The organism is Solibacillus sp. FSL W7-1472 (assembly GCF_037969775.1).
Taxonomy (GTDB): Bacteria; Bacillota; Bacilli; order Bacillales_A; family Planococcaceae; genus Solibacillus; species Solibacillus silvestris.
In genome coordinates, this window is the sequence record NZ_CP150208.1 from 846,201 (window position 1) to 1,076,886 (window position 230,686).

The window sequence follows — 230,686 nt, forward strand, 5'->3', positions numbered from 1 at the left end:
GGACGAAAATATTTTTGAAAAAGCGTTAACCCAAGATATATTTTTCCATCATCCTTATGAATCATTTGGCCCGATTGTTGATTTTATTGCAGAAGCAGCGGAAGATCCGAGCGTTTTGGCCATTAAGCAAACACTATACAGGGTGAGCGGAAATTCGCCGATTATTCAAGCTTTAAAGCAGGCGGCGGAGAATGGTAAACAGGTGACGGTTTTAGTAGAGTTAAAAGCACGCTTTGATGAGGAAAATAATGTGCATTGGGCGAAACAGCTTGAACAAGCAGGTTGCCTCGTCATTTATGGGATGAATAATTTAAAAACCCATTCGAAAATTACACTTGTTGTTCGCCGACGCAATGGGAAAATTGAACGCTTTGTTCATTTAGGGACGGGCAATTACAATGATGCAACGGCAAAGATTTATACGGATATGGGGATTATTACATCGCATAAGGAATTTGGAATTGATGCGACAAATTTCTTTAATTATTTAAGCGGTTATACTGAAAAACCTGAATTTCATCATATTGTAGTCGCGCCTTTTGATATTCGGGATGAATTCTTAGAGTTAATCGATAAGGAAATTGCGTTACATAAAAAATATGGAAACGGGTTTATCCGGGCAAAAATGAATTCTTTAACCGACAAGGAATTAATGATGAAACTATATGATGCGTCGATTGCAGGGGTGAAAATCGAGCTGATTATTCGTGGTATTTGCTGTCTGCGTCCAGGCATCCCGGGGATTTCAGAAAATATAACTGTTTTGAGCATTGTTGGCCGTTTCCTGGAGCATTCCCGGATTTTCTGGTTCCATCATAACGGGGAGGATAATCTATACTTATCTTCTGCAGATATGATGACCAGGAATATGATTAAACGTGTGGAGATACTGTTTCCCATCTATTCACCGGAAATAAAATACCGCATCAAGCGTATTATGCTGCTCCAAATTAAAGATAATCAAAAAGTGCGCATTCAGGATTCCAATGGAAAATACCACTATAAAGAAGGCCATCAAAGTGATCTCCGAATCAACAGTCAGGAAATCTTTTTAGCTGAATCACTCGGTCCGATTATTGAAGAATAGTAGAAAAATTAAAGCTATGGACGAAATGTTCATAGCTTTTTAATTTTGCATAGAGCGGGCTAGGGACGGTGGGATTTTAAGAACAATTGTGTAGGATATTAGAATAAAGAACTATGATTTTAGAAGATCTGAAGGTGATATTAGAACAAAGCGCATACAAATTAAAACATGTTGAAGATATATTAGAACATCATAATTTTATTAGAACAAATAAATTTATATTAGACGATTAAATGATATATTAGAAAATCAGAATTCATCGCTCACTCCATTCCCTTCGAAGGAGAAAAAACACTATAAAATCATTTAAAATTCCGTGTAAGTGAGAAATATTTTATATTTTAGTATTTATTTCCCTCCTGTTATAGTAAACTCTATTTATGAATGGCTGTTCATTTTATATGCAAAGGGGATGTATGGAATGTTACAAGGCAAAACGATTATTATTACAGGTGGCTCTAGCGGGATGGGGCTTGGTATGGCAAAGCAATTCGTGAAAGAAGGAGCGAATGTTGTCATTACCGGGCGTGACTTAGAGCGTTTGACCAATGCAAAAAAGGAAATCGAGGAATTTGGGTCTTCAATCGAAACATTTCAAATGGATGTTCGAGAACCGGAACATGCTCAGGCAATGGTTGCATATGCAGCTGAAAAATTTGGTCAAGTAGATGGCTTAGTGAACAATGCGGCAGGGAACTTTTTAGTGCATGCAGAAAAATTGTCGCCGAATGGATGGAAGGCCGTTATTGATATTGTGTTGAATGGAACATTTTATTGTACTTCTGCAATTGGTCGCTATTGGATTGAAAACGGTATAAAAGGTTCGATTATCAATATGGTGGCTACATATGCTTGGGGCGCAGGAGCAGGTGTCATTCATTCAGCTGCAGCAAAAGCCGGCGTGCTCTCGTTGACACGTTCGCTTGCGGTTGAATGGGGCAGTCAATATGGCATTCGCGTAAATGCCGTTGCACCAGGGCCGATTGAGCGAACAGGCGGAGCAGATAAACTATGGGAATCCGAAGAACAAGCGAAACGCACATTGGATTCTGTTCCGTTAAAGCGTCTTGGCACACCTGAGGAAATAGCTGATCTTGCTGCATTTATGCTATCGGATAAGGCAGGCTATTTAAACGGGGAATGTATTACTTTAGATGGCGGACAATGGCTAAATCAGCATCCGTTCTAACTTTGTCAAATGATATCAAAAAAGAATAAATTCCAAATTATTGCTGCATACTATCGCTAACTGTTTAAAGGAGGCGATTGCAATCGGAATTTGGCTTTATCCAACAATTTTTGTTGTCATCCTACTATGTTTTATAGGTTATTATCTAACTGTACGTGTTGGACATAATATAGAGGACAGCGGTCAGGAACGTGATTCGGAAGTGCCTGAAGAAATTCAGGAGCATCCTTTCCTTCTTAATCCGATCATTTTATCGTATGCAGTTTTTGGAACATTTACGGGTATCATTATTTTTTATTATTGGGCAAGGGGTTACTGAAATTAATGCATAATGGGACGAATTTTCTCGTCCTATTATGCTTTTTCTTTTGCAATCATAGGCGCCTTTCATAGTCAGAAAAATGCTCCATATGGTATTATAGAGATTAGAGAAACTGTTTTGTCGAATGACAGAGCAAAGAATAACGGCAGTAAGTTTCGGCTTTTTTAGTATGGTGCTGCCCGTTATTAGCGGGATAAAGGAGTAGAATGTCATGATTTCAACGAACAACAGAGCTTTACTAGATATGCCTATAAAAGATTTTATTATTTCATCTGAGAAGGTAGCCCATGTACAAAGTGGAAATAACGCTGAACATGCATTATTAGTTTTAACAAAAACGGGGTATTCTTCTATTCCTGTACTTGATGTAAAGTATCGTTTAAAAGGTTTGTTAAGTACCAAAATGATAACAGAGTCTATTTTAGGCTTAGAGCGAATTGAATATGATAGATTAGCAGACATTCGTGTGGATGAGGTCATGAATCAGGAAGTTGTATATTTAAAAATTACGGATACATTCCAACGTGCACTCGATCTAGTAATTAACCATGCCTTTTTATGTGTAGTCGATGAAGAAGGCACTTTTGTCGGTATTATGACGCGAAGAATTATTTTAAAACAATTAAAGAAATATATTTACCAACACAACGCTTAAAATAAAAGTCGACAAAGTCCTAAAGGGATTTTGTCGTTTTTTTAACCGTTCGGTCGGAAAGGGAGGATTGTCAGTGACAATAACAGAAGCAGAAATTATTAAAGTGTTGGCAGAGGAAGGAAATATGCGAAAAGCGGCAGAGCGCCTTTTTTTAACGCAGCCGGCACTGTCACAGCGACTTCAATCAATCGAAAAAGAGTGGGGCGTACAATTGTTTATTCGTTCCCAGAAAGGATTAACACCAACTCCCGCGGGTGAACTGGTCATTCAGTATTCGAACGATTTGCTTGTGAAGCGTGAAGAAATTTTTGAAACGATTCATTCGTTAAATACAAAAGTGCATGGCACATTAAAAATTGCCTGTGCATCGATTGTCGGTCAAAATTGGCTTCCGAAAGTATTAAAAGACTATGTAACAAAATATCCGGATACGAAAATTTCATTAATCACTGGATGGAGCTCGGAAATCATTAAAGCCCTGTATGATGGGGAAGCGCATATTGGCATCGTCCGCGGGCAGGCAGAATGGAAGGGGAAGAAAATTCATTTGTTCCGCGATACGATGTATTTAGTTGATAAAGAAATTCAGGATATGGAAGATATATTGACATCAGACCGCCCATTTATCCAATTTAAAAGTGATTCAAATTATTATCAGGAAATTCAGCAATGGTGGCAACGTCATTTCAACTACAATCCAAGACACCAAATTATTGTGGATCAAATTGAGACATGCAAGCAGATGGCGGTAAATGGTATCGGATATGCGATTTTACCATCCATCACACTGAACGGTGAGGAAAATGTTCATAAAATACCATTGGCGAATAATGGAAATGACGATGGACTAACACGGGATACATGGCTGATTGGATATGAATCAACATTCGAATTACGCCAAGTGGAAGCTTTTGTCGATTTAGTACAGGATCATGCACGCTGTCTGTATGATTATTCGAACGAAACGAACTAAAAAATAGTTTTAATATTACTGAAAATTTAGTACAATTATTCATGTTAAAAAATCTAACACGCAGCGAGGTGTCATATGGAAAAATTAAATGCACAGCAAATTATTGATTTTATTTCAGAAGCGAAAAAGGTTACACCAGTAAAAGTTTATGTAAAGGGAATTGGTGTTGCGGATTTATCATTTGGTACCGAAAGCAAAGTGTTTGGTGAAGGTAATAATGCGGTAGTGTTTGGCGAATGGTCGGAAATTGAAGCATCGTTGAAAAAATATGCAGATCTTATTGAAGACTATGTAGTAGAAAGTGATCGCCGTCATTCAGGTGTACCGCTTTTGGATACAAAAAAAGTAAATGCGCGAATCGAACCAGGTGCGATTATCCGTGATCAAGTTACAATCGGTGACAATGCAGTCATTATGATGGGTGCCATTATTAATATTGGTGCTGAAATTGGTGCAAAATCAATGATTGATATGGGCGCGGTATTAGGTGGTCGTGCAACAGTAGGAGAAAATTGCCATATTGGTGCGGGGACGGTTCTAGCGGGTGTAGTTGAGCCACCGAGTGCGTTGCCGGTTGTTGTGGAAGATGATGTTGTCATCGGTGCAAATGCTGTTGTGTTGGAAGGTGTTCGCATCGGTAAAGGCGCGGTAGTAGCGGCCGGAGCAATCGTTATTAAAGATGTTGAGCCATATACAGTCGTTGCAGGCGTACCAGCTCGTCAAATTAAAGTATTGGATGAAAAAACAAAGTCGAAAACAGAAATTATCGATTCACTGCGTAATCTATAAAAAGGCGGGAACGACATGAGGCATCTTATTGAAGTAAGACGAGACCTACATAAAATTCCTGAAGTAGGCTTTAATGAATTTAAAACACAAAGCTATTTACTCCAATTCATATCAAATTTAGATCAGCAGCATTTGCAAAGAACGACTTGGAAAACAGGTATTGTTGTATTGATAAAAGGCACGAATCCATCAAAGCTGATCGGTTGGCGTACAGATATAGATGCGCTTCCTGTACAAGAAGAGACGGGACTCCCGTTTGAATCGGAAGTTGACGGATTTATGCATGCATGTGGTCATGATTGTCATATGGCCATTGCGCTTGGCCTTGTCGAGACGTTTTCAAAACAGCCGCCTGTTCACAATGTCGTTGTCTACTTTCAGCCAGCCGAAGAAGGTCCGGGTGGAGCAGAGCCGATGCTGGAATGGCTAAAAGAAGAACAGCCGCATCTTGTTGCAGATGAGATTTATGCATTGCATATTGCCCCGGAATATCCGGTAGGTACGATCGCAACGCGACCAGGACTGCTGTTCGCCAATACTTCCGAGCTGTTTATTGACTTGAAAGGGATTGGCGGACATGCAGCCTATCCACATAAAACGAGAGATATGACTATTGCAGCAGCCAATTTAGTTATGCAGCTGCAAACAATTATTAGCCGGAATGTTGATCCATTGGATAGTGCAGTCATTACAATCGGGAAAATGACTTCCGGTACGGTTCAAAATGTCATCGCGGAAAATGCGCGTCTTGAAGGAACCATTCGGACGTTGAATGCACAGGCGATGGCAGAGGTAAAACGACGTATTGAAGCAATTTGCAAGGGCATTGAAGCCGCATTTGAATGCACTACCGCTATCGATTACGGCTCGATGTATTATGAAGTAAATAATAATGCAAATTGTGCCAATGCGCTGCTGGAGTTTGCTGAACAGTTTGACGGGACAACCGCTTATGAATGTCCTGCTGCAATGACAGGGGAAGACTTTGGCTATTTCATTAAGGACTTGCCAGGCGCTATGTTCTGGACAGGAGCCAATTCCAACTACGGCCTCCACCATGCAAAAATGGCACCGGATGAGTCGCTCATTCCTCTTAATTGCCGCTTCGTCGAACAATTTATCCGCCAACTTGTTTAACATATGAAAAGGGCTATCCAATTTAATTTTGGATAGCCCTTTTTGATTTTTAAGAAGCAGCTTTCATTAAATGGGGTGCTTTTTTGACTGTCCATGAATAGGCAAGCATGAAACAGCCGACAAGTACACAAGTACCTAAAATGTATGGCGAATCAGGATTCCAGTCAAATAGTACACCGGCAAGTGCTGGACCGAACATATTGCCAAGACTCATATAAGCATTGTTCATACCGGCAGCAAAGCCTTGTTCATTACCAGCAAGCTTAGAAATGAGTGTATTTACTGCAGGACGTATAAATGTTGTGGCAATCGAGAACAGTGTAGCGACAACTAAAATGATGAAGAAACCACTAATGTAAATAACGAGCAGCATCATTGCGGCCGCCAACAATAAGTTGACTAAAATAACCTTCATTTCCCCGAAGCGTTTAAACAATTTGTTCACGACAAACATTTGCAGCACTACACCCGCAAACCCTCCGACTGTTAAAATTATGGCGATTTCTGATGGAGAATAACCGAATTTATGGTCTAAATAAAGTGTTAAAGTTGCTTGGAAATTGGAAATACCAAAACTGAATGTAAAGACGATGATTAAAAAGACAAAATAAGATGTCTTCACGGACTTGGCCAATTGCCTTGCTAATTTTTCCCTTGGTGCGATAACCTCACGAACATTTTTTATATTAGGTAAGTAAATGGCAGATAAAATGGCTGCAATATATGCTACAACCCCCGCTAAATAGAAAGGAAACGTCAGGTTGACTTCAGCTAGAAATCCGCCGATACCCGGACCGACCATAAAGCCTAAAGACATCGCAGCACCGATCATGCCCATCCCTTTTCCACGTTCTTCATATGTCGTAATATCAGCTACAAATGCCATTATCGGAGCCATAATAAATGCCGCACCTGTTCCGCTTAAAAATCTCGCTAAAAACAATATCCATACTTCCGAAGCGAGACCGAATAATATTTGTGCAGAACCATAGACAATTAGCCCACAAATAATAAACATTTTTCGTCCGTGACGGTCCGATAAGTCTCCTGCAATCGGAGAAAATAAGAACTGTGCGAGTGCGAAGCCTGCAACTAAGAAGCCCAGCACCTGCCCACCGACACCAAATACTTGTAAATAGGAAGGCATAACAGGAACAATAATCCCGATACCGCCCATTGTAATGAACATATTAAACATTAATAAATAAAGCGCTAACTTATTGGATTTTTCTGTCATATAATGCCAGCCTTCCTTTTAGATAATTCGATAATAGAAATATATATTTATAATGAATATCATACTCTAAAATTTTTGAAATTGCATTTATTATACCGAATATAATTCCCATTTTGTGATTACGAGTAAACCCCCTGCACATAATTCATTTATGCAGGGGGTTCATTATTCCGAATTAATTTATTTATTCGCTGCAACTAAATAAGTTTCGCCAAGAATTTCTTTTAACTCGTATTGATCTGCGGAAAGCTGCTGTTCAATAAAAGAATGAACATCCGATTTATCTAAATCGTACATCACTTCAATTTCTTTAGAAAATATCAGTTTTTCTGTTTCTAGAAACGCTGGTAAGGATGGCTGTTCTGCTGGTCGAAGTTCTTCTGTAATAATAACTTGTTTTAATCCGTCAATATACGCCTGTAATGGCTGACCACCAACAATTTTGACTCCTTTATTTTCCTTATTCACTATGATGATCGTTGGGAATCCTCTAACACCGAGTGTTTTAACAAGATCAAAATCTTCATTTAATAACTGTTGTCCGATCGGTTGCTCTGCTTCACTTACAATTATTTCGCCATCAAGGCCAACCTGATTGACAAGCTCCACTAAAACGGACCTTTCAGAAATATTCTCGTTAAATACAAAAAGTGCTTCTCTTGCACGACGCAAATATTCAGATGCGATTTTCTCGTTATAATTTTTCTGAAGTATTTTAAAAACATGAGATGGCGGATAGGATGATTGAACAGGATTGTCTACCATTAAAGATCCATCAATCGGCATTCTTGAATACTGCCCTACTTCACGCCAATGCCCTGCAACGTCAGCTGGCTTATATATTCCGTTTGCAGGATCAATAGGTCCATCATGCCATTTTTCCAGCAAGCCCCCCATTACTGTATGGAAGTTGAAATGCTTTCCATACTGTTTTACAAAACGTCCGATTACAGGTTCAATTGCCCAGCAATGCGAACAAATAGGATCTGTTACATAATATAGGTCCACTGATTTTTCCTGTTTGTTAAAATCAATTAGTTCCAATTCATTTTCCTCAGCCACACCACAAACCCCAGTTACTAAATCACAAACCATATTATTATTTTTCAATGTCAATTCCTCCCTTAAGTGATATCTTTGTTCTATAATTGAATTGTAAAATATGTAAAATATATTGAGTACCGATAGTTCGGGCGATATGTTGTATATTCAACACATTCGAAAATCTGTATAAAAAATAGGAGGGATAATAATGAAGGAAGTAAAAGTAGATCCTAGAATACGTCGTACACGTAAACTAATAATGGATGCTTTTATAGAACTTTCAAGTCAGAAGGAATTTAAGGATATAACGGTGAAGGATATTACAGCTGAGGCGATGATTAACCGTGCCACTTTCTATTATCATTTTGAAGATATTTACGATCTTTTGGATAAATCATTATCGGAAGTATTATTAGTTAATTTAGACTGTGAGACGTACAAAAGCAGTGAACTAAATGAAGAAGTGGTATGCAGCATTTTCAAGGCTATTACAGATTTCCAAATGTCACTATCTACTCGCTGCCATCGGGGGTATGAAGATACGATTGCTCGAATTATCAGGGAACAGCTTGAAATTATTTTTTATCAAATGCTCCTTAAACAGCGTGCCAATGAAGATATGCAAGCATTAAAGCTTACAGCACTCATGTTGAGCTGGGGGATATACGGAGCTTCTGTGGAGTGGAAAAGAAGCGGTGAAAAAGTTGAACCGGAAACCTATATTAAATCAGTAATACCATATATCATGTCTGGAATTAGCGGCATGTGAAAGGGGAGGTATAGATGAATTATAAATTTTGGACTGTTGTAATGATACAAAAAGAGGATCGTGTGTTATTGCTCAACCGCCAGCATGATCATTTCAAAGGCTATATTCCACCAGGTGGTAAAGTGGACTTTCCTGAAGGCTTTGCTGAAGGGGCAATCCGGGAAGTAAAAGAAGAGACAGGACTGGATGTACAGTCTTTAGTATTTAAAGGAATCTCCCATTATACAAATCCGGAACTGCACGATCATTTTATTATTTATAACTATTGGACAGATCATTTTACGGGCGAAGTTTTAGGCTCCTGCAATGAAGGGGAGCTGGAGTGGGTAAAAATAAGCGAAGCCAGGAATTACCCGATGCAGGAAGACATTCAAGTGCGCTTCGATTTATTCTTTGAGCCAGGGACATTTGAAATTCATACAATGTGGGATGAACGAAGCAATCAAATCGATAAGCGAATCATACATAAGCTATAAAAAAGCATGACCAAAAATTTTGGTCACGCTTTTGTTCTATCTCAAACTCATCTTAAATTCAAGGAAGTATTCGTTATATTTACCTAACCATTCAAGGCCAAGGTTTTCATAAACTTCCAATGTTTCACGTTGGTCATGTGACGGATAGAAACGTTCGTCGTTAATAACTTCCTCGTCCATGAGTTCCCATGCTGCTTCATTCGGTGTTGAATAGCCGACATAGTCCGCGTTTTGCGCAGCATTTTCAGGATCAAGCATAAAGTTGATAAATTTATGGGCACCTTCTATATTTTGTGAAGTTTTTGGAATGACCATATTATCAAACCATAAGTTGGAGCCTTCTTGCGGTACGGCAAACTCCAATTCTTCATTTTCCCACATCATATCTGCGGCCTGACCGGAGAATGTTAATGCTACAGATGCTTCATTGTTTATCATAAGCGGAGTAATCTCATCGCCGATAATCGCTTTAATATTTGGTGAAAGCTCAATTAAGTGATCTGTCGCTTCACGCAATAAATCTTCATCTTTCACATTAAGCGATTCGCCGATTGAGTTCAGTCCCATCCCAATTACTTCACGTGAACCATCAACTAGAAATACTTTTCGTTTTAATGAAGGATCCCATAAGTCTTCCCAAGTTTCGAATGTTAAATGGTCTTCGATTAAATTCGGATTATAGACAACTCCAACTGTTCCCCAGAAATAAGGAATGGAGTATTCATTGCCCGGATCGAACGGCAGATCCATAAAGTCTGCATTAATATTTTTCAAATTGGGCACTAAACCGTGATCAATCGGAATGAGCAGGTCATCTTCCTTCATCGATTCGATTGTATATTCAGAAGGGACCGCAATATCATAGGCAGAACCGCCTTGCTGTACTTTCGTCAACATCGCTTCATTTGAATCAAATGTTTCATATGTTACTTTAATTCCTGTTTCTTCTTCAAACTTATCGATTAATTCCGGGTCGATATATTCCCCCCAGTTATAAACCGTTAAAGTATCTTTACTTCCTGCAGAACCAGCTGATTGCATACGGTCAACTGTAAAAAACAGTAGGGCACATACAATGACAATGGCAGCCGTTGCTTGTACTAATTCTCTCATCGTTGTCCCCCCGTTGCTACTGATTTTGAACGTTTGTTAATAAAGTAGTAACCGATTACTATTAATACCGTTACAGCAAATACTAACCCGGAAATGGCATTGATTGTTAACGAAATGCCGGCACGGGCCATTGAGTAAATTTCTACAGATAATGTACTGAAGCCATTTCCTGTTACGAAAAATGTAACCGCGAAATCATCTAGAGAATAAGTCAACGCCATAAAGAATCCGGCAAAAATCCCTGGTGAAATATACGGTAAAATAACACGTGTTAAGACATCGCGTTTCGTTGCACCTAAGTCTCGTGCAGCATCAATTAGGGAAGTGTTCATTTCAAGCAATTTAGGTAAAACCATGAGTACAACGATTGGTACACTGAACGCAATATGCGATACAAGTACAGAAGCGAATCCTAGTTTTACACCGATCATCGTAAATAAAATTAAGAAGCTTGCACCGATGACAACGTCAGGTGAAACAATCAAAACATTATTTAACGAAAGCAATGTATTGCGCATCTTTTTGTCTTTTAATGATACAATACCGACTGCTCCGAGCGTTCCGATAATCGTTGCAATTAAACCTGATAAAAGGGCAACGAGTACTGTATTCAGCAAAATAATAATTAATCGTGAATCATCAAATACAGCCGCATAGTGCTCAAGTGTGAATGATTCGAAATTATTCATGCTGCCGCCACTATTAAAGGAGTAGAAAATTAAATAAAATATGGGTGCGTAAAGGATCGCGAATACGAAAAGTAAATATACTTTCGACATAGCGGACAACTTTTTCATCAGACACGTCCTCCTTTAGATTTTTGTTTCGTGAACAGCATTGTGAGCACCATGAATAAAATTAAGAACACGGCAATTGTCGAACCCATACCCCAGTTTTGGGAAACGAGGAATTGTTGCTCGATCGCCGTCCCTAAAGTAATGACCTGGTTTCCGGCGATTAAACGTGTAATCATAAACAGTGACAGTGCCGGAATGAACGTTACTTGAATACCTGATTTTACGCCGTCGATTGTCAGCGGGAAAATGACACGGCGGAAAGTTGTCCATGCATTTGCCCCTAAATCACGTGAAGCATAAATAAGTGAAGGATTCATTTTGTCCAATGAATTGAAAATCGGAATAATCATAAACGGAATGAAAATATAGACCGATACAAATACGAAACTAAAGTCTGTAAATAAAATTTGCTTTGGATCAAAACCAAACACTTCGATCAGTGCATTGATCGGACCGTATAAACCGAAAATGCCGATAAATGCGTATGTTTTTAACAGCAGGTTAATCCAAGAAGGGATAATAATCAGCATAAGCCATAGCTGTTTATGCTTCGTTTTTGTCAGTAAGTAGGCAGTAGGGTAGGCAAATAATAATGTGAATAATGTTATTAAAAACGCATACCAGAAACTGCTCAATGTCATTTTCAAATAAACCGGTGTAAAGAACTTCGCATAGTTGGCCAATGTAAAGTTCCCGTTCAAATCAAGAACAGAATAATAGACGATTAACGCAATTGGTGCGATAACGAATAAAATTATCCAAAATACGTAGGGGATTAACGGTCCTTTAGCTGTTTTATTCATGTTCTTCATCCCCATACGCTTCCAGACGTTTATCAAAATCTTCTTCCGTTTCGTTTAAACGCATTACGTGAATTGCTTCCGGATCAAAGTCCAGCCCAATTTCCGCTCCAACTTCCGCTTTTTTCAATGAATGGACAAGCCATTCATTGCCGTCTTTATCATATGTCGATAATTCGTAGTGCACGCCACGGAACAACTGTGTATCTACTGTTACGATCAGCTTGCCGTTTTCAGGTGTTGTTATTTCCAAGTCTTCAGGACGAATGACAATATCGATTTTTTCATTCGGCTTCATCCCTGCATCGACACATTCAAACTCTTTTCCGGCAAATTTAACACGGTAATCTTCAATCATGATGCCGTCCACAATATTGGATTCACCGATAAAGTCCGCAACAAAACGGTTGATTGGCTCATCATAAATATCAACAGGTGTACCGGATTGTTTAATTTCACCTTGAGAAAGAACAAATATTTCATCACTCATCGCAAGCGCTTCTTCCTGGTCATGCGTAACAAATATAAATGTTTTGCCAAGACGCTGCTGGAGTTCGCGAAGCTCATACTGCATTTCTGTACGTAATTTTAAATCAAGTGCAGATAAAGGCTCATCGAGTAAAATTACATCCGGATCATTTACAATCGCACGGGCAATCGCAACACGCTGACGCTGACCACCAGACATTTCTGAAATTTCGCGGCTGCCGTAGCCTGCCAAGTTAACAAACTTCAGTGCTTCCTGCACACGTTCCTTCACTTCTGCTTCTTTCACTTTTTTAATACGTAAGCCGAATGCTACATTTTCAAAAACATTCAAGTGAGGGAAGAGCGCATAATCCTGAAATACTGTGTTTACTTGGCGTTCATTTGCAGGTACATCATTAATTCGTTTCCCGTTGAAGAAAACATCCCCCGTAGAAGCTTCGGTAAACCCAGCGATAATACGTAAAATTGTCGTCTTTCCGCACCCTGATGGTCCGAGTAATGTGTAGAACTTGCCTCGTTCCAATTCAAAGTTAATATTTTTTAATACCACTGTTCCGTCATCATATGATTTTGTGACATTTTCAAAGCGAATAATTGTGTTATCCATTTTGCATCCTCCTAATTTATAAATATGATTGTGTCGCGACAAGGAGCAATTTTGTTATGCCACTGTGCGCATTGAAAATTTGATGGTTGGAAGATGCTTCGTAATATACGGCATCACCTTCACTTGCTATGTATTCATCATTGCCCAAAACGACTCGAATCCGTCCATTTTGCACATAGATGAAGGTCTCTGCCAGTGACGGCTCAAATGCTTTAAATTCTGCATCTTTTTGCAATGTAATGAAAACAGGCTCCATTTCTTTCTCGTTAGAAGTAGGAATAAGCCATTCAATTTCATATTTTTTATCCTGATCAATGAAGCATGTTTGATCATCTTTTGTGAAAACAATTTTTTCATTTTCTTGCGTATCATCAAAAAAGTCTCGCGGTGTACACCCGAGAACTTCCAGTAAGTTAAACAATGTTTCAATGGAAGGGGAATTTAAGTCTCGCTCAAGTTGAGAAATATAGCCCTTCGATAAATCGGTACGTTCTCCGAGCTCTTCCTGGGTTAACCCCTTTTTTATGCGCAAGGCTTTAATTTTTGAACCAATTTGCATATAGTCACACCCTTTATTTTAGTTCTCAAATAGTTTACTGTTGATAAACCTTGAGTAAGGAAGTTTACTTTTACATTACTTTAAGTTTACGAAAGCATTAATAATTATACATAATATCGCTGTATTTTCAAGGGTCTAAGCCAAATATGTATGGAAATACGTAAGGGATAATTTTTGTGGTACCGATAAAACCGTCAATACATATGTTACAACGAGGTGAGTATAATTGAGGATTCGCACATTAATGCCATCGTTAAGTGGCGCGACAAGAATATTAAATCGGAAAAATACTTACGAGGAAAGTGCTAAAGCAACATTGGTGTATTTTTGGTCAATGAGCTGTTCGGAATGTGCCCAGTCTATAAAGAACTTGAAGGAACTGGAACGTATATTTGGGGATCGGTTAACTGTTCACGCAATCCATATGCCCAGAGAGAAAGAGGACTATTCGGAAACCCTTGTAAAAGAAAAAATAAGGCAACTGGATATAATATACCCTGTTTATCTGGATAATGAACTAAAAATAAGCGACAGGTTTGGAAACAAATTTGTACCTGCATTCTATATATTTGATCAGCAGCAGCAATTGCGCTTTTTTAAGGCGGGTTATTTTGCATTGAAATTATTGCAACAGAAAATAGAACGCATAATTTGATGACAACAACTGAATGTATGCGTTAAACTAGTGGCAACTGGATGTTCGGAGGAGAATAGTATGAAAAAAGAATTCGTAGTAATAGGTCTTGGTCGTTTTGGAGGAAGTATTGTACGTGAACTCGTTAAACAGGGAGCCAATGTAATGGCCATTGATACAGATAGTGAACGTGTCGATGAATATGCCCGGATTGCCACACAGGCTGTAGTAGCAGATACGACAGAAGAGGAAACGATCAAATCACTCGGTTTATGGAATTTCGAACATGTCATTGTAGCCATTGGAGAAGATATCCAGTCTAGTATTTTAACGACGCTTATTTTAAAAGAGCTCGGCGTTCCGCAAATTACAGTGAAGGCGCAAAACGACTATCATGAAAAAGTATTGCTGAAAATCGGTGCGGACTTTGTTGTGCATCCTGAACGTGATATGGGAATCCGGATCGCCAATAACATGATGTCAAATAGTGTTCTTGACTACTTGGAGATTTCGGGTGAACATTCCATCATGGAAGTTAAGGCAAACGAAAGTATTGCCGGCCAGTCGCTCATTGAACTCGATGTACGTGCAAAATACGGCTTGAATATCGTCGGCATTACGCGCGGAGAGGAAATTATGATTTCTCCAAATGCAACAGAACGCATTCAAGTAGGGGATGTCCTGCTCATTATCGGCGCAGATGTCGATATTAACCGGTTTGTAAAGAAGGTCATTCAGAAGTAAGTTAGACCGTTGTTAAAGAAATTAAATGTAAACATAAAAAAAAAATCCATCATCTTGCGAAGGCAAAATGATGGATTCTTTATATTGAGGACTAGTGCCGATTTATACTTCCATAATGATCGGTAAAATCATTGGACGACGTTTCGTTTTTTCGTATAAATATGGGCCTAATACATCGGTAATCTCATTTTTCAAATCATTCCATTGTGTATCTTTTTCCTGAATCGTGCTGTTTAAATGATGATTCAGCATTTTTTGTGCTTCATTAATCATCATGCCCGATTCACGCATATACACAAATCCGCGAGAAATAATATCCGGACCAGAAACAATTTTGTTTTTAGCCATATCGACACTTACGACAACGATGACTAAACCTTCTTCGGAAAGAATTCGACGGTCGCGTAATACGATATTGCCGATATCCCCGATTCCGTTTCCATCGATATACACGTCGCCTGAAGGAATGCGCCCTGCAACATGTGCTTCATTTGCACTTAACGCAAGAACATCTCCATTTTCCATAACGAATGAGTTTTCCAATGGAACTTCACAAGCTTCAGCTAATTCAGTATGAATTTTCAACATGCGGTATTCACCGTGAATCGGCATAAAGAATTTCGGTTTCATTAAACGAAGCATAAGCTTTTGTTCTTGTTGAGAACCGTGACCTGAAGTATGGATATTATTTAATGCGCCATGGATAACTTCTGCACCAGCACGGAATAATAAGTTGATAATTTTGTTTACGCTCATCGTGTTACCAGGAACCGGAGAAGATGAGAAGACAACCGTATCACCAGGCTGGATTTGAATTTGACGGTGTGTACCGTTAGCAATACGTGATAAAGCAGCCATTGGTTCACCTTGAGAACCAGTACATAAAATCATCACTTCATTTGCAGGTAAGCGGTTTAAGCTTTGAATATCGACAAATGTTTCTTTAGGAGCTGTAATATAGCCTAATTCACGGCCGATTGTAATCGCATTATCCATTGATCGACCAAACACAGCAACTTTACGGCCATATTTTACAGCTGCATCTGTTGCCTGTTGTAAACGGTGGATATTGGAAGCGAATGTTGCAAATATAATACGTCCATCAACTTTACGGAAGATTTCGTCAATGCTTTTCCCAACTGTACGCTCGGACATTGTGAAATCAGGTTTTTCGGCGTTTGTACTATCCGATAGTAAACAAAGAACGCCATCGCGGCCGATTTCCGCCATTTTCGTCAAGTTAGCAGGCTCGCCTACTGGAGTAAAGTCAAACTTAAAGTCACCAGTATGCACAATATTACCCGGTGGTGTCTTGATGACAATACCATATGCATCTGGAATACTATGTGTTGTACGGAAGAAGCTAACAGCTGTTTTACGGAATTTAATGACATCATTCTCTTTAAATTCAATCAGTTTTGTTGTACGTAATAAGCCATGCTCTTCTAATTTGTTGCGAAGTAGACCTAGTGCAAGTTTCCCTCCATATACAGGAATGTTAACTTGACGTAATAAATAAGGAATACCACCGATATGATCTTCGTGACCATGTGTTATAAATAAGCCTTTGATTTTGTCTACGTTTCGAACTAAATACGTATAGTCTGGAATTACATAGTCAATGCCAAGCAAATCGTCTTCAGGGAACTTAATACCTGCATCTATTAGTATGATTTCATCTTGGAATTGTACTGCATATGTGTTTTTGCCGATTTCGCCCAGTCCGCCGAGTGCGAATACAGCCGCTTGATCATTCTTAACGAATTTCATAACTGTTAAGCGTTCTCCAGACGGAAATTCGGGCTATTTTGTTCATATTCTAAATAGTTGCCTTCTAGAAGTTGAACAAGTTCAATATTGTAGTTACGGTCTTTTAAATAGTGACGTACTTCACGTTCAGATGACGCCTCTAAATAAAGTGTTTTTGTGTTTTCGCGAACTGGAATCTCAGAAATGTTTTCTTGATAATAGACTTTGTAAATCATAGTTACTCTCCTTTAAGTACGAACATTATTACTGCACTTCTAACTTGTAGAAAAATGCATTTCCTTTATATTATCACGGGACTCCTTTAAAATAAAGAAAAGCCATTCAAATTTCGTCAACATCAACGTGTTCACGAATCAAAAAAAATGGCACGTCCTATAATCGGGCGTGCCATTGTAAATGAAGTGTTAGGCAATTAATTTTTTTCCGAGGATGCCATTTAATCGTTTCCGCCATTTCTTTTTGAGACGCTTTAACATAGGTCATCACTCCTCACACTCATTATACTAAATATTCAGATTTTTGTAAAGGGCTATAAAATAAAAGGAGTGTTATAAATTGAAGAAAATATTATTTTTTGATGTAGACGGCACACTATACAATTCAGATAAAAAATTACCTGCTTCAGCAAAGGATGCTATATTTAAAGCACGAGAAAATGGTCACGAAATTGCGATTGCAACTGGACGAGCACCATTTATGATAAAAGATATAATGGAAGAACTGCAAATCGATACATATGTGACATTTAACGGGCAATATGTCGTTTATAAAGGTGAAGTCGTTTATACAGATCAAATCGACAATGAAACTTTAACGGAAATCCTGGAATTTGGTGCACAGCGAAATCATCCGTTAGTTTTCCTGAATGAAAAGGAAATGATCGCTAGTGAAAGCGATTATGAAAGTGTGGAAAGCAGTTTAGCAACACTTCAATATCCATATCCGCAAATTGATCCGCAATACTATTTGCATACACCGGTGTATCAAACGCTTGTATTTATAGAAGAAAAAGAGCAGCCGATTTATGAACAGCAATTCCCTCAAGTCCAATTTATCCGTTGGCATCCTTTCTCATGCGATGTGCTGCCAGACGGTGGTTCAAAGGCAAACGGCATTCGAAAATTGCTGGAACATATTGATGTGCCGGTAGAGAATGTTATTACATTTGGCGATGGATTAAATGATATTGAGATGCTTTCAGAGTTTGGCTATAGTGTTGCAATGGATAATGGGCATGAGCGAGCGAAGGAAGTAGCTTCAATGATTACAGGACATGTGGATAATGACGGTTTAGCTGACGCAATGAAGAAGTTGAAATTGATATAAGCAGGTTGGAAAAAGCGTTGTGAGAAGATTTTTTCGCAGCGTTTTTTTGTTTTGAAAGATGGACGTGATTTTATTAGAACAATGTGAATGCTTATTGGAAAATCGGAAGCAGACATTAGAAAATAGAGAAAGGATTTTAAAATATGTAGCAGCCGTTTTAGAACAATTGGCAAGTATATTAGAAAATTTTAATTTTAATAGACAGGTTAAAAGGATATTAGAACAGTTGCAATTTTATTAGAACTTTTAAAAGCTGTGGCTACTTTCTTCTATAGTAACAGGTCAAAAAAAGACCCCATTTTCGCTACTAACGTAAACGGGATCTGCAGAAGTCAGTCTCTTCCGAATGGAATACTGTTTTCCAATTGGACAAACGGGTCTTTTTCATCGATACGATCGTAAAACATAACTCCGTTTAAATGATCTAATTCGTGCTGGAATGCGATTGCAGGAAGACCAGATAAACGCATTTTCTTTTCTTCTCCGTCCACTGTCATAAATTTCACAGTGATACGTGCATAGCGATAGACATAACCGGGAATGGCGCGGTCTACAGATAAGCAGCCCTCACCACTTGTTATATAAGTCTGTTCAACGGAATGGCTTACAATTTTAGGGTTAACTGCCACAAAGCTGATCAGTTCACCATTTTCATCTTCCAAATGCAGTGCAAACATGCGTTTTAAACTGTTTACCTGGTTTGCAGCTAAGCCGATGCCGCCGCGTAAATTATATTTTTCAGCAATTTCAGGATTTTGGCTATTAATTAAATATTGCAGCATATCATCTGCGAGCTTTCGATCTTCTGCTGATAACGGAAAAGTTACTTCCTCCGCGCGGGTGCGTAAAGTAGGGTGTCCTTCACGGATAATATGTTCCATTAAAATCATGTGAAACTTCCTTTCAGTTCAAACTTATATGTGTAAGTATACACGACTCTCCGGAATCGAAGTAAGAAAAAACCTTCTCGAAAAGAAAATTATCATAAATTCCGATTTAACAATTCATTATAAGGGAATGAATAAATGATAAGGAGTTATAAATTAAATAACAATATTTATAAGCTGTTTTTTCTATTATAGTACAGAGGTGATTCAAGTATGATACAGGTAATGTAACTGTATTAGTTTGGACGAATGTGAGGAAAAATCTTTAATTAAGATGATAAACAATGATTGACCGATAGAATTTTATTCTTTATACTCGGGATATAGAAACGTTGTACTAGTAAAAAACGAATTTTTTTTAATACAGTTCAAAGGGGATGTAAACAATGGCAGAAAAAATGAAAAATCAATTGGACCCAGCTGGAACGTTACAGGATATTGAAAGTAAGTTTGAGATGTTCCAAATTTTAAACGAGCAGGGTGAAATAGTAAACGAAGCGGCAATGCCGGACTTAACAGACGAGCAATTAGTTGAATTGATGGAACGTATGGTATATGTACGTATTTTAGATCAACGTTCGATTTCGTTAAATCGTCAAGGACGCCTAGGTTTCTATGCACCGACTGCGGGTCAGGAAGCTTCTCAGTTAGCTTCGCATTATGCGCTGGAAAAAGAAGACTGGATTTTGCCTGGTTACCGTGATGTGCCACAAATCGTTATGCACGGTTTACCATTATGGAAAGCATTTTTATTCAGCCGCGGCCACTTCATCGGTAACCAAGTACCGGAAGGCGTTAATGTATTGGCACCACAAATTATTATTGGTGCACAATATATCCAAACTGCCGGTGTAGCACTTGGTTTACAAAAACGTGGTTCAAAAACAGTTGCGATTACTTACACAGGTGATGGTGGTTCATCACAAGGGGATTTCTACGAAGGTATTAACTTTGCAGGTGCTTTCAAATCTCCGGCGATTTTCATCGTACAAAACAACCAATACGCAATTTCGACACCACGTGAATTACAGACGGCCGCTAAAACAATTGCACAAAAAGGTATAGCAGCAGGTATTCCAAGTATATTGGTAGATGGAATGGATCCATTAGCAGTATATGCAGCAACAAAGGATGCGCGTGATCGTGCAGTTCGCGGTGAAGGGCCGACTTTAATCGAAACAATGTGTTACCGATATGGGCCTCATACGATGGCAGGGGATGACCCGACACGTTACCGTACTACAGATATCGACAATGAGTGGGCTGCGAAAGATCCATTAGTACGCTTCCGAACATTCCTTGAAGGAAAAGGTCTATGGGATGAGCAAAAAGAAGAAGCAGTAATCGAACGTGCTAAAGAAGAGATTAAAGATGCGATTAAACAAGCAGATCAAGCACCAAAACAAAAAGTTACGGAATTAATGGAAAATATGTACGCTGGAGAAATGCCGGCGAACTTAAAAGAACAGTATGCGATTTATAAAGAGAAGGAGTCGAAATAAGCCATGGCACAAATGACAATGATTCAAGCAATTACAGATGCATTACGTTGCGAATTAAAAAATGACGAGAACGTTTTAGTATTCGGTGAAGACGTTGGTGTAAACGGCGGGGTTTTCCGTGCAACAGAAGGTCTTCAAAAAGAATTCGGCGTTGATCGTGTATTTGATACGCCACTTGCAGAATCAGGAATCGGTGGTTTAGCAATTGGTTTAGCGTTAACTGGATACCGTCCAGTACCTGAAATTCAATTTTTCGGCTTCGTATTCGAAGTAATGGATTCAATCAGCGGGCAAATGGCACGTATGAAATATCGTTCAGGCGGTACGTATAATGCACCAGTAACAATCCGTTCCCCATTCGGCGGTGGTGTTCATACACCGGAAATGCACTCGGATTCTTTAGAAGGGTTAATGGCTCAATCACCTGGATTAAAAGTAGTTGTTCCATCAACACCGTATGATGCAAAAGGATTGCTAATAGCTTCTATTCGTGACGATAATCCGGTTATTTTCTTAGAGCATTTAAAACTTTACCGTTCATTCCGTGAAGAAGTTCCGGAGGAGTCATATACAATTGAATTGGGTAAAGCAGATGTGAAGCGTGAAGGAAAAGACCTTTCTATCATTGCTTACGGCTTAATGGTACACGAAAGTCTAAAAGCGGCAGAAGAGTTGGAGAAAGAAGGCTACTCAGTAGAAGTCATCGATTTACGTACAATTCAGCCGTTAGATATCGAAACGATTATTGCATCTGTTGAAAAAACAGGCCGCGCAATTGTTGTTCAGGAAGCTCAAAAGCAGGCAGGTATTGCGGCAAATGTTGTCGCAGAAATTACAGAACGTGCGATTCTATCATTGGAAGCGCCGGTATTACGTGTAGCTGCACCAGATACAATCTATTCATTCCCGCAAGCAGAAGGTGTATGGTTACCGACGTATAAAAATGTAATGGAAACTGCAAAGAAAGTCTTAACATTCTAAGAATTGAGGGTGAGATAAATGGCATTTACGTTTCGTTTACCAGATATCGGAGAAGGTATTCATGAAGGTGAAATCGTCAAATGGTTCGTTAAACCTGGCGATCAAGTAAAAGAAGACGATATTTTAGCAGAAGTTCAAAATGATAAAGCAGTCGTAGAAATTCCGTCACCAGTTGATGGTACAGTAGAAGAAATTTTCGTAGAAGAAGGAACGGTGGCGATTGTCGGGGATGCCTTAATCCGCTTTGATGCACCAGGCTATGAAGATTTAAAACTAAAAGGTGATGATCACCACGAATCAAATGAATCAAATAAAACAGAAGCACAAGTACAGTCTACTGCTGAGGCTGGCCAAGATGTGAAAAAAGAAGAAACTAAATCGGATAAAAATGCAGACACTGCTCAGCCGGAAGCTCCAGCTGAAACGGAAAAAGCTGCATCACCATCTGAATCAGAACCTTCAGGCAAACGCATTATCGCAATGCCTTCTGTACGTAAGTATGCTCGTGAAAAAGGTGTCGAGATTCAGCAAGTTTCTGGCACAGGCAAAAATGGCCGTGTGCTTAAAGAAGATATTGAAAGCTTCCTAAATGGAGGTCAACAGTCTGCTTCTGAAACAGAAGAAGTGAAAGAGACACAAGCAGAAGAAAAACAAGCAGCAACAAAACAAGCTGCACCAGTTGCACTTGAAGGGGAATTCCCTGAAACACGCGAAAAAATGAGCGGTATCCGCAAGGCAATTGCAAAAGCGATGGTTCATTCAAAACATACGGCTCCGCACGTAACGTTAATGGATGAAGTGGACGTAACAGAACTTGTTGCACACCGTAAGCAATTCAAAGATATTGCAGCAGAACAAGGTGTTAAATTAACGTTTTTACCGTACGTTGTGAAAGCTTTAATCTCGACTTTGCGTAAATATCCTGAATTTAACCGTTCACTGGATGATGCAACACAAGAAATTATTCAAAAACATTACTATAATATTGGTATTGCAGCTGACACAGAAAGAGGTTTATTAGTTCCTGTTCTTAAGCATGCTGATCGTAAGTCTGTATTCGGCTTATCACAGGAAATTAATGAATTGGCTGTAAAAGCACGTGATGGTAAGCTAGCACCGCATGAAATGAAGGGTGCGTCAATGTCGATTTCAAATATCGGTTCAGCTGGTGGACAATGGTTCACACCGGTAATTAACCATCCTGAAGTAGCGATCTTAGGAATTGGTCGTATTTCAGAGAAACCAGTAATAAAAAATGGTGAAATTGTAGCAGCACATGTGTTAGCATTATCATTGAGCTTTGATCATCGAATGATCGATGGAGCGACTGCACAAAACGCTTTAAATCATTTAAAACGTTTATTAAGTGAGCCGCAACTATTATTAATGGAGGCGTAAAAAAATGGTAGTAGGAGATTTTCCAATCGAACTAGATACTCTTGTAGTAGGTTCTGGCCCTGGTGGCTATGTAGCAGCAATTCGTGCAGCACAAACAGGTCAAAAAGTAACAATCGTTGAACGTGGAGCATTAGGTGGGGTATGTTTAAATGTAGGTTGTATCCCTTCAAAAGCTTTAATTTCTGTAGGTCACCGCTTTGAAAATGCCCAACATTCAGATGATATGGGTATTACTGCATCTGAAGTGAAATTAGACTGGTCTAAAGCACAAGCATTTAAAGACGGCGTTGTTAAAAAATTAGTTGGCGGCGTTGAAGGCTTATTAAAAGGAAACAAAGTAGATATCGTAAAAGGTGAAGCATACTTCGTGGATGCAAACACTGTACGTGTTATCGACGGCGATAATGCTCAAACTTATACATTCAAAAATGCTATTTTAGCAACAGGATCTCGTCCAATCGAAATCCCAACATTTAAATTTACTAAGCGTGTAGTAAGCTCAACTGGTGCGTTATCTTTCCCTGAAGTACCAGGTAAATTAGTAGTTATCGGTGGCGGTTACATCGGTACGGAGCTTGGTTCTGCTTATGCTAACTTAGGTTCTCAAGTAACAATTATCGAAGGCGGTAAAGATATTTTAGCTGGCTTCGAAAAACAAATGACGCAAATCGTTAAAAAAGGTCTTAAGAAAAAGGGCGTTGAAGTTGTAGTAAACGCATCTGCTAAAGGCGTAGAAGAAAACGAAAACGGCGTTATCGTTACTTATGAAGCAGGTGGCGAAGAAAAAACTGTTGAAGCAGATTACGTATTAGTAACTGTAGGTCGTCGTCCGAACACGGATGAAATGGGCTTAGAAGAAGTAGGTATTAAATTCGCAGAACGCGGATTATTGGAAGTAGACAAACAAGGTCGTACTTCAGTATCGAACATTTATGCAATCGGTGATATCGTTGCAGGTCCACAACTTGCTCATAAAGCTTCTTATGAAGGTAAAGTTGCTGCAGAAGCAATCGCTGGTGAACCATCAGTAGTTGACTACTTAGCAATTCCAGCAGTATGCTTCACTGATCCAGAAATGGCAACTGTAGGCTACTCTGAAGAGCAAGCAAAAGCGGAAGGTTTAGAAGTGAAAGCTGCTAAATTCCCATTCGCTGCAAACGGTCGTGCATTAGCATTAAACGAAACAGAAGGCTTCGTGAAACTAGTAGCACGTAAAGAAGACGGCTTATTAGTCGGTGCTCAAATCGTTGGTGTTGGCGCTTCTGATATGATCGCTGAAATGGCAACTGCTATTGAAGGCGGCATGACTGCAGAAGATATCGCATTAACTATCCATGCTCACCCAACTTTAGGTGAAATTACAATGGAAGCTGCTGAAGTTTTACTAGGCAACCCAATCCATATTGTAACTAAATAATTTTATAAAATGCACTGCCCATTATCAAATGGGCAGTGTTTTTTGATGGTATGAATAATGTGAGGTTCTCACAAGGAAAAAAGCTTTATAGAGGCTAGAAAATAATTTCCCTGCGTTTATTACTCAAGGTTTTTATATTGTGAAAAATGGTTAAATATAACCGGAAGAACGTTTGGAAAGTTAAATTAACAAAGTGAAAAAAAGAAACTGCAAAGTAAATGGGCATCCTCGGCAGTTGTATTATTAAGCGATTCAAATGAAAAGAAACATGAGGGTAAAACAGATCGTTTTGCCATAATTGATTTAGATATATTAATAAGAAAACTGCTGGAAGTGCAAAAAGAAAATTTTACAAAAGACTCTTATGAGTTGTTACAGCGCGTCATATGCGGTGCTAACAATATTAAGTCTAATTAATATAGGGCAAGCTTGTGACGACCTGATAATAGCCGCCAGGATACTTCAAACAAAACCTTTAATAATGGAATCGCTTCCGGATATTTTAATTGAAAACTGCTGAACGAAACTATCTTGTATAAATTTTAACAAGGTAGCTTTTAACGTTTCTTTTAAAAGAAATAACCAAATTATAGTAGGAAAATAAAATAGACAGAAATTTCTAATGGACGTACAATTAATACTGTGTAAAGGGGGGTTAGCTGATGGAAATTATCCGTACTATCGTTCAAATTGGTATTATCATTTTGTTTTATCTCGCTGGAGAATTTATTGTTTCGATTACTGGTATTATTATACCGGGAAGTATTATCGGGTTAGTGATATTATGGCTTGCTCTTTACTTTAAAATTTTAAATGTGAAATACATACAAGATGGTGCCGGTTTTATGTTAGCGTTTTTAACATTGTTTTTTATCCCTTCAACAGTGGCAGTCATCAATTATCCTGAACTGCTCACGGTTTCAGGGGGGCTATTCATTTTAGCTGTTATAATCAGTACAATTTTTACACTTGTTATTACTGGAAAAATCAGCAAGTTAATAGAAAGAAAAGAGCGCAAAATGAAGGAGGAAGAGAATATTGCTGCATCTACTGTTAATTCTATTCATCATAAGTAGCACCGTTCTTCTTTTTATATTACTGAATAGACTGTACTTGAAAGTGGGTAACCCATTTTTATTGCCTATTTTAACGGCGACTATTATTACAGTCATTATTTTACTAGTATTTAATATTCCTTATGAGACATACATGGAGGGGGGAGAGTGGATATCCAAAATGCTTGGTCCGGCTGTTGTAGCGCTCGCATTTCCTTTATACAATCAGCGGGAGCTTATATTTAAATACAAATATTCTATTATTACAAGCATCATTGTGGCAATGCTTGCTGGTCTTATTAGCGTTGTAGCTTTACTTTTACTATTTGGGGCTAGCAAAGACTTTATCCTTACTTCTTTACCTAAATCATTAACAACACCCGTTGCGATGCAAGTAAGTGATATTGTTGGGGGGATACCGCCGCTCACTGCTGTAATGGTAATGGTAGCAGGGTTTACGGGTGCTATTTTAGGACCTGTACTATTTAAATTATTTAAAATTGATACGGCGATCAGTCGAGGGGTCGCTATGGGAAGTGCTTCACATGGTGTCGGATTGACAAAATTAAAGGAGTATAGTGAAGAAGATTTATCGATTGGCTCCCTGTCTATGGGGCTCAGTGCAGTTGTAGGGGCTTTCATTATTCCCCTTATTTCGATTTATTTATTTTAAAAAAGACAGACAGCATAGCTGTCTGTCGGTAATATTAATAAATCGCTTTACGCTCTTTAATAACACGAATATTTTGTAATGTACTATCTTCAGGACCTTGAACAGGAAGACCTGCTTCAATATTCATCTTAATAAAATCTATGTTGCTTTGCGTAATTATTTCCCCGGGAATAAAAATTGGAATGCCCGGTGGATACACCATAATAAATTCTGCGCAAATATACCCTTCTGCCTGGGATAGGGGAATACTTTCTGTTTGTGCATAAAATGCATCGCGCGGTGTCATGGCAAGAGCAGGAATTTCAGGTATTTGAACATTTGTTTCAATAACCGATGCTTCCGATTCGAAATTTTTCGACATACGTGTCAAAGCATTTATAAGTAAATTAATTTCTTTTTTCGAATCTCCGATTGTTACTAAGCATAAAATATTGTATAGATCGGACAACTCTACTTCTAAGTTGGCGTTTTGACGTAACCATTCTTCTGCAACATGTCCGGTAATACCTAAATCTTTAACGCTAATTAACAGCTTTAACGGATCCATATCGAATGTAGCAGAAGTTCCGAGTCTTTCGCGTCCTACACAATGTAGATGCGGAATTGCGTTAATTCGTTTACGGGCATCCTTTGCCAAGCGGATTGCTTCATCCAATAAATCATATCCGTGGACAGCAAGCTGGCGGCGTGCCGTATCTAAAGACGCCAGTAATGGATAGGAAGTCGATGTTGTTGTAAGCATTGAGAATACAGCCTGTACGCGTTTGGCTGTTACAAGGCCTTCTCTAACGTTTAATACAGAACTGCCTGTCATCGAGCCTCCAAGCTTATGTGTGCTCGTAGCGGCCATGTCTGCACCGGCTTGCATTGCGGATAGCGGCAATTCATCATGAAATTTAATATGAACGCCATGCGCTTCATCCACGATTACTGGAATATTACGTGCATGTACAATTTCGACAATGCGTTTTAAATCTGCAACAAAACCAAAATATGTCGGGTTGATGACAAGTACGGCTTTTGCATCTGGATATGTCGTCAAAGCGCGCTCAACCGACTCAGGTGAAATACCGTGAGAAATGCCGAGCTCACTGTCAACTTCCGGATGAATAAAAATAGGAATAGCACCTGCAAAAACAATTGCTGACATAATTGACTTATGTACATTCCGCGGTACTATAATTTTATCGCCTGGGCCAACGACAGTCATAATCATCGTCATAATGGCGCCACTAGTACCTTGCACGGAAAAAAATGTATGGTCAGCACCAAAGGCTTCAGCAGCAAGGTTTTGTGCTTGCATAATCACACCTTTAGGAGCGTGTAAATCATCTAGTGGAGCAATATTAATTAAATCAATTGATAAAACGTTGTCGCCTACAAATTCTCTGTAAGCTGGATCCATACCTTGCCCTTTTTTATGGCCTGGGATATGGAACTGGATAGGGTGTCTGTTGCGATGCTTAAGTAATGCATCAAACAAAGGAGTCTCTAACTGTGACAACGCAGGTACCACCTCACTATATAGTATTTTTTAAAAACAAATGAATTATAGCACCTATTAAAGTTGCTGACTATATAAATATTTTAATCAACTGAATTGACAGTTATTATTTTAGGAGGAATAACAATGAAATGGCAAACAAAAGTAACTGAATTACTGCAAATTAATTATCCGATTATTCAGGGCGGATTGGCATACCTGGCTTATTCTGAGCTTGCTGCAGCGGTTTCAAATGCAGGAGCCTTAGGGCAGATTACAGCGATGAGCCTATCGTCACCGGATGCGCTAAAGGAAGAAATAAAAAAAGTAAGAGAAATGACAGATCGACCATTTGGAGTAAACTTTGCGATTGGGATGCATGGAAAAGGTTACGAAAAAATGATCGAGGTGGCTGGTGAAATGGATGTGCCCGTAGTTACAATAACGGGAGGAAACCCTGCACCGATATTCGACATATTAAAAGACGCATCATGTAAAAAACTCGTACTTGTCGCTGCGAAACGACAGGCCCAAAAAGCTGAACAACTGGGAGCGGATGCAGTAATGGTTGTTGGGCAAGAAGGAGGCGGTCATTTAGGAAGAGATGACGTCGGAACTATGGTGCTAGTACCACAAGTTGTCGATAGCGTATCGATTCCGGTTATCGCTTCAGGAGGAATTGGAGACGGTCGTGGATGGATGGCTGCACATGCATTAGGGGCTGAAGGAATTGAAATGGGGACACGCTTTATTGCAACAAAAGAATGTGTACATGCTTCTCTAGCATATAAGCAAGCGCTGATTGAAAGCGAAGAAACAGATACAACAATTATTAAACGGTCGATTGGTGCACCTGCCCGAGTAATCCGCAATGCATTCACAAATGAAATTTTAGGAGTGGAACAAAAAACGCCTACTTATGAAGCATTGAAATCATATATTAGCGGTGAAGCAAACAAAAAATTCATTTACGATGGAGATGCAACTAAAGGTTTTGGATGGGCTGGCCAAGTAACGGGATTAATTCAAGATGTACCATCAGTGGAAGAATTAATTCAGCGTATGGTTGTACAAGCGGAAAAAATCCGTTTAAAATGGGGACAGTAATGATTAAAGGCAGGTAATAACTTATGGAATATTCATACCCATTATCGACGGACTGGTCAACAGATGAAATGGTTGATGTCGTACGCTTTTTTGAAGTGGTGGAAATGGCATACGAAAAAGGGGCAAAGCGTGAATTAGTCATGGCGCGCTACAAACGTTTTAAAGAGATTGTACCTTCCCAGGCGGAAGAAAAAACAATCTTCCGTGAATTCGAGCAGGCAAGCTCATATGTACCATACCGCATCGTGAAGCTGGCAAAGGAATTATCGGACGGTCAAATTGTAAGAATGAAATAAAAACGCTGTGACAGAAATAGAAAGTTATTGGATAAGGTAACACACTTATAAAAGAAACGAATTTTCGGTACAGCAGAAAGCAGCATTTTCTCACAGAGAAAATGCTGCTTTTCTTTTTAAAGATGAAACTTTTATAAATTATTTTTAAATTGTTGGAATGTTTAGCAGTCTTTTGTACATATTAATAATAAATGGTTGCAATTAACCTTTGATGATTTCATAAACAGGGAGAAGCTCATCAAATGTTTGTTCAGCCAACTGCAAAAATTGTTCTGCAGACATTTTAATTGCCTCATCTGCAGGTATACGACGCCCAACAAGAAATTCTCCTTTTTTTACATCACGCAGGCGTATAAGGAGCTGTTCAAGCTTTTCGGTGCGCGCTTCTTTTAAAGGGATTGTATCTGGTTGCATATGATCGCCGGAAAGTACGTAATCATCGGATAAATCTTTAATCACTTGCATATTTTTCAGTAAGCGCTGTGCCATTTCCTGTTTTTGCGGCGCTTCATAAATCACTGCAACAACGATGAAAAGATGCGTACCCCATAATCCAATCTGGAAATGCGGCAAAGCTTTATAACCACGCTTATAAGGAGCGAACGCAACCCAGGAGTCTTTTGGAGGGTTTACAGTACGGCGGGCATGTTTAGCTACATGACCGAAAAATTCTTCTCCTGTTTGTGCACTGAAATACCCTGTAAACGTTTCTGAAAGCTCATTAAACTTTGGGCGAATAATAGTTGTTAAAGCTTCCATACGTTCATCTAGGCCGTCAATATCAAATACTTGAAAGTCTTCTTTAGTCCATTTGACAATACTCATTTTTTTAATTCCTTTCGATTTAATGTTTATTTTATTAATTTTTTGGGAAAAAATCTTGTAATAGAAACTTTATACCAATGGAAAATATCAGGGACGAGGCTATAAGTCTTAAGGAATTGCTCATATTATCCAGGTTGGTTAAAGTCTGAAAAATTATGATAAGGAAGTGATTTATTATGAAACAGATGATTAAGATTATACGCAAAGTTGATATTGAAAAGCAATACGAAGAGATTTTAATGTTGGAAATGGATTACGAACTTGCAACACTCTACGCTGCGATGAATGACAAAAATCAATCTGAAATTGATAAATCTAAAAAACGCTTAACAGAAATTCAAGAGGAATTAAAAGGTCTACATGCATATGCGTAACAAAAAAATGTTTCCAAAATAAAAAATCACTTGCCGACGTAAGAAAGCAAGTGATTTTTTGTTATAATAAGGATACTTTAGAAAATGCTCAACATATTTACATAAATAAACTAGTGATTGTTGTCGGAAGGTGGATGAACGATGGATATAAAACAACTGGATGAATTTGCAAAAGAAATTATTTTTGAAGCAGGGAAAAATATTCGAGCAGCATTTTCCTATAATATTGAAATTGAAACAAAGTCGAATCCCAATGATTTAGTAACGAATATAGATCGGGAGACAGAATTATTTTTCATTGAAAAAATAAAGGCATTTAATCCGGACCATCGTATTTTAGGTGAAGAAGGAATGGGCGAAACGGTTGACAATTTGAAAGGTGTTGTATGGATTATCGATCCGATTGACGGGACGATGAACTTTGTGAAGCAGCATCGTCACTTTATGATTACGATTGGTATTTATGTCGATGGTGTCGGAGTGTTAGGCTACATATTTGATGTAATGCGAGAAGATTTATTTAATGCGATTGCCGGTGTAGGTGCATGGTATAATGATTCTCCATTGCGCAAATTGCAGCCGGTGAAAATCGAAGAGGCGGTAATCGGCATTAATGCAAACTGGGTTACACCGAATACTCGCATCAATCACGAAAAAATTATCGAACTTGTTCAAACGGTGCGCGGTACACGTTCTTACGGTTCGGCTGCGATGGAAATAGCTTTTGTTGTAAGCGGAAAGCTGGATGCCTATATGTCCATGCGTCTTGCACCTTGGGATATCGGTGGGGGAGTGATCATTGCAAAAGAGGTTGGGGCGGTTGCCACAAACTTGGACGGCAAAGATTTCGATTATTTATCGAAGGATACATTCCTAATTGCCAATCCTTCAATTCATCAATTAATCTTGGATAAATATATTGAAGAAAAAAAATAAAAACTTCGGTGCATTATTGCACCGAAGTTTTTATTTTCTATAATAAACCTTGATCTCTGAATTTACGTTTTGTCTTAAATGCCATCCCGAAAATTCCACACATTACGATAACACCTAAAATAACACCGATCCAGCCGGTTGTTTCATACTTTGGCCCTGTCATAAAAACAAGTGAAAAGGCAAATCCAATGCTAATCATTGAAAGAATTGCCGCTAATGCGTAAATAAACATCACAAATTTTGCTTTATTCATCGTTCGTACCTCCATATACTTTTTATATGTGACAATAAATGTAATTAATTATTGTGAAAAGACATTTAATCTTTCATGTGCTATAATATCACAGTTAAACAATTGAAAAAAGAATATGGAGTGGAATAATGACAAATTTACGTCAAGATATTCGTAATATCGCAATTATTGCTCACGTTGACCATGGTAAAACAACGTTAGTAGACCAATTATTAAAACAATCAGGTACTTTCCGTTCAAATGAACGTGTAGAAGAACGTGCAATGGATTCTGGTGATATAGAGCGTGAACGTGGAATTACAATTTTAGCTAAAAATACAGCAGTAGATTATAACGGTACTCGTATCAACATCCTTGATACGCCTGGACACGCAGACTTCGGTGGAGAAGTAGAACGTATCTTAAAAATGGTAGATGGCGTTTGTTTAGTTGTCGATGCGTATGAGGGTTGTATGCCGCAAACACGTTTTGTATTAAAGAAAGCGTTAGAACAACGCTTAACGCCAATCGTTGTAGTAAACAAAGTAGATAAAGACTCAGCTCGTCCACTAGAAGTAGTAGATGAAGTATTAGAGTTATTAATCGAGCTAGGTGCAGATGAAGATCAATTAGATTTCCCAGTTGTTTATGCTTCTGGTGTAAATGGTACAGCATCTTTAGATCCAGACCCAGCAAATCAAGAAGAAAACATGACTTGCCTATTCGAGAAAATCATTGAATCAATTCCAGCACCAATTGATAACTCGGACGAGCCTTTACAATTCCAAGTAGCATTACTTGACTATAATGACTTCGTTGGTCGTATCGGTATCGGTCGCGTATTCCGCGGTAAAATTTCTGTAGGTCAACAAGTTTCTCTTATGAAATTAGATGGCACAGTGAAAAACTTCCGTGTAACAAAAATCTTTGGTTTCTTCGGTCTTAAGCGTGAAGAAATCGAAACAGCTATTGCTGGTGACTTAATCGCGGTTTCAGGAATGGAAGATATCAACGTTGGTGAAACAGTTTGTCCAATTGATCATCAAGAAGCGTTAACACCATTACGTATTGATGAGCCAACATTACAAATGACATTCTTAGTAAACAACTCACCATTCGCAGGTCGCGAAGGGAAATGGGTAACTTCTCGTAAAATTGAAGAGCGTTTACTTGCACAATTACAAACAGATGTATCTCTACGCGTAGAAGATACAGATTCTCCAGATGCATGGACAGTTTCGGGTCGTGGTGAGCTTCACTTATCGATCTTAATCGAAAACATGCGTCGAGAAGGTTATGAACTACAAGTATCTAAACCACAAGTAATCATCCGTAACATCGATGGCGTAAAATCTGAGCCAATCGAACGCGTTCAAATCGACGTACCAGAAGATTCTGTAGGTTCTATCATTGAATCAATCGGTACTCGTAAAGGTGAAATGTTAGATATGATAAACAACGGATCGGGACAAGTTCGTTTAATCTTTAACGTACCAGCACGTGGTTTAATCGGTTATACGACTGAGTTCATGTCTATCACAAAAGGTTTTGGTATGATGAACCATACATTCGATCACTACGCTCCAGTAGTAGCAGGTAAAGTTGGCGGCCGTCACCAAGGTGTATTAGTATCTATGGAAAACGGTAAAGCAACAACTTACGGTATGATGGGTGTAGAAGATCGCGGTACATTATTCATTGAGCCAGGTACTGAAGTATACGAAGGTATGATCGTTGGTGAAAATACACGTGATGCTGATATTACTGTAAACATTACAAAACAAAAACAAAAAACAAATATCCGTTCGGCGAACAAAGACCAAACGAATGTTATTAAAAAGCCTCGTATTTTATCACTTGAAGAAGCATTAGAATACTTAGGTGATGATGAGTATTTAGAAGTAACTCCAGAATCAATCCGTTTACGTAAACAGATCCTTGATAAAGGTGAACGTGAACGTGTTGCTAAAAAGAAAAAGAACGCTGAGTTAGAAGCTTAATTGGCGTCATTAAGGAAAGGTTGAATGATGTTGAATATGATGGCTGTGTTTGGTAGCTATTTTAATTTAGTATTACTGGCAACTGTATCTACAAATGAAAGTGATTACGTGTTTAATCGTATGTCCGGAATTACAAGATATTTATACGAAAATTTACCTAGCTACGAAATAGCTGGCTATGCAACATTTGTTCTTGTATTCCTTATGTCGGCAATTGTATATAAACTAGGCTTTGCAAAAAAACTTTCATTCGGCAGAAATGTCATCATTTATACGTTCCTGTTTTTAGGATGTATGGTATTAACATTTTTGGCCCTATTCTTACCGATGATTGAAGGTTTAATTGTAGCTGCGTTAATTCTGATCGTCTATAAATCACGTTTATGGCGTGAAAAACGAGAAGAAGCGAAACAAATAAATTAATAGAGAGGGGAGTGTGTTAATTTGGACACATTCCCCTCTTTTTTTAAGACAATTTAATTGAAAACGCTTTATTCGGAGCGTTATAATTCATAACTGGGGATAATAACTAAAATGGAGTAGAGGAAAATGCATCTTACTAAAAAGCAGATCTTTATCATTGTTGGATTAGCGCTAATTATTATATCTTGCGTTATTTTTATACCTGCAGTATTATCAGCAAAAAATGAAGATAATGCAGCAGCGGAATTAAGTGAAATTTATAATGACCAATTTGTTGTTACAAAGTCTACAGCACCTGCAATCGGGGACGATTTTGAAGTGACGGTCCAATCGGAAACTTCAAAAACAGTGTATGATTTTGATGTTAAAGACGGTAAATATTTTGGTGAATATTATGGTGAAAATGTAAATATGCAAGTAAATGAACTGATTCAACCGATCGTTGGGGAAGAGATATTAGTGATGTCAAATGTATTCCAGAAAGACTTGGAAGAAGAGACAGCACTTGAAGATGTGAAAGCGGAGAAAGCTACTGTGCACTTATTAGTGGACGAAGAAATTTCAGAAGCAACAGCACAGCAAATTGCAGATGCTTTAAAATCACAATTCGGCGAAATTCCAGTAACTGTTGAAGCATATGTTGTTGACGAAGAACGTGTTTTTGAAGGGGTAAAAACAGAAGTATTAAACTTCTTCCAGTTAAGCAAAATTAACGGAAAAAGCTTTGTCGACTTTAAATTCCACGAACAGTCTTTTGAATATTAATAAAAATGCGACGAGCTCTTTTTATGAGCCCGTCGCATTTTAAAATTCTTCATCAAATTTTGATGATGTTCGGAAAAAGCGGAATTTTCCTGTTGCTATTCTTGTATGTGTGTTTTCGGAAATACGTTCCGAACATTCTGTGCACATAAAAGTATGAATGGGACGATTGCGTAATTTTTTCGCTAAAGGTAAATCGTTTGGTAGTTCATGTAGTGTATCGCAAATGACACATTTTACACGCATGACGAAATCCTCCTATTGAATACGAATCGCACGCACATTTTTTATTGGATTTTCTACATTTGAACCATCAGCAAATAGCACATGTACTGGTCCATCTTCCAAAAGAGGTTTGCCATCCTGGCTGAATTTTAAAATGAAAGTTTCAGCCTGTTGTAATGGAAAAGCAAATTCCTCGCCTGTTGTACATTCAAAAACAACTTCATTTGCACTATCAGCAATTTCGGCATTTTTCAGAAATGGTTTAATTTCCATTCCGAATGTACCTGTCATCATGCCTTTACGGTCAAACTTACGTTCAGTTTTTAATGTAGGCGGAAATACTGCACCTTCCATAATTTCACGTGACCAGTGTGCGCCCATCTCACGTAAATACTTTTCGTTATTTTCTTCAACTTTTTCTGAAACAAAATATGTATTCAGATCTAGTTTACGATCATCAAAAATCCATACAGTAGGATCTAATGTTAGTTCAAATTTAACCGCGCCTTTAATTGGAATGATTGTTTCGGTCATTTTTCAGTCCCCCTTCACTATGTTCCTTCATAATTATAACGCGATTCCTCATAGAAAGAAATATAATTGAATTGAATGTAAAACATACAAAGACACTTGCATTTTTGAATGTAAAAAGATACACTTTACTAAGATAGAATCGAAGAAATATCATAGATGGGGGCGTCCTCATGGATACGAAAGCACAAGCTTCCTTTCAGGAAAAAGCATTAGAGCTGTTAACTGCGGATGCAGATAAAATTGCTCGATTAATTCGCGTACAAATGGATAATCTGACAATGCCATCTTGTCCGTTATATGAAGAGGTTTTAGATACACAAATGTTTGGTTTATCGCGTGAAATTGAATTTGCCGCGAAACTCGGGCTGATCGAACGTGAACAAGGCAAGCAAATTCTCGATTCGTTAGAGAAAGAGCTTTCTTTACTACATGATGCGTATACAGACAAATAAAAGAAAACTCAAACGCAACAATGCGGTTTGAGTTTTTTTTTCAAAGATGAGGTTTTTAACATGAAACAATATTTTAAAAATTATTTTCGCAATTTTGATTATGGATTGTTGTTCGTTTACATTTTGTTAATGTTATTTGGACTTGTCATGATCTACAGTTCGAGTATTTGGGTATCTATTATTCAATATGATGCAAATCCGAACTTTTATTATAATCGCCAGCTCGTCAATATAATTTTAGCGTTAATTTTGTTTACGGTCGCTGTCATTACGCCCTATAAAAGATTATCCAATAAATCTATATTAGGTCTTTTGCTGGCAGTTATGTTTATACTAGAGTTATGGCTTTTAATAGCCGGTAATAGTGTTAACGGTTCTAGAAGTTGGATCAGCCTGTTCGGCCTTATGAATTTCCAGCCGTCCGAATTTGCCAAACTTTTTATTATTATTTTCTTTGCGGGAACTTTTTACCGTAAAAGTGTGAACCGTGGTTCGATGCAGCTGTTAACATTTGATGATGTGTCGTATCCTCTGGGCATGTGGCTATTTATCGTACTTGTTGTCGGTTTTGAAACTGATTTAGGTGCACTTGTTATTATTGTTGCTATTGCGCTTGTTGTCGTTATTACGAGCGGACTTAGAGGTAAGACGCTCGGCAGAATTTTTGGACTGCTCTCTGCTCTAGGGGTTGTCGGAATGATCGGAATCTTAATTTTCAAATGGGACACGGTTTTTAACGCAAGTCGGAGAGGCCGGATTACTTCCTATTTAGATCCTTTCAGTGATCCGCTTAATTCCGGGTATCATGTTGTCAACGGCTATTATGCAATCGGAGCAGGGGGCTTGGAAGGTCGAGGGCTCGGTCAGTCGATTCAAAAGCTGGGATATGTACCTGAACCGCAAACCGATTTCATTATGGCGATTATTGCCGAAGAGTTAGGGATTTTTGGTGTATCAATTGTTATTCTTGGTTTAGGCTTTATTGTGATGCGCGGTTATTATATCGCGATGTCAACAAAAGATCCGCTTGCACGAATGTTAGCGGCGGGCATTTCTACATGGATAGGATTACAGACTTTTATTAATTTAGGTGGATTATCGGGACTTATCCCGTTAACCGGAGTAACGCTACCTTTCATTAGCTATGGCGGTACTTCTATATTATTGCTCTCAGTGGCAATGGGGATACTTATTAATGTATCCACACATCACAAATTGGAAAAAAGAAAGTAATTGGGGGTTAAGGAGAAATGAAGTCGATTCAAAAGATTTTAGTTGCAAACCGTGGCGAAATCGCCATCCGTATTTTACGCGCCTGTAATGAGTTACATATTAAAACAGTGGCAATTTATTCTCGTGAAGATAGCGGATCTTATCACCGTTATAAAGCAGACGAGGCATATATCGTTGGCGTAGGGAAAAAACCGATTGATGCTTATTTGGATATTGAAGGCATCATTAAGATTGCAAAAGAGGCCAACGTGGATGCGATTCATCCTGGCTACGGTTTTTTATCTGAAAATGTTGATTTCGCGCGTCGTTGTGAAGAAGAAGGTATTCAATTTATTGGACCGACTTCAAAGCATCTTGATATGTTTGGTGACAAAGTAAAAGCGCGTGAACAGGCAGTTTCTGCACAAATCCCGGTTATTCCTGGTACGGACGGTCCTGTAGCAAACTTGCAGGAAGTAGAACAGTTTAGTGATTCATATGGCTTCCCGATCATGATTAAAGCGGCTCTTGGCGGTGGCGGACGTGGAATGCGTTTAGTTAATTCCAAAGAAGAACTGCAATCGGCTTATGAGCGTGCAAAATCTGAAGCGAAAGCCGCATTTGGCTCGGATGAAGTATATGTGGAGAAGGCGATTATTAAGCCGAAGCATATTGAAGTACAAATTATCGGGGATACACACGGTAATATTGTCCATCTCTATGAACGGGATTGTTCGATTCAACGTCGTCATCAAAAGGTTGTGGAAATTGCACCGTCAAATTCCATTTCCGAACAGCTCCGTAATGATATTTGTGATGCGGCTGTGAAGTTGATGAAAAATGTCGGCTATATTAATGCAGGGACTGTCGAGTTTTTAGTTGCAGACAATCAATTTTATTTCATCGAAGTAAATCCGCGTATTCAAGTTGAACATACGATTACGGAAATGATTACCGGTCTTGATATTGTGCATGCACAAATTAAAGTTGCAGAAGGACTTGACCTTCATTCAAAAGAAGTAGGAATTCCTGCGCAAGACAAAATTCCGCTGTTCGGTTACGCAATTCAGTCTCGTGTTACAACGGAAGACCCTGCGAATGACTTTATGCCGGATACAGGGAAATTAATGGTATACCGTTCAAGTGGCGGCTTTGGTGTTCGTCTGGACGCAGGAAATGGCTTCCAGGGTGCTGTTGTCACTCCATACTATGATTCCTTGCTTGTGAAAATCTCTACTTGGGGAATGACGTTTGAAGAAGCTGCGGCGAAGATGGACCGTAACTTACGTGAATTCCGTATTCGAGGTGTGAAAACGAATATTCCGTTTTTAGGAAATGTTGTCTTACATGAAAAATTCATAAAAGGCGAATTTGATACAAGCTTTATCGATACGACACCTGAATTGTTTGAATTCCCGGAACGTAAAGACCGTGGAACGAAACTATTAAACTATATCGGGAATGTCACATTAAATGGATTCCCAGGTGTTGAAAAACGTACAAAGCCTATTTTTGTACAGCCAGATAAGCCAAAATTAGATATTCTTATTCCTTCTCCAGCAGGCACAAAGCAAATTCTTGAGGCGCAGGGTGCAGATGGACTTGTGAAATGGATTAAAGAACAAGAAGATGTTTTACTGACAGACACGACATTCCGTGATGCCCATCAATCATTGCTTGCAACGCGTGTACGTACGCAGGATATGCTTGAAATTGCAGACGAAACTTCCCGTTTAATGCATGACTATTTCTCGCTTGAAATGTGGGGTGGGGCAACGTTTGATGTTGCATACCGTTTCTTAAGTGAAAATCCTTGGGACCGTTTGGAAAAACTTAGAAAGAAAATTCCGAATGTTCTGTTTCAAATGCTGTTACGCGGAGCGAATGCGGTGGGTTATACGAACTATCCGGATAATCTGATTCGTGAATTTATTCAGGAATCCGCTTCTTCAGGTGTGGACGTTTTCCGAATTTTCGACTCGCTTAACTGGATTAAAGGAATGGAAGTAGCAATCGATGAAGTACGCAATAGCGGAAAAGTGGCGGAAGCGGCAATCTGTTACACTGGCGATATTTTAGATGACAGCCGAGCGAAATATACGGTTCAATACTACAAAGATATGGCACGTGAACTAGAGGCGACGGGCGCACATATTTTAGCAATTAAAGATATGGCGGGACTATTGAAACCACAAGCTGCATACCGACTTATTTCCGAGCTGAAAGATGCGACTAGTCTGCCAATCCACTTGCATACACATGATACGAGCGGTAACGGAATTTTCTTATATGCGAAAGCAATTGAAGCGGGTGTTGATATTATAGATACAGCACTAGGTTCAATGGCTGGTTTAACATCACAGCCAAGCGCAAACTCATTGTACTATGCAATGAAAGGTTCTGAACGTAATGTACGTGGAGATATCGAATGCCTGGAAAAATTGTCGTACTACTGGGAAGATGTTCGTAAATATTACGTTGATTTCGAAAGTGGCATGAATGCACCACATTCTGAAATTTATGTACATGAAATGCCTGGCGGTCAATACAGCAACCTGCAGCAACAAGCAAAAGCAGTCGGTTTAGGCGATCGATGGGATGAAGTAAAGACAATGTATTCCCGTGTAAATCTAATGTTCGGTGATATTGTAAAAGTGACACCGTCATCTAAAGTCGTAGGGGATATGGCGTTGTTTATGGTACAAAATGATTTAACGGAAGACAATATTGTTGAGCGTGGACAAATAATTGATTTCCCTGAATCTGTTATTGAATTTTTCCAAGGTTATTTAGGACAGCCGCATGGCGGATTCCCGGAAGAAATTCAAAAAGTTGTCTTGAAGGATCGTACGCCTATTACGGTTCGTCCGGGAGAATTATTGCCGCCTGTTGATTTTGATCAGCTGACAGCAGAATTGACTGAAAAGTATGGACGAGCACCATCTAAACAAGACGTATTGGCCTATGCGCTTTACCCGAAAGTATTTGAGCAATATATTGATGCTGTAAATGCATTCGGCGATGTTTCTGTACTCGATACGCCTACATTCTTCTATGGATTGAAAATTGGCGAAGAAATTGAAGTAGAAATCGAAAAAGGTAAGACACTGATTGTTAAGCTCGTATCAATCGGAGAACCACAGCATGACGGAACACGTATTATTTATTTTGAACTGAATGGCCAATCTCGTGAACTGGTAATTCAAGACTTAACGGTTGAAGTTGACGGCAGCATTGCTTTGAAAGCCGATCCGTCCAACCCGAACCAAATTGGTGCAACAATGCCGGGTACTGTTCTAAAAGTCGTTGTTAATAAAGGAAGCACAGTAAAACGTGGCGAGCATTTATTAATTACTGAAGCGATGAAAATGGAAACAACAGTACAAGCGCCGAAAGACGGTATTGTAAAAGAAATCTATGCAAAAGCAGGAGATGCCATTTCGACAGGTGATCTGCTTATTGAATTAGAATAAGGTTAGAACATAATTAGTCCATTCAGCAGAACGAGAAATTGCACTATGCATTTTCTCGTTTTGTGCTTTTAAATATTTGGGAGTATACGTGAAAGGTAATATCATTTTTGAAGTAATTAATACGTAATGAAAATTTATATACTTGAAAATATGCAAGGTTCATTTTAAATAGAAAGATGATTTTTGTTCGTAGTGAAGGCGGCGAGTGCAACTGCCGGCTTCGCCTTTCGTTGCAGAGCGAAGCGGATTCGGAGTAGTAACTCAACAGCTACCTAGGGGACAAGCACGTGGGGGAGTGTACAGGCTCGACCTGTGCCCCCTGGAAAGCGTCCGCCGTAGCGGAAAACAATATAATCAACAGATAAAAATAAGACGTCCTAAACTTTAGAATTCAAAATTTGGGACGTCTTTTAATTTAAGATAATTTAATATAGGGTTTTATTTCGACCTTGAAACTAGCATAATCAAATAACATAATAAACCGAATAGAAGTGTTATTAATAACGAGTGCATTAATGAAACGAATAAGTGAAGTTTTAACAGGACTACGAGCATGCCTGCAATCACTTGTAAAATAACAAGTGAAAGGGCGATTGTCCAGCCCCAGAAAATTATCCGCTGATTTTTGTAGTTTCTGATAACATGGATAGCAATATAGGCAATCCAAACAACAAAGATTAACACTGCAAAACGGTGCCCCATCTGAACCCACTCATACATATTGTACGGCATCGTCATTGGCTGATCGTTACGGCAGAACGGCCAGTCCGGACAAACAAGACTAGCATCGGTATGACGTACAAGAGCCCCTGTATAAACAACTACATATGAATATAAAGTAACGCAAATAGTATGTATTCTTAATTTCCTGCTCATGTACAATCGATCGGCATCAAATTTTTTGTCGACTTCAAATACAATCAAGGTAAGCAGCAGTACAGCTGCAAATGAGATTAATGAAATTCCGAAATGTAACGCTAAAATAAAGTCACCTTGTCCCCATAATACTTGGGCAGCTCCAATGAGTGCCTGAAGAGCAAGAAAGAACAATGCCAAAAATCCTAAGAGCTTAACTTCACGAATATGGCCTAGTGCGCGCCATGTCCAAATAACAAGAATAAGAATAAAAATGGATACTGACCCTGTTACAAGACGGTGAGAAAATTCTATTAATACTTCGGTAGTAATTTCTTTCGGTATTAATGAGCCGTTGCAGTCCGGCCAGTTTCTACCACAGCCCAATCCGCTGTCAGTCTTTGTAACTAGTGCTCCACCTTGAAGGATGAGCAACATGCCGAGGGTAGATAAAACAGCAAACCATTTTAAAAATTTGTAATATTTTTGATGCATAAAATGAGCTCACCTACTTTAATTTTCGCTTCGCTACAAAGAGCGTCTCTAATTTTAGATAATAGCGAAAATATCTGAAAAATACAACCATATTAAGGATTGGATTGTAAACGCAACCATTTTTTCACAAATTGTTCATAAATTCGTCTCCTTGCATTCACAAATATTGGCAAAAAATACATTACTATATAGTTGTTGATGTGGATTTCTGCATGTTTCGTCAAGTTTGAGATGAAGTAGTTTGAAATTTCATGAAACGTCTAGAAATCCTATCCAAATTTAGATATAGTTATGGTAACGGAATATGCTTACAAATTTGAAAGGAGAAGTAAGTTATTGGACTCTTTTACCAAAACCCGTCGAACTATGTATAATTTTAGCACAATTATTCTTTAAGTTTTCTTGCACTTATAAAGATTGAGATTGGTACTTCACATTAATGAAAACTTAAAGAAGAATTGAAGAATTCTAGAATTTTGCTTATTTTTCTAGCAAAATAGTTTAAACTATGAGTTAGTAGTGAAATGGGATATAAGTAAAAATGTCTCAATAATTGAAAAATCCTACTTGTTTCGTAAGCGGATTTTTGTAACCGATAGCAGCGACTGCTGTCAGCATGTGAGGACTAATAATTTTCTAAGCCATATCATTTAAGCGAAACTTTACTCAAATATCTTAGATTTTTTCCAATCGATCTGGAATTTTCGTTAATAGATTGGAAGAACAGGAGACTAATCAGTATTTGAATATAAAGTGAAGCAGCGATTATGGGCGGCTAATAAAATCGGGATTCTTTCCAGTATGGTATTGCACTGTACAAGAATTCACATAGACATAACCGCAGTCCTGGTTACACATTAAAATACAACAAAGAAAGAGGGGTTTATTAAGCTATGATGAAAGGGCTTAAAAAATGGCGTTTATTCTCGTTATTAACAGTAATGACAGTATTCCTTTCAGCATGTGGTGAAGAGTATATTTCGACGCTTCGTCCATCTGGTCAAGTCGGTAAAGAGCAATTAAACATCTTATATTTATCCATAGCTATTATGGCATTAGTCGTAATTGTCGTATCGACAATTTATTTAGTTGCTTTCTTTAAATTCCGCCGTTCAAAAGTTGGCGAAGACCATATGCCGAAGCAAGTGGAAGGAAGCCATACTTTAGAGGTGATTTGGACAGTTATTCCGATTATTTTACTACTTATCTTAGCTGTTCCAACACTGCACTATACGTATAAATTTTCAAATGTTGCTGCAATGGACAAAGTAGACGAAAGCGGTAACAATACAGCACTTACAGTAAATGTTACGGCAAAATTATACTGGTGGGAATTTGAATATCCAAACCAAGGAATTATTACAGCACAGGAACTGGTTGTTCCTACAGGAGAAAAAGTATACTTCAACTTAATCGCATCTGATGTGAAGCACTCATTCTGGATTCCGGCTATTGGCGGAAAAATGGATACGAACGTTGATGGTATCAACAAATTCTATTTACAGTTTGATAGAGAATCAGCCGGGTTAAACGATGGTGAAGGCGTATTCTACGGAAAATGTGCGGAGTTATGTGGTCCTTCACATGCTTTAATGGACTTCAAAGTAAAAGCACTTGAGCCGGAAGCGTTTAACGCGTGGGTAACAGCAATGCAGGCTACTGAAGGTGCTACAGCGGATAAAGAGTCATCTAATTTAGGTGAAGCGACATTTGCCAACTCTTGCTTAGGATGTCACGCAGTATCCGGAGTTGCTGGTAATGGATTAGGTCCTAACTTAACAACTTTCGGCGATCGTAACCGTGTTGCCGGTTACATGGAGCATACAGTAGAAAACACGGCAAACTGGATTTATTTACCTTCTGAATACAAACCAGGTAATACAATGCCGGATAAACTTGTGACAGAAGAAGAAGCACAAGCGATTGCTGACTATTTAATGACATTATCAGTTGAAAAGTAATTATACATTAGAGAGAAACATTGAAGGAGGTTAAAGGTGTGAGCTCTGTTACACAGAAAAAGGGCTTTGGAGCACATGTATGGGACTATTTAACAACGGTCGATCATAAAAAGATCGCGATCATGTATTTAGCAGCCGGTACTCTGTTCTTCGCAATTGCAGGATTTGAAGCGTTACTGATGCGTATTCAATTAATGTTCCCTGAAAGTACATTCATTTCTGCAGGCCTATTTAACGAACTATTAACGATGCACGGCACAACGATGCTATTCTTAGCAGCAACACCAATAATATTTGCCTTTATGAATGCGGTTGTACCACTTCAAATTGGTGCACGTGACGTTGCATTCCCATTTTTAAACTCATTAGGGTTTTGGTTATTCTTTATTGGAGCAGTATTCCTTCACCTTTCATTCTTTTTAGGTGGAGCACCTGATGCAGGTTGGACTTCTTATGCATCATTATCTTTATACTCACCAGGCCATGGTATTGACTTCTATATTCTTGGTCTGCAAATTTCGGGTGCAGGTACGTTAATTTCAGGTATTAACTTCATCGTAACAATCATTACGATGCGTGCACCGGGTATGACGTTCATGCGTATGCCTTTATTTACTTGGACGACTTTAGTATCAAGTTCATTAATTTTATTTGCATTCCCTCCACTTACAGGTGGATTGTTCTTAATGTTAGTTGACCGTATGTTTGGGGCAAACTTCTTTGATCATACAATGGGTGGTAATACAATTATTTGGGAGCACTTATTCTGGATTTTCGGTCACCCTGAAGTATACATTTTAGTACTGCCGGCATTTGGTTTATTCTCGGAAATTATTCCGGTTTTCGCTCGTAAACGATTATTCGGATACTCATCAATGGTATTCGCTACAATTTTAATCGGTTTCTTAGGGTTCATGGTATGGGCCCACCATATGTTCACAGTTGGTTTAGGTGCTACTGCGAACGCAATTTTCGCTGTTGCTACAATGGCGATCGCTGTTCCAACAGGGATGAAAGTCTTCAACTGGATTCTGACAATTTGGGGCGGTTCGATTAAAGTAACAGTGCCGATGCTTTATGCACTTGGATTTATCCCGTCATTCGTTGCGGGTGGGGTTACAGGAGTAATGCAGGCAACTGCACCACTTGATTATCAGCTACACGATTCTTACTTTATCGTTGCTCACTTCCACTATGTAATCGTTGGTGGTATCGTAACAGGGTTATTCGGGTCAGCCCATTTCTACTGGCCAATTATGTTTAACCGTGCATTAAATCCTAAACTGGGAATGATAACTTTCTGGATGTTCTTCATCGGGTTCCACTTAACGTTCTTCATCCAGCATTTCTTAGGATTAATGGGTATGCCACGTCGTGTATTCACTTATATGGGTGGTCAAGGTTGGGATTTATTCAACTTTATCTCGTCAATCGGTGCTATTATGATGGGAATCGGGGTAGTATTGTTAGTAATCGATGCAATATTATCGATTAAATCAGAACCCGTTAACCGTCGTGATTACTGGGGCGATGGTCGTTCACTTGAGTGGGCGATTGAAACACCGCTGCCATTCTATAACTTTAAACAAACACCACTTATTCGTGGTTATGATCCGTATTGGATTGAAAAAGAAGAAGGCAACAAAGAAGGTATGGTCTATGCTGAGCCATTAGGTGAAATCCATATGCCAAACAATTCAATTCTGCCATTCATTATGTCAATTGGAATGATGATTGCCGCATTTGGTGCTCTATACAGCCCGTGGGGGGATCAAGTTCAGGCTGGTACAGCTACAGGAACAACACCTGCCATTTCTTTAGCATTAATTATTGGCGGTCTAGGATTAACAATTGCATGTATGATCACTCGTTCGTTCAAAGACGATTTAGGATTCCATGTAACAGTTGATGAAATTGAAAAAGTGGAAGCGGATTTAGCTCACTACCGTGCAACAGGTAATAAAGGGGGTATCAAGTAATGGATCTTAATCAAAAATTTACTCCACAAACTTGGCCGAAACACCCTGAACAAGCTACTATGGAAGGGAAAAACAAGTTAGTTGGACTTTGGATTTTCCTGGCATCGGATACAGTATTATTCGCGAGTGTATTTGCTACATATATCGCGCTTAAAGATAGCGGTCCGGCAGGGATGGAATTCGCGGCAAAGGATCTTTATGAATTACCGTTGGCGTTTGTGATGACCATGTTATTATTAACATCTTCATTAACTTCTGTATATGCGATGTACCATATGAGAAACTTTAACTATTCCGGTGTTCGTACTTGGATGGGCATTACAGTGTTATTGGGCTTAGGCTTCCTTGCACTGGAAATCTATGAATTCCAGCACTATGTACACATCGGGTTTGGTTATACACAATCGGCGTTCTCTTCTGCGTTCTTTACGCTCGTAGGGATGCACGGTTTGCACGTTATTATCGGTTTAGTTTGGATTACGGGATTAATCATCCGCAATAGTAGCCGTGGATTGAACTTATACAATGCACCGAAGTTCTTTGCAGCTTCACTGTACTGGCACTTTATTGACGTTGTATGGGTATTCATTTTCACGGTAGTCTATCTGATGGGAGTGGTTGGATAAAATGGGACACGAAACTCATGTAGAAGTACGTACTCAGGCACAATTCGAATATGACAGAGAACATGCCAAAGCGCATATGCGTAAACAAGTAGTAAACTTTGCGATCATGATTTTCCTGACTTTTATCGCATTTGCCGCTGTACTGGCTGATTTTGCTCCAACCTTTATCATTCCGATTATTTTATTATTGGCTGGAGTACAGGTAGTACTGCAACTTTATGCTTTTATGCACTTGGAAGATCGCACAACTCATATGGTTGGTGTTATTGAGTTCTTCATCTGGAGTGCAGCCTTCATCGCGTTTACGTTCTTCCTGGCGTTTACGACAATTATTTGGTGGGGTTAATCGCATAACAATGACGTCCTTAGCAAATGCTGGGGACGTTTTTTGTTTTTAAGGATATTAGCAAATGCAATATTATATAGGTACATAGAAAATTTATTATATTAGGGTTTACCCGCAGAAAGCGTCCGCACGCAACGGAAATCAACGGACTATAATTAAAAGCTGAGATTGACTTTAGTCTATTTCTATTTAAAGTACAATCTAACCTGTATATAAAATACATGTTTGATTCAAGCAATTGTCATAGTTCTTTCATTGATGTTGGAGAAATTGCCATCTATAATAAGGTGAAACTACAATTAATGGGGGTTTTCTTTATCACTACTGATTGTTAGTTAAATCAAACGGGCTTTTACGGGATAAAACTACTGATGTTTAAAGGAGCATGGTCATATGCCAATAAGTATATTCGGTTTTCAAGCATTATGGAGCCCATATTTATTCGGGTTTTTATTACTCGTAATGGCATTCTATTTTTTATTGACTGTTACGTGGCGAGAAAAGTTTAAAGTTAGCGAGCCGTTAAAGAAAAGTGAAGCAGCATATTTTGTACTAGGTATCATTTCTTTTTATATAATTAAAGGATCTCCAATAGACTTGCTGGGTCATATTATGTTTACAATGCATATGACGCAAATGGCATTTTTATTATTATTAGTGCCGATATTCTTTATTAAAGGAATTCCATGGTGGGTTTGGCAAGTAGTTGTGGAAGCACCGGTTATGCGAACAATTTTTAAAATTTTCACAAAACCGCTCGTTTCTATTATCGTCTTTATTGGTTTATTTTCGGTCTACCATTTGCCATCTGTATTTGACACGATAAAATTAAACGAAATTTACCACCTGGCATATACAGCAGTTCTGTTTATTTCTGCTATTTTTATGTACTGGCCATTATTGAATAATGTTGAAGGTCAGCATGAAATGAAGAATATGACTAAATTGGCCTATATTGCCTCGAATGCAGTATTAATAACGCCTGCCTGTGCGCTCATCATATTTGCTTCAAGCCCAATGTACGGTACATACAGTGATAGTGATATGTGGCTGAAGGCAATGGAATTATGTGTTCCTTCCTCTACATTGTCGGGACTTACATTGTCAGGACCAGAATTGTTCTCAAGCATGGATTTATTGAGCGATCAGCAAGTTGGCGGCGTATTGATGAAAATCATCCAGGAAATTATATTTGGTGTTATTTTATTTAAAATTTTCCGTAAGTGGTGGAATACAGAGCGCTCGAATCAGCAGGAAATTACGGATAATGCTTTAAAAGAGTTCCAAAATAGAACACAGTACTAATAAGATGTTAAACTGTGTAAAAATGGAGCAATCAACATAGTAATGTTGTTCATATTGATAGATTAAGTAAGAATGGAGATTTGAAAATGAATTTACCTATATTACCCACAATAAGCACGACGTTTATTGTCCTTAGTGCAGTGCTCGTAGCAATTGGCTGGGTATTGATCGCAAAGAAAAATGTGGAAGCACATAGAAAAGTAATGCTGGCAGCAGGTGTATCGGCACTGGCATTCTTTATCATTTATGTATCACGTACTGTGTTCATTGGCAATACAGCCTTTGGTGGACCGGATGAGCTGAAAATCTATTACACAGTCTTTTTAGTTTTCCATATTACATTAGCGACAGTTGGAGCAGTATTCGGTCTGACAAGTATAATTTCAGGTCTTAAATCCAATCTGAAATTACACCGCAAAATTGGTGCGATTACGAGTATTATTTGGTTCTTTGTAGCCATTACTGGGGTTATTGTTTATTCACTGCTTTACGTTATTTATGAGGGCGGCGAAACGACGTCTGTCTTTAAAGCAATTTTAGGTTTTTAAATTTGGGGGCTTCCTATACATTAGTATAGGGAGCTTTTTTGGCAAATAAAAAAAGCTGGGTTGGAAGTTGCCAGCTTTTAAAGGGATTAAATACCGTATGCTGATAGCTCTCTGCGAACATCTGCCAGTACTTTTTCACATTCTTTTACGAGATGTCCCGGGAATACCTCATCTGTGTATTCAACACCGTGTGGATAATAGTATTTTCCAATTGCAGGTTTGTTGATATTTAAAGTTGCATTATGTGCTCCTACATCTCCTGATACTGCATTACAAAAAACACGTAAATAAAAACGACCTTCACGTACATCATAGCAGCGGTCAAATGTCATCCGATCATAATCCCATGCACCGTGGCACTCTAAACCGAATTTGCCCATTACTGTCGTTAAAACTTCTTGATCAACTTTAACATGTTCGAGTTGTGTGTTTTCAAAATACATTTCTATATCCTCCCTTTGCCTATCATACATAAGTTTACGGTCAATTCTAATAATAGAACAAAATGGTAATTGATGCAATGACAACATTGTGTCATAGAGTCCAAAATTGGTATAATTATACTAACTGAAAATAATGTTGGAGGATGTTAATGAAAGTTTTATTTCGCATATTAATTATTGCTACTTGTATCGGGATTATTATTTATTATTCAAATGGAGTGTCCTCTCAAACAGAATTATTGGAAGGTCCGCCGAGCATTACGAAACCGGTAGTGGAACTTGAACCTTCTATGCCGTCTGAACAGTTTCTTCCGCGGCCAGCTACCGGTATTTCTACATTAATAGGAAAAACATCGAAGGAAATATTGGAAACATACAGTACCCCAAAACGAATCGATCCATCAGAATATGGATATGAATGGTGGATTTACGATACAGACAATGGACTATTAATGGTCAGTATGAAGGGGAATCGGGTAAATCAGATTTATACAAATAATAGCGAAATCGATATTGCACCGTTTGTAGTCGGGGAGCCACTGGATGATATATATCGTACGACAGTACTGGGGCAGGAGATAACGGTCGAAATCGGTGATAATATTTATATATTTGCAATGAATGAACAAGATTTACATGAACGTATTTTAGTGAAATATGATAATTTATATGCACAATTATACATAGATCATGAAACGAATCAATTACACAGTGTCCGTTTTCTGGATGGGGAAACACTCGTATTACATAAGCCATATGAAATGCAATTTATAGGGGAGCTCTATGAAGCAAGCACGCCGTCCAGCTATATGCAAATTGACATCAATTTGGCGAATCGGAGACAATTGACGGATTTGGCAAATTCCTTGCGCGTAGAGTATGGGTTACCGAAATTATTGCCTACAGACACGCTCGCTTCCTTGGCGGATTATAATAGTGAACATATGTTTTTGGAAATGATGGATTCTCAAATAACAAATGATGAATATGCGATTGGAGACCAGTTGAATGAAGTACAGCAAAGTTATGAGCGACATGGTGTCAATGTTGCAACAAATTATAAAGACGCCATTGAGGTAATTCATGGCTGGATGAACTCCAAAGAGCATCGGACATTGCTGATGGATGAGGAATTTACGCATATCGGTTCAGGAGCTTTTATGAATTACTATACTCAGCTGTATGTGAAACAAAAATGAAATAAATTAAAAATTAAACGCTGCGAAATGTAGCGTTTTTTTTTTGTCTTCATAAAGTAGGGTAAGGAGTGAAACCGTGCAAATTGGAGAATTAATTAAAGACTGGCCGTGCACTATGAAGGGCTCCATTAGAGTGGAAATAAAACGAGTGGAAGACGATGCGAATCTTATTTTACCTGGAGATGCTTTTATCGCCAGGAAGGGAAATAATTCGAGTGGTATTTCGTATATTGATAGCGCTTTGGAAAAGGGCGCAGCAGCAATTGTAGTAGATGATGAAAATTACTTTAATGAAGCGGATTTACCTGTACCGATTATTTGGGTACCGAACTGTTTAAGTTTTATTGCTTATGCAAGTGCAAAAATTTATAATTTCCCTGCCGAAGCATTAACCGTAATCGCAGTAACGGGAACAAACGGCAAAACAACTGTTACACATTTTATAGGACAAATTTTAAACCAGTTGGATAAGCGCGCTATGGTGATCGGGACAAATGGTGTTTTTATCGACCGGGAAAAATGTTATCCGGAAATGGAAGCACTAACAACATTACAGGCGAAAAATATTCAATTTTTATTTAAAGAAGCAATCCGTCTTGATGTACCTTACGTTGTTCTGGAAGCTTCGTCCATTGGTCTGGAAAAGCACCGTCTGGATCATTGTGATATTGATATCGGTATTTTCTTGAATGTGACAGAAGATCATATTGAAGACCATGGTAGTTTTGAACGCTACAAACTATCCAAACAGATTTTATCGACTTTGGCGAAAAAAAATATTATAAACAGTGATGACAGTGTTTGTCGTTCAATCGGTTTAGCGACAAAAGGCAAGCGTATTTTTTTCGGCAAAGGGAGCCATGTCGACTACTTTTTCCAAACGCTAGTTGACGGACCAGCATCAACGACTTGCTGTATTCAGCATAAGAAAGAGAAGCATATAGTGAACATCCCGTTAGTGGGAGACTATCAATGCAGCAATGTGCTTGCAGCGATCAGCTGTATTGCACAACTTGATTTTCCGTTAAGTGACATCTGCAATACAATCGGAAATTTAGTATTGCCTGAAGGTCGTTTTGAGCATGTGGAAAATCAGTTAGGCTTATCGATCGTCGTCGATTATGCACATACACCGGATGCGATGAAAATGATTTTACAGACATTGAAAAAACATACAAAGCGCCGATTAATTGTCATGTTTAGTTGCGGAGGTAACCGAGACAAGGCAAAACGTCCAAAAATGGGAATGATTGCATCAATTTATGCGGATTATATTATTTTAACGACCGATAATGCTCGTAACGAAAATCCGCAGCAGATCAATAAACAGATCCGCGAAGGCTTTTCTTCTACACAGGAGTATATTGAGTGCCTCAACCGAAAAGAAGCCATTGAGCATGCACTTAATTATGCGGAAAAAGGCGATACAATTGTACTGTTAGGTAAAGGTCATGAAAAAACACAGCAAATTGGAGACAAACAAAAATACTTTTCCGATTTAGTATTTGTTCGGGAAATGATAAGACAATTGGAAAAACGTAGGTTGAACAATCATTGATTTTCCCTTCAATTCTGTTATGATAAAGTGAGATTGGAGGAATAAACAATGCTCATGACTTCTGATTGGGTTTTTATTTTAGATGAGGTCGATGAATTAAATGCGATGATCCTTTCCTCTGAGCAAGCCGAAAACCTTCGTCTTGCGAAAAAGGCAGTCTACGAGGATGCGGAATTAAGCGCACAAATTATGGCCTTTCAACGATTAAAAGACCAATATGAGGATGTACAACGCTTTGGCAAATATCATCCTGATTACAATATAATTATGAAAAAAATTCGAACAGAAAAGCGTCTGATCGATATGAATGAACAAATCGCAGCACTGAAGGTCGCGGAAAATGATTTTCAGGATCTTCTCGATGAAATCAGCCTTCTCATTGGCCATTCCGTTTCGGAAGCTGTAAAAGTTCCGGTAAGCAATCCATTTTTCGCCAGCAGTTCTTCTTGTGGCAGTGGATGCGGTACAGGTGGCGGTTGTTCGTGTTCAGCTTAATGAAATAAAAAGAGCTCCCGAAAATTTCGGGAGCTTTTGTTATGGTTGCCGTCTAAGCTAAAGCGCCAACTCCTCGCACGAGGCCCCACCGTGCAAAAGTGGTGGAACGTTTACTTTTGCGTCGACTCTTCCAATGGCTTGGGCTCACACGATGTGAGTCATTGGGGGCATGCAACAAGGATGTGGGTGTTTTGCCCACTCGGAGTTAAACGGGCGCTTTAGCCCTTGGTTATTGCGATACTTTTTGGATGAGCACTTCTGCGATATCCGGACGGTTTGTCACGATACCCATTGCTCCTTGTCGGATGACACGGTTCATTGTTACAAGATCATCAATGTCGCTGTAGATCGTCGGCACATTTAGTTCCGATAAAAACTTAACAAAGCGCGGTGAATCATAATTGAAAACACCCTGTTTTAATGGCACGATGAACAAGTCTACTTTTGGATGATACAAATGACCGAATTGACTTGTAAATGAAGTCATCGCCTTTTTGATGTCGCCTTCACCGGCACCAAGAGCGATGCGGTTTTGTGCATACAGATTGAAGCGGTCGATTTGTTCGCTATAAGGACTTGTCACAATCACTTGATATTGAATATTCAATTCTTCGATTAACCGCCATAGTTTAGAAGGCATTAAACTACCTTCATATGTGTCTGGACTATCTTGGATGTTTACGATAAATAGTTTATCTGGATATGTTTCAATTAATTGGCGTAATGTCACGGCCAGTACATGCTGTTCTCTGTATGGGAAAGCACCTTCTAAATCTTCAAAGTTATAGCCGATATTGAGTTCTTTTAATTGTTCGAATGTAAAATCTTTAATAAAGCCAGAGCCATTAGTTGTGCGGTCTACCGTTGCATCATGAAAAGCGATAATTTCTTCATCTTTTGAAAGGCGGACACTTACTGTAAAGCCATCCACACCGATTTCCGCTGCTCGTTCAAAAGCAAGTAACGAATGTTCAGGTGCCAGACCCGCGCCTCCATGTTGTGCGATAATAATTGGACGTTCAAATTGTAATGCTTCTTTTGATTCACGTTTTTGCGGCTTTGAAATCGCTTTTGTTCCTGCCCATGCCGCCGCACTAGCCGCCGCGATTGCTAAAGCTACTTTTGTCTTCTTACCCATTAAATTCGTCCTCCTCTAACCGTACATTGTTTCGTTGAAAGCTATGTGCAATAAATGAGTGTAAAAAGCTTGAAATAGTATGAAGTGTATATCTCACTCTACTATTTTCCATTATAACGGAAAAGAAGTGGAACTGTCTAAACTCTGTTGCTAACAATTTGCACATTTGGTATGCTTTTAGTGAAAAAGACGGCTTGAAACTGAGGTAATTTGAAGGAATTTGTTGCATGATTTGGCTGAATATAAATATTTTTATGAAGAAACGGGGAGTTTTCCATGAATGAAAGACAAGGTTTAATTATATACGTTCATCAATTAAAACATGCGAAGTCGTTAAGGAAGTATGGTCACGTAAATTTTATCTCCAGGAGATTAAAATATGTTGTAATTTATTGTAATCGGGACGAGATCGAAACATTGAAAAATAAAATACAACGCCTTCCATTTGTGAAAGACGTTGTTGAATCATACCGTCCATTTGTTAAAAATGAATTTGAAAATGCAAAGCCGGATAAGGCTAAAGAATACGATTATAAAATAGGTTTATAATTTTTCTTTTATTGCATAGGTGGTATGTATCGGTTTAATCTCAAAATACCAATTAAGTATTGATAATATTGATTTTTTTCCGAAAAAACAGATGAGTGTTTAATTTCAAGAATGTTTTCTTGCTGCTTAACATCTTGAATCGTTTGTTTAAATATCTCAATTCGCTTTGACAGTTTTTCCTCGTTATATGGAATCCCTTCGCGGCAAATATATATTGGCATGAATTTGCTTTCACCTGATGGTTTAAACGCCACGGCTAGTGAAGCGACTGAATTGCCATCATGAGTTGCAGTGAAAATAAATGCGTTATGGAATCGATGCTCATTTGTTTTGACCAGTTCGCAAAGCTCATATATATCGCCATAGCCTTGACCGAGTTCGATAAATTGTTGAATCATTTTTTTAGCACATCCTTTCTTTATAATAGTAACATGATGCAGGAGGTCAGGCACTTGAAAATTGCCGTTAGTATTTTTTCATTTTTAACGATACTAATCGGAACTATACTTTTTATGCAGTTCCAAGTTTATTCGGAGGAAGTGGATTCAGCTGAAAAAGGCTATCGTTATTCTCAGGAAATTGAAATTGTGTACCGAGACGAAAGCTTGGATATTCGTCAGCATTTTAAAAATTTACCGAATGAAGAATTGACGATTGAATGGCCGAAAGCTTCCATTAATCCTGATTGTTTTATAGAAAATGAACATAGCTGTGCTCGACTAAGTGAAGACTCCACGAAGTTTAAAGCTGGAGAAACGAGGGCACAATCGATTTCCTATGTCATTCCATTAAAGGACGGCTTACAGTCTCGTCAGCTTATGAAAAATGTCTTTGCTACATTAAAAAACGGTGATGTTCAGTTTTCTACGGTTCATATTTCCACAGAAAAAGATGTGAAAGGACAGTGGGTAACGGGTTTGCCATTAATCGGTGAGCAAAATTTATCACTTGTCAACTATTCCATGTTCAGTGGGGAAGGCCCAGTGAAAGATCTGTTTTGGCAAGATGGAGACTTTGCGCTGCAATATGAAATGGGTGCTGTCTCTATTTATTCAAGAACCCCATTGAAAGCTGCATTTTATGAAAAGCTTGAAAAAGTTAATTTTTTAAGCAATGAACATCTTGCCATCGTTAATGGAACAAATACAGATGGTGTCGATGGGTTCCGTATGATTTTTGTACCAAATGTGACAGTGGCAAAGGTGCAACAAAATGTCCTGCTTACACAACTGGAAGCAACCTATGATTTTGGTGACAGTCCGCATTGGCTGAAAGAATTACTGGCATCCTTTTTAACGGGTACTGTATTTGGCGGCGAGAAAACAAAAGAAGTCGCTGCAACAATTACTGGCCAACTAACGGACGGGCAACTGAAGGAGTGGCAAGTACGTTTATGGGCACTGGAAGGTGAAACAATCAGCGGAGAACTGCTCGACAAGGAGTTGTCTGAAGTATTGGATGCTTCTACGAAATATATTTCGATGAATGCACAATCAGAAAAGTCCTATCCGTTTCTATATAATGACCCGCGTCAACTATATGTCAATTCGGAAAAGCAGCCTGCCGTTCAAGTCGTCTTAAAAGATGGTGAAGTATTGTACGGGGCAGATATACTGCTGGAATCGATCGGTTATGATGTAAGTATAGGAAAACATGGGTATTATGTAGTAAGTGAAACACGTGAATTCAGATTTCCGAATGAACCGGGTTTTTATGTATTTAATCAGCGACGATATGACACGGTATCTTTACCGGTTAAACAAGTAGCTGGCCAATATTTCATAGAGGAATCATGGTTGCAGCGTTTGTTTATAGTTGAAATTGAAAAAACGGAGGACCGAATTAATATTTCGGCTCCTTAAAAATGTTAGATGATTTAGTAGGAAAGTTTGGTGGAAATCATGCGCGTTGTCGCAGGAGACAGAAAAGGGATGCCATTAAAGGCAATTGCGGGAAATACAACACGACCGACAACAGATAAAGTCAAGGAATCCATTTTTAATATGATCGGCCCATTCTTTAATGGCGGTTTGGCGGTTGATTTATTTGCAGGGAGCGGCGGTCTTGGTATCGAAACACTAAGTCGCGGGGCAGATCATGCGCTGTTTATCGAGAAAGATGCCCGTGCTTTCCAAGTGCTTCAGGAAAATATAAAAAAATGCCGTTATGAGGATGTATCTGAACTTTTCCGTACAGATGCGATGCGTGCGGTGAAAGCCTTATTAAAAAGAGATATTGTCATTGACTATTTATTTTTGGATCCGCCATATCACAAAAAAGAATATTATGACTTAGTCGAAACACTTGTTGAAGGCGGAAAGTTGGCCCAAGATGCCATCATTATGTGCGAACATTCTACAGAAGTTACATTGCCGGAAAACTACGGCCGCTTTCACCTAGTAAGACAAGAAGAATACGGCAGTACGATCATTTCTATTTATCGTCATGTAGAGGAAGAGGGAGAAATCGTTTGACAGGAAAAATCGCAGTAGTACCTGGAAGTTTTGATCCGATTACGAATGGTCATATTGACATCATTCGTCGGGCAGCCGATGTTTTTGACACAGTATATGTAGCAGTATTAAATAACTCATCAAAAAAACCACTATTTTCAATTGAAGAGCGTACAGCCTTAATCAAAGAAGTAACAAAAGATTTGCCGAATATTCGAATCGAAACTTCTTCGGGACTGCTGATCGATTATGCCCGCGAAAAGAAGGCGAAAGCCATTGTACGTGGCTTACGCGCCGTTTCCGACTTTGAATATGAAATGCAGATTACTTCGATGAACCGAGTGCTTGATGAAAATATCGAGACATTCTTCATCATGTCAAAAAATCAGTATTCATTTTTAAGTTCAAGCATCGTCAAAGAAGTAGCCAAATACGGCGGAAATGTAAGTGAACTCGTACCAGCCATCGTCGAACAGGCACTAAAAGAAAAATTCGCTAAATAAAAAAGAGCTTCTGTGTAAGGAAAAATCCTTACACAGAAGCTCTTTTTTCATAAAGGAAATCGCCGGAAGATAATAAAACTCTCTCTTATAAAAACAGCAGGAAAAATAATATTGGGATGACGATACTGTAAACAATACGTATGAAAATATACGGACGAATTGCAATATTAGCAGAGCGGGCGATTACAATTACTTGCAGATGAATACTTAAACTTTGAGTCGTCAAGAATACAACTGTGAAAAAAATAAGCATGTCGCCATAGAGCTGCTGGTGGAGCAAATGTAATCCGTTCGTCACTTCAAGAAAGCTGGCAATTCCAATTTCTAAATAGGTAGGAATTGATTCGAAAACAACTTCGACACTATGTAGAAACACTTGGTAAATCGTCGTAAAAAAAATGATTGTTGTTGCAACAATTAATATTGTCGGAGCACTTTCCTTAATACTTGACGTAAAAGGTGTCGGATCTTTTGGTGCTTTATGCACTTCTTTTGAAAGCGGAGGGCAAATTAAATATACGGCAACCAATAAAATGAATGAAAAGCTATGTAGTAATATTAAATATTGCCAGCTGAATGTTGTAGAATTTAATAAGTCGCTTCCGACAAAGCCGAATAAAAAAAGCGGACTTGGACAATGGCAAATACCGAGCAAATAGGCAGCCTGCTGCTTTGTGATTGAATTACGTTTCACGAGTTGCGTAATTGTGGCAGCACCTGTAGGGTACCCTCCGACGGCACTAATTCCGTAAGTTTGCAAAAAAACGATAAATGGCGCACTGTTGTAAGAATGCGTCAATTTTAAAAGCCATGTTGTTAACACTAAATACGGCAGTAAATAGGGGAATAAAGCTTCCATAAAAAGCGATACACCAATGTCTGCGCCTACATGTGTCATTTCCGGAAAGAATAATAATAAACTAATTAATGTGATGCATAAAAGGATTGTCCAAATATTCTTCATCCTTTTCAATATTTTGTCATTCGCTCGTTCAAATGCTACACTAATTGTATGCAATTGAAGATTAAATTAGTATTTCAACTAGCCGGAACATAATTTTAAAGGAACGAATTTTGACATTAAATCGTCTTTGTTATTTGATCACGGCTTACAAAAATTGGTCCTGATACAATTGCGCCAATGCGAAATTGATTAATTATAGAGGAGTTTAAATACATGGGGAATAAAGGAAAAATAGCATTCGGCCTGTTTTTAGTTATATTAATGGGTTTGTCTTTTTATAGGTTGGATTATTATATTACAAAACCGGGTGGTACATATAATGTAAGCGATTTTCTGGCGATTCAGAATGGGGATCCGGACGATGAAGGTTCTTTTTATATGACGACCGTTGCAATGGGGCAGGCAACCCCGTTAACTTATGCGATGGCAGCTGTCGCGGATTATTATGATATTGTAAAATTAACAGATGTGCGACAAGAAGAAGAGGATGACGAAGAATATAATGTTCGTCAATTGAAATATATGACGGACTCCCAGTTTAATGCAACGTATGTAGCGTTCAATCGAGCGGGGCTTGATTATCAGGTGACCTACAAAGGACTTTATGTATTGAATGTTCTTGCAGAAGGTGCTGCTGACGGGCATCTAAAGCCGGGAGATGAGATTGTGGAAGTGGATAATGAGCGTATTGATAGTTTGGAAACGTTCGTTACCATCATTACACCGAAAGTAAAGGGAGATAAAATTAATCTAGTTGTAAAACGGGATGGAAAGCTCATTGATGAAACGCTGGAGATTAAAGAAATACCAGGCTCTGAAGGGCGTTTTGGCATAGGTATCACCTATTCCGAAAGTAAATCAATCAAAACCGATCCAAAAGTGACTGTGAAAACAGAAGATATTGGCGGACCGTCTGCCGGGTTAATGTTTACATTAGAGCTGTTAAATCAGCTAATCGATGAAGATCTGACAAAAGGCTATGAAATTGCAGGTACCGGTGAAATGCTGGAGGATGGAACGGTAGGCCGAATTGGCGGTATTGAGAAAAAGGTTGTTTCTGCTGATAAAGAAGGTGTCGATATTTTCTTTGCCCCTGATGATGAAATAACAAAAGAAATGCTTGAGTATAACCCAAGCATTACTTCAAATTATGAGGTGGCAGCTCAAACAGCAAAAGCCATTAATTCGGACATAAAAGTTGTTCCTGTCAAAACAATTGATGATGCCTTAAATTATTTAGATCAACTACAACCGAAAAATTAATAGCGAATAGGCGGAGTTTTATAATCTTCGTCTATTTTTTTATTTGAAAATTGCTGGATGCCTAATTGGTACATTTGGGTTGCATGCAGATCGATGGCCAATATTGGATCACTGACAGCTGCAACCCGGCTGATGAGCGGCAATGAAAGGGACTTTTTAATACGTGAAATATATTGCTGCCCTGCTGATGTCATGCCCAATATCCGAATATATGTAGGGCTGGAATAAGCATGCAGCTGTTCTTTCGTGACTCCGGTATAAATATGTGTCAACATTCGCTGGAGTCTTGTCCATGTATAACGTTTCGATTTCATCGCATTCATAAATTCCACAAAGTTCGAACTTGATCTTGCATATTTAATAAGCGAGTTTTCAAGCCCTTCTGATACGTCTGCATACTGTTTCAACTGCTGTGGAGTATGTCTTAAAATAGCATACTGTAAAAGTGGCCAAAAGCTTTCCCAGCTTGCAAAACGCCCATGTTCTGCCTGCCAGTGACCAAGCTGCTCAATACTTGCTTCGGGTAAATACTGTGTTACCTGTTCAAGCGACTGGCCGCTAAACAATGCCTGACGAATCCCGGTAGCACTGGCAATTTCACTGTCTGTGTCAATTGCATCATGATATCCCGCGGCAATTCGCTGAATGGTAGCAGGTCTCATAACTGTCTGAAGCTGCTCCATTGCTTCAACATAATGGAAGCCCAATATATTATTTGGTTGCCCTAAATCAATGTATGCATTCGGGGAAAGTTGTTTAAGCTGTTCATATGCCGCAAAAAGAGCTTGCGGGTAGCTTTTGCCTTGCTGAATTGTTTCTTTAATGATGGCGTTATAGAGCGTCCGATTGCTTTCGATTAAGTGAAAAGTGTTTAGAAACGGCGTGATGCTTCCTTGTTCGCTCCCGAATGCCAATGTCGTGCACTGCATTGCTTCCAATAGTTGGACAGCACCAGAAGCAAAACTAGTTGCCTGAGCGGTACTGAAAATATAAGGAAGTTCGATTACAATGTCAACTTCGCTTGCGAGTGCCATCTTTGTCCGATGCCATTTGTCGACGAGTGCGGGCTCTCCTCGCTGTAAAAATTGACCGCTCATAACAGCAACCGCAACATCACTGTTCGTTGTGCGTTTTGCTTCATTTACGTGATGCAGATGGCCATTGTGAAATGGATTATATTCAACAACTATACCGACGGCTTGCATAAACTTCCCCCTTACGCTAAAATAGTTTTTTGTTCGCATCAATACGTTCGAAATGAATGTATCTATGCAATATGTTAGAATTAATTTGATTATAAGCACGTTTTGTAATAGTGACAAGAAATTATCTTGACATCTTTTTTTATGGGCTATATAATAAACAGTGTTGTCTCGAGGTGATTAACGAATGAAATGGTCAATTCATCAATTATCAAAGTTTCGAAAAGACGGAATGCCGATTGATACAGTTGTTCAGTTGGATGAAGTAAAAAATCGTAACACCGATATACGTAACGTTTCACCCGTTCATGTAAAAGGGCTTTGTACTTTTGGTGCATCGCAAATGACTTGTCAATTAACGATTAGCACTACATTGACGCTTCCATGTGCACGCACGTGGGAAGATGTTGAATATCCTGTGAACATTGAAACGGTAGAAGTTTTCAGCTGGACCGATGAAAGAAATCGCGGGGATGTTGAGAGCGAAATCCATTATGTTGATGGTGACGTTGTTGATATGAAACCAGTCCTGGAGGAATTAATTCTTCTGGAAGTACCGATGCAAGTATTCAAAGAGAATACCGAAGGACAAGTGCAAGGCGGTAAAGGCTGGGACTATTCAACGGATGAAGATGTAGAAAATGCTAAGGAAGTTGACGAACCAAAATTGGATCCAAGACTGGCTGCTTTAGCTAAGTATTTTGATCAAACAGATGAATAAATATCTGTAAGGAGGTGCCATCAATGGCTGTACCATTTAGAAGAACTTCTAAAACTGCAAAAAGAAAGCGTCGTACGCATTTCAAACTATCTGTACCTGGTATGGTAGCTTGCCCAAACTGTGGAGAAGCTAAACTATCTCACCGTGTTTGCAAAGCTTGCGGACAATACAAAGGTAAAGAAGTAGTAGCGAAATAATTCAGTATTTGCGCTATATAAAGACTAGTTAAGAGACCATGGCTCTTAACTAGTCTTTTTTCTGTTTTTGCATAGAAACATTGTCAAAACAATAGTGGTCAACTATTATTAGAATAGTTTGATATATTGAAATAATTACTAAAGGGGATGGGCAAATGGATTACTTAATTCAGAATGAAGACGGGATTCTAACATTTACAATAAATCGCGAGGAAAAACGAAATGCCATAAACTATGCGGTGATGGATGGATTAAAGGAAGTTATTACATACATAAAAGAACATAATGATGTGCGCTTTTTAGTTATTACAGGCGCTGGAGAAAAATCATTTTGCTCGGGCGGGGACTTATCGGAATTTCATAGTTTGGAAACAGAAGAAGAAGCTTTTGGCATGCTGAGTAAAATGGGGCATATTTTATATGATTTAGCGACATTGCCAGTACCGACAATTGCCTTAATAAATGGAGCGGCTGTAGGAGGAGGTTGTGAAATAGCGACGGCTTGCGATTTCCGCCTCATTTCTTCTCATGCAAAAGCCGGCTTTATCCAAGGAACGCTGGCAATTACATCCGGGTGGGGTGGCGGTACTTATTTATTTGAGCGTGGCCTGCGCCATGATCGTGCATTAAAAATGCTGATCGATGCTAAGCCGTATGACGCGCAAACATTATATGAAATTGGTTGGGCAATGCGTGTGTATATTGAAGGGACGAAAGAGCAGGCTCTCGCAGATTTTATAGAGCACATGGCGAAAATCCACCCTTCTGTCCATCAGGCATATAAAGAAATTGAATTACGAAAGTGGCGTGAGCGCAATATGTATGAGCGTGTAATGGAAGAAATAAAACTATGCGCAAAACTGTGGGAATCCGAAGCGCACCACACTGCAGTACAGAACTTCCTCGAGAAGAAAAAGTAATTCGTTAACAGACTGCTTAAAGAATAATTTATAGGAAGTACGTTGATTGGAATGGAGGGGAGGGGAGCAGATTCATGCCTCAGTAGCACCGGCAACTGAGCAAAAGGAACAAAAGCCTCAACCCGCAATAGAAATCAACTTCCCCTAGTTACGATGAAAACTATTTTTATCGTAACTTTTTTTGTTTTTAAGTCTATTTTGTTCATCATGGCATATAGTAGTAAAAAATATGAGGTGGTGCAACTGTGGAGCAAAAAAGAAGGAAAGATCAATGGACAATTGCAGACGATGAAAAGTTAGCTGAAATTGTGATTCAAACAGTTCAAAACGGACGTACACAACTAGAAGCTTTTGAACAGGCAGCACAGGAGTTAAACCGGACGAAGCAAGCTTGCGGCTTCCGATGGAATAAAACATTGCGAGCACAGTATGGACAGGTTTTGAACAGTGTCAGAAAGCGTCCAAAACAATTAATGCGCAGTCACTTAAAGTTGGCGTTATCTAGTTTTGAAGAATTGACTGAAGCCTATAATGAACTAGAAATGAAGTATTCGGAATTACAATCAGAGTACGACAAAATTTCGAAGTGGCTACAACAAGGGGTAGCCTTAACAAAGGGGAAACCAAGTTAAAGAAAAACTAGTTATAAATAGAAATAAAATAATTTTTCGAGAAAATAATTGTAATTAATTTTAAGGCTACTTACAATAGAAGTAGAAACAAAGCGCGAGTAGCGCAAATATCTTCTAACAAGGGGGCCTTTCGCATGGCAGAAGTAAAAGCACAAATGGCAGGGACAGTATTTGAGGTAAGTGTTAAAGAAGGGGATAGTGTGACAAAAGGGCAGACACTCATCATTTTAGAATCGATGAAAATGGAAATCCCACATGAGGCAGAAACGGATGGGACAGTAGCAAAAATTACTGTTGCTGAAGGAGATTTTGTTGAAGAGAATGATATTTTAGTAGAATTAGCTTAAGTGATGGAGGGACGATAATGACACAGCCTACTTATAACGAACACTTACAGCAAAAAATAGAAAAAATATACGCAGGCGGGCAACCAAAATATCACGAAAAGTTAAAAGAAACGAATAAACTTTTTGTCCGGGATCGCTTGAAGCAATTGTTTGATGATGGGGTTTATGAGGAAGACGCCCGTTTTGCAAATTATGAGGCCGGAGATTTGCCTGCAGATGGTGTTGTAACAGCTATCGGGCAAGTTGACGGGCAAACCGTTTGTGTTATGGCTAATGACTCTACAATCAAAGCTGGATCATGGGGTTCGCGCACAGTTGAAAAAATAATCCGTATTCAAGAGACTGCGGAAAAAATGCAAGTACCAATGCTTTACTTAGTCGATTCTGCAGGGGCACGCATTACAGATCAGCTGGAAATGTTCCCTGGGCGACGCGGGGCAGGCCGTATTTTCCATAATCAAGTACGTATGAGTGGGATGATTCCTCAAATATGTATACTATTCGGTCCATCTGCTGCAGGGGGGGCCTATATTCCGGCCTTCTGTGACATTGTAATTATGGTGGACGGAAATGCTTCAATGTACTTAGGATCACCGAGAATGGCTGAAAAAGTAATCGGTGAAAAGGTTACGCTCGAAGAAATGGGCGGAGCACGCATGCACTGTACCGTTAGCGGATGTGGGGACGTATTGGCTGAAAACGAAGAACAGGCAATCCTTGAAGCGAGACGCTATATTAGTTATTTCCCTGCAAACTTTGCGGAATTCCCGCCAATTGATGAAACAAAGGCACCGAAAAGCGGGAGAACGCTGGAAGAGATTATTCCGGAAAATCAGAATGCGCCATTTGATATGTATGAATGTATCGAACAACTGATTGATGAAGGCAGCTTCTTTGAAATTAAAAAGCTATTTGCTTCTGAACTGATTACAGGACTTGCCCGCATTGATGGGCAAGTTGTAGGGATTATTGCCAATCAGCCGAAAGTAAAAGGGGGCGTACTGTTTATCGATTCTGCCGACAAAGCAGCGAAGTTTATTACGCTTTGTGATGCGTTCTCCATCCCGCTATTATTTTTAGCGGATGTACCGGGCTTTATGATCGGTACAAAAGTGGAAAAGGCGGGCATTATCCGACATGGGGCAAAATTTATATCGGCGATGAGCTCGGCAACGGTACCGAAAATTTCGGTTATCGTTCGTAAAGCGTATGGAGCTGGCCTTTATGCGATGTGCGGCCCGGCATTCGAACCGGATGCAGTCATTGCGTTACCGACTGCGCAAATTGCGGTAATGGGTCCGGAAGCAGCTGTAAATGCTGTTTATTCAAATAAGATCGAGGCGATTGAAGATCCGAAAGAGCGGATTCAATTTGTGAAACAAAAAATCGAGGAATATAAAGAAGAAATCGACTTATATAAACTGGCTTCCGAAATGGTGATTGATGATATTGTCATGCCAAATCAACTGCGACATACATTAATTCAACGTTTTAATTACTATAATTCGAAACAAATTGCTTTACCATATCGAAAACATCCGGTATATCCAGTATAATAAATTTAGCTAAAGGTCTGTCTTGAAGGCAGACCTTTTTAATTCGAAATAAATTTGAGGTATAATATAATGCGAATTGAAATCATTGGTGCAGGTGCAGTTGGTTTATTAGTAGCAAGTTATTTTGCTGAAAAGAATATGGATGTGTACATTGTCGGGAAACCTACGGGAGAAACGGTATGCAAGGACATACAGATTGAAAGGACGAATGTAAATCAATCTGTTACTTCCGTCAATGTGAAATATATTTCGGCGCTTTCAAATAAAGCGAACTTAATCATTGTAGCTGTAAAATATGGACAACTTCATGAAGTGTATGCAAGTATGGAGCATGTAAAGGATTCTATTCCATTATTATTTTTACAGAATGGTTTGGCCCATTATGAGGAAGCACTTGCATTAAGTAAAACGCATATTGCATTTAGCTCGATTCAATTCGGGGCACTTAAATTTTCGGAGCATCATGTCGCCCATAAAGGGGAAGGTATGATGAAAATTGCGGTGGCAAAAGGCGCTGGCAGTGAATTCAGTTTTTTAAACGGCCTTTCATCGGCGGAGCTTCCGATTGTATTCGAACAGGATGCTGAAAAAATGCTAATGGAGAAAGCACTGTTGAATTGTTTTATCAATCCGTTAACCGCGATTCTGCAAGTGAAAAATGGACAGCTAATTACACAAAGCCATACATTGCAATTATTGAAAGATTTATACAACGAACTCATGACGGCATTTCCGCAATTTAAAGAAACATTCCATTTTAATCAGGTCATTGCACTTTGTGAAAAGACAGCGGAAAATACATCGTCTATGCTGGCTGATCGTCTTGCAAATCGCAAAACCGAGATTGATACAATAGCAGGTGCGATTTTGAAAAAAGCGGAGCAAAATGAGAAAAAATTGCCTGTTTTACAAACACTTTATTATTTAGTAAAAGCATTTGAAGAGAGCGGTGAACAAATGTGATATTATTTTTTCAATATTTGGTGGCAACAATTATTGTATGCCCGATTATTGCTTTTATCACTGTGCTGCTCATATGCCGTAAGCTTCGAATAAAAAAACATAAAGCGATTGGCTTGGCAGCGGATATTACAACATTTCTTATGTTTTTTTCGATACCGATTGCGTTACAAGGACTATGGAATATTGGTATATTAATGCCGATGCTAATTGTTGTACTCGTAATCGCGATTGTTTTTACATATGTTGATTGGCGAACGAAAAAAGAAATTGAAGTAAAGCCATTACTGAAAAAAATTTGGCGCTTTTACTTTTTATTGTTCAGCATCACTTATTTTATAATTTGGATTGTTGGAATTACCCATTCAGTTATGATGTTTATGATGGTTGATTAGGTGGCTAAACTTTTCTTTTACTGTAAACTAGTATCCGGGAAAACATTAAGCTTTCAAGGCGGAAAATTAATACCCGTTAATGTGGGATAAAACAGTGATTAAGGTAATTTCAAAATTGAGTAAAGAGAAGTAGAGGAGAATTTTCATGGAGCTAGAACAAATAAATTCACCAGTAACGAATAAGCTATTAGCGGACTATTGGTCTGAGAATGCCGATATCCATTCGTTTTTTGAATATAAATATAATGAGGAAGCTTTTGGACAACGATTTGCATATTTAAAAAATCGAACATATCGTTCGGAAGAGCTTGCAAAAATTATTCGCAGTTATATGGAGCGGTATGGCATCTCGGAAAAGACGGCGCACCATTTAGATGAACTTGAGCAAGGTGCAGTAGTCGTGGTGGGTGGTCAGCAAGCTGGTTTGCTGACGGGGCCTCTCTATTCTGTCCATAAAGCAATTTCTGTTATTCTACTGGCAGAACAACAACGAAAAATATTAAATGCACCGGTCGTACCAATGTTTTGGATTGCGGGTGAAGATCACGATATAGAAGAGATCAATCATACGTATTCAATGACAAATGGTGAAGTGAAAAAACGTGGTTACAGTGAACGTTCTAAGCTGAAGAAAATGGCTTCAACTACACAATTGAATAAAGAAGCACTACAACAGTTTATATTAAATGTATTTAAAGATTTTGGAGAAACAGAACATACAGCGGACTTATTGAATAGTGTTTTGAGTCATGCGGAAAATAGTGAAACTTTTACGGATTTCTTTACGTTGCTGATGAATGATTTATTTAAAAAGCATGGCTTATTAATGCTGGATGCTACATATGAACCGTTCAGGAAGTATGAAAAAAACTATTTTGTCCAATTGATCGAAAAGAACGAATCGATTGCAACGGGTGTTGTAGCGCAGGAAAGAAAGCTCGGCGAGAAAGGCTATGCAATGCCGATTGATGCATCAGAGCAAAATGCCAATTTATTTTACATTAAAGAAGGCGAGCGTTTTCTGTTGGAGCGCAGTGGCGGCCATTTTAAAAATGTGACAGCCCATGCCAATTTTTCGAAAGAGGAATTAGTAGCTATTGCGAATGAGTCTCCTGAATGTTTAAGCAATAATGTCGTTACCCGTCCATTAATGCAGGAAATGGCGCTTCCGGTACTGGCGTTTGTTGGTGGTCCTGGTGAACTGGCTTATTGGGCTACATTAAAACCTGCGTTTGATGAGCTGCAGCTGCAGATGCCGATATTTGCGCCAAGACTCAGCATAACGCTTGTTACCCGTCAAGTTGATGCATTATTAGAACAAAAAGAGCTGACTGTAACGGATGTGCTAACAGGCAAAGTCGATGAACATTTAGCTCAATTTGTGGAAAGTGTAAAAGATGAGCAAGTAACGCGCGCAATTGAGCAGATGCAAAAACAGATGGAAGAGCAGTATGAGCAACTGACGAGTTATCTGCAGCATGGCAACTATCATGTAGAAGATCTATTGGAGAAGAATAAAAATTACCATGAACGTCAATTCCAATATTTACGTTCGAAACTTGAGCAGCAAAATATAGAAAAGTATGAAGTCGCAATTCGCCAATATAAAACAATTCAGTCACTATTATATCCGAATGATAGCTACCAAGAGCGCTTGTACAATCCATATATGTTCCTAAATACCTATGGGGAAAAGCTGATTGATGATTTATTGGAGTTACCTATGAGTATTTCCGTGAAACACCAACTTATTACCTTATAAGAAACAAGAGTTATCTCATATGCAGATAACTCTTTTTTGTGTCTTTTGGCACCGAACGTATGTGTGAGAATATGCTCATTTACGTAATTTCGTTTTATTGTTATGAGAAGCAAGGAATTTGGTGGTAGAAAGTGGGGGGATGTGGTACATTATTTATTAAAGTGGGGTGAGTAGCATGTTCATGGGAGAATATCAACATTCTATTGATGCGAAAGGCCGTATGATTGTTCCTGCAAAGTTTCGAGAATCACTAGGAGAACACTTTGTAATAACACGCGGGCTAGATCAATGCATTTTTGGATATCCTATGGATGAATGGCGAAAACTCGAAGATAAATTAAAGGATTTACCGATGACCAAAAAAGATGCACGTGCATTTGCGCGGTTTTTCTTTTCGGGGGCAACAGAAGTAGAAGTGGACAAGCAAGGCCGAATTAATATTCCATCTACACTGATTGGATACGCTAATCTTGAAAAGGAATGCGTAATCTTAGGTGTATCGAGTAAAATAGAAATTTGGGCGAAAGAATCTTGGCAGCAATACTTCGAGCAATCGGCTGAATCATTTGATGAAATCGCAGAAAATCTGATTGGCTTTGATTTTTAGATTTAAAAGATGAAGAAATTAGAATTTTGGTCACTATTACATGTCCGACATGAACTTTTAATCCGGGTGTAATAGTACCGACACGTAATTGAATTAATATTAAGAGGTGCTTCAAACTATGTTCGATCATACAACCGTATTATTGAAAGAAACTGTTGATGGGTTGAACATCAATCCGGATGGTATTTATGTAGACTGCACATTAGGTGGTGCAGGACATAGTGAGTACCTTGTACAACAATTGTCAGAAAAAGGCCGTTTAATTTGTTTTGATCAAGATACAACGGCTATTGAAAATGCAAAAGTACGATTAGCCGATTATTTGGATCGCGTTATATTCGTACACTCAAATTTCCGCTATTTAAAAGAAGAGTTACACAAACTGAACATTCATCAAATAGATGGGATTTTATATGATTTAGGTGTCTCGTCACCACAACTTGATACACCTGAACGCGGATTTAGTTACCACCATGATGCTCCGCTCGATATGCGAATGGATCAGACTGCAGAACTGAGCGCATATCATGTTGTGAATGAATGGTCATACGAAAATCTAGTACGTATTTTCTTCCGCTACGGCGAAGAAAAATTTTCGAAACAAGTTGCGCGCAAAATTGAACAAGCCCGTGAAATTGCTCCTGTTGAAACGACAGGTCAATTAGTGGAGCTTATAAAAGATGGTATTCCAGCCCCAGCACGTCGCAAAGGTGGACATCCTGCAAAACGAATTTTCCAGGCTATTCGAATTGCTGTAAATGATGAATTAGGCGCAGCGGAAGATTCTTTAGTAGATGCAATCGATTTATTGAAAATTGGTGGTCGTATAAGTGTGATTACATTCCACTCATTAGAAGACCGCTTAACAAAAACACTATTTAAAGAGGCTTCATCACTGCCGGATTTACCTCCCGGATTACCGGTTATTCCAGAGCATATGAAACCAATACTTAAATTAGTGTCAAGAAAACCGATTTTACCGTCAGACGAGGAGTTAGCTGCGAATAATCGTTCACGTTCAGCAAAATTGCGCATCGCTGAAAAAATTAACGATAAAGGACGTGGGTAAAAAATGGCAGTAAGAGCAAGACAAACTTATATACAGCAGCAGCCAGAACTACCTCAACAGCAGCAGCAGGAACAAAGACTGCCGGTGCAGCCGAAAAAACGAAAAGCAAAATATTTTTCGGCCCAGGAAAAGTTTTTGTTCCTAGTATTTGCAATCGTAGTAGCATCTTTCGCTATTTCCATATTACATACTCAAGGAGAAATCCAAACACTCAGTATGGAAATCCAAAAAATCGAACGCGACATAACTGAAGTCAATAACAATAATACAGATTTAAAAGTACAAGTAAGTGAACGCTCCACTCACCAACGTATTTGGGAAAAAGCGAAAGAACTCGGATTAACACTAAATGAGAAAAATGTGAAAGTAGTGCCGGGAGAATGAAAAAGAGAAGATTTCGTTACCAGATAGGAGCCTTTCTAATGTTTATATTCTTTGGAGGGCTCTTTTTACTATTATATTGGCGTTTTGCATCAATTCAGGCGACAGGAATGGTAAAAGGGCATGAATTAGAAGAAGAAGCATTATCAAGGTACGAAACTGGTTATGTGTTATCGGCAGACCGTGGGAAGATTCTGGACCGCAATGCAAATGTAATTGCCGAAGATACATTGAGTTACCGTCTTGTAGCGGTAATTAAAGAATCGGCAACAGAAAACAAAAAAAATCCAAGGCATGTCGTCGATAAAGCGGAAACAGCAAAATTATTGGCACAATATATTCCGATGGATGAAGAGAAAATTTATGAACGGCTAAACCCTTCCAAAGATTTATATCAAGTCGAGTTTGGACTAGCAGGTCGTGGCATCAGTCATGAAGTGAAAAAGAAAATTGAAGAGCTGAATCTACCTGGGATTCTATTATACAGCGATAAAAAACGCTATTATCCTAATGGTGCATTTGCCTCCCATCTTATTGGCTTTGCTTTGCGTGAAACTGATGATGACGGAAATTCATCGGTTGTCGGGAAAATGGGGCTTGAATATATTTATGACAAGCAATTAACAGGGACCGACGGGAAGTTAACGTACCAGCGTGATGCCCGTAACTATTTATTGCCAAGCAGCGATAAAGTAATACAGGAAGCACAGGATGGAAACGATATTTATTTAACAATTGATAAAACAATCCAAAACTTCCTGGAAGAAGCAATGACACGTGTCAATGACGAGTATAAGCCACAGTCTATGGTTGCTGTCGTTGCAAATCCGAAAACTGGAGAAATATTGGCGATGTCACAACGGCCAACATTCAATCCTGATACGCGTACAGGTTTAGATGGGAACTGGCTAAATGATGTCGTGGAAAATACGATTGAACCAGGTTCTACATTTAAAACATTTACAGTAGCAGCTGCAATCGATTCCAATAACTGGCATCCGAATGCGACTTATCAATCTGGACAGTATAAAGTTTATAACGATACAATACGAGACCATAATCGATACGGCTGGGGGAGAATTTCCTATTTGGAAGGCATACAGCGTTCTTCAAATACGGCGATGACGAACTTGCTTGATATTATGGGATGGGAAACGTATGAAAGCTATTTAAAGGAATTTGGTTTCGGTCAAAAAACAGGCATCGATTTACCGAATGAAGCGAGCGGCATTATTAACTCGCGCTATCCTTTAGAAAAGTATACGACAACATTCGGTCAAGGTTCGACTGTTACACCGATACAGTTAATTCAAGGAGTAACCGCAGTTGCAAATGACGGAAAAATGATGCAGCCATATGTAATCGATAAAATTGTTAATCCGAATACTGGTGAGGTTTTAGTAGATTCAGAACCTACTATAAAAGGTGAACCGATTTCGGCAGAGACAGCACAGAAAACACGTGAAGTTCTAGCTTCTACTATTTACGGAGAAGCAGGGAATGCGAAACGTTTCGAAATTGAAGGCTATAAAGTAGCAGGGAAAACAGGGACTGCCCAAATGCCGAAAGCAAACGGTATCGGTTATGACTGGGGTAAAAATGAATTCCTTTATTCGTTTTTAGGAATGGCTCCCGCAGAAGATCCACAGCTGGCTGTATTTATCTCAGTTGCAAAGCCAAAACTAGGTGCAACCGAAATAGGTTCTGACCCAGTTTCGCAAGTGTTCAATTCAGTTGTTCTAAACAGTTTGAAGTATATGAATATCAATCCGTCGGACGTAGCGGAAGTCGAAACGACAAAGATTGACGATTATGTAGGTGAGCAGACAGATACAGTCACGACTCAACTGGAGGCAGAAGGACTGATACCGGTAATAATTGGTCAAGACGGAGAAATTACAGAACAGTTCCCTGCAGCGGATTCATCATTAACAAGTGGAAGTATCGTGTTCTTAAAGACCGATGGAGAAATTACATTACCATCGTTTAATAATTGGTCATTACGTAACTTACTTGTCTATAAGTCATTATCTAAACTGCCGATTGAAATTGTTGGGGAAGGCTATGTTGAAAGCCAGAGCGTATCTCAAGGGACGCCGATAACGGATGATTCACCAATCGTTGTCAAGTTGAAAACCCCTGAGGAAATGCATTTGACTCCGCCGGCAGAGGATATGGAGCTGGAAGATGAAGAATTTAGTGAAGAACCGCCACAAGATTAGAGAGATTTGAATACAAACTTCATCTTTAACATACGTTGTTTTAGGTGAGGTGTCATATTATGAAATGGGTAACTACAAAATCTAAAAAACGTTTAACATGGATCGCCATCGCACTTGTACTATACGGCGTGGCGATTTTTGTTAAACTAGTATCCGTTCAAATTATTCAGTATGATGAGCTTTCAACGAAGGCAAAAGAAAATTGGGACAGGGAAATTCCGTTCCATACACAGCGAGGCGAAATTACTGACCGTAACAACGAAGTAATCGTAACGAATAAACTTGCCCCGACTTTGTACTTCATGCCTTCACAAAACGAAGATAAAGAACAAGCAGCAGATGCCATTGCAAACGTAATCAATAAAGATCGAGCCAAAATATTGGAAAGACTGCAGCAACGGGTATCTCTAGTGAAAATTGCGCCAGAAGCAAAGAACATTACTTATGAGCAAGCGGAAAAAATTCAGCAGCTTCAAATTCCGGGCTTATACAGTGGTGTCGATTATGTAAGGTCTTATCCACACGGTAATTTGCTCGCACGCTTTTTAGGGTTTACAGGTGCCGATAACCAGGGTTTGGCAGGAATCGAGTACGAGTATGATGAACTATTAAAAAGCTCGGATGCGGCCATTCGGTTATTTACTGATGCGAAGGGGAATGCATTGGAGCATGTAGATGATGAATGGAAAGACGGAAAAGATGGAGCGACAATACAGCTGACAATTGATTTAAAGCTTCAGAAAATTGTCGAGCGAGAATTATCGCAGGCGATGCTGGAGTATGATGCAGATCAGGCATTGGCTATTGCCATGAATCCAAACAGTGGTGAAATACTGGCACTTGCATCATTTCCGACATATGATCCGACGAAATTTTCGGAAGTGGAGCCAAGTATATATAACCGCAACCTTCCTGTATTTATGTCCTACGAGCCAGGTTCCACATTCAAAATTATTACACTCAGTGCTGCTATTGAAGAAGGTGTAGTCAACATGGAGGAAGAACACTTTCATGATCAAGGCTATACAATGGTCGAGGGAGCACGATTACGCTGTTGGAAACGGTCAGGCCATAAAGACCAGACATTTTACGAAGTTGTACAAAATTCCTGTAACCCAGGATTTGTAGAGCTAGGGCAACGAGTAGGTTCAACAAAGTTACTTGAGTATATTCATAAATTCGGGTTCGGGAAAAAAACAGGCTCGAACATTGCCGGAGAATCATCAGGCATTTTATTTTCGAAAGAAGCATTTGGCCCGGTAGAACATGCTACGACCTCTTTTGGTCAAGGTGTGTCCGTTACGCCGATTCAGCAGATGCAGGCGGTGTCAGCAGCAATTAATGGCGGTACATTATATACACCATATACGGTCTCGAAAATACTGGATTCCAAAACAAACGAAGTCATTATGGAACAAGATCCGGAAGCGAAAGCCCAGGTCATCAGTGAAGAGACTTCGGAAAAAGTACGTCATGCATTGGAGCTTGTAGTTGCGAAAGGTTCTGGTCGCCAGGCATTTCGTGACGGCTTACGCATCGGAGGCAAAACAGGGACAGCTCAAAAGGTTGAAAACGGTCGCTATAAAGACGGAGACTACATTGTATCGTTTATCGGTTTTGCACCTGCCAATGACCCGGAAATTATTGTCTATGTTGCGATTGACAATCCAAAAAGTTCATTGCAATTCGGAAGTGTTATCGCTGCACCGATTGTAGGCCGCATTATTGAAGATGCAGCACCACTGTACAATATCGAAAAGCAAAAAGATCAAATAGAACGGAATTACGTTTGGGGCGATGAATTGACGGAGCGTACACCAAACTTTATTGGAATGACCAAAGATGAAGTAATTCCGCACTTATATCCTTATAAAATCGAATGGCACGGAGAAGGTGATAAAGTGATTCAGCAAGTCCCGTCAGCTGATAGCCTCATTCACCAAAGTGGTAGTGTTCATTTATATTTAGGAAATTAATTTGAATTTCCATCTTTCAAAATGCAACTAAAACAACTATTATAGTGAAGGACGTTTTTTCACAATAATAACTAGAGGTCGTAACCGTTGAAAATCAAACGTTCCACCATATTCAGACAGAAGTTTTAAAGGAGATATATTATGACATTATCAACAACATTGACCATACTCTTTTCATCATTTTTAGTAACGGTCATTTTAGCACCAGTAGGAATCCCTCTTTTACGCCGATTGAAATTCGGGCAAAGCATACGTGAAGAAGGCCCTCAATCACATATGAAAAAAGCAGGAACACCTACAATGGGTGGATTAATTTTCTTGTTAGCCATTATTATTTCGACAATTGTAGTCGCAATGATTTTCGACTTGTTTACAACACAAACGATAGTACTATTACTTGTTTTAGTTGGATTTGGCGTAATTGGCTTTTTAGATGATGGGTTGAAAGTAATTTTTAAACGTAATTTAGGATTGACTTCCCTTCAAAAATTAATAGGTCAAATCGCAATTGCGATTGCAGCGTTTTTACTATTACGTTTAGGTTCATTTGATACATCTATAGGAATTCCGTATACCGATGTATCGATTGATTTAGGAATCCTATATGTTGGGTTTTTAATTTTCTGGCTAGTAGGTTTTTCAAATGCAGTCAATTTAACAGATGGCTTAGATGGACTCGTATCAGGAACGGCTTCAATCGCATTTGCTGCATTCGGTGTTATTGCATTATTTAACGAGCAAGCCGATATCGCCTTATTTGCATTTGCTGTAACTGGTGCATTACTAGGATTTTTGATCTTCAATGCAAACCCGGCAAAAGTGTTTATGGGAGATACTGGTTCCCTTGCGCTTGGCGGTGCATTGGCAATGATTTCGGTATTGGTAAAACAAGAATTGCTGTTACTGTTAATCGGTCTTGTATTTGTTATTGAAACATTATCCGTTATTTTACAAGTAGGAAGCTATAAACTGCGTAAAAAGCGTATATTCAAAATGAGTCCGATTCACCACCATTTTGAATTATCGGGCTGGTCAGAATGGAAAGTAGTACTTGTATTTTGGTCAACTGGATGTATCGTAGCACTTATAGCAGTATTAGCGGAGGCGTTATTATGATGGAATATGAAAGATTACAAGCTAAAAAAGTACTCGTTTTAGGATTGGCGAAAAGTGGTGTAGCGGCTGCCGAGCTTTTGCATAGGTTGGGTGCATTTGTAACAGTCAATGATGCAAAACCATTTGATGCAAATTCTGAAGCACAGGAGCTTTTATCGAAAGGAATTACCGTAATTTGTGGACGACATCCAGAAGATTTGCTTGACGAAGGTTTTGAGCTTGTCGTAAAAAACCCTGGGATACCATACACAAATCCGATCGTTGCCGATGCGATTGCAAAAGGTCTGCCTGTTATTACAGAAATAGAACTTGCCTATTTAGTAAGTGAAGCGCCATTTATCGGTATTACCGGTTCGAATGGTAAAACAACAACGACAACTTTACTTTTCGAAATGCTTAAAGTCGGCCGTTTAAAACCATTAATCGCCGGGAATATTGGAACCGTTGCTTGTGGTGTTGCAGCAGAAGCAAAAGCAGATGAAGTCATCGTTACGGAATTATCATCGTTTCAGTTAATGGGGACACGTGAATTCAGACCCCATATTGCAATTTTGACAAACTTGTATGAAGCCCATTTAGATTACCATGGAACGTTTGAAGAATATGCGGAGGCTAAATTTGGTGTCACACGCAACCAAACAGCTGACGATTATTTTATCTATAATGCCGATCAGGAAGTTGTCGCAAAATATGCTCAAAAATCAAAGGCAAAACTCATTCCATTTACGACAAAAGGTCATGCAAATGAGGGGATCAGTGCAGATAAAGAAAACATTTATTGGCAAGGCAATGCAATCTTAAAACGTGATAATATTGTATTGCCTGGAGAGCATAATTTAGAAAATATTTTATGTGCTGTGGCAGCGGCGCTACTGCAGCAATGTCCCGTTGAAGCGATTGAAGAAGTGTTAGGAACATTTGCAGGGGTGCGTCACCGTACGCAGTTTGTCCGTGAATGGCAAGGACGTAAAATTTACAATGATTCAAAAGCAACTAATGTACTGGCAACGAAAAGTGCCTTGGCTGCATTTGAACAACCGATCGTATTATTGGCCGGCGGATTGGATCGCGGGCATTCATTTGAAGAGCTTCGTAAAGAAATGACACGTGTAAAAGCAGTTGTCGCGTTTGGCGAGACTGCACTTCGCTTTATCGAATTTGCAAAATCATGTGGCATTACGAATATTGTGCGTGCAATTGATGTTGAAGATGCAGTCGGTTACGGAGCAAAAATGTCGGAAGAAGGTGACATTATTTTACTGTCACCGGCATGTGCAAGCTGGGATCAACATGCGAGCTTTGAAATTCGAGGCGACTTATTTATTGATCGTGTCATGAAACTTTCATAAGAAAGGATAGTTACACTGTCGCAAAAAAATCAACAGTATTTCATGATCAGTGCGATTGTATTGTCGCTTATTGGCATTCTCTTTATTTTTTCTGCAGGTACATATTGGGGGAATGTTCACTATGATGGACAAACCCCGTTTTACCTGAAGCAGGCAATCTATTTCATCATTGCACTTATCATTTGTGCAGCAATTATGAACTGGGAGTTTTTACAGCAACCGAAAGTGTGGAAAATTTTTTATATCATCTCACTTGGTTTACTTGTTGCTGTACTTATTCCGGGTATCGGGATTGTCCGAAACGGTTCGCAAAGTTGGATCGGAATCGGTCCTTTAACGATACAACCGGCTGAAATTGCGAAAGTAACGACAATTATTTATATTAGTGCATTATTAACAGAGCGGAAATCGTATGAGCGCATTGTTCAAGTGAAGCATTTTCTCATATTGATTCTTCCCGCAGCCTTAATTATGCTTCAGCCTGATTTCGGTGCTGTCTTTATTTTAGTTGTAGTTGTTTTAATTATATTATTTATTGCACAATATCCGTTGCGTTTATATGTAGTCCTTATCACGTTAGGAATTGGCGGTCTTGCAGGGTTAATTATTGCGGCTCCATATCGTCTTAAACGAATCGAAGCATTTATCAATCCTTGGGCAGACCCGCTAGGAAGTGGCTTCCAGGCAGTACAATCTTTATTTGCGATAGGTCCGGCAGGCTTGTTTGGACATGGATTATTAAAAAGTAGACAAAAGTATTTATACTTACCGGAACCGCAGAACGATTTTATCTTTGCAATTATTTTAGAAGAAATCGGACTTGTCGGTGGAATGGGACTGCTGCTTATTTTTGCGTGCTTTTTAATTCTTGGCTATCGTTTGGCATTACAATGTAAGCATGTATTTCATTTTTATGCGATATGTGGACTTACAACGATGATTGCAGTACAGGCAGCACTGAATATAGGGGTAGTTATTAATTTATTGCCAGTAACCGGTGTAACACTGCCATTTATAAGCTATGGCGGAACATCGCTGGTAGTTGTCTGGGTAACGGTAGCCCTTATTTTAAATTTCTCTTATGAAAGAAGGAAGGAGTAGGGATAATGGAAAAAGTAATCGATATTACAGAACGAGTACCCGCTATGAAAAAACGCAGAAGACGCCGTACAAATTTTAAATTTTTAGCACTAGTGACGATTTTTCTTTTTATCATTATCATCCTTCTTTATTTTCAATTACCTTATAGTGATATAAAGAAAATTGATATTAAAGGGGCAGCCCTTAAGGAAGATACGTATTATATCGATCAGTCAAATCTAAAAATCAATGATTCGTTATGGGGCTTTAAAATTTCGGAAGTGGAGCAGGCAATTGCACAGCATGAATGGGTAAAATCCGTTACTGTCGAAAGGAAATTCCTGAATGAAGTTCAAATTACAGTAGAAGAATGGCAAAAAGTGGCATATATTTCACAAGACGGGGAATTTTACCCTATGCTCGATAATGGCATTGTATTTGAAGAATCCAATGAAATTGTCCCGATCGATGCACCGATTTTTCGGGACTTTGAAAATGAGGCACTTCGTAAAAAGCTTTTAAAGGAACTTGCGAATCTAAAGCCGGAAGTGCTGTCGCTCATTTCACAAATTAATGCAAATCCTACAGAAGCGGACCCGTATTCAATTACGCTTTTCATGAATGATGGCTATGAAGTACGCGCTGATGCGAATACTTTAGCAGAAAAATTAAATTACTATCCATCAATTATCGCCCAAATTGAAAGCGAGGACGTTTCTGAAAAAGGGATTGTAGATATTGAAGTTGGTTCATATTACCGACCTTTTTCAGATGAATATACACTCATAAAAGAAAACACTGAAAAAACTGAAGAGCCTGCAGAAGAAACAGAAAATGCGGATACTGAGGAAGGGGGGCAACTGGAAGAACAAAATGAAGAAGAGCCAGAATGATACCAGCAGGCAGCCGAAGAAAAAATCAACCTTAATTTCGAAAAAGTATGGCGCTATACTCATTGTATGCGTAATCACAGGATTTATTATCGGCTTTTCCTATAATTTATCAAAGGACAAGCGTACATTAAGTTCTGCCTCTCCCCAGTTTGAGCAGGAAAATCAGTACATGGAAGATTTGACTGGAAAACAGGAAAGAAATAAAGAGCTTGCAGATGAGTTGGCCCAATTAGAGGAGAAAATTCGGATGTATGAAAAGCAGTTTTCTTCGAACGAAACGCAATATGAACAGAACCGTCAAGATGCTGAACAATTGCGGCTGTTATTAGGACTAACAGATGGAATTGGACAAGGGATCACAATAACACTGCAAGATGGTGATTATAATCCGAAGACGACCAACCCAAATGAGTATATTGTGCATGAAAGTCACATATTTAAAGTATTAAATGAATTAAAAATTGCAGGTGCCGAGGCAATTTCGATTAACGGGCAACGTTTGAAACCAAACTCCTACATTGTCTGTAACGGTCCTGTCATTACAATTGATGGACAACAGTACCCTGCACCATTTGTAATCGAGGCGATAGGTAATCAGGATGTACTTATTTCTTCATTAGAATTAACAGGGGGAGTATTTGACCAATTATTAAATGAACAAATTGTCGTTACATTAGAAACAAACGATTTAATTGAAATGAAAACAGTCAGCGATGAATAAGGCATAAGATCGGAGGGAAGATGATGACGAAAAAAATGTACCGTAATATTACAATTATCTCGTTCATCATCGGCTTTATGCTCGCAGTGCAGTACAACACTGTTCAAAATCCGACCGAAAGAACGACAGTCGATATTTGGGAAATTCGTCAGCAATTATCTGAGGAACAGGAGCGGCATTCCGAACTGCTTACCGCAATAAGCGAATTGTCCGAAACAGTAAGTAAATATGAGGATGCAGAATTTGATAATCCGGAAGTACTATTGCAGCAAACAGTTGATCAACTAAAAGAACGTGCAGGAATCTTGCCAGTTGAAGGGCCGGGATTAACATTAACAGTTGGCGCTTCGCCCGAATTAATGGGTTTAGGCTATGAAATAAAGCCTGTATCCCCCGAACTGTTAATTCGGCTGATAAATGATTTAAATCGCTATAATGCCCGGGCGATTGAAGTGGATGACAAACGTTTAAGCTACAATTCGGCCATTCGCGATATTAATGGAAAAACGACGATCAATAGTGAGCCGATTCAAAATACTGATATCGAAATAAATATTATTACGTATACGTATGAGCAAGCCGAAAAAATGAAAAACCATTTGCTTGCATCTTCATTCCAGGATGAGTTTTATATTGATAATCTAGTATTGACGATTCATGAAGCAGAGCAGAATATACAAATCGATTCAGTTGCATCTGTACCAAGAATTAAGTATTTATCAGAAAAGTAGAAGGGGATGCGAATATGTGGTTACCACTTTTAGGTCTAATATTAGGTGTGGTATTAGGAATTTTAACAGATATTCAAATTCCATCTGTTTATGAAAACTATTTATCCATTGCTGTACTGGCGGCTCTCGATACAATGGTCGGCGGTATCCGTGCTTTATTGCAACAAGTTTACGATGACAAGGTATTTATTTCCGGATTTTTCTTTAATATAATTTTAGCAGCGGGACTGGCTTTTCTCGGTGTCCATATAGGAGTCGATCTGTATTTAGCCGCTATTTTTGCATTCGGAGTACGACTGTTTCAAAATATCGCAGTCATTCGTCGGCTATTATTGACAAAATATGAGAACAGAAGATTGAAAAAGGAGGAAAACTCTTAACAATCACGTTAAAATATCATTACAATTTATCGTTTTACTTAGACAATCAACGAAATTTACAATAGAATGAACTATAGGAGTAATCGAAGGAGGTGCAGAAAGTTGAATCATCAAGAAATTTATGTTTCTCTCGATATTGGATCATCTTCAATAAAGGTCCTGATCGGAGAAATGAACGGTGATCAATTGCACGTAATTGGTGTAGGTCATGTGAAATCAACAGGGATAAGAAAAGGTGCAATAGTTGATATAGATGCAACTGTACAGTCCATAAAAAAAGCTGTAGATCAAGCAGAGCGAATGACTGGTATTAATATAGAAGAAGTGGTGCTTGGAGTTCCTGCAAACCAGACAGTTTTACAACCTGTCAAAGGGGTTGTAGCGGTAAACGGTGAAGACCGGGAAATCACGGACGATGATTTAGCTAGAGTAATAGACTCTGCACAGGTAATGTCGATTCCACCAGAGCGAGAGTTAGTAAATTTAATACCTAAACAATTTATCGTGGACAACCTAGATGAGATTAAAGACCCGCGTGGTATGATTGGCATTCGTTTAGAGATGGATGCGACAATGATTACGACATCCAAGACGCTTGTACATAATGTTTTAAGATGTGTAGAACGTGCAGGCTTGCAAATTCGTGAGATTTATCTACAACCATTAGCAGCAGGTAATTTTGCGCTGACGGAAGATGAAAAAAATCAAGGAACTGCTTATATCGATTTAGGCGGCGGCTCGACAACTGTTGCGGTATTCAAAGATGGACTGCTGACAAATACAGCTGTGATCCCGGTAGGCGGAGATCATATTACGAAAGATTTATCGATCGTATTAAAAACACCGACTGAACAAGCCGAAAAAATCAAAAAGCAGTATGGACATGCCTTTTACGATGATGCTTCCGATGAACAAACATTTGACGTTCCTGTTGTTGGTACTGATACAACAGATCAATACAGTCAACGCTTCATATCAGAAATTATCGGAGTACGTTTAGAAGAGTTATTTGAATTAGTATTGGATGAACTAGCACGTATGGGGGTACAGGATTTACCAGGTGGTGTCGTCATTTCTGGCGGGGTAGCACAGCTGGAAGGAATTGCCCAGCTGGCGCGACAAGTAATGTTAACGCGTGTTCGCATTTATACACCGGATTACATCGGTGTACGGGAACCGGCCTTTACAACGTCGGTAGGTTTAATTCGCTATGCAAATGCAGAAGACGAATTTTACGGAAGAAGCGAGCCGGTACCAGCTTCTTCATATGCAGCACCTTATCCTACTCAACCAACTCCTTCTAAAAAACAATCAAATGTGCCGGAGAGAGTAGAAAGCGCAAATAAAGTAAGTGTGATTGATCGCGCGAAAAACTTATTAAACAAATTTTTCGATTAATACGAAAATGAATGACGTGAACAATTAGGAGGAGAAGAGATGTTAGAATTTGAAACGGATGTTGAACAATTAGCCGTTATTAAAGTAATCGGCGTTGGCGGAGGCGGTAACAATGCCGTAAACCGTATGATTGAACATGGTGTACAAGGTGTAGACTTTATCGCTGTTAATACAGATGCGCAAGCTTTAAATCTATCAAAAGCTGAATATAAACTACAAATTGGCGGTAAATTAACACGTGGACTTGGTGCAGGGGCAAACCCTGAAGTAGGAAAAAAAGCTGCTGAAGAAAGTCGCGAACAATTGGAAGAAGTATTACGTGGTGCCGATATGGTATTCGTAACTGCCGGTATGGGCGGTGGTACTGGTACAGGTGCAGCACCGGTAATCGCTTCAATCGCACGTGATTTAGGTGCATTGACAGTAGGTGTTGTAACACGTCCGTTTACATTTGAAGGCCGTAAACGTCAAACTCAGGCAATCGGCGGTATTACTTCAATGAAGGAAGCGGTTGATACTTTAATCGTTATTCCAAATGATAAGTTACTGCAAATTGTAGATAAATCAACACCGATGCTTGAAGCGTTCCGTGAAGCCGACAATGTATTGCGTCAAGGTGTACAAGGTATATCTGACTTAATCGCAACACCTGGTTTAATTAACCTGGACTTTGCCGATGTAAAAACAATTATGTCCGATAAAGGTTCGGCATTAATGGGTATCGGGATTGCAGCAGGTGAAAACCGTGCAGTAGAAGCAGCTAAAAAGGCAATTTCTTCTCCATTACTGGAAACATCTATCGATGGAGCAAAAGGTGTTATTATGAACATTACAGGCGGAACGAACTTAAGTTTATTTGAAGTTCAGGAAGCGGCCGATATTGTACAGCTTGCTTCAGATGAAGAAGTAAATATGATCTTCGGTTCGGTAATTAACGATAACTTAAATGATGAAATTATCGTAACGGTAATTGCAACAGGTTTCTCGGATGACTTTATTATTCAAAAGCCACAGCCTGTACGTCCATCAATCGGTGCTCGTCAACAAGCTGCAACAAGCTCAACTCAACAGCAACAACAGCAGCCTGTACGTTCACAAGATCCAGTGCAGCAAGAAGCGCCACGTCAAACACAACAAACAAACTATCAGCAGGACGATGCATTGGATATTCCGACATTTTTACGCAACCGTCGCAATCGCTAATAGTACAAGTTTTCATAATATGAAAAACGATTATTTACATTTTTATGTGAATAATCGTTTTTTTTTAGTGTAAGAGATTCTTAAGAAATGTGTTGCTTTGTGCATGTATTGGAGTGAAAAGAGCTGAATAAATTTTGTGCATCTTATCGGAACTTCCTCATATCCCCTTGTTACACCTCAACTTTCCTGCCACCAACTTTTTGTCGATTGGATTTGAATAGCGTAACTATATGTCATACGATTCTTCCAAATTTATGCAACGGTTAGACAAAAATCTCTAGGGAGCTTTGATAATCTTATTTACAGGAGGACAATACATGTATGCAGAGTGGATTCTTTTAATGAACTTTTTAATGAATCTCGTACTACTAAAATTTACCGCAACTATAACATATACCATCATTCCAATTTGGAGATTACTATTAGGTGCCTTTTGTAGTGCGCTGATCGCTGTGTTATTTATAGGAAACATATTCATGTTGCTTGTAAGTTTCATCGTACTACTAGGGATTGCCTTTTCATTTAAATGGAAAATTTTTCGCGAACAAGGGAAGTGGATTGTAGTCGCTACTTTGCTCGCAGGTGGATTAATAACAGCAATACAACCATTTTTGCTTGCATCTCCGTTTTTCGTTTATATTTTTATATGTTTCGGCATAGTATGTATTAGTTTGACAGTGATGAAACAAGGCTGGTTTCAAAAACTGCAGAATGTTGCACAAAGTCGTTATGTAACGACAAGCAAAGTAGAACTATTTGAACATCAAATGGAACTCGTAACATATATCGATACCGGAAATGAAGCTACTGAACCTTTGAGTCAGGCACCGGTCCATTTTATATCGTTTAAATCAGTTCAATCGATGTTACCAGATGAATTTAGTGAATGTCTGCTCAAATGGAATGAGCAGGAGCCTTACTCATTGACAATGTTTTCAAAGGAAATACAGAAAAGAATACGGATTGTTCCTATTACAACGGTCCAAAAAGGCACATTACTCGTACCGGCCTTTCGTGCCACAATTGTCATTCAGAACAAGACGTATCCAAATCACTATGTTGTATTTACGAAAAATGATGCGCGATTTCCGCAAAATGCACAAATGATTGCACATGTGTTTGTCCTAACGAATTCATAAGGGAGGATCGATATTGCTTAAAAAAATTCAATCGATAATTGTAAACATACTAAGCTACTTTAGAAGAAAAAAAGGGACATACTATATAGGGGGACATGATTCATTGCCTATTCCATTAACTAGAGAAGAAGAAGTTGTCGTAGTCGAAGCATTTATGAATGGTGACTTACATGCCAGAGATATGTTAATTGAAAGAAATTTACGTTTAGTCGTTTATATTGCAAGACGTTTTGATAATACAAGCACGCCGATTGAGGATTTAATCAGCATCGGTTCAATTGGCCTTATTAAAGCGATTGAAACATTCAATTTGGATAAAAACATTAAATTAGCGACATATGCATCACGCTGTATTGAAAATGAAATACTGATGCATTTACGAAAGACGAGCCGCATGAAAGGCGAGGTTTCCTTTGATGAACCGTTAAATGCGGATGCAGATGGCAATGAACTATTGCTTTCAGACATATTAGGGACAGAAGAACATATAATAACACTTGATGTGGAACGTAAAATTGAACGTCAGCATATGTTTAATGCCATTAATCAGCTGACACCTCGTGAAAAATATATTATGGAATGTCGTTTTGGTCTAAACGGAAAAGAAGAAATGACTCAAAAGGAAGTAGCGGACCATTTAGGTATTTCACAATCTTATATTTCAAGATTGGAGAAAAAAATTATTATGGATTTACGTGAATTCTTGAACGAACCAATTGCATAAGATGGTTAAATTTGGCGCGCATAGCGATGACCATTTCGGACAAAATGATTGAAAAGACAAAAGACAATCTAGTTCGGAAGGTGAAGTTGGATGCGTACAAAAGTCGAATTATGTGGTGTGGATACATCTACATTACCAGTACTGAAGCCAGATGAAATGAAAGATTTATTTATACGATTACAGCAAGGAGAATGGATTGTTCGAGAGCAGTTAGTTTTCTGCAACTTACGATTAGTGCTCAGTATTGTCGGCCGTTATGCCTATCGTGGCGAACAGGCAGATGATTTATTCCAAGTAGGATGTATTGGTTTATTAAAAGCGATTGATAATTTTGATTTAAAGCATAATGTTCGATTTTCAACATATGCTGTACCGATGATTATGGGAGAAATCCGCCGCCACCTGCGCGATCATCATGCATTGCGTGTGTCTCGTTCATTGCGTGATATTGCATATAAAGCGATGAAAGCGAAGGAGCAATTTATTGCGGAACATTTAACAGAACCCACAATCGAACAATTGGCACAGGCAATAGAGATGAAAAAAGAGGATGTATTGTTTGCACTTGATGCAATTCAAGACCCGATGTCACTGCAGGAACCGATCTATTCCGATGGTGGCGATGCAATCTTTATGATTGACCAAATTAAAGATAAAGTAACAGAAGAGCATTGGGTCGGCTCGATTTCATTGCAAGAGAGTATGAAAAAGCTAAATAGCAGACAAAAAATGATTATAGAAAAGCGCTTTTTCCTAGGTGAAACTCAAACGGAAATTGCTCAGTCTTTAGGTATTTCACAGGCTCAGATATCAAGATTGGAAAAGAGTGCGGTAGAATTGATGAAACGGGATTTCCGTTAAATAGATAGAAATTCTGAGGGACTGTCCAACACGTAGGGCTGTCCCTTTCATCATAATTTCATGATGTTTAAATACTTATAATGAGGTAATTGTAATTAAATGATACAGAGAGGATGGAGGAATGCGGTTTTCATCCGTTCAGGAAAAGGAAATCATTGAGGCGACAAGCGGAAAATTTATCGGTTATATTGTAGATGCGGAAGTGGACGAAAAAGAAGGTGCCATTACTGCATTTATAATTTCCCCGCCCAAAAAGTTTTACCACTTATTTCAAGGGGAAGAATTAGTTAAGAAAATTCACTTTAGTAATATACTTACAGTCGGAAAAGATGTCATCTTAGTGAAGTCACCCGATGAATAGTTCACGCTATTCATTGAAAATTAAACTATCACTTGATACAATGAGAGAAACTATTGTTGTAAAGTTGGGAAAAAAGTGACGAAAATCATAGAAAACTTAAAACAGATTCAACATCAAATAGAAATTGCAAAACAACGTGTTAATGCACAACAGACAGTCGAAATTATTGCTGTGACAAAAGAAGTAGATGTTAACCGGACAGAAGAGGCAATAGAGGCGGGTCTCATCCATTTAGGAGAAAATCGTCCGGAAGGTTTATTAAATAAGCTAGATTCGATTAACTCGGCTGTTTCCTGGCATTATATTGGTTCATTACAGACGAGAAAAGTAAAGCAAGTAATTGATCAGATTGGCTATTTACATTCTCTTGATCGATTAAGCCTGGCAGAAGAAATTGAAAAAAGAGCAACAAAACGAGTGAAATGTTTCGTACAAGTAAATGTTTCCGGTGAAGAATCAAAACATGGCTTAACGAGAGAACAAGCGCTTGATTTTGTAAAGCAGCTTGAGCAATTTCCAAAAATTGAAGTAGTAGGTTTAATGACAATGGCTCCTTTTACAGAAGATGAAACGATGATTAGACAAGTGTTTAAACAGTTAAAACAATTGCAACAAGAAGTGTCACAATTGAATATTCCAAATGTACCTTGTACTGAATTATCGATGGGCATGTCAAATGACTACGAAATTGCAGTTGAAGAAGGGGCAACATTTGTTAGAATTGGAACAGCTCTTGTTGGTTAAGGAGGATTAATATGAGCATTAAAAATATTTTTGACAAGTTCTTTTATTTAGAAGAAATAGAAGAAGAATATGCTCCTGCCCAAACGCAAACAGCGCAAAAACAAGCACCAAAAGCAGTTCAAAATGAACCACAGCAATTTTACCAGGATTATGGACAAAAGCAGCAACCACAACTCATTCAAAATCGAATGAAGAAGGAGCGTAAAATGCAACAGCAACCACCACGCAATGAAGTCGTGATGCAAAATCATAACAATGTTGTGAGCCTTCAAGCTGCGTCTTCATCGAAGAATTCAAAATTAGTGTTATTAGAACCACGTGTATATGCAGAAGCACAGGATATCGCTGAACATTTAAAAAATAAACGTGCTACCGTTGTCAATTTACAGCGTATCGACCGAGATCAAGGGAAGCGAATAATCGATTTTTTGAGCGGAACAGTGTATGCTTTAGGTGGAGATATTCAGCGTATTGGAAATGATATTTTCTTATGTACACCAGAAAATGTAGAAGTATCAGGAGAAATTTCTAATTTAACGTTCGAGTAATTAAATTTTGTGAGGTAAAAACATGATTCTATTTTCAATTGTATCAACAGCATTTCTTGTTTACCGTTTTATGCTGATTGGATACATATTAATGTCTTGGGTTCCGGCACTGCAAGAATCGGCTGTTGGTCGTTTCCTGGAAACAGTATGTGAACCGTATTTAGGATTCTTCCGTAAGTTCATTCCACCAATTGGTATGATTGATATTTCACCAATTGTCGGATTATTCGCGTTAGTATTTATCGAGCGAGGCGTCTATAGCGTCCTAGCATTTTTCTTATAATCTAATTGAACTCCTGCAAATGTAGGAGTTTTCTTTATTTACGTTTGTTTAGTTGTTATGAATTAAGGTTATTAATAATTAATGGACCTGTATGTGTAACAGCATTAAAATGCAGGTTATTTATACATAAAATAAAAGTTTAATTTAATTGAAATATGGAGAAATTAGTAACACAGTTTAGAAGAAAGTAGGAATTGTGATGGAGCATTTAATCCAACATTTTCGTAAAGATGAACAACCTTTTATTGAACAAGTCATTGGATGGCAACGTGAGGTAGAAGATCGCTATGCTCCAAAATTGACCGATTTTTTAGATCCGAGACAGCGTTTTATTGTAGAGTCTATTGTTCAGCAATCAGATGACCTCCATGTATTCACAGAAGGGATATTTGAAGAGGCAGAGCGCAAACGCATGCTCATTGCCCCTTCCTATTACGAGCCGGCAGAAGCCGATTTTCAAATTGTCGTGTATTCATTGAATTACCCGACAAAATTTGTCCAGCTGCGCCATCCGGATGTTTTAGGTGCATTATTATCGATTGGGCTAGACCGCAGCAAGTTTGGGGATATACGACTTGCCGATAATACGGTTCAATTTGCAATTGCATCGGAAATCTCGGATTATGTGCGGGCGAATTTAACGAGTATCGGCAAAGTAAAGGTAAGTGCTGAGGAAATGGATCCGACTACACCATTTATTCAAAACGAGGAGCAATGGGTCGAAAGCTCTCATACCGTTTCTTCAATGCGCCTGGATGTCGTCTTAGCGACAATCGTTAATATCTCCCGTCAAAAATCACAAAGCTTAATCAATGCTGGAAAAGTAAAAGTTAACTGGACTGTCAGGGAAGCAGTGGCGTTTGAATTGCAGGAGGGCGACATTATTTCTGCACGAGGATACGGGCGGTTGAAAGTCATCCTGACAGAAGGGCGGACAAAAAAAGATAAGATTCGATTACAAGTAGGTCGTTTAGAGCAAAAAGTATAATTTTCAACTGTTTTTTAGGAAAACATGATGTTATTCCCAAAAGAAACGTTTATAATACTTGTAAGAATGTACGTAAAAAAGGAGAGTAGAACGATATGCCATTATCACCTCTTGATATACATAATAAGGAGTTTACACGTGGGTTCCGTGGATATGCAGAAGACGAAGTAAATGAATTTTTAGATCAGATTATAAAAGATTATGAGATTGTTTTACGCGAGAAAAAAGAGCTTGAAGAAAAGATTAAGATGATGTCAGAACAGATGAATCATTACAATTCATTGGAAGACACATTACAGAAATCAATTGTTGTTGCTCAAGAGGCAGCTGGCGAAGTTCGTCGCAATTCCGAAAAAGAAGCAAAGCTCATCGTTAAAGAAGCTGAAAAAAATGCAGATCGTATTGTAAATGACGCATTGGCAAAAGCAAGAAAAATAACGATTGAAATTGACGAATTGAAAAAACAGTCGAAAGTATTCCGCAACAGATTTAAAATGTTGGTGGAAGCACAGCTTGATTTACTGAATACAGGCGATTGGGATCAGTTACTGGAATATGATGTGGACTTAACGGAAATTCAGGACCACAATCGTAAAGAAACCAATGAAGAGAACCAAAATGACGAAAATGCCGTGTATTAGTCAACGATACTTGACATTATATACAGCCTTTTCATATACTGAAAAATAATGAATAGGATGCACTTGCATCATGCTTTGACGGAGACAGTAAATTTGACATTGTGGGGTAGCGATTCGAGGATGGTGAGAGCTCGAACGAAGCAAGTTAAATCGAAAATCACTCCTGAGCTAAATAACTGAAATTCAAGTAAGTTATTTCGTAGCACACGACGTTACAGTGTCTAATGAGGCTATTTTTATTTAGCGAATTTAGGGTGGTACCACGAGACTAATGCTCCTCGTCCCTTTTTACAGGGATGGAGGGGCTTTTTTTGTTTAAAAGTTCCTAAACCCCTATTGGAGCATTAAAAGCATGACAATCGATGAAACGCGGTCATTTTTGCTGAAACGTTGATTGGAATGGAGGGGAGGCGACTCCAGCGGGAATAGCGTGACGCCTGAGACTACAGGCTCAGGCCACGCCCGCGGAAAGCGTCCGCCCCGGAATGGAAATCAACACTCGATAAGATCACTAGGAGGAATTTACAATGGTAGAGTATAAAGACACATTATTAATGCCGAAAACCGACTTCCCTATGCGCGGCGGTTTACCAACAAAGGAACCGCAAGTTCAAGCACAATGGGATGAAATGGATATCAACAAGCTAGTACTGGAGCGTACAAAAGATCGTCCTCACTACTTGTTGCATGATGGCCCTCCATATGCAAACGGAGACATCCATATCGGTCACGCATTAAACAAAGTTATCAAAGATATGATTAACCGCCAAAAATCAATGTCAGGATTCCATGTACCTTATATTCCAGGTTGGGATACACACGGTTTACCAATCGAGCAGGCACTGACAAATAAAGGTGTTAAACGCAAAGAAATGTCGGTTGCAGAATTCCGTGAACTTTGTGAGAAATATGCTTATGAACAAATTGAAAACCAAAAAAGCCAATTCCGTCGACTAGGTGTACGTGGTGACTGGGCAAATCCATATATTACATTAAAACCTGAATTCGAAGCACGTCAAATCGAAGTATTCGGGAAAATGGCAGAGAAAGGCTATATTTATAAAGGCTTAAAACCAGTCTATTGGTCACCGTCTTCTGAATCTGCATTGGCAGAAGCGGAAATCGAGTATAAAGATGTTGAATCGTATTCAATTTATGTTGCATTCGGCATTAAAGACAGCAAAGGCGTAGTACCGGCAGATGCTAAATTTGTCATCTGGACAACAACGCCATGGACAATTCCAGCAAACTTAGGGATTTCAGTGAACCCTGAATTCACTTATGTTGTCGTTGAAACAAACGGCAGCAAATATATCGTAGCAAAAGATTTACTTGAAAAGTTATCAGCAACATTTGGTTGGGAAGATGTTCAAATCGTTCAGGAAGTACAAGGTGAACAGCTTGATATGATCGTTGCAGAACATCCTATTTACAAGCGTGATTCATTAGTAATGGTTGGTGACCACGTAACTGCTGATGCTGGTACGGGTTGTGTACACACAGCGCCGGGCCACGGTGAAGACGACTATCAGATCGGGAAACGCTATGGCCTTGACATTTTATCACCAGTAGATAACGGTGGCTGCTATACAAATGAAGCACCTGGTTTTGAAGGATTATTCTACGAAAAGGCAAATCCGGTTGTTATTGAAAAATTAAAAGAAGAAAATGCATTATTGCATGTTTCTAAATTTACACACTCATACCCGCATGACTGGCGTACGAAAAAACCGGTAATTTACCGTGCAACACCACAATGGTTTGCATCTGTTGAAATGTTCCGAAATGAATTATTAGATGCCGTAAAAGCGACAGAATTTACACCGGCATGGGGCGAAACTCGTCTTTACAATATGATCCGTGATCGTGGTGACTGGGTAATTTCTCGTCAGCGTGCATGGGGTGTGCCAATTCCGATTTTCTATGCGGAAGATGAAACACCGATCATCACACCAGAAACAATCGCACATATTTCAAAATTGTTCCGTGAACACGGTTCGAATATTTGGTTCCAGCGTGAAGCGAAAGACTTGCTTCCAGAAGGCTTTACACATGAAGGTAGCCCGAACGGCAAGTTTACTAAAGAGAACGACATTATGGACGTTTGGTTCGACTCAGGATCATCTCACCAAGGTGTGCTTGTAGAGCGCGGACTGAAATATCCTGCTGACCTTTATCTTGAAGGATCTGACCAGCACCGAGGCTGGTTCAACTCATCATTAATCACATCAGTTGCGATTAATGGGCATGCACCATATAAAGGTTTATTAACACATGGTTTCGTATTGGACGGCGAAGGACGCAAAATGTCTAAATCGCTTGGTAACACGATTGACCCGATCAAAGTGATGAACCAATACGGTGCCGACATTATTCGTATGTGGGTAGCATCTGTTGACTATACAGGAGATGTTCGTATTTCAATGGATATGTTGAAGCAAGTTTCTGAAACATACCGTAAAGTGCGTAATACATTGCGCTTCCTGCACGGAAATGTGACAGACTTTAACGAAACGACTGACCGTGTACCTTACGAAGAGTTACGTGAAATGGATCAGTATATGTACATGCGATTACAGGATGTTGTAAAAACAATCCGTGAAGCATATGACCGTTATGACTTCTCAACTGTTTACACAACTGTGAATAACTTTGTAGCAATCGAGCTTTCTTCATTCTACTTGGATATCGCAAAAGATGTTGTGTATATCGAAGGAACTGACAACAAAAACCGTCGTGCAATGCAAACGGTTATGTATGATACATTAATGGCATTAGTAAAATTATTAACGCCAATTATTCCACATACGACTGAAGAGTTATGGAGCTACATCGAGTTCGATGGCAAGCCGAAATCTGTACAATTAACAGATTTCCCAGAAGTAGTAGAACAAGCAAACTTTGCAGAACTACGTACGAAGTGGGTAAAAGTAATTGCAGTACGCAATGAAGTGTTAAAAGCATTGGAAGAAGCGCGTAATGCAAAAACAATCGGTAAATCACTGGAAGCAAAAATTTCGGTTTATGCAGATAGTGAAACAGTCGAGCTATTGAATGATGCAAACATCGATTTTGCACAGCTTTCAATTGTATCTCAATTCGTTATCGCAGGCAGTAAGGAAAATGCACCTGCAGAAGCGTTGGTACTTGATAAAACAGCGTTAGTTGTTGAAAAAGCTGATGGGGAAAAATGTGAGCGTTGCTGGACAATTTCAGAAACAGTAGGCGCAAGCGAAAATCACCCTACATTATGTAAACGTTGTGCAGATGTTGTAGAAAACTATTACGTATAAAAATCCGGAACGCTATTGCCATTTTGGCAATGGCGTTCCTTTATACCTTTTTTATTTTTTGAAAAAATAAATTATTTAGGAGTTGTACATTTTGGAACGAATCGAACAGAAGCCATTAACTCCTGATACGTTTCTGCAGGGGGTAAAAGACTGTGTGCCGACATTGCTCGGCTATATTAGTATCGGTCTTGCATTTGGTGTTGTCGGAATTGCTTCGGGAATTTCGGTATTGGAAGTATTTTTACTTTCGGTACTTGTATATGCAGGATCCGCCCAGTTTATCTTTTGTGGCCTGTATTTAGCCGGTGCCCCTGTAACGGCGGTCATTGCTACCATCTTTATCGTCAATTTACGGCACTTGCTTATGTCTTTGACTATTGCCCCGTATTTCACCAAGTATTCCACGCTGCGTAATATCGGGTTCGGGACATTGCTGACAGATGAAACATTTGGTGTTTCCGTCGTTAGTGCCGGCAAAGAAGGACGTCTTGGCGGGAAGTGGATGGACGGTTTAAACATTACAGCGTATACGACTTGGATTGCGGCATGCTCAATAGGCGGCATTATCGGGCAATGGCTGCCGGACCCGGAAAAGTGGGGATTGGACTATGCTTTGGTGGCAATGTTTGTCGCACTGCTTGTTCTGACACTTGCGAGCATTCCAAAAGAAAAATTAATGCATTACATAAAACTAATCCTCATTATGGTTATCAGCATGTACGGGATGCTTTACTTTATGCCCGGGCATTTAGCTGTCCTGTTATCAACCGTAATTGTTGCAACGATTGGGGTGGCATTGGAAAAATGACAACCTCGGTAGCGATGGTATTACTAATTTTAGGCTGCGCCCTAGTAACGTGGATTCCTAGAATATTGCCGTTTATATTAGTGAAAAATATGAAGATGCCGAAAATCGTGCTGCGATGGCTTGCCTACATACCTGTTTGTATATTGTCTGCCCTTGTAATTGAAGGTTTCTTCGAGAAAGTAGAAACAATCGTTACGGTTCATTGGCTTAATGTGATGGCGTTTATTCCTACGTTATTTATTGCTTTACTTACAAAAAGTTTATCGAAAACAGTCATTGCCGGAGTATTGACAATGGCAGGATTGCGATTATTTTTTGGTTGAAGGTATAGAGGATTTTGAGCTTGTTTAGTTGAATGTGACTAAACAGGCTTTTTTCATAATGAAATGTAGTGGCCGCTCTTTTATTAGCTAATGTGGATTAGAATGTAGAAACTTGATCACCGAAAGTAGAATCTTTAGTATGAAAAGTAGATCTTTCACCTAAAAAGTAGAAGCTGCTGCTTTTATTGTCACTTTTCACACATTAAAAATATCAGATGGTCTGATATTATGTTAAAATAGGTAAGATATATCGTAAACGGAGGATTTGCTGTGTATAAATATTACGGAATCGCAATAATTGCAGTCATTTTGGATCAATGTACAAAGTGGCTCATTGTTAAAAATATGGAATTAGGGGAACGCATCAGTGTATGGGATCCTTGGTTTGGCATTTTATCGCATCGTAACCGTGGTGCGGCATGGGGCATGTTGGAAGGACAAATGTGGTTGTTCTCAGTTGTTACAGTTGCTGTCATTATCGCCATTATTTATTTTAATCATACAGAAGCAAAAGGGAAGCCACTTTTTCATGTAAGCTTAATGCTGTTATTAGGTGGCGCGGTTGGTAACTTTATTGACCGATTGTTCCGTGGAGAAGTAGTTGATTTTGTCGATGTTTATATACCGGTAATCAATTATCATTTCCCGATCTTCAATATAGCGGACGCAGCTTTGACAATTGCTGTTGTAATGCTTTTCATTACGATCATACTAGAAGAAAAAAAGGATAAGAAAAAGGTGAAATAATGACAGTAGTCACATTAACAATAGAAGAATTTGCAGGGGAACGTATCGATAAGGCACTTTCACAAATGGAAGAATCTTGGTCACGTTCGCAAATTAGTAACTGGCTGGATGAAGAACGTATTTTAGTAAACGGTGCAGCCGTAAAAGCAAAATATAAAGTGAAGCAAGGCGACATTATTGAAGTAACGATTCCGGAAGTAGAAGATTTGGAAATCATTCCAGAAGATTTAAATTTGGAAATCGTTTACGAAGATGCGGACGTTTTAGTTGTGAATAAACCGCGCGGAATGGTTGTTCACCCGGCACCAGGCCATGCAACCGGCACATTAGTAAATGGTTTAATGCATCATTGCAAAGACTTATCCGGCATTAACGGTGTGGCACGTCCAGGTATTGTACACCGTATTGATAAGGATACGTCCGGTTTATTAATGGTTGCAAAAAATGATGTTGCCCATGAAAGTCTTGTTAATCAGCTTGTTGAAAAATCGGTAACACGTAAGTATACGGCTTTAGTACATGGTCATATTGCTCATGAAAAAGGAACAATTGATGCTCCAATCGGCCGTGACCAGAAAGACCGTCAAAAGCAGGCAGTTGTCGATAAAGGCAAGCATGCGGTTACACATTTCCAAGTGATCGAGCGTTTCGGTGAGTTTACTTTAGTGGAGTGCCGTCTTGAAACAGGCCGTACACACCAAATTCGTGTGCATATGAACTATATCGGTTTCCCGTTAGCAGGAGATCCGAAATACGGTCCAAGAAAAACAATCGATTTCAGCGGCCAAGTATTACATGCAGGTGTATTAGGATTTATCCATCCTGTAACGAAAGAATATTTAGAGTTTGAATCACCGCTACCGGAAGATTTCAAACAATTAATAGAAGAATTACGCGGATAATTTTGAACAGCCGGCTCCTTATATAGGGGGCGGCTGTTTTTTAGTTAGGAAAGGTTTGTGGTCGGCTTTATTAGAACTATTGAAGAGGATATTAGAAAATAGGTCGGCGATATTAGAAGGTGAAGAGGTTTTATTAGAAAATGACTGGGACGGGGTTCGATTTGGGGTTTAATTTCGGTATGTAGAGGCATTCACATAGCCTAAATTAGAACATTTGCAGTGGATATTAGAAAAAGTTGCGGTGATATTAGAAGGTGTATGGCTTTTATTAGAAAACGGCTGAAATTTGGTTCGAATTGAGGCATTATCTTTTGCATGCAGAGGCTTTCGAGGAGCTAAAATTAATTTTATTAGAACATTTGAAGAGGATATTAGAAAATACTCAGTATATATTAGCACAATGGGGAGCTATATTAGAAAATCACGCATACTTATTTGAACAATGCGCCAATAAATTAGAAGATACAGCATTTATTAGAAGATTTAAAAATATATTAGAAAATACAGCACACTTATTAGAAAATCACTACCAAGACCAAACATAAAATAAAATTCACACTTTTCAAACATTAAATTTCAGTTGTCTGACCTTCACTAAGTTAGTTGACTTATTAAATAATCAAGCCTATACTGACAACAGTGAACTACAGAACTTGACGAGAGCAAGCAGGTAGTCACAGCAAATCAAATCAATCTGAATATTGTTCACCTTTAATGGCAGTCCAGAGAGGCTGAGAAGGGATAATGTGAAGCAACGGAATTTTTGTGCGCAAAAATACCCGTGTGCAGTTTTTCAACATGACTTTTCAAACCCTCTAGAACTTTCTAGAGGGTTTTTTGTTTGAAATTTACATTGATCATACCCAGTGAACATGGAAAAAACGAAAGGAGCAGCACCATGGAAAATTTTACAGTATTACTTGATGGCCCATCGATGAACCGTGCGATTACACGAATTGCACACGAAATTATTGAACGTAACAAAGGCATTGATGAAGTGATTTTAGTCGGGATTAAAACACGCGGTGCCTATTTGGCAAGACGGCTTGCGGAAAGAATCGAATCGATTGAAGGAAAAGCGATTCGCACAGGAGAGCTTGATATTACATTGTACCGAGATGATTTAACACCTAAGCACGAGCAGGCACAGGTTAAGCAAGTTGATATTGAGCACGAAGTAAAGGAACAGAAAGTTGTGCTGATCGATGATGTTCTTTATACAGGAAGAACAGTACGTGCAGCATTGGATGCCATTATGGACTTAGGGAGACCGGCGCAAATCCAGCTTGGGGTTCTCGTTGACCGGGGCCACCGTGAATTGCCGATACGTGCTGACTATGTAGGGAAAAATATCCCGACATCAAGCGCTGAACGCATTGTCGTTAATCTCGTAGAAACAGACAAAGAAGATATTGTAACAATTCATAAATTTGAGGAATAAGTGAATACAGGGAGAGAACATCATGACAAAAGCAGTATTGGATATTCATGAAAAACCTACAGTAGGGCAGCTGATTACATTTAGTTTCCAGCACATGTTTGCCATGTTCGGATCAACAATTTTAGTACCAAAATTAGTCGGGTTAAGCCCATCCATTGCACTTTTAACAAGCGGAATTGCGACAATTATCTTTTTGATCATTACACAGTTTAAAGTACCGGCTTACTTAGGTTCATCATTTGCCTTTATCTCGCCGATTATATTAGTAGCAGGCTTATCGGAAGCAGGTGTTGCGATCAACCCTGGCAATGCAATGATCGGAGCAATGATGGTCGGTGTTGTATACGCAATCGTAGCATTATTAATCTGGAAAACAGGCTACAAATGGCTGATGAATATTTTACCGCCAATTGTCGTTGCACCAGTAATTATCGTTATCGGATTAGGGTTATCTGGCACGGCAGTCGATATGGCGATGAATGTAGACGGCGAATATAGCGGCCTTCACTTCTCGGCGGCATTGGTAACGTTAGCTACTGCGATTATTTTCACAGTATTCTTTAAAAACATTTTAAGTGCAATGCCAATTTTAATGGGGATTATCGTTGGTTATATTTATTCGGTCATCATCGGAATCGTTGACTTCACAGCTGTCAAAAATGCAAAGTTCTTCGCATTGCCAGACTTTTTAATCCCTGGTGTACACTATGACTTCCAACTTACAGGCGCAATTTTTATCGGAATGGTGCCGATTGTCATTGTGACGATTTCAGAACATATCGGCCACCAGCTAGTATTAGGGAAAGTTGTAAACCGCAACTTCATTAAAGACCCGGGCTTACATCGTTCGCTGTTAGGTGATGGCCTTGGAACATTTGCTTCAGCTTTGATCGGCGGTCCCCCAAAAACAACATACGGCGAAAACATCGGGGTTCTTGCTATCACACGTGTATATTCAGTGTATGTAATTTTAGGAGCAGCAGTTGTGGCCATTGTCGTATCATTTTCGGGTCAGCTGATGGCACTGATTGAAACAATCCCGACAGCAGTACTTGGCGGTATTTCAATCCTGTTATTCGGGATTATTGCAGCAAGTGGCTTACGTATGTTAGTGGAGAGCAAAGTAGACTTCGGAAATAACCGTAACATGGTCATTGCATCGGTAATATTAGTAGTCGGAATTGGCGGGGCGGCAATGCGCTTTACGGAAAGCTTTGCGATTGAAGGAATGGCATTAGCGTCGATTATCGGTGTCATCTTGAATCTCGTATTGCCAGGTCGTGAAGTAACAGAAAAAGATATTTACGAAACAGAAGAATAAAAGAAATACCTTTTAAAGATTGTCCAGAGAGGCAAGGAAGGGTATGACATGCATGAAAGGATCATTTTTAGAATGATACCTTACCTTGTCACACCCTCCAAGCCTCGCTAATGATGATAGCGAGGCTTATTTATGACGAGATATTGTATATTTAAACAAAAAGTAGATTAAATATTCATAATGTAATAAAATAATATCAAGCTAGCATTGCGCCGGGGCGTAATTGATATAAGCGGAGGCACTCACATGAAAAATTTATTATCGATGGAACATTTGTCAAATGAAGAAATAATGATGATTTTAAATCGAGCACAGCATTTCGAAAATGGGGGAAACCCTGTGTTACAACGCGAATTTCATGTAGCAAACCTTTTCTTTGAGCCAAGTACACGTACAAAAACGAGCTTTGAAATGGCGGAGCGTCGACTAGGATGTACAGTTATACCGTTTGATGCCGAGTTTTCCAGCACAACAAAGGGAGAAACGCTGTACGATACAGTCAAAACATTGGAAATGATCGGAATCGATGCTGTCGTTATTCGAGATAAGGAAGATGAATATTACAACGAGCTTCTAGAAGGCATCGGGTGTGCGGTCATTAATGCAGGTGATGGCGCTGGCCAACATCCTTCCCAGTCATTGCTGGATTTATATACGATCCAAAAAGAGTTCGGTCGATTTGAAGACTTGAATATTACGATCGTCGGTGATATTTCACATAGCCGTGTCGCAAAATCAAATGCGACAGCACTTACTCGATTAGGGGCAAATGTTCGATTCCTTTGTCCGCCGGCATGGGCAGGCAATTTTGAAGCGGCACATAGCTGGGAAGAAGTGCTGGAAGACAGCGATGTCATTATGCTGCTGCGAATCCAGCATGAACGCCACTCCGTAAGTAAAAACTTTTCAAAAGAAAGCTACCATGTAGAGTATGGTTTAACGATTGAACGTGAACAGCGGATGAAAGAGAGGGCTATCATTATGCACCCGGCACCGGTAAACCGCGATGTGGAAATTGCGGATGCCCTTGTAGAATGCAGTCGTTCCCGCATTTTTGAACAAGTGCGAAACGGTGTATTTACACGAATGGCCATTTTAGAAACGATTTTGAAAGGAAGAGATCAAAATGACAACAGTTATACAAAATGTGAAGCTACTCAATGAGGAAGGCGAATTAGTAGTTTCTACTATTGTAATAGAAAACGGCAAAATCGCTTCAATTAATGGAGACATTCCAGCTGGCGCTACAGTGATTGACGGGAATGGTCATTTCGCATCACCGGGTTTTGTCGATGTACATACCCACTTACGTGAGCCTGGCTTTGAACATAAAGAAACGATCGCAACAGGTTCTGCATCTGCAGCAAAAGGCGGTTTCACAACAATTTGTGCGATGCCAAATACAAAGCCGGTACCGGATTCGGTAGAAAATATGCAGCTCATTAACGGATTGATCAAAGAAAGTGCAGTGATCCGCGTTTTACCATATGGCTCTTTAACGAAAGATATTTCAGGTGAAGTTCGCACAAATATGCAAGAGTTAAAAGAACAGGGGGCAGTCGCTTTCTCGGACGACGGCATCGGTATTCAGCTAGCGTCGACTATGTATGAGCAAATGCAGCAGGCAGCAAAGCTCGATGCGGTTGTCGTAGCACACTGTGAAGATAATTCACTTATTTACGATGGGGTTATGCATGAAGGGAAGCGCAATAAAGAACTTGGTTTACCAGGGATTCCTTCAATTTGCGAGTCCGTACAGATTGCTCGAGATGTACTGCTGGCTGAAGCGGCTGGTGCACGATACCATGTATGCCATGTATCGACGAAAGAATCCGTACGCGCTGTAAGGGATGCAAAAGCAGCAGGAATTAAAGTGACAGCGGAAGTTTGTCCACACCATCTATTGTTAGAAGAAATGGATATCCCATCAGATGATGCCAACTGGAAGATGAACCCGCCATTACGTGCTGCAGACGATAAAGATTCACTGCATGCAGCACTGCTTGACGGTACGATCGACTGTATCGCAACAGACCATGCACCGCATACAGCAGAAGAAAAATGCTGCGGTATGGTTGGGGCACCATTCGGTATTGTTGGTTTTGAGACAGCATTCCCGTTATTGTATACAAATTTTGTAGAGACAGGGAAATGGACATTGAAGCAATTAGTCGACTGGATGAGTGTAAAGGCAGCCCAAATTTTCGATCTTCCATACGGAATATTGGAAGTAGGCGCTTCAGCGGATCTTGTACTAATCGATTTGGATAAAGAACAGACAATTGATGCAGAAGGGTTTGTCTCAAAAGGACGTAACACACCATTTAACGGATGGACTGCAAAAGGATGGCCGGTAGTAACGATGTTTGAAGGCAATATTGTATATCAGGAGGCAGAATAATGAAGAAGCGTTTACTAATCTTAGAAGATGGCACTGTATTTACAGGTACTGCATTTGGAAGCGACAAAGCGAGTCAAGGAGAAGTTGTATTTACTACAGGGATGACAGGCTACCAGGAAACTATTTCAGACCCATCATTTTACGGACAAATTGTTACATTAACATACCCGTTAGTCGGAAATTACGGCATTAACCGTGATGACTTTGAAGCAATTACTCCTGCAATCCGCGGTTTTGTCGTACGTGAATTGGCAGAGCAGCCATCAAACTGGCGCTCGGATATGTCTTTAGGGGATTACTTGGCAGCGCAAGATATCCCGGGCATAGAAGGAATCGATACAAGAAAATTAACGCGCATTATTCGTACAAAAGGAGCTGTACGAGCGATTTTAACTGAAGCGAATGCCGAAGTGGATATCGCAAAGATCGTAGCTCAATTACAGGAGACACCTTATATTACACACCATGTGCGCGAAGTATCGCCAAAAGCGGCATACCCGTCACCAGGACGCGGAAAACGTGTCGTGCTGATCGACTTCGGAATGAAGCACGGTATTTTACGCGAATTAAACAAGCGTGACTGTGATGTACTGGTCGTACCTTATAACACGACAGCCGAGCAAATTTTAGCAATGCATCCGGATGGCATCATGCTTTCGAACGGTCCAGGAAACCCGGAAGATGTAACAGAAGGAATCGAAACAATTAAAGGACTAATCGGAAAAGTGCCAATCTTCGGTATTTGTCTAGGGCACCAACTGTTTTCACTAGCTTGTGGCGCAAAATCGTTTAAATTGCCATTCGGTCACCGAGGCGGAAATCATCCGGTTAAAAACCTTCGTACTGGTCGCACGGATTTAACGAGCCAAAACCATGGCTATGCAATCGATATTGAATCGTTAAAGGATACAGATCTAGAGTTAACACATGTCGCTTTAAATGATGGTACTTGTGAAGGGGTTCGCCATAAGAATTATCCGATTTTCACTGTGCAGTATCACCCGGAAGCATCACCAGGTCCTGAAGATTCAAACTACCTATTTGACGAATTTATCGAAATGATGGAAATCGAAGCAGCAAAGGAGAACCAATATGCCTAAACGTACAGATATAAATACAATTTTAGTAATCGGCTCAGGTCCGATCGTAATCGGTCAAGCAGCAGAATTTGACTATGCAGGGACACAAGCATGTCTATCATTAAAAGAAGAGGGCTATAAAGTAATTTTAATCAACTCGAACCCGGCGACAATTATGACGGATACTGAGATCGCAGACAAAGTATATATCGAGCCAATCAGCCTTGAATTTGTATCGCGAATTTTACGAAAAGAGCGTCCGGATGCAATTCTTTCTACATTAGGTGGTCAAACAGGGTTAAATATGGCAATCGAGCTTGATGAGTCTGGAATTTTAGATGAACTAGGAATTGAAATTCTTGGTACAAAATTGGATGCGATTCATAAAGCTGAAGACCGTGATTTATTCCGAAACTTAATGTATGAACTTGGTGCACCGGTTCCAGAGTCTGATATTATCCATAACATGGAAGAAGCGAAAGCGTTCGTTGCGAAAATTGGTTATCCGGTAATCGTCCGTCCGGCATTCACACTTGGCGGAACAGGCGGCGGAATTTGCTACAACGATCAGGACTTACAGGAAATTGTAACGTCTGGTTTAAAATACTCGCCTGTAACGCAATGTTTACTGGAAAAATCAATCGCAGGCTTTAAAGAGATTGAATATGAAGTAATGCGTGATGCGGCAGATAATGCGATCGTTGTATGTAACATGGAAAACTTTGACCCGGTCGGTATCCATACAGGTGACTCAATTGTCGTGGCGCCAACACAAACTTTATCAGACCGTGAAAACCAAATGCTGCGTAACATTTCACTTGATATTATTCGCGCATTAAAAATCGAAGGTGGCTGTAACGTACAGCTTGCATTAGATCCATACTCATTCCAGTACTATGTAATTGAAGTAAACCCTCGTGTATCACGATCATCTGCGTTAGCATCAAAAGCGACAGGCTACCCGATCGCGAAGCTTGCAGCAAAAATCGCTGTAGGACTTACATTGGATGAGATTAAAAATCCTGTTACAGGTTCAACATTCGCGTGCTTCGAGCCGGCACTTGACTACATTGTGGCGAAAATTCCACGTTGGCCATTTGATAAATTTGAATCGGCAAAACGTAACCTTGGTACACAAATGAAGGCGACTGGGGAAGTTATGGCACTTGGTCGTACATTTGAAGAAGCGATTTTAAAGGCTGTCCGTTCATTGGAAACTGGCCATGTGCATATTGAAATGAAACATGCAGATGAATTAACAGATACATGGATTGAAAAGCGTATTAAAAAAGCAGGGGATGAGCGTCTATTCTTTATAGGTGAAGCAATACGACGTGGTGTTACTGTGGAAAAAATCCATGAATGGTCTGCAATTGACATGTTCTTTTTAACGAAGCTGAAAAAAATTGTAGATATGGAAACAACATTGGCAGAAAACATTGGCAATCAGGAAGTTTTACGCACAGCGAAACGTTTAGGCTTTGCAGATAAAAAAATTGCACAGCTTTGGGAAATGCAAGAGCAAGCGGTTTATGATTTCCGTAAAGAGCATGGCATTATTCCAGTATATAAAATGGTTGATACATGTGCGGCGGAATTCGAATCGAATACACCATACTTCTACGGTACTTACGAGGAAGAAAATGAATCGATCCGAACTGACAAACCTTCAGTTGTAGTACTCGGCTCAGGTCCGATCCGTATCGGTCAAGGCGTAGAGTTCGACTATGCAACAGTTCACTCTGTATGGGCAATTCAAGAAGCGGGCTATGAAGCGATCATCATTAACTCAAATCCAGAAACAGTTTCGACGGACTTCTCGATTTCGGATAAATTATACTTCGAGCCGTTAACAATTGAAGATGTGATGCACATTATTGATCTGGAGCAGCCAATCGGCGTAGTCGTACAGTTCGGCGGGCAAACAGCGATCAATTTAGCGGATAAGCTTGAAGCGAATGGTGTGAAAATTTTAGGGACGACACTTGAAGATATCGACCGTGCTGAAAACCGTAACAAGTTCGAAACGGCATTACAAGAACTGAAAATTCCGCAACCTCCTGGCGATACAGCAACATCAGCTGAAGGTGCGATGAAAATTGCAGAAGGTTTAGGCTTCCCTGTATTAGTTCGCCCGTCATATGTACTAGGCGGCCGTGCAATGGAAATTGTTTATAACATGGAAGAGCTTGCTCACTATATGACAAACGCGGTTGAAGCATCACCGGATCACCCTGTATTAGTAGACCGTTACTTAACGGGACAGGAAATTGAAGTCGATGCAATTTGCGACGGTGAGAATGTATTAATTCCAGGAATTATGGAACATGTTGAACGAGCAGGTGTGCACTCAGGTGACTCAATCAGTGTATATCCACCACAAAAGTTAACAGATGCTCAGAAAGAAATATTAGTAGACTATACGACTCGCCTGGCAAAAGGCCTTGGTATTGTCGGCTTAATGAATATCCAATATGTAATGAGTGAAGGTGAAATTTACGTCATCGAAGTAAATCCTCGCTCAAGTCGTACTGTACCGTTTTTAAGTAAAATTACAAACATCCCAATGGCAAATATCGCAACAAAAGCGATTCTTGGTCAATCGATTATTGAACAAGGCTATCCAACAGGGCTGGCACAAGAACAGAAAGGCGTATTCGTAAAAGTACCGGTATTCTCATTCGCAAAATTACGCCGTGTCGACATTACATTAGGACCTGAAATGAAATCAACAGGGGAAGTAATGGGGAAAGACGCTACTTACGAAAAAGCATTATATAAAGGTTTCGTAGCAGCAGGAATGGAAATTAAAACACATGGTACAATCCTGTTCACTGTATCGGATAAAGATAAAGAGGAAGCAATCAGTCTGGCGAAACGCTTCTCGACAGTCGGCTACCGTATCGTAGCGACAGAAGGTACAGCAAAAATATTTGAAGCAAAGGGTATTAAAACTGACGTCGTAGAGAAAATCGGCGGTAAAGGGAAGACATTGATCGATATGATTCAAAATGGTGAAGCCCAATTAGTTGTCAATACATTAACAAAAGGGAAACAGCCTGCACGTGATGGTTTCCGTATTCGTCGAGAATCCGTTGAAAACGGTGTACCATGCCTAACTTCATTAGATACAGCAGAAGCAATGCTGCGCGTAATCGAATCAATGACATTTACAGCAGAAGAAATGCCGAAAGCGGAGGTAGTACACTAAAATGATTCGTCAAGAGAAAATGACAGTTGTAGCGCAAAAGCAAATTGCGACGAACATTTTCGAATTGACACTACAAGGACAACTGGTTCAGGACATGACGCCTGGCCAGTTTGTTCATGTAAAGGTGTCAAATACATTCGAACCTTTGTTACGTCGACCAATCAGTATTGCTAATGTAGATAAAGAAAAAAATGAATTTACGATGATTTACCGTGCTGAAGGCCGTGGTACGAAATTTCTGGCAACAAACCGCGAAAATGAAATCGTGGATGTGTTAGGTCCGTTAGGGAACGGGTTTCCTGTTGAAGCGGCAAAGCCCGGCAAGACAGCGCTTTTAGTAGGAGGGGGAATTGGTGTCCCGCCACTCCATGAATTAGCGAAACAACTGAATGCGCGCGGCGTGAAAACGATCCATGTTCTAGGTTTCCAATCAGAGGATGTATGCTTCTACGAGGAACAGTTCACTGCTTTAGGCGATACTTACTATGCAACAGTAGACGGCACGAAGGGAACGAAAGGGTTTGTTACAACAGTATTTGATGAAGTAAAGCCTGAGTTTGATCTGTTTTATTCATGTGGTCCATTGCCGATGCTTCGTGCTTTAGAAAGCTATTACCCTGAAAAAGAAGGGTACCTATCCTTTGAGGAACGAATGGGCTGCGGAATCGGTGCGTGTTTTGCATGTGTATGCGATACGACAGAAGGTTATGGAAAAGACTATGTAAAAGTGTGCTCAGACGGGCCAGTATTCCCGAAAGGAGTTGTGGCATTATGAGCAGATTAAACTTACAATTGCCAGGTTTGGACTTGAAAAATCCAATTATGCCCGCGTCAGGCTGCTTTGGCTTTGGACGCGAATATGCCCAGCTTTATGATTTATCAAAGCTAGGTGCTATCATGATTAAAGCAACAACAGTGGAAACGCGTAAAGGGAATCCGACACCGCGTGTAGCCGAAACATCAGCAGGCATGTTAAATGCGATCGGCCTGCAAAATCCAGGGATTGAAAAGGTAATGGATGAAGAGCTGAAGTTTTTGGAAAGCTATGATGTCCCGGTTATTGCCAATGTTGCCGGCACGGAAGTTGCGGATTATGTGGAAGTAGCAGACCGTATTTCAAAGGCCTCTAACGTAAAGGCGTTAGAATTAAATATTTCTTGTCCGAATGTAAAATGCGGCGGGATTCAATTCGGGACAGATCCGGAAACAGCTAGGCAGTTAACTGCTGCTGTAAAGGCAGTTTCAAGTGTACCTGTATATGTGAAACTATCTCCGAACGTGACAAATATTGTAGACATTGCCAAAGCGGTGGAAGCAGGTGGAGCGGACGGTATAACGATGATTAATACACTTGTGGGTATGCGTTTGGACGAGCGTACAGGGAAACCTGTCATTGCAAACGGGACAGGCGGCTTATCAGGTCCTGCCATTAAACCGGTAGCTATCCGTATGGTGTATGACGTTTATAAAGCTGTGAATATTCCGATTATCGGCATGGGTGGAGTGACTTGTGCACAGGATGTGATCGATTTTATGTCTGCAGGTGCATCAGCTGTGGCAGTCGGGACAGCAAACTTTGTGGATCACTTCGTATGTCCGACAATCATCGAGGAATTACCGGTCTTGCTTGATACATTAAATGTGAAGCATATTTCAGAAATTATCGGAAGGAGCCACCGTTAATATGAATACAAAACCAATTATTGCTTTAGATTTTCCTGGTGAGAAAGAAGTTATGGGCTTTTTAGGACAATTTGAAGAAAAACTTTTCGTTAAAATCGGGATGGAACTGTATATGCAGGAAGGCCCAACTATTGTCCGAAAAGTAAAAGAACAAGGACATGATATATTTTTAGACTTAAAGCTTCATGATATCCCGAACACAGTGAAATCAGCAATGAAGGGCTTAGCAGGGCTAGGTGTGGATTTAGTGAATGTTCATGCAGCAGGTGGACGGATGATGATGGAAGGTGCATTGGAAGGCTTGGAGGCGGGTACACCAGCAGGAGCTAAAAGAGCGGCGTTAATTGCCGTTACACAACTGACTTCTACGACAGAACAGCGTATGCATGATGAGCAAAAAATTGCCCTATCTTTGAAAGAATCCGTCTTACATTATGCACAGCTGGCAAAACAAGCAGGCCTTCACGGTGTTGTCTGTTCTGTTCATGAGGCACAGGCTATTCGTGAAGCATGCGGAGATGACTTTTTACGGGTAACACCGGGAATCCGTATGCTTGGTGGGGAGGCACATGATCAACAGCGTATTGCAACCCCTGATGGTGCTAAAAAAGACGGCTCATCACTTATTGTTGTAGGACGTGCCATTACAGGTGCCGTCAATCCGGTGAAAGCATATCAAGAAGTTTGTAACTTATGGGAGGCTAATTAAAATGTCATTACAAAACGAAATTGCACACGCAATGCTAAAAGTAGGAGCGGTGGAATTGAATCCGACCGATTTATTTACATGGGCTTCAGGAATTCAGTCACCAATTTACTGCGATACACGTTTAACTATTTCGGATCCAGTTATTCGCAAGCAGCTTGCCAACGGACTTTCCTCATTAATTAAAGATCATTTTTCTGACTGTGAAGTAGTGGCGGGTACTGCAACTGCGGGGATTCCTCATGCAGCCTGGGTAGCGGATATTATGCAATTGCCGATGGTTTATGTGCGTTCAAAAGCAAAAGAGCACGGCCGCGGAAATCAAATTGAAGGAAAATATGCAAAAGGTCAAAAAGTGGTTGTAATTGAGGATATCATTTCAACAGGAGGTTCATCCATTACTGCTGTTGAAGCATTACGCAATGCAGGTTGTGAAGTGTTAGGGGTCGTATGTGTGTATACATATAATTTGCCTAAAGCGGATCAGGCGTTTGATGAAGCTGGCGTGAAATTTGTTTCATTAACAAATTTTGATTACTTAATCGATGCAGCAAAAGAGGCATCAGCCATTCAGGAAAAGGACATTCCTTTCTTAAAAAATTGGCATCAAGATTTAAAAACAGGTAAATTGAGATAAAGTAAAACTTCAATCCGGGGGCTCATCACCCACGGATTGTTAGTGGCACCAATCGGGCTTTTACGGGTAGTTGGTCATCCGCCTGGGTGTCTTACTACCCGTTAATGCGGGATAAAAAATATTAAAAATATTCAAAAACGTGTGAAGTTATCAAAAATATACTTTACACGTTTTTGTTATAGTTATATAATTCCATTATGTGAAATATCAGTTTTTTTAATAATGAAGTTTAATGAAATGCTTTTTTATTAAACAAAGCCTAAAAGTAATTCTCGTTGTTTTATGTTGGAAAAGCGATAAATTTAATCATTAAACGTTAATTTTTAAATCAAATTATCGGAAAATTTAAACTTAAAAGAATAGTTTGCTATTGATAAATTTAAAATGTTAAATTAGAATAGTTAGAAAGTTTAATAATTGACATGTAAATATGTTTTATGGATAATTTACAATGTAATACAAAAATTAACAAATAATTAATATTTTAAAAAGACTGAGTATTAGCAAGGTTTAAATTTTTTTGATAAGGGTATTTTATTCTATTTGGAAAAATTTAATTATAGAACGAGTTTAGCAGAGTCGAAGGTATGTTTAAGGAGAAAGGAGCGGTTATATAGTGTCTACGAATGAATTATTAGAAATCCGAAATTTACGTACGAGTTTCCGAATTAAAGATACATACTACCCAGCTGTAGACAATGTTTCGTTAACGCTTCGCAAAAATGAGATTTTAGCAATTGTTGGTGAATCAGGTTGTGGGAAAAGTACTTTGGCAACATCAGTGGTTGGGTTGCACAATTCTGTTACTACAAAAGTTGAAGGGGAAATTCTTTACAACAATCAAAACTTAGTTAAATTGACAGATGAACAGTTTAATAAGTTAAGAGGAAATGACATCGGTTTCATTTTCCAAGATCCACTTTCTGCATTAAACCCATTAATGCGTATCGGTGAGCAAATTGAGGAAGGGTTAATTTATCATACAAAATTAACTAAAGAACAACGTGAAAAACGTGTTATTGAATTATTGGATCAAGTAGGGATTGCGAATATGCAACGTGTTGCAAGTCAATTCCCACATCAGTTATCTGGTGGTATGCGTCAGCGTGTCATGATCGCCATCGCATTATCAGGAAAGCCTGCAATCATTATTGCGGATGAACCGACAACAGCGCTTGATGTAACAATCCAAGCGCAAATTTTAGACTTATTAAAGTCACTACAAGATGAAATTCAATCAGGCATTATTTTAATTACACATGACTTAGGGGTTGTTGCTGAAGTAGCGGACCGAGTAGCTGTAATGTATGCCGGAGAAGTAATAGAGGAAGCACCTGTTGTGGAATTATTCAGAAATCCGAAGCACCCGTATACAAGATCTTTACTGAAATCAATTCCTCAAACAAACAGTGAGAATGAAAAATTAGAAATAATTCAAGGGATGGTTCCTTCTTTAATGAAGTTACCACGCCAAGGCTGCCGTTTCTCATCACGTATCCCTTGGATTCCGCAATCAGCACATGAAGCAAATCCACAGCTTCATGAAGTTGCTCCTGGCCACCTTGTACGCTGTACATGTTGGAAAGATTTCCATTTTGAGGATGAGGAAGGGAGCGTAAATCAATGAGTTTCATGCAAGTAGAAGATTTAAAAGTTCACTATCCGATCCGAGGTGGATTTTTTAACACAGTAGTTGACCATGTTTACGCAGTAGATGGTGTAACGATGGAATTTGACCGAGGGAAAACTTACGGTCTTGTAGGGGAATCGGGCTCAGGTAAATCGACTACCGGTAAAGCAATTATCGGGTTGGAAAAAATTACATCAGGCCGTATTCTTTATGAAGGTGAAGATGTAACAAATGCACGCCGTAAACGTGATTCAGCCTATAACCGAGATATCCAGATGATATTCCAGGATTCACATTCCAGTATGAACCCGCGTAAACGTGTATTAGATATTTTAGCAGAGCCAATTCGTAATTTCCTGAAGTTGTCTCCGCAAGAAGAGCGCAAACGTATTAATGAGCTACTGGCAATTGTAGGGATGTCAGAGGACGTACTACTTAAATATCCGCACGAATTTTCTGGTGGACAAAAGCAACGTTTAGGGATTGCCCGTGCTGTTGCATGTAACCCAAAAATGATTATTGCTGATGAGCCCGTTTCGGCACTTGATTTATCCGTACAGGCACAAGTTTTAAACTTTATGAAGGATATTCAAGAACAATATGGAATTAGTTATTTATTCATCTCTCACGATTTAGGTGTTGTTCGCCATATGTGTGACCACATTTCTATTATGTATAAAGGTAGATTCGTAGAAACAGGTAAGCGTGAAGATATTTACACAAATCCGCAGCATATTTATACAAATCGTCTGCTTTCTGCAATTCCTGATATTGAGCCTGAAACTCGAATTGAACGTAAGCTTGAACGTCAGCAAGTTGAAGCAGCATATCGCCAGGAACAACATAAATATTACGATAAGGATGGAAAAGTATATCCTTTAAAATCGATTTCAGACTCACATAGAGTAGCAATGTCTGAAGATGAAAAGGAGCGTGTATAGTATGTGGAAAACGATAGTTCGCCGTGTATTAATAATGATTCCGCAGCTATTTATTTTAAGTCTCCTAATTTTCATATTAGCGAAACAAATGCCAGGGGATCCATTTACAGGATTAATTACTCCTGAAACAGATCCGAATGTTATTGAAGAATTACGTGTTAAAGCAGGTTTTTATGATCCATGGTATGTACAGTACTATAACTGGATAACAAATGCAGCACAAGGTGACTTCGGTCAAAGTTATACATTTAAAAAGCCGGTTGCAGATATTATTGGGGATCGTGCTATGAACACATTATTACTTTCATTGCTTAGTGTAATTTTCCTTTATGTGCTGGCAATTCCTCTAGGAGTACTGGCTGGACGTTACCACGATTCATTTTTAGATAAGTCTATTGTACTTTACAGCTTTATCTCTTATGCAATACCTGCATTCGTACTGTATTTAATTTTCGTATTCATTTTCGGTTACCGACTAATGTGGTTCCCGACAAGTGGTACGGTGGAAATAGGGGTAGATCCAGGAACCTGGAGTTATTATTGGAGTAAATTCTACCATTTATTGTTACCTGCAGCCAGCTATGCACTGCTAGGTACGACGGGTGTCATTCAATATTTACGTTCGGAAATTATTGATGCAAAAACAATGGATTATGTTAAAACAGCACGCAGTAAAGGGATACCGATGAAGAAAGTATATTCACGTCATATCTTCCGTAACTCTTTGTTACCGATTGCAGCGTTCTTAGGATTCACGATTACCGGTTTACTCGGTGGATCGATTTTCATTGAAACTGTATTCGCTTATCCGGGAATGGGTAAATTGTTTGTCGAGTCCATTTCAAGTCGTGACTATAGTGTAATAACGGCATTAGTAATGTTATACGGCTTCTTAGCATTATTAGGTAGTCTATTATCCGATATTATCTTAAGTATAGTGGATCCGCGAATTCGCATAGACTAATCAATCAATTAATAATGACTAAGGAGAGGTGATTTTAATCATGGAAAACAAAAATGAACAGACAGTAGAAAAATTAGAATCTCAAAGCTCTCCACCAACTGGTATTCAAGTAATATGGCGAGAGTTTAAAAAAGATAAATTAGCAATGTTCTCATTAATAGGAAGTATTCTGCTAATGATTGCGATTATGATTATGGCATTCTTCACTATTGATCAGACTGAAGTAATGAAAATTCAATTATTGGAGCGCTTCACTGAACCTGGTGTCCGAGGTTATCTCCTTGGCGCCGACGAAGCCGGACGGGATATGTTTGGGCAGCTGATCATTGGCGCTAAAAACTCAATCTTGATTGCAATTGCTATTACAATTATTGCAAATGTAGTAGGTATCGGTCTTGGTATTATTATGGGGTATTACGGTGGTTTCATCGATAATTTCTTCATGCGTATTATTGATTTCTTTATCACTCTACCAACTACTATGATCATCATCGTAGTCGTAACAATCATTCCATCATACGGAATATTGGATTTAATCTTAATTATTGCAGCATTTCAGTGGATGTCGACGGCCAGACTTGTGCGATCAAAAGCACTTTCTGAAGCACGACGCGATTACATTAGTGCCTCCAAAACAATGGGTACAAGTGATTTCGCGATCATGTTTAAAGGATTATTGCCAAACTTAAGCTCGCTCTTAATTGTCGAAGTGACATTAAGCTTTGCGGGAAATGTAGGGATTGAAACAGGTCTTTCGTTCTTAGGTTTCGGTTTACCACCGTCAACACCAAGTTTAGGAACTTTAGTAAGTTATGCTATGAACCCGATAATTTTATCGAGTAAATGGTGGGTATGGTTGCCTGCATCAATATTAATCTTAGTAATGATGCTTGGTATAAATTACGTTGGTCAAGCGTTACGACGCTCTGCTGACGCAAAACAACGTTTAGGATAATAAGGGAGGAAAAACAGATGAAGAAAAAGAAAGGTTTAATGCTGTCATCAGTATTTGCTACGGCACTAGTATTAGCAGCTTGTGGAGGCGATGACGAAACAACAACTGAAAAACCAGCTGAAAATACAGATGGTACAAAGACAGAAGAAAACACAAATGACGGCGGTTCTACTGCAGAATCTCCAACATTACCATCTGACGTTACAAATGATGGAGATGTAATCGAAGGCGGTACATTACAATTCGCTTTAGTAACAGATTCTCCTTTCCAAGGTGTATTCTCGTATGAATTATATGAAGACGGTTATGATTCAGACATTTTAGATTTCATGACAAACTCAATTTTCGAAACAGATGGTGACTTCCTTGTAACGGATGAAGGGATTGCGAAGTTAGATGTAGATGCAGATAACAACAAAGTAACAATCACTATCCAACCTGATGAAGTGAAATGGTCTGATGGTACGCCAATGACTGTTGAAGATATCATTTATGCATATGAAATTATCGGTCACCCTGACTATACAGGTATCCGTTATGATGATGATTTCAAAAACATTATCGGTGCTGCTGAATATAAAGCAGGTACTGCAGATACAATCTCTGGTATTAAAAAGATCGATGACAAAACAGTTGAAATTTCTATGACTAAAGTTTCTCCGGCTATCTACTCTTTAGGTGACGGCTTATGGGGTTATGCAGCGCCGAAACATGTGCTGAAGGATATTCCTGTTAAGGACTTAATCTCTTCAGATGCGGTACGTAAATCTCCTGTAACTTTAGGACCATTTAAATTAGATAAATTAGTTGACGGTGAATCTGTTCAGTTCGTAGCGAACGAGCACTACTGGAAAGGTAAACCGAAGTTAGACAAAGTAGTATTACAAGTAGTACCTTCATCTTCTATCGGTGAAGCATTACGTACAGGTAAATACGATATGGCATCTGCATATCCGACAAACCAGTATGATGGCGTTAAAGATCTTGAAAACTTAACAGTATTAGCTCGTCCGGAGTTAGCATACTCTTACCTTGGCTTCAAGCTTGGTAAATGGGATGCAACTGCAAGTGTAAACATTACAGATGAAAACGCAAAAATGAATGATGCTAATTTACGTAAGGCAATCGCTTACGCAATGGATATCGAGCAAGTTGGTGAGCGTTTCTACCAAGGTTTACGTTCACGTGCAACTTCATTAATTCCGCCAGCGTTCGCTTCATTCCATGACAATTCTTTAGAAGGATTCAACTATGATCCGGAAAAAGCAAAAGCATTATTAGATGAAGCTGGATACAAAGATGTTGACGGCGACGGAATCCGTGAAGATAAAAACGGTGAAAAATTCGAAATCCGTATGGCAGGTATGTCAGGTTCTGATACTGACGAAGCAATCGTTGAATACTACCGTCAAAACTGGAAAGATGTTGGTTTAGATGTACAGTTAACAACTGGCCGTTTAATCGAGTTCAACAGCTTCTACGACAAAGTAAAAGCGGATGATCCAGAAATCGATATGTTCATGGCTGCATGGGGTACTGGTACAAACCCATCTCCACTTGGTTTATACGGTGAAGGAGCTTCATTCAACTATAGCCGTTTCGTAACACCGGAATTACAAACATTATTAGCTGATATCGACTCTAAAGAAGCGGTTGACGCAGAATACCGTGCTGATGCATTCCGTAAGTGGGAAGAGTACATGTTCGAACAAGCAACAACAGTTCCAACATACTTCCGTACAGAAATCATTCCAGTTAACAAACGTGTGAAAAACTACAATGTTGACTATGGAAATGCAACTGAATTACATGAAATTGAATTAACAGCTGACGCACCAATTAAATAATTATTAACAAAAAAGCCGCTTAGAAATTTTCTAAGCGGTTTTTTCAATGTTTATTTTTTCAATTGCATCACAATCGCTTCATCCGGTGTTACATAAAGCGTTTTTTGCTCAAAATAAATGACAAATCCTGGTTTTGCACCATTCGGTTTTTTCACATGGCGAATTTCCGTATAGTCGACCGGAACCGATGAAGAGTCGCGTGCTTTGGAAAAATAAGCACATAATACGGCGGCTTCCGTTAATGTCTGCTCATCCGGGTTTTCCGAATGGATGACAACGTGCGAGCCCGGAATATCTTTCGTATGCAGCCATACTTCGTTGCGTTTTCCAATTTTGAATGTCAAATAATCATTTTGTTTATTGTTTTTGCCGACCGAAATTGAAATACCTGAAGTAGATACAAATTTTTCAGGTTCGGGTTTTGTCGGTTTCTTTTTTCGTTTAGCCTGGCGAATTCGCAGTAAACCTTGTTCTGCCAGTTCTTCACGGATTTCTTCAATATCTTTAGTGGAGGCTTGCTGTACTTGCTGTGTAAGCATTTCCAAATAGTTGATATCTTCCGTTGCTTTATGTTTCTGTTCTTCAATCATAATTAACGCAGTTTTTGCTTTATTGTACTTTGTGTAATAGCTTTGCGCATTTTCGATCGGTGTTTTTCTCGGGCTAATCGGTATTCTTACTGTTTCGGCATTTTCACTGTAATAGTTTTCAACATCTACAAATTCTGCACCTTTTTCGAAATTATAAAGATTGGCCATCAAAAGCTCACCGTAAAGTTGGAACTGCTCCAGATTTTGAGCACGTTCGAAATCTTTTTGAAGCTTTTTTTGTTTCAGCTTTAATTTATTCAATTCATTTTGCAGCCAGCGTTCAAGATCACCTGCTTGCTGTTTTACCCGGTCCCGTTTTGCACGGGCAAAAAATACACGGTCAAGCAGTTCGCCAAGTGTTCCATAGTTTGTAACAGCACCTGATAAATGAGTTAGCGCTGTTGGCGAGAAGTAGATTTTTCCTTCCTGCTCAACATAGGTCGGGTTTGCACTCGTTGCAATTTCATTCATCAGCTGTCTGCTAGCAGTAACAGCATCAGTTGTTGTGATACGGTGCAGCAATTCATTTGCATGCAATGGAGAAAAACCGGCAAACTGTTGGACAATGTCTTTAGCGGTTAGTTGTTTGGAGAAAACCTCTTTCAACTCAACATCCGATAAACTTGTCAGGGCAATTTTTTGTTGTTGGGGCGGTGCGACATACTGCTGCCCCGGTAAAACAGTCCGGAAGCTGTTCATCGATGGTGGCAGATGTTTTATGCTATCGATAATTACATCGTTTTTAGCATCGATTAACAGCAAGTTACTATGACGCCCCATAATTTCAATGACGAGTTTTCGCTTTACCGCATCGCCGATTTCATTTTTACTGTCAATTTCAAAAGTGATTACCCGTTCAAAGCCGTCCTGAATGACAGCTGAAATAAAGCCTCCTTCAATATGTTTGCGTAACAGCATACAAAACATTGGCGGATCTGCCGGATTTTCAATCGATTGATCTGTTATGTGAACACGGGAATATGAAGGGTGAATAGAAAATAATAGTTTACTATTTTGGCCTGCTGCACGAATTTGCAATACAACTTCAAGTGCATTCGGCTGATAAATTTTTGTAATACGTCCGGAAGTCAAGCTTTGTAGTTCCTTGCTCATCGAACGAGTAAATAGTCCGTCAAATGCCATCTTTATGCCTCTTTCATTAAATAAGTTCTTTGATTGTTTTATCATACCATTTTTTCGTTCAAACCTGTAGTTATCGTAAATTACTATATATTAAGGAAACGTATTATTTATATGAGGGAAATATGATTAAAGCCTGTTGATTGGAATGGAGGGGTGGCGACTCCAGCGGGAGCAGCGTGACGCCTGAGACTAGGAACAAAAGCTAAGAACGCCACGTCCTGTGGCGACGCTTTTGTGACCAACATCCTGTTGGTCTCACGCCCGCGGAAAGCGTCCGCCCCGCAATGGAAATCAACTCCCTAATTATAGGAAGCCAATTCCTTCCTTCTTACATAAAATAAAAAGTATTTTATTACATCCTATCTATGATAAAATATATATTTGGATAATAGACGTTAAAGCAAAATCGATAACACATATGCTATAATTGAAACAATTAAGTAAAGAAGGATGTGACGAACCTTGGTACGTAGTATGACCGGATTCGGCAGGGGGGTCACAACAACGAAACACTTTCAACTCACTGTTGAAATTCGTGCTGTGAATCATCGTTTTTTAGAAATTAATACAAAGTTTCCAAAAGAATGGATGGAATCTGAAGTAGTAGCAAAAAAAATGTTGTCTGATGCAGTTTCTCGTGGGAAAATAGATGTTATCATTTTTCTGAAGGAGCTCCATGACACTGAACAGACGATTCAAATCAATTGGTCACTGCTCAATGCTTTCCTCCAGGCAAAAAAGGAATTGTCACAAACGGTTCCAATGGAGGAAAAGTGGACAATGCAGGAGATTGTGAGTTTGGACCAAGTGTTGCAGGTTGAAAAAATTGAGTTCATGCAGGATGAGATCATAGAAGCTGTAAAAAATGCATTGGCAGAAGCGATTCAAAACCTCATTGCGATGCGTGATCGTGAAGGGCAAGGTCTGCAGCAAGTGATGCTACAGTACAAAAAAGACCTTGAAGCGCAAATTGCTGAAATACGCCACTATGCACCGCTCGCAGTTGAAAAATATCGCGAACGTTTAATGAGCCGTTTAGAAGAAGTGGCGAGCGGTCAAACGTTGGATGATCGTTTACTTACGGAAGTTGCGATTTATGCAGAGCGAATTGATATTACAGAAGAGCTGGACCGGTTGGATAGCCATTTCAATCAGTTGTCCGAAACATTAAATGAAAACATTGCGATTGGACGGAAGCTTGATTTCATTATGCAGGAAATGAACCGTGAAATTAATACAATCGGTTCAAAAAATCAGTCAACTCAATGTTCAGCTGCAGTTGTACAGGCAAAGACAATTTTGGAAAAAATGCGTGAACAAGTTCAAAATATTGAATAATATAAAGGAGTTACTTATGAAAAAACAACGTGGATTATTAATTGTTTTATCTGGTCCATCAGGTGTCGGTAAAGGGACAGTTCGTAAAGAGCTCTTTTCACAACCGGATACAAATTACGAATATTCGATTTCAATGACAACGCGTAATCCTCGCGAAGGAGAAGAAGATGGTGTAGACTATTTCTTTAGAACACGTGAGGAATTCGAATCGTTAATTGAGCAAGGAGGCTTACTGGAACATGCGGAATTTGTCGGCAATTATTACGGTACACCACTTGCATATGTACATGAAACGCTAGAAGCAGGACGCGATGTATTTTTGGAAATTGAAGTACAAGGAGCAGCACAAATTCGTGAAAAAGCACCAGATGCGTTGTTTATCTTTTTAGCACCACCAAGCATTACGGAACTGGAACAACGTTTAGTTGGTCGTGGTACGGAAACAGAAGATGTAATCGCCCGTCGTATCGCTACTGCACGTGAAGAAGTCGAAATGATGAGTTTATATGATTATGTTGTAGAAAACGACCAAGTTCAAAATGCATGTGATAAAATAAATGCTATCATAGTAGCAGAGCACTGTCGTCGTGAACGTGTGGAAAAACGCTATTTGTCAATGTTGAGAGGAGAATGAAACCATGTTATATCCATCAGTAGATAAGTTAAAAAAACAAATTGATTCTAAGTATTCTTTAGTGAGCTTAGCTTCAAAACGCGCGCGCCAAATGCAAGAAGAGGGCGGCGAGCACTTAAGCTCATACGTTTCTTACAAACCAGTAGGAAAAGCATTGGAAGAAGTAGCTGCCGGAAAGCTTCGCAAAGTTCAACAAGACGCTTCAACTGTTTACGAAGACGAAATCTAGTTGGTAATTTACTAAAAGAATACTCCCTGAGTAGAAGCTCCCTAAGAATTTTTCTTTGGGAGCTTATCCTTTGAAAGGACGGTAAAATAATGAAAAAAAACAATATACTATTGTGTGTGTCGGGTGGAATTGCTGTATATAAAGCGGTAGCGTTAGTAAGCAAACTGTCTCAGGCAGGCTTCAATGTAAAAGTGATCATGACAGCTTCAGCACAAAAGTTCGTTACCCCTTTAAGCTTCCAGGTGATGTCTAAAAATGATGTGTTTTTTGATACGTTCGATGAAAAAGATTCCAATGTCATTGCCCATATTGATCTGGCGGATTGGGCAGATTTAATTATCGTAGCTCCTGCAACAGCCAATATGATTGCCAAAATGGCACATGGAATGGCGGATGATATGGTAACAACAACATTACTTGCAACGATTGCACCTGTTTGGGTGGCACCGGCGATGAATGTACATATGTATGAACATCCGGCCGTTTTACGGAATATTGCACAACTTCACGAAGATGGCATCCGCTTTATCGAACCGTCTGAAGGATTTTTGGCATGCGGCTATGTAGGGAAAGGTCGTCTGGAAGAGCCGGAAAAAATTACTGCACTCGTAGAAAAGCATTTCCGTGAGCAATCAGGAAGCGATGGACAATGAGATTTGCACAAGTAATCGTCGATGTTTCCGCATATCCGGTTGACCGTCCTTTCGACTATTTAATACCGGAAGATTGGGAAGAGCTGATTGACATAGGATGTCGTGTAAAAGTCCCATTCGGACCTCGCAATGTGCTTGGTTTTGTCGTCGGCATTGTAGCCGAATCAGACGTTCCGGTTGAAAAAATAAAGCCGATTTCAGAAATACTCGATTTGGAATCCATTTTGACTGAGGAAATGCTGAGCTTGGCAAAATGGCTGAAGCATCAAACAATCTGTTATGAAATTGATGCATTACAAGTAATGCTACCTGGTGCTTTGCGGGCCAAGTATGAGAAGTATGCTGTCCTGCTAGGCGAAGTGCCGCAATTACCTCAAATGCTGCAGCCTTACTTTGAGAAAGCCAAAAAAGTGAATTTAGCCCAATTTGAAAAGGCAAATTTATTAAAACCATTAAAACGGGCAGTAAAAGACGGTCTTGTCAATATTGAAAATGAAGTGAAACAAAAAGGCCAAGTGAAACAAGTACGTAAAGTGCAAATTTATTCCCGTGAACAAATAGAAGAAGTGATAGGACAAATGGGAAAACGGGCACCAAAGCAGCTGGCATTGATGGAATGGATGCAAGACCATGCTGGAGCCATCGTTTTACCGGAACAAATATATGAAGCCGTTCAAGTGACAAGCAGTGTATTAAACAGTGTCATTGAAAAAGGGGCAGCAGCGTATATACAAGAGGAAGTTTACCGTGATCCGTTTACAAAGGAAGTCGTAAAAACAGACTTTTTACAATTAACAGATGAGCAAGACAAGGCATTGAAAAAAATTACGGAAGCCATAGATGAAAAACGTCAAGAGACCTTTCTTCTTCACGGCATTACAGGCAGCGGCAAAACAGAAGTGTATCTACAGGCAATTCAGCGCACAATTGCAGACGGGAAAGAAGCGATTGTACTCGTACCTGAAATATCATTGACACCACAAATGACGGAGCGTTTTAAATCGCGTTTCGGTGACGAAGTGGCAGTTATGCATAGTGGATTGTCTGTCGGTGAAAAGTATGATGAATGGCGAAAAGTGCAGCAAGGAAAAGTAAAGGTAGTAGTAGGTGCACGGTCAGCTGTTTTTGCACCGTTTAAAAATCTCGGTCTGCTTATTTTGGATGAGGAACATGAGTCAACATACAAGCAGGAAGATTCGCCTCGCTACCATGCACGGGATGTCGCGATATGGCGCGGAAATTATTATAATTGTCCGGTTGTTTTAGGAAGTGCGACACCTGCATTAGAATCGTTTGCACGTGCGAAAAAAGGTGTGTATACGTTACTGACATTGTCACAGCGGGCAAAAAATCAGGCATTGCCGACCGTTCAGATTATCGATATGCGGGAACAGCTGCAGGCAGGAAACCGTTCGATGTTTTCTGAACCGCTTATGGAAGCATTAAGGGATCGTCTCGATAAAAAAGAACAGACCGTCCTATTTTTAAATCGCCGCGGCTACTCATCGTTTGTATTATGCAGGGATTGCGGGACAACAGTGCAATGTCCGAACTGTGATATTTCGTTGACGTACCACCGTTATCAGGAAAAGCTGAAATGCCATTATTGCGGTCATGATGAATATATACCGGAAACATGTCCTGAATGCCTAAGTGAAAACATCCGTTATTTCGGTACCGGTACACAAAAGGTTGAAGAAGAGATTCATAAGCTGTTCCCGGAAGCACGTGTTATGCGAATGGATGTCGATACGACAAAACAAAAAGGGGCACATGAAAAAATGCTCGATGCGTTCGGCCGAGGGGAAGCGGATATTCTGCTCGGGACGCAAATGATTGCAAAAGGACTTGATTTCCCGAATATTACATTAGTCGGGGTATTGAGCGCCGATACCGCGCTTCATTTACCGGACTACCGTGCAGCGGAAAAAACATTCCAGCTCATGACGCAAGTAAGTGGTCGAGCAGGACGCCACAATAAGCTGGGAGAAGTATATATCCAAACTTATACACCGGAGCATTATGCAATCCAGCTATCAAAAGATCAGCATTATACCCCGTTTTACGAACGCGAAATGCATACAAGACACATTGCAGGATATCCGCCATATTATTATATTGCGCTTATTCAAGTGTCGCATGAAGACGTCATGTTTGCTGCTGAATATGCTGGCCGTGTTGCCGAGTATTTGCGGTCCAATTTATCATTTAATGTTTCCGTTATCGGACCGACCACTGCCAGCATCGCTCGTCTCCAAAATAGATATCGTTATCAATGTTTGATAAAATATAAAGTAGAGCCAAATTTGATTCCGGTTCTTTTACAGCTAATAAAACTGTATCGTTCGGAATGGATAAAAAAAGGCATTGTGTTAACAGTTGATTTAGATCCGACAATGATCTAATGCATATAGAAAGAGGTATTGAAATGGCAATTAAAGAAGTTGTAAAAAACCCGGCGAATATACTATCAAAAAAAACAAGAGAAGTTGAAGTAATCGATGAAAATATCATTCAACTTTTAGATGATTTATATGACACGATGGTAGAAAATGATGGTGTAGGAATTGCTGCACCTCAAATTAATGTTGATTTACGTGTAGCAATCGTAGAATTAGGTGAAGATATTTTAGAAATGATCAACCCGATTGTACTTGAAACACGTGGAGAAGAAGAAGATGTGGAAGGCTGTTTAAGTTTCCCGGACTTATTTGGCATGGTAAAGCGCCCAACATACGTAAAAATCGAAGCCTCAGATCGTGAAGGACGTATTTATGAACTTGAAGCTGAAGACTTTGAAGCACGCTGCATTTTGCATGAAATCGATCATTTAGATGGCGTTTTATTTGATTCGAAAATGACGCGTGTATTAACAGAGGAAGAATTAGAAGAGCTATACGCGGACGTTGAGGAGGAATAATCGATGACAAAAATCGTATTTATGGGAACACCTGCCTTTTCAGCGCCAATTTTGCGTATGCTTCATGAAGAAGGCTATGACATTGCAGCGGTTGTTACACAGCCGGATCGTCCAGTTGGGCGTAAAAAAGTATTAACACCGCCACCTGTAAAAGAAGAAGCACTACGACTAGGCTTATCGGTTATTCAACCTGAAAAGCTGCGCGGTTCACAGGAGCTGGAAGAAATTTTAGCATTAAATGCGGACATTGTCGTAACGGCGGCATTTGGACAGATTTTGCCGAAAGAACTGCTTGAAGCACCTCGACTAGGTTGTATTAATGTCCATGCATCATTATTACCTGAATATCGAGGCGGTGCACCAATTCATCAGGCAATTATCGATGGACAGGCATCAACCGGTGTAACGATTATGTATATGGCGGAAAAACTGGATGCCGGGGATATTATTTCACAACGGGAAATTGCCATTGAAGATACAGACAATACAGGTACAATGTTTGATAAATTAAGTGCAGTAGGTCGTGAACTATTAAAAGAAACAATGCCATCGATTATCGACGGAACAAATGCCCGCATTCCACAGGATGAATCACTCGTAACATTTGCGCGAAATATTAGCCGTGAGCAGGAGTTGATTGATTGGAATAATGAAGCGCGTGCATTGTATAATCAAGTGCGCGGACTACACCCTTGGCCTGTTGCCTATACGACATTTGAAGGGGCTAACTTTAAAGTCTGGGCAGCAAAGGTTGGGGAAACTGCAACAAATGCTGCACCGGGAGAAGTCGTGAAAATTGAAAAAGATCATTTTGAAGTAGCGACAGGCGATGGCAGTACATTGGCGCTGTATGATGTACAACCAGCAGGGAAGAAACGCATGACAGCAGAAGAGTTTTTACGTGGTACGGGCTCGAAATTACAGATTGGAGACCGTTTTGAATGAGTAAAAAGAAACAAGTAATTTGGGACGGTAATGTGCGGGATGCCGCTTTAACGATTTTACTGACGGTCGATAAAAGCCAGGCATACAGTAATTTATTATTACACCAAACGATTGAAAAATATAAAATCGATGCGAAAGATCGTGGCCTGTTAACAGAGCTCACATATGGAACATTGCAGCATAAACTGACACTGGATTATTATCTGGAGCCATTTATTCGCGGAAAAGTGGATATTTGGGTGCGCTGGCTGTTGCGTATGTCGCTCTATCAAATGCAGTATTTAACACGTATTCCTGCACACGCCGCTGTCAATGAAGCAGTGGAAATTGCAAAACGCCGAGGTCATAAAGGGATTGCCTCAATGGTAAATGGTATTTTACGTTCGATTTTACGTGAAGGTGTTCGTTCAACCGATTTAATAGAAGATGCAAATGAGCGTCTGGCAATCGAAACAAGTCACCCGCAATGGCTGGTCGATCGCTGGGTTGAAAGCTACGGCTATGATAAAACACGTGAAATGCTGCTTGAAAATAATATTGCACCATTGCAGACAGTACGTGTCAACACGACGAAAGCAACTGTTGAACAAGTATTGACAACACTTGAACGTGAAGGTGTAAAAGCGCGCCGCAGTGAATATATACCTGAATGTCTGCATCTTGAAAGCGGGCAGGCCGCACGTACGGGAGCGTTCCGAAATGGGCTTATTACGATTCAGGATGAAAGTTCGATGCTGCCGGCAAAAGTGCTGAATCCGCAACCAGGTATGAAAGTACTTGATATGTGTGCAGCACCAGGAGGGAAAACAACGCATCTTGCTGAAGTTATGAAAAACGAAGGCTCGATTTTAGCGACCGATCTTCATCCGAAAAAATTGGATTTAATCGAAGAGAATGTCGCGCGTCTAGGATTGAATATTATCGAAACAGCTCCGCTTGACGGAAGAAAAGCAGCAGGCTTCTTACAAAAGGAAGGCTATGATGCGATTCTGGTTGACGCACCTTGCTCAGGTTTGGGCGTAATGCGACGCAAGCCGGATATTAAATATACAAAGCGAGAAGAAGATTTAGAGAGCCTGCAAACAATTCAGCTTTCGATTTTGAATAATGCAGTCCAGCTATTAAAACAAGACGGACGATTAGTGTATTCAACATGCACAGTAGACCGTAGTGAAAATGAAGGTACAGTACAAGCCTTCTTAAAAGAGCACCCTGAAATGAACTTGGTGCCGATTGAAAATTTACCAACACAACTAGAAGCGAAGCAACAGGACGGGATGCTGCAAGTATTCCCGCAAGATATAGGCAGTGACGGATTTTTCGTAGCTGCATTCGTAAAAAAAGGAGCGTCCAATTAACTAATGGAGCAAGAACAATTAAAACAATTTGATGAACGAATTCAGGATTTAGTGGAAGAAACAGCAGATAAACCGGTACGTCGTGCGAAGAAAGAAAAGCCACAGTTAAAACCATCCGTCTACTCATTACGTCTAGATGAAATGAAGGAATGGCTGACAGCAAATGGAGAAAAGGCTTTCCGGGCAGCGCAAATTTATGAATGGCTTTATGAAAAGCGTGTCCAAACATTTGAAGAAATGTCAAACTTGCCGAAAGCATTGCGTGAAAAACTTGAGGCCGAGTTTGCATTAACGACACTATCGACAATTATAAAACAAGAATCAAAAGACGGCACGATCAAGTTTTTATTCCAGCTGCAAGACGGCTATTCAATTGAAACTGTATTGATGCGCCATGATTACGGTAATTCAATTTGTGTAACGACACAAGTAGGCTGCCGTATCGGTTGTACATTCTGTGCATCTACGTTAGGTGGCTTGAAGCGTCATTTAATGGCAGGTGAAATTGTTGAGCAGGTCGTAAAAGTTCAGCAACAGCTTGACGAAACAGAAGAGCGTGTATCTTCAATTGTTATCATGGGAATCGGTGAGCCGTTTGACAACTACGATGCGATGATGAACTTCCTTAAAATTATGAACGATGACAAAGGATTAAATATTGGGGCGCGTCATATCACGGTTTCGACTTCGGGAATTGTACCGAAAATCTATGAATTCGCAGATGAAGGCATGCAAATTAACTTTGCGGTTTCTCTTCACGCACCGAACCAAGAGGCACGTCAGAAATTAATGCCGATTGCCAAAGCATATAAATTAGAAGAGTTGATGGAAGCAGTAAAATACTATACGAAGAAAACAGGGCGTCGTGTTACATTTGAATACGGTTTAATGTCAGGTCAAAATGATACAGAAGAAGTAGCAATGGAACTGGCAAAGCTGATCAAAAATATTAAATGTCATGTTAACTTAATTCCGATTAACTACGTGCCGGAACGTGATTATATTCGTACATCACGCAGTAAAATTTTTGCTTTTGAAAGAACGCTTAAGGAGCAAGGTATTAACGTAACAATCCGCCGTGAGCAAGGTGCAGATATTGCAGCTGCATGTGGCCAGTTACGTGCACAAGAACGATCACACGAAACAAAGTAGGTGGACTATAGTGAACTTTACAGTGGAAAGTGATATTGGGTTGAAGCGAAAAATAAATGAAGATCGGGCCGCGTTTTTTGAGCGCCCCGATCATTTTAAGCTTGCGATTTTAGCAGATGGTATGGGTGGTCATAATGCTGGTGATGTAGCGAGTGAAATGGTTATTACCGAAATGCATGCACTCTTTAAACAGGAAAATGCAGAAAATTTCGCAACTAAACAGTTAAAGCTGGAATGGTTGCGTAATGCGGTGTCACATATTAATCAAAAAATATATCATTACTCATTAACGCATGAAAATTGTCAAGGTATGGGTACGACAATGATCGCTGTGTTGCTTGATAAGAATGATTGCACGATAAGCCATGTTGGCGACAGTCGTGTATACCATATTACAAACGAAACAGTAAAGTTAGTAACAAGAGATCATTCTTATGTAAATATTTTATTGGAAAATGGAGAAATTAGTGAAGAAGAGGCACAAAATCATCCTCAACGGAACTTTATTTTAAAAGCACTCGGTACAGAAATTTCGATTGAACCTGATTTTTATGAAATCACTCTATCAAATGAGGCCTTTTTACTCATTTGTTCCGACGGGTTAAGTAATAAACTGTCTACAGAGGAAATGGGCAAAATTATTACTACACAGGTTTCCGTTCAGGAAAAAGGAAAAGAATTAGTTCAATTAGCAAATGAGCGTGGTGGAGAAGATAATATTTCCCTTATCTTAATGACAACGGTGCAGGAGGTGTAACAATGCTAGTAGGAAAACATATAAGTGGCCGTTATAAAATTTTAAAATTAATTGGCGGAGGCGGTATGTCAAATGTATATTTGGCACACGACATTATTTTAAGCCGTGACGTCGCAATTAAAATATTGCGTTATGATTTATCGAATGAAGAAGAATTGCACCGTCGTTTCCAGCGTGAAGCATTGTCTGCAACAAGTTTGACTAATCCTAATATCGTAAGCATCTATGATGTTGGCGAAGATGGGGATATGCACTATATTGTCATGGAATACATTAAAGGGAAAACATTAAAACAATACATACAAGAGTTTTCACCTTTATCTGCAGCGCGTAGTGCCCATATAATGAAGCAGCTTACATCGGCAATTGCCCATGCACATGAAAACGGCATTATCCATCGAGATATAAAGCCTCAAAATATATTGATGGATGAAGAAGGAAATGTGAAAATTACTGATTTCGGGATTGCGACATCGCTTGGAGCAACAAGCTTCACGCAAACGAACTCAGTCATCGGAACAGTCCATTATTTATCGCCGGAGCAGGCACGCGGCGGTGTAGCAACGATGAAGTCAGATATATATGCACTTGGAATCGTTTTTTATGAGCTTTTAACAGGTGAATTGCCATTTTCAGGGGAATCTGCTGTATCTATTGCGTTAAAGCATCTGCAGGCGGAAACACCTTCCGTACGTGAATTCGATGCAAGCATTCCGCAAAGCGTGGAAAATATCGTATTGAAGGCAACAGCAAAAGATCAAAACCACCGCTACAGCAATGCAGAAGAGATGGAAGAAGATTTAAATACATGTTTATCATTACAACGGGTGAATGAACCTAAATTTATGCCGCCGGTTGATAATGGGGCGACAAAGCTAATGCCGATTATAAAAGATCCGAAGCCTGTACCTGTCCCGGTTCAGGAGCCATCTACCGGCATTACGGAACAGACAGTCCGAATCGATTCAAAACCGCCTGCAGAGGAAGAACCGAAGTCGCTTAAACCAAAAAAGAAAAAGAAAAAATGGCCGCTTATCGTTGGTCTATTAGTTCTTTTAGCAATTGGTGCAGTAGTAGCAGCTGTTCTTTTAACACCAAATAGAGTAGTCATAGAAGATGTGACAGATATGACGGTTGAAGAAGCAATTCGAATTTTAGAAGAGCAAGGTTTCGTTATTGGCGAACAAGAGGAACGCAACAATGAGGAAATTGAATCCGGAAATATCATTGAAACGAATCCGCAAGCAGGTCGGGAACGTGATAAAGGCACTACGGTGGATTTAATCGTCAGTATCGGTAAGGAATTGACAAAGATGGAGGATTTCGTCGGTAAACAGCGTGATGATGTAATCGATGCGTTAGAAGAATATAATAGCTATGATTTTAGAGAGGAATATTCTTCAGAGCATGCAGCGGGCGAAATTATCGGTCAAACACCGGAAGCTGGAGAGGAAATTCACGTCAATGAGACAGATGTTGTATTAACAGTTAGTAGAGGACAGGAACAAGTAACGGTGCGGGACTTGATGGCGTTTAATGATGCAAACCGTTCAGAATATGAAAAAAGCTCAGGTTTTAAAGTGAATGTAACTGGTGAAGAATATTCGGATAAACCGGCAGGTGAAGTAATCAGTCAAACACCAAAAGCAGGCACGAAGCTTGAAAAAGGTGGCACAATTAATGTCGTCATCTCAAAAGGACCAAAAGCAAAACAGGAAAAGTTCTATACAAAAACAATTGAAATTCCGTACGAGCCTTTTGAAGAAGGGATCGAGCAAGAGGTCTCCATTTACATTCAGGACAAAACACGTACAATGGCAGAGCCTGTAGAAAAGTTAACGATTAATGAAGATACTTTATATACAATTAAGCTGGTCATCGTTGAAGGGGACAAAGCAGCCTATCAGATTGTACGGGATAACAATGTAATCGAAAATAAAACAATTACGTATGAAGAATTGGCGGAATAAGGAGGAATTGGATGGCGCAAGCCCAAATTCGAAAAGCATTAAGCGGTTATTATTATGTTGAAAAAGACGGCAATTTAATTCAATGTCGCGCTCGTGGGATTTTCCGTAATCGCGGAGAATCACCACTAGTCGGCGATTTTGTGGAATATTCCTATGATGGGGAATCGGATGGTTCCATCGATAAAATACTGGAACGTCACAACGAACTCGTCCGACCACCGATTGCGAATGTGGATCAGGCATTACTTGTGTTTTCCGCAAAAGAACCGGATTTTAATACAGTGCTGCTCGACCGTTTTTTAGTCGTGCTCGAGTCGTTCCATGTACAGCCGATCATTATTTTAACGAAGATGGATTTATTAAATGATGCAGAACGTGCACATCTACAAACATACATTGACGACTATAAAGAAATCGGCTATGACATTATCGAAACATACATTGATGATCCAACATTGCTGGAGAAAATTGAACCATACTTGCAAGAAAAAACATCGGTGCTTGCCGGACAGTCAGGTGTCGGAAAGTCAACATTATTAAATACATTGCTTCCTGAGCTTGATTTAAAAACAGGTATTATTTCAAAAAGTTTAGGGCGCGGGAAACATACAACTCGCCACGTCGAGCTGATTGAAGTATGCGGCGGACTATTGGCGGACACACCAGGCTTTAGTTCTTTTGATTTTGAAATGATAGAAAAAGAAGAGCTGACATCCTGTTTGCCAGAGTTCGAACGTATTAGCGAGAATTGTAAGTTCCGTGGTTGTCTGCATATAAAAGAACCGAAATGTGCGGTAAAACAGGCAGTAGAAACGGGAGAAATCCGTTCGTACCGCTATGAGCATTATGAACAAATCTTACAAGAAATTATTGACCGAAAGCCGAGGTATTAGACATGATTAAAATTGCACCATCAATTTTAGCAGCAGACTTTGCAAAGCTGGGACAAGAAGTAAAAGAAGTAGAAGCAGCAGGAGCCGAATTGATTCATATCGATGTAATGGACGGTCATTTCGTACCGAATATTTCATTTGGTGCAATTGCATTAGAAGCCATTCGTCCTCTTTCTACATTACCGATGGACGTACATTTAATGATTGAAAATCCGGACCAGTATATTGAACAGTTTGCGAAAGCGGGCGCAGATTATATTACGGTACATGTTGAAGCATGCCGCCATCTGCACCGTACGATTCAGTTAATTCGTTCACATGGTGTGAAACCGGGTGTTGTATTAAATCCGCATACGCCGATTGAAACAATACAGCATATTTTGGAAGATGTTGATATGGTGCTGTTTATGACGGTAAACCCTGGCTTTGGCGGACAAAAGTTCATTGAATCGGTTGTGCCGAAAGTGGAAGCATTATCGAAAATTATTAAAGAACGTGGCTTGAATATCGAAATTGAAATTGATGGCGGAATTAACGCTGAAACAATCGTACCTTGTGCAAAAGCAGGTGCAACGGTTTTTGTAGCTGGTTCAGCTATTTACAGTAAAGAAGATCGCGCACAAGCTTTACAAGAAATTAAACAAGCAGGATTAGCGGCAATTCAATGATTGTAGCAATCTGCTCAGGCGGCCCCGTTCATGAGGTCGCCTTTTCTTTAACACCGGATGTCTGGATTGGAGTCGACCGGGGGGCATTATATTTAGTGGACAAAGGCATACAGCCACATAGTATTGTCGGTGATTTTGATTCCATTACAGCGGAGGAATTTGCGCGGATTTCCGAAGCTGTAGACCATGTTGAACAATTTCAGGCAGAAAAAGATGAGACGGATACAGACTTAGCCTTGCAGAAGGCACTCACATATGAGCCGCAGGAAGTCTTTTTAACGGGTGTTACAGGCGGGCGTTTAGATCATTACGAAGCGACATTACGGTCTGTATTTCTCATGCAGCAGCAGCATCCTCATATTACTTTTAAAATCATTAATTCTCATAATATCATTCAATTTTTACTGCCGGGTACACATATTTTGACAGAAGACTATTATTCTTACGTATCGTTTTTTGCCTATGGAAAGACTCTGCGAAACGTGACGTTGCGTAGTGTTAAATATGAGACGACAGATGAAGTAATTGAACAGGGGACAACGCGTTTCACAAGCAATGAAATAATAGGTACAGGGTCTATTTCATTTAGGGAAGGCATATGTTTAATGATAAAGAGTAAAGATTAAGGAGGAACAACACTGAAAGTATATACATTCCAAATGCCAAAATGGTTAAGCGGTGTGGCAAGAGGCTGCGTGAAGTTGTTTCGTAGAGATAAAAAAGAAAAATAAAGATCCTGTCTACAGCTCATAGTGATTATGGGCTGTATTTTTTATGTTGTTAAGGAAATTATATACTATCGCACTATGGATAACCTGGAAACAAGTTTTTGTCCCCGTCCAGGCTAAAGCGCCAACTCCTCGGCCATTTCAGTCCCTCCGTGCAAAAGTGGTGAACCGTTTACTTTTGCGTCGGGCCTTCCAATGTCTGAGGCTCACACGATGTGAGCCATTGGGGGTATGCCACAAGGACGTGGCGTTATACCCCCTCGGCGTTGAACGGGCGCTTTAGCGCTTTTGTTCATTTTTTGCAAAAAAATAGAGTACCAGCAAATTGCTGATACTCTATACGCGATTATACGCGCTCGATTTTACCTGATTTTAAAGCACGAGCAGAAACCCATACACGTTTTGGCTTACCGTCAACTAAGATACGAACTTTTTGAAGGTTAGCACCCCAAGTACGTTTGTTAGCGTTCATAGCGTGTGAACGGTTGTTGCCTGTACGAGCTTTACGGCCAGTAATTACGCATTGTTTTGGCATTGTAAAATTCCTCCTTACAGCTGAATCTGAAATCTTTATTTCAGTTCGTTATTTCACATACCATAATAATTTAACATACAGAGTCAATGAGTGCAAGACATTTTACATAACCTTTCAAGAAAAAAACCTTTACACCCCATTTTGCTTAATCGGGATTAAAAACTTCCTGGAAAAGGTAATGTACTATATAAACTAATTATTTGGGGGAAATATTTATGAAAAAGTGTATGGTCATCATCAACCCATCTTCAGGGAAAGAAAAAGCAAGTGAGTATGAAAAGAAAATTATCGGACAATTACATAATTATGAAGTCATTGTAAAAGAAACAGAAGGTGAGAAGGATGCAACCCGCTTTGCTAAAATGGCATGTGATGAGCAATATGATGCGGTCATTTTAGTCGGCGGAGACGGTACACTAAATGAAGGGATCAACGGAATTGCCGAGCAGCCTCACCGCCCTGTTGTGGGAGTTGTTCCATTAGGTACAGTCAATGATTTTGCGCGTGCATTGGACATATCGCTTGATCCTGATGAGGCGATAGCGTTACTTGGCGGAAAAACAACAAAAGCGGACATCGGGAAAGTGAACGATCATTATTTCACGAATGTCATTGCAATCGGATTATTGGCAGAAGCGGTTGGTGACGTGTCGGTAGAGCAAAAAACATCTCTTGGATCGCTCGCCTATTTATTTGAAGGAGTGAAAGCGGCCATTCAAAATGACTCCTACGAAATGGAAGTAACGGCAGATGGACAAACGTATAAAGAAAATATGATGCTCTTCATATGTGTATTAACCGATTCCGTCGGAAGCTTCCGCCAACTAAATGAAGATGCCGATAAATCAGACGGCCTCTTGCACGGGTTTATTATTAAAAGTACGAGCACACTACAAGTAGTAGGGACGGCTAAAAATTTGCTTACAGGCAATTATGAGGACGATGACAATATTATTAAATTGAATGCACGTGAAATGCATATAAAAGCGACTGAAGCATTTCAGCTGAATGTTGACGGAGACTTAATCAGCCAACTTCCGGCAAAAATATCCATTTTGCATAATCATATCGAATTTTTCGCGGTTAATAGTGGGACTCGGCCAAGATAGGTACGTAATAAATAGTCGGTTGGCAGCTAAGCATATGGAACAGAAGGCGGCGACTCCTGTGGGATAAGCGTGACGGCCGATATACCGAAAGAGCGTAGCGGTGAGGAATGGCCCACGCCCGCGGAAAGCGTCAGCCTGTAGTGGAATGTGCGGATAAACATATATTTCGGTATTGAGCTAAAATAGTCAGTGATATGTTTCAAAAATGCTTCCTTGTATAACAACTGAAAATTGTCGAATACTCTAATTAGGTTGTGCAAAAAAAAATATGATGTTGTTTTGCATTCAGTGGGGATAAAGAACCTAACTAATTGAAATTTCACTTTATTGAAAGATTAAAAATAAAGAGAAATTCAAAAAAACGACTTCAGGCTAGACGTAGATGAACGTTTTCTTTTATAATCGACTTTTGTGTAGTACAATATAAATTAGTCAAATAGAGCCAAGGGGGCATTCACTATGTCAGTAGAATTAAATAACGAATTCGGTCATATTGATATATCCAATGATGTTATTGCTCAAATTGCTGGTGGAGCAGCGATTGAATGCTATGGCATTGTAGGCATGGCATCAAAACATCAGATTCGTGATGGATTAACAGATATTTTACGAAAAGAGAATTTTGCAAAAGGTGTGCTCATTCGCCAAGAAGGTGATGACTTACATATTGATATGTACATTATTGTAAGCTATGGTACGAAAATTTCTGAAATCGCTTATCAAGTACAATCCAAAGTAAAATATACAGTAAATAAAACATTAGGTATGAGCGTTAAATCAGTTAATATTTTTGTTCAAGGCGTTCGTGTTGCGAACGTGTAAGAGGAGGAAATGAATCGAATGAAGTCTTTAGACGGAATTAAATTTGCTGAAATGGTACAAATGGGTGCACATCACCTATACCAAAATGCAGCATATGTAGATTCGCTAAATGTATTCCCTGTGCCGGATGGTGATACAGGGACAAATATGAATTTATCAATGACATCTGGTGCAGATGAAACAGAAGCCAATGTAAGTGCACATATCGGTAAAACAGCTCAGGCTTTATCAAAAGGCTTACTAATGGGCGCACGCGGAAATTCAGGCGTAATTTTATCGCAGTTATTCCGCGGGTTCGGTAAAGCGATTGAAAAAGAAGCTGAAATCGATGCAAAAGGCTTAGCGAACGCATTCCAGGCTGGCGTAGATACTGCCTATAAAGCCGTTATGAAACCAGTGGAAGGGACAATCTTAACGGTTGCTCGTGAAGCGGCGGCAAAAGGTGTGGAAGTTGCTGAAACAGAAGAAGATATGATTGTCTTGATGGAAGCGTTTATCGAGGAAGCAAAACAATCATTAAACCGCACGCCGGATCTTTTACCTGTATTAAAAGAAGTAGGCGTTGTCGATAGTGGCGGCCAAGGTTTACTGTTCGTTTATGAAGGATTCCTTGCTTCTATGAAAGGCGAGCCATTACCGGAAAAAAATGAATCTTCACTGGATGATTTAATTAGTGCAGAACATCACCGTGTACAAGACTTCATGGACACATCTGACATCGAATTTGGATACTGTACAGAAATCATGGTGCGTTTCGAAGAAGACAAAGCGCCTTTTGATGAAGACGAGTTCCGCCAAGAGTTGAATCCGATGGGCGACTCATTACTGGTCATCTCGGACGATGAAATTGCAAAAGTACATATACACTCGGAAACTCCAGGTGCCGTACTTGCAGCGGGTCAAAAATATGGTAGCTTAATTAAAATTAAAGTAGACAACATGCGTGAACAGCATTCTGCGATTGTCAACGATGCACCACAAGCACCTGCGAAACAGCAAAAAACAAAAGTACCATATGCGATTGTAACGATTGCAATGGGTGAAGGTGTATCCAATCTTCTACGCTCGATCGGTGCTTCTTATGTAATTGAAGGCGGACAGACGATGAACCCTTCTACAGAAGATATCGTAAAAGCGGTAAAAGAAATTGGTGCAGAGCGAGTACTAATTTTACCGAACAACAAAAATATCATTATGGCGGCAGAGCAAGCAGCTGAACTTCTGGAAATTGAAGCAGCGGTTGTGCCGACAAAAACGATCCCTCAAGGAATGGCAGCTATTTTAGCATATAATCCTGCCGAGTCAGTTGAAACGAATAAGGCGAACATGACACAAGGCTTTGCACATGTAAAGACTGGTCAAGTAACATTTGCCGTGCGTGATACATCGATCGACGGTGTTGAAATCCGTAAAGATGATTATATGGCATTAGCTGAAGGTAAAATTATTTTATCGACTCCTGAAATGATGGATGCAGCTAAAAAAGTGCTTGAAGGATTGATGGATGAAGATTCAGAAATCATCACAATCATTTATGGTGAAGATGCAACAGCTGAACAAGCCGAAGAATTACAAAACTTTATCGAAGAAAATTATCCGGATGCTGAAGTGGAAATTGTTGAAGGTAAACAATCCCTTTATCCGTTCATTTTATCTGTAGAATAAAATAAATAGTGAAAGCAGTGTGTACTTTCAAGTATGCACTGCTTTCATTATGTTTAAGTGTCTTAAGCGGGCGCTTCGGTAATAAACCCAAAATTTGCGGTATTTACAGTAGTGAGACCTAATCGGTGGGAAATAAGGGGAATGATTCTATTGATTTATCCATCTAACCGCTTAATTGTCAGCGTTAACTTATGGAGTTTAATCCTCATTATGGTTATTATTCTGTTTTTACAACAAGAAGTTTGTTAATTGCAGAAAAAATGAGTACACTAGGAGTAAATGAAAGTATAAAAGAATATGGGGGGATAACTTTATGAAATTTACTTCGGTTTTTGATATTATTGGACCTGTTATGATTGGTCCGTCCTCTTCACATACAGCAGGGGCAGCACGTATTGGACGTGTTGCACGCGATTTGTTTGGACGTCAGCCGAAATGGGCGAAAATTTATTTATACGGTTCTTTTGCCGAAACATACCGCGGTCATGGTACGGATGTGGCAATTATAGGTGGATTACTAGATTACGATACGGATGATGAACGGATTAAAACTTCTTTTGCTGAAGCGGAAAAAGCAGGCTTACAGTTTGAGTTTATTCCTGAAACAGCCAATAAAGAGCATCCGAATACTGCGCGCATTTTAATGGGCGATGATGAATCGGAAATGAGCGTTGAAGGTATTTCAATTGGTGGCGGTAAAATTGAGATTAGCGAAGTAAATGGCTTTAAGCTGCGTCTGACAGGCGGGATGCCGGCAATTCTGGTTGTGCATGATGACCGTGCAGGCTGTATTGCAAACGTGGCGAACTGTTTGGCCATGCATGATGTCAATATTGGACATATGGAAGTATCGCGTATTGAACGTGGATTAACGGCTTTAATGGTAATTGAAGTCGATCAAAATATAGATAAGCGTCTGTTAGAGCAAATCTCATATATTCCACATATTACGAAGGTATCGAAAATTAATAACTAGGGGTGACAAATATGGATGTTTTATTCCGCAGTGTTCGAGAGTTAGTGGAGTTGGCTGAGAGAGAAGGAAAGCTTATTTCCGAGTTAATGATTGAGCAGGAAATGTTAATTACAGGTCGCTCTCGTGAAGATATTTTTAAACAGATGGACCGCAACTTAACGATTATGGAAGAAGCAGTAGAGCGCGGCTTAAAAGGTGTACAATCCGTAACAGGTTTAACAGGTGGCGATGCTGTACTCATTCAAAATTATATTAAAAAAGGCAATACATTAGCCGGAGACCTTTTACTTGATGCTGTCAGCAAAGCTGTCGCAACAAATGAAGTGAATGCGGCAATGGGTACAATTTGTGCGACTCCAACAGCAGGTTCAGCGGGAGTAGTTCCGGGGACATTATTTGCAGTTCAAAATAAATTAAATCCGACACGTGAACAAATGATTCGATATTTATTCACTTCGGGAGCATTTGGATTTATCGTTGCGAACAATGCTTCGATTTCAGGTGCAGAAGGCGGCTGTCAGGCAGAAGTCGGCAGTGCATCGGCAATGGCGGCGGCAGCGATTGTAGAAATGGCTGGCGGAACAGCGCAGCAAAGTTCGGAAGCATTTGCCATCACGCTGAAAAATATGCTCGGATTAGTATGTGACCCGGTTGCAGGCTTAGTGGAAGTACCTTGTGTTAAACGTAATGCAATGGGTGCATCCAACTCATTAGTCGCAGCGGATATGGCATTGGCAGGTGTAACAAGCCGCATTCCATGTGATGAGGTAATCGGCGCAATGTACCGAATCGGTCAGGCAATGAGCCCGAACTTGAAAGAAACAGCGCGAGGCGGTTTAGCCGCAACACCAACTGGCAAAGCGATTACCCATGCAATCTTTGAAGGCGGAGACCTGAAAAGCCTGCTCAAATCTCGTGTAGGCAGTAACTAATGTTTGTTTATTAATATAATAATTTAATAAGGAAATTATCTCTTTGTTATAATATTGCATTGAATTAATAAAAAATTGAACACAAATTTTTGTGTTCTTTTTTTAGTTTATGAGAGAACGTATGCACCCATTTTATGATATTGTTAAACTATAAAGTGAAACTTCAATCAGAGGGGTCATACCCCACTGATTATAAGGAACACAAGCTAAAATCGTCACGTCCTGTGACAACGCTTGTGTGACCAACATCGTGTCGGCCCGAACCAATCGGGCTTTTACTACCCGTTAATGCGGGATAAATAATTCGTAAAGGAAGTGTCGACAATGATTCATGAGCCAGTTTCACAATTAAAGGGAATCGGAAAAGAAACAGCCGAAAATTTAATGAAAATTGGCATCGAGACAATCCATGACTTGATTTGGACATTTCCATACCGCCATGAAGATTTTCGATTAAAAGATTTAACTGAAACACCGCATAATGAGCGTGTGACGATTGAAGCCCGTGTCGAAAGTGAACCGACCGTATTATTTTTAGGGAAAAATAAATCCCGACTACAATTTACGGCTCTTGCAGGAAGACATTTAATTAAAGTTGTGTTTTTCAATCAAAATTATTTGCGGCAAAAAATTTCAACTGGCGGCATCATAACCGTTACCGGTAAATGGGATCGCGGACGTCAAGTTATTGTCGGATCGTCCGTGACATTCGGACCGAAAACAGAACAAGTGGATTTTGAGCCTGTTTATAGTTTAAAGGGGAATATTCAGCAAAAGCGCTTCCGTAAATATATGCGCCAGGCGTTGGATACTGTGAAGGAAGAACTGCCTGAAACATTGCCAAATTATCTGCGTGAAAGCTATCAGTTAGTTAATATTCAAGAAGCGCTCGAAGGGGTGCATTTTCCGCTAAATGCAGATCATGCAAAACAGGCCCGTCGCCGTTTCGTATATGAGGAATTACTGCAGTTCCAGCTGCGTATTCAAGCCCTAAGAAAAGCGAATAAGGAAAATGAGAAAGGAATTTCCGTTCGCTTTGATCTGGAAAAATTAAAAGCATTTATAACGACATTGCCATATGAGCTTACAGGTGCCCAAAAGCGGGTTGTCAATGAAATTTGCAAAGATTTGTTATTGCCGCAACGTATGAATCGTCTGCTTCAAGGTGATGTAGGATCTGGAAAGACTGTCGTGGCAGCGATCGGACTATATGCAGCTGTAACGGCAGGATATCAAGGGGCTCTAATGGCGCCGACCGAAATTTTAGCAGAGCAACATGCAGAAAACCTGCATATGTGGTTTGATCCGATTGGCGTTAAGATAGCATTATTATCGGGCTCGACAAAGACAAAGGCACGCCGTGAATTATTGGCACAACTTGCAGCAGGAGAAATCGATATTCTTATTGGGACACATGCACTCATTCAGCCGGATGTTGAATTCAAGAAGCTAGGATTTGTCATAACGGATGAACAGCATCGTTTTGGTGTAGAACAACGTCGTGTACTGCGTGAAAAAGGCGAAAATCCGGATGTACTGTTCATGACCGCAACACCTATTCCGCGTACATTAGCCATTACAGCTTTTGGTGAGATGGATGTTTCGATTATTGATGAGTTGCCTGCCGGGCGTAAAGAGATTGAAACGCATTGGCTGAAAAAAGAACAGCTGAACAGTGTGCTGATGCGCATGACCCAAGAACTTGAAGCAGGCCGCCAAGCGTATGTCATTGCGCCGTTAATCGAAGAATCCGATAAACTGGATGTGCAAAATGCAGTGGAAGCATACGAACAATTGAAGGCGTATTTCGGCACCCGTTTTGAAATCGGCCTGATGCATGGTCGACTGCATTCTGACGAAAAAGATGCGGTCATGCGAGCATTTAGTGATGGGGAAATTCATGTGCTTGTATCGACAACTGTTGTCGAAGTTGGGGTAAACGTACCAAACGCGACATTCATGACAATTTATGATGCCGAGCGTTTTGGTTTGGCGCAGCTTCACCAGCTGCGTGGACGTGTTGGTCGTGGAGAACATCAATCCTATTGTGTGCTGATTGCCGATCCGAAAACAGATGAAGGAAAAGAACGTATGATGAGTATGACCGAGACGAATGATGGTTTCCGCCTAGCTGAAAAAGATTTGGAGCTGCGAGGATCAGGGGATTTCTTCGGAAAACGGCAAAGCGGGTTGCCGGAATTTAAATTGGCCGACCTTGTCCATGATTACCGGGCTCTTGAAACGGCAAGACAGGATGCCGAGAAAATGCTCTATGATGAAGCATTCTGGAAAGATCAGGAATATGAATTTTTAAGAGAAGATTTAACGGCTTCTGGAGTTATGCAAGGAGAACGAATCGATTAAACGGTTAGAACCTGTAATTGGTGGAAAACTATTTAGGCTACTTAAAAATGCTGAAAAGAGGTAATAAGATGGGAAACATGTATCCGTATTTTGTGTTAAACGGACGAGCAAAAGAGGCAGTAGTGTTATATGCAGAACTGTTTAATGCCAAAAGTGTAACGATTTCAACATTTGGAGAATTACCGCCAAATCCTGAACACCCTATTCCGCCAGAAGCAAAAGATTTGGTCATGAATGCACAAATTGAACTGGAGGAAGGTCAAATGATGTTTTCCGATACGTATCCGGGCTCTCCGCAAGTGACGGTAGGGGACAATATCAGTATTGCCTATACGTCAAAAGACGAGCAGGAAATCCGATTTATTTTCGATGGTTTAAAAGAAGGCGGAAAGATCGTAATGGAGTTACAGGAGACCTTTTGGAGCAAGTGCTATGGGCAAGTAACAGATAAGTTTGGTGTGCTGTGGCAGCTAAGCTTGGAAGCTTAAGATTTCAAGGACGCAACAAAAAGTTGTTGCGTTCTTTTTTTTATACATGTATATTGATATTAGTACCAAGTGCTAATACTAATCTTTTAGAAAATTAAAGGTAGGTAACAAATACGATGAAGCGTTCCAAAAAAGAGCGACAGTCGTTATTGACTGAACAGATCGCAGACAATCCTTTCGTGACAGATGAACAATTAGCAGCTGAATTTAATGTGAGCGTTCAAACAATTCGATTGGATCGCATGGAACTCGCTATTCCGGAATTGCGTGAACGTATTAAAGATGTTGCTGCTAAAAAATATGATGAAGTAAAATCGTTGCCACTTGATGAGGTCATCGGTGAAATTATTGATATAGAGCTGGATAATCGGGCAATTTCAATATTTGATGTTGGAGAAGAACATGTTTTCCAGCGCAACGGCATAGCGCGCGGTCACCATTTATTTGCACAGGCCAATTCTTTGGCGGTTGCAGTAATTGATGATGAGCTTGCCCTTACTGTAAAATCAAATGTAGCTTTCGTAAAGCCGGTTCGTGCAGGCAATCGTGTCGTAACGAAGGCTGTTGTAAAAGGGAAAAACCCTGATAAAAACCGTACATTTATCGAAGTGACTTCTTCCGTTGATAATGAAGTAGTTTTCAAGGGAGAGTTTGAAATGTATCGGATGAAAGGTGAAGAAACAACATGAAAATAGCAGTAGATGGTATGGGCGGAGATAACGCACCACAGGCAATCATAGAAGGAGTCTTTATGGCGCTTGAAGATTTTCCGAAATTAACGATTGATCTATATGGCGATGAACAGAAAATGGCGCCATATTTAAAAAATCACGAACGCTTAACGGTTATTCATTGTAGTGAAGTTGTAGAGGCAGAGGACGATCCGGCACGCGCAGTACGCCGCAAAAAAGATTCTTCAATGGCTCGTATGCTGGATGCAGTTGCTGAAGGAAAGGCGGACGCTTGTTTATCGGCAGGGAATACTGGTGCCTTAATGGCAGGCGGACTTTTCAAAGTAGGACGTATTGATGGAGTAGCGCGTCCTGCATTAGCAACAACTTTACCGACAATGAATGGCGACGGCTTCCTTATGCTTGATTTAGGTGCCAATGCAGATGCAAAACCTGAAAACTTATTACAGTACGCAATTATGGGAGATATTTATGTGAAGCAAGTTCGCGGTCAAAAAGCACCTCGAATTGGATTATTAAATATCGGTACTGAAGATAAAAAAGGGAATGAATTAACTAAAGCGTCATTTACATTATTAAAAGAAGCGGACTTTAACTTTGAAGGCAATGTAGAAGCACGAGAATTGCTGAATGGGGTCGCTGATGTGGTCGTAACGGACGGGTTTACAGGCAATATGGTGCTGAAAACAATCGAAGGTACGGCAGGCACGGTATTCAAAATGTTGAAGGAAGCGTTATTTGCTACGACAAAAACGAAAATTGCTGCTGCATTAGTAAAGAATGATTTAAAACAGCTAAAAGGTAAAATGGACTATACAGAATACGGTGGGGCGGCTTTATTCGGCCTGAAAGCACCTGTTATTAAAGCACATGGTTCATCGAATGCACGTGCGATTTACAGTGCGATTCGTCAAGCGACAATTATGGTAGAGCATAAAGTATGCGAAACAATTGCCGAAAAAATCGAGCAATTGCCAAAGCCAGAATAAGCGTATTTACAAAGGGGATTATCAAATGACAAAAATTGCTTTTATTTTTCCAGGACAAGGTTCACAAACTGTAGGGATGGGTGCGGAGTTTGTTGCGAATGATGAAGTAAGCAAACAGTATTATAAACGAGCGGACGAAGTGTTAAACCTTCCATTGTCGGACTATATGTTAAACGGTCCACAAGAAACATTGACACTGACATACCATGCTCAGCCGGCTTTATTGACATCAGGGGTGATGATCGCAAATAAGCTGATTGAAGCTGGTATTGCACCGCAATATACTGCGGGACATTCATTAGGAGAGTACAGTGCATTTGTCATTTCAGAAGTAATTGATTTTGAAGATGCAGTTCAAACGGTTCATAGACGGGGTGTATTTATGGACGAGGCAGTACCTGCAGGTCAAGGCGCAATGGCAGCTATATTGGCGTTAGATGGAGAAAAACTAGACGCCATTTGCCAGCAAGTATCCGCTGAAGGAGAAGTCGTTCAAGTAGCGAACTTCAACTGTCCGGGCCAAATTGTGATTTCAGGGACGAAACAAGGTGTTGACGAAGCATGTAAAAGAGCGAAGGAAGCAGGAGCAAAACGAGCTTTACCATTAGTCGTAAGCGGTCCTTTCCATAGTTCATTAATGCAGGAAGCGGCACATAATTTAAAGAATACGGTAGCAAATTTACCATTACAGGAACCAAACATTCCGGTAATGAGCAATGTGACTTCAGAGCTCTTAACAACTGTTGAAGCGATTAAAGAAGAAATGGTAGCCCAAGTAACAAGCTCAGTACAATGGCAACAAAACATTGAAAAGCTTATTGCTGAAGGGGTAACGGTCTTTATCGAGTGCGGACCAGGAAAAGTATTATCAGGCTTAGTGAAAAAAATTGACCGCAATGTACAAACATACTGTGTATATGATGAGGCGAGTTTGACACAAGTTGTTGAGGCATCAAAGGAGTGGAAACAATGGGTTTAACAGGGAAATGTGCTGTCGTAACAGGGGCATCCCGTGGCATTGGTCGCGCGATCGCATTACAATTGGCAAGTGAAGGGGCAAAAGTCGTTGTCAATTATAGCGGGAGCGAGCAAAAGGCGCAGGAAGTTGTAGAAGAAATTAAAGCAAATGGCGGCGAAGCAATTGCCGTACAGGCGAATGTGGCAGATACGGATTCTGTACAGAATTTAATGAAAACAGCGCTTGATACGTATGGTTCGATCGACATTTTAGTAAACAATGCGGGCATCACTCGCGATAATTTATTAATGCGTATGAAAGATGACGAATGGGATGATGTCATCAATACGAATTTAAAAGGTGTTTTCCTATGTACAAAAGCTGTTACGCGTCAAATGATGAAACAGCGTGCAGGTCGCATCATTAATATTTCTTCTATCGTTGGGGTTGCCGGAAATGCTGGACAGGCTAATTATGTAGCGGCAAAAGCGGGTGTGATCGGTCTGACGAAAACAACTGCACAGGAGCTTGCGTCTCGTAATATTTTAGTCAATGCAATTGCACCAGGTTTTATTACAACGGAAATGACGGAAGGCTTACCGGAGGATTTGAAAGAAGGTATGCTAAAACAAATTCCGTTGGCAAAACTAGGTCAACCGGAAGATATCGCAAAAGCTGTCGTATTTTTCGCATCAGATAGTTCCAACTACATTACAGGCCAAACGCTCCAAATAGACGGCGGCATGGTAATGGCTTAATATAATTGAAATATAAGCCATCTAGTTGATTGGAGTGAAGGGCCGAGTGTAGCTGCCGGCGATGCCTTTCGCTACAAGCGAGCTTCCTGCGGGATAAGCGTGATGCCTGAGACAAGGAACAAAAGCTAAGAGCGCCACGTCCTGTGGCAACGCTTTTGTGACCAACATCGTGTTGGCCTCACGCCCGTGGAAAGCGAGCTCTAATTTCGCTTGTTAGTAGTAGAAAGCATTGTTAGTGATATTATTAAAGTAGCATGCATTGAGGGGAGGTGACTGATTTGTCTACAGTATTTGAGCGTGTTTCAAAAGTAGTCGTTGACCGTTTAGGCGTTGACGAAAGCGAAGTGAAATTAGAAGCATCATTCCGTGAGGATTTAGGTGCAGATTCATTAGACGTTGTTGAGTTAGTAATGGAACTTGAAGATGAGTTCGATATGGAAATTTCTGATGAAGATGCAGAAAAAATTGCAACAGTTGGTAATGCAATTTCATACATCGAAAGCAAAATTAGCTAATTCATTTATAAAACACCAGGCTGTACTAAGTCACAACGACTTTTGTACAGCCTTTTTTACGTCTGAAAATTTCGTTAAATTGCCATTTCTATTGGGCTGAATAAATATAGTGAAATTTGATAGGTTTTTGACTGATACCCTTTGCACAATGCTATAGAACAAGGTAAACTAAACGATAGAAACTAGAAGGAAGGCAGAATTACATGACCTATAGAAAAAAAGGGAACAACCAGAAACCCGGTGTACTCCCTGAAAAAGTAAAATCACAATTTGAAATTTTAGAAAACGAAATGAACATTCATTTCCAGAATAAAGATTTATTATATCAAGCATTTACACATTCATCTTATGTGAATGAGCATCGCCGCAAATTATTTACGGACAACGAACGATTAGAATTTTTAGGGGACGCTGTATTAGAGTTATCTGTATCAAAATATTTATTTGAAAAATTTCCGCATATGAGCGAAGGGGAACTTACGAAATTACGTGCATCAATCGTATGTGAGCCATCACTAGTTGTTTTTGCGAACGAATTGAACTTCGGACAATTTGTATTATTAGGTAAAGGCGAAGAATTAACAGGTGGTCGTGAACGTCCGGCATTGCTTGCTGACGTATTTGAATCATTTGTCGGAGCCCTTTATTTAGATCAAGGTTTAGAAGTTGTTGTCGCATTTTTAGAACGTGTCGTATTCCCTAAAGTTGAAGTCGGTGCTTTTTCGCATGTGATGGATTTTAAAAGTCAATTACAAGAAATTATTCAACAAACAAATAACGGCCTTTTAAATTACGAAATAGTTGATGAAAAAGGTCCAGCACATAATCGAACATTCGTTTCACGCGTATTGTTAAACAGCCAAGAGTTAGGTATTGGCCGTGGAAAATCAAAGAAAGAGGCTGAGCAGCAAGCAGCGCAAAGTGCCATGCTAATGCTTAAGCAGTCAAAGCAAGAGGAGGAATAACATGTTCCTTAAAAGACTCGAAGTAGTAGGCTTTAAATCATTTGCCGAACGAATCGGGATCGATTTTGTACCTGGTGTTACTGCAGTTGTAGGACCAAATGGTAGTGGGAAAAGTAATGTAACAGATGCAATCCGGTGGGTATTAGGAGAGCAGTCTGCCAAAAGCCTGCGTGGAGCCAAAATGGAAGACGTTATTTTTGCAGGAAGTGAATCGAGAAGAGCACTGAACTTTGCGGAAGTTACACTTGTTTTAGATAATACAGATGAACAAGTAGCAATACCTTATACAGAGGTAAGTGTGACAAGACGTGTCTATCGCTCGGGCGAGAGTGAATATTTATTGAATAACCAGCAGTGTCGCCTGAAGGATATTACAGACTTGTTTATGGATTCGGGGCTTGGGAAAGAAGCCTTTTCAATTATTTCCCAAGGACGAGTTGATGAAATTTTAAACAGCCGTCCAGATGACCGCCGCAGTATTTTTGAAGAGGCTGCAGGTGTTTTAAAATATAAGCTGCGCAAGAAAAAAGCGGAGCATAAACTTGTTGAAACAGATGAAAATCTAAATCGGGTTCTCGATATTTTGCATGAAATCGACCAGCGCCTGGAGCCATTGAAAATTCAGGCTTCCAGTGCGAAAGATTATGTGCGGATGACAGAAGAACTGAAAGATTTTGATATAGCATTAATGGTTCATGATATCCGTACAAGCGGGAAAGTATTGCAAGGCTATACCGAAGAGCAGCGCAAATTAACAGCAACCGAAAAAGAACATGCAACGGAAATTGCGACAGTTGAACAGCAATTGCGCAAAATGCGTACGGAGTTAAAAGCGATTGATGAAGTGCTGGACAGTTCTCAAGAGCAGCTTGTCGAAGCGAGCGCAGAAGTAGAACGTTGGGAAGGGCGTAAAGCGCTATTTAACGAAAAGCGTTCAAATGCCGAAAAACAAATTCAGCAACTACGTGATAGCTTAACGGAAGCATCCAATACGGTAAAAGATCTGCAAGAGGCTGAACGGGAAAAACGAGATCAGTTTACGGAAAAGCAAAAAATCGTAACTGAAATTCGTTCAACGTTAAAGCAAGTAGAGCAAGCTTTAACACGCTCTGCTTCGGAAATCGAACAAGAAATTGAAGATGCGAAAAATACGTATATTAACCTGCTGAACGAAGAAGCGACAGTAAAAAATGAATTAAAGCATATCGACCAGCAACTTTCGCAGGAACAGGCATCTGTTGAGCGAATGACAGGTCGTTCATCAGAAATTCAAAAAGAACTGACTGAAGCACTCGTTGCAAAAGAAGTGACAGAACGTGCGCTGGAACAGGCAGAACAGTCTGTGAAAGAGCAGCTTGGTCATTTTGATGTCATACAGCTTCAGTTAAAATCAGCGACTGCCGATTTAGATGAAAAGCAAGCATTATTGTATAAAGCTTATCAGCATCATCAGCAATTAAAGGCACGTAAAGAAACATTGGCTGAACTTGAGGCTGATTTTTCAGGCTTCTTCCATGGTGTTAAGGAAGTCCTTTTAGCGCGGGATCGTAAAGAACTGCAAGGGATTGAAGGTGCGGTTGCCGAGCTGATTCAAGTCGAGGCGAAATACTCACAGGCAATTGAAACAGCATTAGGCGCAGCTTCACAGCATATTGTGACTGATAATGAACAACATGCCCAAAAAGCAATTGGCTGGTTGAAGCAAAAACGTGCAGGTCGTGCAACATTTTTACCGAAAACAGTTATGCGCTCTCGGAAGATTCATGCACAGCAATTAAGTGATATTCAATCACATCCTGCATATGTTGCCTTAGCATATGAACTAGTGAATTATGCACAAGAAAATACTACAATTATCGAAAACCTTTTAGGGAATGTACTAGTTGCATCTTCTTTAGAAGGCGCGAGTCAAATTGCCCGTTTATGCGGATTTAAGTACCGGGTTGTGACACTTGAAGGAGACATCGTGAATGCTGGTGGTTCCTTAACCGGTGGTGCCGTAAAACAGCAAAGTTCATTGTTCTCGCGAAAAGCCGAACTCGACAAACTCGTATCAACATTAGGGGAAATGGAAACAACAATCCATTCTGCAGAGCATACGGTAGCGACGAAGAAAGAACAGATTGCAGCATTACGACATTCATTGGAAGAGATGAAGCTGCAAGGTGAATCATTGCGTGAACAAGAGCAAATCCACCGTGCGAAGCTTATGGAGCTCGATATGATTGTAAAGAACCTGCAGACGACTGTAACGATTACGCAGTCGGAGCAAACTTCATTATCGACACGTAAAGAATCTTTAAATGAACAACAGGCAGCTGCACAATCACGATTAGCCGAATTAAGTAAAGAATTACAGGAAATTCAGCAAACGGTTGATGAACTGACACTTGCTAAGGCACAGAGTGAAACACAAAAAGATGTGCTGCGTGAACAGTTAGCCCAACAAAGATCTGAGCTTGCTGTTGCCCAAGAACAATTAACGCAAGTACAGGCATCGATTGCAGGAATTGAACTGAATTTGTCAAAAGCACAGGCAAATGTCGAAAAAATTTCCCGGGAAATCGACTGGGTGGAATCTGAAGATGGTTTAAACGGGCCATCTGCAGAAGAATTGGCCCAAACAATTGTCGAATGGACGGAGAAAAAAGACGCGTTAACAGAAATTATTCAAAAGAACCGTACAATGCGTTCTACTTTGCATGAGCAAGTTACGGAAAATGAAATCCACCTGCAGGAAATACAGCGAGTACACAAAAGCTATGTCGATGCATTGCGTGCATTGGAGCTGAAATGCAGCCGAATTGAATTTGAAATGAATAGTTTGCAAGAGCAGTTGCTCGAGCAATATGAACTTGATATTTTATCTGCTCAAGAAGAAGCAATCGGCATAGAGGACGAAGAACAAGTTCGACGGAAAGTAAAGCTGTTGAAGCAATCGATCGAGGAACTAGGTCCAGTCAATTTAACATCGATTGAAGAATATGAGCGTGTTCAGGAACGCTATACATTTTTAAGTGAACAACGCGAAGATTTGGTCGCTGCAAAAGATACGCTGCACAAAGCAATCGGCGAGATGGATGAAGAAATGACAGAACGTTTCAGTGAAACATTTAAACAAATCCGCAAGCAATTCGTCATTTCCTTTAGAGAGCTGTTTGGTGGCGGTACAGCTGATCTGGTGCTGTTGGATCCTAATAATATGTTAGAGACAGGCATTGAAATTATTGCCCAGCCTCCAGGGAAGAAACTACAAAGCTTAAGTCTGCTTTCCGGCGGAGAACGAGCATTAACGGCTATTGCTTTATTGTTTGCGATTTTAAATACGCGACCTGTACCATTCTGTATTTTGGATGAGGTTGAAGCAGCATTGGATGAATCGAATGTTGTGCGTTATAGTGAATATTTACGTAAATTTAGTGAGCATACTCAATTCATCGTCATTACGCACCGTAAAGGCACGATGGAAGGGGCAGATGTTCTGTATGGTATTACAATGCAAGAGTCAGGTGTATCGAAACTTGTATCCGTAAAACTGGAAGAACATGCTGAATTAGTAGCGCAAGGGAGTGGCGGAAGATGAGTTTTTTTAAGCGACTGAAAGAAAAACTGGCAGGTAATAGTGAACAACAAGAACAACAAGATCAACAGGTGGATTTGTTACCGCTTGACGAACAAGTACAGGAAGAAAATCGATTAATTGAAACTGTCGAGGAAGAAGATCCTAATTCTGAACAAATTGTTGAAAAAGAACAGGAAGAAACAATTGAACAGCCGGCAATTGAAGAAATTCAACCTGTTGAAGAGGAGATATCGAATCAATCGGACACTGATGTTGTGGAACAACCTCAAAAAGAGTCTGCCTGGTCGATTACACAAAAGTTTAAAGCAGGATTAGAAAAAACACGTAATTCTTTCACTTCTAAAGTAAATGATTTAGTTGCACGTTACCGTAAAGTGGATGAAGATTTCTTTGAAGAACTTGAAGATGTATTGCTGCAAGCGGATGTAGGCTTTGAGACCGTGATGGAATTAATGGATAAATTACGTTTTGAAGTACAGCGTCAAAACATTAAAGATACAAATGGAATTCAAGCGATTATATCTGAAAAGCTTGTTGAAATTTATGAATCTGGCGAAGAAAATTTAACAGAATTAAATATTCAGCAGAGCGGAGATTTAACGGTTATTTTATTTGTTGGTGTAAATGGTGTCGGTAAGACAACGACAATCGGTAAATTGGCCCACCGTTTAAAATCAGAAGGGAAATCAGTGATGCTGGCAGCGGGTGATACTTTCCGTGCCGGTGCCATTGAGCAGCTGCAAGTATGGGGTGACCGTGTCGGTGTAGAAGTCATAGCACAGTCAGAAGGTTCCGATCCGGCTGCAGTAATGTATGATGCCATTCGTGCAGCCAAAAACCGAGGTGTCGATATTTTAATTTGCGATACAGCCGGCCGTCTGCAAAACAAAGTCAACTTAATGAACGAACTTGAAAAAGTGCACCGTGTAATTTCTCGTGAAATTCCGGATGCACCGCATGAAGTATTGCTCGCATTGGATGCGACAACAGGCCAAAATGCGCTTGTTCAGGCTCAAATGTTCAAAGAGGCAACAAATGTAACTGGTATTGTTTTAACAAAACTGGATGGTACGGCAAAAGGCGGTATTGTATTGGCAATTCGCAATAAACTGCACATCCCGGTGAAATTTGTAGGACTTGGTGAAAAAATGGACGATCTGCAGCCATTCGACGCAGAACGTTATGTATACGGTTTATTTGCCGAGGGACTTGAAAAAGAACTTAAAAAATCAGAAGAGTAATGATTTATTATATTCAAAAAGCAATTCGTATTCATTTTACGAATTGCTTTTTTGTTGAGAAATGAGTCAATCGACTGATTTTTCTTTTAATTCTAAATTGAGGGGTTGCATTTCGTATTATCTTTTGACATGATAAACTTTACCAAAACGTTTTAGTAAACTTTTACAAAAGGAGTCAAAAATGAAAAAAGTAACAATTGCCGACGTTGCTAAGGAAGCAAATGTTTCGGTCAGTACCGTTTCACAATTTATGAATCAGCGCTATGAGTACATGAGTGTTGAAACACGGGCAAAAATCCAGTTAGCCGTTGAAAAACTGCGCTATCGACCAAATATTTTAGCACGAAGCCTGAAAAACAAAGGTACACAAACAATAGGGATTATAGTTGCCAATATTATGTACACGTTTACTACGCATATCGTCCATCATTTAGAGCGTCAGTTTCAGCAGCACGGTTTTCAAGTCATTGTGTGCAATGCAAATGATAATCCGCAACTGGAACGTGAACATATTGATTTGCTGCTCGCAAAGCAGGTAGAAGGGTTTATTCTTTTCCCTACTGGCAACAACAAAGATTTGTATGACTATTTATATAACAGTAATATCCCGGTTGTATTTTTAGATCGTATGATTGCCGATGTGAAAATTCCAAGTGTTCTATTGAATAATGAAAAAGCAATCGATCTGGCAGTTGGAGAACTGTTAAATAAAGGGTATAGCAATTTAGCTATTGTGGCGGGCTCGATCGAACAAAATATTACGCCACGTGTCGAAAGGCTAGAAGGTTTCCGCAAGGCAATGAATAATAGGGGGATAGCTTATGGAGAACACCAAATAATTGCTACTTCAGCAGAAAAACTGCCTGAACAGTTCAATCAGTTGCTTACAGAAGTCAACCTCGACGGTATCATTGCCGGAAATGACCGCATGCTGCTCGCAATTTTACATTATTTAAAAGAACATGCTCCGGATTTTTTAGCGAAGATCGGTATTGCCGTAATTGACGAAATGCCATTAGCTAAATTTATGTCTACAAAATTGACAACGATTGAACAGCCAACAGAAGAAATGGCCAAACAAGCCGTTCATTTGTTTCTCCAAATCAAAAAAAGCGGCTACACAGAAGAATTATTATCCGCATACCGTTTTGATCCCATTTTAGTATAAAAATGATAACGATTGAGGAACTGTATAAGAACAGGTCCTCTTAAATTATAGAATATTATTTTTTAAGAATAATATTCTAAAAATTAAGAATAGTCCTTGCAAATGTTTAGAAGATAATTTATTATTTTTTAATAAAACGTTTTACTAAATCGTTTTAGCTAAATGTAAACGCATACAAGGGGGAGAAATGATGAAAACAAAAGGGGTTTTAATGCTATTACTTGCATTAACAATATTTTTAACTGCTTGTAATTCTTCAGAAGAAGCACAAACAATCATTTTAGCCGAGAACCAGGTAGATGATTATCCTACTTCAGTCGGCGATTATGAATTTGCGAGATTAATTGAAGAAAAAACAAATGGACGTTATAAAGTGGAAGTTTACACAGGAGGACAGCTTGGTGACGAAAAGAGTGCCATTGAATTAATGCAGGTTGGGGCAATTGAACTGGCGCGAGTTAATGGCAGTCCTTTAATGGAATTCTCGGAGTCATTAGGTGTTTTATCCTTACCATACTTGTTTTCAGATGATGAACATAAGTGGGAAGTATTGAATGGTGATATCGGCGAGACATTATTAGATGGATTAAGCGAATCAAATTTACAAGGTCTGGCTTTTTACGATTCCGGAAATCGTCATTTCTATAATGCAATCCGGGAAGTAAAATCACCGGAAGATTTAGCGGGGCTAAAAATAAGAGTTCAGCAATCAAGTTTAAATATTGACATGGTTGAGGCATTAGGAGCATCTGCCACAGCAATGTCCTATGGTGAAGTATATTCGGCTATTCAAACAGGGGTAATTGATGGGGCTGAAAACAACTTCCCAAGTTACTACACGACGAATCATTTCGAAGTGGCCAAGTACATAACGATGGATGGACATTCTGGTGTACCCGAAGTTTTGACGGCTTCGAAAGCATTCTGGGATACGTTATCCGATGAAGATAAGGAAATCTTTAAGGAAGCGGCGCTGGAATCACAAGTAGTGCAACGAAAAGCATGGGCAGAGTTGGAAGAAGAGTCTTTGCGTGAAGCAAAAAATGCCGGAAATACAGTTACTGTCATCGATGATGTCACACCTTGGCAAGAAGCTGTTCAACCGATCTACACAAAATACGGCGAGCAATTTAAAGAGAATTTAGAGAAGATTCAATCATTAGTTAAGTAAAACAAAGGGGAGGGCAAACGAGTGGCTACTATAAAAAAAGCAAAAAGTATTTTAGACCGCAGTCTTGATTATCTGTTAGGAACAATGATTGTTGCAATGACACTAATCATCATTTATCAAATATTCACACGTAACTTTTTAGATTTCACACCGAGATGGACGGAAGAGTTGGCATTGCTTTTACTGATTTGGATTGCCTTTATCGGAATTGCTATTGGTTTTAGAGACAACTTACATATTGGGGTAGGGGTTTTTGTAGGCTTGATGCCAAAGAACATTCAAAAGAAAATTGATCTCATTACAAAAGTTTTAGTGATCGCCATGAGTATTATTTTTATTTACTACGGCTTCCGTTTTACATTTTTAATGCACGGATCGCTAATGGCTGGTACAGGATTACCGCAAAGTTTTCTATACAGTGCAATTCCTGTCAGTGGTATTTTAACGTTCATTTATGGGGTTGAAATGTTCTTTAAAGATGCGATTCATGAAGATTTTGATGACGATGCCAAAGAAGCGATGGAGGCGGCTAAATAATGGGGATTGGGATTTTACTTGCAGTATTTGTAGTGTTATTACTTTTACGAGTGCCGGTTGCACTTTGTCTGGCTGTATCGTCATTTGTCACTACGATTTACTTAGGGATTGATTTAGCAGCTATTGTACAGCGAATGGTAAGTGGATTGAATAGTTTTTCGCTTATTGCGATTCCATTTTTCATTTTAGCTGGTGAAATTATGAATGAAGGCGGTATCTCACGTCGTTTAATTAATCTAGCGAACGTTATTGTCGGTAAAGTACGCGGCGGTTTAGCAATGGTAAACGTTTTATCTTCAACGTTTTTTGGGGGTATTTCCGGTTCGGCTGTAGCGGACGTTTCATCAATTGGTTCTGTATTAATTCCGATGATGAAAAAGCAAAAATATGATGCGGAATATTCTGTTGCCGTTACAATTTCAAGTGCTGCACAAGGGGTTTTAATTCCGCCAAGTCATAATATGATCATTTATTCTACTGCTGCCGGTGGTGTATCGGTTGGTGCATTGTTTATGGGGGGAATAGTTCCTGGTATTGCATTAGGGTTAATTTTAATGATCTTTGCGTATACGATTGCAGTAAAACGTAATTATCCGAAAGGTGAACCGATTAAGCGTGAAGAAGTTCCGAAAATTGTACGTGAAGGATTGTTAGGATTGTTTACAGCGGTCATTATTATTGGCGGGATATTATCCGGTGTTTTCACAGCGACTGAATCCGCGGCAATCGGTGCGTTATATGCGTTTATTATTTCGTTCTTCGTTTATAAAGACGTGCCACTATCGGCAATGGGGAACATTTTAAAACGTACAGTAAAAACATTATCGATGGTACTGTTTTTAATTGCTGCTTCTTCAGCGTTCGGCTGGTTACTTGCATTTCTAAAAGTACCAGCAATGGTAACCGAAACGCTATTGGCTGTTTCGCCGAATGATTTTGTAACATTATTAATTATTAATATCATTTTACTAGTATTAGGGATGTTCATGGACATGGCACCGTTAATTTTAATTGCGACACCAATTTTATTACCTGTAGCGCTTGAAGCAGGTATGGATCCGGTTCAATTTGGGGTTGTATTGATTCTGAACTTAGCAATCGGTCTTGTAACGCCGCCAGTTGGTACATGTCTGTTTGTCGGATGTGCGATCGGAAAAGTACCGATTGAAAAAGCGACAAAAGGGATGCTTCCATTCTATGGTGCAATGATTGTTATACTACTATTAATAACGTTTGTTCCAGACATTACGTTAAAACTTCCGGAATTACTATTAAAGTAAGGGGACTAGAATATGGCAAAAACATTTTTGGATAACTCATTTCTATTGAACAATAAAGTAGCGGAAAAGTTGTATTTCGACTATGCAAAAGATTTACCGATTATCGATTACCACTGTCATTTAAGTCCTCAGGAAATTTATGAGGATAAGCAATTTAAAAATATTACAGAGGCTTGGTTGTACGGTGATCATTATAAATGGCGTGCGATGCGCGCAAATGGTGTTCCAGAGCATCTTGTAACAGGTGATGCAGATGATTATGAGCGTTTTGAAGCATGGGCAAAAACCGTTCCGTATACAATTGGCAACCCTTTATATCAGTGGACACATTTAGAACTGCGCCGATTCTTTAATGAAGAAACTTTATTAAATGAAAAAACAGCACGCGCTATTTGGGATAATGTAAATGAACAATTACCTCAAAAGACAGCTCGTCAGTTAATTTTGGACTCAAAAGTAGAAGTGATCTGCACTACAGATGATCCGATTGACTCACTTGAATATCATATCGCACTTCAAAAAGATGAGCAGTTTAACGTGAAAGTACTGCCGAGTTTCAGACCGGATAAAGCATTGGAAATCAATAAGCCGACATTTGCGGCTTGGATTGGATCATTATCGGAAGTTGTCGGCGAAACAATCGAATCTTATGAACAATTAAAAGAAGCTCTTGCAAAACGAATTCAGTTTTTTGATGAAGTCGGTGGTAAAGTGTCAGACCATGCATTGGATACGATTTATTATGCAGAAGCGACAGAACAAGAAGTGAGTGCTATTTTTGAAAAGGGGCTTGCAGGGGAACAAGTATCGCTGGAAGAAGAAGCAAAATATAAAACAGCATTACTGATCTTTTTAGGGAAACAGTATGCTTCTTACAATTGGGCGATGCAATATCATATTTCGGCACACCGTAATAACAATACACGTCAGTTCAATAATTTAGGGCCGGATACAGGGTATGACAGCATTAATGACGGACCGATCGCAGTACCATTGACGCGTTTATTGGATGCGCTTGCACTTGAAGATGCATTACCGAAAACGATTGTTTATTCATTAAATCCGAAAGACTACTATGTTATTGCAAGTATAGTCGGAAGCTTCCAGGAAAAAGTGCCTGGGAAAATCCAATTCGGTACGGCTTGGTGGTTTAATGACCAAAAAGAAGGAATGCTTGATCAGATGAAGGCACTTGCGAGCATCGGGATTTTCAGCCGCTTTATCGGAATGCTGACTGATTCGCGTAGTTTCCTGTCCTACACACGTCACGAATATTTTAGACGTTTAGTATGTAATCTCATTGGAGAATGGGTGGAAAATGGAGAATTCCCTGAAGATTACGAGCTTCTTGGAACAATCGTACAAGATATTTGCTATTACAATGCAAAAAATTACTTTAACTTTTAAATGAGGTGGATGAAGCATGCAACAGTTATCTAACGAAGTGTATACTCGAAAAACAGCTGTCGTAGAGCGTATTGTCCAATTCGGCACGGGGAATTTTCTCCGTGCTTTTGTTGATTGGCTCATACATGAAGCGAATTTACAGCAGCAACAGGATTTAGGAATTGTTATTGTCCAGTCGACATCAGGAAGTACATCAGAAGTGATCAATGCGCAAGATGGTCTATACACACTTGTTACGCAAGGGATTCAAAATGGTCAGCAAGTCAATTATGAACAAGTGATTGAAAGTGTCTCGCGCAGTATTTCATTGCAAAACCAGTATGAAGAATATATGAAGCTCGCGGTTTCGGAAGACCTCCAATATGTTGTATCCAATACAACGGAGGCAGGAATTGTATATGAGCAGCTTCCATTTGATGCACAGCCATCAACAAACTTTGTGGCCAATGTGACGCACTTTTTATGGAAACGCTATGAAACATTTGGAGCGGATCCGTCAAAAGGGCTGATCTTTTTACCGTGCGAATTAATTGAACAGAACGGTACCGCTTTAAAAAACGGGATTGTAAGCTATGCAAATGCATGGGATTTAGGGCAGAGCTTCATCGATTGGGTGACAGGTGCCAATACGTTCTGCAATACACTTGTTGACCGAATCGTACCCGGATTCCCGAAAAGCCAATATGAAGAATTGACGTTGAAGCTTGGTTATGAGGATAAATTACTCGTTGCTGCAGAACCGTATTATATTTGGGTAATAGAAAATGAAGAAGCGCTTCATTCTTTTCCATTAGTTAATAATCAATTTGAAGTAAAGCTTGTAGACGACTTGAGTTACTACCGGGAGCGTAAAGTGAAAATGCTCAATGGTGCACACTCTGCCTTAACACCGCTTGCTATTTTGCTGGATACAGATACAGTCGGGCAAGTGATGGAACACTCTAAATTAAGACCTTTCGTTCAACGTTTACTTGTACAGGAAGTGATTCCTACGATTAATGGCGACAAAGAACAGTTAATGACATATCAACAGGCGATATTAGAACGCTTTGAAAATCCGTTTATTGCACATTACGTAAAAAGTATTGCACTTAATGCGCTTGCCAAGTTTAAAACTAGAAATATCCCATCTCTACTGGCGTATTATAAGCAATATGCAACACTTCCAAAACATTTAACAACAGCATTGGCTGCGTGGATATACTTATATCAAACTCCAGAAGTATTTTCACCGCAAGATGCTCCGGAAGCGATCGAGCAAATTAAGGGAAAGCCATTAGCGGATGTACTGAGTAATGAAAATCTTTGGGGGATAGATTTAACAACGATTCCGCAACTTGAACAATTTGTCGGGGAGGCAATTACGGCGTTTAAAGAGAGCCAAACAGCACAGTTCATTGCGGAATTGGAAGAGGAGGCACTAGGATTATGAAAGAAACGATTGTCATTCATTCGTCTGATAATGTTGTGGTCGCTTTACGTTCCTTTGAAGCGGGTGAACCATTTTCGATCGGCCAAGAGAAGATTAATCTAGAGCAGGAAGTTCCTAGAGGGCATAAAATTGCCACACGTAACATTCAAAAAGGGGAACATATTATAAAGTACGGCTATCCGATTGGGCATGCTACTGAAGACATTGCAAAAGGAACGGTCGTCCACACGCATAATGTAAAAACAAATTTGCAGGACATCATTAACTACAATTACGACAAGAAAGATATTTCATTGAACTATCCGCAACGTAATTTAACATTTAAAGGGTACCGACGTAGCAATGGTGAAGTCGGTATACGAAATGAACTATGGATCATACCCTCAGTCGGATGTGTGAATGGTATTGCGGACATGATCATTCGTGAATTTGAGCAACGGGTAGGAAGTATTGCGCCTTTTGAATCCACGCTTGTATTAAAGCATAATTTTGGTTGTTCGCAATTAGGTGATGACCATGAAAATACACGTACTATTTTACTGGATGCTGTTAACCATCCGAATGCTGCAGCTGTGCTTGTATTAGGGCTGGGCTGCGAGAATAATACAATTGAACAGATGAAGCAGGAACTTGGCGATTACGATACGTCCCGTGTGAAGTTTGTCGTGTCCCAGCAAGTTGATGATGAGGTTGAAGCTAGTGTAGAAGCGCTTGTATCACTACATGAGGCAGTCCGCAACGATCGACGAGAAGATATTCCGATCAGTGAATTGCGTATCGGACTGAAATGTGGCGGTTCAGACGGCTTATCTGGCATTACGGCGAATCCTCTTCTAGGGCGTTTCTCCGACTTTTTAGTATCCCAGGGCGGTACAACGGTGCTGACGGAAGTGCCGGAAATGTTTGGAGCGGAAACGATTTTAATGAACCGTGCACAAGATGAGGAAACATTCGAGAAGATTGTTTCGCTTATTAATGACTTTAAGCAGTACTTTATTGACTATAATCAGCCGATCTATGAAAATCCTTCACCAGGCAATAAGGCAGGCGGAATCACTACGCTTGAAGACAAGTCGTTAGGCTGTACGCAAAAAGCGGGCAGTGCTGAAATTGTCGATGTTTTAAAATACGGAGAGCGGTTAAAAAAGCGCGGGTTGAATTTATTGAGTGCGCCGGGAAATGATCTTGTTGCATGTACAGCGCTTGCATCTGCAGGTTGTCAATTAGTGTTGTTTACTACAGGACGCGGTACGCCATTCGGCTCATTTGTACCTACGATGAAAATATCCACAAACAGCGCTATTTATGAACAGAAAAAGCATTGGATTGATTTCAATGCAGGGCAAATACTAGAAGATGGCGTAGACGAAGATGCGGTTTTGGAAGAATTTATTCAATATATTATTGCTGTTGCTAGTGGCGAGCAATTAAACCATGAACGAATGAATTTCAAAGAAATGGCTATTTTTAAAACAGGTGTTACCCTGTAGAAAATTTGGTCCGGTTTATCATATTCTTCCTATTATATAAGAAATGGCGATTCTCTCTTTTTCTTGAAGGAGCATCGTCATTTTTTTGAAATCGTTTATTAATGAAAAGAAAAGGTTCTTCAATGGACAAGGGGATTACCTTGACAGTAACTGCCCACAAGATTATGATAAGATAGACAAATTATGATTGGAGAGATAAAAATGCTACTTGAAAAAACAACACGCATGAACTTTCTCTTCGACTTTTATCAAGCGTTATTAACTGATAAACAGCGCAGCTACATGGAACTATATTACTTGGACGATCACTCGTTAGGAGAAATCGCCGAAAGTTATAATATTTCACGCCAAGCTGTTTACGATAATATTCGCCGTACTGAGGCGATGCTTGAAGAATATGAAGAAAAACTAAATTTATTCGAAAAGTTTCAACAACGTCAAATCGTGTTAAAACAATTGACGAATGCGATCATGGATGAGGCTTCTACGACAGAGGCGAAACTAGCATTGGTTGAACAACTGAAGGAATCGGATTAGGGGGCGAACGAGTTGGCTTTTGAAGGTTTAGCAGAGCGACTCCAAGGTACGATCCAAAAGATTAAAGGTAAAGGGAAAGTAACGGAACAAGACGTTAAAGAAATGATGCGTGAAGTCCGATTTGCCTTAATCGAAGCGGACGTAAACTTAAAAGTAGTAAAAGAATTCGTTAAAAAAGTTAGTGAGCGTGCAGTCGGCGTCGACGTCATGAAATCATTAACACCTGGTCAGCAAGTCATTAAAATTGTTCAGGATGAATTGAAGAATTTAATGGGCGGCGAGCAAAGTCCGATTAAATTCAGCAACCGTCCGCCTACTGTCATTATGATGGTTGGTTTACAAGGTGCAGGTAAGACGACAACTACAGGTAAATTGGCGAATGTATTACGTAAAAAATATAATAAAAAACCATTACTCGTTGCAGCAGATATATACCGTCCAGCGGCTGTAGAGCAATTACAGACATTAGGGAAACAGTTATCACTGCCGGTGTTCTCACTTGGTACAGATGTTTCACCTGTTGAAATTGCACGTCAGGCAATCGAGCATGCAAAAGAAGAGCATTTGGACGTTGTATTAATCGATACAGCCGGTCGTCTTCATATTGATGAAGAACTGATGCAGGAACTGAAAGACATTCGCGGTTTAAAAGAGCCGGATGAAGTATTTTTAGTTGTTGATGCCATGACAGGTCAAGATGCTGTAAATGTTGCGCAAAGCTTTAACGAAACTGTCGGCATTACGGGCGTTGTCTTAACAAAATTAGACGGTGATACTCGTGGTGGTGCGGCACTGTCGATTCGCTCGGTTACAGAGAAACCGATTAAATTTGTCGGTATGGGTGAAAAGATGGATGCACTGGAACCTTTCCATCCGGAGCGTATGGCTTCACGTATTTTAGGGATGGGCGATGTCCTGTCACTGATCGAAAAAGCACAAGCAAACGTTGATATGGAAAAAGCAAAAGAGCTGGAAGAAAAGTTCATGACACAGAGCTTTACATTTGATGACTTTATCGAACAACTCCAAGCTGTGAAAAAAATGGGACCACTTGATGAATTATTGAAAATGATTCCGGGTGCAAACAAAATGAAGGGCCTTGACAATGTCAAAGTCGATGAAAAGCAGATGGGACGCATCGAAGCAATTATCTATTCGATGACACCAAATGAAAAAACAAACCCTGAAATTATTTCGGCGAGCCGTAAAAAGCGTATTGCCACTGGTTCGGGGACGACAATTCAAGAAGTAAACCGCTTATTGAAGCAGTTTGAAGAAATGAAAAAAATGATGAAACAGATGACGGGCATGGCTCAGGGTAAAGGTAAAAAGAAGATGAAAATGCCTGGTTTTGATTCATTATTTAAATAAAAAATAAGGTGTTAAGAAAAAACACTTTACAAACCATCAAGACATTGCTAATATAATATCTTGTGTGAAACTTATTCGGAGGTGCTATTAAAATGGCAGTTAAAATTCGCTTAAAACGTATGGGAGCTAAAAAATCTCCTTTCTATCGTATCGTAGTTGCAGACGCTCGTTCACCACGTGATGGCCGTCAAATCGAAACAGTAGGTACTTACAACCCACTTACAGTTCCAGCTACAGTACAAATCGATGAAGAGAAAGCTCTTAAATGGTTAACTGATGGTGCAAAACCATCTGATACTGTACGTAACCTGTTCTCAGAACAAGGTATCATGGAAAAATTCCATAACGCTAAATACAGCAAATAATTCAATGATTAATTCGGAGGTGGCATTATGCAGCAGCTGATTGAAGCAATTGTGAAACCGTTAGTCGATTATCCGGAAGACGTTCGTATTGAGACGGACGAAACTTCCAATCGAGTTGTTTATAAACTTTTTGTTCATCCAGAGGATCGAGGGAAAGTGATAGGCAAGCAAGGACGTGTTGCGAAGGCAATTCGTACGATTGTGTACTCAGCAGCGGGCGGCCACCAGAAGAAAAAGACGTATGTCGATATATTGGATTAGTAAAAGAAGGGTGGCATTTTGCTAACCCTTCTTTTTTTGTTATGATAATGTTGTTTTCCGTTACGGTAGGAGTTTATTGCGGTTGCCATAGAAGCATTGTGCATGTGCTCCTGTCGCTCCGCTTTCGTCGCAAAGTAACATTCAAATCAAAAGGCATTTGAATGTTACTTCGCCGCCTTCACTCCAAACAACGGTGTATATAAAAGTTATGTGGTAACAAATTATTATAAAAGGTGGAATATATATGGAATGGTTTAATGTAGGACGTATTGTAAATACACATGGTATTCGCGGGGAACTGCGAATTTTATCGACGACGGACTTTGAAGAAGAACGTTTTGCGGTCGGTTCTAAACTTGCGGCATTCAAAAAAGATGATAAAAAACCGACTTGGGTAACGATCAGTTCATCAAGACGCCATAAAAACTTTATATTGGTGACATTTGAAGGAATGGAAAACATTAATTTAGTGGAACCATTTAAAGAAGGTCTTTTAAAAGTGTCGATGGATCAATTAGCGGAAGATGAGCTTGAAGATAATGAATACTATCACTTTGAAATTAAAGATTGTGAAGTGTTTTCGGAAGAGGGCGAACTGATCGGCGTTGTTACTGATATTTTAGAGACAGGCGCAAACGACGTATGGGAAGTTAAAGCGCAAAATGGTAAGAAACACTACATTCCTTACATTGAAGATATCGTAAAAGATATTGACGTCGATGAAAAGAAAATCATTATTCATGTAATGGAAGGTTTGCTGGAATGAAGATTCACGTATTAAGTTTATTTCCCGATATGTTCACAGGTGTGTTTGGCGCATCAATTTTAAAAAAGGCTCAGGAAAAAGGTGCAGTCGAGCTCGCAGTAACCGATATCCGGGAGTACAGTGTAAATAAGCACAAACAAGTGGATGATTACCCATACGGCGGCGGTGCGGGAATGGTATTAAAGCCGGAGCCGATGTTCAATGCGGTTGAAGCCATTACAGAAGGCCGCAAACCGCGTGTTATACTCATGTGTCCACAAGGCGAGCGCTTCACGCAGAAGAAGGCGGAGGAGCTTGCACTGGAAGATGATTTAGTATTCCTTTGCGGCCATTATGAAGGATATGATGAGCGAATCCGGGAACATCTTGTAACAGATGAGATTTCAATCGGCGACTTTGTTTTAACTGGCGGCGAGCTTCCTGCGATGACGGTAATCGATGCGGTTGTACGTTTATTGCCGGGTGTATTAGGGCAGGAAGATTCACATATTCAGGATTCATTTTCAACAGGGTTATTAGAGCATCCTCATTATACGCGTCCAGCTGATTTTAGAGGGATGAAAGTGCCGGATATACTGTTATCAGGCAATCACGCGAAAATCGAAGCGTGGCGTGAGGAACAGTCCTTTAAACGTACGTTAGAGCGTAGACCGGATTTATTGGAAGCACTTGAATTAACGGACAAGCAAATAAAAATAATTGAAAAAATTAAGAGTGAAATGTAAAGCAAAACTACTTGCAAGCCTAAAATAATTATGGTAAGATTCATTTTGTGCTTCAATGTAAGCACTGAATTACGGTGTTCCGCTGTGGCTTAAATTAGCGTGCATGAGCATCTGTCTAAGGAGAGAAAACAATGTCAAACATTATTACAGAGATCACTAAAGATCAATTACGTTCAGACTTACCTACATTCAAACCAGGTGACACAGTTAAGGTACACGTTAAAATCGTTGAGGGTACTCGTGAACGTATCCAATTATTCGAAGGTGTAGTTATTAAACGTCGTGGTGGCGGAATTAGCGAAACTTTCACAGTACGTAAAATTTCTTACGGTGTTGGTGTAGAGCGTACTTTCCCAGTACACACTCCAAAAATCGCTAAGTTAGAAGTAGTACGTAAAGGTAAAGTACGTCGTGCTAAACTTTACTACCTACGTAACTTACGTGGTAAAGCTGCTCGTATTAAAGAAATTCGATAAGAACTTTTTAGAAGGGGGCTTGTATATACAAGTCCCTTTCTTTCTTTAAATAAAAAAATGTGTATTAACATGTGATTTTGACAATAAACTATAGATAATCTGATGCAATATTTAGATTAGATTTTTGCTTGATATACATATTTCGTATACAATAAATGTGATGAGCAAGGGGGATAGCTACGTGGAAAAAACTGAAAAAGAAAAAAATGAGCTTTGGGAATGGACGAAAGCTCTACTGATTGCGTTTGCGATTGCCGCATTTATTCGTTACTTTTTATTTACACCGATTGTAGTAGACGGGGATTCAATGATGCCTACCCTTGAAAATGGTGATCGCATGATCGTCAACAAATTCAGCTATAAAATCGGCGAACCCGACCGTTTTGATATCGTCGTATTCCACGCACCAGAACAAAAGGACTATATTAAACGTGTCATCGGTGTTCCAGGGGACTTTGTAGAATATAAGGATGATCAATTATACATTAATGGGGAACCGATCGACGAACCGTATTTGGACGCATATAAAGCCGAAATTAGCGAAGGCAACCTAACAGGCGACTTCTCGCTGAAAGATATCGATCCGTCACTGGATGTGATTCCGGAAGGCTACGTATTCGTAATGGGCGATAACCGTCGCTTCAGTAAAGACAGCCGCCATATCGGCATTGTCGACCAGAAAGAAATTATCGGTAATACGAATATCATTTTCTGGCCGTTAAACGAAATTGAAATCGTAAAGTAATATTTATTATCGTAAATATTGTCTAAAATGAGGGGGCAGTTTAAACTCCTCATTTTTTTGTTGAAAATAGAAGTATGTAATTTACAGGAGGTTACACATTATGACAATTCAATGGTTTCCAGGACATATGGCAAAGGCACGCCGCCAAGTATCGGAAAGTTTAAAGCTTGTCGATATCGTTTTTGAACTTGTCGATGCACGTCTACCATTATCTTCACGTAATCCGATGATCGATGAAGTCATCCATCAAAAACCGCGTCTGCTCATTTTAAATAAACAAGATATGGCCGATGAACAGGAAACACGCCGCTGGATTCAATATTTTGCCGACAGAGGCTTTAAAGCAGTAGCAATCAACTCGTTGGAAGGGAAAGGCTTGCAGGCGGTTACAAAGGCTGCTCAGGAGATTTTGGCGGATAAATGGGAGCGCATGAAATCAAAAGGAATGAAGCCGCGTGCGATCCGCGCCATGATTGTCGGTATTCCGAACGTCGGGAAATCCACTTTAATCAACCGTTTAGCGAAGAAAAACTTAGCGAAAACAGGAAATATGCCAGGTGTTACGAAAGCACAGCAATGGATTAAAGTCGGTAAAGAAATAGAACTTCTGGATACACCAGGTATCTTATGGCCGAAGTTTGAAGATCAGGAAGTCGGCTACAAGCTCGCATTAACGGGTGCGATTAAAGATACGATTACGAATATGGAAGACTTGGCTGTATACGGCTTACGTTTTTTAGAAACGCACTATCCAACACGCATGGAAGAACGCTATAAAATTTCATCTGTATCCGAAGAGCTTGTTGAAACATTCGATGCAATCGGGAAATTACGTCGTGTATTTGGACAAGGCGGAGAGATTGACTATGATCAGGTGTCCGTATTAATTGTACGCGACATTCGTGAACAGAATCTTGGGAAACTCACATTTGACTTTGTTTCCGAGCAACTTGAAAAAGAGCAACTGGAAGAAGCGATTGCCCTGGAAAACGAAGAACGCCGGAAAAAAACTGCCGCGCTAAATCGCCAGAAAAAGCAAGAAAACAACGGATAAAGTGGGATAATAGACAGGCAAAACCTTTTTCATTTATTTGAGAAAGGTTTTTTCTTTTATAATAAGAACAATAGACGATATAACAAGTAAGAATGATAGAAAGTAAAATTAGATAAAAAGCAAAGTTGATTGGAATGAAGGGGGTATGGAACGAATGCTAAAACCGTCACGCCCTGTGACAACGCATTCGTGACCAACAGCGTGTTGGCCTCCAGAATGGAAATTGACGATATATAAAGAAAACGGAATTAATAGATTTGAGGGCATTATATGAAAACAATTAAAGAGATTACAGAAGCATTGAAAACAGCAGCACAAATTGAGCCATGGATGGATTCTATAGTAAAGGATGAACGGTCAGGTGTTCAAAAGGCATGGATACAATTTCAAAAGCGTCTTGAGAAGATGGAGGCACTCCAACAAGCGCATAATGAGAAACTGCAATTTGACGCAAGCTATTTACCATATGAACATGCCTATATCGCAGGTACAGATGAAGCCGGGCGCGGACCACTGGCAGGGCCTGTCGTAACTGCGGCTGTTATATTGCCGAACCACTGCCAGGAACTCCTTGGTGTAAACGATTCCAAACAATTGTCAAAGGAAAAACGCAATCAATTTGCTGAACGGATCAAAAAACATGCATTGTATTATGCAGTTCATTTTCAAAGTGCCGAAGAAATTGACCGCCTTAACATTTATGAAGCAACACGACAGTCCATGTTAAAAAGTATTGAAGCACTTGAAGTCACACCAAATTACATATTGGCGGATGCGATGACTCTTTCAACATCAATTCCGCAAGCTTCCATCATAAAGGGGGATGCCCGCAGCCTGGCAATCGCAGCGGCATCCATTTTAGCAAAAACGGCACGTGATGACTATATGGAGAAGCTGGACCTCGAATTTCCGCAATATGGTTTTGCCCAGCATGCAGGTTATGGAACAAAACAGCATTTGGAAGCGATCGCGCAATATGGACCGACTATACATCATCGAAAAACATTCGAACCGATAAAATCCATACTTCAAAGAAGGGAGTAACGGCATGAACTTCTCAACGTTTAATGCAGTACAAACAAATACTTCGCAGCAAGTACCAGCAAATCAGCCATTATCGCTAAGGCAAGATCAAGTATTTCATGGGACGATAAAGCAGCTCTACCCAAATCAGATGGCGGAAGTCCAAGTGGGCAATCAAAAGCTCATGGCGAAGCTGGAAGTTCCATTAAAGCTTGGCGATGCACACTTTTTTCAGGTAACAGCGACAAATCCACAAACAGAATTAAAAGTCATTACCGGGCCGATGTCACAATCGATGACTTCCGGCCAGCAAATGTCCCAGCTGCTTGAGACGATGAATTTGCCGAAATCGAATGAAATGCAGCAAGTACTTTCACATTTTATGAAAGCCCAGCTGCCACTTGCGAAAGAACAGCTGCTTGCAGCGGAAAGCTGGATGAAAAACTTGCCCGCAGGAGTTGATAAAAATAGTGCACTTCAGGCACTACAGCGTATGGTGGAGCTGAAAATGCCTTTCACAAATACCGTATTTCAAGCATTGACTCAAGGGATTAAAACAGATGGTATGTCGGCAAATTTAGCGAATTTAGCGCAGCTCTTGGCAAATCAGTCTGGAGGGAATGAAGCGATTAAATCATCACTTTTACAGCAGATTGACCAGCTGGCAAAGCCGTTAAACAATGAAACAGGCGGTATTCTCCTTGCGCGGGCAACCCAAAATTTAATGGATAATAATTTGCCGATTGCATCAAAACTTCAGACGCTGACAGTATTAAAAGAAGCTGGAATTTTACCGCAAAATGCTACTTTGCAAAATTGGCAAACGGTAAACCAGCAAGGAAGCCAACAATCTGTAAACCAAGTACAGACAACAGCAACACCGCTATTTAAAGAAGCAGGTCAAATGCTGCAGCAGCTCGGGCAAACAAGCTCTGAACAGATAAAACCGATGTTAGAGCAAGTAAGAGTCTGGATTAATAATGAAAGCTTATTATCGTCAACACAAAAGCAGCAGCTACAGCAATTATTAACGCGTTTTGAGCAAATTCCGGCTTCGAAGCAAGCAGTGGAAGCATTGGTAAATCAACTACGGCAGCAATTGACAAACGCATACAGTGAAAATGTAACACCGCGATTGTTTATGCAAAATGATCAAGGATTAACTGCCAAGGATCAATTGTTTACGTTACTGAAGCCGGATGCGAATTTACCGGTTGCAGAGCAGCTGTTACGGAATTTAGTGAAAGTGACGGCTGATAGTCCACAGCCGGTCATGCAAAGTGCTCTTACGCAAGCAGAAGGTCAAGTACAGGCGGCAGTTGATGGTCGTGCGATGGAACAGGCAATAAAAACCGTTTTAAAGGGGCTCGGTGTCAGCTATGAGGCGACACTTGCAAATAAGGCAGGGGATATTCAGGCCATTGCCCAGCAGATAAAACCGCAATTATTGGCGCTTCTTCAAGATGTCCAAACACCCGCTGCAATAAAAGATGCCGCTGAAATGGTGATGGCCAGACTAAATGGTATGCAGCTCACTTCAGGGGAAAATGGGCATCAGCATCAGCTTGTCATGCAAGTGCCGCTAAATTTTTTTGGCAAGAAAATGGATGCCAAATTGCAATGGAATGGTCGAATGAAGGAAGATGGTAAAATCGATGCCAATTTTGCACGTATTCTATTCTATTTAAATATGGAAACATTGCAGCAGACGGTAATCGATATGCAAGTACAAAACCGTGTTGTCACAATTAATATATATAATGATATGCCGAATTTGGATTCGTTGGCGACATCGCTGAAAGGCACATTAAAGTCGGGATTGCTGAAAAAAGAATATACATTATCGGGACTGTTTATCAAACCTTTTGCAGACCAAGGAGAAAAAACTGTCACAAAACTGTCAAATCAGCGAGAAGACGAGCAGGGTGGTGTCGATATACGCGTATGACCGAAAAAAAATATATAAGAAAAGAAGCAATCGCCCTGTCCTATGATCCGCAAAAAAGCAGTGGTCCGACAATCGTTGCAAAAGGGAAAGGGAAAATTGCGGAAAATATATTAGAAAAAGCAGCGATGCATGAAGTACCCGTTTATGAAGACCCAAACTTAATCGAGCTGTTAGGCCAGCTTGATTTGAACACATCGATACCGGAAGAACTTTACCAGGCGGTTGCAGAAGTTTTTGCTTTTATTTATCATTTGGATGAAAAGCAGAGGTTAACTTTTAAAAATAAATAGTTGATGTTTTTTATTTTTATGTAGAGTATATCTTTCGGAAAATTAGAAAATATCTAGACAAAGAATAATTTGACATAAAGCAATCTAAAAATTGCTTGTGTGACAAATATAGACATTGTCTGAATAATTGTATAAAATAGATTATGTTAGTAGAATAATTTCCAAATGTCCGATGGGAGGATGTATCATGAATATCCATGAGTATCAAGGGAAAGAGATATTAAGACAATACGGTGTAGCGGTTCCAAGAGGAAGTGTCGCGTTTTCACCAGACGAAGCAGTAAAAGCAGCAAAAGAGCTAGGATCTAACGTAACAGTAGTGAAAGCACAAATTCATGCAGGGGGCCGCGGTAAAGCGGGTGGCGTTAAAATTGCAAAAAACCTGGATGAAGTTCGTTCTTTCTCTAAAGAATTATTAGGGAAAATTTTAGTAACTCACCAGACAGGTCCAGACGGTAAAGAAGTAAAGCGTCTTTATATAGAAGAAGGTTCGGACATTAAAAAAGAGTATTACTTAAGTTTAGTATTAGACCGTGCAACTTCTAGAGTAGTAATGATGGGTTCTGAAGAGGGCGGTATGGATATTGAAGAGGTAGCCGAGACGAATCCGGAAAAAATCTTCAAAGAAGTGATTGATCCGGTAACAGGCCTGAATGCTTTCCAGGCACGCCGTATGGCATTCAATATGAATATTCCTGCTAAGTTAGTAAATAAAGCAGTAGGATTAATGCTTGGTATTTACAAAGCATTTATCGATAAAGATGCATCAACAGTAGAAATCAACCCGCTAGTTGTAACTGGTGATGACCAGGTAGTGGCACTTGATGCAAAATTCAACTTTGATGCAAACGCATTATACCGTCACAAAGATATCGTAGAATTACGCGATTTCGATGAAGAAGATCCAAAAGAAATTGAAGCATCTAAATATGATTTAAGTTATATTTCGTTAGACGGCAATATCGGATGTATGGTAAATGGTGCAGGTCTTGCCATGGCGACGATGGATACGATTAGTTACTACGGCGGATCACCCGCAAACTTCCTTGACGTTGGGGGCGGTGCTACAGCCGAAAAAGTAACAGAAGCTTTTAAAATCATTTTATCAGACAAAAATGTTAAAGGAATTTTCGTTAACATCTTTGGTGGAATCATGAAATGCGACATCATTGCAAAAGGTGTTATTACGGCTGCAAAAGAAGTTGGTTTAGCGGTTCCGTTAGTAGTACGTTTAGAAGGGACAAACGTAGAGCTAGGTAAAAAGTTGTTAAATGAATCTGGTTTAAACATTGTGGCAGCTGACTCAATGTCAGACGGCGCTCAAAAAATCGTGAAATTAGTTGAAGCTGAAGGCGGGGTAACGGCATGAGTGTGTTCATTAATAAAGAAACAAAAGTAATCGTACAAGGGATTACTGGGGAAACAGCCCTTTTCCATACAAAACAAATGCTTGAATACGGAACAAAAATCGTTGCAGGGGTAACACCAGGTAAAGGCGGTCTTGAAATCGAAGGTGTTCCTGTATTCAATACAGTACAAGAAGCAGTCGATGCGACAGGTGCCAATGTATCCGTTATTTACGTACCGGCACCATTTGCAGCAGATGCAATTATCGAAGCAGTGGATGCGGACCTGGATATGGCGATTTGTATTACAGAACATATACCGGTACTTGATATGGTAAAAGTAAAGCGCTATATGGAAGGCAAGAAGACACGTTTAGTTGGTCCAAACTGTCCGGGTGTCATTACTGCTGATGAATGTAAAATTGGTATCATGCCGGGTTACATTCATACAAAAGGACATGTAGGTGTTGTATCACGTTCTGGTACTTTAACTTATGAAGCGGTACACCAGCTGTCTCAGGCAGGAATTGGTCAAACAACAGCGGTAGGAATCGGGGGCGACCCGGTAAATGGGACAAACTTTATCGACTGCTTAAAAGCATTCAACGAAGACCCGGAAACTTATGCGGTTGTCATGATTGGAGAAATCGGTGGTACAGCGGAAGAAGAAGCTGCTGAATGGATTCAGGAAAACATGAACAAACCGGTAGTAGGCTTTATCGGTGGTCAAACAGCACCTCCAGGAAAGCGTATGGGTCACGCAGGTGCCATTATTTCTGGCGGTAAAGGAACAGCTGCAGAGAAAATCAAAGCAATGAATGCAGCAGGTATTGAAGTAGCTCCGACGCCTTCTGTAATCGGTGAAACACTGATTAAAGTAATCAAAGAAAAAGGCTTGTACGAAGCTTGTAAAACACATTAAAATGAAAGATGTAGCGGTCGCCTCGCTACATCTTTTTCGTATGTCTCCGTACATTAGGTTGCGTGGACGGGTTAATAGCCTGTATTCATTGGCAATACTATGTTTTACACGATGCTTACCTCACACTTAAAACTGCGGTCATCTGAATTTCTTCTATTAAAAAGGAGTGTTGATATGACCAATCCAGCAAATGAACAATTATTGAAACTGCATTATATTCTTCCTCTCTCCTGGGAAAAAGTCCGAAATTTAATGAAAATTACAGATGATTTCGACGAAATACTGCATATTTCGCCAAAATTTTTAGCGAGCCAGCTAAATATAAGAGAAGAAAAAGCCGCACAGCTCATAAAACATTATAAAGAGCTCATACAAAGGTCGATGGCAATATATTATGACCAACATAATATTACGCCCATTCCTTATACGGACCCTTTATATCCGGAACGCTTAAAACAGCTGTACGATGCACCTGCTGTTGTATATGCGAAAGGTGAGGTTCAGCTGCTGAACAGACCGAAAATGATGGCGGTCATCGGTTCGAGAGCAGCGACTAGCTATAGTGAAAACGTATTGAAATCCATCCTTCCCCCATTAATTCGTGAGCAATATATCATAGTGAGCGGTCTTGCAAAAGGTGCCGACCGACTTGCACATGAAGCAACAATCCGATATGGTGGAAAGACGATAGGTGTTTTAGGCCATGGCTTATTCCATAGCTACCCACCACAAAATAAAGAGCTGAATGCATATATGGCAAGTGAGCATTTACTCATAACAGAATATCCACCCTATGTAGGTGTGCAAAAATGGCATTTCCCTGCACGAAACCGGATTATTAGCGGATTGTGTGAAGCACTGGTCGTAACGGAAGCCGCACTCAAAAGCGGGACACTTATCACAACAGAGCTTGCTCTTGAGCAAGGAAAAGATGTTTTTGCGGTGCCGGGAAATATTTTTAGCGAGCAGTCACGAGGGACAAATAAATTAATAAAAGAAGGTGCAATTCCAGTGTGGGATGGCTTTCAAATCTTAGAGGAAATCCAATTGTTTTCAAATTCGCGTTGAAAAAAAGTTGCAATATTAGCCAATCTGTTATACATTTTGCAACAGGAAAAGCTTTGACATACATGGACAGCTTCATGTGCGTGAATATAAGAAAAATAACTATACCTCTATAAGGAGGACAACAGATGGCAGATTATTTAGTAATTGTTGAATCACCTGCAAAGGCGAAAACAATTGAACGATATTTAGGAAAAAAATATAAAGTAAAAGCTTCGATTGGACATGTACGTGATTTACCACGTAGTCAAATGGGAATCGATACCGAAAATAATTATGATCCAAAATATATTACGATTCGCGGTAAAGGTCCGGTACTTCAGGAACTGAAAACAGCAGCAAAAAAAGTGAAAAAGATTTATCTCGCAGCCGATCCAGACCGTGAAGGGGAAGCGATCGCATGGCATTTAGCCACTGCTTTGAACATTGATATTAATTCAGATTGCCGCGTCGTATTTAACGAGATTACGAAAGAAGCAATTTTAGAGAGCTTCAAGCACCCGCGCCCGATTAATATGGATTTAGTCGATGCACAGCAAGCTCGTCGTATTTTAGACCGTCTAGTAGGCTACAATATTAGCCCGATCCTTTGGAAAAAAGTAAAGAAAGGCTTATCGGCAGGACGTGTACAATCCGTTTCATTGCGTTTGATTATTGACCGCGAAAATGAAATCAAAAGCTTTGAGCCTGAAGAATATTGGTCGATCGATGCAAGTTTCGAAAAAAACAAAAAGCAATTCGATGCGTTTTATTACGGAAACGGTAAAGAAAAAGTTAAATTAACAAATGAACAACAAGTTAAAGATATATTAAAAGGTATAAAAGGCTCAGAATTTGAAGTAATGAATGTTGTAAAAAGAGAACGGAAACGCAATGCTTCTCCAGCCTTTACGACTTCTTCACTCCAACAGGAAGCCGCACGTAAATTAAACTTCCGCGCCAAGAAGACAATGATGCTTGCCCAGCAGCTTTATGAAGGTATCGAGCTAAGCAAAAAAGAAGGTGCAGTCGGATTAATTACGTATATGCGTACTGACTCGACTCGTATTTCCGATACGGCAAAAACAGAGGCTAAGTCATATATCGAAACAAAATACGGCAAAGATTTCATTGCCGGAGAACAAAAACAGGCAAAAGCGAAGGCAAATGCACAGGATGCCCATGAAGCGATCCGTCCAACAAGTGCGATGCGTACTCCAGAGGAGCTTAAGGCGATTTTAAGCCGTGACCAGCTGCGACTGTATCGTTTAATTTGGGAACGCTTTATCGCGAGTCAAATGTCTCCAGCTGTACTCGATACTGTAACAGTTGATTTGCAAAACAATGACGTATTATTCCGTGCGAACGGATCTCAAGTGAAATTTGCCGGATTTATGAAACTTTATATTGAGGGTACAGACGATCAGGAAGAAGAAACGAATAAGCTTTTACCTGAAATGGAAATCGGCGATAAAGTGAAATCACTTGAAATCGAACCGAAACAGCATTTCACTCAGCCACCTCCTCGCTATTCGGAGGCGCGTCTAGTAAAGACATTGGAAGAGCTAGGTATAGGTCGTCCATCGACATATGCCCCTACACTGGATACAATCCAAAAGCGCGGCTATGTTCAGCTTGATGCAAAACGCTTTGTACCAACAGAACTTGGAGAAATCGTTCATCAAGCAACATTGGAATTTTTCCCAGAAATCATCAACATTGAATTTACCGCACAGATGGAGCAAAATCTGGATGAAATTGAAGAAGGCATTACACAATGGGTAAATGTCATCGATGAATTTTACAAAGACTTTGAACCGCGGGTAAAATATGCGGATGAAGTGATGGAAAAAATCGAAATTAAAGATGAGCCTGCTGGTGAAGACTGTGAAAAGTGCGGTGCGCCAATGGTATTCAAGCTTGGACGTTACGGGAAATTTATGGCTTGTTCCAACTTCCCGGATTGCCGCAATACAAAAGCGATTGTAAAACCGATCGACGTTAAATGTCCTTCATGTGAGACAGGTGAAATTGTCGAGCGTAAATCCAAAACAAAGCGCATTTTTTACGGATGCAATCAGTATCCGGAATGTGACTTCGTATCATGGGATAAGCCGATTAGTAGACCTTGTCCGAAATGTAGTGCATTATTAGTAGAGAAGAAATTGAAAAAAGGTGTTCAGATTCAGTGTACTAACAGTGAATGTGATTATGAAGAAACACCGTCACAATAAAATGAAGAGGTAACAAAAATGACACAACAAGTAGTAAATGTAATTGGTGCAGGTTTAGCCGGTTCAGAAGCAGCTTGGCAGATTGCAAAGCGCGGTGTGAAGGTACGTTTATATGAAATGCGACCAGTAAAACAAACACCGGCACATCATACAGATAAATTCGCAGAGCTTGTATGCTCAAACTCTTTACGTGCAAACGGACTGACAAATGCTGTCGGTGTAATTAAAGAGGAAATGCGTAAATTGGACTCTGTTATTATTGCAGCAGCAGACAATAGTTCTGTACCTGCCGGCGGTGCGTTAGCCGTTGACCGTCATGAATTTGCAGGAATCGTAACAGAAAAGGTGAAAAACCACCCGTTAATCGAGGTAATCAATGAAGAGGTAACTGAAATTCCAGAAGGCATTACAGTAATCGCAACAGGTCCATTAACTTCTGAAGCATTGGCAAAACAAATCCAAGGCCTAACAGGGGAAGACTATTTGTACTTCTATGATGCTGCAGCACCGATCATTGAGAAAGATTCGATCAATATGGATAAAGTATACTTGAAATCACGCTATGACAAAGGTGAAGCGGCATACTTGAACTGTCCGATGACGAAAGAAGAATTTGATGCTTTCCGTGAAGCACTTATTACAGCAGAATGTGCACCGCTAAAAGAATTCGAAAAAGAAAAATATTTCGAAGGGTGTATGCCAATTGAAGTAATGGCCGCACGCGGTGAAAAAACGATGACATTCGGACCGATGAAACCGGTTGGTCTGGAAGATCCGAAAACGGATAAGCGTCCATATGCTGTAGTTCAGTTACGACAAGATGATGCAGCGGGGACACTTTATAATTTAGTAGGTTTCCAAACACATTTAAAATGGCCGGAACAAAAACGTGTATTCTCGATGATTCCGGGTTTAGAAAATTTGGAAATTGTACGCTACGGCGTAATGCACCGTAATACATTCATCAATTCTCCAAAAGTGCTGACACAGACATATCAGTTGAAAGCGCGTCCAAACCTTTTCTTCGCCGGTCAGATGACAGGTGTTGAAGGTTATGTAGAATCTGCCGGCAGTGGTCTGATTGCCGGAATTAATGCAGCTCGGATGGCGTTAGGTCAAGAGTTACTTTACTTCCCGCATGAAACAGCATTAGGTGCGATGGCTCGATACATTACTCATACAGATGCGAAAAACTTCCAGCCGATGAACGTGAACTTCGGGATTTTCCCGGAATTTGGTGAACGCATCAAATCAAAGCCTGAGCGTGCTGAACGCCATGCTAACCGCGCATTAGAAGCAATTCAGAATTTTATTAATAATCAGGCAATTTAATTGCGTAAAGCCCTTAAAGATTGTTATACTTTAGGGGCTTTTAATTTTGCGGTGATTTTTTGTAAATGACTATAAAAATAAGAATTGCTTGACATGATATTGCGAAATTTGTCGAATAATACAAAGAAGTTGAATAACTCCAGCAAATTTTACTTGAAAAGTATTCATAATAGGTATAGTGTCAATATGTGTGTTTTTTTAGTAGGAAAATGAACATATTTATTCATACAACATCATTTCTCTTTTGCAATAACAGGGGGTATACACGATGGATGAAAATTTGCAAAGTCAGCTTGATCAATTTATTCGCTACGTGCAACTAGAAAAAAACTTTTCCCTACATACTGTTCGCGAATATACTTCTGATTTAGAAGAATTTTTTGCATTTTTGCACGCTGAGGGTATCCAAAAAATTGCAGAAGTTGAGTATATCCATGCACGTCTATATGTAACAAAGCTTTATGATGAACAAAAAGCAAGAACTTCAATTTCCAGGAAAATCTCATCGATCCGTTCTTTTTTCCGTTTTTTAAATCGAGAACAGAATATTGATGATGCTCCGTTTCGTTCACTTTATCATCCGAAAAAGGAAGAGCGATTACCGAGCTTTTTTTATGAGGAAGAATTGAAGGAACTATTCGAGAAAAATGAAGGCGATGAGCCGATTCAAATTCGTAATATGGCGCTGTTGGAACTTCTTTATGCGACTGGAATGCGTGTAAGCGAGTGTGTCAGTTTGGAACTGACGGATATCGATTTTCATTACAATATCGTCCGTGTAATGGGAAAAGGCCGGAAAGAGCGAATTATTCCGTTCGGTCAATATGCGCATGATGCACTTATACGTTATATAGAACAAGTACGTCCGACATTAATGAAGAAGGAAAATCATCAGAAAGTTTTTGTCAATATGCGCGGTGGCGAACTTACTACCCGTGGTGTGCGTTATATATTAAGTGAGATGATTGACAATGCCAGTATGCATACGAAAATTTATCCACATATGTTGCGACATACATTTGCTACGCATTTATTGAATAATGGGGCAGATATGCGTACAGTCCAGGAATTGCTTGGGCACGCCAATTTATCTTCAACTCAAATTTATACTCATGTAACGAAGGAAGCTTTAAGAAAGACATATATGAATAGTCATCCGCGAGCATAGTTAAGGAGGAAATAAAGAATGGGTCAAATTCATGCGACAACGATTTTCGCTATTCATCACAACGGTGAATGCGCAATGGCTGGTGATGGTCAGGTGACATTGGGAAATGCAGTTGTAATGAAGCATACGGCACGTAAGGTCAGACGTCTGTTTAATGGGAAAGTACTGGCAGGTTTCGCAGGTTCTGTTGCGGACGCTTTTACATTATTCGAAATGTTTGAGGCAAAACTGAATGAATATAATGGTAACCTGCAAAGAGCTTCGGTAGAGGTAGCGAAGCAATGGCGAGGAGATAAAATGCTCCGTCAACTGGAAGCGATGCTGCTTGTAATGGATAAATCAACATTGCTCCTTGTTTCAGGTACTGGTGAAGTCATTGAGCCGGACGATGGCATTTTAGCAATTGGGTCAGGTGGAAACTATGCATTATCAGCTGGCAGAGCATTAAAAAAACATGCGGGCGATCATTTATCGGCAAAAGAAATCGCAGAGGCTGCGCTGACGACCGCTGCGGATATTTGTGTGTTTACAAACCATAATATTATCTTGGAGGTATTATAATGACTGTGATCAATTTAACACCAAGACAAATTACGGAACAATTAAACCGGCATATTGTTGGCCAGGAAACAGCAAAACGTGCAGTTGCAGTTGCGTTGCGTAACCGGTACCGCCGCTCTTTATTAAGCGAAGAATTAAAAACAGAAGTTATACCGAAAAATATTTTAATGATTGGACCTACCGGGGTAGGTAAAACAGAAATTGCACGCAGAATCGCAAAACTGACGAATGCTCCGTTTATTAAAGTGGAAGCGACAAAGTTCACGGAAGTTGGTTATGTTGGGCGTGATGTCGAATCAATGGTACGCGATTTGGTAGAAGCTTCTCGTCGACTAGTGAAGGACGAAATGTTCGAAAGAGTAAAGGATCAGGCGGAGCGCAATGCGAATGATATACTCGTTAAACTGCTTGTACCCTCTAAAGTGAAAGAAAAGCTTACGCAAAATCCTTTTGAAATGCTGTTCGGACAAAAAGAGTCATCTCAAGAAGATACAGCAAATCAGGATGAACCGGAAATTCGTACACGACGTGCGCAAATTACCCAAGATTTAAAAGACGGTAAATTAGAAGAGCAATGGGTAACAATAGAAGTAACGGAAAATGCCCCATCTCTTTTTGATGCAATGCCTGGTATGAATATGGATAATGCGAACGGTATGCAAGATATGCTATCTAATTTAATGCCGAAAAAGACAAAAAAACGCAAAGTCCAAGTAAAGGATGCGCGTCGTTTATTAACACAAGAAGAAGCAAACAAGCTGATCGATACGGATGCATTGTCTAGTGAGGCGATCCAGCGTGCAGAACAGGCTGGTATTATTTTTATTGATGAAATCGATAAAATTGCAAGCAAAGGTTCTTCATCGGCGGAAGTATCCCGCGAAGGCGTTCAGCGTGACATATTACCGATTGTGGAAGGATCCACAGTTACGACAAAATACGGCACTGTAAAAACGGATTATATGCTCTTTATTGCAGCAGGTGCTTTCCATATATCGAAACCGAGCGATCTTATTCCTGAATTGCAAGGACGATTCCCGATTCGCGTCGAACTCGAAAAGTTAACGAAAGATGATTTTGTTCGTATTTTAAAAGAACCGGATCAATCGTTAATATTGCAGTATAAAGCATTACTTGAAACAGAAGGTGTTACGCTGAACTTTACGGACGAAGCGATTGAACGTATTGCGGAAATTGCAACAGAAGTAAATCAGGAGACAGATAACATTGGTGCACGCCGACTGCACACCATTTTAGAACGCTTGCTTGAGGAACTTTCCTTTGAAGCTTCGGAAATTGCACCCGCTCATATCGACATTACACCGAACTATGTCGATCAAAAATTGGCGAATATAGTAAAAAACAAAGATTTATCGCAATTTATTCTTTAAGTATAAGTTGAATTAGTATCTTTAAATTGTAAAAACCTTTAGAATATTAAGTGAATTAAAACGAAACGTTCCGTAGGAGGAAACAGAAATGAATTTATTAACAAAAACACGAAAAATCAACGCAATGTTACAAGCATCTGCTGGTAAACCAGTTAATTTTAAAGAGATGGCCAATACTTTAGGCGATATTATCGAAAGTAACGTCTTTATCGTAAGCCGTAAAGGTAAGTTGCTTGGCATTTCAATTCACCAACAAATCGAGAATGAGCGCATCAAGAAAATGTTCGAAGAGCGCCAATTCCCTGAAGAATATACACAAAACTTATTTAATATTACAGAAACTTCTTCCAATTTAGATATTAACAATGAACATACTGCATTCCCAGTGGAAAATAAAGACCTATTTGCATCTGGTTTAACAACAATTGTTCCAATTATCGGTGGCGGTGAGCGTTTAGGTACGTTAATGTTAGCGCGTATTAGCGATCAATTTGAAGATGATGATCTTATTTTAGCTGAATACGGTGCAACAGTTGTTGGTATGGAAATTTTACGTGAAAAATCAGAAGAAATTGAAGAAGAAGCACGTTCAAAAGCAGTTGTCCAAATGGCAATCAATTCATTATCTTATTCTGAACTTGAAGCAATCGAGCATATTTTTGAAGAATTAGATGGCAACGAAGGCTTACTAGTTGCTTCGAAAATTGCTGACCGTGTTGGTATTACGCGTTCGGTTATCGTAAACGCATTACGTAAACTGGAGTCTGCTGGTGTAATTGAATCACGTTCATTAGGTATGAAAGGAACATATATTAAAGTATTAAACGATAAGTTCCTGAACGCTTTAGCAGAAATTAAAATGAAGTAAGAGATATTCACAAACAGCAAGGAGGGTTTCCTCCTTGCTTTTTTTATTTATTTTTTTTATTTATTTATTTTTAATTAAGAAAATGCAGAATATTGTCGAATAAAAAGAGTTTGAACGAGTATTTTTCTAGAATTTAATATATAATTAGGTATATCGTCTTTATTAAAATTAAAAAATAAATATCTTTTAGACCTAAATGGTGATAGAATCCTTATGACAAACGATTTGTTACAAATTTATGAAATGTATATATATAAATATTAATATAAAGGGATTTAATGTATGATGTTTAAGGAATTAAATAGTATTTCTTCCAGATTGAAAATCTATATTAAAAATTTATATAATAACTTTCTGTCACCTATAATGTTTACGTAGGTCTAAATAATAGTATAAAATGAAATGTCGAAAAATATTTGAACTAATATATAGTTAACTGTTATTTTTTAAACATAAAAATAGTCCCTTTTGACTATTCGAAAGGGACTAAAGTCGATAGACACTAAGGTTTAATATAATTACAATTGTATTATTAAGTTTCTGTGCGCAAATTTTAGCGAAATATGAATGAGGTGAGAAATTTGGATTTATTTGGCGGGACGATAAGTAGCCTGGAAAAGGGACTTTCCTACGCAACATTGAAAAATAAAGCAATTACACAAAATATAGCGAATGTTGACACACCAAACTATAAAACAAAAGAAGTAAGCTTCAAAGACGTATTAAATAATGCAAAGCAAGCCACGATTCCTGCGTATCGCACAGATGCGAGGCATTTTGATTTTAAAATTAATATTGGAAGCAGCGGTGTGTATTCAAATGAAAACTTCCGCAGCAGAGCAAATGGAAATGCTGTAAACATGGATGCTGAACAAGCAAAGCTGGCTGAAAACACCATCTACTATAATGCGCTTATAGATCGTGTCAGCAGTAAATTTTCAACATTGAATAATGTTGTTAAAGGAGGAAGATAGCGATGTCGATTTTTCATAGTATGAATACGACAGCTTCTGCATTAACGACACAGCGATTACGAATGGATGTAATTTCCTCCAACATTGCCAATGTCGATACAACGCGAGCGAAGCAAGTAAATGGAGAATGGGAGCCATACCGGAAAAAATCTGTCACATTAAAAGAGCAGGAAAGCCAATTTTCTAACTTTTTAAATATGGCAATCGGAAAAACGGAAAAAAACGGTATCGGTAACGGTGTTAAAGTAAGTTCTATTAAAGAAGATACGGAAACCCCTTTTAAATTGATGTATGATCCATCACATCCCGATGCGAATGCAGAAGGGTATGTCCAAATGTCGAATGTTGACGTATTAAAAGAAATGGTTGATCTGATTTCGGCGAGCCGCTCTTATGAAGCCAATATTACTGCTTTTAATGCAAATAAGAACATGTTGACAAAAGCATTAGAAATCGGGAAAGGGTGATGTTTAAATGGCAATTAATCCAATAACATTCATGTCTCCTGCACAATCTGTGAATGAAGTAAATGTTCAGAATCAACTGACTCCTGCAAATGCCCAACAGCAATTTGCGGATACATTAAAAGAAGCGATTGCAAGTGTCACTGAACATCAAAAAACATCGGATACAATGACTCAAAAATTAATTAACGGTGGAGATGTTGATTTATTTGAAGTGATGATTGCTGCACAAAAAGCAAGTGTTACTTTAAACACAACAATTGAAGTTCGTAATAAAGCTGTGGAAGCTTATCAAGAAATTATGCGTATGAGTGTGTAATGATTTGAAAAACGACTGACGAATTGTTGGGCATTCACTTTAAGCGGAGGATTCATAATGAATGAACGACTTACAAAAATTAAAAGCGACTCAACCGGTTTCTGGCAAAGTCGTACAAAAAATCAAAAAGGCGCACTAATCGGGGCGTTTGTTGCTGTCATTGCGATTGCAGCTGCCATTACGTATTTCTCAACACGTACGACAATGGCTCAGTTATTTCCTGAGATGTCTCAAGCTGAAGTAGGAAGAATTACGGAAGTCCTTGCTTCACAAGGTGTCAAGTACGAAGTGACAAATGGCGGGACAGTAATTTTAGTGCCGGAAAATCAAGTACAGGACTTACAAGTGTCATTAGCAGCCCAGGGTTATCCTGATTCTGGGGAAATTGACACGTCTTTTTTTACTTCTAACGCAGGCTTTGGGATGACAGACAATGAATTTAACGTAATTAAACAAGCGACGATCGAAACGGATCTGGCTAATTTAGTTCGGAAATTCGAAGGAGTAAAAGATGCAAGTGTCATGATTACTTTACCTGAAGAAGGTGTATTTCTTAAAGATGCCAAAGGTGAAGCACAGGCTGCAATTGTATTGGATACAGCACCTGGACATAAGTTCTCAGACGACCAAATTAAAGGGTTATTTAATTTAGTATCGATGAGTATACCGAATTTACCTAAAGAAAATATTACGATCATGAATCAGTATTCTGAATATTATGATCTGGCTTCAGCAGAAAATGGAGACGGCGGAATCGATTCAGTTACTGGACAAATGGAAGTGAAAAAAACAATTGAGCGTGATTTGCAGCGCCAAGTGCAGCAAATGCTCGGTACGTTAATCGGTCCGGATAAAGTTGTAGTAAATGTATCGGCCGATATTGACTTTAAAAAAGAAAATCGCGAAGAAAACCTGGTCCAACCTGTTGATGAGGAGAATATGGAGGGTATTGAAATAAGTGCCCAACGTATTACAGAAACTTACTCGGGCGGTGCTGCAGGAGCTGCAGAAGGTACGACTGAAGCAGGAAGTGTAACAGATAACTTTGTGGATTATGTAGAAGGAACAAACGGTGACGGCGATTATGAACGAGTAGAAGAGACAATTAACAATGATGTTAACCGCATTCGCCGTGAGATACAGGAAAGTCCTTACAAAATTCGTAATTTGGGTATTCAAGTAATGGTAGACCCTCCCAATACAGAAGAGGGGTTCGATCAAGGTGTTCGCACAGATATTGAACAAATTTTATCGACAATAGTCCGTACTTCGATTGATCAAGAAGCTGCCGGTAATCTGACAGATGAAGATATTGCAAATCGCATTGTCGTATCTGTACAGCAATTCCAAGGAAATGATACAGCGGAAGATCAGCCGCAGTCAGTTATTCCATGGTGGGTATGGGTAATTGGCGGTATATTAGTTGTTGCAATTATATTATTGGTTATTAATGTTCTGCGTGCACGTCGACGTAAACAAGATGAAGAAGAGCTGGGAATTTTAGAACAGCAACAGCAATTAATCGAAATAGAAGATATTTCCGAAGAAAAAGAAACTGAAGCGACTGTACGCCGTAAGCAATTAGAGAAAATGGCTAAAGATAAGCCGGAAGATTTTGCGAAACTATTGCGTAGCTGGATTGCTGAAGACTAATAGGAGGTTCCGCTGTGTCCAAGAAAGATAAAGACCTATCAGGAAAGCAAAAGGCTGCTTTACTGTTAATTTCTCTAGGACCGGAAGTTTCGGCTTCTGTATATAAGCATTTAAATGAAGAGGAAATTGAACGTCTGACACTGGAAATTTCAGGTGTTAAAAGAGTGGAATCGACTGTCAAAGAAGAAATTATAGAAGAATTTCATCAAATTGCACTTGCGCAGGATTATATTACGCAGGGCGGTATCGGGTATGCGAAGACGGTACTGGAAAAAGCATTAGGTGCTGAACAGGCACAGGCAATACTGAATCGTTTAACTTCTTCATTACAAGTAAGACCATTTGATTTTGCCAGAAAAGCAGATCCGGCACAAATATTCAATTTTATCCAAAATGAACATCCCCAAACAATTGCCCTTATTCTATCTTATTTAGAACCAGGGCAAGCGGGAGTTATTCTTTCTTCGTTACCACAGGAAGTACAAGCGGATATTGCAAAGCGTATTGCAATTATGGAATCGACGTCTCCGGAAGTCATTAGTGAAATTGAATCCGTATTAGAGCGAAAACTATCATCTACGGTTACGCAGGATTACACAGAAACAGGCGGTGTAGATGCGGTCGTGGAAGTATTGAATGGTGTGGACCGTCAAACTGAGAAAACGATTCTTGATGCACTTGAAATTCAAGATCCGGAACTAGCCGAAGAAATTAAAAAGCGCATGTTTGTGTTTGAAGATATCGTTACACTCGATAATCGTTCAATCCAGCGTGTTATTCGTGACTGTGAAAACGAAGACTTATTATTATCGATGAAAGTTTCGTCAGAAGAAGTAAAAGAGATTATTTTCCGCAATATGTCCCAACGTATGGCGGACACATTCCGTGAAGAAATGGATATTATGGGACCAGTTCGCTTGCGTGATGTAGAAGAAGCACAGTCTCGAATTGTATCAGTTATCCGACGTTTAGAAGATGCAGGTGAAATTATAATTGCACGTGGTGGAGGAGATGATGTAATTGTCTAAAATCATCCGTTCAACAAAAGCACAGCAACCCGAAGATTCATCAATAGTTGAAATTAAACTTCATAGTTTCTTCGAGCCGATTCATTATGGGGAAACGGAAGATGAACGTATAGAGGAATTGTCACAACAAAAAACAATAGACATTGAAGCTGAACGTCAGCAAATGCTGGAACAGGCAAACGATGAAATCGAACAGCAAAAAGCCAAATTTGAGCAATATCGAAAAGAGCAGCTTGCGGAAATTGAAGCGTTAAAGCAATCGTGGGAAGAAGAAAAAGTCATTCTTCAGCAGGAAGCTTATGAAGGCGGTTTTGCGCAGGGGTATGAGGATGGCGTACAAAAGGCGAATGCAACGATGCAACAGTCGTTACAAACGGCAAATGAGACGATGGCAAATGCACAAAAAAATGCAGCTTCCTATATTGAGTCACAGGAGGCAGTCCTTTTGGAACTGGCATTAACAGCTGCAGAACGCATCATTCATACAACACTTGACCGTGACGATGAAATATTCGTTTCCATTGTACGACGTGGTTTAAAAGAAGCACGTGAAATGAAGGAAATTAAATTATATGTTTCGCCAAAATATCATCCGATTGTAACAGAGCAACAAAAGGAATTAGCGGAAATGTTTCCTGTAAATGTTCCGTTTATGGTATTTGTCAATGAAGATTTACTAGATTCGGAAAGTTATATCGAAACAAATCATGGACGCATCGTCGTTTCAATAGATGAACAGTTGCAGGAGCTTCGCAGACAGTTATACGAACTAATCGAAAGTAAGGAATGATAAGGATGAAAATGGCTCAATTAGTTGAACAAATTCCTAATCTTAATACATTTAAAAAGTATGGTAGAGTGACGAGAGTTGTCGGCTTGATGATTGAGTCCCAAGGTCCTGAAAGTTCCATCGGTGACGTATGTAAAATCCATATTCAAACATCGAAAAATGGTCCGCAAGTTATGCTGGCGGAAGTAGTAGGTTTTAAAGATGAGATTGTGATTTTAATGCCATACTCTTCGCTGAAGGAAATTTCGATTGGCTGTCTTGTAGAGGGGACAGGTTCACCGCTGGAAGTGAAAGTAGGTCCTGAACTGATTGGGAAAGTTCTAGATGCGATGGGTAACCCGTTTGATGGACAACCATTACCAAAAGGATTAATGACAGTACCAACGGAAAAAGAGCCGCCAAATCCTTTAAGTCGTCCGCCGATTAACGAACAGTTAGAGGTCGGGGTAAAGGCGATTGACGGAATGCTTACAGTTGGCAGCGGTCAGCGTGTAGGTATATTTGCAGGATCGGGCGTCGGAAAAAGTACATTGCTTGGTATGATTGCCCGAAACACGGAAGCAGATATCAATGTCATTGCGCTTGTAGGAGAACGTGGACGTGAAGTACGGGAGTTTATCGAACGGGATTTAGGTCCAGAAGGGTTACAAAGGTCGGTTGTTGTAGCGGCTACCAGTGATCAGCCGGCATTAATGCGGATTAAAGCGGCATTTACCGCCACAGCCATTGCAGAATATTTTAGGGATCGCGGAAAGAACGTCATGTTAATGATGGATTCCGTAACACGTGTTGCGATGGCACAGCGCGAAATTGGACTGGCAATCGGTGAACCGCCTGCTACAAGAGGTTATACACCATCTGTTTTTGCAATATTACCAACATTATTGGAACGGTCAGGTACGAATATAAATGGGACAATTACCGCATTTTATACAGTGCTAGTTGACGGTGATGATATGAATGAACCAATTGCAGATGCGGTCCGGGGGATTTTGGACGGTCATATTGTACTGGACCGGAATCTTGCCAATAAAGGCCAGTATCCTGCGATTAACGTATTAAAAAGTGTAAGTCGTTTAATGAATCATATTGCACAGCCTGAACATGTGCGTGCAGCAAGCCGATTGCGGGAATTATACTACAGCTATTCAAAATCGGAGGACCTGATCAATATCGGGGCCTATAAGCGCGGCACTTCAAAGGAAATCGACGAAGCAATTATGTATGAGCCGCTCATTACGGAATTTTTAAAGCAAGGGTATAAAGATAAAATTTCGATCGATCAAACAGTCAATGAAATTATCGCATTATCGAATGGTGGTGCCCGTTAACTATGAAATACAATTATCGTTTTGAAAAAATTCTTGTTGTAAAAGATCAGGAAAAAACGGAATCGGAACTGGCTTTTAAAGAATCCGTGCAAGTGTTTGAGGAAATTGCTACAAAGCTGTATGACCTGTTAAAGAAAAAAGAAGATTTAATCGAATATCAGCAGGAACGGTTAAAAATAGGATCATCCATTGATGAAATTAACCATTATTCGAAATTTATCGATAGTATGGAAAAAACAATCGAGGATGCACAGCAAAAAGTAATACAGGCACGGGCAAAAATGAATTGGCATGAGCAAAAATTATTGGAAAAAAGTTTGGAAGTACGCAAATATGAAAAAATGCGTGAAAGAGATCATGAAAGATTTATAGAAGATCAACTTCATATAGAAGCAATACAACTGGATGAGCTTTCGACAATTGCGTATTACAAGAAGGAAATCAGGTGATTCCGTGGCAAAAAAAATAAAAAATACGATGGAACAAGTGGAAGAAATGGAGTTGGAAAGCCAATCTCCAGGTTTTTTCAAAAAGTTTTTCTACCTTTTTTTAATCCCGTTTATGTTTCTCATCGCAATTTTATTGATTATTTCAACTATGACGGAATATAACGTGTTTAAAATAGCGGATGAGGCAGTTGAGAAAATCCCCTTTATCAGCTCTGATGAAAAAGATGGAGCAGTAGAAAACAGCTCACTAAATGAACAAAAAGTAGTAGAGCTGCAAGCGGAAATTCAAGAGAAGGAAGCGCAAATTTCCCAGCTGCAAACACAAATTGACGCATCGGCGACTGAAAAGGAAGAGCTTTTAATCGAACAAGAGCGATTGCTGTTTGAAATTGAAAAGCTTCAGCGCGATCAGGAAGAGACGAAAAAAGAGTTCAAAGAGATTTTGTCTACTTTCGAAAAAATGTCTGCTAGAAAAGCAGCTCCTATACTTGTTGAAATGAGTGATACAGAAAGCGTGCGTATTCTGTCGGAGATGAAACCCGATACATTATCAGCTATTTTCGCAAAAATGGAGCCGGCAGATGCTGCCCGCTATACAGAGCTTTTATCACAGCAATAGTCCTTGAATGGAGGGAGGTGTAATAAATGAATATCGCAATGCTACAAACAGTTAAAATGCCGAAGCAAGATTTCCAGCCAAACTTAGTGAAATCAGAAAAGCCGGATTCAAAAGCATTTGGAAGTGTGTTTAATTCGATGATTACAAAGTCATCTGCTCCAACTGCCAAGCAACCGGAAATGACAGAACCGCCGCTAGCTGAAAGTATTTCCGGAATTTTAGAAGAGGACTCACTGGAAAGTTTACTTGAACAATTATGTGTTGAAATGGATGAGACAGGATTATTTGCATTAGTAGGTGAAGAAAGTACACCAATCGCATTGGACGAACTAATGACTTTAGATAACTTAACGGAGCTTTTAGGAATAACAAAAGCGGAATTGAGTCAAATTATTGAACAGTTATTAGGCGATGCAAAGCAAGAAATTACGGATGTTTGGTCTCTTATCGAGCAGGCACCGAATATTTTAAATGAAGTATTGGCAGCTGTGCAGAAGCCTGAACAAAACAATGTGCAACCAAAAGAATTGCAGCAAATTGTTCAGCTATTAAAGTTAGCTCAATTGGCCGGAAGTAAAGTCGATACTGTCTATCAACAGGAAATCCAATTAGCCAGTTTAAAAGATGCATTACTGGCATTGGCAAATGAAGCTCAGAAATCAGCAGGGACAGAGCAGAGTACTGTAAAAACTACAACTTTCCAACAAGTAGTACAGCAAGGTCAACAGTCTTCACTAAACCAGCAGACGACCGTAAAAGTTGAAACGGATACGCAAACAGCCGGTCATATACAGCAGCAAGTGACACAGACAAAAACCGTGACTGTTACATTACCCGCTGAAAAGCCGGCACAGTCGGATGCATTAATAAAAGAAATTCAAAACTTGATCAATCGCAGCCAGCTTTCAGGACAGCCAGGTAATATGAAATTATTCCTGAAACTGTTTCCGGAAAACCTCGGTCAAATTCGCATTGAACTAGTTCAAAAAGATGGAGTTATGACTGCCCGATTATTGGCAACGACAGCGATGGGGAAAGAATTACTGGAAAATAATATTAACCAGTTAAAAGCCGGTTTCGTCGCTCAGAATATTCAAATGGAACGAATCGATGTTGCACAGTCTTTACAGGATGCCGATCGAAATGCGCGTGATCAAAACTTCTTTAATAATTTCTTCCGTCAAAAAGATGAAGAAAAACAAGAAAATAATGAAGATACCCTAGATGAAGAAAGTCTATCGTTTAAAGATCTATTAAGTGAGGAGGTAGAATAAGTGGCAAACCCAATTTCAAATGATTATTATTTACCGGCAAATAATGCAAATTTCAAAGTAACGGATAAACAGGATAACGGGGCGCTCGGAAAAGATGCGTTTCTAAAAATATTAATTACCCAATTGCAAAATCAGGATCCAACAAGCCCAATGGATGACAAAGAATTCATTTCTCAGATGGCACAATTTTCATCGCTGGAACAAATGCAGAATATGACAAAAGCGATGGAGAATTTACTTCAATCACAGCAACAGTCACAATTGATGAGTTATACAACATTTGTAGGCAAAGAAGTGAAGTGGCATGAGATTACAGATAAAGTGGATGCAGATAATAAGCCGATCTACAACGAAGGAACAGACACTATTAAGGAATTGAAATTTGTTGATGGTGAGGCCGTGTTTGTACTGGCTGATGGCAAGGAAATTAAACCAGGCAATATTTCATCGATTCTTGGTAGTACGAGTGAGACACAGCCTTCAGTTCCAACAGGAAATCCATTAGCAGAAGCAAGCAAGCTGATCGGACAGACCATTCAATATAAAAATGGAGATCAGGTCGTTGAGGCGATCATTGAAGCAATTAAAACAAATAATGTGAATATCGAATACATTTTAAATGATGGTTCCCGTTTGACGAAAGACCAATTTACGGTAAGTTCTCAAACAGCCCAAAATGAAAATGTAACAGAATAAGGGGTGGGGCTGATGAATCGAGTCAATGTTCAACATATCCCATACCATCCACCGATTAAGCCATTAGTAAAGCAAAATACAGACCAAGTTTCAAAGCAGTCCTTTATGGATCATTTAAAACAGGCGACCGGTGAAGAATTAAAAATAAGCAAGCATGCTTCAGAACGATTGAATGAACGAAATATTTCTATAACTGATCGGGAATGGCAGCAAATTTCAGAAAAAGTATTTGAGGCAAAAAATAAAGGTGTGAAGCAGCCATTAGTCCTGTTAGATCAGGCAGCATTAATTGTAAGTGCAAAAAATGCGACGGTTATTACGGCATTGGATCGAAATGAAGCAAAACAGCAACTCTTTACCAATATTGATGGAACAATCCTTTTATAGGCCGGACCTTCAGAAGTAAGGAAGCCTACAGTCGTTGAATGATTGAGACGGCTGAACTAAAAAACAGATGTGAAAAACGAAGGGAGAACGACATTTTATGTTACGTTCAATGTATTCAGGTATATCAGGTTTAAAAAACTTCCAGACAAAATTAGACGTGATTGGGAATAACATCGCAAACGTTAATACGTACGGGTATAAGAAAGAGCGTACTATTTTTAAAGATTTAATTTCGCAAACACAATCAGGTGCTTCTGGTCCATCAGCAACTCGTGGTGGAGTAAATGCAATTCAAGTAGGCTTAGGATCTCAGTTAGCTGCAATTGATACTATTCATAATGCAGGGTCTATGCAAACTACTGGCCGAACATTGGATTTAGCGATTTCGGGAGATGGGTTCTTTATGGTGGCAGATTCTGTAGAAATGACTCCTGGAGTAGATGGAGAAATCGATGAAATTACAGGTTTGACAAACACAGCCTATACACGTGCCGGGAATTTTTATATGGATAAAAATGGTTATTTGGTCAATGGTGATGGAAAATATTTGGTAGGATTTGCGAATGAAAATATCGCTGAATACGATTCTATTGATGATCCGGAAGGGTGGCTCTCTAACTTTGATGATGAAAAGGCTGCAACAGTCGGTGATATTGAAGCAGGTGCAAACCTATTAGAAGCGGGTGCTTTACCAGATGGTACAAATCCTATCCGAATACCAACTACAGCTCAATCTATGAGTATTTCTCAAGATGGGACAATTTCATTTGTGGATGCTGCTGGTAAATTACAATATGCCGGCACCTTGATATTATCTAAATTCCCTAATGCTAGTGGTTTAGAGAAAACTGGGTCAAACTACTTCCAAGTTACGCAAAACTCTGGAGAAGCTTATGCACATTTTGGTACAGTGGATGGCCTAGGTTCAATTAACTCAGGCTTCATGGAAATGTCCAACGTGGATCTTTCTGAAGAATTCACAGAGATGATTGTTGCACAGCGCGGGTTCCAGGCAAACTCTCGTATTATAACAACATCAGATGAAATTTTACAAGAGCTAGTTAACTTAAAACGATAGTTTAAGTTCATTTGAAATTCATTGAAAAATTCATTATAGAAGGGGGGCGGGCCGGCTCTCAAGTCAGGTCCGGCCCTATTTCAATGATCGAGGTTACTCGCCTTAACGGTAAAGCATTTACTTTAAATGCTTTATACATAGAAACAGTTGAAGCATTTCCGGACACCCAAATTACGCTGACGACTGGACGTAAATTTATTGTGTTAGAGACTGAAGAACAGGTGCGGCAAAAGGTGAAGACATTCTATCAGCATGTCCAAGTATTATCTAACCCGCATCTTAGAGGTGAAGAAGATGAAGAATAATAAATTACTGACAATTATGCTAATTATATTAGTGACGATTACATTATTCGGTGTTATTGTCGTTGTGTTATTGACACAGCTCAACAAAGAGAAGCCGGATGGTCCAACGATTGATGAAATCATCGAGTCATCGGTAGACATTCCTGAGATTACGACGAACTTAGCAGATGGAAGCTTTGTCCGAATTACATTGAAAATTCAGGCATCAGATAAAAAAGCTGGTGAAGAGTTGTTTAAACGAGATTTCCAAGTGAAAAATATCGTAATTCAGGAACTTTCTGAAATGGAAGAAGGAGCTTTAGAAGGTAAACAAGGGAAAATTACATTCCAAGATGCAATTAAATCTCAAGTGAATGAGTTAATGCAAGAAGGGGAAGTTACGCAAGTGTATATTACTTCATACGTACTTCAGTAATCAGTACTACACAATTTTAATTTTTGAAATGGAGGTGGGCAAATGGCAGGAGATATAATGTCGCAATCCGAAATCGATGCGCTCTTATCAGCGATATCGACCGGAGAGATGTCTGCAGAAGACATTAAAAAAGAAGATGAGACACGAAAAGTAAAAGTATATGACTTTAAGCGGGCTCTGCGCTTCTCAAAAGACCAAATCCGAAGTTTGACCCGTATACATGAAAACTTTGCGCGACTGTTAACAACTTTCTTTTCTGCACAGTTAAGAAGCTATGTCCAAATTACAGTTGCATCTGTTGACCAAATTCCGTTTGAAGAATTTGTTCGTTCCATCCCAAACATGACATTGATCAATGTATTTGAGGTTCCGCCTTTGGATGGCAATATTTTAATGGAGATTAACCCGAACATCGCCTATTCGATGCTAGACCGCTTGATGGGCGGAGCAGGGGGAAGTCATAGCAATGTTGATAATTTAACTGAAATCGAAACGAAAATCATGACGAATTTATTCGAGCGTTCTTTTGATAATTTGCGTGAAGCATGGGAAAACGTTGCGGAAATCGATCCGATGCTTGTGGAATTGGAAGTAAATCCACAGTTTTTACAGATGATTTCGCCAAATGAGACCGTTGTTGTCATTTCATTTAATACAATCATCGGAGATACGACAGGGATGATCAATATTTGTATCCCGCATGTTGTATTAGAGCCGATCGTTCCAAATTTATCTGTTCGCTACTGGATGCAGACGAATACGAAGGAAATTTCACCGGAACAAACGAAAATGCTTGAAACTCGTGTGAAACAAGCTAAATTACCCGTAATTGCAGAGTTAGGAACGACGGATATTACGATTGAAGATTTCCTGACAATGGCTGTAGGTGATGTCATTCCGTTAAATCAAAAAATTGAAAATCCGTTAACACTAAAAGTCGGCAGTTTACCGAAATTTACTGTTCAGCCAGGGAAATTGAATAATAAAATGGCTGTTCAAATTATCGACCCTTTGAAAGGAGGAGACGAAGATGAGTGATGAAATGCTCTCCCAAGAAGAAATTGAGGCTCTATTAAGGGGCGAAACGCTGGAGGATTTTTCTGCAAATACAGCAAATCCGCAAGAAGAAATTAAAGTTGAGGATCACTTAACTCCAATAGAAATTGATGCATTAGGTGAGGTAGGGAATATCTCATTCGGCAGTTCAGCAACTGCATTATCTGCATTGTTAGGTCAAAAAGTTGAAATTACAACGCCAAGTATCTCTATGATTAACCGTAATCGCTTGGAACAGGAATTCCCACATCCATATGTTGCTGTACAAGTAGAGTATACAACTGGACTTTCAGGAATGAATCTGCTCGTAATAAAACAATCGGATGCTGCCATTATTGCAGATTTAATGCTAGGCGGCGATGGAATAAATCCAAGACCTGAATTAAGTGAAATCCAGTTAAGTGCTGTTCAAGAAGCAATGAATCAGATGATGGGTTCAGCTGCGACTTCCATGTCAACAGTATTTAACCAAAAGGTTGATATTTCACCACCGACAATTGATCTACTGAATATTTCACAAAATGAAGGTACAGACAACATTCCTGATGATGAATTATTAGTAAAAATTTCATTCAGATTGCGTATCGGTGAATTGATCGATTCGAATTTAATGCAATTATTACCTTTAAAGTTTAGTAAAAAAATAGTAAAGTCATTAATGGGAGAAACTGACGAACCCCTTACTGCCGCAACAACAACTGTGGAGCCTTCGCCAGTCCAGCCGACACAACAGCAGCCAATGCAGCAGGCACAACAACCGACTGCACAGCAACCGATGTTTGAACAACCTGTTCAGCAGCCAATGAATGAGCAGCCAGTACAACAGCCGGTCTATCAGCAGCCAATATATGAGCAACCGGTGCAACAGCAACCTGTATATGAACAGCCGGTTTATCAGCAGCCTGCTTATCCAGCACCACCGGCAAATGTACAGCAAGCTCAATTTGCGAGCTTCGAGTCGGCAAATATTACACAGTCAGAAGCACGCAATTTAAATATGCTGCTTGATATTCCATTGCAAGTAACAGTTGAGCTGGGACGGACTAAACGTTCTGTAAAAGAAATACTGGAACTTTCGAGCGGATCGATTATTGAATTGGATAAGCTTGCAGGTGAACCTGTTGATATTTTAGTAAACAGTCGGTTAATTGCCAAAGGTGAAGTTGTAGTAATTGATGAGAACTTCGGTGTTCGCATCACAGATATTTTAAGTCAGGCAGATCGCTTGAACAATATTAGATAGTTTTAATTGGAGGAATTAGATTATGTCTAAAAGGATTTTAATTGTGGACGATGCAGCTTTCATGCGCATGATGATCAAAGATATTTTAACGAAAAATGGTTTTGAAGTAGTAGGGGAAGCAGCTGACGGAATTCAAGCGGTTGAAAAGTACAATGAATTACGTCCGGATTTAGTAACGATGGATATTACAATGCCTGAAATGGATGGTATTGCAGCATTAAAAGAAATTAAAGGCACGGATCCAAGCGCGGTAGTTATTATGTGTTCAGCAATGGGCCAACAAGCTATGGTAATCGATGCGATTCAAGCAGGTGCAAAAGACTTTATCGTAAAGCCTTTCCAAGCAGATCGCGTAATCGAAGCGATTCAAAAAGCTTTAGGTTGATGTGATGAAAGCAAAAAAATCATTTCGATTTTGGCTCGCTGTTGGAATTGTATGGATGACGGCATTATTTACACCAAACTCAAATGGAACTTTTGCGATGGTAAGTAACGTATACGAAAACTGTAATGAAAACCTTGAAGTATGTTCAGAAGAAAAAATTTCAGATGAAAATACTCCGGATGCCGACACAGAACAAACTGACTCGGCATCCGTTAGTATTGGATTTTGGGATTATCTTAAAGTTTTAATAGCACTTGTCTTCGTCATAGGGCTATTATTGTTCATTTTAAAGTATTTAAACAAGCGTAACTTCAACTATCAACAAAATGCCGTAATTAAGAATATCGGTGGCATGTCTGTAGGACAGCAAAAGTCTGTACAATTATTGTTAATTGGAAAACGAGTTTATGTAGTGGGTGTCGGCGATAACATTCAGCTTCTGAAGGAAATTGATTCCGAGGAAGAAATCGACCATTTACTGAATCAAATCGAAACTAAACAGAGCATGGTGAATACTTCACCTTATATAGCACAATTATTTAATAAGTTTTCACAAAAAAAACGCCCTCAAGATATTTCGGAAAGCCCTAAATTCAATGATTTGTTCAATGAAAAAATCGGGAAAATCAAGCAACAACGAAGTGATGAGCTGGAGCGTTGGAAAGAACAGGAGCGTGATGATCGATGAACGACATTCTTTCCGTGTTTTCTGAAAGTGATCCCGGAAATGTATCCACATCGGTTACGCTGTTATTCCTGTTAACCGTTCTATCTTTAGCACCGAGTCTATTAATCTTAATGACTTCTTTTGCGCGTATTGTCATCGTTTTGTCGTTTACTAGGACAGCCCTTGCGACGAACCAAATGCCGCCTAACCAGGTAATTATCGGGTTGGCATTGTTTTTAACATTCTTTATTATGGCGCCGACTTTCCAACAAGTAAATGAGCAGGCATTACAACCGCTTTTTGATGAAGAAATTAATTTGGAAGAGGCGTATGATCGGGCGACGATTCCGTTTAAACAATTTATGGCTCAGCATACAAGGCAAAAGGATTTAGAGCTTTTTATCGAATATAATCAGGCGGAGTATCCGGATTCCATCGAGGAAATTCCGATGACACTGTTAGTACCCGCATTTGCGTTAAGTGAAATTAAAACAGCTTTTCAAATGGGTTTTATGATCTTCATTCCGTTTTTAGTTATTGATATGGTGGTCGCAAGCACACTGATGTCAATGGGGATGATGATGCTGCCTCCAGTAATGATTTCACTGCCATTTAAAATCTTATTATTTGTACTCGTCGATGGTTGGTATTTAGTGATGAAATCTTTACTTCAAAGTTTTTAGGGGATGATATAAAGTGACACAGGAAATGGTCATTGCAATTGCAGAAAATGCAGTATTCACGATATTGATAGTTTCGGGACCTTTACTATTAATCGCGCTTATCAGTGGTTTAATAGTCAGTATATTTCAGGCAACAACTTCCATTCAAGAACAAACATTGGCGTTCGTACCTAAAATCGTAGCGGTTTTAGTGGCGATTATTTTTTTTGGCCCGTTTATGATCAGCAAGATGACGGACTACTTTCACGATATTTTAAATAACCTAGTTCGGTATATTGGGTGAGTAAATGACGGAATTATTACCGAATTTATCAATATTGCTATTAATTTTAGTACGTGTTTCTGCATTTTTCGTCTCCGTCCCTTTATTTTCATATCGTACAATACCACCGCAAGTGCGTATTATATTGGCTGTCGCTTTAGCTTGGATGATGTACTATACGTTTAATATCGAGCCGTTTAAAATTAATGCGTTTTACTTGCTGCTCGTTTTAAAAGAGGCAATTATCGGGCTCATGCTAGGATTGGCCGCGATGATTATCGTTTCCGCTGTTCAAATAGCAGGCGGATTTATCGATTTCCAGATGGGTTTTGCGATGGCGAATATTATCGATCCGCAAACAGGTGCCCAGTCTCCGTTGATGGGGCAGTTTTTAAACTTTTTAATGCTTTTATTATTGCTGTCAATAAATGGTCATCATCTTATTTTAGATGGTATTTATTATAGTTATCAATTTATGCCGATGGATCAGTTTTTCCCGAATTTCGGTGAAGAAGGAACCGCATTGTTTATTATTAAAATATTTGTTTCTGTTTTTGCCATAGCATTTCAAATGTCAGCTCCAATAGTTGCAACATTATTTTTAGTAACATTAGCGTTAGGAATTACAGGGAAAACGGTACCGCAAATGAATATATTTGTAATCGGATTCCCGATCAAAATTGCAGTAGGGTTTCTTGTATTGATTGTGACAATGGGTGTATTAGTGGGGGTTATGAAGGAGCTAATTGAATTTATGATTATTTCTTTACGTGACTTAATGGTTATTTTAGGTGGTGGCTAACATGGAAAGAAAGCTATTAATTAACGTTGACCTTCAGTTTTTTGCAGGTGAAAAAACGGAAAAAGCAACACCGAAAAAGCGGCAGGATTCACGAAAAAAAGGACAAGTATTAAAAAGTCAGGACGTCACAGCTGCCGTATTACTGCTATTGTCATTTTTCTTTTTACTTTTCTTCGCACCATTCATGTACGAAGGAATGAAAGATTTTTTATTACAAGCACTTAACCGCAATATGTTAATTGAAACGCTGAACGCTGAAACCGTAATGGATATGTATGTTGAGTCCATTAAAGAGATGGCAATTATCGTTCTGCCGATTATGGTCATTGCCATTATTGCAGGTATTGGAGCTAACTTTTTTCAGTTTGGCTTACTTTTTACAACAGAAACATTAAAAATAGATTTGAAAAAAATGGATCCGATTAAAGGGATCAAAAAGATTATTTCTGTACGTGCAATCGTCAATTTAATTAAATCATTATTGAAAGTAACGTTAATCGGAACCGTGACAACCGTTGTCATAATTATATATCTGGAAGATGTATTGTCGCTTGCTTTACATAGCCCGGCAGAAATTTTGGCCACTGTAGCATATATGTCGGCAATTATGGGAATTGCCGCGTCGATTATGCTCGTTTTCATTGCATTGTTTGACTATTTATATGAACGGCATGAATATGAGAAACAATTGAAAATGTCGAAACAGGATGTTAAAGATGAGCATAAAAATGCAGAAGGTGACCCGTTGATCAAGTCGAAAATTAAACAGCGTCAACGTGAAATGGCGATGCGCAGAATGATGCAGGAAGTACCTGCTGCAGATGTTGTCATTACAAACCCGACCCATTTTGCGATTGCTTTAAAATACGACGAAGATATGATGGATGCGCCGAAAGTTGTAGCAAAAGGGACCGATTTTGTCGCACAGAAAATAAAACTTATTGCAAAAGAACATGATGTCATTATGGTAGAAAATCGTCCGCTTGCCCGTGCGATGTATGACCAGGTTGAAATCGGCCAGGCTGTACCGGAAGAGTTTTTCAAAGCTGTTGCCGAAGTTCTTGCATATGTATACCGAATCAAACGCAAAATTTGACATAGATTTCAGGAGGGACAACAATGCAAATACGCGACTTAGGGGTTTTAGCTGCAGTGATTATGGTTGTAGCGATGCTCATTATCCCTCTTCCACATTGGCTACTCAGTTTTTTAATTATTATTAATATTACATTGGCACTACTCGTATTATTAACTTCGATGAATATGAAGGAAGCGCTCGATTTCTCGATTTTCCCTACTGTTATTCTATTATTAACACTGTTCCGTCTGGCATTGTCCGTATCGACAACACGTGCCATTTTAGCGGAAGGTGACGCAGGTAAAGTAGTAGAGACATTTGGTAATTTCGTTACAGGCGGTAATATTTTAGTAGGTTTAGTTATTTTCTTATTACTAGTTATTATCCAGTTCATCGTAATTACAAAGGGTTCGGAGCGTGTTGCAGAAGTTGCTGCACGTTTCACATTGGATGCGATGCCGGGTAAGCAAATGAGTATCGATGCGGATTTAAACGCCGGAATGATTTCGGAAAAAGAAGCGCGGGAACGCCGTGAAAAAGTATCCGGCGAAGCGGACTTTTACGGAGCAATGGATGGTGCAACGAAATTCGTAAAAGGGGATGCCATTGCCTCGATTATTATGGTTGGTATTAACTTACTGTTCGGTATGATCATCGGTATGATTCAGATGGAGCTAAGCTTTGCTGAAGCAGCATCTAAATATTCGATGCTGACAGTCGGTGATGGACTAGTATCGCAAATCCCAGCCTTATTAATTTCTACTGCGACAGGGATTGTTGTAACACGTGCTGCTTCAAAAGGAAATCTTGGTTCAGACATTACAGCACAGTTATTTGCACAATCCAAGCTATTGTATGTAGCTGCAGGTACAATTCTCCTGCTCGGATTATTTACACCGATTCCAGACTGGATTACGATTCCGATTGCAACCGCATTAGCGGTTGGCGCATTCTTAATGGACCGTAAAAAGGAAGAAACACCGGAAGAAATTATGGAATTCGAAGAGGAAGTTGCCTCTGATACGATGAAAAGTCCGGAAAATGTTATTAATCTATTAAATGTTGATCCGATAGAATTCGAATTTGGCTACGGATTAATTCCTTTAGTAGATGCAGCACAGGGCGGGGATTTACTGGACCGCGTTGTTATGATCCGTCGTCAGCTTGCATTGGAGCTTGGGATTGTCATACCGATTGTACGTATCCGTGACAATATTCAGCTGCAGCCAAATGAGTACCGGATTAAAATAAAGGGAAATGAAATGGCAAGAGGTGAATTGTTACTGGATCATTATTTGGCAATGAGTCCGGGGGATGATAATTCAATTGATGGTATTGATACAATCGAGCCATCATTCGGCCTGCCTGCAAAATGGATTACAGAAGCAGTAAAAGAGGATGCGGAAATGTTCGGCTATACAGTTGTTGATCCGCCAAGTGTTGTTTCTACACATTTAACCGAAATTATCCGTGCAAATGCCCACGATCTGCTCGGCCGTCAAGAGACGAAGCAATTGATCGATCATTTACGCGAAACACATGCCATTTTAGTGGACGATTTAATTCCGACACCATTATCAATAGGGGAAGTACAAAAAGTATTGGCAAAATTATTGCGTGAAAATGTTTCGATACGGAATTTGCCGATTATTTTCGAAACATTAGCAGATTATGCAAAGCTTACTAGTGATCCCGATATTTTAACAGAGTATGTGAGACAGGCATTGGCTAGACAAATTACATCTCAATTTATTAACGGTCAACAAGCGCTAAAAGTTATTACAGTGTCTGCAAAAGTCGAAAAACTTGTAGCTGACAGCATTCAGCAAACAGACCATGGCAACTATTTAGCGATGGATCCGCAGCAGTCGCAATTCGTATTGGAAGCTATTGCGAAAGAAGTGGAGCGTGTTTCCTATACGGAACAGTCGCCAATTATTTTATGTTCGCCGGGTGTGCGTCTGTACATAAGACAACTGACAGAACGTTATTTCCCGCAAGTCCCGATTCTTTCGTATAACGAATTGGATGCAGCCGTTGAAATTCAAAGTGTAGGGGTGGTGAATGTTGAATGAAGATGAAAAAATACAATGCACCTTCCATTGCTGAAGCAATGAAACAAATTCGCGCTGATCTAGGGGAAGATGCAGTTATTCTGAATTCGAAAGTCGTCGTGACGAAAAAGTTTTTCGGATTAGTAAAAAATAAAAGCTATGAAGTCGTGGCAGGATATGACGCGTTGGAAAAGAAACCTTCATTACCGTCTTTTGAAGACCTTCCGACATTTGCACCGCAATTGAAAGAGGAAGGAATCAGCGAAGCAGCATCGTCTGTGGAACAACATACAAAAGTTCCGCAAAACGGTGCTGCTGGCTTACCTGAAAACTTGATCAAAGAAATTGCTGATTTAAAATCGATGATGCAATCGATGCAACGTATGTCTACACAGTCTCAATATCCTGATGAACTCTTATCATTTATCGACTTTCTACGTGAGCAGGAACTTGGAGAGGAGCTTATCACAAAAATCAGTGATGAGCTTTTTATGTATTATAACGAGCATGGCAAACAAATGACATGGAACGAAATGCAGGAAGTTGCCAAAGATTATTTAAGAAAAGAATTGTATGACTTGCCGATTAGCGGAATTTCATATGAGAAAAAATATATTAACGTGCTAGGTCCAACCGGTGTTGGGAAAACGACTACGATTGCGAAAATGGCTGCACGCGCTGTACTTGAAAAGAAAAAGAAAATCGGTTTTATAACAACAGACACTTATCGTATAGCTGCGATTGAACAATTGAAAACGTATGCTGCATTGCTGCAGGCCCCGGTTGAAGTTGTCTATAATCCAACAGATTATGCAGAGGCGCTTCAAAAGTTTGACCATCTGGATTTAATTTTTATTGATACAGCCGGTAGAAACTACAAAGAAGCGAAATATGTAGATGATTTAAAGTCATTGATACAATTTAGTGAACAAGTAGAATCTTACTTAGTTTTATCGTTAACGTCTAAGCAAAAAGACTTAGAATCAATTATTGAACAATTTGCGAACTTGCATATTGGAAAATTTATCTTTACGAAGCTTGATGAAACAAATTCTATTGGCACTATGTTTAATTTAATGATTAAATATAATAAAGGACTAGCTTATTATACAAATGGTCAAGAAGTACCAGAAGATATCGAACAACCTAATAGTGATAATTTACTAGAACTTTTCTTCAAGGAGAACTCCGATGAAAGATCAAGCTGAAAAACTACGTCAGAAGATGCTTGAAAGTGAACATAAGCCAGGGCGATCAATTGCAGTTGTTAGTGGAAAAGGTGGAGTTGGTAAAAGTAATTTCACGACAAACTTCGCTACCCTATTATCTAAAAAGGGGAAAAAAGTAGCTATATTAGATATGGATATTGGCATGGGTAATGTACACATTCTCATAGGAAGCTCCGTGAAATACAGTTTAAAAGATTACCTGGATGGTCAAGTGCCGCTGGAAGATGTTCTTTGCGAAACAAAGGAAGGGGTAAGCTATATTTCCGGCGGTACCGGTATGTCGTCGTTAATGGAATGGTCTCCTGATGTTTTTGCACGTTTAATCACGGCTTTTGAAACATTGCAGAAAAATTATGATTTTGTCTTATTTGATATGGGAGCCGGTGTTGTGGATTGGTCACTCGATCTATTAACATCCATAGAAGAAATTATCGTTATTTCTACCGCGGAACCGACATCCATTATGGATGCCTATTCTATGATGAAATTTATCCATCTAAAAGACCCGATGAAGAAATTTTATCTATTATGCAATCGAGCATTTACCATCGAGGAAGGGCAAGATACGACACAGCGCCTGAAAACAGTGATGCAACGTTTTTTGGAAAAGGAAGTATCGATTTTAGGATCGCTGCCGGAAGACCCTGTTGTGCGTCAAGCGGTACGTCAGCAAGCCTTATTTGCATTGCTCTATCCTGATGCCCCTGTCACAAAAACAATGGATAAAATTGTAGAGCAATTTTTAACAACGCAGGCAGTAATGAAAGAAGTACATGCAACAAATGAGTCGATGAAATTTATATCAAAATTAAAAAGCATCTTTTCGAGAGGGCGTGAGTAAATGAGCAACTTACAGAAAACAAAACTGCTAGTTGTTGATGATTCCGCCTTTATGCGGAAGCTAATAAGCGATTTTTTTTCGGATCATCTGCATATTGAGGTCATCGGGGCGGCCCGTAATGGGAAAGACGCCATAAAAAAAATTGAGCAGCTTAAACCCGATGTCGTGACAATGGATGTGGAAATGCCGGAAATGAATGGGATGGAAGCGTTAAAAGAAATCATGCAAAAGTACCCATTGCCTGTCATCATGCTTTCAAGTACGACAAAGCGCGGTGCAGAGAATACATTAATGGCAATGGAGTACGGAGCAGTCGATTTCGTTGCAAAACCAAGCGGTTCCATTTCATTGGATTTACATAAAATTAAAGATGAACTTGTACGAAAAGTGGAAGAGGCATCTAAAGTAACGGTTTCAAAACTGAGAAAACCATACGAAAAATCGACTGTTGTAAGTAGAACAATCCGTCAACCTCTTCATAATGAAGAATCAAAACTAAAAAGCATGACTAAACCAACCATCAAAATTGATGTACCGACCCAAAAGACGGAGTGGAGCAAAACTTCGAAGAAAATCATTTTAATCGGAACTTCAACAGGTGGTCCAAGAGCTTTACAGGAAGTTATTACAAAAATTCCCGCAAATGTGGATGCACCGATCTTAATCGTGCAGCATATGCCTGCCGGATTTACAAAATCATTGGCAGCCAGACTTGATCAATTAAGTGAAATTCATGTAAAAGAAGCAGAACAAGGCGACCTATTGCAAAAGGGAACGGCCTATATTGCCCCTGGTGGCTATCATCTTAAATTAAGAAAAGTCGGATCGGCATTTGCTGTAGTCCTCGATAATCAGGAACCGCCAAGAGCGGGACATCGCCCGTCTGTAGACGTCTTGTTTGAAGATGTCAGTCAGTATTCGGAATTCGATAAAATTGCCGTCATTATGACCGGAATGGGCTATGACGGATCAAAAGGACTTGTCTCGCTCAAAAAAACAGGGAATGTCACGGCTATTGCCGAGTCAGCAGAAACATGTATCGTATATGGAATGCCAAAAGCTGCCGTGGAAACGCAGCTTGTAGATGAAGTGGCGGATGTTGATGATATTGCCAGAACAATTATGAAATATATGCCTTAAAAAGGGGTGCCCTCTAAATGGAATTAAATCAATATTTAGAAATGTTCATTGAAGAAAGTAAAGAACATTTACAAGCATGCAGTGAACACTTATTGGAACTTGAAAAAAATCCGGAAGATTTAACGATTGTCGGAGAGATTTTCCGCTCGGCACATACTTTAAAAGGTATGGCAGCAACAATGGGCTTTGAAGATTTAGCTGATTTAACACATAAAATGGAAAATATATTAGATGCGATCCGCAACAGTAAAATTAAAGTGAACGCAGAAATTTTAGATGTCGTTTTCGAATCAGTCGACCATTTAGAAGAAATGGTATTTGACATTGCTGATGGCGGCGACGGTAAACGCAATGTGCAGGCAACAGTGGAAAAGCTAAAGCGCATTGAAGCAGGCGAACCTGCAACTACCGATACAGAAGAAACAATGGCAGAACAGGAAGTTGCTGCTGCAGTAGTAGCAACTGAGCTTGAACAGCCAGCCCAAGGATTGGAATTAAAATTGTCCTATGATGATTTTGAAAAAACAGTCATTCTGCAATCATCTGAACAAGATTTCAATGCATTTGAAATTACAGTATTTTTGCGTGAAGACTGTTTATTAAAAGCGGCTCGTGTGTTCATGGTATTCGAAATACTGGAGAAAAATGGAGATGTCATTAAATCTTCGCCGACAGTAGATAAATTAGAAGAAGAACAGTTTGATAGTGAATTCCACGTTGCCTTTATTTCAAAAGAGTCAGCTGAAGATTTGCAAAAGATGCTCATGAAAGTATCAGAGGTCGATCGTGTAGTTGTCAATAAAATCAGCCGAGATGTATTTGTTACAAAAACTACGGCCATCGAAGTACCTGTAGAAGAAGTACAATCACAGCCAGCAGTAGAGGAAACTGTAACTGCCGTGTCTGAAGAACAGCCAAAAACAGCAGCTGTTAAAAACAATAGTAAATCGGGTCATGCATCGAGTAAAACGATCCGCGTAAATATTGAACGCCTAGACATATTGATGAACTTGTTTGAAGAACTTGCGATTGATCGCGGCCGTCTTTTAACAATTGCCGGTGACGTGAATCACGGTGAACTGAATGAAACAGTTGAACGTATGAGCCGTACAATGGGTGACCTGCAAAATATCGTCTTAACGATGCGCATGGTTCCTGTAGACACAGTATTTAACCGTTTCCCGAAAATGGTACGTCAATTATCGCGTGATTTAAATAAAAAAATCGAACTTAATATTGTCGGTGCAGAAACAGAGCTTGACCGCACAGTAATTGATGAAATTGGAGATCCGTTGGTTCATCTGATCCGCAACTCAGTTGACCATGGAATCGAAAGTCCGGAAGTACGCCGTGCAAAAGGCAAACCGGAAGAAGGAACGGTGGAACTTCGTGCTTATCATAGCGGGAACTATGTATTCATCGAGATTGAAGATGATGGGGCAGGAATCAACCGAGAAAAAGTATTGGCAAAAGCGTTGTCTAAAGGGATTGTTACACATGAACAGTCATTAACGATGACAGACAAGCAGATTAACGAGCTAATTATGGCATCTGGTTTCTCAACAGCGGACGTCATTTCGGATGTATCAGGCCGTGGTGTCGGTTTGGATGTTGTTAAAACAACGATTGAATCATTAGGCGGGAATATTTCGATTGAATCAACTCAAAATGTCGGTTCAGTTTTCTCGATCCAATTACCGCTGACACTGTCAATTATTTCAGTCATGCTTGTAGAAATTGAAAATGAAATTTATGCAATTCCGTTATCATCTATTATTGAAACATCGATTATCCGTCATTCAGATATTTTAAATGCCCATAATCAAAAAGTAATCGATTTCCGTGGTAAAGTTGTACCGCTTGTATTCCTGGAAGAAATTTTTGAAGTACCGCGCGCTGAACAAAAAGATGATGGCTTCCATTCAGTTGTAATTGTCCGTAAAGGCGATAAATTAGCTGGTTTAGTAGTTGATTCATTTATCGGTCAGCAGGAAATTGTGCTGAAATCATTAGGAAACTACTTAACGAACATTTTTGCGATTTCAGGTGCGACGATATTAGGAAACGGAAAAGTGGCGTTAATAGTAGACTGTAACGCACTAATGAAGTAAAAGGATAAGAGGTGTGAAGGATGACGAATGCAACAGAGCAAAAAAACTTGAAAGTAATTGTGTTTCAATTAGCAGATAAAGAATATGCCATTCCTGTTTCGCACGTAAAAGGAATCGAAAAATTAATGCATATTACACGTGTGCCAAAAACAGAACGTTATGTAAAAGGTGTCATTAATCTTCGAGGTGTTGTAACCCCTGTTATCGATTTACGTGAACGGTTTGAATTGCCGGTTTCAGGGAACGAGGAAACAACTCGAATCATTATTATTACACTGGAAACGATGGAAGTCGGTTTTATAGTAGATTCAGCAAATGATGTGTTGGATATCGATGCATCTTCCATTGAACAGCAGCCGGAAGTGGTGGGCTCATTAGAAGAAGATTTTATCGCTGGTGTCGCAAAATTGGAAAACCGCTTATTAATTTTACTTCACTTAGATAAAGTGTTAAATCCGTTCGATTGAATTCAATGAATAATTTTCCGGGTGAGCTTCGCTTGCCTGGAATCTATTAAAGTAGGGATTGAAAATGAACTTTAGTGAAAAAATCACATTGCTGCATTTAGATGTTTTAAAGGAAATCGGAAATATTGGTGCAGCACATGCGGCTACGGCATTATCGAATTTATTGGGAAAAAAGATCGATATGCGTGTACCCGACGTGAAGATGGCCTCGTTTAATGAAATGATGGAACTCGCTGGCGGCTCGGAAAATGCTGTCGTCGGTATTTATCTTCGTATAGAAGGGGATGCCCAAGGAAGCATGTTTTTCATTTTGCCAATTGAGCAGGCAAACCGATTTATTCGAAGTCTTATTCAGGATGAATCATTTGATTTTCACACACCTCCGTATTCAGAAATGGGCTTATCGGCAATGCAGGAAATGGGAAATATTTTATCCGGCTCTTATTTATCGGCCTTATCCGATTTTACAGGGCTGAAAATCTATCCGACTGTCCCTGGATTGAGTGTGGATATGTTTGGTGCGATTATTAGTATCGGCCTAATTGAACTTTCACAAGTAAGCGATACAGTCATCGTCATTAACACGTCCATATATGAAGAAGTCATGTCTGATGATGACGCGGTAAAGGGGCAGTTTTTCCTGTTACCTGAACCTGATTCATTTGAAGCGATTTTTAAAGCATTAGGAGTGCCTACGACATGATAGTTACCCATTCAAGCGAAGTGATTAAAGTAGGTATTGCACAAATGGATATCGTAAAAGTTCCTAAAACGATCCGTACTTCGGGTTTAGGTTCTTGTGTTGGTGCAGTCATTTACGACGATTCCAAAAAAGTTGCCGGTATGGTCCATGTCATGCTGCCGGATTCTAGTTTAAATCGCACGGCAACAATGAATGCCGCAAAATTTGCCGATACCGGAATTGCTGCTTTAGTTGATCTTTTAAAACAAGAAGGAGCACAACGCTTTAAGCTGAAGGCGAAAATTGCGGGTGGTGCACAAATGTTCCAATTTACAGCAGACAAAGATTCGATGAGGATTGGACCTAGAAATGTGGAAGCTGTAAAAGCGCAGTTAAAAGAACTGGGCATACCGCTCATCGCTGAAGATACGGGCGGTAACAGCGGTCGTACGATTGAGTTTAACCCTGAAACGAGCATGCTTTCAGTTCGTACCGTCAATAAAGGAGTGAGTGAAATTTAATGTTTGGTTCAATATTTTATAATTTTTGGGCAGCACTATTTTCATTCGCTGTATATTTTATCGCTGCAATTCAAAATCCGTATGCGTTGCCACTGCCGACGATTGGCACAGCTTTTGTCGTTGCTGTCATTGCATTTAGTTTAATGTTTCTTATCCGTTATTTCCTTGGGTATGTATTTTATACACCGGAATCACCTGATTTGTTACAAATAGAAGAGGAGCTTCCGGGAGCAGTTGCGAAAGAGACGGACAAAACACAGGCTGTTCCGCAAAGCGACCTTCCGGCAAAGGAAGTTGAAGATGAGAATTCGGAAGAAATTGCACAAGTCGTTCGTTCGATGCTTCAAGGCGATGAATCCCTTTCAAGGTAAAAGAGTCGTATATCCGGCTCTTTTTTATTTCGCAGAATATAAGGAAATACTGTGTCGAATTATTGGATTAAATGTATATTAAAAGGCTTTTTGGTATAATAAACATAAATATGTTACTTTTCAAAAAAGGGGTGGGTATGTTTGACAGAACAAAGGCATAGAGACGAACAATCATTATGGGTTCGTTGGACAAAGAACCGTGATCCCGAAGCAGGCGATTTATTAATAAAAAAGTTTAAACCACTCGTATCCTATCATGTACAGCGTATCGCTGTCGGGCTTCCGAAAAACATTTCCAGAGATGACTTAATGAGTCTTGGGATGATGGGGCTGTTTGATGCGTTAAATAAATTTGATATAAACCGAGATTTAAAATTTGATACGTATGCTTCATTCCGTGTTCGTGGTGCTATCCTCGATGGTTTACGAAAAGAGGACTGGCTCCCGAGATCAGCGCGTGAAAAAGCAAAAAAACTGGAATCGCAAATTGAGTCACTTGAGCAAAAGCTGATGCGACATGCGACAGCAGAAGAAGTTGCAGCACATATGAATCTGCCTGTCGAAGAAGTGTACCAAACTTTCCAGGAACATTTTTTCTCTAATGTGCTGTCCATCAATGAGCAGCTGGACCAGGAAGAATCGGAAGGTAAGTCCTTTGTTATCCGTGATGACAATACGAAAACACCGGAGCAGCATAGCGTTCATGTAGAACTGTTAGGCGATTTGGCTGAAAATATTAAAAAGCTGAATGAAAAAGAACAGCTTGTCATTAGTTTATTTTACTCGGAAGAATTAACATTAACCGAAATCGGTGAAATACTGGACCTGTCCACATCTAGAATTTCGCAAATTCACTCAAAAGCATTGTTTAAATTACGTAAATTATTGTCTTCAGAAATGATTAATACGTAAGGAGGCGGCGTTATGAGTTTAAAGGGCCTGGAATTGCAGATTGCGATTCCTAAAACATTTGAGGCAGGAAAGATGGCCGATCAGCGTCAACAAAATACAATCCTGCAGCAAATGCATGCAAATGAAGCATTGAATAGGGAACTGGAACGCAAACAATTATCCGTCAATGAAACAGAGCATCTGAACGCCCTCAAGGATGAGGAACAGGATAAGCCTTCCCAAAACGGACAAGAGCAAACTCAAGAAAACAAGAAAAATAAGGAACAGCTAGAACAAAAAGTGCAGCACCCGTTCAAAGGGAACCTTTTTGATTTTAGTGGCTAGGAGCAGTCATCATGATCGCAGTTGTAATTACCTTATTTCTCATCCAGATGATTACGATTTTTGTAATTGTTCTTTTATATAGTAAGCTTTCTAAATTTCAGAATATAGAAAAGCGCCAAAATGAACTGATTAATGAAATGGACAATGCGATTAGCGTATATTTAATGGAGATGAAAGAAGAAAACGACCGGTTAATCAGTGAACTGAAAAAACCGAATGTTGCCCAAAAGGCCGCATCAACCCGTAAAGAAGGACCGGCGCAGACTATAAAAGAACAACCGGTAAAAGAACAGGAAATGGAACCGCGCAAATTCGTACCGGTCAAGCAAGCAGCAAGTGCCTATCAAAAGCAAAAGACACAGCAGCAGGTTGAAGAAAAGGACAATGAAGCTTTAGAAAAAGCGGAAACACTTTCTGAAGACAATGAAATTCAAGAACAAAACCTGACATTTGAACAGCAAGTAATCAATCATTATCGCAACGGAAAAACAATCGAAGAAATTGCGAGAATGATGGGACGCGGAAAAACGGAAATTGAGCTCCTCGTAAAGTTTCATGCGTAAAGTAGTTGCACTTGAAAGTCCATTATGATATAGTTACAAGCGGTGTTAACAATACACACGTATTTTGATGTAGTAAGTGGTGCTCGTAAGTCTACGGGTAGCTTGTTGCAGATGAAAAATACGGAGGAAAAAAACCAAACATATTAGGAGGAAACACTCATGTCAGTAATTTCAATGAAACAATTACTAGAAGCTGGTGTACATTTCGGTCACCAAACTCGCCGTTGGAACCCAAAAATGAAGAAATATATCTTCGTAGAGCGTAACGGTATTTACATTATCGATTTACAAAAAACGGTTAAAAAATTAGAAGAAGCATACGATTTCATGCGTCAAGTTGGTCAAGACGGTGGTAAAGTTTTATTCGTAGGTACGAAAAAACAAGCACAAGAAGCGATCAAAGAAGAAGCTGAACGTTCAGGTAACTACTACATCAACCAACGTTGGTTAGGTGGTACTTTAACAAACTTCGGTACTATTCAAAAACGTGTAAAACGTATGAAAGATATCGAAAAAATGGAAGAAGACGGTACTTTTGCTGTACTTCCTAAAAAAGAAGTAATCCAACTTAAAAAAGAGCACGAGCGCTTAGTTAAATTCTTAGGCGGTATCCGTGATATGAAAGCTATTCCGGACGTAATGTTCGTTGTAGACCCTCGTAAAGAGCGTATCGCAGTTGCAGAAGCAATCAAATTAAACATCCCTCTAGTTGGTATCGTAGACACTAACTGTGATCCAGATGAAATTGATTACGTAATCCCTGCAAACGACGATGCTATCCGCGCGGTTAAATTATTAACTGCTAAAATGGCTGACGCTTTATTAGAAGCTAAACAAGGTGAAGAAGAAGCTCCAGCAGTAGAAGAAGCTACAGCTGAGTAATTCACTGTTAGAAAAGGTGATAAGTGGATGAACCCCTTATCACCTTTTTTTGAGAAATGAATTTGAAAATGTATGAATCGTTGAAAAATCGCGATTTATCGCTTAAAGTATGAAATAGTGTAAATAAATTTTTCATTATATTTAGGAGGAAACTCAACATGGCAAACATTACTGCACAATTAGTAAAAGAATTACGCGAAAAAACAGGCGCAGGTATGATGGACTGTAAAAAAGCTTTAGTATCTACAGAAGGTGACATCGATGCTGCAATCGATTTCCTACGTGAAAAAGGTTTAGCTGCTGCTGGCAAAAAAGCTGACCGTATCGCTGCTGAAGGTACAACTTACATTTTAGAAAACGGTAATGAAGCGATTCTTTTAGAAGTAAACGCTGAAACAGACTTCGTTGCGAAAAACGACAAGTTCCAAGTTTTAGTTGCTTCTTTAGCAGAGCAATTATTAGCTGCTAAGCCAGAATCAGTAGAAGCTGCTTTAGAATTAGAAAAAGACGGCGTGAAAATCGTTGACCAAATTTCTACAGCTACAGCTACAATCGGTGAAAAAATCTCATTACGTCGTTTCGAAATCAAAACAAAAACTGATGCAGATGCATTCGGTTCTTACTTACACATGGGCGGACGCATTGGTGTATTAGTAGTTCTTGAAGGTTCTACTGACGCTGCTGCTGCAAAAGATATCGCTATGCATATCGCTGCAATCAACCCAACTTACATTTCTCGTGACGAAGTTTCTACTGACGAAGTTGAACGTGAGCGCAAAGTATTAACTGAGCAAGCGTTAAACGAAGGTAAACCAGAAAACATCGTAGCGAAAATGGTAGAAGGCCGTCTTGGTAAATATTTCGAAGACGTATGTTTATTAGACCAAGCTTTCGTTAAAAACTCAGATCAAAAAGTACGTGACTTCGTAAACTCATTAGGTGCTACTGTAACAAGCTTCACTCGTTATGGTGTTGGTGAAGGTATCGAAAAACGTGAAGATAACTTCGCTGAAGAAGTAATGAGCCAAGTTAAAGGTAACTAATTAAATTACAACTTAAATTAACATTAATTTAAGCAAACAGTAGGGAGCACCATTTGCGTGTTCCCTATTTTTAAAGAAATCTATTTTGAATGAAGCGAAGTACGATACATAAAAAATTCGCGTCGTATTTCCTTTTAAATAAATGAGTAACGGAGGTCTACTATGGGTGTGTCAGAGTACAAACGAGTAGTTATTAAACTTAGCGGGGAAGCATTAGCTGGAGAATTAGGCTTCGGTTTCTCACCGGATGTTATTAAATCGATCGCTGGAGAAATTAAAGAAGTTATCGACTTAGGTGTAGAGGTCGCATTAGTTGTCGGCGGAGGCAACATTTGGCGCGGCAAAATCGGCGCTGAAATGGGAATGGAACGTGCCAATGCAGATTATATGGGTATGTTAGGAACAGTGATGAATGCACTGGCATTACAAGACTCGCTGGAAAATCTGGGTGTTCCTACACGTGTTCAATCATCGATCGTTATGACACAAGTGGCAGAGCCATATATTCGACGTAAAGCAGTTCGTCATTTGGAAAAAGCACGTGTCGTAATCTTTGCTGCGGGAACAGGTAACCCATACTTCTCGACAGATACGACAGCCGCTTTACGTGCCGCAGAAATTAATGCAGATGCAATTTTAATGGCGAAAAACAATGTGGATGGCGTTTATTCTGCAGATCCAAAATTAGATTCTGAAGCAGTTAAGTATGACACACTTACGTATTTAGACGTTATTCAACAAGGTTTGCAAGTAATGGATTCTACAGCTTCAACATTATGTATGGATAATGATATTAAGCTTGTCGTTTTCAACTTATCAGAACCAGGTAATATTAAACGTGCCGCATTAGGCGAAAAAATTGGAACAGTTGTTAGGAGAGATGCGTAATGACACAACAAGTATTAAATCAAGCACAAGAAAAAATGACAAAATCTATTAATGCTTTCTCACGTGAATTAGCTTCAATTCGCGCAGGTGTAGCAAATGCTTCACTATTGGATCGTATTACGGTGGACTACTATGGTTCTCCAACACCAATCAACCAAATGGCAGGTATCTCTGTACCGGAAGCACGCCTTTTAGTAATCCAGCCTTATGATAAATCAATTTTAGGCGAAATCGAAAAAGCGATTATGCGTTCAGACATCGGAATCACTCCGACAAATGACGGGAATGTTATTCGTTTAGCAGTACCGGCATTAACGGAAGAGCGCCGTAAAGAATTAGTTAAACAGGTGAAAAAAGAGTCGGAAGAAGCGAAAGTTGCTGTACGTAACGTGCGCCGCGATGCTAACGATGACCTGAAAAAATTAGAAAAGAACGGTGAAATCACAGAAGACGAACTACGCGGCTTCAACGATGACATCCAAAAGCTAACAGACAACTCAATTGTTAAAATCGAGGAGTTAGTGAAAGAAAAAGAAAAAGAAATTTTAACAGTTTAATTTTAAGTATATTTTATAAAACAGGTTCATTGGAATAGGGGAGGCGACGAGATTTCGCCTTCTCATTCATCAAGTCATTGCTTCTGCGGTGGCCGCAATGGATATCAACACAAATGTTCATAAGATAATACTTAATTTTCAATAATATTGTTTCGCGCTGGTGGATTACATTAGCGCGAAATCTTTTTCTGGCGATGTATGAACTTTACATGGATTAAAACGTCCTGCTAATAAGGACGTTTTTTTTACAATAATAGATAAATTTAAAAATTGTTAGGGAAATATAGCTGTAGCAAAAAAACATGCACATGAACCCGTTCCCCCTAATTGAAAGTATAAATTGTGGAAAAAATACATATGAAAGATTAAAAGAAGCACAATTATTCTTTAAGATACTAAAGAAGTTCATTATATAAAAAGGACAGGCTAACCCTTTTTTGATATGATAAAAAGGAAGCAGTCCGATATGTGCAGTTGGGGGTATTAACTATGTTTAAAAAACTTTTTGGGAAAAATACAAATAAAGAACAGTCATTCAGTAGTGAAAATGTGGACTTAGTTAAGGGCGAGGAAATCCCTACCCATATTGCAATTATTATGGACGGAAATGGACGCTGGGCGAAAAAGCGTTCAATGCCAAGGGTCGCAGGTCATCATGAAGGAATGAAAACCATTCGAAAGATAACACGTTGCGCTTGTGATTTAGGAGTACAAGTATTGACGCTCTACGCATTTTCAACAGAAAACTGGAAGCGTCCTAAATCAGAAGTGGAATTTTTAATGCGTTTACCAGAGCAATTTTTAAATTCCTTTTTGCCGGAGCTAATGGAGCGAAATATTAAAGTGGAAATGATAGGTGTAATGGATTCATTGCCGGACTATACGCAATCCGCTTTAAAAAAGGCGATGGAAGCTACTGCTGGGAATACGGGACTGGTCTTAAATTTTGCGATGAATTACGGTGGGCGTGCTGAAATTGTAATGGCGATGCAACAGCTTCTAAAAGAGGTAGAAGCAGGAAGTCTTACAATTGATGAATTAAATGAACAACATATTTCCCAGTATGTAATGACGGCTCATTTACCTGAACCCGATTTATTAATTCGCACGAGTGGTGAAGTGCGCATAAGTAACTTTATGCTATGGCAGCTTGCCTATACGGAGTTTTGGTTCACTGATACGCATTGGCCTGATTTTGACGAAGCATGCTTAAAAGAGGCAATCTCCGTGTATCAAAACCGTAACCGCCGTTATGGAGGGCTGAAAGGAGAAGGAACAAGTTGAAACAACGCATCATTACCGGAGTAATTGCTGCAGCATTATTTATTCCATTCGTAATTTATGGAGGAACGCCATTTGCGATTTTAATGAGTATTATCGCAGTCATTGGTTTCTATGAATTGCTGAAAATGAAAGGAATTTCAATTGCATCTGTTCCAGGTATTATTGGTACACTTGCATTAATAGTATTGGTTGTACCAAATGAATGGTCATTGAATATCGTTGAATTTTTTCAATATGATTCAATTTTGATGATTGTGTATGGAATTACGGCACTGTTATTGATTTATATTGTTCTTGTAAAAAATAAAATGACTTTTGATGAAATTGGTTTTATATTGTTAGGGGCATTTTATGTCGGCCTTGGATTCCATTATTTTATCGAAACACGTTTTATCGGTCTAGAATTTGTCGTCTTTGTATTGTTAGTCGTGTGGACAACAGATTCCGGCGCCTATTTTGTTGGGCGTAAATTAGGGAAAAATAAATTATGGCCGGAAATTTCGCCGAAGAAAACAGTGGAAGGTTTTGTGGGCGGGATTGTGATTGCCGTTATTTTCGCAATTGCTATGCAGCTCATCTATCCTTTTGCCTCAAGCTGGCTGCAATTAATCGTTGTGACAATTATCGCATCAATTATAGGTCAAATGGGTGATTTGGTCGAATCGGCTATTAAACGTCATTATGATGTAAAAGATTCAGGCAATATTCTGCCAGGACACGGCGGCATATTGGACCGCTTTGACAGTTTACTATTTGTCGTACCATTACTGCATTTTTTACATTTCTTTTCCTAGGACATAGAAGGGACGTATCATTGTGAAAAAAATTAGTTTATTAGGTGCAACAGGTTCCATCGGATGGCAAACCTTTGATATTTTACTTGCATATCCGAATGAATTTAAGCTTGTTGCATTTTCAGCCGGACAAAATATTGAAAAGTCCCGCGAAATCATAAAAAAACTGCAACCAGAATTAGTTTCAATGCAAACAGAGGAAGCGGCAGGCACTTTACAAAAAGAGTTTCCGCATATTTCCTTTACATATGGTGAAAAAGGATTGGTCGAAGTAGCGACACATCCGGATTCGACAGTGCTTATTAATGCGGTATTAGGCAGCGTTGGACTGGAATCGACACTTGCTGCGATCCGCATGGGGAAAACGATTGCCATTGCAAACAAAGAAACACTTGTAACAGCAGGTCATCTTGTCATGGCTGAAGCAAAAAAATACAATGCACCGATCTTACCGGTAGACAGTGAACATTCTGCTGTTTTCCAATCGATGAACGGTGAAAACAAAAAGCGTATCGAGCGCATTGTTTTAACGGCATCAGGTGGTTCATTCAGAGATCGAACAAGAGATGAACTAGTAGGAGTAACGGTAAAAGATGCTCTGAATCATCCGAACTGGTCAATGGGAGCCAAAATTACGATTGACTCAGCAACAATGATGAATAAAGGGCTTGAAGTGATTGAGGCACATGTATTGTTTGATATGCCTTATGACAACATCGGCGTATTGCTGCACCGTGAAAGCATCATTCACTCGATGGTTGAATATGAGGATACAAGTGTCATCGCACAGCTCGGAACACCGGACATGCGTGTACCAATTCAATATGCGCTTAGCTATCCGGATCGTCTGCCGCTTGCAAATGGCCAACGTTTAAATTTGGCCCAAATTGGACAGCTTCATTTTAAGGAAGTGGATTTTGACCGTTTCCGTGCATTAAAGCTTGCTTATGATGCAGGGCGCATGGGCGGGACAATCTTAACGGCAATGAACGCAGCAAACGAAGCAGCCGTTGCATTGTTTTTACAAGAAAAAATTACTTTTTTAGAAATTGAAGAATGTATTGAGCGTATTATGAATAGTCATAACAATATCGCTTTGCCAGATTTAGCAACTATTTTACATGTAGACAGTGAAACGAGAAAAACAGTCGCAAGCATGGTAAAATAGGAAAGTGTGAAAAACGGATGTGAAGAACAAAAAGGTGGATATCCCCTTTTTGTACAAGCGGTGCCTTTTTTCAAAGAGCTTGATTGCTAAAAAAGATTGGGCGAAATAATATTCGGCTCAGTTCCAATGAAGGTGGGAGATTATGCAAACAGTTATAGCCTTTATTTTAATTTTTGGCTCACTCGTTTTTTTCCATGAGCTAGGTCACTTCTTATTTGCAAAACGCGCAGGAATTATGGTGCGTGAATTTGCGATTGGTATGGGACCGAAGATTTTTGGGATGACGAAAGGTGAAACAGTCTATACGCTACGACTATTACCAATTGGCGGTTATGTAAGAATGGCCGGCGAAGATACCGATACGGTAGAGTTGCAGCCTGGTTACCGCGTAGCTTTAATAACAAATGAAGAAAATATCGTAGAAAAAATCATACTCAATCAAAAAACACATTATCAAAACGTCATCTTTTTAGAAGTAGAGCGTGCAGATCTGGAACGTGAACTTTGGATTGAAGGTTATGATGAGGATGACCAGTTCATTCGCTACAATGTATCCCGTACAGCAAGCATCGTTGAAAATGGTACGGAGCAGATGATTGCGCCGCTTGATCGCCAATTTAATTCAAAATCTGTTGGTGCTCGTGCGATGGCGATTTTCGCTGGTCCATTATTCAATTTTATTTTAGCGTTCTTCATCTTCCTGATTATCGGGCTTATTCAAGGGATTCCTTCTGAGGAACCGATTATTGCCGAAGTTATGGACAATTCTGTTGCGAGCAGTGCTGGATTGGTCGATGGCGATAAAGTAGTCAAGGTGAACGGACAGTCGATTTCAACTTGGGAAGAGTTATCAGAACAAATTTTCGAAAACCCGAACAAAGCCGTAACATTCGAAGTCGAACGTGAAACGGGTAATGAAATAATTGAACTTACACCAAAAGCTGTAGAGCAGGAAGGTGGTCCAGATTACGGACAAATCGGTGTGATGCGTTCCATTGAAAAAAACCCGCTAAAAGCCGTCGTGTATGGTGTGGAAGAAACGTATAACATGATTATTACAATCGGAACACTTGTCGGCAAACTGATTACCGGCCAATTCTCGATTGACGCATTATCAGGCCCTGTAGGAATTTATAAAACAACTGAAACGGTTGTCACATTCGGTTTATATAATATTCTATACTTTGCGGCAATGCTGAGCGTCAACTTAGGGATTATGAACTTGTTACCACTACCAGCACTTGATGGTGGCCGTTTACTTTTCTTCGCTGTGGAAGCAGTAAGAGGAAAACCGATCGACCGTCAAAAAGAAGGTATGGTTCACTTCGTCGGCATCCTCCTCCTGATGATCTTGATGGTCGTCGTAACGTGGAACGATATCCAGCGATTCTTCTTCTAAATTAATTGAGATGATTTTACTAAGTGGCAAGCTAGTTGATTGGAATGGAGGGGAGGCGACTCCAGCGGGAATAGCGTGACGCCTGAGACTACAGGCTCAGGCCACGCCCGCGGAAAGCGTCCGACCTGTAATGTAAATCAACCCTTGCCAGATGAAGGATCTCTTTTAAACAAAATACGTTTTAAAATGGCAGCTTTGAGCGTTTTGTATGAATAATACTAGCGTTCAAAGCTAAATTTGATTAGTATTATAAAGAGCAGCAATTTAAATAAAAAAGGTGGCACTATTTATGAAACAGACCAAAACGTTTATCCCAACTTTAAGGGAAAATCCATCCGATGCCGATGTGAAATCGCATCGCATGCTATTGCGTGCCGGATTTATCCGTCAAAATGCGGCCGGAGTATACTCATACTTACCATTAGCGCGCAGAGTATTATCAAAAATCGAACAAATCATCCGTGAAGAAATGGAAGCAATCAATTCAATCGAGCTATTAATGCCTGCATTGCAACCAGCAGAGCTATGGCAGGAGTCAGGTCGCTGGGAAGCATACGGTCCGGAGCTTATGCGTTTAAAAGACCGTCATGACCGTGACTTCGCTTTAGGTGCAACACATGAAGAAGTGATCACAACTTTAGTGCGCGATGAAATTAAATCATATAAAAAATTACCGTTAACACTTTATCAAATCCAAAGTAAATTCCGTGATGAAAAACGCCCACGCTTCGGCTTACTGCGCGGCCGCGAGTTCATTATGAAAGATGCATATTCTTTCCACTCTTCACGTGAATCACTTGATGCCACATATGATGATATGTACCGTGCCTATTCAAATATCTTCACGCGTCTTGGCTTAAACTTCCGTGCCGTAATCGCGGATGCAGGTACAATTGGCGGTAAAGGTACACACGAATTCATGGTGCTTTCTGAAATCGGGGAAGATACAATCGCTTATTCGGATACATCGGATTATGCGGCAAACATCGAAATGGCAGAGGTTGTTGTAGAATATACAGCACCGACAACACCGATGAAAGACATCGAAAAGATTGAAACACCAGATCAAAAAACAATCGAAGAAGTATCTGCATTTTTGAATGTAGAACCTTCAAATGTGATTAAATCACTAGTTTTTGATATTGATGGTGAATTGGTTGTTGTTTTAGCGCGCGGTGACCACGAAATTAACGACATTAAATTAAAAAATGCATTAGGTGCTACATCTGTTGAATTGGCAGAAGACGCAGCGATTAAAGAATTACTTGGCTGTACACCAGGTTCAATCGGTCCTGTGAAATTGCCGGTGAATGTAAAAGTAATTGCAGATAATGCAATCAAATCAATCCGTAACGGTGTTGCAGGTGCAAACGAAGATGGATTCCATTTATTAAATGTCAATCCGGAGCGCGACTTTGCGATCAGCTCTTATGAAGATATCCGTTTCATCCAACAAGGTGACCCATCTCCGGACGGTCAAGGTATCATTAAGTTTGCTGAAGGAATTGAAGTTGGACATATTTTCAAATTAGGTACAACATATTCAGAAAAACTAAATGCAACATTCCTTGATGAGCAAGGTAAAGCAAAACCTTATATTATGGGATGCTATGGTATCGGGGTTTCACGTATACTTGCTGCTGTTGCAGAACATTTCCAAGATGAAAACGGATTTGTATGGCCTGCACAATTAGCGCCATATGATTTGCAGTTAGTACCGGTCAATGCTAAAGACGAAGCGCAAGTTCAATTAGCAGACGAGCTTTACGGTGTACTGAAATCATACCGCTATGAAGTGTTATATGATGACCGTGCAGAACGTGCCGGCGTTAAATTTGCGGATGCGGATTTAATCGGATTACCTGTTCGTATTACAGTAGGTAAAAAAGCTTCAGAAGGTCTTGTGGAAGTGAAATTCCGTTCAACAGGCGAATCTGCAGAATGGGCGAAAGAAGAAGTAGTCGATCGCTTAAACGAATATTTCCGCCAAAACTAGTAACGATTAAGATAGAGAGAACGGGAAAGTACAATTTTTTATGTACTTTCTTTTCTTTTTCATTGGATGTGAAGGGACCGGTGATTGGTACGCGCGGAGTGTTTTCCATGCCGACGCAACCCTTTGCCTCACAATGAAAGCAGCATGATGAAAGGGTGAAACAATTGTCAAAACAGGAAGGAAGACAAAAATTCCTACTATTGTTACAGCAGCTTGAATTGACTGATGATGTCTATATGTCCTTTTTTGAAAATGGAACACTCGAACGTGTAACAGTTCATAAAAAGAAGCGTGTTTGGGACTTTAAAATAAAAATAGAAAATATATTGCCTTACCAAGTGTATCAATTACTGCGGATGCGGATGATCGAGAAATTTTCGCCCATTGCCAATGTGTTACTGACGATTGAATCATATAATCCAGTAGTCAATGAGCAGCATATTTTGGATTATTGGCAAGTAGTTATTGAGCAAATGGATGAAATGTCGCCAATGCTGCGTACCAATTTATCAAAGCAAACACCGAAATGGACAGGTCATAAGCTTGTCGTGACGTCGATGCTCGAAGTAGAGTACTTATCATTAAAATCAAAGTATACGGATAAAATTGCCGATTCATACAAGACATTCGGTTTCCCGCATATTCCGCTTGATTTCCAGCTGGTGGAAGAGTCAGATGAATTTATCGCACAGCAAGAAGCGTTTTACCAGCAGCGCAGGGAAGAGGAAGAACGACTGTCTAAACAGGCGATGGCCGATTTTGCAACACGCGAAAAAGAGAAAGCGGCCAATCCTGGTGCTGTTACTGGAGATACACCGTTCCAGATTGGTGCACTGATCAAAAATCCGGATCCTGTTGAAATCCGCACAGTACTGGAAGAAGAACGTTCGATTGTACTGGAAGGTTTTATTTTTGCATGTGATATTAAAGAACTTCGAAGCGGTCGTTCATTGCTTGAGTTTAAAATTTCCGATTACACCGACTCACTAATGGTCAAAATGTTCTCAAACGGGGATGAGGACGTCGTGAAGATGAAGCAGATGAGTAAAGGGATGTGGGTGCGTGTACGCGGATCCATTCAGCTTGATACATTTGCCCGCGATTTAGTCATGATGGTAAAAGACATCAATGAAATCAAGCATGAACCTAAAAAAGACCATGCTCCGGAAGGCGAAAAGCGTGTTGAGCTTCACTTGCACACACCAATGAGTCAAATGGATGCGATGACATCTGTCGATAAACTAGTAGCACAGGCAGCTAAATGGGGACATCCTGCGATTGCGGTTACTGACCATGCTGTCGTTCAGGCATTCCCTGAAGCTTATGCTGCTGGCAAGAAAAACGGCATTAAAGTCATTTACGGCGTTGAGGCAAACTTAGTTGATGACGGGAAACCAATTGTTTACGATCCGATAGATGTTGATCTTGAAGATGCAACGTATATCGTATTTGACGTAGAGACGACCGGCTTTTCAAACGTGTATGACACGATTATCGAACTGGCGGCCGTCAAAATAAAGAATGGACAAGTTATTGATACATTTGAACGATTCTCAAATCCGCACCGAAAATTAACAGCAAAAATTATCGAGCTGACACATATTACCGATGATATGCTCGTCAATGCACCAGAGCTGAGTGATGTCATTCGTGAATTCCATGACTTTATCGGTGATGGGGTCGTTGTTGCGCATAATGCGGCGTTTGACTTAGGCTTCTTATATGTTGCCTACAAAAATGCCGGCATAGAAGTTCGTCACCCGGGGATCGATACGGTCGAGCTTTCTCGTCTTGTAAACCCAGGGCAAAAATCGCATAACTTAAAAACCTTAACGAAAAAATACAATATTGAACTCACCCAGCATCACCGGGCAATTTATGATACCGAAGCAACAGGTGAACTATTCCTGCATTTGCTGAAACAGGCTGCAGATTTAGGCATTAAAAATCTGATTGAAATGAACGACCACGTCGGCGGTGAAGAAGGATACAAGCAGTCACGTCCAAGTCACTGTACAGTTTTGGCTGTAGATGATGCCGGGCTGAAAAATCTGTTTAAGTTAATTTCGATTTCGCATACGGAAACATTTTACCGTGTACCACGTATTCGCCGCTCTGATTTGCAGAAACTACGACAAGGATTAATCGTCGGCTCAGGCTGCTCGAATGGTGAGCTCTTTGAAACGATGATGAATAAAACGCAGGAAGAAGCCGAGCGTATCGCAAAATTCTATGATTATTTGGAAGTTATGCCGAAACCGGTCTATTCTCCATTAGTGGACGGCGGTACTGTCCATGATGAATGGGCATTGGAAGATATTATCCGCCGTATCGTAAAGCTTGGCAAAAAGCTGAACTTACCGGTCGTAGCAACGGGAAATGTCCACTACTTGCATGAAACCGATGCAAAGTTCCGTCAAATCTTAGTTGGATCAATGGGAGGCGCAAACCCGTTAAATCGTAATCCTTTACCGAAAGTCCATTTCCGTACAACGGATGAAATGCTGAAGGAATTCGACTTTTTAGGGCCGGATTTGGCAAAGGAAATTGTCGTGACAAATACGCAGCGAGTTGCCGATATGATCGGCGATGTAAAACCGATCAAGGATGATTTATATACGCCGAAAATTGAGGGCTCGGATGATGAAGTAACGAATTTAACTTATGAGATGGCACATAGCATTTACGGCGAAAATTTACCGGAAATTGTCCAGGCCCGTATTGATAAGGAACTGAAATCTATTTTAGGACACGGGTTCGGGGTAATTTATCTGATTTCCGCGAAGCTCGTAAAAAAATCGCTGGCTGACGGTTACTTAGTAGGTTCGCGTGGGTCGGTAGGGTCTTCCCTTGTCGCGACATTTATGGAAATTACCGAAGTAAACCCGCTGCCGCCGCATTATGTTTGTCCAAACTGTAAGCATTCCGAGTTTATCGCGGACGGTTCGGTTGCATCAGGCTATGACTTACCGAACAAACAATGTCCGGAATGTGGTGCCCCGTTCAAAAAAGACGGCCAGGATATCCCGTTCGAAACGTTCCTAGGATTCAAGGGTGACAAAGTGCCCGATATCGATTTGAACTTCTCCGGCGAATATCAGCCACAAGCGCATAACTACACGAAAGTGCTATTCGGTGAGGATTATGTATTCCGTGCCGGAACGATTGGTACGGTTGCCGAAAAGACGGCATATGGTTATGTAAAAGGGTACGGAAGCGACAATGGCATCACTTACCGGAATGCGGAAGTGGACCGCCTTGTGCAAGGATGTACAGGAGTAAAACGTACAACTGGACAACACCCGGGGGGAATTATCGTAGTACCGGATTATATGGATATTTACGACTTCTCGCCAGTACAGTTCCCGGCGGATGCTCAGGATTCGGAATGGAAAACAACCCATTTCGACTTCCACTCGATCCACGATAATATTTTAAAGCTTGATATACTTGGGCACGATGATCCAACCGTAATTCGTATGCTTCAGGATTTATCCGGAATCGATCCAAAAACAATCCCGACAGACGACCCGATTGTTATGAAGATTTTCAGTTCAACTGAATCGCTAGGTGTGACCGAAAAGCAAATTGGAACGAAAACAGGAACGCTCGGAATTCCGGAGTTCGGAACAAAATTCGTACGCCAAATGCTTGAAGAAACAAAACCGTCGACATTCAGTGAACTTGTTCAGATTTCCGGACTTTCACATGGTACAGACGTATGGCTTGGAAATGCACAGGAACTGATTAAAGACGGCACTTGTGTATTAAAAGAAGTAATCGGCTGTCGTGACGATATTATGGTTTATTTAATTTATCAGGATCTGGACCCGTCGTTTGCCTTTAAAATTATGGAGTCCGTGCGTAAAGGTAAAGGGTTAACAGATGAAATGGAAGCGGAAATGCGTGCGAAAAAAGTGCCTGAATGGTATATCGATTCTTGTAAAAAGATTAAGTACATGTTCCCGAAAGCCCACGCCGCAGCCTATGTATTAATGGCTGTGCGTATCGCATGGTTCAAGGTCCATCATCCGATTCTTTACTATGCAGCGTACTTCACTGTGCGTGCGTCGGACTTTGATTTAATTGCGATGACACAAGGTTCTGTCATGATCCGCAAAAAAATCGATGAAATCAACATGAAGGGGCTCGATGCAGCACCGAAAGAGAAAAGTTTACTGACAGTTATGGAACTAGCACTGGAAATGTGTGAACGCGGGATGAGCTTCAAAAAGGTTGATTTATACCGTTCACATGCGAGTGAGTTCATCATCGAAGGAAACTCATTGATTCCACCTTTTGATGCCATTCCAGGTCTTGGTACTAACGTAGCGAAACAAATTGTTGAAGCACGTAAAAATGGAGAATTTTTATCAAAAGAAGATTTACAGCAGCGCGGCCGTGTATCGAAGACCTTAATCGAGTATATGGATGAGCTTGGATGTTTGGAAGGAATGCCGGATGCCAACCAGCTGTCCTTATTCTAATGTACAGACAGGCTAAAAGAGAGGATTTTGTATTTTCGGATGCATATTCTCTCAGTAGTTGTTAATTCTATGTGTTAATAGGCAAAATTTGCATTAGGATAGCCTTTGTGCTATGCTAAATGTAATAATTTGTTGATAGTTCGCCAGCAAAAGAGTGGGGTTTCCCGCTCTTTTCTGTTGTTTACACAACTATTTAATTTCAACGAGCAAGTGTTCTGATTTTTGTGAGTGGAGTTAAAACTCTGGCGAATGTCGCAGATTTTATAATGAAAAAAAGAAGTCCGTCTAACGCGTCGCATCGTGCGGCAAAGACTGGCTGACCCACGTCCTGTGGGCCTCAAAAGAAATCTGGACGCCATTGCATTTAGTTGTAAATGTCCAATTTTTTCAATGAAAACTCGTCTTTTGTTTAACCAATACTATGAAGATCTAAAACAAACAAAGACGTTAGGGAGGATACGATGAGCAAAGTTACGTCGATCATTGAAGAGCTAGTGACACCGATTGTGGAAGAGCTTGATTTGGAATTAGTTGATATCGAGTTCGTAAAAGAAGGACGCGACTGGTTCCTGCGTATTTATGTTGACACACCAGAAGGCGGCATTGATATTTTACAATGTGCACAAGTGAGTGAGCGTTTAAGCGAGAAATTGGATGAAAATGATCCAATCGAGCAAAACTACTACTTAGAGGTTTCTTCACCAGGAGCAGAACGTCCGTTAAAGAAACAACAGGACTTTGAAAAAGCAATCGGCAAATATATTTATGTGAAAACTTATGAGCCAGTTAAGGATTTAAAAGAATTCTATGGTTATTTACGCGCATATACAGATGAATTTTTAGAAATGGAATTCCGTATTAAAACACGTAAAGTTACAGTACAAATTGAAAAAGAAAAAATTGCGCAAGCGCGTCTTGCTATCGATTTTTCAGATAAGCAAATTTAGGAGTGAAAACAAAAATGAGTAGTGAATTACTAGATGCCCTAACTGCCCTTGAAGAGCAGAAAGGTATTTCAAGAGATGTATTAATTGAGGCGATTGAGGCGGCTTTAGTAACGGCGTACAAACGTAACTTCAACCAAGCGCAAAACGTTCGCGTGGATCTTAACCTACAAACAGGTTCAATGGTTGTTTATTCTCGTAAAGACGTAGTAGAAGAAGTAGAAGACGATCGTCTGGAAATCGCTTTGGAAGACGCGAAGTTTATTAATGCAGCTTATGAAATTGGTGACGTCGTAGAAGAAGAAGTAACACCACGTAACTTCGGACGTATCGCGGCACAGACGGCTAAGCAAGTTGTGACGCAACGTGTTCGTGAAGCAGAGCGCGGTTTAATTTATGAAGAGTATGTAGACCGTGAAGATGACATCGTAACAGGCGTAATCGAGCGTCAAGATGCACGTAATATTTATGTGTCAATCGGTAAAGTGGAAGCGGCATTACCTGTTAACGAACAAATTCAAGGTGAAGTTTACAAGCCAACATCTCGCATCCGTGTTTACATTACAAAAGTTGAACGCACAACACGTGGTCCACAAGTAATTGTATCTCGTACTCATCCTGGATTATTGCGCCGCCTATTTGAAATGGAAGTTCCGGAAATTTATGATGGCACAGTTGAAATTAAATCAATCGCGCGTGAAGCGGGAGACCGTTCAAAAATCTCTGTATATGCACATAATGAAGAAGTAGATCCAGTAGGTTCATGTGTCGGAGCTAAAGGTGCCCGTGTGCAGACAATTGTAAACGAATTAAACGGTGAGAAAATTGATATCGTAGAATGGTCAGAAGATCCGGTTGTATTCGTTGCAAATGCACTAAGTCCTTCAAAAGTTCTGGACGTTCAAGTAAATGAAGAAGAAAAGTCAACAACAGTTGTCGTACCGGATTATCAATTATCACTAGCGATTGGTAAGCGCGGACAAAATGCTCGTTTAGCAGCAAAATTAACGGGCTGGAAAATCGACATCAAGAGTGAAACAGATGCACGCGAATTAGGAATCTATCCTTCTGAAACGAGCACATTCGTTCCACGTGAAGATGCAGAAGAAGTAAAATTTGATTTATACGGTGATGACGAAGAATAAGCCGTCATTTGGAATGATTTTGCAAGGAGGGTAAGCAATATGGTCGTTAATAAAAAAATTCCTTTACGCAAATGTGTTGCAACAGGCGAGATGCTTCCGAAAAAATCAATGATTCGCGTCGTTCGTTCTAAAGAGGGCGAAGTGACTGTTGATATTACAGGAAAAAAATCCGGTCGTGGAGCATATGTTTCTAAAACGGAAGATGCTGTTGAAATGGCGCGTAAAAAGAATATTTTAGATCGCCAGCTTGATGCAAAAGTGCCGGATGAGGTGTATGAGGAGTTGCTAACGCTAATCCGCAGGGAGTCGATTTTATGACAAACCCTGCATTGCTACAGCTATTAGGTTTAGCAGCACGTGCACGAAAAACAATATCCGGAGAAGAGCTTGTCGTAAAGGAAATTCGCAGCGGCAAAGCTAAGCTTGTCTTTTTAGCTTCAGATGCTTCGGCAAATACGAGCAAAAAGATTCAGGATAAATGTACGTTTTATAATGTTGAGTATTATGTTTTCGGGGATCGATATGATCTTGGACATGCTACCGGGAAGGAAGCCCGTGTAGCGATTGCTATTACAGATAGCGGATTTGCTAAAAAAATGTCTAGTCTACTCAACGAAAATTAATCGGGGGTGAGCAGATGAGCAAAGTAAGAGTTCATGAATATGCGAAAAAGGTAAATAAAACAAGTAAGGAAGTTATTGAGGAACTTGCAAAACATAATCTGCCGGTGAAAAATCACATGGCGGTAATTGATGAGCAGGCGGTCTCAAAACTAAATTCTGTCTTTAAGCAAGCAGTGGAACCAACGAAAGATTCTCCTGCAAAGACACCTGCCAAAGCTGTAAATGTAACACCGAGACGCGGTGAACAAGGGCAGAAAAAAGTGCAGCAAGGTCAAAAGCAGGATCGTCCACAATCTGCTTCGAATAACCAACAACCGAACAAAGCTTCAAACGCCCAAGGGCAAACAAAATCGCAACAAGGCGAAAAAATAAGAAATGAAAAAGGTAACCAAAATCGAAATATGACTCAAAATAACTCTAACAACCGCAAAGGCGGCACAACACAAAACACTAGTAATAATAAAGGCGGCGGTAACACGCCAAATAGAGGCGGTAACACGCCAAATAAAGGTGGTAACACACAAAATAAAGGCGGCTATCAACAACGTAGAAAACCAGGTATCAATGGTGGTAAACGTCGTACGCACCGTCCTGCACCACAACCAATGGTGCAAAAAGAATTACCTGAAAAAATTACTTTCTATGAAAGTTTATCAGTTGCAGAACTTGCAAAAAAATTACACCGTGAGCCATCGGAAATTATTAAAAAATTATTCATGCTTGGTGTAATGGCAACAATTAACCAAGAACTTGATAAGGATGCAATCGAGCTAATCTGTGCAGACTACGGGGTAGAAGTTGAAGAAGAAATCCGTATCGACAAAACAGATTTAGATACGTACTTCGATGATACAATCGTGGAAGTTGACGAAAACGCATTGGAAGAACGTCCACCAGTTGTAACAATCATGGGACACGTTGACCATGGTAAAACTTCATTGCTTGACTCAATCCGTAAAACGAAAGTTACTGCGGGTGAAGCAGGCGGTATTACACAGCATATCGGTGCATACCAAGTAGAAGTTAACGGAAAGAAAATTTCATTCCTTGATACTCCTGGACACGCGGCATTCACAACAATGCGTGCGCGCGGTGCATCAATTACAGATATCGCAATTATCGTAGTAGCAGCGGATGACGGTGTAATGCCTCAAACAGTTGAAGCGATCAACCACGCAAAAGCTGCAGAAGTACCAATTATTGTAGCAATCAACAAAATGGATAAACCATCTGCCAATCCGGACCGTGTACAACAAGAATTAACAGAGCACGGATTAGTTCCTGAAGCATGGGGTGGAGATACAATCTTCGTACCAATTTCAGCACTAAAAGGTGAAGGTATTGACCAGCTTCTAGAAATGATTTTATTAGTTTCCGAAGTAGGCGAATTAAAAGCGAACCCAACCCGCTCAGCAATCGGTACAGTTATTGAAGCACAGCTTGATAAAGGTCGTGGAGCAGTTGCAACACTTTTAGTTCAGGATGGTACATTACGTGTTGGTGATCCAATCGTAGTCGGTCATGCATATGGTCGTGTACGTGCAATGGTCAATGATCTTGGCCGTCGTATTAAAACAGCTGGTCCTTCTATGCCGATTGAAATTACAGGCTTAAACGAAGTACCACAAGCGGGCGACCGTTTCGTAGTATTCCAAGATGAGAAAACAGCTCGTCAAGTTGGTGAATCTCGTTCAATGACAGCTATCCAAGCGTCACGTTCAGAAAAACAACGTGTAACTCTTGATAACTTATTTGAACAAATGAGCCAAGGCGAAATGAAAGAGTTAAACTTAATCGTAAAAGCAGACGTACAAGGTACAGTGGAAGCAATGGCTTCGTCATTAATGAAAATTGATGTTGAAGGTGTTAATGTTAAAATTATCCACACTGGTGCGGGTGCGATTACAGAATCAGATATTTCTCTTGCTGCTGCATCAAATGCAATCGTTATCGGATTCAACGTACGTCCGGACACAAATGCTAAACGTGCTGCTGATGAAGAAGGCGTAGATATTCGTCTGCACCGTATCATCTATAAAGTAATCGAAGAAATCGAACACGCGATGAAAGGGATGCTTGATCCTGAGTTCGAAGAGAAAATCGTTGGTCAAGCGGAAGTTCGTCAAACAATTAAAGTATCTAAAGTTGGTACGATCGCTGGTTCATACGTTATTGAAGGTAAAATCGTTCGCGATGCCGGAGTACGTGTTATCCGCGAAAACGTTGTTGTGTTCGAAGGTGAACTAGATTCACTAAAACGCTTCAAAGATGATGCAAAAGAAGTTGCAAAAGGGTATGAGTGTGGTATTACGATCAAAAACTACAACGACATTAAAGAAGGCGACATTATCGAAGCCTTCGTAATGGAAGAAATCGTTCGTAAATAATGATTGTATACGCAGAAGTTGAATTCATGATTCAGACTGCCCACTCATTAAAAGAAAAGCGCGCCGTCCTTCAGCGGATGGTGACGCGTACGAAACAAAAATTCAATGTTTCCGTTGCTGAAATTGATCATCAGGATGTATGGCAGCGTACGAAGCTTGCGCTTGTCGCAGTTGCTTCTTCCAAAGAAGCGGCTGAACGCGAGCTAATGCGGGCGATCCATTATCTGCAGTCAAATCCGCAATGGGAACAGCTGGATTTCTATCGTGAATATTTATAAAGCCCACGATTTGTGGCAAATGTACTATTAATTACGCAATTTAAATGAGGTGACATTTATGTCTCTACGTTCCAATCGAGTTGCTGAGCAAATGAAAAAAGAAATTACTGAAATCATTGCGCGCAAAATCAAAGATCCGCGTGTAGGCTTCGTTACGGTTACAGATGTAGCAGTAACAGGAGACTTACAGCAAGCAACTGTTTATATTACATCGTTAGGCAATGACCGCGAACGTGCGGAAACATTGCAAGCGTTGGAAAAAGCATCCGGTTTCATCCGTTCGGAAGTTGGTTCACGTATCCGCTTACGCCGTACGCCTGAACTGGCATTCGAATTCGATACAGCAATCGAATACGGTAACAAAATCGATGCATTACTACGTGGTTTACACGAAGAGAAATAAAACTAAGAAGTCTGCACTGCATAACTATGCGGGCAGACTTTTTTGCTTTTGAAAATTCTTTAACGGAATTGTTAAATACAGAAGTTTTGTTAAGGAAACATATTTTATATTAAAGTAGAGTGACGCGAAGCGAAGGGGGCGACTCCTAGGGGATTAGCGTGCGCGGAAAATCCACTTGATGTATGCCGCCGTAGAGGCATACATCAAGTTAGTTGAAGCCACGCCCCCAGGAAAGCGTCCCCCCGTAGCGCAGCAGAACGGCCCATATGAAAAGTACCAACTTTTGAACTTAACTTATAATAATAAATTAATTAAATCTCGAAATCCTCATTTCGAATAAAGGAGCAAAACAATGAACGGTATTTTGCCATTATGGAAAGAGCGCGGCATGACTAGTCATGACTGTGTGTTTAAATTACGAAAAATATTAAAGACGAAAAAAGTAGGCCATACCGGGACACTTGATCCGGGTGTAGAAGGCGTACTGCCGATCTGTATCGGGCAGGCAACACGCATTGCCGAATATTTAACAGATGCCGGCAAAACGTATGTGGCAGTCGTATCGATTGGACGCACGACAACAACAGAAGATGCAGAAGGTGAAACGGTCGAGCAAAATACAGATTTCAAATCGTTTACACGTGAAGAAATTTTACACGCACTTCAAACATTGACAGGTGAAATCGAACAAACGCCACCGATGTTTTCCGCTGTAAAGGTGAACGGAAAACGACTGTATGAATATGCAAGAGCTGGTCAAACAGTCGAGCGCCCAACACGTAAAATTACGATTTATGAGCTGGAATTATTGGATGATGCACAAACGTTCGAAGGGGAAGAAGTGACGTTCTCTATTCGCATCAAATGTTCTAAAGGGACGTATATCCGTACATTAGCTGTTCAGATCGGTGAAGCACTAGGCTGTCCGGCACATATGCATGAATTAGTACGAACAGCATCAGGTACATTCACAAAAGACAATTGCTTCACATTGGCCGAAATCGCGGAAATGATGGAAGCCGGGGAGCAGGAGAAGTTTCTGTTGCCGGTTGAATATGCCTTATCCGACTATCCATACGTTGAAATTACGGAAGACATTGAAAAGCAAATTTTCAATGGGCAAGTTCTCCCGATGCATACTTTATTAACGGAACATGATAAAATTGTATATGGTGTAGAGGGACGAGCATTTGCGGTTTACATCGCCCATCCGACAAAGAGTGGGCAAATGAAGCCGGATAAGATGTTTCCCGAAATTAATTAGGAGGCACGAGATGAACGTTATTCATTTGAAATACCCCCATCAATTAGCACAGGAAATAGAAAAAGAGGCGTACTCATTAGCAATCGGATTTTTTGATGGGGTACATAAAGGACATCAGGCAGTTATTGAAGTGGCAAAGCAAAAAGCTGAGCAGCTAAATAGTAAAAGCGCCGTGATGACTTTTGATCCACATCCATCGATTGTATTAGGTAGACGTAATGAAAAAGTATTCTACATTACGCCACTTTCACAAAAAATAGATACTTTTAAAAAATTGAATATCGATACAGTATTTGTTGTAAACTTTACGTCAGATTTTGCGAAGCTTACACCTGAAGAATTCATTAAGTACTTTATCGTAGATTTAAATGTTCAGCATGTAACTGCAGGCTTTGATTTCTCGTTTGGCGCTTACGGCAAAGGCAATATGGAGCTGATGGACCAACTGTCAAACGGAAAGTATGGTGTGACGGTAATCGAAAAGCAGCAGGATGAAGTTGAAAAAATTAGTTCTACACGCATTCGCAAAGCATTGCAGGACGGAGATATGGAACAGGCTCGTAATCTATTAGGCCGCGCATTCGAAGTGCCAGGAATCGTCGTGCACGGAGATAAGCGCGGACGGACAATGGGCTTCCCGACAGCGAATGTCCAAGCGATGGAAGGCTGCTACATACCGGCAACAGGTGTGTATGCGGTGAAAATTTCAGTTCAAAATAAATGGTATGACGGTGTTTGTAATGTAGGCTATAAACCGACATTCAACAATCCGGATGAAAAGCAGCTGTCGATTGAAGTGCATATTTTGAATTTCAATAAAAATATTTACGGTGAAGAGGTCGTTGTAGGTTGGTATAAACGCATTCGCAGCGAACGGAAATTTAACGGCATCGAAGCGTTGATTGAGCAAATTGAATTGGACAAACAGCAAGCAATCGCCTATTTTGAGCAACTACGCTAAATAGTTGCGCATCTATAAACAATTATGGTACTATTCACTAGTACGAAATTCTCGTATGAACCTTAGCTCGGCTTTTCGCAACTCCAGCGACTGCTGTGCTATTGGGGATATCTTAATTATCAGGAGGTCATTTAAAATGGCAATTACACAAGAACGTAAAAACGAAATTATCGCTGAGTACCGCGTACACGAAACAGACACTGGTTCTCCAGAAGTACAAGTAGCTGTATTAACTGCAGAAATCAACGCATTAAACGCTCACTTAGCTACTCACAAGAAAGATTTCCACTCTCAACGTGGTCTTCTTAAAATGGTAGGTAAACGTCGTCATTTATTAAAATATTTACGTGAAAACGACGTAGCTCGTTACCGTGAATTAATTACTAAACTTGGATTACGTCGCTAATACGTCGTTAATCTGATAATAAAAAGCGGGATTTTTCCCGCTTTTTATTATGTTTGAAAAGATTAAGCTTTCCGAATCAATGGTGCGATGTTTAACTTCTTTGAGCAGGTGTCAATACGCCTGTTGAAAGAAGTTAAACCATTGCTGGAAAGCCAAAAATATTTTATTAAATTTATCGATATTTAGATCAAAAAATTTAGCATAGAAAACGCTTTTTTGATACACTAACTATGGTACATAATATGATACGTAGAGTGTTTCAATAAGAAAGGGGTTCATTTAATGAACGAAAAAAAGGTCTTTTCGTATGAATGGGCAGGCCGTCCACTAACAGTAGAAGTAGGACAGCTGGCAAAACAAGCAAATGGTGCTGCAATGATCCGCTACGGCGAAACAGCAGTTCTAGCTACGGCAACAATGTCAAAACAACCAAAAGCATTAGATTTCTTCCCGTTAACAGTAAACTTTGAAGAACGTCTATATGCAGCAGGTAAAATCCCTGGTGGTTTCATTAAACGTGAAGGACGTCCATCAGAAGCGGCAGTATTAACTTCTCGCCTAATTGACCGTCCAATCCGTCCTATGTTCCCGGATGGTTTCCGTAACGAAGTACAATCAATTTTAATGGTTATGTCAAATGATTCAAACTGCCCTGCTGATGTAGCGGCAATGTTTGGTTCTT

230 protein-coding genes, 1 pseudogene and 1 other annotated feature (2 of these 232 only partly in view) are annotated in these 230,686 nt (G+C 39.7%); of the genes and pseudogenes, 208 read left to right on the plus strand and 23 right to left on the minus strand.

Features of this window, described 5'->3' with window-relative positions; genetic code table 11:
• The 7 genes from MKY07_RS04015 to MKY07_RS04045 form a co-directional block, all read left to right on the plus strand.
• Positions 1–1,087 carry the 3' portion of an RNA degradosome polyphosphate kinase gene (locus MKY07_RS04015; RefSeq protein WP_339263914.1) on the plus strand. It extends 1,088 nt beyond the left edge of the window, so the window shows 1,087 of its 2,175 coding nt (coding positions 1,089–2,175); its start codon lies off the left edge, out of view; the stop codon is at positions 1,085–1,087.
• A 421-nt stretch (positions 1,088–1,508) separates the two neighbouring features.
• Positions 1,509–2,276 (plus strand): 2,4-dienoyl-CoA reductase, encoded by a 768-nt coding sequence (gene fadH, locus MKY07_RS04020; protein ID WP_339263915.1) that lies wholly within the window; start codon positions 1,509–1,511, stop codon positions 2,274–2,276.
• A 40-nt stretch (positions 2,277–2,316) separates the two neighbouring features.
• A complete protein-coding gene (locus tag MKY07_RS04025) occupies positions 2,317–2,595 on the plus strand; it encodes a hypothetical protein (RefSeq protein ID WP_008403499.1) in 279 nt (92 codons plus the stop codon).
• 214 nt (positions 2,596–2,809) lie between these two features.
• Positions 2,810–3,253 (plus strand): cyclic-di-AMP-binding protein CbpB, encoded by a 444-nt coding sequence (gene cbpB / locus MKY07_RS04030; protein WP_008403498.1) that lies wholly within the window; start codon positions 2,810–2,812, stop codon positions 3,251–3,253.
• A 73-nt stretch (positions 3,254–3,326) separates the two neighbouring features.
• Positions 3,327–4,226, plus strand: coding sequence for a LysR family transcriptional regulator (locus tag MKY07_RS04035; RefSeq protein ID WP_008403497.1), 900 nt, complete (start codon positions 3,327–3,329; stop codon positions 4,224–4,226).
• Positions 4,227–4,301: 75 nt separating this feature from the next.
• Positions 4,302–5,015 (plus strand): 2,3,4,5-tetrahydropyridine-2,6-dicarboxylate N-acetyltransferase, encoded by a 714-nt coding sequence (gene dapD, locus MKY07_RS04040; RefSeq protein WP_008403496.1) that lies wholly within the window; start codon positions 4,302–4,304, stop codon positions 5,013–5,015.
• Positions 5,016–5,030: 15 nt separating this feature from the next.
• A complete protein-coding gene (locus MKY07_RS04045) occupies positions 5,031–6,152 on the plus strand; it encodes an N-acetyldiaminopimelate deacetylase (RefSeq protein WP_339263916.1) in 1,122 nt (373 codons plus the stop codon).
• A gap of 49 nt (positions 6,153–6,201) precedes the next feature.
• On the opposite strand, the gene MKY07_RS04050 is transcribed toward MKY07_RS04045, so the two are convergent.
• Both MKY07_RS04050 and MKY07_RS04055 read right to left on the minus strand, forming a co-directional pair.
• Positions 6,202–7,389 (minus strand): MFS transporter, encoded by a 1,188-nt coding sequence (locus MKY07_RS04050; RefSeq protein ID WP_008403494.1) that lies wholly within the window; start codon positions 7,387–7,389, stop codon positions 6,202–6,204.
• A gap of 180 nt (positions 7,390–7,569) precedes the next feature.
• Positions 7,570–8,499, minus strand: a complete 930-nt coding sequence (locus MKY07_RS04055) for a DsbA family protein (protein ID WP_008403493.1) — start codon at positions 8,497–8,499, stop codon at positions 7,570–7,572.
• A 142-nt stretch (positions 8,500–8,641) separates the two neighbouring features.
• Here MKY07_RS04055 and MKY07_RS04060 point away from each other — a divergent pair, with 142 nt between their 5' ends.
• A complete protein-coding gene (locus MKY07_RS04060; protein WP_065216489.1) occupies positions 8,642–9,202 on the plus strand; it encodes a TetR/AcrR family transcriptional regulator in 561 nt (186 codons plus the stop codon).
• 14 nt (positions 9,203–9,216) lie between these two features.
• Positions 9,217–9,678, plus strand: coding sequence for an 8-oxo-dGTP diphosphatase (locus tag MKY07_RS04065; protein WP_339263917.1), 462 nt, complete (start codon positions 9,217–9,219; stop codon positions 9,676–9,678).
• A gap of 36 nt (positions 9,679–9,714) precedes the next feature.
• Here MKY07_RS04065 and MKY07_RS04070 read toward each other — a convergent pair whose 3' ends face one another.
• The 5 genes from MKY07_RS04070 to MKY07_RS04090 are packed head-to-tail and all read right to left on the minus strand — an operon-like array spanning position 9,715 to position 14,043.
• A complete protein-coding gene (locus MKY07_RS04070) occupies positions 9,715–10,791 on the minus strand; it encodes an ABC transporter substrate-binding protein (RefSeq protein WP_014824572.1) in 1,077 nt (358 codons plus the stop codon).
• Positions 10,788–11,588 carry an ABC transporter permease gene (locus tag MKY07_RS04075; protein WP_014824571.1) on the minus strand — a complete coding sequence of 267 codons (801 nt, stop codon included), beginning with the start codon at positions 11,586–11,588 and terminating at the stop codon, positions 10,788–10,790. Before MKY07_RS04075 ends, MKY07_RS04070 begins: the two co-directional genes overlap by 4 nt.
• Positions 11,588–12,400, minus strand: coding sequence for an ABC transporter permease (locus tag MKY07_RS04080; RefSeq protein WP_140405545.1), 813 nt, complete (start codon positions 12,398–12,400; stop codon positions 11,588–11,590). The genes MKY07_RS04075 and MKY07_RS04080 overlap by 1 nt, the downstream gene beginning before the upstream one ends.
• On the minus strand, positions 12,384–13,484 hold the full coding sequence (locus MKY07_RS04085) for an ABC transporter ATP-binding protein (protein ID WP_014824569.1): 1,101 nt from the start codon (positions 13,482–13,484) through the stop codon (positions 12,384–12,386). The genes MKY07_RS04080 and MKY07_RS04085 overlap by 17 nt, the downstream gene beginning before the upstream one ends.
• Positions 13,485–13,500: 16 nt before the next feature.
• A complete protein-coding gene (locus tag MKY07_RS04090) occupies positions 13,501–14,043 on the minus strand; it encodes an XRE family transcriptional regulator (protein ID WP_008403480.1) in 543 nt (180 codons plus the stop codon).
• Positions 14,044–14,269: 226 nt separating this feature from the next.
• Here MKY07_RS04090 and MKY07_RS04095 point away from each other — a divergent pair, with 226 nt between their 5' ends.
• Together MKY07_RS04095 and MKY07_RS04100 are read left to right on the plus strand one after the other, a co-directional pair.
• Positions 14,270–14,698: a thioredoxin-like domain-containing protein gene (locus MKY07_RS04095; protein ID WP_339263919.1), complete on the plus strand. Its 429-nt coding sequence runs from the start codon at positions 14,270–14,272 to the stop codon at positions 14,696–14,698.
• A gap of 60 nt (positions 14,699–14,758) precedes the next feature.
• On the plus strand, positions 14,759–15,421 hold the full coding sequence (locus MKY07_RS04100; protein WP_008403478.1) for a TrkA family potassium uptake protein: 663 nt from the start codon (positions 14,759–14,761) through the stop codon (positions 15,419–15,421).
• A gap of 102 nt (positions 15,422–15,523) precedes the next feature.
• On the opposite strand, the gene rnjA is transcribed toward MKY07_RS04100, so the two are convergent.
• Both rnjA and MKY07_RS04110 read right to left on the minus strand, forming a co-directional pair.
• Entirely contained in the window at positions 15,524–17,191 is a 1,668-nt protein-coding gene (gene rnjA / locus MKY07_RS04105; protein ID WP_008403476.1) for a ribonuclease J1, read from the minus strand.
• Between the two features lie 5 nt (positions 17,192–17,196).
• A complete protein-coding gene (locus tag MKY07_RS04110) occupies positions 17,197–17,406 on the minus strand; it encodes a DNA-directed RNA polymerase subunit epsilon (protein WP_008403475.1) in 210 nt (69 codons plus the stop codon).
• Between the two features lie 340 nt (positions 17,407–17,746).
• On the opposite strand from MKY07_RS04110, the gene MKY07_RS04115 reads away from it, so the two are divergent.
• Complete coding sequence (locus MKY07_RS04115; RefSeq protein WP_014824568.1) at positions 17,747–18,517, plus strand: Cof-type HAD-IIB family hydrolase; 771 nt, start codon at positions 17,747–17,749, stop codon at positions 18,515–18,517.
• A 332-nt stretch (positions 18,518–18,849) separates the two neighbouring features.
• On the opposite strand, the gene def (MKY07_RS04120) is transcribed toward MKY07_RS04115, so the two are convergent.
• On the minus strand, positions 18,850–19,407 hold the full coding sequence (def, locus tag MKY07_RS04120; RefSeq protein WP_008403471.1) for a peptide deformylase: 558 nt from the start codon (positions 19,405–19,407) through the stop codon (positions 18,850–18,852).
• A gap of 383 nt (positions 19,408–19,790) precedes the next feature.
• Between def (MKY07_RS04120) and pdhA the strand changes: the two genes are divergently transcribed.
• From pdhA to MKY07_RS04150, 6 genes are all read left to right on the plus strand, one after another.
• Positions 19,791–20,906 (plus strand): pyruvate dehydrogenase (acetyl-transferring) E1 component subunit alpha, encoded by a 1,116-nt coding sequence (pdhA, locus tag MKY07_RS04125; RefSeq protein WP_008403469.1) that lies wholly within the window; start codon positions 19,791–19,793, stop codon positions 20,904–20,906.
• A gap of 3 nt (positions 20,907–20,909) precedes the next feature.
• Positions 20,910–21,887, plus strand: coding sequence for an alpha-ketoacid dehydrogenase subunit beta (locus MKY07_RS04130; protein WP_008403467.1), 978 nt, complete (start codon positions 20,910–20,912; stop codon positions 21,885–21,887).
• An 18-nt stretch (positions 21,888–21,905) separates the two neighbouring features.
• Positions 21,906–23,285 carry a dihydrolipoamide acetyltransferase family protein gene (locus tag MKY07_RS04135; RefSeq protein WP_339263920.1) on the plus strand — a complete coding sequence of 460 codons (1,380 nt, stop codon included), beginning with the start codon at positions 21,906–21,908 and terminating at the stop codon, positions 23,283–23,285.
• Positions 23,286–23,289: 4 nt separating this feature from the next.
• The gene (gene lpdA, locus MKY07_RS04140; protein ID WP_008403464.1) at positions 23,290–24,702 is read left to right on the plus strand and encodes a dihydrolipoyl dehydrogenase; all 1,413 of its coding nucleotides are present in this window, start codon (positions 23,290–23,292) and stop codon (positions 24,700–24,702) included.
• Positions 24,703–25,364: 662 nt separating this feature from the next.
• Positions 25,365–25,778 carry a CidA/LrgA family protein gene (locus tag MKY07_RS04145; RefSeq protein ID WP_008403461.1) on the plus strand — a complete coding sequence of 138 codons (414 nt, stop codon included), beginning with the start codon at positions 25,365–25,367 and terminating at the stop codon, positions 25,776–25,778.
• Complete coding sequence (locus MKY07_RS04150; RefSeq protein WP_087615512.1) at positions 25,741–26,430, plus strand: LrgB family protein; 690 nt, start codon at positions 25,741–25,743, stop codon at positions 26,428–26,430. The genes MKY07_RS04145 and MKY07_RS04150 overlap by 38 nt, the downstream gene beginning before the upstream one ends.
• A gap of 34 nt (positions 26,431–26,464) precedes the next feature.
• On the opposite strand, the gene MKY07_RS04155 is transcribed toward MKY07_RS04150, so the two are convergent.
• The gene (locus MKY07_RS04155) at positions 26,465–27,934 is read right to left on the minus strand and encodes an aminotransferase class I/II-fold pyridoxal phosphate-dependent enzyme (RefSeq protein ID WP_008403458.1); all 1,470 of its coding nucleotides are present in this window, start codon (positions 27,932–27,934) and stop codon (positions 26,465–26,467) included.
• A 126-nt stretch (positions 27,935–28,060) separates the two neighbouring features.
• Between MKY07_RS04155 and MKY07_RS04160 the strand changes: the two genes are divergently transcribed.
• Both MKY07_RS04160 and MKY07_RS04165 read left to right on the plus strand, forming a co-directional pair.
• Positions 28,061–29,020, plus strand: a complete 960-nt coding sequence (locus MKY07_RS04160) for a nitronate monooxygenase family protein (protein WP_008403457.1) — start codon at positions 28,061–28,063, stop codon at positions 29,018–29,020.
• A 23-nt stretch (positions 29,021–29,043) separates the two neighbouring features.
• On the plus strand, positions 29,044–29,316 hold the full coding sequence (locus MKY07_RS04165) for a UPF0223 family protein (RefSeq protein ID WP_014824564.1): 273 nt from the start codon (positions 29,044–29,046) through the stop codon (positions 29,314–29,316).
• A gap of 201 nt (positions 29,317–29,517) precedes the next feature.
• On the opposite strand, the gene MKY07_RS04170 is transcribed toward MKY07_RS04165, so the two are convergent.
• Entirely contained in the window at positions 29,518–30,141 is a 624-nt protein-coding gene (locus tag MKY07_RS04170) for a DUF1054 domain-containing protein (protein WP_065216483.1), read from the minus strand.
• A 176-nt stretch (positions 30,142–30,317) separates the two neighbouring features.
• Between MKY07_RS04170 and MKY07_RS04175 the strand changes: the two genes are divergently transcribed.
• A complete protein-coding gene (locus MKY07_RS04175) occupies positions 30,318–30,515 on the plus strand; it encodes a hypothetical protein (RefSeq protein WP_008403454.1) in 198 nt (65 codons plus the stop codon).
• A gap of 141 nt (positions 30,516–30,656) precedes the next feature.
• Positions 30,657–31,451, plus strand: coding sequence for an inositol monophosphatase family protein (locus MKY07_RS04180; RefSeq protein WP_065216482.1), 795 nt, complete (start codon positions 30,657–30,659; stop codon positions 31,449–31,451).
• Positions 31,452–31,488: 37 nt separating this feature from the next.
• Here the strand turns inward: MKY07_RS04180 and MKY07_RS04185 are convergent, their stop codons facing one another.
• Positions 31,489–31,704 carry a DUF5325 family protein gene (locus MKY07_RS04185; RefSeq protein WP_008403452.1) on the minus strand — a complete coding sequence of 72 codons (216 nt, stop codon included), beginning with the start codon at positions 31,702–31,704 and terminating at the stop codon, positions 31,489–31,491.
• A gap of 128 nt (positions 31,705–31,832) precedes the next feature.
• On the opposite strand from MKY07_RS04185, the gene typA reads away from it, so the two are divergent.
• From typA to MKY07_RS04200, 3 genes are all read left to right on the plus strand, one after another.
• The gene (typA, locus tag MKY07_RS04190) at positions 31,833–33,683 is read left to right on the plus strand and encodes a translational GTPase TypA (RefSeq protein WP_008403451.1); all 1,851 of its coding nucleotides are present in this window, start codon (positions 31,833–31,835) and stop codon (positions 33,681–33,683) included.
• A gap of 36 nt (positions 33,684–33,719) precedes the next feature.
• The gene (locus tag MKY07_RS04195) at positions 33,720–34,106 is read left to right on the plus strand and encodes a YlaH-like family protein (RefSeq protein WP_239534763.1); all 387 of its coding nucleotides are present in this window, start codon (positions 33,720–33,722) and stop codon (positions 34,104–34,106) included.
• A 126-nt stretch (positions 34,107–34,232) separates the two neighbouring features.
• Positions 34,233–34,871 carry a hypothetical protein gene (locus tag MKY07_RS04200; protein WP_008403449.1) on the plus strand — a complete coding sequence of 213 codons (639 nt, stop codon included), beginning with the start codon at positions 34,233–34,235 and terminating at the stop codon, positions 34,869–34,871.
• A 39-nt stretch (positions 34,872–34,910) separates the two neighbouring features.
• Here MKY07_RS04200 and MKY07_RS04205 read toward each other — a convergent pair whose 3' ends face one another.
• Both MKY07_RS04205 and MKY07_RS04210 read right to left on the minus strand, forming a co-directional pair.
• Entirely contained in the window at positions 34,911–35,114 is a 204-nt protein-coding gene (locus MKY07_RS04205; protein WP_008403448.1) for a YlaI family protein, read from the minus strand.
• 12 nt (positions 35,115–35,126) lie between these two features.
• On the minus strand, positions 35,127–35,627 hold the full coding sequence (locus tag MKY07_RS04210; protein ID WP_008403447.1) for a hypothetical protein: 501 nt from the start codon (positions 35,625–35,627) through the stop codon (positions 35,127–35,129).
• Positions 35,628–35,797: 170 nt separating this feature from the next.
• On the opposite strand from MKY07_RS04210, the gene MKY07_RS04215 reads away from it, so the two are divergent.
• From MKY07_RS04215 to pyc, 3 genes are read left to right on the plus strand one after another with little or no spacing between them, the layout of a single operon-like run.
• Positions 35,798–36,079 carry a YlaN family protein gene (locus tag MKY07_RS04215; protein ID WP_008403446.1) on the plus strand — a complete coding sequence of 94 codons (282 nt, stop codon included), beginning with the start codon at positions 35,798–35,800 and terminating at the stop codon, positions 36,077–36,079.
• A gap of 60 nt (positions 36,080–36,139) precedes the next feature.
• The gene (locus tag MKY07_RS04220; RefSeq protein ID WP_008403445.1) at positions 36,140–37,312 is read left to right on the plus strand and encodes an FtsW/RodA/SpoVE family cell cycle protein; all 1,173 of its coding nucleotides are present in this window, start codon (positions 36,140–36,142) and stop codon (positions 37,310–37,312) included.
• Positions 37,313–37,329: 17 nt separating this feature from the next.
• Positions 37,330–40,764 carry a pyruvate carboxylase gene (gene pyc / locus MKY07_RS04225; protein ID WP_339263921.1) on the plus strand — a complete coding sequence of 1,145 codons (3,435 nt, stop codon included), beginning with the start codon at positions 37,330–37,332 and terminating at the stop codon, positions 40,762–40,764.
• 438 nt (positions 40,765–41,202) lie between these two features.
• Here pyc and MKY07_RS04230 read toward each other — a convergent pair whose 3' ends face one another.
• On the minus strand, positions 41,203–42,114 hold the full coding sequence (locus MKY07_RS04230) for a heme A synthase (RefSeq protein ID WP_008403443.1): 912 nt from the start codon (positions 42,112–42,114) through the stop codon (positions 41,203–41,205).
• 893 nt (positions 42,115–43,007) lie between these two features.
• On the opposite strand from MKY07_RS04230, the gene coxB reads away from it, so the two are divergent.
• The 6 genes from coxB (at position 43,008) to MKY07_RS04260 (ending at position 48,879) form a co-directional block, all read left to right on the plus strand.
• Positions 43,008–44,075, plus strand: a complete 1,068-nt coding sequence (coxB, locus tag MKY07_RS04235) for a cytochrome c oxidase subunit II (protein WP_008403442.1) — start codon at positions 43,008–43,010, stop codon at positions 44,073–44,075.
• Between the two features lie 38 nt (positions 44,076–44,113).
• Complete coding sequence (locus MKY07_RS04240; protein ID WP_014824560.1) at positions 44,114–46,054, plus strand: cytochrome c oxidase subunit I; 1,941 nt, start codon at positions 44,114–44,116, stop codon at positions 46,052–46,054.
• Positions 46,054–46,680: a cytochrome (ubi)quinol oxidase subunit III gene (locus tag MKY07_RS04245; RefSeq protein ID WP_008403440.1), complete on the plus strand. Its 627-nt coding sequence runs from the start codon at positions 46,054–46,056 to the stop codon at positions 46,678–46,680. Before MKY07_RS04240 ends, MKY07_RS04245 begins: the two co-directional genes overlap by 1 nt.
• Before the next feature lies 1 nt (position 46,681).
• The gene (locus tag MKY07_RS04250) at positions 46,682–47,026 is read left to right on the plus strand and encodes a cytochrome C oxidase subunit IV family protein (protein ID WP_008403439.1); all 345 of its coding nucleotides are present in this window, start codon (positions 46,682–46,684) and stop codon (positions 47,024–47,026) included.
• A gap of 393 nt (positions 47,027–47,419) precedes the next feature.
• The gene (gene ctaG, locus MKY07_RS04255; RefSeq protein ID WP_008403438.1) at positions 47,420–48,331 is read left to right on the plus strand and encodes a cytochrome c oxidase assembly factor CtaG; all 912 of its coding nucleotides are present in this window, start codon (positions 47,420–47,422) and stop codon (positions 48,329–48,331) included.
• A gap of 86 nt (positions 48,332–48,417) precedes the next feature.
• Positions 48,418–48,879: a DUF420 domain-containing protein gene (locus tag MKY07_RS04260; protein ID WP_008403437.1), complete on the plus strand. Its 462-nt coding sequence runs from the start codon at positions 48,418–48,420 to the stop codon at positions 48,877–48,879.
• 86 nt (positions 48,880–48,965) lie between these two features.
• Here the strand turns inward: MKY07_RS04260 and MKY07_RS04265 are convergent, their stop codons facing one another.
• Positions 48,966–49,322, minus strand: a complete 357-nt coding sequence (locus tag MKY07_RS04265; protein WP_008403436.1) for a YugN family protein — start codon at positions 49,320–49,322, stop codon at positions 48,966–48,968.
• 149 nt (positions 49,323–49,471) lie between these two features.
• Here MKY07_RS04265 and MKY07_RS04270 point away from each other — a divergent pair, with 149 nt between their 5' ends.
• The 3 genes from MKY07_RS04270 (at position 49,472) to MKY07_RS04280 (ending at position 52,574) form a co-directional block, all read left to right on the plus strand.
• Entirely contained in the window at positions 49,472–50,521 is a 1,050-nt protein-coding gene (locus MKY07_RS04270) for a CAP-associated domain-containing protein (protein ID WP_065216476.1), read from the plus strand.
• Positions 50,522–50,597: 76 nt separating this feature from the next.
• Positions 50,598–52,079: a UDP-N-acetylmuramoyl-L-alanyl-D-glutamate--2,6-diaminopimelate ligase gene (locus tag MKY07_RS04275; RefSeq protein ID WP_008403433.1), complete on the plus strand. Its 1,482-nt coding sequence runs from the start codon at positions 50,598–50,600 to the stop codon at positions 52,077–52,079.
• A 48-nt stretch (positions 52,080–52,127) separates the two neighbouring features.
• Positions 52,128–52,574 carry a YlbF family regulator gene (locus MKY07_RS04280; RefSeq protein WP_008403432.1) on the plus strand — a complete coding sequence of 149 codons (447 nt, stop codon included), beginning with the start codon at positions 52,128–52,130 and terminating at the stop codon, positions 52,572–52,574.
• A 229-nt stretch (positions 52,575–52,803) separates the two neighbouring features.
• On the opposite strand, the gene MKY07_RS04285 is transcribed toward MKY07_RS04280, so the two are convergent.
• Positions 52,804–53,712, minus strand: coding sequence for a glycerophosphodiester phosphodiesterase family protein (locus MKY07_RS04285; protein ID WP_014824557.1), 909 nt, complete (start codon positions 53,710–53,712; stop codon positions 52,804–52,806).
• Between the two features lie 276 nt (positions 53,713–53,988).
• Here MKY07_RS04285 and MKY07_RS04290 point away from each other — a divergent pair, with 276 nt between their 5' ends.
• Positions 53,989–54,261, plus strand: coding sequence for a YlbG family protein (locus MKY07_RS04290; RefSeq protein WP_008403430.1), 273 nt, complete (start codon positions 53,989–53,991; stop codon positions 54,259–54,261).
• Positions 54,262–54,269: 8 nt separating this feature from the next.
• Here the strand turns inward: MKY07_RS04290 and MKY07_RS04295 are convergent, their stop codons facing one another.
• The gene (locus MKY07_RS04295; protein ID WP_008403429.1) at positions 54,270–54,659 is read right to left on the minus strand and encodes a hypothetical protein; all 390 of its coding nucleotides are present in this window, start codon (positions 54,657–54,659) and stop codon (positions 54,270–54,272) included.
• A 54-nt stretch (positions 54,660–54,713) separates the two neighbouring features.
• Here MKY07_RS04295 and MKY07_RS04300 point away from each other — a divergent pair, with 54 nt between their 5' ends.
• The 3 genes from MKY07_RS04300 to coaD are packed head-to-tail and all read left to right on the plus strand — an operon-like array spanning position 54,714 to position 57,217.
• Positions 54,714–56,123, plus strand: coding sequence for an RNA polymerase II (locus tag MKY07_RS04300; RefSeq protein WP_339263922.1), 1,410 nt, complete (start codon positions 54,714–54,716; stop codon positions 56,121–56,123).
• 39 nt (positions 56,124–56,162) lie between these two features.
• On the plus strand, positions 56,163–56,735 hold the full coding sequence (rsmD, locus tag MKY07_RS04305; RefSeq protein WP_008403427.1) for a 16S rRNA (guanine(966)-N(2))-methyltransferase RsmD: 573 nt from the start codon (positions 56,163–56,165) through the stop codon (positions 56,733–56,735).
• Positions 56,732–57,217: a pantetheine-phosphate adenylyltransferase gene (gene coaD, locus MKY07_RS04310; RefSeq protein ID WP_339263923.1), complete on the plus strand. Its 486-nt coding sequence runs from the start codon at positions 56,732–56,734 to the stop codon at positions 57,215–57,217. Before rsmD ends, coaD begins: the two co-directional genes overlap by 4 nt.
• A gap of 85 nt (positions 57,218–57,302) precedes the next feature.
• On the opposite strand, the gene MKY07_RS04315 is transcribed toward coaD, so the two are convergent.
• The gene (locus MKY07_RS04315) at positions 57,303–58,181 is read right to left on the minus strand and encodes a hypothetical protein (protein WP_008403423.1); all 879 of its coding nucleotides are present in this window, start codon (positions 58,179–58,181) and stop codon (positions 57,303–57,305) included.
• Between the two features lie 213 nt (positions 58,182–58,394).
• Here MKY07_RS04315 and MKY07_RS04320 point away from each other — a divergent pair, with 213 nt between their 5' ends.
• Complete coding sequence (locus MKY07_RS04320) at positions 58,395–59,444, plus strand: SepM family pheromone-processing serine protease (RefSeq protein ID WP_014824554.1); 1,050 nt, start codon at positions 58,395–58,397, stop codon at positions 59,442–59,444.
• Here the strand turns inward: MKY07_RS04320 and MKY07_RS04325 are convergent.
• The gene (locus tag MKY07_RS04325; RefSeq protein ID WP_339263924.1) at positions 59,441–60,649 is read right to left on the minus strand and encodes a nucleotidyltransferase; all 1,209 of its coding nucleotides are present in this window, start codon (positions 60,647–60,649) and stop codon (positions 59,441–59,443) included. The two genes, MKY07_RS04320 and MKY07_RS04325, sit on opposite strands and share 4 nt — an antisense overlap.
• A 184-nt stretch (positions 60,650–60,833) precedes the next feature.
• Between MKY07_RS04325 and MKY07_RS04330 the strand changes: the two genes are divergently transcribed.
• The 53 genes from MKY07_RS04330 (at position 60,834) to MKY07_RS04590 (ending at position 114,440) form a co-directional block, all read left to right on the plus strand.
• A complete protein-coding gene (locus MKY07_RS04330; RefSeq protein ID WP_014824552.1) occupies positions 60,834–61,367 on the plus strand; it encodes a YceD family protein in 534 nt (177 codons plus the stop codon).
• Between the two features lie 23 nt (positions 61,368–61,390).
• Positions 61,391–61,564: a 50S ribosomal protein L32 gene (gene rpmF / locus MKY07_RS04335; protein ID WP_008403415.1), complete on the plus strand. Its 174-nt coding sequence runs from the start codon at positions 61,391–61,393 to the stop codon at positions 61,562–61,564.
• Positions 61,565–61,719: 155 nt separating this feature from the next.
• Positions 61,720–62,484, plus strand: coding sequence for an enoyl-CoA hydratase/isomerase family protein (locus MKY07_RS04340; protein WP_008403413.1), 765 nt, complete (start codon positions 61,720–61,722; stop codon positions 62,482–62,484).
• Between the two features lie 245 nt (positions 62,485–62,729).
• Positions 62,730–63,116, plus strand: a complete 387-nt coding sequence (locus MKY07_RS04345; protein ID WP_008403412.1) for a transcriptional regulator — start codon at positions 62,730–62,732, stop codon at positions 63,114–63,116.
• 134 nt (positions 63,117–63,250) lie between these two features.
• Entirely contained in the window at positions 63,251–63,463 is a 213-nt protein-coding gene (locus tag MKY07_RS04350) for an acetyl-CoA carboxylase biotin carboxyl carrier protein subunit (RefSeq protein ID WP_008403411.1), read from the plus strand.
• 17 nt (positions 63,464–63,480) lie between these two features.
• Positions 63,481–65,019: an acyl-CoA carboxylase subunit beta gene (locus MKY07_RS04355; protein WP_014824549.1), complete on the plus strand. Its 1,539-nt coding sequence runs from the start codon at positions 63,481–63,483 to the stop codon at positions 65,017–65,019.
• Between the two features lie 69 nt (positions 65,020–65,088).
• Complete coding sequence (locus MKY07_RS04360) at positions 65,089–65,982, plus strand: 2-dehydropantoate 2-reductase (RefSeq protein ID WP_339263925.1); 894 nt, start codon at positions 65,089–65,091, stop codon at positions 65,980–65,982.
• Complete coding sequence (locus tag MKY07_RS04365) at positions 65,979–66,374, plus strand: DUF3397 domain-containing protein (protein WP_008403407.1); 396 nt, start codon at positions 65,979–65,981, stop codon at positions 66,372–66,374. Before MKY07_RS04360 ends, MKY07_RS04365 begins: the two co-directional genes overlap by 4 nt.
• 145 nt (positions 66,375–66,519) lie before the next feature.
• Positions 66,520–68,136, plus strand: a complete 1,617-nt coding sequence (bshC, locus tag MKY07_RS04370) for a bacillithiol biosynthesis cysteine-adding enzyme BshC (RefSeq protein ID WP_339263926.1) — start codon at positions 66,520–66,522, stop codon at positions 68,134–68,136.
• A gap of 175 nt (positions 68,137–68,311) precedes the next feature.
• Positions 68,312–68,743 (plus strand): division/cell wall cluster transcriptional repressor MraZ, encoded by a 432-nt coding sequence (gene mraZ, locus MKY07_RS04375; RefSeq protein WP_014824545.1) that lies wholly within the window; start codon positions 68,312–68,314, stop codon positions 68,741–68,743.
• A gap of 118 nt (positions 68,744–68,861) precedes the next feature.
• Entirely contained in the window at positions 68,862–69,812 is a 951-nt protein-coding gene (gene rsmH / locus MKY07_RS04380) for a 16S rRNA (cytosine(1402)-N(4))-methyltransferase RsmH (protein WP_008403404.1), read from the plus strand.
• 3 nt (positions 69,813–69,815) lie between these two features.
• The gene (gene ftsL / locus MKY07_RS04385) at positions 69,816–70,196 is read left to right on the plus strand and encodes a cell division protein FtsL (RefSeq protein ID WP_014824544.1); all 381 of its coding nucleotides are present in this window, start codon (positions 69,816–69,818) and stop codon (positions 70,194–70,196) included.
• A 38-nt stretch (positions 70,197–70,234) separates the two neighbouring features.
• Positions 70,235–72,415 (plus strand): penicillin-binding protein, encoded by a 2,181-nt coding sequence (locus MKY07_RS04390; protein WP_065216466.1) that lies wholly within the window; start codon positions 70,235–70,237, stop codon positions 72,413–72,415.
• Positions 72,416–72,474: 59 nt separating this feature from the next.
• Positions 72,475–74,391, plus strand: coding sequence for a penicillin-binding transpeptidase domain-containing protein (locus tag MKY07_RS04395; RefSeq protein ID WP_339263928.1), 1,917 nt, complete (start codon positions 72,475–72,477; stop codon positions 74,389–74,391).
• A 141-nt stretch (positions 74,392–74,532) separates the two neighbouring features.
• Positions 74,533–75,507, plus strand: coding sequence for a phospho-N-acetylmuramoyl-pentapeptide-transferase (mraY, locus tag MKY07_RS04400; RefSeq protein WP_008403399.1), 975 nt, complete (start codon positions 74,533–74,535; stop codon positions 75,505–75,507).
• Positions 75,504–76,856, plus strand: a complete 1,353-nt coding sequence (gene murD / locus MKY07_RS04405) for a UDP-N-acetylmuramoyl-L-alanine--D-glutamate ligase (RefSeq protein ID WP_065216465.1) — start codon at positions 75,504–75,506, stop codon at positions 76,854–76,856. The genes mraY and murD overlap by 4 nt, the downstream gene beginning before the upstream one ends.
• 42 nt (positions 76,857–76,898) lie before the next feature.
• On the plus strand, positions 76,899–77,957 hold the full coding sequence (locus MKY07_RS04410) for a putative peptidoglycan glycosyltransferase FtsW (protein WP_008403397.1): 1,059 nt from the start codon (positions 76,899–76,901) through the stop codon (positions 77,955–77,957).
• A gap of 5 nt (positions 77,958–77,962) precedes the next feature.
• The gene (locus tag MKY07_RS04415) at positions 77,963–78,829 is read left to right on the plus strand and encodes an FtsQ-type POTRA domain-containing protein (protein ID WP_008403396.1); all 867 of its coding nucleotides are present in this window, start codon (positions 77,963–77,965) and stop codon (positions 78,827–78,829) included.
• Complete coding sequence (locus MKY07_RS04420; protein WP_008403395.1) at positions 78,810–79,550, plus strand: DUF881 domain-containing protein; 741 nt, start codon at positions 78,810–78,812, stop codon at positions 79,548–79,550. Before MKY07_RS04415 ends, MKY07_RS04420 begins: the two co-directional genes overlap by 20 nt.
• Positions 79,551–79,573: 23 nt before the next feature.
• The gene (locus tag MKY07_RS04425; RefSeq protein WP_008403394.1) at positions 79,574–80,281 is read left to right on the plus strand and encodes a DUF881 domain-containing protein; all 708 of its coding nucleotides are present in this window, start codon (positions 79,574–79,576) and stop codon (positions 80,279–80,281) included.
• A 14-nt stretch (positions 80,282–80,295) separates the two neighbouring features.
• The gene (locus tag MKY07_RS04430) at positions 80,296–80,661 is read left to right on the plus strand and encodes a small basic family protein (RefSeq protein ID WP_008403393.1); all 366 of its coding nucleotides are present in this window, start codon (positions 80,296–80,298) and stop codon (positions 80,659–80,661) included.
• Positions 80,662–80,763: 102 nt separating this feature from the next.
• Positions 80,764–82,059 (plus strand): cell division protein FtsA, encoded by a 1,296-nt coding sequence (gene ftsA, locus MKY07_RS04435; protein ID WP_008403392.1) that lies wholly within the window; start codon positions 80,764–80,766, stop codon positions 82,057–82,059.
• A 39-nt stretch (positions 82,060–82,098) separates the two neighbouring features.
• Positions 82,099–83,262, plus strand: a complete 1,164-nt coding sequence (gene ftsZ / locus MKY07_RS04440; RefSeq protein WP_008403391.1) for a cell division protein FtsZ — start codon at positions 82,099–82,101, stop codon at positions 83,260–83,262.
• Between the two features lie 317 nt (positions 83,263–83,579).
• Positions 83,580–84,401 carry a sigma-E processing peptidase SpoIIGA gene (locus tag MKY07_RS04445; RefSeq protein ID WP_008403390.1) on the plus strand — a complete coding sequence of 274 codons (822 nt, stop codon included), beginning with the start codon at positions 83,580–83,582 and terminating at the stop codon, positions 84,399–84,401.
• A gap of 13 nt (positions 84,402–84,414) precedes the next feature.
• Positions 84,415–85,125 (plus strand): RNA polymerase sporulation sigma factor SigE, encoded by a 711-nt coding sequence (gene sigE / locus MKY07_RS04450; protein ID WP_008403389.1) that lies wholly within the window; start codon positions 84,415–84,417, stop codon positions 85,123–85,125.
• Between the two features lie 90 nt (positions 85,126–85,215).
• Positions 85,216–85,986: an RNA polymerase sporulation sigma factor SigG gene (gene sigG, locus MKY07_RS04455; RefSeq protein ID WP_008403388.1), complete on the plus strand. Its 771-nt coding sequence runs from the start codon at positions 85,216–85,218 to the stop codon at positions 85,984–85,986.
• A 121-nt stretch (positions 85,987–86,107) separates the two neighbouring features.
• Entirely contained in the window at positions 86,108–86,347 is a 240-nt protein-coding gene (locus MKY07_RS04460) for a YlmC/YmxH family sporulation protein (RefSeq protein WP_008403387.1), read from the plus strand.
• Between the two features lie 75 nt (positions 86,348–86,422).
• Positions 86,423–87,091 carry a YggS family pyridoxal phosphate-dependent enzyme gene (locus MKY07_RS04465; RefSeq protein WP_339263931.1) on the plus strand — a complete coding sequence of 223 codons (669 nt, stop codon included), beginning with the start codon at positions 86,423–86,425 and terminating at the stop codon, positions 87,089–87,091.
• A gap of 11 nt (positions 87,092–87,102) precedes the next feature.
• Positions 87,103–87,639, plus strand: coding sequence for a cell division protein SepF (locus MKY07_RS04470; protein ID WP_008403385.1), 537 nt, complete (start codon positions 87,103–87,105; stop codon positions 87,637–87,639).
• A 22-nt stretch (positions 87,640–87,661) separates the two neighbouring features.
• Complete coding sequence (locus MKY07_RS04475; protein WP_008403383.1) at positions 87,662–87,922, plus strand: YggT family protein; 261 nt, start codon at positions 87,662–87,664, stop codon at positions 87,920–87,922.
• Positions 87,923–88,121: 199 nt separating this feature from the next.
• On the plus strand, positions 88,122–88,910 hold the full coding sequence (locus tag MKY07_RS04480) for an RNA-binding protein (protein WP_065216464.1): 789 nt from the start codon (positions 88,122–88,124) through the stop codon (positions 88,908–88,910).
• A 95-nt stretch (positions 88,911–89,005) separates the two neighbouring features.
• A complete protein-coding gene (locus tag MKY07_RS04485; protein WP_008403380.1) occupies positions 89,006–89,551 on the plus strand; it encodes a DivIVA domain-containing protein in 546 nt (181 codons plus the stop codon).
• Positions 89,552–89,617: 66 nt separating this feature from the next.
• Positions 89,618–89,840: a binding site (T-box leader), on the plus strand.
• Positions 89,841–90,078: 238 nt separating this feature from the next.
• Positions 90,079–92,844: an isoleucine--tRNA ligase gene (gene ileS, locus MKY07_RS04490; RefSeq protein WP_339263932.1), complete on the plus strand. Its 2,766-nt coding sequence runs from the start codon at positions 90,079–90,081 to the stop codon at positions 92,842–92,844.
• Positions 92,845–92,935: 91 nt separating this feature from the next.
• Positions 92,936–93,652: an AzlC family ABC transporter permease gene (locus tag MKY07_RS04495; RefSeq protein ID WP_008403377.1), complete on the plus strand. Its 717-nt coding sequence runs from the start codon at positions 92,936–92,938 to the stop codon at positions 93,650–93,652.
• A complete protein-coding gene (locus MKY07_RS04500; protein ID WP_065216462.1) occupies positions 93,649–93,975 on the plus strand; it encodes an AzlD domain-containing protein in 327 nt (108 codons plus the stop codon). Before MKY07_RS04495 ends, MKY07_RS04500 begins: the two co-directional genes overlap by 4 nt.
• A 270-nt stretch (positions 93,976–94,245) precedes the next feature.
• Positions 94,246–94,722, plus strand: coding sequence for a signal peptidase II (gene lspA / locus MKY07_RS04505; RefSeq protein WP_339263934.1), 477 nt, complete (start codon positions 94,246–94,248; stop codon positions 94,720–94,722).
• Entirely contained in the window at positions 94,722–95,624 is a 903-nt protein-coding gene (locus MKY07_RS04510; RefSeq protein WP_065216461.1) for an RluA family pseudouridine synthase, read from the plus strand. Before lspA ends, MKY07_RS04510 begins: the two co-directional genes overlap by 1 nt.
• A 311-nt stretch (positions 95,625–95,935) precedes the next feature.
• On the plus strand, positions 95,936–96,169 hold the full coding sequence (locus tag MKY07_RS04515) for a hypothetical protein (protein WP_339263936.1): 234 nt from the start codon (positions 95,936–95,938) through the stop codon (positions 96,167–96,169).
• A 314-nt stretch (positions 96,170–96,483) separates the two neighbouring features.
• Positions 96,484–97,065, plus strand: a complete 582-nt coding sequence (gene pyrR / locus MKY07_RS04520; RefSeq protein ID WP_269454588.1) for a bifunctional pyr operon transcriptional regulator/uracil phosphoribosyltransferase PyrR — start codon at positions 96,484–96,486, stop codon at positions 97,063–97,065.
• A gap of 22 nt (positions 97,066–97,087) precedes the next feature.
• A complete protein-coding gene (locus MKY07_RS04525; protein WP_008403372.1) occupies positions 97,088–98,386 on the plus strand; it encodes a solute carrier family 23 protein in 1,299 nt (432 codons plus the stop codon).
• A 246-nt stretch (positions 98,387–98,632) separates the two neighbouring features.
• Positions 98,633–99,550, plus strand: a complete 918-nt coding sequence (locus MKY07_RS04530) for an aspartate carbamoyltransferase catalytic subunit (protein ID WP_339263939.1) — start codon at positions 98,633–98,635, stop codon at positions 99,548–99,550.
• Positions 99,513–100,787 carry a dihydroorotase gene (locus MKY07_RS04535; protein WP_339263940.1) on the plus strand — a complete coding sequence of 425 codons (1,275 nt, stop codon included), beginning with the start codon at positions 99,513–99,515 and terminating at the stop codon, positions 100,785–100,787. Before MKY07_RS04530 ends, MKY07_RS04535 begins: the two co-directional genes overlap by 38 nt.
• A complete protein-coding gene (locus MKY07_RS04540; RefSeq protein WP_339263941.1) occupies positions 100,787–101,887 on the plus strand; it encodes a carbamoyl phosphate synthase small subunit in 1,101 nt (366 codons plus the stop codon). Before MKY07_RS04535 ends, MKY07_RS04540 begins: the two co-directional genes overlap by 1 nt.
• Positions 101,880–105,077 carry a carbamoyl-phosphate synthase large subunit gene (gene carB / locus MKY07_RS04545; RefSeq protein ID WP_339263942.1) on the plus strand — a complete coding sequence of 1,066 codons (3,198 nt, stop codon included), beginning with the start codon at positions 101,880–101,882 and terminating at the stop codon, positions 105,075–105,077. The genes MKY07_RS04540 and carB overlap by 8 nt, the downstream gene beginning before the upstream one ends.
• Before the next feature lies 1 nt (position 105,078).
• A complete protein-coding gene (locus MKY07_RS04550; protein WP_339263943.1) occupies positions 105,079–105,852 on the plus strand; it encodes a dihydroorotate dehydrogenase electron transfer subunit in 774 nt (257 codons plus the stop codon).
• On the plus strand, positions 105,849–106,760 hold the full coding sequence (locus MKY07_RS04555; RefSeq protein ID WP_339263944.1) for a dihydroorotate dehydrogenase: 912 nt from the start codon (positions 105,849–105,851) through the stop codon (positions 106,758–106,760). The genes MKY07_RS04550 and MKY07_RS04555 overlap by 4 nt, the downstream gene beginning before the upstream one ends.
• A 1-nt stretch (position 106,761) precedes the next feature.
• Positions 106,762–107,469, plus strand: a complete 708-nt coding sequence (pyrF, locus tag MKY07_RS04560; protein ID WP_339263945.1) for an orotidine-5'-phosphate decarboxylase — start codon at positions 106,762–106,764, stop codon at positions 107,467–107,469.
• Between the two features lies 1 nt (position 107,470).
• Positions 107,471–108,103: an orotate phosphoribosyltransferase gene (gene pyrE, locus MKY07_RS04565; protein WP_008403361.1), complete on the plus strand. Its 633-nt coding sequence runs from the start codon at positions 107,471–107,473 to the stop codon at positions 108,101–108,103.
• A gap of 613 nt (positions 108,104–108,716) precedes the next feature.
• Positions 108,717–109,730 carry an ABC transporter ATP-binding protein gene (locus MKY07_RS04570; protein ID WP_269764168.1) on the plus strand — a complete coding sequence of 338 codons (1,014 nt, stop codon included), beginning with the start codon at positions 108,717–108,719 and terminating at the stop codon, positions 109,728–109,730.
• Positions 109,727–110,674 carry an ATP-binding cassette domain-containing protein gene (locus tag MKY07_RS04575; RefSeq protein ID WP_008403359.1) on the plus strand — a complete coding sequence of 316 codons (948 nt, stop codon included), beginning with the start codon at positions 109,727–109,729 and terminating at the stop codon, positions 110,672–110,674. Before MKY07_RS04570 ends, MKY07_RS04575 begins: the two co-directional genes overlap by 4 nt.
• Position 110,675: 1 nt before the next feature.
• The gene (gene opp4B, locus MKY07_RS04580; RefSeq protein ID WP_008403358.1) at positions 110,676–111,638 is read left to right on the plus strand and encodes an oligopeptide ABC transporter permease; all 963 of its coding nucleotides are present in this window, start codon (positions 110,676–110,678) and stop codon (positions 111,636–111,638) included.
• Between the two features lie 40 nt (positions 111,639–111,678).
• Positions 111,679–112,593: an ABC transporter permease gene (locus MKY07_RS04585; RefSeq protein WP_008403357.1), complete on the plus strand. Its 915-nt coding sequence runs from the start codon at positions 111,679–111,681 to the stop codon at positions 112,591–112,593.
• A 17-nt stretch (positions 112,594–112,610) separates the two neighbouring features.
• Positions 112,611–114,440, plus strand: coding sequence for an oligopeptide ABC transporter substrate-binding protein (locus tag MKY07_RS04590; RefSeq protein WP_008403356.1), 1,830 nt, complete (start codon positions 112,611–112,613; stop codon positions 114,438–114,440).
• A gap of 50 nt (positions 114,441–114,490) precedes the next feature.
• On the opposite strand, the gene MKY07_RS04595 is transcribed toward MKY07_RS04590, so the two are convergent.
• Entirely contained in the window at positions 114,491–116,173 is a 1,683-nt protein-coding gene (locus MKY07_RS04595) for an NFACT RNA binding domain-containing protein (RefSeq protein ID WP_339263947.1), read from the minus strand.
• 462 nt (positions 116,174–116,635) lie between these two features.
• Between MKY07_RS04595 and MKY07_RS04600 the strand changes: the two genes are divergently transcribed.
• The 14 genes and pseudogenes from MKY07_RS04600 to MKY07_RS04665 all read left to right on the plus strand — a co-directional run bounded on the left by MKY07_RS04600 (position 116,636) and on the right by MKY07_RS04665 (position 130,316).
• On the plus strand, positions 116,636–117,511 hold the full coding sequence (locus tag MKY07_RS04600) for a YicC/YloC family endoribonuclease (protein WP_008403354.1): 876 nt from the start codon (positions 116,636–116,638) through the stop codon (positions 117,509–117,511).
• 16 nt (positions 117,512–117,527) lie between these two features.
• The gene (gmk, locus tag MKY07_RS04605; protein ID WP_008403353.1) at positions 117,528–118,145 is read left to right on the plus strand and encodes a guanylate kinase; all 618 of its coding nucleotides are present in this window, start codon (positions 117,528–117,530) and stop codon (positions 118,143–118,145) included.
• Positions 118,146–118,149: 4 nt separating this feature from the next.
• Positions 118,150–118,374, plus strand: a complete 225-nt coding sequence (gene rpoZ / locus MKY07_RS04610) for a DNA-directed RNA polymerase subunit omega (protein ID WP_008403352.1) — start codon at positions 118,150–118,152, stop codon at positions 118,372–118,374.
• 89 nt (positions 118,375–118,463) lie between these two features.
• Positions 118,464–118,988: pseudogene (gene coaBC / locus MKY07_RS04615) on the plus strand (bifunctional phosphopantothenoylcysteine decarboxylase/phosphopantothenate--cysteine ligase CoaBC); the annotation flags it as partial.
• Positions 118,989–119,023: 35 nt separating this feature from the next.
• Positions 119,024–121,432 (plus strand): primosomal protein N', encoded by a 2,409-nt coding sequence (gene priA, locus MKY07_RS04620; protein ID WP_339263949.1) that lies wholly within the window; start codon positions 119,024–119,026, stop codon positions 121,430–121,432.
• Positions 121,433–121,455: 23 nt separating this feature from the next.
• On the plus strand, positions 121,456–121,947 hold the full coding sequence (gene def / locus MKY07_RS04625) for a peptide deformylase (protein WP_008403349.1): 492 nt from the start codon (positions 121,456–121,458) through the stop codon (positions 121,945–121,947).
• Positions 121,948–121,950: 3 nt separating this feature from the next.
• The gene (gene fmt / locus MKY07_RS04630) at positions 121,951–122,892 is read left to right on the plus strand and encodes a methionyl-tRNA formyltransferase (protein ID WP_008403348.1); all 942 of its coding nucleotides are present in this window, start codon (positions 121,951–121,953) and stop codon (positions 122,890–122,892) included.
• Complete coding sequence (rsmB, locus tag MKY07_RS04635; protein ID WP_008403347.1) at positions 122,889–124,250, plus strand: 16S rRNA (cytosine(967)-C(5))-methyltransferase RsmB; 1,362 nt, start codon at positions 122,889–122,891, stop codon at positions 124,248–124,250. The genes fmt and rsmB overlap by 4 nt, the downstream gene beginning before the upstream one ends.
• Before the next feature lie 3 nt (positions 124,251–124,253).
• A complete protein-coding gene (gene rlmN / locus MKY07_RS04640; protein WP_008403346.1) occupies positions 124,254–125,402 on the plus strand; it encodes a 23S rRNA (adenine(2503)-C(2))-methyltransferase RlmN in 1,149 nt (382 codons plus the stop codon).
• A gap of 10 nt (positions 125,403–125,412) precedes the next feature.
• Complete coding sequence (locus MKY07_RS04645; protein WP_339263952.1) at positions 125,413–126,159, plus strand: Stp1/IreP family PP2C-type Ser/Thr phosphatase; 747 nt, start codon at positions 125,413–125,415, stop codon at positions 126,157–126,159.
• Between the two features lie 2 nt (positions 126,160–126,161).
• A complete protein-coding gene (gene pknB / locus MKY07_RS04650; protein ID WP_339263953.1) occupies positions 126,162–128,129 on the plus strand; it encodes a Stk1 family PASTA domain-containing Ser/Thr kinase in 1,968 nt (655 codons plus the stop codon).
• Between the two features lie 11 nt (positions 128,130–128,140).
• Positions 128,141–129,022, plus strand: coding sequence for a ribosome small subunit-dependent GTPase A (gene rsgA, locus MKY07_RS04655; RefSeq protein ID WP_008403343.1), 882 nt, complete (start codon positions 128,141–128,143; stop codon positions 129,020–129,022).
• Between the two features lie 2 nt (positions 129,023–129,024).
• Positions 129,025–129,690, plus strand: coding sequence for a ribulose-phosphate 3-epimerase (rpe, locus tag MKY07_RS04660; protein WP_065216449.1), 666 nt, complete (start codon positions 129,025–129,027; stop codon positions 129,688–129,690).
• Entirely contained in the window at positions 129,687–130,316 is a 630-nt protein-coding gene (locus tag MKY07_RS04665; RefSeq protein ID WP_065216448.1) for a thiamine diphosphokinase, read from the plus strand. The genes rpe and MKY07_RS04665 overlap by 4 nt, the downstream gene beginning before the upstream one ends.
• A 448-nt stretch (positions 130,317–130,764) precedes the next feature.
• On the opposite strand, the gene rpmB is transcribed toward MKY07_RS04665, so the two are convergent.
• Entirely contained in the window at positions 130,765–130,953 is a 189-nt protein-coding gene (gene rpmB, locus MKY07_RS04670; RefSeq protein ID WP_004227417.1) for a 50S ribosomal protein L28, read from the minus strand.
• 215 nt (positions 130,954–131,168) lie between these two features.
• Between rpmB and MKY07_RS04675 the strand changes: the two genes are divergently transcribed.
• From MKY07_RS04675 to pnp, 99 genes are all read left to right on the plus strand, one after another.
• Positions 131,169–132,062, plus strand: a complete 894-nt coding sequence (locus MKY07_RS04675) for a diacylglycerol kinase family protein (RefSeq protein WP_339263955.1) — start codon at positions 131,169–131,171, stop codon at positions 132,060–132,062.
• 459 nt (positions 132,063–132,521) lie between these two features.
• Complete coding sequence (locus tag MKY07_RS04680; RefSeq protein ID WP_008403339.1) at positions 132,522–132,884, plus strand: Asp23/Gls24 family envelope stress response protein; 363 nt, start codon at positions 132,522–132,524, stop codon at positions 132,882–132,884.
• Between the two features lie 18 nt (positions 132,885–132,902).
• On the plus strand, positions 132,903–134,549 hold the full coding sequence (locus MKY07_RS04685) for a DAK2 domain-containing protein (RefSeq protein WP_065216446.1): 1,647 nt from the start codon (positions 132,903–132,905) through the stop codon (positions 134,547–134,549).
• A 313-nt stretch (positions 134,550–134,862) separates the two neighbouring features.
• Positions 134,863–135,525 (plus strand): L-serine ammonia-lyase, iron-sulfur-dependent subunit beta, encoded by a 663-nt coding sequence (gene sdaAB / locus MKY07_RS04690; protein WP_008403337.1) that lies wholly within the window; start codon positions 134,863–134,865, stop codon positions 135,523–135,525.
• Between the two features lie 11 nt (positions 135,526–135,536).
• Positions 135,537–136,457 (plus strand): L-serine ammonia-lyase, iron-sulfur-dependent, subunit alpha, encoded by a 921-nt coding sequence (gene sdaAA, locus MKY07_RS04695; RefSeq protein WP_008403335.1) that lies wholly within the window; start codon positions 135,537–135,539, stop codon positions 136,455–136,457.
• A 324-nt stretch (positions 136,458–136,781) separates the two neighbouring features.
• Positions 136,782–138,821, plus strand: coding sequence for an ATP-dependent DNA helicase RecG (gene recG, locus MKY07_RS04700; RefSeq protein ID WP_008403334.1), 2,040 nt, complete (start codon positions 136,782–136,784; stop codon positions 138,819–138,821).
• Between the two features lie 68 nt (positions 138,822–138,889).
• The gene (locus MKY07_RS04705) at positions 138,890–139,309 is read left to right on the plus strand and encodes a VOC family protein (protein WP_008403332.1); all 420 of its coding nucleotides are present in this window, start codon (positions 138,890–138,892) and stop codon (positions 139,307–139,309) included.
• A 116-nt stretch (positions 139,310–139,425) separates the two neighbouring features.
• Positions 139,426–139,998, plus strand: a complete 573-nt coding sequence (fapR, locus tag MKY07_RS04710) for a transcription factor FapR (RefSeq protein WP_008403331.1) — start codon at positions 139,426–139,428, stop codon at positions 139,996–139,998.
• The gene (plsX, locus tag MKY07_RS04715) at positions 139,995–140,990 is read left to right on the plus strand and encodes a phosphate acyltransferase PlsX (protein ID WP_014824512.1); all 996 of its coding nucleotides are present in this window, start codon (positions 139,995–139,997) and stop codon (positions 140,988–140,990) included. Before fapR ends, plsX begins: the two co-directional genes overlap by 4 nt.
• A 25-nt stretch (positions 140,991–141,015) precedes the next feature.
• Positions 141,016–141,969, plus strand: coding sequence for an ACP S-malonyltransferase (fabD, locus tag MKY07_RS04720; protein WP_339263957.1), 954 nt, complete (start codon positions 141,016–141,018; stop codon positions 141,967–141,969).
• The gene (gene fabG / locus MKY07_RS04725) at positions 141,960–142,706 is read left to right on the plus strand and encodes a 3-oxoacyl-[acyl-carrier-protein] reductase (RefSeq protein ID WP_008403328.1); all 747 of its coding nucleotides are present in this window, start codon (positions 141,960–141,962) and stop codon (positions 142,704–142,706) included. The genes fabD and fabG overlap by 10 nt, the downstream gene beginning before the upstream one ends.
• A gap of 278 nt (positions 142,707–142,984) precedes the next feature.
• Positions 142,985–143,221 (plus strand): acyl carrier protein, encoded by a 237-nt coding sequence (gene acpP / locus MKY07_RS04730; RefSeq protein ID WP_008403327.1) that lies wholly within the window; start codon positions 142,985–142,987, stop codon positions 143,219–143,221.
• A 203-nt stretch (positions 143,222–143,424) separates the two neighbouring features.
• Positions 143,425–144,186: a ribonuclease III gene (gene rnc, locus MKY07_RS04735; protein ID WP_008403326.1), complete on the plus strand. Its 762-nt coding sequence runs from the start codon at positions 143,425–143,427 to the stop codon at positions 144,184–144,186.
• Position 144,187: 1 nt separating this feature from the next.
• The gene (smc, locus tag MKY07_RS04740) at positions 144,188–147,769 is read left to right on the plus strand and encodes a chromosome segregation protein SMC (RefSeq protein ID WP_339263958.1); all 3,582 of its coding nucleotides are present in this window, start codon (positions 144,188–144,190) and stop codon (positions 147,767–147,769) included.
• Positions 147,766–149,010, plus strand: a complete 1,245-nt coding sequence (ftsY, locus tag MKY07_RS04745) for a signal recognition particle-docking protein FtsY (protein ID WP_014824509.1) — start codon at positions 147,766–147,768, stop codon at positions 149,008–149,010. The genes smc and ftsY overlap by 4 nt, the downstream gene beginning before the upstream one ends.
• 181 nt (positions 149,011–149,191) lie before the next feature.
• Entirely contained in the window at positions 149,192–150,178 is a 987-nt protein-coding gene (locus MKY07_RS04750) for a LacI family DNA-binding transcriptional regulator (protein ID WP_339263959.1), read from the plus strand.
• Positions 150,179–150,368: 190 nt separating this feature from the next.
• Complete coding sequence (locus tag MKY07_RS04755) at positions 150,369–151,349, plus strand: TRAP transporter substrate-binding protein (RefSeq protein WP_008403321.1); 981 nt, start codon at positions 150,369–150,371, stop codon at positions 151,347–151,349.
• A 21-nt stretch (positions 151,350–151,370) separates the two neighbouring features.
• Positions 151,371–151,886: a TRAP transporter small permease gene (locus MKY07_RS04760; protein ID WP_339263960.1), complete on the plus strand. Its 516-nt coding sequence runs from the start codon at positions 151,371–151,373 to the stop codon at positions 151,884–151,886.
• Positions 151,886–153,166, plus strand: a complete 1,281-nt coding sequence (locus MKY07_RS04765) for a TRAP transporter large permease (protein WP_065216436.1) — start codon at positions 151,886–151,888, stop codon at positions 153,164–153,166. The genes MKY07_RS04760 and MKY07_RS04765 overlap by 1 nt, the downstream gene beginning before the upstream one ends.
• A gap of 12 nt (positions 153,167–153,178) precedes the next feature.
• Complete coding sequence (gene uxaC, locus MKY07_RS04770; RefSeq protein ID WP_339263961.1) at positions 153,179–154,573, plus strand: glucuronate isomerase; 1,395 nt, start codon at positions 153,179–153,181, stop codon at positions 154,571–154,573.
• Between the two features lie 16 nt (positions 154,574–154,589).
• Positions 154,590–156,005 carry a tagaturonate reductase gene (locus MKY07_RS04775; RefSeq protein ID WP_339263962.1) on the plus strand — a complete coding sequence of 472 codons (1,416 nt, stop codon included), beginning with the start codon at positions 154,590–154,592 and terminating at the stop codon, positions 156,003–156,005.
• Positions 156,002–157,495 (plus strand): altronate dehydratase family protein, encoded by a 1,494-nt coding sequence (locus MKY07_RS04780; protein WP_339263964.1) that lies wholly within the window; start codon positions 156,002–156,004, stop codon positions 157,493–157,495. The genes MKY07_RS04775 and MKY07_RS04780 overlap by 4 nt, the downstream gene beginning before the upstream one ends.
• 201 nt (positions 157,496–157,696) lie before the next feature.
• The gene (locus tag MKY07_RS04785; RefSeq protein WP_008403315.1) at positions 157,697–158,032 is read left to right on the plus strand and encodes a putative DNA-binding protein; all 336 of its coding nucleotides are present in this window, start codon (positions 157,697–157,699) and stop codon (positions 158,030–158,032) included.
• A gap of 12 nt (positions 158,033–158,044) precedes the next feature.
• Positions 158,045–159,403: a signal recognition particle protein gene (gene ffh, locus MKY07_RS04790; protein ID WP_008403313.1), complete on the plus strand. Its 1,359-nt coding sequence runs from the start codon at positions 158,045–158,047 to the stop codon at positions 159,401–159,403.
• 92 nt (positions 159,404–159,495) lie between these two features.
• Entirely contained in the window at positions 159,496–159,768 is a 273-nt protein-coding gene (gene rpsP, locus MKY07_RS04795; RefSeq protein WP_008403312.1) for a 30S ribosomal protein S16, read from the plus strand.
• 27 nt (positions 159,769–159,795) lie between these two features.
• Complete coding sequence (locus MKY07_RS04800; RefSeq protein WP_008403311.1) at positions 159,796–160,029, plus strand: KH domain-containing protein; 234 nt, start codon at positions 159,796–159,798, stop codon at positions 160,027–160,029.
• A 244-nt stretch (positions 160,030–160,273) separates the two neighbouring features.
• Positions 160,274–160,795: a ribosome maturation factor RimM gene (gene rimM, locus MKY07_RS04805; RefSeq protein WP_008403310.1), complete on the plus strand. Its 522-nt coding sequence runs from the start codon at positions 160,274–160,276 to the stop codon at positions 160,793–160,795.
• Positions 160,792–161,520 (plus strand): tRNA (guanosine(37)-N1)-methyltransferase TrmD, encoded by a 729-nt coding sequence (trmD, locus tag MKY07_RS04810; RefSeq protein WP_008403309.1) that lies wholly within the window; start codon positions 160,792–160,794, stop codon positions 161,518–161,520. The genes rimM and trmD overlap by 4 nt, the downstream gene beginning before the upstream one ends.
• Before the next feature lie 131 nt (positions 161,521–161,651).
• The gene (rplS, locus tag MKY07_RS04815) at positions 161,652–161,996 is read left to right on the plus strand and encodes a 50S ribosomal protein L19 (protein WP_008403308.1); all 345 of its coding nucleotides are present in this window, start codon (positions 161,652–161,654) and stop codon (positions 161,994–161,996) included.
• Positions 161,997–162,177: 181 nt separating this feature from the next.
• Positions 162,178–162,741, plus strand: coding sequence for a signal peptidase I (lepB, locus tag MKY07_RS04820; RefSeq protein WP_008403307.1), 564 nt, complete (start codon positions 162,178–162,180; stop codon positions 162,739–162,741).
• A gap of 100 nt (positions 162,742–162,841) precedes the next feature.
• Entirely contained in the window at positions 162,842–163,795 is a 954-nt protein-coding gene (gene ylqF, locus MKY07_RS04825; RefSeq protein ID WP_087615422.1) for a ribosome biogenesis GTPase YlqF, read from the plus strand.
• 270 nt (positions 163,796–164,065) lie between these two features.
• Positions 164,066–164,839 (plus strand): ribonuclease HII, encoded by a 774-nt coding sequence (locus MKY07_RS04830; RefSeq protein ID WP_339263965.1) that lies wholly within the window; start codon positions 164,066–164,068, stop codon positions 164,837–164,839.
• Positions 164,840–164,843: 4 nt separating this feature from the next.
• Positions 164,844–166,766: a hypothetical protein gene (locus MKY07_RS04835; RefSeq protein WP_339263966.1), complete on the plus strand. Its 1,923-nt coding sequence runs from the start codon at positions 164,844–164,846 to the stop codon at positions 166,764–166,766.
• On the plus strand, positions 166,763–167,056 hold the full coding sequence (locus MKY07_RS04840; protein WP_339263967.1) for an EscU/YscU/HrcU family type III secretion system export apparatus switch protein: 294 nt from the start codon (positions 166,763–166,765) through the stop codon (positions 167,054–167,056). Before MKY07_RS04835 ends, MKY07_RS04840 begins: the two co-directional genes overlap by 4 nt.
• Positions 167,057–167,243: 187 nt before the next feature.
• Complete coding sequence (gene sucC, locus MKY07_RS04845; RefSeq protein WP_008403302.1) at positions 167,244–168,425, plus strand: ADP-forming succinate--CoA ligase subunit beta; 1,182 nt, start codon at positions 167,244–167,246, stop codon at positions 168,423–168,425.
• Positions 168,422–169,324 (plus strand): succinate--CoA ligase subunit alpha, encoded by a 903-nt coding sequence (gene sucD / locus MKY07_RS04850; protein ID WP_008403301.1) that lies wholly within the window; start codon positions 168,422–168,424, stop codon positions 169,322–169,324. Before sucC ends, sucD begins: the two co-directional genes overlap by 4 nt.
• Positions 169,325–169,498: 174 nt before the next feature.
• Entirely contained in the window at positions 169,499–170,392 is an 894-nt protein-coding gene (gene dprA, locus MKY07_RS04855) for a DNA-processing protein DprA (RefSeq protein WP_339263968.1), read from the plus strand.
• Between the two features lie 125 nt (positions 170,393–170,517).
• Positions 170,518–172,602 carry a type I DNA topoisomerase gene (gene topA / locus MKY07_RS04860; protein ID WP_008403299.1) on the plus strand — a complete coding sequence of 695 codons (2,085 nt, stop codon included), beginning with the start codon at positions 170,518–170,520 and terminating at the stop codon, positions 172,600–172,602.
• A gap of 18 nt (positions 172,603–172,620) precedes the next feature.
• Positions 172,621–173,934, plus strand: a complete 1,314-nt coding sequence (trmFO, locus tag MKY07_RS04865) for an FADH(2)-oxidizing methylenetetrahydrofolate--tRNA-(uracil(54)-C(5))-methyltransferase TrmFO (RefSeq protein ID WP_014824495.1) — start codon at positions 172,621–172,623, stop codon at positions 173,932–173,934.
• A 268-nt stretch (positions 173,935–174,202) separates the two neighbouring features.
• Positions 174,203–175,102, plus strand: a complete 900-nt coding sequence (gene xerC / locus MKY07_RS04870; RefSeq protein ID WP_065216430.1) for a tyrosine recombinase XerC — start codon at positions 174,203–174,205, stop codon at positions 175,100–175,102.
• An 18-nt stretch (positions 175,103–175,120) separates the two neighbouring features.
• On the plus strand, positions 175,121–175,663 hold the full coding sequence (gene hslV, locus MKY07_RS04875) for an ATP-dependent protease subunit HslV (RefSeq protein WP_008403296.1): 543 nt from the start codon (positions 175,121–175,123) through the stop codon (positions 175,661–175,663).
• Positions 175,663–177,054 carry an ATP-dependent protease ATPase subunit HslU gene (gene hslU, locus MKY07_RS04880; protein ID WP_008403295.1) on the plus strand — a complete coding sequence of 464 codons (1,392 nt, stop codon included), beginning with the start codon at positions 175,663–175,665 and terminating at the stop codon, positions 177,052–177,054. Before hslV ends, hslU begins: the two co-directional genes overlap by 1 nt.
• An 88-nt stretch (positions 177,055–177,142) precedes the next feature.
• On the plus strand, positions 177,143–177,922 hold the full coding sequence (codY, locus tag MKY07_RS04885) for a GTP-sensing pleiotropic transcriptional regulator CodY (RefSeq protein WP_008403294.1): 780 nt from the start codon (positions 177,143–177,145) through the stop codon (positions 177,920–177,922).
• A 581-nt stretch (positions 177,923–178,503) separates the two neighbouring features.
• The gene (flgB, locus tag MKY07_RS04890; RefSeq protein WP_339263969.1) at positions 178,504–178,896 is read left to right on the plus strand and encodes a flagellar basal body rod protein FlgB; all 393 of its coding nucleotides are present in this window, start codon (positions 178,504–178,506) and stop codon (positions 178,894–178,896) included.
• Positions 178,897–178,898: 2 nt separating this feature from the next.
• Positions 178,899–179,363, plus strand: a complete 465-nt coding sequence (gene flgC, locus MKY07_RS04895; RefSeq protein ID WP_339263970.1) for a flagellar basal body rod protein FlgC — start codon at positions 178,899–178,901, stop codon at positions 179,361–179,363.
• A 7-nt stretch (positions 179,364–179,370) separates the two neighbouring features.
• Positions 179,371–179,679 (plus strand): flagellar hook-basal body complex protein FliE, encoded by a 309-nt coding sequence (fliE, locus tag MKY07_RS04900; protein ID WP_065216426.1) that lies wholly within the window; start codon positions 179,371–179,373, stop codon positions 179,677–179,679.
• A 57-nt stretch (positions 179,680–179,736) separates the two neighbouring features.
• Entirely contained in the window at positions 179,737–181,332 is a 1,596-nt protein-coding gene (gene fliF / locus MKY07_RS04905) for a flagellar basal-body MS-ring/collar protein FliF (RefSeq protein ID WP_339263971.1), read from the plus strand.
• 14 nt (positions 181,333–181,346) lie between these two features.
• Positions 181,347–182,360: a flagellar motor switch protein FliG gene (gene fliG, locus MKY07_RS04910; RefSeq protein ID WP_339263972.1), complete on the plus strand. Its 1,014-nt coding sequence runs from the start codon at positions 181,347–181,349 to the stop codon at positions 182,358–182,360.
• Positions 182,353–183,150, plus strand: a complete 798-nt coding sequence (gene fliH / locus MKY07_RS04915) for a flagellar assembly protein FliH (RefSeq protein ID WP_339263974.1) — start codon at positions 182,353–182,355, stop codon at positions 183,148–183,150. The genes fliG and fliH overlap by 8 nt, the downstream gene beginning before the upstream one ends.
• Before the next feature lie 5 nt (positions 183,151–183,155).
• Entirely contained in the window at positions 183,156–184,481 is a 1,326-nt protein-coding gene (gene fliI / locus MKY07_RS04920; protein WP_039966248.1) for a flagellar protein export ATPase FliI, read from the plus strand.
• 2 nt (positions 184,482–184,483) lie between these two features.
• Positions 184,484–184,930 (plus strand): flagellar export protein FliJ, encoded by a 447-nt coding sequence (fliJ, locus tag MKY07_RS04925; RefSeq protein ID WP_008403284.1) that lies wholly within the window; start codon positions 184,484–184,486, stop codon positions 184,928–184,930.
• Between the two features lie 4 nt (positions 184,931–184,934).
• Complete coding sequence (locus MKY07_RS04930; RefSeq protein WP_339263975.1) at positions 184,935–185,549, plus strand: hypothetical protein; 615 nt, start codon at positions 184,935–184,937, stop codon at positions 185,547–185,549.
• Between the two features lie 26 nt (positions 185,550–185,575).
• Entirely contained in the window at positions 185,576–186,823 is a 1,248-nt protein-coding gene (locus MKY07_RS04935) for a flagellar hook-length control protein FliK (RefSeq protein WP_339263976.1), read from the plus strand.
• Positions 186,824–187,519 carry a flagellar hook assembly protein FlgD gene (gene flgD, locus MKY07_RS04940; RefSeq protein ID WP_008403281.1) on the plus strand — a complete coding sequence of 232 codons (696 nt, stop codon included), beginning with the start codon at positions 186,824–186,826 and terminating at the stop codon, positions 187,517–187,519. It begins immediately after the preceding gene.
• A gap of 12 nt (positions 187,520–187,531) precedes the next feature.
• Complete coding sequence (locus MKY07_RS04945; RefSeq protein WP_008403280.1) at positions 187,532–187,906, plus strand: TIGR02530 family flagellar biosynthesis protein; 375 nt, start codon at positions 187,532–187,534, stop codon at positions 187,904–187,906.
• A gap of 97 nt (positions 187,907–188,003) precedes the next feature.
• Positions 188,004–188,984: a flagellar hook-basal body complex protein gene (locus tag MKY07_RS04950; RefSeq protein WP_008403279.1), complete on the plus strand. Its 981-nt coding sequence runs from the start codon at positions 188,004–188,006 to the stop codon at positions 188,982–188,984.
• A gap of 83 nt (positions 188,985–189,067) precedes the next feature.
• On the plus strand, positions 189,068–189,289 hold the full coding sequence (locus MKY07_RS04955; protein WP_008403278.1) for a flagellar FlbD family protein: 222 nt from the start codon (positions 189,068–189,070) through the stop codon (positions 189,287–189,289).
• Positions 189,279–189,704 (plus strand): flagellar basal body-associated protein FliL, encoded by a 426-nt coding sequence (gene fliL, locus MKY07_RS04960; protein WP_339263977.1) that lies wholly within the window; start codon positions 189,279–189,281, stop codon positions 189,702–189,704. The genes MKY07_RS04955 and fliL overlap by 11 nt, the downstream gene beginning before the upstream one ends.
• A 42-nt stretch (positions 189,705–189,746) precedes the next feature.
• A complete protein-coding gene (gene fliM, locus MKY07_RS04965; protein ID WP_008403275.1) occupies positions 189,747–190,742 on the plus strand; it encodes a flagellar motor switch protein FliM in 996 nt (331 codons plus the stop codon).
• The gene (gene fliY, locus MKY07_RS04970) at positions 190,735–192,003 is read left to right on the plus strand and encodes a flagellar motor switch phosphatase FliY (protein WP_339263979.1); all 1,269 of its coding nucleotides are present in this window, start codon (positions 190,735–190,737) and stop codon (positions 192,001–192,003) included. The genes fliM and fliY overlap by 8 nt, the downstream gene beginning before the upstream one ends.
• A 22-nt stretch (positions 192,004–192,025) precedes the next feature.
• Positions 192,026–192,388 carry a response regulator gene (locus MKY07_RS04975; protein ID WP_008403273.1) on the plus strand — a complete coding sequence of 121 codons (363 nt, stop codon included), beginning with the start codon at positions 192,026–192,028 and terminating at the stop codon, positions 192,386–192,388.
• Positions 192,389–192,392: 4 nt separating this feature from the next.
• On the plus strand, positions 192,393–193,076 hold the full coding sequence (locus MKY07_RS04980) for a flagellar biosynthetic protein FliO (RefSeq protein WP_339263980.1): 684 nt from the start codon (positions 192,393–192,395) through the stop codon (positions 193,074–193,076).
• Complete coding sequence (gene fliP, locus MKY07_RS04985) at positions 193,073–193,738, plus strand: flagellar type III secretion system pore protein FliP (RefSeq protein WP_339263981.1); 666 nt, start codon at positions 193,073–193,075, stop codon at positions 193,736–193,738. Before MKY07_RS04980 ends, fliP begins: the two co-directional genes overlap by 4 nt.
• 13 nt (positions 193,739–193,751) lie before the next feature.
• The gene (fliQ, locus tag MKY07_RS04990; RefSeq protein WP_008403270.1) at positions 193,752–194,021 is read left to right on the plus strand and encodes a flagellar biosynthesis protein FliQ; all 270 of its coding nucleotides are present in this window, start codon (positions 193,752–193,754) and stop codon (positions 194,019–194,021) included.
• Positions 194,022–194,025: 4 nt separating this feature from the next.
• Positions 194,026–194,802, plus strand: coding sequence for a flagellar biosynthetic protein FliR (gene fliR, locus MKY07_RS04995; RefSeq protein ID WP_339263982.1), 777 nt, complete (start codon positions 194,026–194,028; stop codon positions 194,800–194,802).
• 1 nt (position 194,803) lies between these two features.
• The gene (flhB, locus tag MKY07_RS05000; protein ID WP_339263983.1) at positions 194,804–195,898 is read left to right on the plus strand and encodes a flagellar biosynthesis protein FlhB; all 1,095 of its coding nucleotides are present in this window, start codon (positions 194,804–194,806) and stop codon (positions 195,896–195,898) included.
• 23 nt (positions 195,899–195,921) lie between these two features.
• Complete coding sequence (gene flhA, locus MKY07_RS05005; protein ID WP_339263984.1) at positions 195,922–197,955, plus strand: flagellar biosynthesis protein FlhA; 2,034 nt, start codon at positions 195,922–195,924, stop codon at positions 197,953–197,955.
• Positions 197,952–199,142 carry a flagellar biosynthesis protein FlhF gene (flhF, locus tag MKY07_RS05010; protein ID WP_339263985.1) on the plus strand — a complete coding sequence of 397 codons (1,191 nt, stop codon included), beginning with the start codon at positions 197,952–197,954 and terminating at the stop codon, positions 199,140–199,142. Before flhA ends, flhF begins: the two co-directional genes overlap by 4 nt.
• Entirely contained in the window at positions 199,126–200,004 is an 879-nt protein-coding gene (locus MKY07_RS05015; RefSeq protein ID WP_065216413.1) for a MinD/ParA family protein, read from the plus strand. Before flhF ends, MKY07_RS05015 begins: the two co-directional genes overlap by 17 nt.
• Positions 200,005–201,144, plus strand: coding sequence for a chemotaxis response regulator protein-glutamate methylesterase (locus tag MKY07_RS05020; RefSeq protein ID WP_065216412.1), 1,140 nt, complete (start codon positions 200,005–200,007; stop codon positions 201,142–201,144).
• A 17-nt stretch (positions 201,145–201,161) separates the two neighbouring features.
• Positions 201,162–203,255 carry a chemotaxis protein CheA gene (locus MKY07_RS05025; RefSeq protein ID WP_339263986.1) on the plus strand — a complete coding sequence of 698 codons (2,094 nt, stop codon included), beginning with the start codon at positions 201,162–201,164 and terminating at the stop codon, positions 203,253–203,255.
• A 20-nt stretch (positions 203,256–203,275) separates the two neighbouring features.
• The gene (locus MKY07_RS05030; protein ID WP_008403261.1) at positions 203,276–203,722 is read left to right on the plus strand and encodes a chemotaxis protein CheW; all 447 of its coding nucleotides are present in this window, start codon (positions 203,276–203,278) and stop codon (positions 203,720–203,722) included.
• Between the two features lie 64 nt (positions 203,723–203,786).
• Positions 203,787–204,425 (plus strand): chemotaxis protein CheC, encoded by a 639-nt coding sequence (locus tag MKY07_RS05035; RefSeq protein WP_087615397.1) that lies wholly within the window; start codon positions 203,787–203,789, stop codon positions 204,423–204,425.
• Positions 204,422–204,925 carry a chemotaxis protein CheD gene (locus MKY07_RS05040; protein WP_008403259.1) on the plus strand — a complete coding sequence of 168 codons (504 nt, stop codon included), beginning with the start codon at positions 204,422–204,424 and terminating at the stop codon, positions 204,923–204,925. Before MKY07_RS05035 ends, MKY07_RS05040 begins: the two co-directional genes overlap by 4 nt.
• Positions 204,925–205,296, plus strand: coding sequence for a multidrug transporter (locus MKY07_RS05045; RefSeq protein WP_339263987.1), 372 nt, complete (start codon positions 204,925–204,927; stop codon positions 205,294–205,296). The genes MKY07_RS05040 and MKY07_RS05045 overlap by 1 nt, the downstream gene beginning before the upstream one ends.
• A 141-nt stretch (positions 205,297–205,437) precedes the next feature.
• The gene (locus tag MKY07_RS05050) at positions 205,438–206,208 is read left to right on the plus strand and encodes a FliA/WhiG family RNA polymerase sigma factor (protein WP_008403257.1); all 771 of its coding nucleotides are present in this window, start codon (positions 205,438–205,440) and stop codon (positions 206,206–206,208) included.
• Positions 206,209–206,220: 12 nt separating this feature from the next.
• On the plus strand, positions 206,221–206,532 hold the full coding sequence (locus MKY07_RS05055; RefSeq protein ID WP_339263988.1) for an RNA polymerase subunit sigma: 312 nt from the start codon (positions 206,221–206,223) through the stop codon (positions 206,530–206,532).
• Between the two features lie 11 nt (positions 206,533–206,543).
• Positions 206,544–207,095, plus strand: a complete 552-nt coding sequence (locus MKY07_RS05060) for a hypothetical protein (RefSeq protein WP_087615394.1) — start codon at positions 206,544–206,546, stop codon at positions 207,093–207,095.
• Positions 207,096–207,254: 159 nt separating this feature from the next.
• Entirely contained in the window at positions 207,255–207,977 is a 723-nt protein-coding gene (gene rpsB / locus MKY07_RS05065) for a 30S ribosomal protein S2 (protein ID WP_008403254.1), read from the plus strand.
• Positions 207,978–208,135: 158 nt separating this feature from the next.
• The gene (gene tsf / locus MKY07_RS05070) at positions 208,136–209,020 is read left to right on the plus strand and encodes a translation elongation factor Ts (RefSeq protein WP_008403253.1); all 885 of its coding nucleotides are present in this window, start codon (positions 208,136–208,138) and stop codon (positions 209,018–209,020) included.
• 162 nt (positions 209,021–209,182) lie between these two features.
• Positions 209,183–209,908, plus strand: a complete 726-nt coding sequence (gene pyrH / locus MKY07_RS05075) for a UMP kinase (RefSeq protein ID WP_008403251.1) — start codon at positions 209,183–209,185, stop codon at positions 209,906–209,908.
• Positions 209,908–210,465: a ribosome recycling factor gene (frr, locus tag MKY07_RS05080; RefSeq protein WP_008403249.1), complete on the plus strand. Its 558-nt coding sequence runs from the start codon at positions 209,908–209,910 to the stop codon at positions 210,463–210,465. The genes pyrH and frr overlap by 1 nt, the downstream gene beginning before the upstream one ends.
• 489 nt (positions 210,466–210,954) lie before the next feature.
• The gene (locus MKY07_RS05085; protein ID WP_065216407.1) at positions 210,955–211,749 is read left to right on the plus strand and encodes an isoprenyl transferase; all 795 of its coding nucleotides are present in this window, start codon (positions 210,955–210,957) and stop codon (positions 211,747–211,749) included.
• Complete coding sequence (locus MKY07_RS05090) at positions 211,746–212,543, plus strand: phosphatidate cytidylyltransferase (protein WP_008403246.1); 798 nt, start codon at positions 211,746–211,748, stop codon at positions 212,541–212,543. Before MKY07_RS05085 ends, MKY07_RS05090 begins: the two co-directional genes overlap by 4 nt.
• A 22-nt stretch (positions 212,544–212,565) precedes the next feature.
• Positions 212,566–213,711 carry a 1-deoxy-D-xylulose-5-phosphate reductoisomerase gene (dxr, locus tag MKY07_RS05095; protein WP_339263989.1) on the plus strand — a complete coding sequence of 382 codons (1,146 nt, stop codon included), beginning with the start codon at positions 212,566–212,568 and terminating at the stop codon, positions 213,709–213,711.
• Between the two features lie 142 nt (positions 213,712–213,853).
• Complete coding sequence (gene rseP / locus MKY07_RS05100) at positions 213,854–215,110, plus strand: RIP metalloprotease RseP (protein WP_008403244.1); 1,257 nt, start codon at positions 213,854–213,856, stop codon at positions 215,108–215,110.
• 289 nt (positions 215,111–215,399) lie between these two features.
• Positions 215,400–217,106, plus strand: coding sequence for a proline--tRNA ligase (locus tag MKY07_RS05105; protein ID WP_065216406.1), 1,707 nt, complete (start codon positions 215,400–215,402; stop codon positions 217,104–217,106).
• A 164-nt stretch (positions 217,107–217,270) separates the two neighbouring features.
• Positions 217,271–221,593 carry a PolC-type DNA polymerase III gene (locus MKY07_RS05110; RefSeq protein WP_339263990.1) on the plus strand — a complete coding sequence of 1,441 codons (4,323 nt, stop codon included), beginning with the start codon at positions 217,271–217,273 and terminating at the stop codon, positions 221,591–221,593.
• Positions 221,594–222,054: 461 nt separating this feature from the next.
• Complete coding sequence (gene rimP / locus MKY07_RS05115) at positions 222,055–222,540, plus strand: ribosome maturation factor RimP (protein ID WP_008403239.1); 486 nt, start codon at positions 222,055–222,057, stop codon at positions 222,538–222,540.
• A 14-nt stretch (positions 222,541–222,554) separates the two neighbouring features.
• A complete protein-coding gene (nusA, locus tag MKY07_RS05120) occupies positions 222,555–223,682 on the plus strand; it encodes a transcription termination factor NusA (RefSeq protein ID WP_008403238.1) in 1,128 nt (375 codons plus the stop codon).
• A 39-nt stretch (positions 223,683–223,721) separates the two neighbouring features.
• A complete protein-coding gene (locus MKY07_RS05125) occupies positions 223,722–224,000 on the plus strand; it encodes a DUF448 domain-containing protein (RefSeq protein WP_008403237.1) in 279 nt (92 codons plus the stop codon).
• Positions 223,997–224,305 carry a YlxQ family RNA-binding protein gene (locus MKY07_RS05130; protein ID WP_014824466.1) on the plus strand — a complete coding sequence of 103 codons (309 nt, stop codon included), beginning with the start codon at positions 223,997–223,999 and terminating at the stop codon, positions 224,303–224,305. Before MKY07_RS05125 ends, MKY07_RS05130 begins: the two co-directional genes overlap by 4 nt.
• A gap of 14 nt (positions 224,306–224,319) precedes the next feature.
• Positions 224,320–226,692 carry a translation initiation factor IF-2 gene (gene infB / locus MKY07_RS05135; RefSeq protein WP_008403235.1) on the plus strand — a complete coding sequence of 791 codons (2,373 nt, stop codon included), beginning with the start codon at positions 224,320–224,322 and terminating at the stop codon, positions 226,690–226,692.
• Positions 226,692–226,970, plus strand: coding sequence for a DUF503 domain-containing protein (locus MKY07_RS05140; RefSeq protein WP_008403234.1), 279 nt, complete (start codon positions 226,692–226,694; stop codon positions 226,968–226,970). The genes infB and MKY07_RS05140 overlap by 1 nt, the downstream gene beginning before the upstream one ends.
• Before the next feature lie 58 nt (positions 226,971–227,028).
• Positions 227,029–227,373, plus strand: a complete 345-nt coding sequence (gene rbfA, locus MKY07_RS05145; RefSeq protein ID WP_008403233.1) for a 30S ribosome-binding factor RbfA — start codon at positions 227,029–227,031, stop codon at positions 227,371–227,373.
• A gap of 352 nt (positions 227,374–227,725) precedes the next feature.
• Positions 227,726–228,637: a tRNA pseudouridine(55) synthase TruB gene (gene truB, locus MKY07_RS05150; RefSeq protein WP_339263991.1), complete on the plus strand. Its 912-nt coding sequence runs from the start codon at positions 227,726–227,728 to the stop codon at positions 228,635–228,637.
• Positions 228,638–228,647: 10 nt separating this feature from the next.
• Positions 228,648–229,598 (plus strand): riboflavin biosynthesis protein RibF, encoded by a 951-nt coding sequence (ribF, locus tag MKY07_RS05155; protein ID WP_014824464.1) that lies wholly within the window; start codon positions 228,648–228,650, stop codon positions 229,596–229,598.
• A gap of 136 nt (positions 229,599–229,734) precedes the next feature.
• Positions 229,735–230,004: a 30S ribosomal protein S15 gene (rpsO, locus tag MKY07_RS05160; RefSeq protein WP_008403229.1), complete on the plus strand. Its 270-nt coding sequence runs from the start codon at positions 229,735–229,737 to the stop codon at positions 230,002–230,004.
• 282 nt (positions 230,005–230,286) lie between these two features.
• Positions 230,287–230,686, plus strand: the beginning of a protein-coding gene (gene pnp, locus MKY07_RS05165; protein ID WP_065216404.1) for a polyribonucleotide nucleotidyltransferase. It continues 1,715 nt past the right edge of the window; 400 of the gene's 2,115 nt are visible here — the first part of the coding sequence; it begins with the start codon at positions 230,287–230,289; the stop codon falls past the right edge of the window.

Coding starts and splice junctions, on each gene's coding strand:
- fadH (WP_339263915.1), top strand. CDS start 1,509: ATGTTACAAGGCAAAACGATTATTATTACAGGTGGCTCTAGCGGGATG.
- cbpB (WP_008403498.1), top strand. CDS start 2,810: ATGATTTCAACGAACAACAGAGCTTTACTAGATATGCCTATAAAAGAT.
- dapD (WP_008403496.1), top strand. CDS start 4,302: ATGGAAAAATTAAATGCACAGCAAATTATTGATTTTATTTCAGAAGCG.
- MKY07_RS04045 (WP_339263916.1), top strand. CDS start 5,031: ATGAGGCATCTTATTGAAGTAAGACGAGACCTACATAAAATTCCTGAA.
- MKY07_RS04050 (WP_008403494.1), bottom strand. CDS start 7,389: ATGACAGAAAAATCCAATAAGTTAGCGCTTTATTTATTAATGTTTAAT.
- MKY07_RS04060 (WP_065216489.1), top strand. CDS start 8,642: ATGAAGGAAGTAAAAGTAGATCCTAGAATACGTCGTACACGTAAACTA.
- MKY07_RS04065 (WP_339263917.1), top strand. CDS start 9,217: ATGAATTATAAATTTTGGACTGTTGTAATGATACAAAAAGAGGATCGT.
- MKY07_RS04070 (WP_014824572.1), bottom strand. CDS start 10,791: ATGAGAGAATTAGTACAAGCAACGGCTGCCATTGTCATTGTATGTGCC.
- MKY07_RS04075 (WP_014824571.1), bottom strand. CDS start 11,588: ATGAAAAAGTTGTCCGCTATGTCGAAAGTATATTTACTTTTCGTATTC.
- MKY07_RS04080 (WP_140405545.1), bottom strand. CDS start 12,400: ATGAAGAACATGAATAAAACAGCTAAAGGACCGTTAATCCCCTACGTA.
- MKY07_RS04085 (WP_014824569.1), bottom strand. CDS start 13,484: ATGGATAACACAATTATTCGCTTTGAAAATGTCACAAAATCATATGAT.
- MKY07_RS04090 (WP_008403480.1), bottom strand. CDS start 14,043: ATGCAAATTGGTTCAAAAATTAAAGCCTTGCGCATAAAAAAGGGGTTA.
- MKY07_RS04100 (WP_008403478.1), top strand. CDS start 14,759: ATGAAAAAAGAATTCGTAGTAATAGGTCTTGGTCGTTTTGGAGGAAGT.
- rnjA (WP_008403476.1), bottom strand. CDS start 17,191: ATGAAATTCGTTAAGAATGATCAAGCGGCTGTATTCGCACTCGGCGGA.
- MKY07_RS04110 (WP_008403475.1), bottom strand. CDS start 17,406: ATGATTTACAAAGTCTATTATCAAGAAAACATTTCTGAGATTCCAGTT.
- def (WP_008403471.1), bottom strand. CDS start 19,407: ATGATTTTAATGGAACATATTATCCGTGAAGGACACCCTACTTTACGC.
- pdhA (WP_008403469.1), top strand. CDS start 19,791: ATGGCAGAAAAAATGAAAAATCAATTGGACCCAGCTGGAACGTTACAG.
- MKY07_RS04130 (WP_008403467.1), top strand. CDS start 20,910: ATGGCACAAATGACAATGATTCAAGCAATTACAGATGCATTACGTTGC.
- MKY07_RS04135 (WP_339263920.1), top strand. CDS start 21,906: ATGGCATTTACGTTTCGTTTACCAGATATCGGAGAAGGTATTCATGAA.
- lpdA (WP_008403464.1), top strand. CDS start 23,290: ATGGTAGTAGGAGATTTTCCAATCGAACTAGATACTCTTGTAGTAGGT.
- MKY07_RS04145 (WP_008403461.1), top strand. CDS start 25,365: ATGGAAATTATCCGTACTATCGTTCAAATTGGTATTATCATTTTGTTT.
- MKY07_RS04160 (WP_008403457.1), top strand. CDS start 28,061: ATGAAATGGCAAACAAAAGTAACTGAATTACTGCAAATTAATTATCCG.
- MKY07_RS04165 (WP_014824564.1), top strand. CDS start 29,044: ATGGAATATTCATACCCATTATCGACGGACTGGTCAACAGATGAAATG.
- MKY07_RS04170 (WP_065216483.1), bottom strand. CDS start 30,141: ATGAGTATTGTCAAATGGACTAAAGAAGACTTTCAAGTATTTGATATT.
- MKY07_RS04175 (WP_008403454.1), top strand. CDS start 30,318: ATGAAACAGATGATTAAGATTATACGCAAAGTTGATATTGAAAAGCAA.
- MKY07_RS04180 (WP_065216482.1), top strand. CDS start 30,657: ATGGATATAAAACAACTGGATGAATTTGCAAAAGAAATTATTTTTGAA.
- MKY07_RS04185 (WP_008403452.1), bottom strand. CDS start 31,704: ATGAATAAAGCAAAATTTGTGATGTTTATTTACGCATTAGCGGCAATT.
- typA (WP_008403451.1), top strand. CDS start 31,833: ATGACAAATTTACGTCAAGATATTCGTAATATCGCAATTATTGCTCAC.
- MKY07_RS04195 (WP_239534763.1), top strand. CDS start 33,720: ATGATGGCTGTGTTTGGTAGCTATTTTAATTTAGTATTACTGGCAACT.
- MKY07_RS04200 (WP_008403449.1), top strand. CDS start 34,233: ATGCATCTTACTAAAAAGCAGATCTTTATCATTGTTGGATTAGCGCTA.
- MKY07_RS04205 (WP_008403448.1), bottom strand. CDS start 35,114: ATGCGTGTAAAATGTGTCATTTGCGATACACTACATGAACTACCAAAC.
- MKY07_RS04210 (WP_008403447.1), bottom strand. CDS start 35,627: ATGACCGAAACAATCATTCCAATTAAAGGCGCGGTTAAATTTGAACTA.
- MKY07_RS04215 (WP_008403446.1), top strand. CDS start 35,798: ATGGATACGAAAGCACAAGCTTCCTTTCAGGAAAAAGCATTAGAGCTG.
- MKY07_RS04220 (WP_008403445.1), top strand. CDS start 36,140: ATGAAACAATATTTTAAAAATTATTTTCGCAATTTTGATTATGGATTG.
- pyc (WP_339263921.1), top strand. CDS start 37,330: ATGAAGTCGATTCAAAAGATTTTAGTTGCAAACCGTGGCGAAATCGCC.
- MKY07_RS04230 (WP_008403443.1), bottom strand. CDS start 42,114: ATGCATCAAAAATATTACAAATTTTTAAAATGGTTTGCTGTTTTATCT.
- coxB (WP_008403442.1), top strand. CDS start 43,008: ATGATGAAAGGGCTTAAAAAATGGCGTTTATTCTCGTTATTAACAGTA.
- MKY07_RS04245 (WP_008403440.1), top strand. CDS start 46,054: ATGGATCTTAATCAAAAATTTACTCCACAAACTTGGCCGAAACACCCT.
- MKY07_RS04250 (WP_008403439.1), top strand. CDS start 46,682: ATGGGACACGAAACTCATGTAGAAGTACGTACTCAGGCACAATTCGAA.
- ctaG (WP_008403438.1), top strand. CDS start 47,420: ATGCCAATAAGTATATTCGGTTTTCAAGCATTATGGAGCCCATATTTA.
- MKY07_RS04260 (WP_008403437.1), top strand. CDS start 48,418: ATGAATTTACCTATATTACCCACAATAAGCACGACGTTTATTGTCCTT.
- MKY07_RS04265 (WP_008403436.1), bottom strand. CDS start 49,322: ATGTATTTTGAAAACACACAACTCGAACATGTTAAAGTTGATCAAGAA.
- MKY07_RS04270 (WP_065216476.1), top strand. CDS start 49,472: ATGAAAGTTTTATTTCGCATATTAATTATTGCTACTTGTATCGGGATT.
- MKY07_RS04280 (WP_008403432.1), top strand. CDS start 52,128: ATGCTCATGACTTCTGATTGGGTTTTTATTTTAGATGAGGTCGATGAA.
- MKY07_RS04285 (WP_014824557.1), bottom strand. CDS start 53,712: ATGGGTAAGAAGACAAAAGTAGCTTTAGCAATCGCGGCGGCTAGTGCG.
- MKY07_RS04290 (WP_008403430.1), top strand. CDS start 53,989: ATGAATGAAAGACAAGGTTTAATTATATACGTTCATCAATTAAAACAT.
- MKY07_RS04295 (WP_008403429.1), bottom strand. CDS start 54,659: ATGATTCAACAATTTATCGAACTCGGTCAAGGCTATGGCGATATATAT.
- rsmD (WP_008403427.1), top strand. CDS start 56,163: ATGCGCGTTGTCGCAGGAGACAGAAAAGGGATGCCATTAAAGGCAATT.
- MKY07_RS04315 (WP_008403423.1), bottom strand. CDS start 58,181: ATGAAGAATATTTGGACAATCCTTTTATGCATCACATTAATTAGTTTA.
- MKY07_RS04320 (WP_014824554.1), top strand. CDS start 58,395: ATGGGGAATAAAGGAAAAATAGCATTCGGCCTGTTTTTAGTTATATTA.
- MKY07_RS04325 (WP_339263924.1), bottom strand. CDS start 60,649: ATGCAAGCCGTCGGTATAGTTGTTGAATATAATCCATTTCACAATGGC.
- MKY07_RS04330 (WP_014824552.1), top strand. CDS start 60,834: ATGAAATGGTCAATTCATCAATTATCAAAGTTTCGAAAAGACGGAATG.
- rpmF (WP_008403415.1), top strand. CDS start 61,391: ATGGCTGTACCATTTAGAAGAACTTCTAAAACTGCAAAAAGAAAGCGT.
- MKY07_RS04340 (WP_008403413.1), top strand. CDS start 61,720: ATGGATTACTTAATTCAGAATGAAGACGGGATTCTAACATTTACAATA.
- MKY07_RS04350 (WP_008403411.1), top strand. CDS start 63,251: ATGGCAGAAGTAAAAGCACAAATGGCAGGGACAGTATTTGAGGTAAGT.
- MKY07_RS04355 (WP_014824549.1), top strand. CDS start 63,481: ATGACACAGCCTACTTATAACGAACACTTACAGCAAAAAATAGAAAAA.
- MKY07_RS04360 (WP_339263925.1), top strand. CDS start 65,089: ATGCGAATTGAAATCATTGGTGCAGGTGCAGTTGGTTTATTAGTAGCA.
- bshC (WP_339263926.1), top strand. CDS start 66,520: ATGGAGCTAGAACAAATAAATTCACCAGTAACGAATAAGCTATTAGCG.
- mraZ (WP_014824545.1), top strand. CDS start 68,312: ATGTTCATGGGAGAATATCAACATTCTATTGATGCGAAAGGCCGTATG.
- rsmH (WP_008403404.1), top strand. CDS start 68,862: ATGTTCGATCATACAACCGTATTATTGAAAGAAACTGTTGATGGGTTG.
- ftsL (WP_014824544.1), top strand. CDS start 69,816: ATGGCAGTAAGAGCAAGACAAACTTATATACAGCAGCAGCCAGAACTA.
- MKY07_RS04390 (WP_065216466.1), top strand. CDS start 70,235: ATGTTTATATTCTTTGGAGGGCTCTTTTTACTATTATATTGGCGTTTT.
- MKY07_RS04395 (WP_339263928.1), top strand. CDS start 72,475: ATGAAATGGGTAACTACAAAATCTAAAAAACGTTTAACATGGATCGCC.
- mraY (WP_008403399.1), top strand. CDS start 74,533: ATGACATTATCAACAACATTGACCATACTCTTTTCATCATTTTTAGTA.
- murD (WP_065216465.1), top strand. CDS start 75,504: ATGATGGAATATGAAAGATTACAAGCTAAAAAAGTACTCGTTTTAGGA.
- MKY07_RS04410 (WP_008403397.1), top strand. CDS start 76,899: ATGATCAGTGCGATTGTATTGTCGCTTATTGGCATTCTCTTTATTTTT.
- MKY07_RS04415 (WP_008403396.1), top strand. CDS start 77,963: ATGGAAAAAGTAATCGATATTACAGAACGAGTACCCGCTATGAAAAAA.
- MKY07_RS04420 (WP_008403395.1), top strand. CDS start 78,810: ATGAAGAAGAGCCAGAATGATACCAGCAGGCAGCCGAAGAAAAAATCA.
- MKY07_RS04425 (WP_008403394.1), top strand. CDS start 79,574: ATGACGAAAAAAATGTACCGTAATATTACAATTATCTCGTTCATCATC.
- MKY07_RS04430 (WP_008403393.1), top strand. CDS start 80,296: ATGTGGTTACCACTTTTAGGTCTAATATTAGGTGTGGTATTAGGAATT.
- ftsZ (WP_008403391.1), top strand. CDS start 82,099: ATGTTAGAATTTGAAACGGATGTTGAACAATTAGCCGTTATTAAAGTA.
- MKY07_RS04445 (WP_008403390.1), top strand. CDS start 83,580: ATGTATGCAGAGTGGATTCTTTTAATGAACTTTTTAATGAATCTCGTA.
- sigG (WP_008403388.1), top strand. CDS start 85,216: ATGCGTACAAAAGTCGAATTATGTGGTGTGGATACATCTACATTACCA.
- MKY07_RS04460 (WP_008403387.1), top strand. CDS start 86,108: ATGCGGTTTTCATCCGTTCAGGAAAAGGAAATCATTGAGGCGACAAGC.
- MKY07_RS04470 (WP_008403385.1), top strand. CDS start 87,103: ATGAGCATTAAAAATATTTTTGACAAGTTCTTTTATTTAGAAGAAATA.
- MKY07_RS04475 (WP_008403383.1), top strand. CDS start 87,662: ATGATTCTATTTTCAATTGTATCAACAGCATTTCTTGTTTACCGTTTT.
- MKY07_RS04480 (WP_065216464.1), top strand. CDS start 88,122: ATGGAGCATTTAATCCAACATTTTCGTAAAGATGAACAACCTTTTATT.
- MKY07_RS04485 (WP_008403380.1), top strand. CDS start 89,006: ATGCCATTATCACCTCTTGATATACATAATAAGGAGTTTACACGTGGG.
- ileS (WP_339263932.1), top strand. CDS start 90,079: ATGGTAGAGTATAAAGACACATTATTAATGCCGAAAACCGACTTCCCT.
- MKY07_RS04500 (WP_065216462.1), top strand. CDS start 93,649: ATGACAACCTCGGTAGCGATGGTATTACTAATTTTAGGCTGCGCCCTA.
- MKY07_RS04510 (WP_065216461.1), top strand. CDS start 94,722: ATGACAGTAGTCACATTAACAATAGAAGAATTTGCAGGGGAACGTATC.
- MKY07_RS04525 (WP_008403372.1), top strand. CDS start 97,088: ATGACAAAAGCAGTATTGGATATTCATGAAAAACCTACAGTAGGGCAG.
- MKY07_RS04530 (WP_339263939.1), top strand. CDS start 98,633: ATGAAAAATTTATTATCGATGGAACATTTGTCAAATGAAGAAATAATG.
- MKY07_RS04535 (WP_339263940.1), top strand. CDS start 99,513: ATGACAACAGTTATACAAAATGTGAAGCTACTCAATGAGGAAGGCGAA.
- MKY07_RS04540 (WP_339263941.1), top strand. CDS start 100,787: ATGAAGAAGCGTTTACTAATCTTAGAAGATGGCACTGTATTTACAGGT.
- carB (WP_339263942.1), top strand. CDS start 101,880: ATGCCTAAACGTACAGATATAAATACAATTTTAGTAATCGGCTCAGGT.
- MKY07_RS04550 (WP_339263943.1), top strand. CDS start 105,079: ATGATTCGTCAAGAGAAAATGACAGTTGTAGCGCAAAAGCAAATTGCG.
- MKY07_RS04555 (WP_339263944.1), top strand. CDS start 105,849: ATGAGCAGATTAAACTTACAATTGCCAGGTTTGGACTTGAAAAATCCA.
- pyrF (WP_339263945.1), top strand. CDS start 106,762: ATGAATACAAAACCAATTATTGCTTTAGATTTTCCTGGTGAGAAAGAA.
- pyrE (WP_008403361.1), top strand. CDS start 107,471: ATGTCATTACAAAACGAAATTGCACACGCAATGCTAAAAGTAGGAGCG.
- MKY07_RS04575 (WP_008403359.1), top strand. CDS start 109,727: ATGAGTTTCATGCAAGTAGAAGATTTAAAAGTTCACTATCCGATCCGA.
- opp4B (WP_008403358.1), top strand. CDS start 110,676: ATGTGGAAAACGATAGTTCGCCGTGTATTAATAATGATTCCGCAGCTA.
- MKY07_RS04585 (WP_008403357.1), top strand. CDS start 111,679: ATGGAAAACAAAAATGAACAGACAGTAGAAAAATTAGAATCTCAAAGC.
- MKY07_RS04590 (WP_008403356.1), top strand. CDS start 112,611: ATGAAGAAAAAGAAAGGTTTAATGCTGTCATCAGTATTTGCTACGGCA.
- MKY07_RS04595 (WP_339263947.1), bottom strand. CDS start 116,173: ATGGCATTTGACGGACTATTTACTCGTTCGATGAGCAAGGAACTACAA.
- gmk (WP_008403353.1), top strand. CDS start 117,528: ATGAAAAAACAACGTGGATTATTAATTGTTTTATCTGGTCCATCAGGT.
- rpoZ (WP_008403352.1), top strand. CDS start 118,150: ATGTTATATCCATCAGTAGATAAGTTAAAAAAACAAATTGATTCTAAG.
- priA (WP_339263949.1), top strand. CDS start 119,024: ATGAGATTTGCACAAGTAATCGTCGATGTTTCCGCATATCCGGTTGAC.
- def (WP_008403349.1), top strand. CDS start 121,456: ATGGCAATTAAAGAAGTTGTAAAAAACCCGGCGAATATACTATCAAAA.
- fmt (WP_008403348.1), top strand. CDS start 121,951: ATGACAAAAATCGTATTTATGGGAACACCTGCCTTTTCAGCGCCAATT.
- rsmB (WP_008403347.1), top strand. CDS start 122,889: ATGAGTAAAAAGAAACAAGTAATTTGGGACGGTAATGTGCGGGATGCC.
- rlmN (WP_008403346.1), top strand. CDS start 124,254: ATGGAGCAAGAACAATTAAAACAATTTGATGAACGAATTCAGGATTTA.
- pknB (WP_339263953.1), top strand. CDS start 126,162: ATGCTAGTAGGAAAACATATAAGTGGCCGTTATAAAATTTTAAAATTA.
- rsgA (WP_008403343.1), top strand. CDS start 128,141: ATGGCGCAAGCCCAAATTCGAAAAGCATTAAGCGGTTATTATTATGTT.
- rpe (WP_065216449.1), top strand. CDS start 129,025: ATGATTAAAATTGCACCATCAATTTTAGCAGCAGACTTTGCAAAGCTG.
- MKY07_RS04665 (WP_065216448.1), top strand. CDS start 129,687: ATGATTGTAGCAATCTGCTCAGGCGGCCCCGTTCATGAGGTCGCCTTT.
- rpmB (WP_004227417.1), bottom strand. CDS start 130,953: ATGCCAAAACAATGCGTAATTACTGGCCGTAAAGCTCGTACAGGCAAC.
- MKY07_RS04675 (WP_339263955.1), top strand. CDS start 131,169: ATGAAAAAGTGTATGGTCATCATCAACCCATCTTCAGGGAAAGAAAAA.
- MKY07_RS04680 (WP_008403339.1), top strand. CDS start 132,522: ATGTCAGTAGAATTAAATAACGAATTCGGTCATATTGATATATCCAAT.
- MKY07_RS04685 (WP_065216446.1), top strand. CDS start 132,903: ATGAAGTCTTTAGACGGAATTAAATTTGCTGAAATGGTACAAATGGGT.
- sdaAB (WP_008403337.1), top strand. CDS start 134,863: ATGAAATTTACTTCGGTTTTTGATATTATTGGACCTGTTATGATTGGT.
- sdaAA (WP_008403335.1), top strand. CDS start 135,537: ATGGATGTTTTATTCCGCAGTGTTCGAGAGTTAGTGGAGTTGGCTGAG.
- recG (WP_008403334.1), top strand. CDS start 136,782: ATGATTCATGAGCCAGTTTCACAATTAAAGGGAATCGGAAAAGAAACA.
- MKY07_RS04705 (WP_008403332.1), top strand. CDS start 138,890: ATGGGAAACATGTATCCGTATTTTGTGTTAAACGGACGAGCAAAAGAG.
- fapR (WP_008403331.1), top strand. CDS start 139,426: ATGAAGCGTTCCAAAAAAGAGCGACAGTCGTTATTGACTGAACAGATC.
- plsX (WP_014824512.1), top strand. CDS start 139,995: ATGAAAATAGCAGTAGATGGTATGGGCGGAGATAACGCACCACAGGCA.
- fabD (WP_339263957.1), top strand. CDS start 141,016: ATGACAAAAATTGCTTTTATTTTTCCAGGACAAGGTTCACAAACTGTA.
- fabG (WP_008403328.1), top strand. CDS start 141,960: ATGGGTTTAACAGGGAAATGTGCTGTCGTAACAGGGGCATCCCGTGGC.
- rnc (WP_008403326.1), top strand. CDS start 143,425: ATGACCTATAGAAAAAAAGGGAACAACCAGAAACCCGGTGTACTCCCT.
- smc (WP_339263958.1), top strand. CDS start 144,188: ATGTTCCTTAAAAGACTCGAAGTAGTAGGCTTTAAATCATTTGCCGAA.
- ftsY (WP_014824509.1), top strand. CDS start 147,766: ATGAGTTTTTTTAAGCGACTGAAAGAAAAACTGGCAGGTAATAGTGAA.
- MKY07_RS04750 (WP_339263959.1), top strand. CDS start 149,192: ATGAAAAAAGTAACAATTGCCGACGTTGCTAAGGAAGCAAATGTTTCG.
- MKY07_RS04755 (WP_008403321.1), top strand. CDS start 150,369: ATGAAAACAAAAGGGGTTTTAATGCTATTACTTGCATTAACAATATTT.
- MKY07_RS04765 (WP_065216436.1), top strand. CDS start 151,886: ATGGGGATTGGGATTTTACTTGCAGTATTTGTAGTGTTATTACTTTTA.
- uxaC (WP_339263961.1), top strand. CDS start 153,179: ATGGCAAAAACATTTTTGGATAACTCATTTCTATTGAACAATAAAGTA.
- MKY07_RS04775 (WP_339263962.1), top strand. CDS start 154,590: ATGCAACAGTTATCTAACGAAGTGTATACTCGAAAAACAGCTGTCGTA.
- MKY07_RS04780 (WP_339263964.1), top strand. CDS start 156,002: ATGAAAGAAACGATTGTCATTCATTCGTCTGATAATGTTGTGGTCGCT.
- MKY07_RS04785 (WP_008403315.1), top strand. CDS start 157,697: ATGCTACTTGAAAAAACAACACGCATGAACTTTCTCTTCGACTTTTAT.
- rpsP (WP_008403312.1), top strand. CDS start 159,496: ATGGCAGTTAAAATTCGCTTAAAACGTATGGGAGCTAAAAAATCTCCT.
- MKY07_RS04800 (WP_008403311.1), top strand. CDS start 159,796: ATGCAGCAGCTGATTGAAGCAATTGTGAAACCGTTAGTCGATTATCCG.
- rimM (WP_008403310.1), top strand. CDS start 160,274: ATGGAATGGTTTAATGTAGGACGTATTGTAAATACACATGGTATTCGC.
- trmD (WP_008403309.1), top strand. CDS start 160,792: ATGAAGATTCACGTATTAAGTTTATTTCCCGATATGTTCACAGGTGTG.
- rplS (WP_008403308.1), top strand. CDS start 161,652: ATGTCAAACATTATTACAGAGATCACTAAAGATCAATTACGTTCAGAC.
- ylqF (WP_087615422.1), top strand. CDS start 162,842: ATGACAATTCAATGGTTTCCAGGACATATGGCAAAGGCACGCCGCCAA.
- MKY07_RS04830 (WP_339263965.1), top strand. CDS start 164,066: ATGAAAACAATTAAAGAGATTACAGAAGCATTGAAAACAGCAGCACAA.
- MKY07_RS04835 (WP_339263966.1), top strand. CDS start 164,844: ATGAACTTCTCAACGTTTAATGCAGTACAAACAAATACTTCGCAGCAA.
- MKY07_RS04840 (WP_339263967.1), top strand. CDS start 166,763: ATGACCGAAAAAAAATATATAAGAAAAGAAGCAATCGCCCTGTCCTAT.
- sucC (WP_008403302.1), top strand. CDS start 167,244: ATGAATATCCATGAGTATCAAGGGAAAGAGATATTAAGACAATACGGT.
- sucD (WP_008403301.1), top strand. CDS start 168,422: ATGAGTGTGTTCATTAATAAAGAAACAAAAGTAATCGTACAAGGGATT.
- dprA (WP_339263968.1), top strand. CDS start 169,499: ATGACCAATCCAGCAAATGAACAATTATTGAAACTGCATTATATTCTT.
- topA (WP_008403299.1), top strand. CDS start 170,518: ATGGCAGATTATTTAGTAATTGTTGAATCACCTGCAAAGGCGAAAACA.
- trmFO (WP_014824495.1), top strand. CDS start 172,621: ATGACACAACAAGTAGTAAATGTAATTGGTGCAGGTTTAGCCGGTTCA.
- xerC (WP_065216430.1), top strand. CDS start 174,203: ATGGATGAAAATTTGCAAAGTCAGCTTGATCAATTTATTCGCTACGTG.
- hslV (WP_008403296.1), top strand. CDS start 175,121: ATGGGTCAAATTCATGCGACAACGATTTTCGCTATTCATCACAACGGT.
- hslU (WP_008403295.1), top strand. CDS start 175,663: ATGACTGTGATCAATTTAACACCAAGACAAATTACGGAACAATTAAAC.
- codY (WP_008403294.1), top strand. CDS start 177,143: ATGAATTTATTAACAAAAACACGAAAAATCAACGCAATGTTACAAGCA.
- flgC (WP_339263970.1), top strand. CDS start 178,899: ATGTCGATTTTTCATAGTATGAATACGACAGCTTCTGCATTAACGACA.
- fliE (WP_065216426.1), top strand. CDS start 179,371: ATGGCAATTAATCCAATAACATTCATGTCTCCTGCACAATCTGTGAAT.
- fliF (WP_339263971.1), top strand. CDS start 179,737: ATGAATGAACGACTTACAAAAATTAAAAGCGACTCAACCGGTTTCTGG.
- fliI (WP_039966248.1), top strand. CDS start 183,156: ATGAAAATGGCTCAATTAGTTGAACAAATTCCTAATCTTAATACATTT.
- fliJ (WP_008403284.1), top strand. CDS start 184,484: ATGAAATACAATTATCGTTTTGAAAAAATTCTTGTTGTAAAAGATCAG.
- MKY07_RS04935 (WP_339263976.1), top strand. CDS start 185,576: ATGAATATCGCAATGCTACAAACAGTTAAAATGCCGAAGCAAGATTTC.
- MKY07_RS04945 (WP_008403280.1), top strand. CDS start 187,532: ATGAATCGAGTCAATGTTCAACATATCCCATACCATCCACCGATTAAG.
- MKY07_RS04950 (WP_008403279.1), top strand. CDS start 188,004: ATGTTACGTTCAATGTATTCAGGTATATCAGGTTTAAAAAACTTCCAG.
- MKY07_RS04955 (WP_008403278.1), top strand. CDS start 189,068: ATGATCGAGGTTACTCGCCTTAACGGTAAAGCATTTACTTTAAATGCT.
- fliL (WP_339263977.1), top strand. CDS start 189,279: ATGAAGAATAATAAATTACTGACAATTATGCTAATTATATTAGTGACG.
- fliM (WP_008403275.1), top strand. CDS start 189,747: ATGGCAGGAGATATAATGTCGCAATCCGAAATCGATGCGCTCTTATCA.
- fliY (WP_339263979.1), top strand. CDS start 190,735: ATGAGTGATGAAATGCTCTCCCAAGAAGAAATTGAGGCTCTATTAAGG.
- MKY07_RS04975 (WP_008403273.1), top strand. CDS start 192,026: ATGTCTAAAAGGATTTTAATTGTGGACGATGCAGCTTTCATGCGCATG.
- MKY07_RS04980 (WP_339263980.1), top strand. CDS start 192,393: ATGAAAGCAAAAAAATCATTTCGATTTTGGCTCGCTGTTGGAATTGTA.
- fliP (WP_339263981.1), top strand. CDS start 193,073: ATGAACGACATTCTTTCCGTGTTTTCTGAAAGTGATCCCGGAAATGTA.
- fliR (WP_339263982.1), top strand. CDS start 194,026: ATGACGGAATTATTACCGAATTTATCAATATTGCTATTAATTTTAGTA.
- flhB (WP_339263983.1), top strand. CDS start 194,804: ATGGAAAGAAAGCTATTAATTAACGTTGACCTTCAGTTTTTTGCAGGT.
- flhA (WP_339263984.1), top strand. CDS start 195,922: ATGCAAATACGCGACTTAGGGGTTTTAGCTGCAGTGATTATGGTTGTA.
- flhF (WP_339263985.1), top strand. CDS start 197,952: ATGAAGATGAAAAAATACAATGCACCTTCCATTGCTGAAGCAATGAAA.
- MKY07_RS05015 (WP_065216413.1), top strand. CDS start 199,126: ATGAAAGATCAAGCTGAAAAACTACGTCAGAAGATGCTTGAAAGTGAA.
- MKY07_RS05020 (WP_065216412.1), top strand. CDS start 200,005: ATGAGCAACTTACAGAAAACAAAACTGCTAGTTGTTGATGATTCCGCC.
- MKY07_RS05025 (WP_339263986.1), top strand. CDS start 201,162: ATGGAATTAAATCAATATTTAGAAATGTTCATTGAAGAAAGTAAAGAA.
- MKY07_RS05030 (WP_008403261.1), top strand. CDS start 203,276: ATGACGAATGCAACAGAGCAAAAAAACTTGAAAGTAATTGTGTTTCAA.
- MKY07_RS05035 (WP_087615397.1), top strand. CDS start 203,787: ATGAACTTTAGTGAAAAAATCACATTGCTGCATTTAGATGTTTTAAAG.
- MKY07_RS05040 (WP_008403259.1), top strand. CDS start 204,422: ATGATAGTTACCCATTCAAGCGAAGTGATTAAAGTAGGTATTGCACAA.
- MKY07_RS05045 (WP_339263987.1), top strand. CDS start 204,925: ATGTTTGGTTCAATATTTTATAATTTTTGGGCAGCACTATTTTCATTC.
- MKY07_RS05055 (WP_339263988.1), top strand. CDS start 206,221: ATGAGTTTAAAGGGCCTGGAATTGCAGATTGCGATTCCTAAAACATTT.
- MKY07_RS05060 (WP_087615394.1), top strand. CDS start 206,544: ATGATCGCAGTTGTAATTACCTTATTTCTCATCCAGATGATTACGATT.
- rpsB (WP_008403254.1), top strand. CDS start 207,255: ATGTCAGTAATTTCAATGAAACAATTACTAGAAGCTGGTGTACATTTC.
- tsf (WP_008403253.1), top strand. CDS start 208,136: ATGGCAAACATTACTGCACAATTAGTAAAAGAATTACGCGAAAAAACA.
- pyrH (WP_008403251.1), top strand. CDS start 209,183: ATGGGTGTGTCAGAGTACAAACGAGTAGTTATTAAACTTAGCGGGGAA.
- frr (WP_008403249.1), top strand. CDS start 209,908: ATGACACAACAAGTATTAAATCAAGCACAAGAAAAAATGACAAAATCT.
- MKY07_RS05085 (WP_065216407.1), top strand. CDS start 210,955: ATGTTTAAAAAACTTTTTGGGAAAAATACAAATAAAGAACAGTCATTC.
- rseP (WP_008403244.1), top strand. CDS start 213,854: ATGCAAACAGTTATAGCCTTTATTTTAATTTTTGGCTCACTCGTTTTT.
- MKY07_RS05105 (WP_065216406.1), top strand. CDS start 215,400: ATGAAACAGACCAAAACGTTTATCCCAACTTTAAGGGAAAATCCATCC.
- rimP (WP_008403239.1), top strand. CDS start 222,055: ATGAGCAAAGTTACGTCGATCATTGAAGAGCTAGTGACACCGATTGTG.
- nusA (WP_008403238.1), top strand. CDS start 222,555: ATGAGTAGTGAATTACTAGATGCCCTAACTGCCCTTGAAGAGCAGAAA.
- MKY07_RS05125 (WP_008403237.1), top strand. CDS start 223,722: ATGGTCGTTAATAAAAAAATTCCTTTACGCAAATGTGTTGCAACAGGC.
- MKY07_RS05130 (WP_014824466.1), top strand. CDS start 223,997: ATGACAAACCCTGCATTGCTACAGCTATTAGGTTTAGCAGCACGTGCA.
- infB (WP_008403235.1), top strand. CDS start 224,320: ATGAGCAAAGTAAGAGTTCATGAATATGCGAAAAAGGTAAATAAAACA.
- MKY07_RS05140 (WP_008403234.1), top strand. CDS start 226,692: ATGATTGTATACGCAGAAGTTGAATTCATGATTCAGACTGCCCACTCA.
- rbfA (WP_008403233.1), top strand. CDS start 227,029: ATGTCTCTACGTTCCAATCGAGTTGCTGAGCAAATGAAAAAAGAAATT.
- truB (WP_339263991.1), top strand. CDS start 227,726: ATGAACGGTATTTTGCCATTATGGAAAGAGCGCGGCATGACTAGTCAT.
- ribF (WP_014824464.1), top strand. CDS start 228,648: ATGAACGTTATTCATTTGAAATACCCCCATCAATTAGCACAGGAAATA.
- rpsO (WP_008403229.1), top strand. CDS start 229,735: ATGGCAATTACACAAGAACGTAAAAACGAAATTATCGCTGAGTACCGC.